The 230,686-nt window shown below is 73.3% G+C and carries 171 protein-coding genes and 3 pseudogenes (1 of these 174 only partly in view); 78 read left to right on the top strand and 96 right to left on the bottom strand.

Going from position 1 to position 230,686, the window contains the following annotated elements:
- Nucleotides 1-344 precede the first annotated feature (344 nt).
- Nucleotides 345-908: an NYN domain-containing protein gene (locus H1D33_RS05635; RefSeq protein WP_181569067.1), complete on the top strand. Its 564-nt coding sequence runs from the start codon at nt 345-347 to the stop codon at nt 906-908.
- 157 nt (nt 909-1,065) lie between these two features.
- Nucleotides 1,066-1,629, top strand: a complete 564-nt coding sequence (locus H1D33_RS05630; RefSeq protein ID WP_181569068.1) for a hypothetical protein — start codon at nt 1,066-1,068, stop codon at nt 1,627-1,629.
- 35 nt (nt 1,630-1,664) lie between these two features.
- Here the strand turns inward: H1D33_RS05630 and H1D33_RS05625 are convergent, their stop codons facing one another.
- Nucleotides 1,665-2,942: a barstar family protein gene (locus H1D33_RS05625; protein ID WP_246411642.1), complete on the bottom strand. Its 1,278-nt coding sequence runs from the start codon at nt 2,940-2,942 to the stop codon at nt 1,665-1,667.
- Nucleotides 2,943-3,147: 205 nt separating this feature from the next.
- Here H1D33_RS05625 and H1D33_RS05620 point away from each other — a divergent pair, with 205 nt between their 5' ends.
- Entirely contained in the window at nt 3,148-3,750 is a 603-nt protein-coding gene (locus H1D33_RS05620; RefSeq protein WP_307755355.1) for a hypothetical protein, read from the top strand.
- 43 nt (nt 3,751-3,793) lie between these two features.
- Here the strand turns inward: H1D33_RS05620 and uppS are convergent, their stop codons facing one another.
- The 6 genes from uppS to H1D33_RS05590 form a co-directional block, all read right to left on the bottom strand.
- Nucleotides 3,794-4,576 carry a polyprenyl diphosphate synthase gene (uppS, locus tag H1D33_RS05615; RefSeq protein WP_246411644.1) on the bottom strand — a complete coding sequence of 261 codons (783 nt, stop codon included), beginning with the start codon at nt 4,574-4,576 and terminating at the stop codon, nt 3,794-3,796.
- Nucleotides 4,577-4,634: 58 nt separating this feature from the next.
- Nucleotides 4,635-5,432 (bottom strand): ABC transporter permease subunit, encoded by a 798-nt coding sequence (locus H1D33_RS05610; RefSeq protein ID WP_181569071.1) that lies wholly within the window; start codon nt 5,430-5,432, stop codon nt 4,635-4,637.
- Complete coding sequence (locus H1D33_RS05605; RefSeq protein ID WP_181569072.1) at nt 5,419-6,156, bottom strand: ABC transporter ATP-binding protein; 738 nt, start codon at nt 6,154-6,156, stop codon at nt 5,419-5,421. Before H1D33_RS05605 ends, H1D33_RS05610 begins: the two co-directional genes overlap by 14 nt.
- Before the next feature lie 75 nt (nt 6,157-6,231).
- Nucleotides 6,232-7,056, bottom strand: coding sequence for a hypothetical protein (locus tag H1D33_RS05600; RefSeq protein WP_181569073.1), 825 nt, complete (start codon nt 7,054-7,056; stop codon nt 6,232-6,234).
- The gene (locus H1D33_RS05595; protein ID WP_181569074.1) at nt 7,053-7,367 is read right to left on the bottom strand and encodes a PadR family transcriptional regulator; all 315 of its coding nucleotides are present in this window, start codon (nt 7,365-7,367) and stop codon (nt 7,053-7,055) included. Before H1D33_RS05595 ends, H1D33_RS05600 begins: the two co-directional genes overlap by 4 nt.
- A gap of 105 nt (nt 7,368-7,472) precedes the next feature.
- Nucleotides 7,473-8,069 carry a TetR/AcrR family transcriptional regulator gene (locus tag H1D33_RS05590; RefSeq protein ID WP_181569075.1) on the bottom strand — a complete coding sequence of 199 codons (597 nt, stop codon included), beginning with the start codon at nt 8,067-8,069 and terminating at the stop codon, nt 7,473-7,475.
- Between the two features lie 169 nt (nt 8,070-8,238).
- Here H1D33_RS05590 and H1D33_RS05585 point away from each other — a divergent pair, with 169 nt between their 5' ends.
- Nucleotides 8,239-8,991, top strand: coding sequence for an SDR family oxidoreductase (locus H1D33_RS05585; RefSeq protein WP_181569076.1), 753 nt, complete (start codon nt 8,239-8,241; stop codon nt 8,989-8,991).
- Between the two features lie 37 nt (nt 8,992-9,028).
- Here H1D33_RS05585 and H1D33_RS05580 read toward each other — a convergent pair whose 3' ends face one another.
- A complete protein-coding gene (locus tag H1D33_RS05580; RefSeq protein ID WP_181569077.1) occupies nt 9,029-9,991 on the bottom strand; it encodes a helix-turn-helix transcriptional regulator in 963 nt (320 codons plus the stop codon).
- A 57-nt stretch (nt 9,992-10,048) separates the two neighbouring features.
- Between H1D33_RS05580 and H1D33_RS05575 the strand changes: the two genes are divergently transcribed.
- Both H1D33_RS05575 and H1D33_RS05570 read left to right on the top strand, forming a co-directional pair.
- On the top strand, nt 10,049-10,792 hold the full coding sequence (locus H1D33_RS05575; RefSeq protein ID WP_181569078.1) for an alpha/beta fold hydrolase: 744 nt from the start codon (nt 10,049-10,051) through the stop codon (nt 10,790-10,792).
- 78 nt (nt 10,793-10,870) lie between these two features.
- Nucleotides 10,871-11,755, top strand: coding sequence for a class I SAM-dependent methyltransferase (locus H1D33_RS05570; RefSeq protein WP_307755354.1), 885 nt, complete (start codon nt 10,871-10,873; stop codon nt 11,753-11,755).
- Nucleotides 11,756-11,793: 38 nt separating this feature from the next.
- On the opposite strand, the gene H1D33_RS05565 is transcribed toward H1D33_RS05570, so the two are convergent.
- Entirely contained in the window at nt 11,794-12,504 is a 711-nt protein-coding gene (locus tag H1D33_RS05565; protein WP_181569080.1) for an alpha/beta hydrolase, read from the bottom strand.
- 121 nt (nt 12,505-12,625) lie between these two features.
- Nucleotides 12,626-13,000, bottom strand: a complete 375-nt coding sequence (locus H1D33_RS05560) for a cupin domain-containing protein (protein WP_181569081.1) — start codon at nt 12,998-13,000, stop codon at nt 12,626-12,628.
- A gap of 352 nt (nt 13,001-13,352) precedes the next feature.
- On the opposite strand from H1D33_RS05560, the gene H1D33_RS05555 reads away from it, so the two are divergent.
- On the top strand, nt 13,353-14,087 hold the full coding sequence (locus H1D33_RS05555; protein WP_181569082.1) for an alpha/beta fold hydrolase: 735 nt from the start codon (nt 13,353-13,355) through the stop codon (nt 14,085-14,087).
- Nucleotides 14,088-14,127: 40 nt separating this feature from the next.
- Here the strand turns inward: H1D33_RS05555 and H1D33_RS05550 are convergent, their stop codons facing one another.
- Both H1D33_RS05550 and H1D33_RS05545 read right to left on the bottom strand, forming a co-directional pair.
- Nucleotides 14,128-14,730 carry a VOC family protein gene (locus H1D33_RS05550; RefSeq protein WP_181569083.1) on the bottom strand — a complete coding sequence of 201 codons (603 nt, stop codon included), beginning with the start codon at nt 14,728-14,730 and terminating at the stop codon, nt 14,128-14,130.
- 121 nt (nt 14,731-14,851) lie between these two features.
- Nucleotides 14,852-15,208: a VOC family protein gene (locus H1D33_RS05545; RefSeq protein WP_181569084.1), complete on the bottom strand. Its 357-nt coding sequence runs from the start codon at nt 15,206-15,208 to the stop codon at nt 14,852-14,854.
- A 146-nt stretch (nt 15,209-15,354) separates the two neighbouring features.
- On the opposite strand from H1D33_RS05545, the gene H1D33_RS05540 reads away from it, so the two are divergent.
- Nucleotides 15,355-18,144, top strand: coding sequence for an ATP-binding protein (locus tag H1D33_RS05540; RefSeq protein WP_181569085.1), 2,790 nt, complete (start codon nt 15,355-15,357; stop codon nt 18,142-18,144).
- Nucleotides 18,145-18,189: 45 nt separating this feature from the next.
- Here H1D33_RS05540 and H1D33_RS05535 read toward each other — a convergent pair whose 3' ends face one another.
- From H1D33_RS05535 to H1D33_RS05470, 14 genes are all read right to left on the bottom strand, one after another.
- Entirely contained in the window at nt 18,190-19,692 is a 1,503-nt protein-coding gene (locus H1D33_RS05535) for a hypothetical protein (protein ID WP_246411646.1), read from the bottom strand.
- Nucleotides 19,693-19,855: 163 nt separating this feature from the next.
- On the bottom strand, nt 19,856-20,833 hold the full coding sequence (locus H1D33_RS05530; protein WP_307755353.1) for a hypothetical protein: 978 nt from the start codon (nt 20,831-20,833) through the stop codon (nt 19,856-19,858).
- Nucleotides 20,834-20,961: 128 nt separating this feature from the next.
- A complete protein-coding gene (locus H1D33_RS05525) occupies nt 20,962-22,152 on the bottom strand; it encodes a metallophosphoesterase (protein ID WP_181569087.1) in 1,191 nt (396 codons plus the stop codon).
- Nucleotides 22,153-22,334: 182 nt separating this feature from the next.
- Nucleotides 22,335-23,108 (bottom strand): SDR family NAD(P)-dependent oxidoreductase, encoded by a 774-nt coding sequence (locus H1D33_RS05520; RefSeq protein ID WP_246411648.1) that lies wholly within the window; start codon nt 23,106-23,108, stop codon nt 22,335-22,337.
- A complete protein-coding gene (locus H1D33_RS05515) occupies nt 23,101-23,979 on the bottom strand; it encodes an acyl-CoA dehydrogenase family protein (RefSeq protein ID WP_181569088.1) in 879 nt (292 codons plus the stop codon). Before H1D33_RS05515 ends, H1D33_RS05520 begins: the two co-directional genes overlap by 8 nt.
- On the bottom strand, nt 23,976-25,079 hold the full coding sequence (locus H1D33_RS05510; RefSeq protein ID WP_181569089.1) for an acyl-CoA dehydrogenase family protein: 1,104 nt from the start codon (nt 25,077-25,079) through the stop codon (nt 23,976-23,978). The genes H1D33_RS05515 and H1D33_RS05510 overlap by 4 nt, the downstream gene beginning before the upstream one ends.
- Nucleotides 25,076-26,191, bottom strand: coding sequence for a CaiB/BaiF CoA transferase family protein (locus H1D33_RS05505; protein ID WP_246411650.1), 1,116 nt, complete (start codon nt 26,189-26,191; stop codon nt 25,076-25,078). Before H1D33_RS05505 ends, H1D33_RS05510 begins: the two co-directional genes overlap by 4 nt.
- Nucleotides 26,192-26,208: 17 nt before the next feature.
- Nucleotides 26,209-26,955, bottom strand: coding sequence for an enoyl-CoA hydratase-related protein (locus H1D33_RS05500; RefSeq protein WP_181569091.1), 747 nt, complete (start codon nt 26,953-26,955; stop codon nt 26,209-26,211).
- Nucleotides 26,952-27,461: a GlcG/HbpS family heme-binding protein gene (locus tag H1D33_RS05495; RefSeq protein ID WP_181569092.1), complete on the bottom strand. Its 510-nt coding sequence runs from the start codon at nt 27,459-27,461 to the stop codon at nt 26,952-26,954. The genes H1D33_RS05500 and H1D33_RS05495 overlap by 4 nt, the downstream gene beginning before the upstream one ends.
- Nucleotides 27,458-27,772: a NifU family protein gene (locus H1D33_RS05490; protein WP_181569093.1), complete on the bottom strand. Its 315-nt coding sequence runs from the start codon at nt 27,770-27,772 to the stop codon at nt 27,458-27,460. Before H1D33_RS05490 ends, H1D33_RS05495 begins: the two co-directional genes overlap by 4 nt.
- Nucleotides 27,759-28,814 (bottom strand): amidohydrolase family protein, encoded by a 1,056-nt coding sequence (locus H1D33_RS05485; protein WP_181569094.1) that lies wholly within the window; start codon nt 28,812-28,814, stop codon nt 27,759-27,761. Before H1D33_RS05485 ends, H1D33_RS05490 begins: the two co-directional genes overlap by 14 nt.
- The gene (locus H1D33_RS05480; RefSeq protein WP_181569095.1) at nt 28,811-29,908 is read right to left on the bottom strand and encodes an ABC transporter permease; all 1,098 of its coding nucleotides are present in this window, start codon (nt 29,906-29,908) and stop codon (nt 28,811-28,813) included. Before H1D33_RS05480 ends, H1D33_RS05485 begins: the two co-directional genes overlap by 4 nt.
- The gene (locus tag H1D33_RS05475) at nt 29,908-30,681 is read right to left on the bottom strand and encodes an ATP-binding cassette domain-containing protein (protein WP_181569096.1); all 774 of its coding nucleotides are present in this window, start codon (nt 30,679-30,681) and stop codon (nt 29,908-29,910) included. The genes H1D33_RS05480 and H1D33_RS05475 overlap by 1 nt, the downstream gene beginning before the upstream one ends.
- Nucleotides 30,678-31,874 (bottom strand): substrate-binding domain-containing protein, encoded by a 1,197-nt coding sequence (locus tag H1D33_RS05470; protein ID WP_181569097.1) that lies wholly within the window; start codon nt 31,872-31,874, stop codon nt 30,678-30,680. Before H1D33_RS05470 ends, H1D33_RS05475 begins: the two co-directional genes overlap by 4 nt.
- Nucleotides 31,875-32,104: 230 nt before the next feature.
- Here H1D33_RS05470 and H1D33_RS05465 point away from each other — a divergent pair, with 230 nt between their 5' ends.
- The 5 genes from H1D33_RS05465 (at nt 32,105) to H1D33_RS05445 (ending at nt 39,370) form a co-directional block, all read left to right on the top strand.
- A complete protein-coding gene (locus H1D33_RS05465; RefSeq protein WP_307755352.1) occupies nt 32,105-33,418 on the top strand; it encodes a CaiB/BaiF CoA transferase family protein in 1,314 nt (437 codons plus the stop codon).
- Nucleotides 33,418-34,323, top strand: coding sequence for a hydroxymethylglutaryl-CoA lyase (locus H1D33_RS05460; protein WP_181569098.1), 906 nt, complete (start codon nt 33,418-33,420; stop codon nt 34,321-34,323). The genes H1D33_RS05465 and H1D33_RS05460 overlap by 1 nt, the downstream gene beginning before the upstream one ends.
- The gene (locus H1D33_RS05455; RefSeq protein ID WP_181569099.1) at nt 34,320-34,952 is read left to right on the top strand and encodes a GntR family transcriptional regulator; all 633 of its coding nucleotides are present in this window, start codon (nt 34,320-34,322) and stop codon (nt 34,950-34,952) included. Before H1D33_RS05460 ends, H1D33_RS05455 begins: the two co-directional genes overlap by 4 nt.
- Before the next feature lie 410 nt (nt 34,953-35,362).
- Nucleotides 35,363-38,728: a CARDB domain-containing protein gene (locus H1D33_RS05450; RefSeq protein ID WP_181569100.1), complete on the top strand. Its 3,366-nt coding sequence runs from the start codon at nt 35,363-35,365 to the stop codon at nt 38,726-38,728.
- A gap of 156 nt (nt 38,729-38,884) precedes the next feature.
- Nucleotides 38,885-39,370 (top strand): hypothetical protein, encoded by a 486-nt coding sequence (locus tag H1D33_RS05445; RefSeq protein WP_181569101.1) that lies wholly within the window; start codon nt 38,885-38,887, stop codon nt 39,368-39,370.
- A 168-nt stretch (nt 39,371-39,538) separates the two neighbouring features.
- Here H1D33_RS05445 and H1D33_RS05440 read toward each other — a convergent pair whose 3' ends face one another.
- On the bottom strand, nt 39,539-40,855 hold the full coding sequence (locus H1D33_RS05440) for a family 43 glycosylhydrolase (RefSeq protein ID WP_181569102.1): 1,317 nt from the start codon (nt 40,853-40,855) through the stop codon (nt 39,539-39,541).
- A gap of 181 nt (nt 40,856-41,036) precedes the next feature.
- Here H1D33_RS05440 and H1D33_RS05435 point away from each other — a divergent pair, with 181 nt between their 5' ends.
- From H1D33_RS05435 to H1D33_RS05420, 4 genes are all read left to right on the top strand, one after another.
- Nucleotides 41,037-43,184: a discoidin domain-containing protein gene (locus tag H1D33_RS05435; protein ID WP_181569103.1), complete on the top strand. Its 2,148-nt coding sequence runs from the start codon at nt 41,037-41,039 to the stop codon at nt 43,182-43,184.
- A 286-nt stretch (nt 43,185-43,470) separates the two neighbouring features.
- The gene (locus tag H1D33_RS05430; protein WP_181569104.1) at nt 43,471-45,303 is read left to right on the top strand and encodes a VWD domain-containing protein; all 1,833 of its coding nucleotides are present in this window, start codon (nt 43,471-43,473) and stop codon (nt 45,301-45,303) included.
- Nucleotides 45,304-45,470: 167 nt separating this feature from the next.
- On the top strand, nt 45,471-46,265 hold the full coding sequence (locus H1D33_RS05425) for an alpha/beta fold hydrolase (RefSeq protein WP_181569105.1): 795 nt from the start codon (nt 45,471-45,473) through the stop codon (nt 46,263-46,265).
- A 257-nt stretch (nt 46,266-46,522) separates the two neighbouring features.
- A complete protein-coding gene (locus H1D33_RS05420) occupies nt 46,523-47,776 on the top strand; it encodes a low temperature requirement protein A (RefSeq protein ID WP_181569106.1) in 1,254 nt (417 codons plus the stop codon).
- Nucleotides 47,777-47,791: 15 nt separating this feature from the next.
- Here H1D33_RS05420 and H1D33_RS05415 read toward each other — a convergent pair whose 3' ends face one another.
- Both H1D33_RS05415 and H1D33_RS05410 read right to left on the bottom strand, forming a co-directional pair.
- A complete protein-coding gene (locus H1D33_RS05415) occupies nt 47,792-50,761 on the bottom strand; it encodes an AfsR/SARP family transcriptional regulator (RefSeq protein WP_181569107.1) in 2,970 nt (989 codons plus the stop codon).
- Nucleotides 50,762-51,094: 333 nt separating this feature from the next.
- Nucleotides 51,095-51,691, bottom strand: coding sequence for a hypothetical protein (locus H1D33_RS05410; RefSeq protein ID WP_181569108.1), 597 nt, complete (start codon nt 51,689-51,691; stop codon nt 51,095-51,097).
- A 43-nt stretch (nt 51,692-51,734) separates the two neighbouring features.
- Between H1D33_RS05410 and H1D33_RS05405 the strand changes: the two genes are divergently transcribed.
- The gene (locus tag H1D33_RS05405; protein WP_181569109.1) at nt 51,735-52,910 is read left to right on the top strand and encodes a hypothetical protein; all 1,176 of its coding nucleotides are present in this window, start codon (nt 51,735-51,737) and stop codon (nt 52,908-52,910) included.
- A gap of 74 nt (nt 52,911-52,984) precedes the next feature.
- Here H1D33_RS05405 and H1D33_RS05400 read toward each other — a convergent pair whose 3' ends face one another.
- Nucleotides 52,985-53,797, bottom strand: coding sequence for a M23 family metallopeptidase (locus tag H1D33_RS05400; protein ID WP_181569110.1), 813 nt, complete (start codon nt 53,795-53,797; stop codon nt 52,985-52,987).
- A gap of 115 nt (nt 53,798-53,912) precedes the next feature.
- Between H1D33_RS05400 and H1D33_RS05395 the strand changes: the two genes are divergently transcribed.
- The 4 genes from H1D33_RS05395 (at nt 53,913) to H1D33_RS05380 (ending at nt 58,329) form a co-directional block, all read left to right on the top strand.
- Nucleotides 53,913-55,214 carry a DUF1800 domain-containing protein gene (locus H1D33_RS05395; RefSeq protein WP_181569111.1) on the top strand — a complete coding sequence of 434 codons (1,302 nt, stop codon included), beginning with the start codon at nt 53,913-53,915 and terminating at the stop codon, nt 55,212-55,214.
- A gap of 13 nt (nt 55,215-55,227) precedes the next feature.
- Nucleotides 55,228-56,469: a DUF1501 domain-containing protein gene (locus tag H1D33_RS05390; RefSeq protein ID WP_181569112.1), complete on the top strand. Its 1,242-nt coding sequence runs from the start codon at nt 55,228-55,230 to the stop codon at nt 56,467-56,469.
- Nucleotides 56,470-56,534: 65 nt separating this feature from the next.
- On the top strand, nt 56,535-57,260 hold the full coding sequence (locus tag H1D33_RS05385; protein ID WP_181569113.1) for a hypothetical protein: 726 nt from the start codon (nt 56,535-56,537) through the stop codon (nt 57,258-57,260).
- Between the two features lie 133 nt (nt 57,261-57,393).
- Complete coding sequence (locus H1D33_RS05380; protein ID WP_181569114.1) at nt 57,394-58,329, top strand: hypothetical protein; 936 nt, start codon at nt 57,394-57,396, stop codon at nt 58,327-58,329.
- Nucleotides 58,330-58,344: 15 nt separating this feature from the next.
- Here the strand turns inward: H1D33_RS05380 and H1D33_RS05375 are convergent, their stop codons facing one another.
- From H1D33_RS05375 to H1D33_RS05365, 3 genes are read right to left on the bottom strand one after another with little or no spacing between them, the layout of a single operon-like run.
- Nucleotides 58,345-59,760: a UbiD family decarboxylase gene (locus tag H1D33_RS05375; RefSeq protein ID WP_181569115.1), complete on the bottom strand. Its 1,416-nt coding sequence runs from the start codon at nt 59,758-59,760 to the stop codon at nt 58,345-58,347.
- Nucleotides 59,757-60,491, bottom strand: a complete 735-nt coding sequence (locus H1D33_RS05370; protein WP_220138700.1) for a transglutaminase-like domain-containing protein — start codon at nt 60,489-60,491, stop codon at nt 59,757-59,759. The genes H1D33_RS05375 and H1D33_RS05370 overlap by 4 nt, the downstream gene beginning before the upstream one ends.
- Entirely contained in the window at nt 60,488-61,348 is an 861-nt protein-coding gene (locus tag H1D33_RS05365; RefSeq protein WP_181569116.1) for a class I SAM-dependent methyltransferase, read from the bottom strand. The genes H1D33_RS05370 and H1D33_RS05365 overlap by 4 nt, the downstream gene beginning before the upstream one ends.
- A gap of 195 nt (nt 61,349-61,543) precedes the next feature.
- Here H1D33_RS05365 and H1D33_RS05360 point away from each other — a divergent pair, with 195 nt between their 5' ends.
- The 3 genes from H1D33_RS05360 (at nt 61,544) to H1D33_RS05350 (ending at nt 64,730) form a co-directional block, all read left to right on the top strand.
- Nucleotides 61,544-63,046: an FAD-binding oxidoreductase gene (locus H1D33_RS05360; protein WP_181569117.1), complete on the top strand. Its 1,503-nt coding sequence runs from the start codon at nt 61,544-61,546 to the stop codon at nt 63,044-63,046.
- Between the two features lie 29 nt (nt 63,047-63,075).
- Entirely contained in the window at nt 63,076-64,158 is a 1,083-nt protein-coding gene (locus tag H1D33_RS05355) for a serine hydrolase domain-containing protein (RefSeq protein WP_220138701.1), read from the top strand.
- A 134-nt stretch (nt 64,159-64,292) separates the two neighbouring features.
- The gene (locus tag H1D33_RS05350; protein ID WP_181569118.1) at nt 64,293-64,730 is read left to right on the top strand and encodes an Ohr family peroxiredoxin; all 438 of its coding nucleotides are present in this window, start codon (nt 64,293-64,295) and stop codon (nt 64,728-64,730) included.
- A 12-nt stretch (nt 64,731-64,742) separates the two neighbouring features.
- Here H1D33_RS05350 and H1D33_RS05345 read toward each other — a convergent pair whose 3' ends face one another.
- Together H1D33_RS05345 and H1D33_RS05340 are read right to left on the bottom strand one after the other, a co-directional pair.
- Entirely contained in the window at nt 64,743-65,546 is an 804-nt protein-coding gene (locus H1D33_RS05345) for a TetR/AcrR family transcriptional regulator (protein WP_181569119.1), read from the bottom strand.
- A gap of 82 nt (nt 65,547-65,628) precedes the next feature.
- On the bottom strand, nt 65,629-66,465 hold the full coding sequence (locus H1D33_RS05340; protein ID WP_181569120.1) for an NAD(P)H-binding protein: 837 nt from the start codon (nt 66,463-66,465) through the stop codon (nt 65,629-65,631).
- 133 nt (nt 66,466-66,598) lie between these two features.
- On the opposite strand from H1D33_RS05340, the gene H1D33_RS05335 reads away from it, so the two are divergent.
- The 3 genes from H1D33_RS05335 to H1D33_RS05325 all read left to right on the top strand — a co-directional run bounded on the left by H1D33_RS05335 (nt 66,599) and on the right by H1D33_RS05325 (nt 69,154).
- The gene (locus H1D33_RS05335) at nt 66,599-67,054 is read left to right on the top strand and encodes an ester cyclase (RefSeq protein ID WP_181569121.1); all 456 of its coding nucleotides are present in this window, start codon (nt 66,599-66,601) and stop codon (nt 67,052-67,054) included.
- A gap of 59 nt (nt 67,055-67,113) precedes the next feature.
- Entirely contained in the window at nt 67,114-68,100 is a 987-nt protein-coding gene (locus tag H1D33_RS05330; protein WP_246412261.1) for a zinc-binding dehydrogenase, read from the top strand.
- 70 nt (nt 68,101-68,170) lie between these two features.
- Nucleotides 68,171-69,154, top strand: a complete 984-nt coding sequence (locus H1D33_RS05325; protein WP_181569123.1) for a Gfo/Idh/MocA family protein — start codon at nt 68,171-68,173, stop codon at nt 69,152-69,154.
- A 64-nt stretch (nt 69,155-69,218) separates the two neighbouring features.
- Here the strand turns inward: H1D33_RS05325 and H1D33_RS05320 are convergent, their stop codons facing one another.
- The 7 genes from H1D33_RS05320 to H1D33_RS05290 form a co-directional block, all read right to left on the bottom strand.
- On the bottom strand, nt 69,219-70,520 hold the full coding sequence (locus H1D33_RS05320; protein WP_181569124.1) for an SWIM zinc finger family protein: 1,302 nt from the start codon (nt 70,518-70,520) through the stop codon (nt 69,219-69,221).
- Nucleotides 70,517-73,306 carry a DEAD/DEAH box helicase gene (locus H1D33_RS05315; protein WP_181569125.1) on the bottom strand — a complete coding sequence of 930 codons (2,790 nt, stop codon included), beginning with the start codon at nt 73,304-73,306 and terminating at the stop codon, nt 70,517-70,519. Before H1D33_RS05315 ends, H1D33_RS05320 begins: the two co-directional genes overlap by 4 nt.
- Before the next feature lie 125 nt (nt 73,307-73,431).
- The gene (locus H1D33_RS05310) at nt 73,432-74,466 is read right to left on the bottom strand and encodes an alpha-ketoacid dehydrogenase subunit beta (RefSeq protein ID WP_181569126.1); all 1,035 of its coding nucleotides are present in this window, start codon (nt 74,464-74,466) and stop codon (nt 73,432-73,434) included.
- Nucleotides 74,467-74,485: 19 nt separating this feature from the next.
- Nucleotides 74,486-75,532, bottom strand: a complete 1,047-nt coding sequence (locus H1D33_RS05305) for a thiamine pyrophosphate-dependent dehydrogenase E1 component subunit alpha (protein ID WP_220138703.1) — start codon at nt 75,530-75,532, stop codon at nt 74,486-74,488.
- The gene (locus H1D33_RS05300; protein ID WP_181569127.1) at nt 75,529-77,010 is read right to left on the bottom strand and encodes an NDP-hexose 2,3-dehydratase family protein; all 1,482 of its coding nucleotides are present in this window, start codon (nt 77,008-77,010) and stop codon (nt 75,529-75,531) included. Before H1D33_RS05300 ends, H1D33_RS05305 begins: the two co-directional genes overlap by 4 nt.
- Complete coding sequence (locus H1D33_RS05295; RefSeq protein WP_181569128.1) at nt 77,010-78,305, bottom strand: activator-dependent family glycosyltransferase; 1,296 nt, start codon at nt 78,303-78,305, stop codon at nt 77,010-77,012. The genes H1D33_RS05300 and H1D33_RS05295 overlap by 1 nt, the downstream gene beginning before the upstream one ends.
- A 21-nt stretch (nt 78,306-78,326) precedes the next feature.
- Entirely contained in the window at nt 78,327-79,337 is a 1,011-nt protein-coding gene (locus H1D33_RS05290; RefSeq protein ID WP_220138704.1) for a cytochrome P450 family protein, read from the bottom strand.
- Nucleotides 79,338-79,522: 185 nt separating this feature from the next.
- On the opposite strand from H1D33_RS05290, the gene H1D33_RS05285 reads away from it, so the two are divergent.
- Nucleotides 79,523-80,098: a dTDP-4-dehydrorhamnose 3,5-epimerase family protein gene (locus H1D33_RS05285; RefSeq protein ID WP_181569129.1), complete on the top strand. Its 576-nt coding sequence runs from the start codon at nt 79,523-79,525 to the stop codon at nt 80,096-80,098.
- 61 nt (nt 80,099-80,159) lie between these two features.
- Here the strand turns inward: H1D33_RS05285 and H1D33_RS05280 are convergent, their stop codons facing one another.
- Nucleotides 80,160-80,612 (bottom strand): nuclear transport factor 2 family protein, encoded by a 453-nt coding sequence (locus H1D33_RS05280; protein WP_181569130.1) that lies wholly within the window; start codon nt 80,610-80,612, stop codon nt 80,160-80,162.
- Between the two features lie 205 nt (nt 80,613-80,817).
- On the opposite strand from H1D33_RS05280, the gene H1D33_RS05275 reads away from it, so the two are divergent.
- Nucleotides 80,818-81,825 carry a DMT family transporter gene (locus tag H1D33_RS05275; RefSeq protein WP_181569131.1) on the top strand — a complete coding sequence of 336 codons (1,008 nt, stop codon included), beginning with the start codon at nt 80,818-80,820 and terminating at the stop codon, nt 81,823-81,825.
- Nucleotides 81,826-81,865: 40 nt separating this feature from the next.
- On the top strand, nt 81,866-83,317 hold the full coding sequence (locus H1D33_RS05270; RefSeq protein WP_181569132.1) for an MFS transporter: 1,452 nt from the start codon (nt 81,866-81,868) through the stop codon (nt 83,315-83,317).
- 67 nt (nt 83,318-83,384) lie between these two features.
- Here the strand turns inward: H1D33_RS05270 and H1D33_RS05265 are convergent, their stop codons facing one another.
- The 11 genes from H1D33_RS05265 to H1D33_RS05215 form a co-directional block, all read right to left on the bottom strand.
- On the bottom strand, nt 83,385-84,485 hold the full coding sequence (locus H1D33_RS05265) for an alpha/beta hydrolase (protein ID WP_181569133.1): 1,101 nt from the start codon (nt 84,483-84,485) through the stop codon (nt 83,385-83,387).
- A 112-nt stretch (nt 84,486-84,597) separates the two neighbouring features.
- The gene (locus H1D33_RS05260) at nt 84,598-85,431 is read right to left on the bottom strand and encodes an ABC transporter permease (RefSeq protein ID WP_181569134.1); all 834 of its coding nucleotides are present in this window, start codon (nt 85,429-85,431) and stop codon (nt 84,598-84,600) included.
- Nucleotides 85,428-86,504 (bottom strand): ATP-binding cassette domain-containing protein, encoded by a 1,077-nt coding sequence (locus tag H1D33_RS05255; protein ID WP_181569135.1) that lies wholly within the window; start codon nt 86,502-86,504, stop codon nt 85,428-85,430. Before H1D33_RS05255 ends, H1D33_RS05260 begins: the two co-directional genes overlap by 4 nt.
- Before the next feature lie 168 nt (nt 86,505-86,672).
- The gene (locus tag H1D33_RS05250; RefSeq protein WP_181569136.1) at nt 86,673-87,461 is read right to left on the bottom strand and encodes a TetR/AcrR family transcriptional regulator; all 789 of its coding nucleotides are present in this window, start codon (nt 87,459-87,461) and stop codon (nt 86,673-86,675) included.
- A 71-nt stretch (nt 87,462-87,532) separates the two neighbouring features.
- The gene (locus tag H1D33_RS05245; protein ID WP_181569137.1) at nt 87,533-88,429 is read right to left on the bottom strand and encodes an NmrA/HSCARG family protein; all 897 of its coding nucleotides are present in this window, start codon (nt 88,427-88,429) and stop codon (nt 87,533-87,535) included.
- Nucleotides 88,430-88,452: 23 nt separating this feature from the next.
- Nucleotides 88,453-89,295 carry an NAD(P)H-binding protein gene (locus H1D33_RS05240; RefSeq protein WP_181569138.1) on the bottom strand — a complete coding sequence of 281 codons (843 nt, stop codon included), beginning with the start codon at nt 89,293-89,295 and terminating at the stop codon, nt 88,453-88,455.
- A 67-nt stretch (nt 89,296-89,362) separates the two neighbouring features.
- Nucleotides 89,363-89,797, bottom strand: a complete 435-nt coding sequence (locus H1D33_RS05235; protein ID WP_181569139.1) for an ester cyclase — start codon at nt 89,795-89,797, stop codon at nt 89,363-89,365.
- Between the two features lie 33 nt (nt 89,798-89,830).
- The gene (locus H1D33_RS05230; RefSeq protein ID WP_181569140.1) at nt 89,831-90,088 is read right to left on the bottom strand and encodes an acyl carrier protein; all 258 of its coding nucleotides are present in this window, start codon (nt 90,086-90,088) and stop codon (nt 89,831-89,833) included.
- Between the two features lie 33 nt (nt 90,089-90,121).
- Nucleotides 90,122-91,330, bottom strand: a complete 1,209-nt coding sequence (locus tag H1D33_RS05225) for a ketosynthase chain-length factor (protein WP_181569141.1) — start codon at nt 91,328-91,330, stop codon at nt 90,122-90,124.
- Complete coding sequence (locus tag H1D33_RS05220; protein WP_181569142.1) at nt 91,327-92,595, bottom strand: beta-ketoacyl-[acyl-carrier-protein] synthase family protein; 1,269 nt, start codon at nt 92,593-92,595, stop codon at nt 91,327-91,329. The genes H1D33_RS05225 and H1D33_RS05220 overlap by 4 nt, the downstream gene beginning before the upstream one ends.
- Nucleotides 92,592-92,945: an antibiotic biosynthesis monooxygenase family protein gene (locus H1D33_RS05215; protein ID WP_181569143.1), complete on the bottom strand. Its 354-nt coding sequence runs from the start codon at nt 92,943-92,945 to the stop codon at nt 92,592-92,594. The genes H1D33_RS05220 and H1D33_RS05215 overlap by 4 nt, the downstream gene beginning before the upstream one ends.
- A 194-nt stretch (nt 92,946-93,139) precedes the next feature.
- On the opposite strand from H1D33_RS05215, the gene H1D33_RS05210 reads away from it, so the two are divergent.
- Together H1D33_RS05210 and H1D33_RS05205 are read left to right on the top strand one after the other, a co-directional pair.
- The gene (locus H1D33_RS05210; protein ID WP_181569144.1) at nt 93,140-93,925 is read left to right on the top strand and encodes an SDR family NAD(P)-dependent oxidoreductase; all 786 of its coding nucleotides are present in this window, start codon (nt 93,140-93,142) and stop codon (nt 93,923-93,925) included.
- A gap of 28 nt (nt 93,926-93,953) precedes the next feature.
- Nucleotides 93,954-94,913 carry an aromatase/cyclase gene (locus tag H1D33_RS05205; RefSeq protein WP_181569145.1) on the top strand — a complete coding sequence of 320 codons (960 nt, stop codon included), beginning with the start codon at nt 93,954-93,956 and terminating at the stop codon, nt 94,911-94,913.
- Nucleotides 94,914-94,984: 71 nt separating this feature from the next.
- On the opposite strand, the gene H1D33_RS05200 is transcribed toward H1D33_RS05205, so the two are convergent.
- Nucleotides 94,985-95,764, bottom strand: a complete 780-nt coding sequence (locus tag H1D33_RS05200) for an SDR family NAD(P)-dependent oxidoreductase (RefSeq protein WP_220138705.1) — start codon at nt 95,762-95,764, stop codon at nt 94,985-94,987.
- A gap of 44 nt (nt 95,765-95,808) precedes the next feature.
- Nucleotides 95,809-96,807, bottom strand: a complete 999-nt coding sequence (rfbB, locus tag H1D33_RS05195) for a dTDP-glucose 4,6-dehydratase (RefSeq protein ID WP_181569146.1) — start codon at nt 96,805-96,807, stop codon at nt 95,809-95,811.
- Nucleotides 96,808-96,983: 176 nt separating this feature from the next.
- Here rfbB and rfbA point away from each other — a divergent pair, with 176 nt between their 5' ends.
- Together rfbA and H1D33_RS05185 are read left to right on the top strand one after the other, a co-directional pair.
- On the top strand, nt 96,984-97,862 hold the full coding sequence (rfbA, locus tag H1D33_RS05190; RefSeq protein ID WP_181572897.1) for a glucose-1-phosphate thymidylyltransferase RfbA: 879 nt from the start codon (nt 96,984-96,986) through the stop codon (nt 97,860-97,862).
- 668 nt (nt 97,863-98,530) lie between these two features.
- Complete coding sequence (locus H1D33_RS05185) at nt 98,531-99,451, top strand: AfsR/SARP family transcriptional regulator (RefSeq protein WP_307755351.1); 921 nt, start codon at nt 98,531-98,533, stop codon at nt 99,449-99,451.
- A gap of 83 nt (nt 99,452-99,534) precedes the next feature.
- Here H1D33_RS05185 and H1D33_RS05180 read toward each other — a convergent pair whose 3' ends face one another.
- The 11 genes from H1D33_RS05180 to H1D33_RS05130 form a co-directional block, all read right to left on the bottom strand.
- Entirely contained in the window at nt 99,535-100,233 is a 699-nt protein-coding gene (locus H1D33_RS05180; protein ID WP_181569147.1) for a beta/alpha barrel domain-containing protein, read from the bottom strand.
- Nucleotides 100,234-100,265: 32 nt separating this feature from the next.
- Nucleotides 100,266-100,928 carry a phosphoribosylanthranilate isomerase gene (locus H1D33_RS05175; protein WP_220138707.1) on the bottom strand — a complete coding sequence of 221 codons (663 nt, stop codon included), beginning with the start codon at nt 100,926-100,928 and terminating at the stop codon, nt 100,266-100,268.
- A gap of 3 nt (nt 100,929-100,931) precedes the next feature.
- Nucleotides 100,932-102,071 (bottom strand): acyl-CoA dehydrogenase family protein, encoded by a 1,140-nt coding sequence (locus tag H1D33_RS05170; RefSeq protein ID WP_181569148.1) that lies wholly within the window; start codon nt 102,069-102,071, stop codon nt 100,932-100,934.
- 56 nt (nt 102,072-102,127) lie between these two features.
- A complete protein-coding gene (locus tag H1D33_RS05165) occupies nt 102,128-102,502 on the bottom strand; it encodes an ectoine synthase (protein ID WP_181569149.1) in 375 nt (124 codons plus the stop codon).
- Entirely contained in the window at nt 102,499-103,320 is an 822-nt protein-coding gene (gene trpA, locus H1D33_RS05160; protein WP_181569150.1) for a tryptophan synthase subunit alpha, read from the bottom strand. Before trpA ends, H1D33_RS05165 begins: the two co-directional genes overlap by 4 nt.
- Entirely contained in the window at nt 103,313-104,353 is a 1,041-nt protein-coding gene (locus H1D33_RS05155) for a hypothetical protein (protein WP_181569151.1), read from the bottom strand. Before H1D33_RS05155 ends, trpA begins: the two co-directional genes overlap by 8 nt.
- 2 nt (nt 104,354-104,355) lie before the next feature.
- On the bottom strand, nt 104,356-104,619 hold the full coding sequence (locus tag H1D33_RS05150) for an acyl carrier protein (RefSeq protein WP_181569152.1): 264 nt from the start codon (nt 104,617-104,619) through the stop codon (nt 104,356-104,358).
- A gap of 1 nt (nt 104,620) precedes the next feature.
- Entirely contained in the window at nt 104,621-106,102 is a 1,482-nt protein-coding gene (locus H1D33_RS05145) for an AMP-binding protein (protein ID WP_181569153.1), read from the bottom strand.
- Between the two features lie 29 nt (nt 106,103-106,131).
- On the bottom strand, nt 106,132-106,908 hold the full coding sequence (locus tag H1D33_RS05140) for a cyclase family protein (protein ID WP_181569154.1): 777 nt from the start codon (nt 106,906-106,908) through the stop codon (nt 106,132-106,134).
- Between the two features lie 132 nt (nt 106,909-107,040).
- On the bottom strand, nt 107,041-108,264 hold the full coding sequence (locus H1D33_RS05135) for an FUSC family protein (RefSeq protein WP_246411657.1): 1,224 nt from the start codon (nt 108,262-108,264) through the stop codon (nt 107,041-107,043).
- 184 nt (nt 108,265-108,448) lie between these two features.
- On the bottom strand, nt 108,449-111,538 hold the full coding sequence (locus H1D33_RS05130; protein ID WP_181569156.1) for a discoidin domain-containing protein: 3,090 nt from the start codon (nt 111,536-111,538) through the stop codon (nt 108,449-108,451).
- A 209-nt stretch (nt 111,539-111,747) separates the two neighbouring features.
- Between H1D33_RS05130 and H1D33_RS05125 the strand changes: the two are divergent.
- Nucleotides 111,748-113,073 (top strand): annotated as a pseudogene (locus H1D33_RS05125) (beta-1,3-glucanase family protein); the annotation flags it as partial.
- Nucleotides 113,074-113,209: 136 nt separating this feature from the next.
- On the opposite strand, the gene H1D33_RS05120 reads toward H1D33_RS05125, so the two are convergent.
- Nucleotides 113,210-114,775, bottom strand: coding sequence for a chitinase (locus H1D33_RS05120; protein WP_181569158.1), 1,566 nt, complete (start codon nt 114,773-114,775; stop codon nt 113,210-113,212).
- Between the two features lie 201 nt (nt 114,776-114,976).
- On the opposite strand from H1D33_RS05120, the gene H1D33_RS05115 reads away from it, so the two are divergent.
- From H1D33_RS05115 to H1D33_RS30260, 5 genes and pseudogenes are all read left to right on the top strand, one after another.
- Nucleotides 114,977-116,248, top strand: coding sequence for a chitinase (locus H1D33_RS05115; RefSeq protein ID WP_307755350.1), 1,272 nt, complete (start codon nt 114,977-114,979; stop codon nt 116,246-116,248).
- Nucleotides 116,249-116,267: 19 nt separating this feature from the next.
- A complete protein-coding gene (locus H1D33_RS05110) occupies nt 116,268-117,449 on the top strand; it encodes a carbohydrate-binding protein (protein ID WP_307755349.1) in 1,182 nt (393 codons plus the stop codon).
- A 153-nt stretch (nt 117,450-117,602) separates the two neighbouring features.
- Nucleotides 117,603-120,692: a non-ribosomal peptide synthetase gene (locus tag H1D33_RS05105; protein ID WP_181569160.1), complete on the top strand. Its 3,090-nt coding sequence runs from the start codon at nt 117,603-117,605 to the stop codon at nt 120,690-120,692.
- Nucleotides 120,689-126,268, top strand: a complete 5,580-nt coding sequence (locus tag H1D33_RS05100; RefSeq protein WP_181569161.1) for a non-ribosomal peptide synthetase/MFS transporter — start codon at nt 120,689-120,691, stop codon at nt 126,266-126,268. The genes H1D33_RS05105 and H1D33_RS05100 overlap by 4 nt, the downstream gene beginning before the upstream one ends.
- Nucleotides 126,265-126,546: pseudogene (locus tag H1D33_RS30260) on the top strand (AMP-binding protein); the annotation flags it as partial. The gene H1D33_RS05100 and the pseudogene H1D33_RS30260, both read left to right, overlap by 4 nt.
- Here H1D33_RS30260 and H1D33_RS05095 read toward each other — a convergent pair.
- Nucleotides 126,471-126,626, bottom strand: coding sequence for a hypothetical protein (locus tag H1D33_RS05095; protein ID WP_220138811.1), 156 nt, complete (start codon nt 126,624-126,626; stop codon nt 126,471-126,473). The pseudogene H1D33_RS30260 and the gene H1D33_RS05095 overlap by 76 nt on opposite strands.
- Nucleotides 126,627-126,644: 18 nt before the next feature.
- Between H1D33_RS05095 and H1D33_RS05090 the strand changes: the two genes are divergently transcribed.
- From H1D33_RS05090 to H1D33_RS05075, 4 genes are read left to right on the top strand one after another with little or no spacing between them, the layout of a single operon-like run.
- Nucleotides 126,645-127,751: a class I adenylate-forming enzyme family protein gene (locus tag H1D33_RS05090; protein WP_246411659.1), complete on the top strand. Its 1,107-nt coding sequence runs from the start codon at nt 126,645-126,647 to the stop codon at nt 127,749-127,751.
- Complete coding sequence (locus tag H1D33_RS05085; protein ID WP_181569162.1) at nt 127,748-130,819, top strand: non-ribosomal peptide synthetase; 3,072 nt, start codon at nt 127,748-127,750, stop codon at nt 130,817-130,819. The genes H1D33_RS05090 and H1D33_RS05085 overlap by 4 nt, the downstream gene beginning before the upstream one ends.
- Nucleotides 130,816-131,070 carry an acyl carrier protein gene (locus tag H1D33_RS05080; RefSeq protein ID WP_181569163.1) on the top strand — a complete coding sequence of 85 codons (255 nt, stop codon included), beginning with the start codon at nt 130,816-130,818 and terminating at the stop codon, nt 131,068-131,070. Before H1D33_RS05085 ends, H1D33_RS05080 begins: the two co-directional genes overlap by 4 nt.
- Entirely contained in the window at nt 131,070-132,422 is a 1,353-nt protein-coding gene (locus H1D33_RS05075; RefSeq protein ID WP_181569164.1) for a condensation domain-containing protein, read from the top strand. Before H1D33_RS05080 ends, H1D33_RS05075 begins: the two co-directional genes overlap by 1 nt.
- On the opposite strand, the gene H1D33_RS05070 is transcribed toward H1D33_RS05075, so the two are convergent.
- A complete protein-coding gene (locus H1D33_RS05070) occupies nt 132,412-134,340 on the bottom strand; it encodes a N,N-dimethylformamidase beta subunit family domain-containing protein (RefSeq protein WP_181569165.1) in 1,929 nt (642 codons plus the stop codon). The two genes, H1D33_RS05075 and H1D33_RS05070, sit on opposite strands and share 11 nt — an antisense overlap.
- A 269-nt stretch (nt 134,341-134,609) precedes the next feature.
- Between H1D33_RS05070 and H1D33_RS05065 the strand changes: the two genes are divergently transcribed.
- The 3 genes from H1D33_RS05065 to H1D33_RS05055 all read left to right on the top strand — a co-directional run bounded on the left by H1D33_RS05065 (nt 134,610) and on the right by H1D33_RS05055 (nt 139,455).
- Entirely contained in the window at nt 134,610-135,440 is an 831-nt protein-coding gene (locus H1D33_RS05065) for a peptidoglycan-binding domain-containing protein (RefSeq protein ID WP_181569166.1), read from the top strand.
- 32 nt (nt 135,441-135,472) lie between these two features.
- On the top strand, nt 135,473-136,426 hold the full coding sequence (locus H1D33_RS05060; RefSeq protein WP_181569167.1) for a hypothetical protein: 954 nt from the start codon (nt 135,473-135,475) through the stop codon (nt 136,424-136,426).
- Between the two features lie 218 nt (nt 136,427-136,644).
- Nucleotides 136,645-139,455, top strand: a complete 2,811-nt coding sequence (locus tag H1D33_RS05055) for an AfsR/SARP family transcriptional regulator (protein ID WP_181569168.1) — start codon at nt 136,645-136,647, stop codon at nt 139,453-139,455.
- Between the two features lie 51 nt (nt 139,456-139,506).
- On the opposite strand, the gene H1D33_RS05050 is transcribed toward H1D33_RS05055, so the two are convergent.
- Both H1D33_RS05050 and H1D33_RS05045 read right to left on the bottom strand, forming a co-directional pair.
- Nucleotides 139,507-140,742 carry an MFS transporter gene (locus H1D33_RS05050; protein WP_181569169.1) on the bottom strand — a complete coding sequence of 412 codons (1,236 nt, stop codon included), beginning with the start codon at nt 140,740-140,742 and terminating at the stop codon, nt 139,507-139,509.
- A gap of 355 nt (nt 140,743-141,097) precedes the next feature.
- Nucleotides 141,098-141,685, bottom strand: a complete 588-nt coding sequence (locus H1D33_RS05045) for a sugar O-acetyltransferase (RefSeq protein ID WP_246411661.1) — start codon at nt 141,683-141,685, stop codon at nt 141,098-141,100.
- A gap of 407 nt (nt 141,686-142,092) precedes the next feature.
- On the opposite strand from H1D33_RS05045, the gene H1D33_RS05040 reads away from it, so the two are divergent.
- Both H1D33_RS05040 and H1D33_RS05035 read left to right on the top strand, forming a co-directional pair.
- A complete protein-coding gene (locus H1D33_RS05040) occupies nt 142,093-144,450 on the top strand; it encodes an AbfB domain-containing protein (protein WP_181569171.1) in 2,358 nt (785 codons plus the stop codon).
- Between the two features lie 132 nt (nt 144,451-144,582).
- Nucleotides 144,583-146,118, top strand: a complete 1,536-nt coding sequence (locus H1D33_RS05035) for a ricin-type beta-trefoil lectin domain protein (protein ID WP_181569172.1) — start codon at nt 144,583-144,585, stop codon at nt 146,116-146,118.
- A 68-nt stretch (nt 146,119-146,186) separates the two neighbouring features.
- Here the strand turns inward: H1D33_RS05035 and H1D33_RS05030 are convergent, their stop codons facing one another.
- Entirely contained in the window at nt 146,187-149,144 is a 2,958-nt protein-coding gene (locus H1D33_RS05030; RefSeq protein WP_181569173.1) for a hypothetical protein, read from the bottom strand.
- Between the two features lie 381 nt (nt 149,145-149,525).
- On the opposite strand from H1D33_RS05030, the gene H1D33_RS05025 reads away from it, so the two are divergent.
- Nucleotides 149,526-152,627: an AfsR/SARP family transcriptional regulator gene (locus tag H1D33_RS05025; RefSeq protein ID WP_181569174.1), complete on the top strand. Its 3,102-nt coding sequence runs from the start codon at nt 149,526-149,528 to the stop codon at nt 152,625-152,627.
- 46 nt (nt 152,628-152,673) lie between these two features.
- Here H1D33_RS05025 and H1D33_RS05020 read toward each other — a convergent pair whose 3' ends face one another.
- Together H1D33_RS05020 and H1D33_RS05015 are read right to left on the bottom strand one after the other, a co-directional pair.
- On the bottom strand, nt 152,674-152,907 hold the full coding sequence (locus tag H1D33_RS05020) for a hypothetical protein (RefSeq protein ID WP_181569175.1): 234 nt from the start codon (nt 152,905-152,907) through the stop codon (nt 152,674-152,676).
- 5 nt (nt 152,908-152,912) lie between these two features.
- Nucleotides 152,913-154,103, bottom strand: a complete 1,191-nt coding sequence (locus tag H1D33_RS05015; protein WP_246411663.1) for a S53 family peptidase — start codon at nt 154,101-154,103, stop codon at nt 152,913-152,915.
- Nucleotides 154,104-154,322: 219 nt separating this feature from the next.
- Between H1D33_RS05015 and lysW the strand changes: the two genes are divergently transcribed.
- The 9 genes from lysW to H1D33_RS04970 are packed head-to-tail and all read left to right on the top strand — an operon-like array spanning nt 154,323 to nt 162,109.
- A complete protein-coding gene (gene lysW / locus H1D33_RS05010) occupies nt 154,323-154,490 on the top strand; it encodes a lysine biosynthesis protein LysW (RefSeq protein ID WP_181569177.1) in 168 nt (55 codons plus the stop codon).
- 24 nt (nt 154,491-154,514) lie between these two features.
- Nucleotides 154,515-155,789 (top strand): DegT/DnrJ/EryC1/StrS family aminotransferase, encoded by a 1,275-nt coding sequence (locus H1D33_RS05005; protein WP_181569178.1) that lies wholly within the window; start codon nt 154,515-154,517, stop codon nt 155,787-155,789.
- Entirely contained in the window at nt 155,786-156,520 is a 735-nt protein-coding gene (locus H1D33_RS05000; protein ID WP_181569179.1) for a sulfotransferase-like domain-containing protein, read from the top strand. Before H1D33_RS05005 ends, H1D33_RS05000 begins: the two co-directional genes overlap by 4 nt.
- Entirely contained in the window at nt 156,517-157,374 is an 858-nt protein-coding gene (locus H1D33_RS04995; RefSeq protein WP_181569180.1) for a RimK family alpha-L-glutamate ligase, read from the top strand. Before H1D33_RS05000 ends, H1D33_RS04995 begins: the two co-directional genes overlap by 4 nt.
- A complete protein-coding gene (gene argC, locus H1D33_RS04990; protein WP_181569181.1) occupies nt 157,371-158,396 on the top strand; it encodes an N-acetyl-gamma-glutamyl-phosphate reductase in 1,026 nt (341 codons plus the stop codon). Before H1D33_RS04995 ends, argC begins: the two co-directional genes overlap by 4 nt.
- 32 nt (nt 158,397-158,428) lie before the next feature.
- Entirely contained in the window at nt 158,429-159,265 is an 837-nt protein-coding gene (locus H1D33_RS04985; RefSeq protein WP_181569182.1) for a [LysW]-aminoadipate kinase, read from the top strand.
- Complete coding sequence (locus H1D33_RS04980; protein ID WP_246411665.1) at nt 159,262-160,317, top strand: M20/M25/M40 family metallo-hydrolase; 1,056 nt, start codon at nt 159,262-159,264, stop codon at nt 160,315-160,317. Before H1D33_RS04985 ends, H1D33_RS04980 begins: the two co-directional genes overlap by 4 nt.
- The gene (locus tag H1D33_RS04975) at nt 160,317-161,153 is read left to right on the top strand and encodes a transketolase (protein ID WP_181569183.1); all 837 of its coding nucleotides are present in this window, start codon (nt 160,317-160,319) and stop codon (nt 161,151-161,153) included. The genes H1D33_RS04980 and H1D33_RS04975 overlap by 1 nt, the downstream gene beginning before the upstream one ends.
- Nucleotides 161,150-162,109 carry a transketolase family protein gene (locus tag H1D33_RS04970; protein WP_246411667.1) on the top strand — a complete coding sequence of 320 codons (960 nt, stop codon included), beginning with the start codon at nt 161,150-161,152 and terminating at the stop codon, nt 162,107-162,109. Before H1D33_RS04975 ends, H1D33_RS04970 begins: the two co-directional genes overlap by 4 nt.
- Nucleotides 162,110-162,115: 6 nt before the next feature.
- On the opposite strand, the gene H1D33_RS04965 is transcribed toward H1D33_RS04970, so the two are convergent.
- Genes H1D33_RS04965 through H1D33_RS04945 form a run of 5 tightly spaced genes read right to left on the bottom strand, consistent with a single transcriptional unit; the run spans nt 162,116 to nt 176,901 of the window.
- Entirely contained in the window at nt 162,116-164,452 is a 2,337-nt protein-coding gene (locus tag H1D33_RS04965) for an acyl-CoA dehydrogenase family protein (RefSeq protein ID WP_181569184.1), read from the bottom strand.
- Nucleotides 164,453-164,456: 4 nt separating this feature from the next.
- Entirely contained in the window at nt 164,457-167,483 is a 3,027-nt protein-coding gene (locus tag H1D33_RS04960; protein WP_220138711.1) for a type I polyketide synthase, read from the bottom strand.
- On the bottom strand, nt 167,464-170,820 hold the full coding sequence (locus H1D33_RS04955; protein ID WP_181569185.1) for a non-ribosomal peptide synthetase: 3,357 nt from the start codon (nt 170,818-170,820) through the stop codon (nt 167,464-167,466). Before H1D33_RS04955 ends, H1D33_RS04960 begins: the two co-directional genes overlap by 20 nt.
- Nucleotides 170,820-172,361: a histidine ammonia-lyase gene (gene hutH / locus H1D33_RS04950; RefSeq protein WP_181569186.1), complete on the bottom strand. Its 1,542-nt coding sequence runs from the start codon at nt 172,359-172,361 to the stop codon at nt 170,820-170,822. The genes H1D33_RS04955 and hutH overlap by 1 nt, the downstream gene beginning before the upstream one ends.
- Nucleotides 172,362-172,365: 4 nt before the next feature.
- The gene (locus H1D33_RS04945) at nt 172,366-176,901 is read right to left on the bottom strand and encodes a non-ribosomal peptide synthetase (RefSeq protein ID WP_181569187.1); all 4,536 of its coding nucleotides are present in this window, start codon (nt 176,899-176,901) and stop codon (nt 172,366-172,368) included.
- A gap of 190 nt (nt 176,902-177,091) precedes the next feature.
- Between H1D33_RS04945 and H1D33_RS04940 the strand changes: the two genes are divergently transcribed.
- Genes H1D33_RS04940 through H1D33_RS04930 form a run of 3 tightly spaced genes read left to right on the top strand, consistent with a single transcriptional unit; the run spans nt 177,092 to nt 186,955 of the window.
- Entirely contained in the window at nt 177,092-177,682 is a 591-nt protein-coding gene (locus H1D33_RS04940) for a hypothetical protein (RefSeq protein ID WP_181569188.1), read from the top strand.
- Nucleotides 177,682-178,752 (top strand): BtrH N-terminal domain-containing protein, encoded by a 1,071-nt coding sequence (locus tag H1D33_RS04935; RefSeq protein ID WP_181569189.1) that lies wholly within the window; start codon nt 177,682-177,684, stop codon nt 178,750-178,752. Before H1D33_RS04940 ends, H1D33_RS04935 begins: the two co-directional genes overlap by 1 nt.
- 43 nt (nt 178,753-178,795) lie before the next feature.
- A complete protein-coding gene (locus tag H1D33_RS04930; protein ID WP_181569190.1) occupies nt 178,796-186,955 on the top strand; it encodes a non-ribosomal peptide synthetase in 8,160 nt (2,719 codons plus the stop codon).
- Nucleotides 186,956-187,393: 438 nt separating this feature from the next.
- Here H1D33_RS04930 and H1D33_RS04925 read toward each other — a convergent pair.
- From H1D33_RS04925 to H1D33_RS04910, 4 genes and pseudogenes are all read right to left on the bottom strand, one after another.
- Nucleotides 187,394-187,591: pseudogene (locus H1D33_RS04925) on the bottom strand (MbtH family protein); the annotation flags it as partial.
- 46 nt (nt 187,592-187,637) lie between these two features.
- Nucleotides 187,638-188,021: a VOC family protein gene (locus tag H1D33_RS04920; protein WP_181569192.1), complete on the bottom strand. Its 384-nt coding sequence runs from the start codon at nt 188,019-188,021 to the stop codon at nt 187,638-187,640.
- A 4-nt stretch (nt 188,022-188,025) separates the two neighbouring features.
- Nucleotides 188,026-192,585 carry a non-ribosomal peptide synthetase gene (locus H1D33_RS04915; RefSeq protein ID WP_181569193.1) on the bottom strand — a complete coding sequence of 1,520 codons (4,560 nt, stop codon included), beginning with the start codon at nt 192,583-192,585 and terminating at the stop codon, nt 188,026-188,028.
- Nucleotides 192,586-192,712: 127 nt separating this feature from the next.
- On the bottom strand, nt 192,713-193,291 hold the full coding sequence (locus H1D33_RS04910) for an LmbU family transcriptional regulator (protein WP_181569194.1): 579 nt from the start codon (nt 193,289-193,291) through the stop codon (nt 192,713-192,715).
- 472 nt (nt 193,292-193,763) lie between these two features.
- Between H1D33_RS04910 and H1D33_RS04905 the strand changes: the two genes are divergently transcribed.
- Genes H1D33_RS04905 through H1D33_RS04890 form a run of 4 tightly spaced genes read left to right on the top strand, consistent with a single transcriptional unit; the run spans nt 193,764 to nt 199,977 of the window.
- Complete coding sequence (locus H1D33_RS04905; RefSeq protein ID WP_181569195.1) at nt 193,764-194,807, top strand: glycosyltransferase family 2 protein; 1,044 nt, start codon at nt 193,764-193,766, stop codon at nt 194,805-194,807.
- Between the two features lie 36 nt (nt 194,808-194,843).
- Nucleotides 194,844-196,286 carry a cytochrome P450 gene (locus tag H1D33_RS04900; protein ID WP_181569196.1) on the top strand — a complete coding sequence of 481 codons (1,443 nt, stop codon included), beginning with the start codon at nt 194,844-194,846 and terminating at the stop codon, nt 196,284-196,286.
- Nucleotides 196,283-198,175, top strand: a complete 1,893-nt coding sequence (locus tag H1D33_RS04895; protein ID WP_246411669.1) for an ABC transporter ATP-binding protein — start codon at nt 196,283-196,285, stop codon at nt 198,173-198,175. Before H1D33_RS04900 ends, H1D33_RS04895 begins: the two co-directional genes overlap by 4 nt.
- Entirely contained in the window at nt 198,172-199,977 is a 1,806-nt protein-coding gene (locus tag H1D33_RS04890; protein ID WP_181569197.1) for an ABC transporter ATP-binding protein, read from the top strand. Before H1D33_RS04895 ends, H1D33_RS04890 begins: the two co-directional genes overlap by 4 nt.
- 155 nt (nt 199,978-200,132) lie before the next feature.
- Here H1D33_RS04890 and H1D33_RS04885 read toward each other — a convergent pair whose 3' ends face one another.
- Entirely contained in the window at nt 200,133-202,748 is a 2,616-nt protein-coding gene (locus tag H1D33_RS04885) for a CHAT domain-containing protein (protein ID WP_181569198.1), read from the bottom strand.
- A gap of 176 nt (nt 202,749-202,924) precedes the next feature.
- Here H1D33_RS04885 and H1D33_RS04880 point away from each other — a divergent pair, with 176 nt between their 5' ends.
- The 3 genes from H1D33_RS04880 to H1D33_RS04870 are packed head-to-tail and all read left to right on the top strand — an operon-like array spanning nt 202,925 to nt 205,363.
- Entirely contained in the window at nt 202,925-204,235 is a 1,311-nt protein-coding gene (locus H1D33_RS04880) for a S8 family peptidase (RefSeq protein ID WP_181569199.1), read from the top strand.
- Between the two features lie 26 nt (nt 204,236-204,261).
- Complete coding sequence (locus tag H1D33_RS04875) at nt 204,262-204,927, top strand: RNA polymerase sigma factor (RefSeq protein ID WP_181569200.1); 666 nt, start codon at nt 204,262-204,264, stop codon at nt 204,925-204,927.
- Nucleotides 204,902-205,363, top strand: coding sequence for a hypothetical protein (locus H1D33_RS04870; protein ID WP_181569201.1), 462 nt, complete (start codon nt 204,902-204,904; stop codon nt 205,361-205,363). The genes H1D33_RS04875 and H1D33_RS04870 overlap by 26 nt, the downstream gene beginning before the upstream one ends.
- 109 nt (nt 205,364-205,472) lie before the next feature.
- Here the strand turns inward: H1D33_RS04870 and H1D33_RS04865 are convergent, their stop codons facing one another.
- Nucleotides 205,473-206,501, bottom strand: a complete 1,029-nt coding sequence (locus H1D33_RS04865; RefSeq protein ID WP_181569202.1) for a hypothetical protein — start codon at nt 206,499-206,501, stop codon at nt 205,473-205,475.
- A gap of 327 nt (nt 206,502-206,828) precedes the next feature.
- A complete protein-coding gene (locus H1D33_RS04860) occupies nt 206,829-207,812 on the bottom strand; it encodes a dioxygenase family protein (RefSeq protein WP_181569203.1) in 984 nt (327 codons plus the stop codon).
- A gap of 165 nt (nt 207,813-207,977) precedes the next feature.
- Here H1D33_RS04860 and H1D33_RS04855 point away from each other — a divergent pair, with 165 nt between their 5' ends.
- Entirely contained in the window at nt 207,978-208,913 is a 936-nt protein-coding gene (locus H1D33_RS04855) for a helix-turn-helix domain-containing protein (protein ID WP_181569204.1), read from the top strand.
- Between the two features lie 40 nt (nt 208,914-208,953).
- Here the strand turns inward: H1D33_RS04855 and H1D33_RS04850 are convergent, their stop codons facing one another.
- Nucleotides 208,954-210,897 (bottom strand): S8 family serine peptidase, encoded by a 1,944-nt coding sequence (locus H1D33_RS04850; protein WP_246411671.1) that lies wholly within the window; start codon nt 210,895-210,897, stop codon nt 208,954-208,956.
- Between the two features lie 253 nt (nt 210,898-211,150).
- On the opposite strand from H1D33_RS04850, the gene H1D33_RS04845 reads away from it, so the two are divergent.
- The 3 genes from H1D33_RS04845 to H1D33_RS04835 all read left to right on the top strand — a co-directional run bounded on the left by H1D33_RS04845 (nt 211,151) and on the right by H1D33_RS04835 (nt 213,778).
- Complete coding sequence (locus H1D33_RS04845; RefSeq protein WP_220138713.1) at nt 211,151-211,825, top strand: hypothetical protein; 675 nt, start codon at nt 211,151-211,153, stop codon at nt 211,823-211,825.
- 130 nt (nt 211,826-211,955) lie between these two features.
- A complete protein-coding gene (locus tag H1D33_RS04840) occupies nt 211,956-212,903 on the top strand; it encodes an RICIN domain-containing protein (RefSeq protein WP_181569206.1) in 948 nt (315 codons plus the stop codon).
- A gap of 287 nt (nt 212,904-213,190) precedes the next feature.
- A complete protein-coding gene (locus H1D33_RS04835; protein WP_181569207.1) occupies nt 213,191-213,778 on the top strand; it encodes a hypothetical protein in 588 nt (195 codons plus the stop codon).
- Nucleotides 213,779-213,862: 84 nt separating this feature from the next.
- On the opposite strand, the gene H1D33_RS04830 is transcribed toward H1D33_RS04835, so the two are convergent.
- The 3 genes from H1D33_RS04830 to H1D33_RS04820 all read right to left on the bottom strand — a co-directional run bounded on the left by H1D33_RS04830 (nt 213,863) and on the right by H1D33_RS04820 (nt 215,418).
- Nucleotides 213,863-214,048 carry a hypothetical protein gene (locus H1D33_RS04830; protein ID WP_181569208.1) on the bottom strand — a complete coding sequence of 62 codons (186 nt, stop codon included), beginning with the start codon at nt 214,046-214,048 and terminating at the stop codon, nt 213,863-213,865.
- Nucleotides 214,049-214,222: 174 nt separating this feature from the next.
- Nucleotides 214,223-215,248 (bottom strand): cupin-like domain-containing protein, encoded by a 1,026-nt coding sequence (locus tag H1D33_RS04825; protein ID WP_220138714.1) that lies wholly within the window; start codon nt 215,246-215,248, stop codon nt 214,223-214,225.
- On the bottom strand, nt 215,245-215,418 hold the full coding sequence (locus tag H1D33_RS04820; RefSeq protein WP_181569209.1) for a hypothetical protein: 174 nt from the start codon (nt 215,416-215,418) through the stop codon (nt 215,245-215,247). Before H1D33_RS04820 ends, H1D33_RS04825 begins: the two co-directional genes overlap by 4 nt.
- A 206-nt stretch (nt 215,419-215,624) precedes the next feature.
- On the opposite strand from H1D33_RS04820, the gene H1D33_RS04815 reads away from it, so the two are divergent.
- The 3 genes from H1D33_RS04815 to H1D33_RS04805 all read left to right on the top strand — a co-directional run bounded on the left by H1D33_RS04815 (nt 215,625) and on the right by H1D33_RS04805 (nt 221,503).
- The gene (locus tag H1D33_RS04815; RefSeq protein ID WP_181569210.1) at nt 215,625-218,771 is read left to right on the top strand and encodes a hypothetical protein; all 3,147 of its coding nucleotides are present in this window, start codon (nt 215,625-215,627) and stop codon (nt 218,769-218,771) included.
- 99 nt (nt 218,772-218,870) lie between these two features.
- Complete coding sequence (locus tag H1D33_RS04810) at nt 218,871-220,823, top strand: sensor histidine kinase (RefSeq protein WP_181569211.1); 1,953 nt, start codon at nt 218,871-218,873, stop codon at nt 220,821-220,823.
- Entirely contained in the window at nt 220,820-221,503 is a 684-nt protein-coding gene (locus tag H1D33_RS04805) for a response regulator (protein WP_246411673.1), read from the top strand. The genes H1D33_RS04810 and H1D33_RS04805 overlap by 4 nt, the downstream gene beginning before the upstream one ends.
- A 33-nt stretch (nt 221,504-221,536) precedes the next feature.
- Here the strand turns inward: H1D33_RS04805 and H1D33_RS04800 are convergent, their stop codons facing one another.
- Genes H1D33_RS04800 through H1D33_RS04790 form a run of 3 tightly spaced genes read right to left on the bottom strand, consistent with a single transcriptional unit; the run spans nt 221,537 to nt 228,080 of the window.
- Complete coding sequence (locus H1D33_RS04800; RefSeq protein WP_181569212.1) at nt 221,537-222,049, bottom strand: hypothetical protein; 513 nt, start codon at nt 222,047-222,049, stop codon at nt 221,537-221,539.
- Nucleotides 222,039-223,823, bottom strand: a complete 1,785-nt coding sequence (locus tag H1D33_RS04795) for a RyR domain-containing protein (protein ID WP_181569213.1) — start codon at nt 223,821-223,823, stop codon at nt 222,039-222,041. The genes H1D33_RS04800 and H1D33_RS04795 overlap by 11 nt, the downstream gene beginning before the upstream one ends.
- Before the next feature lie 42 nt (nt 223,824-223,865).
- Nucleotides 223,866-228,080, bottom strand: a complete 4,215-nt coding sequence (locus H1D33_RS04790; RefSeq protein WP_181569214.1) for a HEAT repeat domain-containing protein — start codon at nt 228,078-228,080, stop codon at nt 223,866-223,868.
- A 194-nt stretch (nt 228,081-228,274) separates the two neighbouring features.
- On the opposite strand from H1D33_RS04790, the gene H1D33_RS04785 reads away from it, so the two are divergent.
- Nucleotides 228,275-229,231: an SCO2521 family protein gene (locus H1D33_RS04785; protein ID WP_181569215.1), complete on the top strand. Its 957-nt coding sequence runs from the start codon at nt 228,275-228,277 to the stop codon at nt 229,229-229,231.
- Between the two features lie 6 nt (nt 229,232-229,237).
- Here the strand turns inward: H1D33_RS04785 and H1D33_RS04780 are convergent, their stop codons facing one another.
- Together H1D33_RS04780 and H1D33_RS04775 are read right to left on the bottom strand one after the other, a co-directional pair.
- Nucleotides 229,238-230,215: an SCO2522 family protein gene (locus tag H1D33_RS04780; protein ID WP_307755348.1), complete on the bottom strand. Its 978-nt coding sequence runs from the start codon at nt 230,213-230,215 to the stop codon at nt 229,238-229,240.
- Nucleotides 230,200-230,686, bottom strand: partial view of an SCO2523 family variant P-loop protein gene (locus H1D33_RS04775; RefSeq protein ID WP_181569216.1) — the 3' portion only. 443 nt of this gene lie beyond the right edge of the window; only the last 487 of its 930 coding nucleotides appear in the window; its start codon lies off the right edge, out of view — the gene reads right to left on this strand; it ends in the stop codon at nt 230,200-230,202. The genes H1D33_RS04780 and H1D33_RS04775 overlap by 16 nt, the downstream gene beginning before the upstream one ends.

Genomic DNA, 230,686 nt, shown 5'->3' with positions numbered 1-230,686 from the left:
GCCCGGCAGCCGCCGCTGGTGAGCTTCCGGGGTACGCGCGTCCTCGCTGCGGACGCGCCATCGGTGACCACGGCCGGCTCACCGCCGCGGACGCGCAGGCGTTACGGCAGGGTGATCGGCAGGTACGACACCGGATGCCGAAGCGGGACAGACGGTCATACATCACCGCGCGTCGCCAGCGGCGGAGAACACCAGACCGCCGGCGGCGGCAGGCGAGAGTCGGGTGCCGTCTGCCGACAGGGCTGGCAGGTAATACCCTTGACCACGAGCACGGCCCCCGCCGGCGCGTCAAACGCTCGGGCTCGACCGGTCCGCGCTCGCTGCTCGACTCGAGAGGCACACCCATGCCCGGTACCACCGCACCCGTCACGTACCTCATCGTGGACGGGGAGAACATCGATGCCACTCTCGGCAACAGTGTTCTGGAGCGCCGGCCGGCCCCCGCGGAGCGACCCCGGTGGGAGCGTCTGCGGGACTTCGCGCGGGACACGTGGCAGCAGCCGGTGAAGGCACTGTTCTTCCTCAACGCGTCGGGCGGCGGCCTGCCGATGCCCTTCGTCCGGGCCCTGCTGAGCATGGAATACCGACCCATTCCGCTCGCTGGATCGTCGGATCAGAAGGTGGTGGACATCGGCATCCAGCGGACGTTGGAGGCTATCGCCCGGCGCCCGGGCAATGTGATGCTCGCCAGCCACGACGGCGACTTCCTGCCGCAGGTCGACGAGCTGCTGCGAGGTGAGCACGAGGTCGCGGTCGTCGGGTTCAAGGAGTTCCTCAACGCCGGCTTCTCCGACCTGCCGGGCCTGCAGGTGTTCGACATCGAGGAGGATGCGGGCTGCTTCACCAACGTCCTTCCTCGGGTTCGCATCATCGACCTCGAAAGCTTCGACCCGGAGCGCTTCCTGTAACGCCCTGGCTCAGCACCGATCGGGTGCCCCGGCACCTTCGCGCCGGCCGACAGCAACGCGTGCACGGCCTGCGCCGCCGCGACGAATGGAGGCGGCGCGCCCGGCGAGGTGACGCCCCAGGGCCGTTCGATCAACTGCAAATCCTATGATCACGGCCATGTCGACCGCGTTCACCACCTTGTGGACCCAGGACGTCTGCCGGGAGTTGCGCCGCCACCGAGTCGGCGAGCGCCCCTCGGTGGCTTTCAGCGGGGTGCACCAGTCTCTTCCCAGTTGGACCAGCGTCGGTGTCGGCGACGATGTCTTCGCGCTGCATGTCAACCGATGCGTGGTCCACCTGGTGACCCGCCTGCGCGTCGTCGACAAGCAGCGACGCGACTGTTGCGGCACCGCTCCGACGACCTGGCGTGACCCGTCCTACCCGGGTCACGCCACCTGGGCGATGCTCGGCGCCAACGGATGTGGGGCGAGCCCGGTGCACGTCGAAGCGACCCCGATCCGCTTCGACGTCACCATCCCCGGCGACCTGCTCGGCGCGCTGACCTGGCGCAACCGACACGGCGAAGAGCGCACCCTGAAGTACGTCGTCAACGGCCGTCTCGAACGCTCCGTCAGCCTCCAGGGCGTCTATCGCCTGACCGACGAATCCGCAGCTCGGTTGGGTGCCCTCCTGGACAGGTCGCCGACCTCGGTTCAGCGGGCGGAGTCAGGGGCGCACTGACCAACTGCTCCCCCGCGTCGTGGCGACGGTCCGGCTCACCGCAGGTCGACCTCGACATCATGTTCCGCGAAGATGCCGAGCAGGCACTCCACGGTCACCGCCGGTGCGAGACGCCGCCGGTCGTAGCCGGCGACAAGATGATCACGGGCAACGTTCGAGTCGTGCCACACCAGCCGGAACGGCGTCGACGCGCCGAAACGCCCGCGGAGGCAGTCGACGAAGGCGTCGAGGTTGCAGCCGAAGTATCCGCCCGGGCCGTTGATCGCCTCACCGAGCGCGCAGTAGAACCCTTCGATGTCCGTGACGTGACGGCCGTCGAGGTCGTACGTGGTGCCGGCCGATCGGTCCTGGACAACGGACTGGTGGGCGGCCGCGACCATGGCCCACTGGTGCCGTAGTTCTCGGCCGTGGTCGGACCACATGTTCTTCTGTACGGGTGGCCCGTGCTGCCGGTGCGCGAGGATGTCGAGGACCCCGACGGGCAGCGGTTCCTGTGGGTCGCTGTCGACGGTCACGTCGAGCAGCCCGCCTCCGAACCGCGACGGCTCCCCCGACCCGACCGTTCCGGACACCACGGCGTCGATCACCCGGTGGGCCGAGCCGTCGGCCGCGATCGTGTGCACCTCCGCGCGGATGCGACGTCGACGCAGGCTGGCCTTGGTCGCCCGCCCGACCGCGTCGAGCGCCGCCAACAGTGGCGCCTGCGGCCGGCAGCCGAGGAGCCGGACCCGCGGCACCAGCGGTGGGGCCTGCTCACGGAACACGCCGCTGACGTCCCGGCACGTGCCGTACGGCGTCCCGTCGCCACCCAGGAGGGCGAATTCGGGAACGTTGCCAGGGCGCACGACGGCGGCTGTGCGGTCGTAGACGTGGACGAACCCGTCGAGATCGATGTCCACAGCTTCCGGCACCGTACGGCTCGGCCGGCGTGCGAGCACGACCACGTCACCGAGGTCCTCGCCCATCCAGGACGGCGACCTGCCCGGCGATGGCAGAGGCTCCGCTATCGCGACGTCACCGAGCCAGGCCCGTCCGGCGCCGAGGGCCCCTGCGGGCACCCTGTCGAGCAGGTCGGCGAGCGCGCCGTCCGGAACGCAGCCAACAAGGGTGAATCGTTCCCGCGGTCGCGGAGGCAGGTCGACGAACAATCCTTCGATCTCCGCACACACGGCCAGCAGCACCTCGTCCCCATAGGCGCTGTCGAAGCCGACATCGCCACGGAGCAGCCACCGCGGGTTCACCGGAATGTCTCGTGTCCCGTACCGCTGCTGCTGCCGCGCCCAGCCGGCCTCGGAGCCGGCGGGCGTCGTCACGGCACGACTCTATCCAAGCTCGCCTTTCGAAGGGCCAGAAGGTGGACCACCGGCGAGGACAAGCGCCAGCTTCCTTGCGTCTGGGCACCCCGCGTGGGACGGCACCTACCTCCACCGCAGGTGATTGCCGCCTGCTCGATCGGAGACCGCGGGCCGTACCCTCTGCAACGCAGACGCCACCAGATCGACGACGGACGTGACCGCGATGACGACAAGCACCAGGAAACCGTTCCGCTCAGCCGCCGCTGCCGCGGTGCTGACGTTCTTGCTGCCCGCCGCCGCGGCGTGCACCTCGGAAGCCGCCACCCCGCCGTCGACGGCGTCCACGGCTTCCGCACCGCCCTCACCGGACATCCGTACGTTGCGCATGCCGGAGACGTTGCTCGGCCTGCCGAAAAGCATGGACCGGGTCACCACCGGAGCCGCCAAACAACACCTCGACACGCTCAAGCGTGAGGTCGCCCCCGCCACGAGCGCCGTCGGCTGGGCCTACGGCGACAACGGACCGGACGCCGACATGGTCTTCATCACCGGCGTCTCCGGCACCGTCACCGACCAGAACGGGATGGTCGAACGCTCCCTTCAGCCATACCGCATCAAGACCCACAAGCCCGTCGACCCCGGGGAACTCGGCGGCACCGCACACTGCGGTCAAGGCCGTACCGAGGACGAAAGCTATCTCGTCGCCTGCGCATGGGCCGACGACCAGACAGTTGGCATCGTCGCCTTCGTGTCGTCCCGCCCGCAAGGCGACCGCACCGCCCAGTTCCTCGAGGTCCGCAGGGCCATGACCGAGACCAAGGCGTGAGCCGGCTGCGACCCGGCATGACATCGACGGGTGGTTTCCGTCTTCAGCTACCGAGCCGGCGCTCGCGGGCGGAGTAGGAGCGAAGCGCGCGCAGAAAGTCGACCTTGCGGAAGCCCGGCCAGTAGACGTCGCAGAAGTACAACTCGGAGTAGGCCGCCTGCCAGAGCAGGAATCCGGACATGCGGCGTTCACCGCTGGTGCGGATGACGAGGTCGGGGTCGGGCTGGCCGCTGGTGTAGAGGTGAGTCGCGATCTGGTCGGCGGACAGTTGTTGGGCGACATCGTCGAGGCTACGGCCGGCTTGCCGTTCGGCGTCGAGCAGGGATCGCAGAGCGTTGACGATCTCCTCGCGCCCGTCGTAGCCGATGGCGATGTTGAGGTGGAAGGCGGCGTTCTTGTCGCGGGTGGCCTCCTCGGCCGACTTGAGGGCGTGGCGGGTGGAATCAGGCAGGACGTCGACCCGACCGGCGGTCCTGACCTGCCAGACGCTGGCCGGTCCCGCCAGCCGCCGGATGATCACTTCTTCAATCATGCGCAGCAGGTTGTCGACTTCGCCGGCGTCGCGTTTGCGCAGGTTGTCGACCGAGGCGAGGAAGACGGTGACGTGGTGGATGCCGAGTTCTCTGCACCAGCCGAGGACTTCATCGAGGTGTTCGGCGCCGTATCGATGGCCGATCCCGGCATCCTGGAAGCCGTTCTGGCGTGCCCATCGCCGGTTGCCGTCCATCACCAGGGCGATGTGCCGAGGCAGGGGTGCGTCGGACAGTTCGTGGGCCAGTCGTCGGGCGTAGAGCGTATAGACGGCCGACTTCAGGACGTTGCGCACGCGTCGTTCCTTTCCCCGTTTCGAGCCGGATCGTAGGCTGTTGAGGTTAAGGCTCTCGCTAGGCGGCCGGGTCGCGGTGGCGCAGGACGAGCCAGCCGGTGACCGTGCAGACGACGATGGCGGCCAGTTGAACGACGACGCCGAGGGCCAGGTCGGTGACGCCGGCGGGGTCGAACAGGCCCACCCAGTCCTGCCAGTAGTGCACGGGCAGGACGGCCGCGACGGCGGGCAGGGCCGGCTGGCCGTTGATGATGCTGGCGAGCACCACGAAGCCGACGGCGACGGCCAGCGCCTCGGCCCCGCGTGGCAGCACCAGGCCCAGGGTGAAGGCGATCGCCGCCATCGCGAGCATGCACAGGAGCGTGTAGCCGGTGGCGGCCAGTACCCGGATGGTCGCGTCGCCAACGGTGAGCGCGGACGCGCCGATGATGTGGAACGGGTGCCACCCGAAGAAGACGGTGCCCGCGGCCAGGCCGGCGGCCATGACGACGGCAACCGCGACCAGGGTCGCCAGGGCAGCGGCAGCGAGCTTGGCAGCCAGCAGGCGCTCGCGGGTGACCGGGGCGGCGTAGAGGTAGCGCAACACTCCCCAGTCACGGTCTGCCGAGGCGATCGCGCAGGACAGCAGTGCCACGACGATCGGCAGCAGCAGCGGGGCCGTGAATTCCAGGCTCGCCATCGCGTGGTTGGCGGCCGAGTAGGGCGAGGCGCCGAACAGACCACTCTCGTTGCCGTTGCGCTCTCCGGGCTGGGATGCGAACGGAAGCGCGGCGGCGACCGGAACCCCGGCGAGACAGGCCAGCGCGATAAGCGTCCGGATGCGGAGCAGTTGGGTGGTGAGCTCAAAGCGCAGCATCGTGATATCCCTCGATCATCGCCAGGTAGGCGTCCTCAAGCGATGTGTGAGCACCGACCAAGTCGTCGAGGGTGCCGGCGGCGGTGAGGCGGCCGTTGTGCATGACCACGGCATGAGTGGCGAGTAGCTGCACCTCGGCAAGCTGGTGACTGGAGATCAGCACGGCTGCGCCGGCGTCCGCGCAGACAGCCAGGTGGCGGCGCAACGCGCGCACCTCGGCCGGATCGAGGCCGTTGGCCGGCTCGTCCAGCAGCAACACGTCAGGACGACGCATCAACGCGGCGGCGAGCATGAGTCGTTGCCGCATTCCCGTCGAGTAGCCCTTGACCCTACGGCCGGTCGCGGCACCGAGGCCGGCCAGGTCCAGTGCTTCCTCGAGCGCCGGCGGCGGCCACGATCGACCGGCCGCCGACCACAGCAGCTTGAGGTTGGCGATGCCGCTCAGGTGCGGCACCAGGGCGGGTCCGTCGATGAGTACGCCGACGCGCCGCAGCACGGGTGCGCCCAGATGCACGAGCTTGCCGGCGAGGCTCGCCGTGCCGGCGTCGGGTCTGGACAGTCCGAGGAGCATCCGCATGGTCGAGGTCTTGCCCGCGCCGTTCGGGCCCAGCAACGCGCAGATCTCCCCTTCTCGTACCTGGAAGCTGAGCTGGTCGACCGCCATCCGGCGGCGGTAGCGCTTGACCAGGCCCTCGGCCTGGATCATGATCGGCGGTACGGGCATGCCGCATCACTCCTTCCCTCAGCAAGATCCCCGGACGGTAGGCAGACGCTCGCCCGGATCGGTCGTGGATGAGTGCTAGCGGACGGTCAGGTGGTGCCGCGCGGCGATTCCGCCGAGCACGCTCGCGGCGCACAGGGCGGCCATGACCGCGATCCAACTCGAGATGAAGGGTGTGGCCAACAGGCCCTCGTTGCGGTGGAAAGCGGCGGCGTCGGTGGTGCGTGCGCGGAGACCCCAGACCAGCACGGCAACGGTGGCGGCGGCCATCCCCACCGCCATCGCCGTCACGGCCGACGGCCACAGCCAGCGCGCGCCAACGACCGGCACCCACCGCAACACCCTGGTGGCCGCCCACGCCGTCGCGGCCAGGACGCCGAGCCCGGTTACCGCGATCAGCACGAACGCGGCTACGTTCGGTCCCGAGTGCACCGGGCGGCCGGTGGGCGCGACGACCCGCACCATGCCGTACCACGCCGCGGCACCGACGACCGGGACGGCGGCATGTTTCCACGCGACAGCGGAGCGGCCGCGCACGAGAACGGCACCAGCCGGTGCGGCCATGGCGACCAGGGCCAGCCCCACGACCGCCGAGGCGACGACCATTGCGGCGTAGGCATCGGTGGCGACGCCGGAGAGATCCTCGGCGAGCTTCGCGAAGCCCAGCCCGCCTGCCGCGAACAACGCGGCCGCCCACACGGGCAGGACCGTCGGGGAACGTCCGGACATCAGCGCACCTCCGTGAATCCGGGCAGCTCCGAGCAGCGAATCCACCACGAGGCGTGGCCGGCGGTGGACCCGCAGGTCGGAGAGCAACTGGGCGTACTCCTCGCCATATCGGTGCCGCCATGCTGGCGGGTAGCAGGCGACCAGCGCTCGCACCAGGCGCGAGTCGCTGCTCATGCCAGCCTCGATCGGAGACGGCCCAGACCGAGGGTGGCGAGGCGTTGCATCCGTTCCGCTTGGGCCGACAGTTCTGCCGCTCCGGCCGCAGTCAATCGGTACGGCCGGCGGCGCCCTTCAGCCGGCAGGGCCTCGATCAGCCCCCGCTCCTCCAGCCGTTGCAGGGCCGCGTACAACGTGCCCGGGCCCAACGCCACGCCCGCCTGCTCGGCGATGTCCGTGGTGATCGCGTAGCCGTGCTTCGCGCCCTCCGCGAGGCTCGTCAGAACCAGCAGCCCCGGTTCGGCCCAACGTCCCAGTTCCTCACCCACCACATACTCCGTCCTCCGCTATATCGTCCAACGTACTACGCGCGACGGAGTAACGCCAGCGATCGCCCTTCCACGGTCAGCGGGTTCGGCCGCGCCCGAGGCTTGCTACGTGGCGGGTCGTCGCAGCGCGTCCATGACGAGGTCGAGCAGGTGGCTGCTGCGGGTCTCGAAGTTCTCGTCCGGGCTGATGCGCCAGAGGAAGCCGACCAGCAGCAGGAGGTCGTCGGCGGTCACGTCGGCGCGGACTTCGCCGGCCTGCTGGCAGGCGCGCAGCAACGTGCCCATGGCGTCGACGACCGGGTCGTACCCCTCGGTGGCGAGCCGTTCTCTGGTGGTGCTGTTCAGGGCGCCGGCCAGGCCGTGCTTGATCCTGCCGTAGCTGCCCAGTTCGTCCAGCCATCGCCGTAGCGCCACGAGCGGAGGGCTGCCTGCGGCCAGCCGGGGTGCGGCGTCGATGAGGTCCTGGACGTCGCGACGGTGCACCGCCAGGACGAGCGCCTCGCGGTTGGGAAAGTTGCGGTACAGGGTGCCCTGACCGATGCCGGTCAGCTTGGCGATCGACTGCATCGAGGCGTCGGGGTCCTGCTCCAGGACGGTACGCGCGGTGTCGAGGATCCGGGTCCTGTTGCGTTCGGCGTCGGTCCGCCGGCTCGGGCCCGGCCGCGCACCGGGTTGCGACCGGTGATCGGTGCTGCGATCCATGTCACTCCTGCTCGCTGGCCAAGCGGACAGGTGTCCGCTAACGTCGAGGGCATGCGGACACCTGTCCGCTTACGCCCCGATCCTAACCACCGGCAGCCGCCCCCGGAGGTGACGGCCCCATCCGGGCCCGGCGCCGGGCCGGCACCGCAATCCCAGGAGAAGCGCAACCGTGCCAGACACCGAGAAGACAGGTACCCGGACCAAGGTCATCGCCATCACCGGCACCAGCAGCGGAATTGGCCGGGCCACCGCGCTGGCCCTCGCCGCCGCCGGGGCGACGGTCGTCCTCGGCGCCCGGCGCAGCGACCGCGTCGAGCAGCTCGCCGGGGAGATCCGTGAACGCGGCGGCCGTGCCGTCGCCCTGGCGACCGACGTGCGGCGGCGCGACGACCTCATCCGCATGGTCGACACGGCGGTCACCGAGTTCGGCCGGCTCGACGTGCTGGTCAACAACGCCGGCATCGGCCCGATCTCCCCGCTGGACGACCTGCGCGTCGACGAGTGGGACGACATGATCGACGTCAACCTGCGCGGTGTACTGCACGGCATCGCCGCCGCCCTGCCGGTCTTCCGTCACCAGGGGTTCGGACACCTGGTGACGGTGGCGTCCACCGCCGCGTACCGCACCGTCCCCGGGCAGGCGGTGTACTCCGCGACGAAGACCGCCGTGCGTACGGTCTGCGAAGGGTTGCGGCAGGAGGTCGGCGAGACGGTACGCGTCACCGTCGTCTCACCGGGCTTCGTACACACCGACTTCGTCAATGCGGTCGCGGACCCCCACGCACGCGCCGCGCTGGTGGCCAGCCGCGACGCCATGGCACTGGATCCCGCGGCGATCGCGGACGCCATCGCGTACGCGGTCACCCAGCCGGATCAGGTCGACATCAACGAGATCGTGGTACGGCCCACCGCACAGCGGTGACGATTTCACCTGTCGCTGAACCGGGGGGGACTGCCGCTCACCGTCCGGCGTCGGCGTCGGTGAGCAGTCGGGCGGCCAGGGCGCGTACCTCGTCCCTGAGTTCGTCCGGTCGGTCGATCGTGAACGGCCAGCCGAGCCCGGCGAGCATCTGTGCCGCACCGTCGAGCCGTTCGACCCGGGTGGTGAGGCGCACTCCGTCGGGCACCTCGGTCAGCGTGCCGACCGACGGCGGGATCCGTCGCTGCGCCTGCCCGAGGCTGGTGTGCAGCACCACGGAGATGTCGTGCGCGTACGGCACGGCTGCCAGACCGGTGAGCACCTGCGTGGTGGGATCGAAACCGGCCGGGATGTCGAACCTGCCCTGGGTGAGGCGGGCCGCGCCGATGCGGTCGAGCCGGAACGTCCGGACGGCCCGGCGGTCGTGGTCGTGACCGGTGACGTACCAACGGCCTGCGTGGAAGACCAGCCCGTACGGGTCGAGCTGCCGCTCGCCGGACTCGCCACGCCAGGTGGTGTAGGTGATGTTCACCGGCTGCTGATGTCGGGCCGCTTCGGCGAGCACCAGCAGCACCTCGATGCCGGGCGGGGCGGACCTGCGGGCCGGAGCGGTGAAGTCCACGGTGCCGAGCAGCGAATCGATCCGCCGGGCCAGGACGGCCGGCAGTACCCGGCGGATCTTCGCGGTCGCGCTCTCGGCGGCCGCGCCCTCGGCGGTGACCAGCCCGGCCCGGGTGGCGGCGACGAGCCCGAGCATGACGGCGACCGCCTCCTCGCCGGTGAGCATGAGTGGCGGCAGCTTGTATCCGGGCGCCAGCCGGTACCCGCCGTAGCGACCGCGCCGGGCCTCGACCGGGATGCCGAGGTCGGCGAGATGCGCGGCGTAGCGGCGGACCGTGCGCTCGTCGACGCCCAGCCGACCGGCCAGGTCGGCGACGGTGAAGCCGCCACCGGCCTGGAGGATCTCCAGCATCGCCAGGACACGCGCGGTGGGCCGGGCCAAAAGTCTGACTCCTCATCCGGGCGGATCCTGTCCGGTATTGATCGTAGCGTGTCAGGCATGACGACATTCGTACTGGTTCCTGGGTTCTGGCTCGGCGCGTGGGCCTGGCGCCCGGTCACCGCCGCCCTTCGTGCGCACGGCCACGAGGTGTATCCGCTGAGCCTGACCGGCATGGGCGAACGCGCCCACCTGGCCCGCCCGGACACCGACCTCGACGTCCACGTCACCGACGTGGTCAACCTGCTGCGCTACGAGGACCTGCACGACGTGGTCCTCGTCGGGCACAGCTACGCCGGCGCGGTCGTGACGACCGCCGCCGCCGACCGCATGACCGACCGCATCGCCCAACTGGTCTTCGTCGACACCGGTCCGCTGCCCGACGGCGCCGCGAACGAGGACTTCACCCCACCTCAGCAGCGTGAACACAACGCGGCGGTGGTCGCCGACCACGGCGACGGCTGGCGGCTGCCACCCCCGCCGTGGGCCGAACTGGCGGCGGGAGCAGCAGACGTTGACGAATCGGTCGTCGCGCTGCTCGCTGAGCGGTCGGTGGCCCAACCGTGGGCGACCGCCACCAGCCCGGTGCGGCTGACCGGGGCGTGGGAGAAGCTGCCCCGCCTCGGCGTGCTGTCGAGCTTCACCGCCGCGCAGGCACGCGAGATGGCCGCCACCATGCCGCTGTGCCAGCACATGGCCGGCGATTCGTGGCGGTACGAGGAGCTGCCGACGTGGCACTGGCCGATGCTCAGCCGCCCGGCCGAGCTGGCCGAGATCCTGCACCGCGCCAGGCCGACGGCATAGCCCGCGGTGCCCGGGTGACCGCGCACGCGGTCACCCGGGCACCGCCGAGGTGTATGTCTCGGGGCTTACGATGACCCGGTGACGCCGGACAAGTGGGCGCAGTGGCTCCTGACCCGCCGGGACGGCGACAGCGCGGACCGACGTGCCCGCAACACCCAGGATCTGACGGCGTTCCGTGACGGCGTCCTCGACGGAGCCGGCCTGGCGGCCGACGACGTGCTCCTCGACGTGGGCTGCGGGACGGGACTGGTCGGGTTCGGCGCGCTGGATCGACTCGGCCCCGACGGTCGGGTCATCTTCAGCGACGTCTCAGCCGATGTGCTCGACGTGTGCCGGCGTACCGCCGGTGGAGACGGGCGATGCAGCTTCGTGGTCGCCTCCGCCGACGATCTCGCCGGAATCGCAGACGCCTCCGTCGACGTCGTGACCACTCGGTCGGTGCTCATCTACTCCGATCGCAGGGCCGCCGCCTTAACGGAGTTCTTCCGGGTCCTGCGGCCGGGCGGCCGGATCTCCCTGTTCGAGCCCGTCAACCGCTTCGCGGCGAAGCATCGACCCGATGATCTGTTCGGCATGGGCGACTCCCCGGTGACCGACCTGATCGCCAAGGTCAACGACGTCTACCGGAGCACCACCGAGGAAGCCACCCGACCGATGATGGACTTCGACGAGCGTGACCTGATCGACTGGGCGGTGAGCGCCGGCTTCGAGGCGGTGGAGCTGGACTACCGCGCCCAGGTCGATGTGCCCGCCGACCCGATCGGAGACTGGGAAACGCTCAAGCGCGTGGCACCCAACCCCCTGGTCCCCACGTACGGCGAGGCGATCGCCGCCGCCCTGACCGGCGACGAACGCGATCGGCTCGACACGTACATGATCGCCCTGGCCGCCGCCGGCACGCCGACGCGGCGCACGATGGCCTCGGCGTTCCTTCGCGCGCTGCGGCCGCACGGCAACCGCTGAGGACGCATCGCCGCGGTCACCGGCGTGATGGTGCCTGGTCAGCCGGCTGGCGAGGACCATCGATCGGCCATCGCGGTGATGCGGGCGGTCACCGTGTCCGGATCCACAAGTTGATGCAGGTGCAGCCCGGGAACCTGGTCGACGTCCCAGCCGCGTTCCCGCGCATCCTGCGCGATCTGATCGTACGGCGGGCCGAACAGCAGATATCCGCATGCCGCGTCGTCCCAGCCGTCCGGCACGGGAACCCTCTCCTCGTAGTAACCGAGCGGCAGGCGCGGCTGCTCGGCCGAGACGTCACGCCGGGTCTGCGGATCCGGGAACATCGGCGCGACGTCGGACTCGTCCCACCACGACGTCCATGGCGGCAGCCTGTCACCGCTCACCTTGGGCCGCAGAAAGTCCAGCAGATCCGGCGGCGCCACCGCCGTCGGCCCGCGGCGGGCGGGCAACGCCGCGTCGACGAACAGGCAGCCGGCCACCGGACGCCGGGCCGCCTCGACGATGACCGGGACGAAGAGACCCGCGTTGCTGTGCGCGACCACCACGACCGGCATGCCCGGCGGCAACTCGCCTGTCGACCTGCCGACGGTCTCGGCGACCGACGGCCAGAACGGCGGTCCGGCGTCCGCCACGCCGAGCAGCGAAGGCACCACGGTGACCACGCCCGAGGCCTTCAGTCTCGTCGCCACAGGCGCCCACGTCAGCGGACCCACCGATGGGCTGTGCACCAGAACAATCGCGGCATCCACCAGCTCACCGTGCCCGATGTCGCCCGCCGGCCGCCACCCCGTCCGTCACGCCGACGGCGAACACGGCACAGCCGCCGCGCGACAACCCGCCGGTGTTCGTCCCGGGACGGCCGGCGACGGGTCACTCCACCTTGGTGAGAAGCGGCTTCCCCTTCTCCACCACATAGGTCGCCAACTCGACCGCGATGCCCGAGCCGACGTTACGCGCCTGGTGGTGCACGCCGTATCCCACGGTGAGGGCGTCACCTGCACGGCACACCACCGGCGCCTGCCCCTGGAGCCGATACTCCAGGGACCCCTGCAACACGTAGATGATCTCTTCTCCGGGGTGGAAGTGCGTGAACGGAGGAGAGTCCGGCGTGAACTCCACCCGGGTCTGCACGACCTCCCGTCCCGGCACGCTCAGGTCGTGACGTTGCAGGTCGACGCGCCACAACCCCGGCGCCGCCTCCACCGCGGTCGGACTGATGCCGTCGGGTCGAGCCGCTCCAGCCATGGGTGACCTCCGGACCACACTGCGCCGATCATCGTTCCGTCGACCATAGGCGGCACGGAGTCACGCGAGACGTGAATGCGAATGCGACGAACACACCGCCGCCGACGCGGTATGTTGCGCGGCGATCCCGGCCCGGACGGCGACGGCCAGGGCCGCATCCGGGCGAGGCCGGCTCGCGCGACCGAATCACTCGCGTCACCCGAACGAGACTCGACCGTGCGCGCCGCGGCAACCGTACGGCTGACCCGCGTACGCCGAATTCGCCGTCCGGTCCCCTGCGGCAGGCCCCACCGATACGTTCGCCACAGGCCGGCGTCGACGCGGCGGCCACCGCATCGACGAGGGAGAAACGATGACCAACGCCTCTTCGCGTGGTGGGGCACCGACGGTCGTCCTGGTGCACGGCGCCTTCGCCGACAGCTCCAGCTGGAACGGCGTCGTGGCGCGACTGATGGCCGCCGGCGTCACCGTGAAGGCCGTGCCCAACCCGTTGCGGGGCGTCTCGGAGGACGCCGCCTACGTCGCGAGTGCTCTGCAGCAGACGCAGGGGCCCGTGCTCGCCGTCGGTCACTCCTACGGCGGGGCGGTCATCACCAACGCCGCCTCACGCGCCGACAACGTCGTCGGTCTCGTCTACGTCGCCGCCTTCGCCCCCGACGAGGGCGAGAGCCTGATGGACATCGAGGGCAACTCCAAGGACAGCGTCCTGACCGCCGCGCTGCTCCAGGTGCGGTACCCGACCGCCGCCGGCACGGAGACCGAGTTCCTCATCGATCCCGCCAAGTTCCACGACGCGTTCGCCGCCGACCTGAGCGAGAAGGACGCCGCGGTCATGGCGGTCGTCCAACGTCCCGCCTCCTCACTCGCCTTCTCCACACCCACCACCGACCCCGCCTGGAGACGACTGCCGTCCTGGGCGGTCGTCGCCACCGGAGACAAAGCCGCCGGGAGCGACGTCGTCCTGCACATGGCGGAACGCGCCGGCGCCACCGTCACCGAGGTCGACGCCTCGCACGTCGTCATGGTCACCCAGGCGCAGACCGTCACCGACGTGATCATGCAGGCACTCGACACCCTCTCCCGGTGAGCTGACGGCAACCTCGACCGCTCGGCTCAGCCGGCCGGCCTCAATCAGCCTTCCACTCGAAGCCGTCGGGGTCGGTGAACGTTCCGGCGCTGCTGCCGACGACGAGCCGGTGCGATCCGTCGCCGTCCGGCGCCACACCCGCGTCCTTGGCCGCGGCACGACGGCCGTACAGCGCCAGCTTGATGTTCGAGGTGGCGAACTCGACGTACTTGCGGCCGAAGCTCTTGGCCACGCTCAGGCCGCGGTCGACGTAGAACCGCTTCGTCGCGGCGACGTCGTCGACGCCCAGCAGCAGCACGATCTCGTCGACGTGCCGGCTGGCCGCCGCGGTGTCCTTCTTCGCCGACGTCGCGATCTTCCAGATCGTGCCGTACGGGTCGCGCAGCACCCCGCCGTACCCCCAGAAGCTCTTCGCGGCCGGTTTCAGTGTCGTCGCCCCGCCGTCGAGGGCCGCACCGAAGAGGCCGTCGACGGTCCCCGGCTGCGACACCACCAGCGACATGGTGAACCCCCGGAAACCGGTCGTGGGCGCCGGTGACCCGCTGACGCGCAGGCGGGAGCCCAGGTCGAAGGCCTCGGTGTAGAAGTCCCGGGCGGCTGCCGGATCCGGCACCTCGAGCGTGACGGAGTCGATCGCGGTCATGACTGTTCCTTTCGAGCTGTGCGGATCGCGGGTTCTCACCCGCGCGAAACGGAGGTGCGCGCACGGCCGGGCGAAGACGGGCCGGGCCGCGGTCGATGACGGCTCGGACGAGCCCTGACGGTCAGCGGTCCTGGATCAGCCCCAGCACGTTGCCGTCGGGATCGGTGACGGTGGCGACGAGGCGACCGCCGCCGACGTCGTGCGCCGCCTCGGCCACCGTGGCGCCGGCGGCGCCCAGCTCGGCGAGTTTCGCGTCGATGTCCGGCACGTGCCAGTAGGCCACCGGCGAGGTCAGGCCCTGCGGTCCGCCGCCGGGCACCAGGCCGATGTGCTGACCCGCGACGTCGAAGCCGACGTAGTAGGGCGAGTCGGCCGTGGGCGGCACGCCGAGCAGGGCCGCGTACACCGCCTTGGCCCTGACCAGATCCGACACCGGGTGCAGTACGGTCCCGATTCCCTGCCCGGAAGAACCCACCATGATCACTCCTTCGTCTCGCCGGTCACCGCCGGCCCGATCGGTTCGTGCTCACAGCATGTCCACCGGCACCCCCGGTGCGGATCCGTGCCGACCACGGAGACGACCACGGAACCGGCACCCGCGGAGACGTACGACAGAATGGCGTGATGGTCGACGTCTCCCCTCGCGAAGCCGAGGTGCTCGCGCTGGTCGGAGACCATCTCAGCAACGCCGAGATCGGCGCGCGGCTCTTCATCTCGGTGCGTACCGTCGAGACGCACGTCTCCGCACTGCTGCGCAAGCTGGACGTCCCGGACCGCCGGGCGCTCGCCCGGCGGGTGCCGGAGCTGACCGGCCGAGGCGCCGCCCACCCGGCCCCGGTCCTGCCGGCCCCGCTGACCGCGTTCGTCGGCCGGGTGCGCGAGCGCGCCGAGCTGACCGAGCTGATCCGGGCGCACCGCCAGGTGAGCGCGGTCGGCCCGGGCGGAGTGGGCAAGACCCGCCTCGCGCTCGCGGTGGCCGCGCACGTCGCCGGCGAATACTCCGACGGGGTGTGGTTCGTCGACCTGGTCCCGGTCGCCGATCCCGCCATGGTCGCCGCCGCGGTCGCCGTGGCGCTCGGCCTGGGCGAGCAGCCCGGGCGGGACATGACCGGATCGGTCACCGCCGCCCTGGCCGACCATCACGCGTTGCTGGTGCTCGACAACTGCGAACACGTCCTCGACGCGGTCACGCTGTTCCTCGAACGGCTGTTGGCCGCGTGCCCCGACGTGACGGTGCTGGTGACCAGTCGGGCGCGGCTGATGGTGCCGTTCGAGCGGGTGTACCCGGTGCCGCCGCTGTCGCTGGCCGCCGACGGCGAGCCCGACGCGGTCGCGTTGTTCCTGCAGCGGGCAGCGGCGGTGGGCTGGCCCCTGGATCCCCCACTGCGCGACCAGGTCGCCGCGATCTGCGAGCGACTGGACGGGATGGCGCTGTCGATCGAGCTGGCCGCCGCACGCTATCCGACGCTGGGGCTGGACGGCATCACCGCCGCCCTGTCCCACCCGCTGCGGATGCTCACCGGCGGGGCCCGCGCCGACGACCGGCACCGGTCGGTGCGGGCGACGCTGGACTGGAGTCACGCCCTGCTGGAGCCGGCCGACCAGGCGCTGCTGCGCCGGGTGTCGGTCTTCGTGGCGCCGTTCACCGCGTCGGCAGCGGCACCGGTCGCCGGGGTGGCGGAGGACGTCGTCGCCGACGGGCTGGCCCGGCTCGCCGAACAGAGCCTGCTGACGGTGCACGCCTTCCCCGGCGGCACCGAGTACCGGGTGCCGGAGACCATCCGCCAGTACGGGACCGAACGGCTCACCGAGGCCGGCGAACTGGCCGACTCGCGGGCCCGGCACCTGCGCTGGTGCCTGGCCAGGGCCACCGACCTGGCCGCCGTGGCGCAGGCGGACTGGCGGGCCCGGTTCGACCCGGTGGCCGACGACCTGCGCGCCGCCCTGTCATGGGCGACCGACCGGCCCGAGCAGCGCACGGACGCCCACCGCCTCGCCCGCCACCTGGCGGAGATGACCTTCGTCCGTACCCTGATCGGCGAGTCCCAACTGCGCTACGAACAGGCGGCCGCGCTCGCCGACGAGCCCGCCGACGAGGCGTCGATGCTCCGGCACGCCGCAGCCGTGGCCGGATGCCGGATGCGCGGCGACGACATGTACCGCCTGCACCGGGCGGCCGCCGAGGCCGCCCGCCGGGCGCACGACGACGCCGGCGCCGCCACCGACCTGGCGACCGCCGCCACCAGCTCCTACCGGTTCTGGAGCAAGTTCGCCCACCTCCCGGCGCCGCAGAAGGCGATCGCGCTCGTCGACCAGGCACGGAAGCTGGCCGGCGACGACCCGGCCGCCCGGGCCGCGGTGGCACTGGCCGAGGCCGGGGTGCTCACCGACGCGTTCGGCGCCGCGCAGGGCCCACCCGACAACGACGTGCCCGAGACGATCGCGCGCGCCGAGCGGGCGGTCGCACTCGCGCACCGCACCCGCGACCCGCTCGCCGAGTCCGCCGCGCTCGACGCGCTCACCGGCGCCCAGTGCTGGGCCGGTGAGACGTTCGCCAGCGCCGCCACCGCCCGGCGACGGGTCGCACTGCTCTCACCCCTGCCGGCCACCCCCGCCAGCACCCACGAACTGCTCGACGCCCTCGGCAACGCCGCCGAGGCCAGCCTCGGCGCGGGAGACCTGCCGGCCGCCCGCCGACGGGCACAGCAGATCGCCGACCACCCGCTGCTCGCCGAGGTCGGTCACCGCGCCACGAGTTGGCTGCTGGTGGCCGACGCGCTCGCCGGCGACGTCGACCAGGTGCTCGCCGGCAGCGTCCGGTTCCTCGACGCCTGGCAGCGGGCCGGCCGCCCCGCCCGGTCGGTGCTCGGGCCCGCGGCGGCGGGCGTGGCGATGATCCACGGGCTCCGCGGCGACCGGGAGGCGCGCCGCGTCTGGACCGGGGTCCTGGAGCAGCTCGGCACCTCGCCGGAACAGATCTACGGCTACGGCGCGGTCTTCGACTCGATGCTCCTGCTGCACCGGGGTCAGGCTGCGGAGGCGCTGGCCCGGATGGCACCCGAACCCGGCACGGTGTGGAAGTCGGTCACCTGGGTCTGGCTGCACTGGTATGTCGCGCTACGCGCCGAGGCCGCGGTGCTCGCCGGCAGCCCGGGCGCCCGCGAGCACCTGGTCGAGGCCCGGACCGTGGTGGCCGGCAACCCCGTCGCCGAGGCCATGGTGCGACGCGCCGGAGCCCTGCTCGACGGCGATCACCAGGCGCTGCTCGACGCGGCGGGCGCGTTCGACGCCGCCGGCTGCCGCTACCAGTGGGCGAGAACGCTGGTGCTCGCCGGCGGCGTCCATGCCGCGCGCGGCGCGGCCACCCTCGACCACCTGGGGCTCACCCCGATGAACTCGCGCGTTCCCGGATGACCAGCGCCTGAGCCGGCGACGAGCCGTGCAGCCCGGCCCGCACTGTCACTCGACCGGATCACCCCGGGAGATCCAGCGGGCGAGCTGCCGGCTGGTCTCGTCGCCGAGCGTCGCCGCCGCCCGGGTCGCCAACTCGCGCAGGCGCGCCCGCTCCGCCTCGGTGACCCGCAACTCCGGTCGGGGGGCGCGGCGCCAGGTCGTTCCCGCCGCGTCCCTGGCGAGGCGGGTCGCGTCCGCCCTGCCCCGTTCGGCCAGGCGAGGATCACCGTCGGCGGCCAGGACCAGCGCCGCCCGCAACTCCACCCCCGCGCCCCGACCGCGCAGGAGTCTGTAGCCGGCCCGCCGCAACTCCACCCGGCCGTCGCGCAGCAGCTCCCACGGCAGGTCCGGCGGCAGCGCGCCGGCGACCGGGCGCAGCGCACGCGTCACCTCCCGCACCACCGCCGGCGAGGGATCCCGCACCAACGGCACCACCTCGCCCGCCACGACCGCGTCCAGCAGCCGCAGACTCCGTACCGCCTGGGCGCGGACCTTCGGCCGCTCGTGGCCGAGCAGCCGCCGCAGCAGCGGGGCGTCCGCCGCCGAGCCGGTCTCGGCCAGCCCGGCGATCGCCCCGACGACCGGCTCCTCGGACGCGACACCGGCGCGGTAGTGCTCCCGCGCGTCCGCGCCGAGGCGGCGGGCCGCGTCACGGGCCACGGCCCGCACCAACGGCGCGTCGTCGTCCAGGTGCCCGGCGACGTCGGCGTCCTGACCGGCCCGCACCAGCCCGGTCAACGCCACCACCCGCACCTCGGCCCGCTTCGAACGAGTCAGCCGCCGGAGGACGTCGTGCCGGCGGGTCCAGACCGCGTCGCGGCACGCCGCCTCCGCCGCCCACGCCCGCACCCGCACGTCCGGGTCCGACTCGGCCAGGGTCACCAGCTCCGGGGTACGCAGCACACCGCGCGCCAGCGCGGTGTCGAGGACGAACCGCCGCTCCCGGCGACCGGCCGAGGCGAGCAGGCCGCGCCACGTCTGCTCCGTCGCCGCCAGCACCGCCACCCGCGCCTGGGCGACCGCGAAGCCGGCGCGGGCGCGCACCTCGAGGCGCAACGCGGTCGGCAGGACGGCGGGCAGGTGGGTGTCCGCGTCGTCGGCGAGCACCAGCGCGAGCCCGGCCCGCGCCCGGTTCCGCACCGGCGCCACCCAGTCGGCGGCACGCACCACCAGGAACGGCACCACCTCCGGGTACGGTCGGTCGGCCATCGCCGCGACCGCCTGCTCCCGGATCCGCCCGTCGGCGTGCGTGCTCGCCAGCGCCGTCGCCACCGGCCCCGCGGACAATCGTCCGACGATTCGCTGCCACACCGGGTCCCGGTGCCGGCCATACCACGGTGCCGACCGCGCGTGCTCGTCGAGCCGGACCACCAGCCCCGGCGCGCCGGCGACCAGCGCCAACGCCGATCGCGCCACCGCTTCGTCGGCACCGGCGTCGACCTCGTGCAGCACGTCCACCAGACGGTCCAACGCCTCCCGTCCGCCGGCCACGGCGTCATCGACCGCCACCCGCACCACCGGAAGCAACCCGTCCTCCCGCACCGGCGAAGGTGCGCGGGTCCGGCCGTCACGTCTGCCCCAGATCACCCCGACATCCTGCCCCGCCACCCACGGCGACCGAACATGGTTTTCCCCTGCGGGACTGGCCGTCGGTGTTCGCCGACGACCGGTCTCACCGATGGTCCGCTGCCCACACGGGATCGGTCAGGGCCGCCACCCGATTCCACCGCGGCACCCCACCGGGAAGCATCCAGGCCCTGGTGAGCTTCGGATTGAACCGCGGTGCCACGAGGTCGGCGGCGAACCTCCGTCGCTCGGCCACCAGCGCGTCGGCGGCCCCTGGTGTGCCCTGGGAGATCTCGCGTTCGATGTGCCCGGTGGTCTCGGCGTGACGGCGGACCTCCCAGGCGTCGCGCCGTCGCACCTCGTCGGCGTCGACGACCGCGGTCAGCGTCATCAGTGGCGGCTCGACCGCCTCGGCCAGGCAGGCGGCCAGCCGGTCATGACCGTCGAGAAGCAGGTACGAGTCGAGGCTGCTCACCCACCACAACAGGATCGGCGGGAGCAGGCCGGCGCGGACCTGCTTGCGGTAGCTCTTCACCCGCGCGTCGTCGGCCCGCGACATCGGGCGCATGGCCAGCACGAGCCCGCTGCCGCCGTGGATGTACCAGTCGAGCTGCCCCGCATCGCGGTCGACCAGGAGTTCGGACCACCGCCTCGCGACGTCGGCGGCTTCGCGGACCGCGCCGTACGCCGCCACGTACCGCAGGTTCGGCGCGTTCGGCTGCACCAGCCACCGACTCGGATACAGCGGCCCCGCCCCGGCAGAGGTGAGCAGATCCGCGAACCGGTAGGCCCACCGGACGCCCCGGTCCTCCGCCCGGCCCCCGCCGATGCGCCGTGCGTCCGCCGACCGCACCGGCGGCAGGACCGGCCGGTAGCCCGGCAGCCGCCGGTGGTCGACGTGGTAGTGGGCGGCGTCGAGCCGAGCGAGGAGCACCACCGTCGGTCCCTGCCGGATCTGGAGGCGACCGCCCCCGGTCACCTCCACCAGCGTCCCGGGACGTGCGGGCGCGGCGGTGACGTCGAGGAGCAGTCCTCGCCAGCGGCCGCTCTCGACCAGATCCTCACGACGCGCACGCACCACCATCACGGCACCGTCCTACCCGACCCGGCGACCCCGCACGACCGGGTTTTCGCCCGCCGTCGTCACCGGCCCACCACCGGCCTCGACCCCCGGGGAGCACCGCCGGACATTGCCCGAGCGGCATCGACGGGTCAGGACGGCCGGTGCTGCCCCGCCCGCAGGGTGAGCAGGGTGATCTCGCTCGGCGCGAAGATCCGGAACGGCGGGCCCCAGAAACCGGTGCCCCGACTCGTGTAGAGCTGCGTCCGGCCGTGCCGGCTCAGGCCCTGCACGACCGGCTGGTCGAGGCGGACGAGATAGTGGAACGGCCACATCTGGCCGCCGTGGGTGTGCCCGGACAGTTGCAGGTCGACGCCGGCCGCCACCGCCTCGGCGATCTGCTTGGGCTGGTGGGCCAGCAGCAGCACGGGCAGCCGCGGGTCGGCGCCGTCGAGCGCCGCGGTGTGGTCGGCCCGGTGACCGGCGAGGCCGGACGAGGCGGCGGTCACGTCGTCCACCCCGGCGACGACGAGCCGCGCGCCGTCCCGCTCCACCATGAGGTGCCGGTTGTGCAGGGGTTCCCAACCGAGGGTACGCATGTGGTCGACCCAGCCCTGCGCCTCACCGTAGTACTCGTGGTTGCCCGTCACGTACGCCCGCAGCAGCCCGGCCCGGACGGCGCCGAGCGGCGCGGCCTGCTCCCGTCGCTGCTCGACCGTGCCGTCGGCGATGTCGCCGGTGTGGCAGACGATGTCGGCGTCCAGGCCGTTGACCACCTCGATGGTGCGCGCCGACCACCGGGCCCGGTCGATCGGGCCGTAGTGGGTGTCGGTCAGCAGCACCACCCGGACCCCGTCGAGACCGGCGCCGAGCCGGTCGACGGTGACGTCGACCCGCCGGACCCGGGGCACGCGCATCGCCTCGGCGTACCCCCAGGTCGCCAGCACGGCCGAGACCACCGCGACGCCGACCGCCACGGCCCGGGACCGGGCCGGGTCGGCGACGCCCACCGCGGCCATCGCGAGCCGCGCCACGTTGCCGAGCAACGCCCAGACGAACAGGATCCAGACCAGACCGAGGAGTACGTCCCCGGCGCGGGCCGCCGCGTCCGACCGCCGCCGGCCGTGTCCGAGATACATCAGGGCGGGGAGCGCGCCCAGCGCGACGGCGAACACCGCCGTGCCCGCGGCCGACACCGGGGCCGGCCAGCGCGCCGCCACCGTCAGCGTCCACCACGGCAACCCGAACAGCAGGAGGAGGATCGCGACAAGCGTCGCCCCGGACACCAGCGGTCGCAGCGACCGGCGCCTGGGACGCACCTGCACGGCTTCACCGGTTGCCATCTCGTCCTCCTGTCGGGTGCGTGCAGCATGACACGATCCGACGTCGATCGACCACGTGCCGACCACGGACCGGCGCCGCACCCGTAAGCACCTCGCGCCGGACCGACCCGGAGCCGAACCGACCCCGCGACGCCCGCCCTGCGGCAGCACGTCGGACTCTCGGCCCGGGCGTGGCCAGGGACCTACATCGACGTGGTGGAGCCCGCGTCGACGGCGTACTCGGCGCCGGTCACCTGGCGGGCGGCCGAGCCGGCGAGAAAACGCACGACGGCGGCGACATCGGCGGGCTCGTTCATCCGACCGAGCGCGAGTCCACGCATCTCGTGGACGAAGTGCTCGGCGGCCGCCTCCGGATCGACCCCGAGCCGCCGCGCCAGCGAGCCCAGGAAGCGGTTCATGGTGGAGGTCCGGGTCGGGCCGGGCGCGACCGTGTTGACCCGCACACCCGCCGGCCCGTACTCCGTCGACAGAGCCTTGGCCAGGGCCAGCAGCGCGGCCTTGCTCACCGCATAGTCGACCAGGTACGGCTTGGGGTGCCGGGCAGCCTCGGAACCGATGTTCACCACGCTGCCACCGCCCCGACCGACCATCATCGGGATCAGCTCCCGGCACAGGCGGACGCAGGACATGACGTTGACCTCCCAGGTGTGCTGCCAGGCCGCATCGTCGACATCGGTGAACGCGTCGCGATACGGGGCCACGGCCACGTTGTTCACCAGGATGTCGACGCCGCCGAAGCGGTCCAGCACGGCGGCGGCGACCCGTCGCGCCCCCTCGGCCGTGCCGAGGTCGACGGTGACGGCGTGGACGCCGGGAAGTCCCTCGCACGCGGACGGGTCGAGGTCCGCGGCGACCAGGCGGCAGCCCTCCCCGGCGAACAGTCGCACCACCTCCAGACCGATGCCGGAACCGGCCCCGGTCACGACGGCCACCCGGCCGGTCAACGAGTCACGCATCGGCACTCCAGAAGTAGCCCTCGCCCTGACCGGCCACGCCGGCGGCCAGAAGACGCTCGATCTCGAACTCGGTCTGCCACAGATCCCGCCACGCCCACAGCCGGCGGGTGAGCTGCTCCAGGCCCAATTCCTGGGTCACCCCGATCGCGCCGTGCACCTGGTGTGCGATCCGCGCGACGGCTCCCGCGGCCCGGGCCGCCACCGCGTGCCCGCTCAGCACCGAGGCGTCGTCGTCCACGTCGGCGAGCGCCCGCTCCAGCCCGGCGGCCGCGAGCACCGACTGGGCATGCGCCTCGGCGACGAGCGCGGCCACCGCCTGGAAGCGGGCGATCGGGCGGCCGAACTGCACCCGGGTCCCGGCGTACGCGGCGGTGCGTCGCGCGCCCGCGACGGCCCCCCCGACCAGCCGCGCGGTGTGCAGCACCCGCCAACGTGCCAACGCCTGGCCGGCGCCCTCACCCGCGCCGGGTACGGTCAGCTCGTCGACCGGCTCGTGCGCGAGGTTCTCCCGCTCCCGGGCTCCCCGGACCGGCACCACCGTGTCGCCGCCGTCGAGCACGAGCACGTCGGCGCACCACCGCCCCCACGGCACGAGCGTCTCCCCGTTGCCGACCGGCAGCGCCACCCCCACCGCCCCACCCGTCGCACCCGCGTACAGCTCCGGGATAGGCGTCGACAAGCCTGCGCCGGCGAGGGCCCGCACCACGTCGGCGAGGTCGGTGAGCGATCCCCCGTACCCGCCGTCGGCCTCGGCCACGGCCAGCAGGTGCCACTGCTGCTCCACCGCGACCCGCCAGACCGCGCCCATGTCGCTGGCGGCACGCACCGTCGCCACCGCGGCCCGTGCGACGGAATCCGTGGTCGACGTCATCGTGCCTCCTCCAGAGCAGCCCGGGCGACAAGCACACCGAGCACCTCGGTGGTGCCCCCGCGCAACGAGAAACCGGGGGCGGACAACTGGGCCTGCGCGCGCATCGCGGTGAACCGCGACCAGTCCTCGGCGCCCATGTCGGCCCTGGTCACCCCGCGTGCGGCCTCGATCACGTCGACCTCGAACCGATTGCCCAGCAGCTTCAGCGTCGCCGCCGCGGACACCGGAGCCTCCCCCGCGTCCATCCGGGCCGCGACGCGCCGGCCCAGCGCGCGCAGCGCGGTCAGGCGGGCCACCAACTCACCGAGCCGCCACCCGCCGGCCCCGTCGACCATGAGACGCAGCAGGGGGTACGTGCTCAGCACCCGCTCCGGGCCGCCCCGCTCGAACGCGAGCTGGTCGGTGACCTGGGCCCAACCGTTGCCGACCGTGCCGAGCACCCAGGCGTCCGGCACGACGGCACGGTCGAGGAAGACCTCGCAGAAGTGGCCGGCCCCGTGCAGGTCGGGGATCGGACGCACGGTGACACCGGGTTGGTCGAGGTCGAGGACGAACTCGCTCAGACCCTCGTGCCGGTCCGGGCCGGTGGGCGAGCCGCCGGTGCGGGCCAACACGTAGGCGTGCGTCGCCCGGTGGGCGTGGCTGGACCAGACCTTCTGCCCGCTCAGCGTCCACCCCCCGGAAACACGTTCGGCGCGGGTCCGCACGGCGGCGAGGTCGGAGCCGGCATCGGGCTCGCTCATGCCGAGGCAGAACCGGGCCTCGCCGGCGGCGATGCGGGGCAGCACGTGCGCCTTGAGCTCCTCGCTGCCCCACCGGGCCACGGCCGGCCCGATCTGCCGGTCGGCGATCCAGTGCCCGGCGACCGGCGCTCCCGCCCGCAGCAGCTCCTCGGTCAGCACGAACCGGTCCGCGAACCCACGCCCCTGCCCGCCGTACCGCTGCTCCCAGGTCAGACCGATCCAGCCACGGGCGCCGAGCAGCCGACTGAAGTCCTCGTCGTATCCCGCCAGCCAGGAGTCGCAGCGCGGCGTGAAACGTCCCTCGCGCCGCCACCGTTCCAGTTGCGCGCGGATCTCCGCGCGATCCACAGACGTCACGGCGTCCCCAGGATCTGCGCCTGGTGCTCACCCAGCGTCGGAGCGGGGCGGTACGCCACGACCGGGGTGCTGGAGAAGCGCAGGGGCGCGGCGATGCTGCGCAGCGTACCGACGGTCGGGTGCTCGACGAGCGAGACCACGCCACGCTCGAGCAGGTCGCCGTCCCGCAGCAGGTCCTCGTAACGGGCCAGCGGCGCACACGGCACGTCGATCTCGTCGAGGACGGCGAGCCACTCGTCGGTGGTGCGGGTGAGCATGATCTCGCCGACGATGCCGTACAGCGCGTCGGCGTTGGCGATCCGCCTGCCGATGCTGTCGAAGCGCGGCTCGTTCAGCACCGAGCCACGACCGGCGCGGTCGAGGAACCGCCGCCACTGCCGTTCCGTGTAGATCATGACGCAGAGGTGACCGTCGCGGGTGCGGTAGGGGCGACGGTTGGCCGCCGCGGTACGCGGATAGACCGGCGGGCCCACGGGCGGCTCGAACGTCCAGCCGTCCAACTGTTCGAGCAGGCCGAAGGCGAACGTGGTGTCGAACATCGGAACCTCGACGCGCTGGCCCTCACCGGTGGCGTCGCGGTGCCGCAACGCGGCGAGGACCCCGACGGCGGCGGTGAGCCCGGCGAGCTTGTCCGCGATCGGGGTGACGACGTAGCCGGGCTGGTCCTGGTTGACGCTCTGCACTGCCGCCAGTCCCGACGCGCCCTGGATGACGTCGTCGTAGGCCGGACGGTCGGCGTGCGGACTGTCGCCGCTGAAACCCGGGATCGCGCAGTAGACCAGGCCGGGATGGTGGCGCGCGCAGTCCTCGTAGGAGACCTGGAGACGGCGGGCGGCGCCGGGACGCATGTTGTGCACCAGCACATCGGCGGTCGGCAGCAGGCGGGCCAGGTCCGCCTGCCCCCGCTGCGTCGTCAGGTCGAGCACGACGGAGCGCTTGCCGCGGTTCATGTTGAGGAACACCGCCGCCATGCCCGGCACGGTGGCGGCACCGAGCTGCCGGGCGATGTCACCGCCGGGCGCCTCGATCTTCACCACATCGGCCCCGAGGTCGGCGAGCATGAGCGTGCAGTACGGCCCGGAGAAGGTGCTGGTGAGATCGAGCACACGCACGCCGCGCAGCGGGCCGCTCACCGCTGGGCCCGCCGCCGCAGCGACCACATCTGCGGGGCCCGCTCGGCCTCCATCGCCTGTTCCCACTCCACCACCGTGGGGCCGACCGAGCGCCGGAACGACGCGGTCACACGCCGGCTCAGCTCCGGGTCGGCCGGCGCGGCGGCGGCGAGGGCGAACGCGCGGGCGTCGACCTCGTCGTCGGCGACGCACTCCCGGGCCAACCCGGCGCGAACCGATCCGTCACCGTCCAACTCCTGGTTGAGCAGGGTCATCGCCGCGGCGCCGGAGCGGCCGAGCGCGGCGGCGGCCAGAAGCAGGTGACCACCGCCGGGATGCAGCCCGATCGCGCCGAATCCGGCGACGATCCGGGTGTTCGCACCGACCACCCGGACGTCCGCGGCGAGCAGCAGATTGACCCCCGCGCCGACCGCGGCGCCGCGAACCGACGCGACGACCGGGACACCGAGGCGACCCAGGCGGAAGAACGAGTCGTAGACGACGCCCAGGGCGGCGTAGCGACGCGGATCGGCGGGGTCCTCGGCCACGTCGTGCAGCAGTTCCCGATGGGCGCCCGCGCAGAAGTGCCCGCCGCTGCCGCGGACCACCGCGGACCGCACCTCCGGGTCCGCGTCGACGAGGGCGATCGTCCGCACCAGCTCGGTCGCCATCGCGAGGGTAAGGGCGTTGCGGCGCTCCGGGGCGTCCAGCGTGATGACGGCGACGCCGTCGCGCACCTGGAGGCGGACCTCCGGGCCGCTCATTCGAGCACCGCCAGCCCGGCCCGGGCGACCTCCATGTCCTGGGTGTAGTGACCGCCACTGACGCCGATCCCACCCACGACGACGCCGTCGACCCGGATGGGGAATCCCCCGCCGAAGGTCACCAGGCGGTCGACACCAGCGGGCGCGCCCAGGGCGAGCGGGCCGTCGTCCTTGATGAAGTCGTACCAGCCGTCGCTGCTCAACCCGAACCCGACCGCGGTGTACGCCTTGTCCTGGGCCAGTTGAACGCTGACCAGCGGCGCGGCGTCCATGCGTTGGTAGGCCTTCAGCACCCCGCTCTCGTCACAGATCGCCACCGTGACGGACAGGCCGATCGACTCGGCCCGCGCGATCGCCGCGTCGACGGCGGCCGCGGCCGCCGCCCGCGAGATCGTCGGCCGGTGCACCACAGGGCTGGGGGTCGTCGGCTCGTCCTGGTACGACAGGAACGGGTCCCGCCGGCGATATCCACTACGGCGCGGCGACCCGCCGCTGCGACCTCTCATGACTGCTCCTCGTCCAGGGGTTGGCCGGTGATGCCGAACATGCGGGCGATCCGTTCCTCCGCGAAGCGTGAGACCCCGCCCTCACGCGAGACGGAGCGGACGCCCTCGACCGCGAGCAGCGTGGGCCGCACCAGCGCGCCCATGGTGACCGGCGCGGACGGGCAGGCGCGGCATCGGCCCTTGAGGCTGACCCGGGCGTCGCCGGCGTCGTCGACCTGCACGGTGATGCCGCCGCCGTGCGCCTCGACCAACTGCCGAACCTTGCCCTCCAACGCGCGGTCGGCGGCCCGGTTCAGGTCAGCGTCGGCCACGGCGCACCGCCTTGCGGGCCGGCGCGGGGACCGGGGACGGGGACGGGCCGTAGAGTTCGTCGGTCTTCGCCGCGACGTCGATGCCCATCATGGCGGCATAGTTCAGGCCGAAGATCTTCGCCTTGACCTCGTCGGTCAGCTCGGGATAGCCGTAGCCGTCCTGGAGGTCCTCGGGCATCGTCATCTCGGCGAAGAGGTCGATGTACGCCTGCACCTTCGGCCACACGAACGCCTCCGAGCCCCACAGCAGCCGGTCCGGGCCGACGTGCAGCAGACACTTGCCGATCGCGTGCAACGCGGCCCGAGGGGCAACCGGATACTGGTTGATCCAGGCGGTCAGTGCCAGGTGGATGTTCTCGTAACGCGAGGCGATGTTGATCGTCTCGTCGATGAACGGCTCACCGAGGTGGTGGACGATGAAGTTCATCTCCGGAAAGTCCTGGGCGGCGCGTTCGAGATCGTAGGGAGCCAGGTCGATGATGTGCTGCGTGTTGAACGCCAACCCCTTGTGGAACTGCACATTCGTCACGCCGTGCTCCAGGCACGCCTCCCAGATCGGGTAAGCCACGTCGGGGTCGTCGATGCGCCACGACACCCCGCCGGAGTGCGCCTGGTAGAACTTGAAACTGACCGCGCCCCACTCCTCGATCTGACGGATCGCCTCCGTCACCGCGCCGTAGCGGCCGTGGGTGATCGGGTCGACACCGCCGCAGAACAGCACCCGGTCCGGATACGCCTCCTTGAGCTTGTAGTTGTTCTCCGCCGGGGAGAAGCCGAGCTTCCAGCCACCGTGGCTGGGCACCGTCTGCGCCATCGCGATGTCGGTGTCGGACTCCTCGAACATCAGCCGGTAGGCGTCTTCGACGGACAGTTCACGGTCGGAGATGTCGTCGTAGGGAAAACCCGACCGGGAGTACTTCTTGGCGTACTCGACAAGCGCGTTCGTGGACTTGCGACCACCGCCGTACGTCTCGTCGTAGTTGTCCTCGGTGAGCTTGTACATGTGGATGGCGTTGTCGAAGATGAAGAAGTCGTTCTTCACGGGCGGTCCCTCTCGCTGGCGGGGTGCGGTGGTTCAGGATGTTCGGCCTCGAGCCGCTCGACGTGCCGGACGGCCAACCGACGACGGCGCCGCACCGCCAGGCCGGCGACGGACACACCGCCGATGACGGCGACACCGTTGAAGACGCTCTCGATCCACGTCGCCGCGCCCAGGTGCTGGAGGCCGGCGATCGTGAAGCTCACGAAGTAGGCGGCGATGAGCGTCCCCAGCATGTTCACCCGGCCCGGGCGCAGGACGGCAGCGCCGAGGAAGGCGGCGGCGAAGGCGGGCAGCAGGAACTGCTGGCCGACCGCCGGCTGCCCGGAGCCGATCCGGGAGGCGAGCAGCAGGCCGGCGAGCGCGGCCAGCACGGCGGCGCCGACGAACGCGCGCAGGGTGTAGGAGTTGACGTCGATGCCGGCACGCGCGGCGCCGCGCAGGTTGCCGTCCATCGAGTACATCCGCTGCCCGAACGGCGTCCACACCACCACCACCTCCAGCACGATGACGATCGCGAGCAGGTACAGCAGCGGCAGTGGTATCCCGGCGAGGTCGCCACGGGCGATGCCGGTGAAGCTCTCCGGCACGTTCTGGAAGATGACCCGGCCACCGGTGATCAGATAGAGCAGGCCCATGAGCACGCTGCCGGTGGCCAGCGTGGCGATGATCGAGCTCATGCCGAAACGCAGCACCAGCAGCGTGTTCAGCACGCCGACCGCGACGGCGGCCGCGAGGACCGCCACCACGGCCAGCCAGACCGGCACGTCCCGAACCGCGATCAACCACACCGCGAGGCCCTGGGCCAGGCCCAGCATCGGCCCGACCGAGGCGTCGAGGTAGTGCGCGAGCAGCGGCAGCGTCGCAGCGAGGGCGACGATGACCGTCACGGTCTGGTTGACCAGGATGAGCCGGAAGTTGGTGACCGTGAAATAGGTCGACGGGCTCAGCGCGGAGAACGTGGCGATCACCAGCACGAGCAGCCCGACGAGGCCGAACCTGCCGGTCGCGCCGACGAGCCACTCGGCGGTGCTCGGCCGGGACCGGTCGGCGTTCTGACGGACGAGGACGGGCGGGGTGGTGAGGGTGTCGGGCATCAGTGGGCGCTCCGTTCCCGAGCGTCCGCGCCCCGGACGATGAGCTGCACGCACCGCTCCACGTCGAGGTCGCGGGTCGGACCGTGATGGACGGCCCGGCCGCCCTTCATCACCAGCAGCCGGTCGGCCAGTTCCAGTAGTTCGGGGATGCGGTGACTGATGACGACGACCGCGTAGCCACGGTCGCGCAACCGCACGATGAGATCGTTGACCACCCGCGACTCGGTGGTGCCCAGCGCGGCGGTCGGCTCGTCCATCACCATCACCCGTGGTTCCCGGTCGGCGACGAGCGCCCGCGCGATGGCGACCATCTGCCGTTGACCGCCGGAGAGCCCTTCGACCAGTACGTCCATGTCGTACAAGTCGATGCCGAGGCTCTCCAGCAGCGTCCGGGTGCGGGCGCGCATGGCCCTCTTGCGCAGGATCGGCAGCAGGGGCGGGCCGCCGGTCCACTCGCGGCCGAGGAAGACGTTCTCCACCAGGCTGAGATTGTCGCTCAGCCCGAGATCCTGGTAGATCATCTCGATGCCGGCGACCCGGGCCTGGGCGATGGTGTGCGGCGCGAGTTGCCGACCCGCCACCAGCAGGTGCCCACGATCGGGCGTGATCGCCCCGCTGACCACGTTCATCAGGGTGGACTTGCCAGCCCCGTTGTCACCGACGACCCCCAGGATCTCCCCCGGCCGCACGTCGAAGGACACGTCCGAGACCGCGCGCACCCGACCGTAGGACTTGGTGATCCCGACGGCTTCGAGGACAGGTGTGCCGCTCACTTCGCGGCGCTCCACATCCGGGTGTAGCGCTCGGCGAAGTCGACGTAGGAGTTCCAGTCCACCTTGCCGTCGTCGGGGGCGTTGGACTGCCGGAAGATGGTGGCCGGGATGCCCTGCTCGGCGTCGGGCAGCGCGGGCTGACCGGCGAGCAGCCGCACCACCTGGTCGATCGCCGCGTACGCGTTCCACCCCCGGACCGCACCGAAGTCGGCGAACTGGTCGCCCTTGGCCACGCTGCCCAGCCGTTCCGGCTCCGCGTTCTTCGACAGGACCTTCACGTCGGTCCGGCCGGCCGCCTGGAGCGCGGCGATGACCGACTCCACGCCGTTGCCGTAGGGCGTGAAGATGTACTGGAGGTCGTTGCCGTACTTCTGGATCAGCGACGTCGTGATGTTCTGCATCTCGATCGGGTCGCCGGCCTGCGCCAGTGTCCGCTCGCGCACCTCCAGCACCTGACAGCCGGTGCACGCGGCGAAGACCCTCCTACTCGTGTCGAGTGCCTCGACCAGGTGCGGGTAGCCGACGTCCCAGAGGAAGACGGCCTTCGCGGCGCCCTTGCTCTCGGCGATCGCCTGGGTGACCTGGAGGACCGACTGGAACGTCTCCCTGCTGGAGACGTTGGCGTCGAAGCCGACGCTCCCGCCCTCCTTGATCGCGGAGACGCCGACCACCGGAATCTTCGACTGCTGCAGCTCCCGGATGCCGTCCGCGGCCTGGTTCTCGGGAATGGCCACCGTGATGACGGCGCTGGGCTTCCTGGCGGCGGCGGTGGCGAACGCCTTCTGGAAGCCCTCGGGAGTGCCCTGGCCGTCGATCACCTCCGCACTCCAGCCGATCTGCTGGGCGATGGCGGCGGCCTTGCGCCCGACCTCCTCGCAGGAGGTGCCGATCTTGCAGACGATGATGGAGAGCCGCGCGCCGGCGACGGGCTTGGCGGACTCCGTCGGGCCGGACCAGTCCTGATACTTCTTGATCTTGTCGAGGGTGAGGTCGGCCTCGGCGCCTTCGAAGTACAGCAGGCCACCGGTCCCTTTCTCGACCAGGTCGGCGGCCTTCGCGGTGTACGCGTCGTCGACCGGCCCAGGGCCGTCGGCGGACGGGGAGTCATCGCCGCAGGCGGTGGCCGCGAGTAGGAGGGCGGCGCCCAGGGCCGCGGCTGCGGAGCGGCGGAGCGCTCTCGGGAAGGTGAACAAGGTGCCACTCCTCAGGAGACGAGACGGCCCAACAGGACGGAAGCGTGTATGCAATCTGCGACAAGCGCCGATGCTTTCCGGGGAGGCATCGCGGGTGTCGAACCCGAGTCAAGTCAGTCGCAGAGTCTCGGCGGCGGCGGTCGTTGTACGCAAAGAAACGTAGAACGCTCGCGATTGACGTGTCAAGCATCACTTCTGATCAGGTGATTAGTTGTGACAGGGGTGGCAGCTTGCATGCAGAAGCTCACGGTGAGTGGCCGGACGATCGCAGGCCTGAACCGTTGTCAGATCCCTTCGATCCGCCTAGATTGCATACAGTGTCTGACGTTGGAGGTCGCATGGCGACGAACACCGAGCTACCACTGGCCGATCTGCGCGTGGTCGAGATGGGGCAGTTGCTGGCCGGGCCGTTCTGCGGGCAGCTTCTCGGCGACTTCGGCGCCGAGGTCATCAAGATCGAGGACCCGAGGGCCGGTGACCCGATGCGCCAGTGGGGCCGGGAGAAGCCGCACGGCATGTCCCTGTGGTGGCCGATCGTGGCCCGCAACAAGAAGTCGATCACCGTCAACCTGCGCAGCCCGGACGGGCAGGAACTGGTCCGGCGGCTGCTCGCCGAGGCCGACGTGCTGCTGGAGAATTTCCGTCCCGGCACCCTCGAACGGTGGGGCCTGCCCCCCGAGACGCTCTGGGAGATCAATCCCCGCCTCGTGATCACCCGCGTCAGCGGGTACGGCCAGACCGGCCCCTACGCCGGCCGCGCCGGCTTCGGATCGATCGGCGAGGCGATGGGCGGCATCCGGCACGTCACCGGCGATCCCGACCGCCCACCGGCGCGCTCCGGCATCTCTCTCGGTGACTCCCTCGCCGCCGTCTTCGCGGCACTGGGCACCCTCGTAGCCCTGCACGATCGCTGCCGTACCGGCCGTGGACAGGTCGTCGACACCGCGATCTACGAAGCGGTCCTGGCGATGATGGAATCACTGCTGCCCGAATGGGTGATCGCCGGCTACCGGCGCGAACGCACCGGCGCCGTGCTCCCCAACATCTCCCCCAGCAACGTCTACCCGACCAGAGACGGCGAGAGTGTGCTGATCGCGGCCAACCAGGACAGCGTGTTCCGCCGGTTGACCGAGGTGATGGGGCGCGCCGAGCTGGCCGACGACGAACGCTTTCGCGCCCACGACGCGCGCGGTCGCAACATGGCGCTGATCGACGACATCATCGCCGAATGGTCGGTCACCCTGTCCGCCGACGAACTGCTCGACCGCCTGAGTACCCACGGTGTGCCGGCCGGCCGCATCTACACCGCGGAGGACATGCTCACCGACCCTCACTTCCTGGCGCGTGAGGCAATCGTCCGCATGGCCGCACCGGGCCTGGGCGACGTTCCCATGCAGAACGTCGCGCCCCGCCTGAGCCACAGCCCCGGCACCGTCCGCCACACCGGCCCGGCTCTGGGTGAGCACAACGACGAGGTGTTCGGCAAGCTGCTCGGCCTGACCGCCGACCGGGCCGCCGAACTCCGGGCGGCCGGGGTCATCTGATGGTCGTCGAGATCGTCGAGGTCGGCCCGCGCGACGGACTGCAGAACGAGGCGGTCGTGGTGTCCACCGACCTGAAGATCGAGTTCGTTCGCCTGCTGGCCGCCGCCGGCGCCCGACGCATCGAGGTCACGAGCTTCGTCCGTCCCGACCGGGTCCCCCAACTCGCCGACGCCGAGGCCGTCCTCGCGGGCCTGCGCCTGCCCGACGTCACGACCAGCGCCCTGGTTCTCAACGAGCACGGACTGCGCCGAGCCCACGCCGCCGGCGTCGACGAGGTCAACCTGGTCGTCGTCGCCTCCGACACGTTCTCCGCACGTAACCAGGGCACCGGCACCGCCGCCGCGATGGCTACCGCGGGCCGCCTCGCCGGCCAGGCCAAGGACGCCGGCATCAGGGTGACGCTCACCATCGGCGCCGCCTTCGGCTGCCCCTTCGAGGGGGAGGTGGATCCGGGCCGTGTGCTCGATCTCGCCGCCCAGGCACACGCCGTCGACGCCGATGAGGTCTGCCTGGCCGACACCATCGGCGTGGCCACGCCCGGACGGGTGTCCACACTGGTCCACGCGGTCCGGGAGGTGACCTCGCTGCCCATCCGGTGCCACTTCCACAACACCCGCAACAGCGGCTACGCGAACGCCTACGCCGCCCTCGCCGGCGGCGCCGTCGCGCTCGACGCCAGCAGCGGCGGCATCGGCGGCTGCCCGTTCGCGCCCCGGGCCACCGGCAACATCGCCACCGAGGACCTGGCTTGGGCGCTGCACCGCGACGGCCACCGCACCGGCCTGGACATCCCCGCCCTGCTGCGGGCCACCGCGCTCATCGAACGTACGCTCGGTAGGCGGACCCCGGCGCTACTGGCCCGCACGGACCCATTCCCGATTCCGAAGGCGACGACGCAGCAGTGAACGCGGTCGAACACGCATACGCCGCACTGCGCCAGGGCATCCTGGACGGCACCTACGCACCGGGCGCCCAACTGGCCGAGGTCGAGCTGGCCACCAGTCTCGCGGTGAGCCGTACCCCTGTCCGCGAGGCGATCCGCCGACTGCACTCCGAGGGGCTGATCGACGTCTTCCCCAACCGGGGCGCCTACGTGCGGCGCTGGTCCCGGGCCCAACTGGACGAGCTGTTCTCGGTACGCGCCCTGCTGGAGGGACACGCGGCCGCGCTCGCGGCACACCACGCCACCGATGAGCAACGTGCCGCCATGGCCGCCCTCTGCGACGACATGGACACCGCCGCGACCCCGCACGGCGCCGACATCCAGGTCGTGGCGGCCCTCAACGACCGCTTCCACGCCCTTGTCCACGAGGCGTCCGACAACTCACTGCTTCCCGGCATGATCCGGGGCCTGATCCAGGTTCCCGTCGTGGTCCGGACCTTCGTGGGCTACTCCCCCAACCGGTTGCAGATCAGCATGCAGCAGCACCGCGAGATCCTGACAGCGATCCGCAGCCACGACGCTCCGTGGGCCGAGTCCGCGATGCGCACCCACATCCTGTCGGCGCGGCACGAACTCGACAGCTCCGTCTAGGTCCCGTCGCCCAGTTGGGCCCGCTCCGTTCCCGGATGCCGCCCCGCCCGCTCACGTTCCCCGCGTAGCGCTCGATGGCACCCACGCACGCCTCCCGCACGTCCTGAGTCGATAGGCGCGACGGCACCGGTGGCGGCGTCACCGCACCTCGCCCCCTCAGGATCCCGCCTATGACGGAGGACGGTCGGTCCTCCTCCACGGGCCTTCTTCCTCGCCACCGTTGACGTGCCGGCCATCCATCTGAAACATTGACGTCTGTCCTTGCAAAAACTAGCTCGAAGAACGAAAGAATGCGGCTAAGGGCCGGAAGAAGGCGTGCGGCATGCCGATGTGGTGCGGGCACCGCACTCCCGCGCACGCCCCCTCGCGCCGCGAACCCCCACCTCCACCCCCACCGATCGAAGGACTCGATGACCCCGAAGAATCACCGCCGACGGCTCGTCACAGGGCTCACCGCAGCCCTGCTGGCCGGCCTGTCGGCCCTCGCGCCCACCCCGGCCTCGGCGGCCGGCGGGGCCAACCTCGCCGCCGGCAAGGCCGTGACCACCAGCGGTTCGGTCGAGAGCTACGTCGGAAGCAACGTCACCGACGGCAACCAGCAGACGTACTGGGAGAGCCCCTCCCACGCGTTCCCGCAGTGGGTGCAGGTCGACCTCGGCGCCGGCGTCGCAGTCGACCAGGTCAAGCTCAAGCTGCCGGCGTCGGCCGCCTGGGCGACCCGCACCGAGACGCTGACCGTGCAGGGCAGCACCGACGGAAGCAGCTTCAGCACCCTCTCCCCCTCGGCCGGGCGGGTCTTCGACCCGGCCACGGGCAACACGGTGACGATCGACTTCACCGCCGCGACCGTCCGCTACCTACGGCTGACCGTCACCGGCAACACCGGATGGCCCGCCGCCCAGATCGCCGAGTTGGAGATCTACGGCGTCGCTGGTCAGGGTGGCGGCGACCCGGGCACACCCGCCGGCAGCAACCTGGCCGCCGGCAAACCCGTCGACGCGTCCTCGTCGGTCTTCACGTTCGTCGCCGCCAACGCCACCGACAGCAGCCCCACCTCGTACTGGGAGTCCAACGGTCTCCCGGCGACCCTGACCGTCAAGCTGGGCGCCGACGCCGACGTCACCGCGATCGTGGTCAAGCTCAACCCGGACCCGGTCTGGGGCGCCCGTACCCAGACCATCGAGGTACGAGGCCGCGCCCAGACCGCCACCACCTTCACGTCCCTGAAGGCCGCGGCGGCCTACGGCTTCGACCCGTCCGGCAACCGCAACTCGGTGACGATCCCGGTCACCGCGCGGGTCGCCGAGGTGCAGCTCAGGTTCACCGGCAACACCGGAGCGCCCGGGGCGCAGGTCGCCGACCTGCAGGTCCTCGGCGGCTGGGCGCCGAACCCGGACCTGGTCGTGACCGCGGCGAGTTGGAGCCCCACCGCGCCGAGCGAGGCCACCCCGCTCACGCTGAACGCGACGGTCAAGAACAGCGGGAGCGCCACCGCGGCCGGCACCAAGGTCGACTTCAAGCTCAACGGCGGCGTCGTCGCCAGCGGCACGGTCGGCTCGCTGGCCGCCGGAGCCACGACCACCGTGTCGGCGAGCGCACCGGCGCAGGCCATCGGGACCTACACCCTCGTCGCGGTGGTCGACCCGGCGGACACCGTCGCCGAGCAGAACAACGACAACAACAGCTTCACCACGTCCGCGCCGCTGGTCGTCGGCCAGGCACCCGGCCCGGACCTCCAGGTCCTCGCCATCGGCAGCAACCCGCCGAGTCCCGCCGTCGGCGCCACCGTGACGTTCTCCGTCAGCGTCCGCAACCGGGGCACCAGCCCCGCCGCCGCCAGCGTCACCCGGCTCACCGTCGCCGGCACCGTCCTGAACACCAGCACCGCGGCGCTGGCTGCCGGAGCGACCGCCACCGTGGCCGTGACCGGAAGTTGGACGGCGACCGCGGGTGGCGTGACGCTGACCGCGACCGCGGACGCCACCGGCGTCGTCACCGAAACCAACGAGACGAACAACTCGCTCTCCCAGACCATGGTGGTGGGTCGCGGCGCGGCGACGCCCTGGGTGGAGTACGAGGCCGAGGCCGCCCGCTACCAGGGCACCCTGCTCGAAGCCGACGCGCTGCGCACCTTCGGCCACACCAACTTCGCCACCGAGTCCTCCGGCCGCAAGTCGGTCCGGCTGACCAGCACCGGCCAGTTCGTCGAGTTCACCTCGACCAACCCGGCCAACTCGATCGTCGTGCGTAACTCCATCCCCGACGCGCCCAACGGCGGGGGACTGACCGCCAGCCTCAGCCTCTACGTCAACGACACGCTCGTCCAGAAGCTGACGCTGTCCTCCCGCAACAGTTGGCTCTACGGCACCTCCGACGACACCGAGTCGCTCTCGAACACCCCGCAGGCCGACGCCCGGCGGCTGTTCGACGAGTCGCACGCACTCCTCGCCCAGTCGTACCCCGCCGGCACCCGGTTCCGGCTGCAACGCGACGCGACCGACACCGCGTCCTTCTACATCGTCGACCTGATCGACCTGGAGCAGGTCGCGCCACCGGCGAGCAAGCCGGCGGAGTGCACCTCGATCACCGCCTACGGCGCCGTCCCCAACGACGGCATCGACGACACCGCCGCCATCCAGCGGGCCGTGACCGACGACCAGAACGGTGTCATCGGCTGCGTCTGGATCCCGGCCGGGCAGTGGCGGCAGGAGCAGAAGATCCTCTCCGCCGACCCCAACCGCGGGCAGTACAACCAACGGGGGATCCGCAACGCCACGATCCGGGGCGCGGGCATGTGGCACTCGCAGCTCTACACCGAGACCGAGCCGCAGAACGTGGTGGGCAACATCAACCACCCGCACGAGGGCAACGTCGGCTTCGACATCGACGACAGCACCACCATCTCGGACCTCGCGATCTTCGGTATGACCACCAACCGCGCCAACCGTGGGCACGGCCTCAACGGACGATTCGGCAAGAACACGAAGATCAGCAACGTCTGGATCGAGCACGTCAACGTGGGCGCCTGGGTGGGACGCGACTACTCCGACACGCCCGCCTACTGGAATCCCGGAGACGGTCTCGAGTTCACCGGGATGCGTATCCGCAACACCTACGCCGACGGCATCAACTTCTCCAACGGCACCCGAAACTCGCGGGTGTTCAACTCGACCTTCCGCACCACCGGGGACGACTCACTCGCCGTCTGGGCCAACCCCCGCGTCAAGGACACCACCGTGGACGTGGCCCACGACAACCGCTTCCTCAACAACACCGTGCAACTGCCCTGGCGGGCGAATGGCGTCGCGATCTACGGCGGTTACGGGAACACGGTCGAGAACAACCTGATCGCCGACACCATGAACTACCCCGGGATCATGCTGGCGACCGACCACAGCCCGCTGCCGTTCTCCGGCACGACGCTGGTCGCCAACAACGGGCTCTACCGGTGCGGCGGCGTGTTCTGGAACGAGGACCAGGAGTTCGGCGCCATCACCCTCTTTCCGGCCAGCGGCGACATCACCGGCGTCACCATCCGCGACACCGACGTCATCGACTCCACCTACGACGGCATCCAGTTCAAGAACGGCGGCGGCAGCACGCCGAACGTCACGATCAGCAACGTCCGCATCGACCGGTCGAACAACGGCGCGGGCATCCTCGCGATGAGCGGCGCCCGGGGCAGCGCCGCGCTGACCAACGTGACCATCAGCAACTCCGCCGACGGTGACATCGTCAAGCAGCCCGGCTCCACCTTCACCATCACCGGCGGCTGATCCCGGCCCCGCCCGGCGAGACGGGCGACGCGGTGGTCCGGGTGCCGGTCGGCGCCCGGACCACCGTGCGTCCCGCGCGGCCATCACCTGACCTCGCCGGTGAGATCGGCACGAACGTCGCGCGGTACGTTGACCGTCTTCGCTACGGTCCCGGCCATGCGAAAGATCGTCGGACTTCTTCTCGTCCTCTACAGCGTGCTACTGGGGTTCTCGGTCACCCTGCCGCTCGTCGCGTCGGTCGCGGGACCCAAGGTCTCGGCCGTCACGGTCGTCGACCCGGCCGCCTGCGACGGTGCGATCGGCTTCGCCCCGCTCGCCGGAATCCCGCAACGATGCGACGTCACGTGGACCACCGCGCAGGGGGACGCGACCGGCACGATCTACGGAAAGACCGTCGACCACCTGACCGCCGGGTCGAACACCCCGACCTCGGCCGTTCACCAACTGGGCAATTTCGCCTTCACCGCGCCGGTGGGCGACACCGAACTCATGATGGCGTTCCTGGCGCCACCGATTCTGTTCCTCGGTCTGCACGCCCTGGCCCGCAAGCGCCGTAGCCGCCGCCACCGCCGCCATGGCTTCGACCTCGACCTCGACGACGATGACGACGACAGCGACGACGGAGACGACGGAGACGACTGACCCCGCCCGCTGCAGCACCTGTCCCGCGAATGGCTCGGGCCTTCCCGAGATCGCCTCCAGATTCTCAGCCAGCGACCGTTCCGTCAGCCGGCGCGCTCACGCTCGCGGCGCGCCGGGCCGTGCGGTGGAGTCCTGACGCAGGGGGAGCGGCCAGGCCGCCAACCGTGGTCAGGCGATCTCCAGGTAGTCGAGTTCCGCCCAGCGGCTCCGCCGGGTCAGGCGCAGCGTGTTCCAGCCGGCGTTCAACACCACGTCCGCGCGGGCCTGCCGCCACGTCTCCCACCCGGTGTTCGGGTACGCGACCACCTGGCCGGCGCCGCCGTTGACGGTCAGCGTGTGTTCCGCGTCGCCGTAGCCGGCGGAGTAGCCGACGTAGGCGGTGTAGCCGCCGGCGCGCGGCGCGAAGACGCCGACCTCGACCCAGCTGTCGGCATAGTCGAGGTAGGCCGCCACCTGTCCCTGCGAGGCGGTCGTGGTGCTGCGGACGGCGCAGTGGTGGAGCGTGCCCCGCTCGGCCTCGTAGCGGACCCGGCTGCCGCGCACGACCGGGTTGTCCCCGGCCCAGCCGAGGTCGGCGACGTACATGCCGCGCGCGGAGTAGTTGTTCAGCCATCCGTGGAAGACCAGCCGGTCCCCGCCTGCCTCGCGCACCACGTCGGCGCCGCCCGGCCCCCGCACGGCCCCGTCGAAGCTGGCGGTGGTCAGCAGGGACCGGTACGCCTTGGTGTAGGGGCCGGCCAGCGACGTGGCGCTGGCGTAGCTGGTCTGATAGCCGTCACCGCCGTATCCGCCGAGGGAGTAGAAGAGCACATAATGCGAGCCCACCCGGGTCAGCACGGGCGCCTCGACGACGCCGGCCTCCTCCGCCCGACCGCTGCGCAGCAACTCGATCCGCCCGCCCTGAAGCGTCACTCCGTCGGCGGCGACCGCCTGCGCCCACAGGCTCGTCGGCTGCCCGACGGCGTTGCCGTCGTCCTTGTAGAGCAGGTATCGCCGCCCGTCGGTGTCGACGAAGCTCGACGGGTCGATGTCACCGCCCTCGGCCGGGTCGCACACCAGCGGGCCGGACCCGACCGGCGTGAAGGGACCCAGCGGCGAGGTTGAGGTCGCCGCGCCGATGCATTGACGGCCGGCGGACCGGCTGCGCGCGGTGTAGTAGAGCAGGTAGGTCCCGTCGCCCCGGCGGGACACGTCCGGCGCCCAGGTGAGGCCGCCCGAGGCCCAGGCCCCGAGCACCGGCAGCGCGTCGGCGCGCCGGGTCCACGGGCCGGTGAGGGCCGACGCGGTGGCCACCGGCACGTTGCCGTTGCCGTTGTTGGTCGAGTAGGCGTGATAGGTGTCGCCGGCCTTGAGGATGTCGGGATCCGGGAAGTCGGTGCCGAGCGCCAGAGTCGGCGTCCTGGTCGCCGCGCCGGCGGGCGCGGCGACCAGGACGCACGAGGCGGCGACGAGCGCGGCCAGGAGTCGGGCGAGGGGACGTCGCATACCCCAATGCAACCACAGATGTCGATGCGCTGGCGCGGGGCGATGTGGTTCCGGAACCGACGGATTTCCTTGACATGCGCCCGTCCCGCGCCGACCCTGGTCGCCAGGGAGCGCTCTCCATCGCTGGTCACGGCCGATCGGCGAACCATTCTCCGGCCACCGCCCGCTCCTGGAGACGCCCATGAACCACCACCTCGTCCGCACCGTCGACCCGCCGTCGCGTACCCGTCGCCGCCTCGTCGCCGCCGTCCTCGCGGCGACGCTGATCGCCACCCTGACCGGCCTCGCCGCCGGTCCGGCCCAGGGCGCCGATCCGCTGCTCTCCCAGGGCCGACCCGTCACCGCCTCGTCCACGCAGAGCGCCGCCTTCCCCGCCTCGGCAGCGGTGGACGGCGACCCCGGCACCCGCTGGTCCAGCGCGGCCGCCGACCCCCAGTGGCTCAGCGTCGACCTCGGCACCGCCGCCACCGTCAGCCAGGTGGTGCTCACCTGGGAGGCCGCCTACGCCACCGCCTACCAGGTCCAGGCCTCCACCGACGGCGCCACCTGGACGACGCTGCGCGCCGTCACCGGCGGCGACGGCGGCGTCGACACGCTCGCCGTCGCCGGCACGGGACGACACGTGCGGGTCGTCACCACCGCCCGGGGGACCGCCTACGGGGTGTCGCTCTGGGAGTTCCAGGTGTACGGCACGAGCACCGCCACCGGATGCGACACCACCGGCAACGCCGCGCTGAGCCGCCCGGCCACCGCCTCGTCGACCGAGAACGCCGCGCTGCCCGCCTCGGCGGCGGTGGACGGCAATCCCGGCACCCGCTGGTCCAGCGCCGCCGCCGACCCGCAGTGGCTGCGCGTCGACCTCGGCGCCGTGCGCGCCGTCTGCCGGGTCGACCTCACCTGGGAGGCGGCCTACGCGACGGCGTACCAGATCCAGCTCTCCGCCGACGGGGCCGCCTGGACCACCGTCTACGCCACCACCACCGGCGCCGGTGGCAGCCAACAGCTCACCGTGCCCGGGTCGGGCCGCTACCTGCGGGTCCTCGGCACCGCGCGGGCCACGGCGTACGGCTACTCGCTCTGGGAAGTCGCGGTCCGCACCACGGGAGCGACCCCGACGACACCGGCGCCGACGACGCCGCCACCGTCCGGCGGCGACGTGCTGCTGTCCTACGGCAAGCCGGCCGTCGCGTCCTCCTACCAGGACGACGGCGCCTGCTGGCAGTGCTCGCCGGCGCGGGCGTTCGACCTGGACCCGGCCTCACGGTGGGCGACGAGCGCCACCACCGGCTGGGTGGACCCGGGTTGGATCTACGTCGACCTCGGGGCCACCGCGACCGTGCACCGGGTGGTCCTCCAGTGGGACGCGGCCTACGCCACCGCGTACCAGCTCCAGACCTCGACGGACGCGACCACCTGGACCACGATCTACCGCACCACGAGCAATCCGGGCTTCCGGCAGGATCTCACCGTCACCGGCACCGGCCGGTACGTGCGGATGTACGGCACCGCCCGCAGCAACGGGTACGGATACTCGCTGTGGGAATTCCAGGTGTACGGCACCGGGGGCGCACCGACCGCTCCCCCGGCCCGGCCCGCCGACCCGACGTTCCCGGCCACCACCCTCGTCTTCGCCGACGAGTTCGACGGTCCGGCCGGCACCCGCCCGGACGCCGCGAAGTGGACGGTCGACCCGGGCACCGGTCAGAACAACGAGTCGCAGTACTACACCGACAACGCCAACGCGGCGATGAACGGCGCCGGCCAACTCGTGATGGAGGCCCGTCGGGAGAACGCCGGCGGGCGCGCCTACACCTCGCACCGGATGAACACCGGCACGAAGTTCCAGGTGCAGTACGGCCGGATCGAGTCGCGGATCAAAGTGCCCAAGGGCAACGGCCTCTGGCCGGCGTTCTGGATGATGGGCGGTGACTTCCTCACCGGCCGGCCGTGGCCGTACAACGGCGAGATCGACATCATGGAGATCCTCGGCCGTGACACCTACCGCAGCTACACCACCCTGCACGCGCCCGCCTACAACGGCGGGGGCGGCTACGGCCAGGAGCACGTCTGGCCCGTCGACCTGTCCGCCGACTTCCACGTCTACGCCGTCGAGTGGGACAGCCGGGGCATGCGCTTCCTCGTCGACGGCACGCAGGTGTTCTACGCCAGCAAGGACACGGTGGAGACGACCCGCGGCCCGTGGGTGTTCGATCATCCCTTCTACCTGATCCTCAACCTGGCCGTCGGCGGTGACTGGCCGGGCCCGCCGGACGCGTCGACGCCGTTCCCGGCGCGAATGCTCGTCGACTACGTGCGCGTGTACCGGTGACGCGCGGGGCGCGGGGCGGACCGACCGCCCCGCGCCCCCGTGGGGCCACCCGTGGCCCGCTGACGACGCGCGCTGTCGACCGACCCATCATCGACCGGCCCGGACGTCGCGTCGCGGACACTGTCCGTGCCCGGACACTGGCGGTCAGGCGACAGCATCCGGAGCGATCATCGCAGTGAACATTTCCTGCCTGTCACAACATCGTCACAACGCGTATACAGACTTCCGTCGATGGTTGCCTTCTCGTGTCCGGCGACGTCACTGCCGGCTGGCGAAGGGATCGGCGATGGGGCTTTTCGCACGAACACGCGGGGCGACCCGCAGGTTGACCGGCGTCACGACGCTGGCGGTGCTGATCGCGGTGGGCGGCTCGGCCGCGACGGCGTACGCGGCGCCCTCCCCCACGAATCTCAGGGCATGGCAGGCGGAGATCACGAACGTCCCGCACCCGTCGGCGAAGGGGTGCTTCACCGCCGACTACCCCCGACTGGCCTGGCAGAAGTCCGACTGCGTCACCGCACCGGCGATCCCGATGACCCCCAAGCGCAGCATCCGACCGCTGGTGGTGGGCAACGGCAACGACATCTCCGCCCAGGCGCCGAGCGGATTCATCTCCGAGTCGTCCGGCACGTTCGAGAACATCGTCAACGTGACGAGCGAGAGCTCGCCCATCGCCAACGCCGGGCCGCCCGTCGCCGACGCCTACACCCTCCAGATCAACACCGACTTCTTCACCAGCACGGCCTGCGCCGGATCGCCCAACCTCGGGTGCCGGGGCTGGGAGCAGTTCGTCTACGCCAACAACGGCTCCAGCGGCCAGGTGTTCATCCAGTACTGGCTGCTGCAGTACAACGCGGCCTGCCCGGCCGGCGGCTGGACCCAGTTCTCGTTCACCGGCGACCCGGACATCTACTGCTACCGCAACAGCCCCGGTGCGACCGCCGTACCCAACCAGCCGATCACCAACCTGGGCGCGCTGCGGCTGACCGGCACGGTCAGCGCGACCAGTGACAGCGCCACCCTGTTCGTCGGTGCGACCGCCTACACCGCGGCGGGCTCCAATTCGGTCAACGCGGCGGCCGGCTGGACCACGTCGGAGTTCAACGTGTTCGGCTACGGCGGCAACGCCGACGGCGGGGGCGCGGCCACCTTCAACGCCGGCGCGTCGCTCAACGTCCGCACGAGGATCACCTACGGGGGCACCGCGGCGCCCATCTGCGCGGCCCAGGGCTTCACCGGCGAGACCAACAACCTCAACTTCGGCTCACCCGCGCCGGCCGCCACCGCGCCCGGCCCGGCGGTCGTCTTCGTGGAGAACACCGCCGGCGGCGCGGCGACCAACTGCGCGGCGGCCTCCGTCATCGGCGACACCCACCAGCACACGTTCGCCGGCCTGCTGTACGACTTCCAGGCCTCCGGCGACTTCGTCGAGGCGCAGGCCGGCAGCGGCTTCGAGGTGCAGACCCGCAAGGCGTCCGGCGCGCCGACCTGGCCCAACGCCTCGGTCGACCGCTCGGTCGCCGCGCGGATGGGCAGCACCAAGGTGGCCCTGTGCGACGGCAAGAGCCTCGTGGTGGACGGCCGGACCAGGGACCTTCCGTCCGACGGCGCCCTGCACCTGCCCTCCGGCGTGGACATCCACCGGATCGGCAACGTCTACGTGGTCACCGACGCCGGCGGCAACAGCATCCGAGTGACGGTCAACAGCGGCTACATCGACGTGTCGGTCGGCCTCGGCACCTACCCGACCCCGGTGGTCGGCCTGCTCGGCAACCCCGACGGCGATCCCAAGCGCCTCGCCGCCAAGGACGGCACCCAGTTCGCCGTCCCGCTCACCTTCGACGATCTCTACCAGCGCTTCGGCGCCAGTTGGCGGGTCACCCCGACCCGGACCCTGCTGGCCCCCTGCGGCGCGGTCGCCTCGGGCAACCCGTCCGCGCCGTTCTTCGCCCGCGACCTCGGCGAGGACCTCCGCAAGCGGGCGGAGGCCACCTGCCTGCAGTACAAGGTCCGCCAGGAGTGGCTCGACGCCTGCGCGCTCGACGTCGCGGTGGTCGGCGGCCGAGCCGCCCTGACGTACGTCGGCCTGGTCCCACCGGTCGTCAACGGCAACCGGTAGCGGCGACGCGGAGGGCGGCCCGCACCCACGGGTCGCCCTCCGTTCCCGAGGACGCCCCGTCGCGCGACCCCGGCGGCGACGCGCAGACTGGCAACCGGTCCGCGCCCAGCGGAGCGGGTCACCGGCGGTCGCCGGCCGACCCGACGGACGACAGATCGGGTGACATCGTGAGCACCGGAGTGTGGCAACCGTTCCGGGGACCGCTGCACTACCTCGGACTGCCGGGCAGCGTGGCCCCGCCGATCTGGCGCGAGCACCGGATCACGCGCGAACTGGCCGCACTGCGCATGGCGCGTCCCGCTCCGCCGGCACCGCCCGAGCCGGGCGCGCCGGTGCTCGTCGTGCCCGGTTTCGCCGCCGGGGACGACCGGGTGGCGCTGCTGCGGCAGTGGTTGCGCGACGGCGGCTGGGACGCCCGCTCGACCGGGCTCACCGACGGTCGCCGCTGCTCCAGCCGGGACCTCGCGGTGGTCGAGGACGCCCTGCTGCGCATCCACGCCGAGACCGGCCGCCCGGTCACCCTGGTCGGGCACAGCCGCGGCGGGATGTTCGCCAAGGCGCTCGCCGTCCGCCACCCGCAGCGGGTACGGGCCCTGGTCACGCTCGGCTCCCCGCTGACCGACCCGTTCGGCATCCACCTGGCGGTCCGCCTGCTCACCCTGTGGATGGCCACCATGACCCGGCTCGGCCGCCGCGACTGGGTCCGCAACTGCCCCTTCGGCGACTGCTGCCGGCAGGTCCACGACGACGTCCTCGCGCCCGCTCCCCCGGGCCTGCCGTTCACCTCCATCGCCAGCCGCAGCGACGGCATCGTGTCCTGGCACGCCTCCCAGGACCCCGCCGCCCGCTGCGTCACCGTGGACAGCTCGCACGGCGGGATGGTCGCCCACCCGGACGTGTGGGCGGCGATCGCCACCGCCCTGACGACCAGCGACCCTGACGGGCGCACCTCGGGCGCGTAGCGCCACGCGCGTCGGGGCCGGACCGTCCCGGTCGAGCCCGTCACCGGGCGGGTCCGGGTTCGGCCGCGCCGCCCCGGTCAGCTCGCACGCGCCCGGCGGGCGGCCCGTCCCGTCGTCCGGCGCGCCGGAACTCGTCAGGCCGGGCACACCTCCTTCGTAGCACGCCGGCCACCACGGCGCGATCGATCATCCCGCCGGTCGGACGGCAGATCACGCGATCGGCTCCGGCCCGCCCCGCCGTACGCTTCGATGAGCGCATGGGCGCGCACCACGCGGGCGCGGGCGTCGGGCTGCTGCGGGACCGGCGCAGCGGTCAGCAGGCGACGTTCGCCGAGTTGTTCTTCGACCTGGTGGTGGTGTTCGCACTCACCCGGCTGGCCGCGCAGGCCGTACCCGGCCTGTCGGCCGACGCGCCGGGCGACAGGTGGCTGGCGGCCGCCCGTACGCTCCTGCTGTTCCTCCCCCTGACCTGGGCGTGGACCATCACGTCGTACGTGACCGCCCGCTTCGAGCCACGCCGCTCCGGGGTGCGCCTGGCGGTGGTGGTCAGCGCCTTCGGGCTCTTCATGATGGCCTCGGCCGTGCCCGCCGCGTTCGGGGCCCGCGGGATGATCTTCGCGCTGTCGTACGTCCTGCTGCAGATGGGCCGGACGCTGGGCTTCGGCCTCCTGCTGGGCGGCCACGGACTCCAACGCCTGTACTTCCGTGCCGGCGCCTGGTACTGCCTCGGCGCCATCCCCTGGCTGTGGGGCGCGACCACCCCGCCGGGCACGCGCACGGTGCTCTGGACCGTCGCCATCGCGGTGGATCTCGGCGCGGCCCGACTCGGCTGGCCGATTCCCCGACTCGGTCGCGGCCGGGCCGGGGCCTGGGAGACCGGGGGCGATCACCTGAGCGACAGGTACCGGCAGTTCCTGATGGTCGCCCTCGGCGAGGGCGTCATCTCGATCGGCGTCGCCTACACCAGCGAGGGCGCGCCCGAGGTGTCGCACACCTGCGTCGTGGTGGCGTCGTTCGTGACCACGGTCCTGCTGTGGCGGATCTACTTCTTCCGGTCCGGTGAGGTGCTCGCCGAGGCGGTCCGCCTGGCCCGGGACCGCGCCGCCTTCGGCCGCAAGGTGGCGTTCACCCACACCGTCATGATCTTCGGGATCGTGATGGTGGCGGTGGGTTACGGACTGGCGCTGGAACATCCCTTCGGACGGCCGTATCCGGTCTGGCTGGCCTTCGTGCTCGGCGGCCCGCTGATCTACCTGCTGGGACGCGCACGGCTGGAGCAGCTCGTCTTCGCGCGGCTGTCGCCCCGCCGGCTCGTCGGCGTCGGAAGCCTGATCCTGCTCGCCTGGCCGACCTACGCCGCCGGCCTGCTGATCGGCTCCGTCGCGGCCGCGGCGGTGCTGCTCCTCGTCGCGTTGCTCGACGCCCGCGCCGCGCTGCGCGTTCCCGACGAACAGCCGGTGCCCGCAGGTGGGCGCACCGACCAGGGGACGCCGGCACCACCGTCGCGGTGACCGAGGGAGCCGATCTCAACCGGGGGCGACGTCCTCATCCAGCACCGCCAGCGCGGCCTTCTCCACCAGCTCGTAGCCGTACTCCCGGGACATGGTCAACGCCTGCGACGCGAACGCGCGCGCCTCGTCGGTATCGGTCGCCCCGGGTAACCGGTGGGCCCGGGCCAGACCGATCAACGCCTGCGCCTCGGCGTGTCGGGCCCCGTCGCCCCGGGCCAGGGCGAGCACCTGGCGCAGGTGGTCGATCGCCGGGCCGGCGTCGCCGGCCCGTAGATCGAGGTCGGCCCGGGCGAGCAGGGCGTGCGCCTCGACCCACCGGTCGCCGACCTCACGGGCGATCCGTAGCGCCTCGGCCGCGTCGCGGCGTGCCCGGTCGAGGTCACCGGTCGCCCCGTGCACCGCCGCCAGCAGTCGCAGGGTGTCGGCCTCACAGCTGCGGGCGCGGGCCCGGCGGTGGGTGGCCAGCGCCCGGGCCAGCGGGGCCGACGCCTCGTCGTAGCGGCCGAGCAGCAGGTACGCCTCGCCCAGACAGCCGTGCGCGGTGCCCTGCCCGTGCCACTCGTCGACCTGGTTCTCCAGTTCGATGACCTGCTCGCAGTAGGTGACGGCCTCGGCCAGCCGGCCCTGCTGGAGACGGATGTTGCCGAGGTTGGCCAACCGCGCCAACTGGCCGGCGAACCGGCCGATCCTGGTGTCGATCTCCAGCGCCTCCAGGCTGTAGCGGGCGGCCAGGTCCAGCCTGCCGGTCTCGAACGACACGTGGGCGAGGTTGTTCAACGCGCTGCCCTCGCCCTCGGCCCAACCGCCGCGCCGGGCGAACCCGAGCGCCCGCCGGAAGTCGTCGAGCGCCTCGGCGTACCGGCTGGTGGCCAGCAGGACGGTGGCCCGGCTCAGGTGTGCGGCGGCCTGCCCCAGCGCGTCGTCGTCCGCTCGTGCGTACGCCAACGCGGCCTCGGTCACCGGCAGCCACGCCGCCGACGGCGAGGTGAAGTCCAGGTGCCACCGCAGGTGGTCGGTGAGCCGCCAGGCGGCCGTACGGTGCTCCGGCCCGGCGGCCACGACGGCGGCGATCATGTTGTCCCGCTCCGCCTCCACCCAGCTCAGCGCCGCGGCGCCGGTGGGGAACTCGACCCGGTGCCGCGCGCTCACCCCCGCCGGCAGCGGCAGCCGGACGACACTCGGATAGAGCAGGCCGGCGGCGTGGTCCATGGTGGACAGGTAGTGGTCGTACAGGCGGTCGAGCGCGGCCTCCCGGTCGGTGTCCTCGCCCGCGCCGCGTCGCCGGGCGTAGAGGCGGACCAGGTCGTGCCAGCGGTAGTGACCGGGAGCGGGCTGCTCCAACAGGTGGGCCCGGGCGAGGGCGTCGAGCAGCGGCTCCACCTCGGCCACCGGCACGCCGGCCAGGGCCGCCGCGGCCGGCGGGGTGACCACGTCCCCCGGAGCGACGCCCAGCAGCCGGAACACCCGGCGGGCGGCCGGTGGCTGCGCCTCGTACGACAGGTCGAAGGCGGCGACGGTGGCCGTCGCGGTGTCACCGGGAACACCGAGCACCGCCAGCCGGTCACCGGCGGCGAGCCGCTGGTTGTACCGCCCGATCGGGGTCAGCTCGGCGCGCAGGTTGGCGGCGGCGATGCGCATGGCCAGCGGAAGGTAGCCGCAGAGCCGGGCGAGTTCCGCCGTGTCCGGCCCGCCGGCCCCGGGCAGCAGCATGGCCAGCAGGTCGTCGGCCTCGTCCCGGGAGAGCACGTCCAGCCGCAGCCGGACCGCGCCCTCGCGGGCGGTCAGGCCACGCAGTTGCTCGCGGCTGGTCACCAGCACCATGCAGCCGGCGCCCCCGGGCAGCAGCGGACGGACCTGGTCGGGCTCCCCGGCGTTGTCGAGCACGACGAGGATCCGCCGCAGGGCGGTCACGCTGCGGTAGAGCCCGACCGCTTCGTCCGGCTCCGCCGGGATCTGGTCCACCGGTACGCCCAACGCCTGCAGGAATCCGGCGAGCGCGGCCATCGGGGTCACCGGTGGCCGGGGTGAGCTGCCGCGCAGGTCAACGTAGAGCTGGCCGTCGGGAAACCGGTCCCGCGCCGCATGTCCCCACCGAACGGCCAGAGCCGTCTTGCCGACCCCGGCCAGACCCGTGACGACCACCGGCGGCGCGGGCTGCTGGTCGGCGAGGGCGTCCAGGGCCGCCAGCGGCTCGCGGCGACCGGCGAAGTGCGTGGCCACGGCCGGCAACTGCGCCGGAGTCACCGGCCGGACGGCGGGCGCGGCGAGGCTCCGGTCGTCGGTGAGGACGGCACGTTCCACGTCCCGCAGCTCCGGTCCCGGCTCGATCCCGGTCTCGTCGACGAGCACGTCACGGACCCGGCGGTACGCCTCGAGCGCCTCGGCGCGCCGCCCGCAGCGGTAGAGCGACACCATCAGGTGTCGGCAGAGCCGCTCACGCGTCGGATGCGCGCCCGCGAGCGCGGCCAGTTCCTCGACGATCTCGGTGTGCTGGCCCAGCTCCAGTTGCGCGGCGAAGCGTTCCTCGTACGCCGCCAGTCGCAGTTGCTCCATGCGGGCCGCCTCCGCCGAGACGGTGAGCGTCTCGGGCACGTCGGCGAGCGCCGGGCCACGCCACAGCGCCAGACCGCCGGAGAGCTGCCGTACCGCGTCGGCGACCCGCCCCTCGGCGGCCTCCCGCTTCCCGGCGCGCACCATCCGCTCGAACACCTGGGTGTCGATCATGTCCTCGCCGGACACCAGCTCGTAGCCGGCCGCACGGCTGACCACGTCGCCGGCGTCACCGGCACGCAGCAGCCGGCGCAGACGCATGACGTACCCGTTGACGGCACTGGCCGCCGTCCGGGTGGGACGGCCGCCCCAGATCTCGTCGACCAGTCGATCCCTGCTCACCGGTCGCCCGGCCTCGGCCAGCAACACCGCCAGCACGATGCGGTGGTGCGGTGCCGTGACCGGCGCCCACTGCGCGCCGTCCCAGATCCGCATCGGTCCCAGCGCTCGTATCCGCACGACCAGTCCCACCGCCTCACTGCGGATTCATCGACGAATTATCACCCGTGACTACGTTCCACGCGAGGCGTAGGAGCACCGCGGTGCGACCGCCCACGCCCCCCCTGAGAGGAGACGCCAGCTCATGAGATCCGCGTTGCACCGAAGGGCAAGGGCATCGGGCGCGATCACCGCCGCCCTGGCGACGACGGCCGTCCTCACCCTCACCGTGGGGATCGGCGCCCGCGTCGCACCGCCCGCGCCGCTGACCATCAGCCCGGTGGCGGCCCAGCCCGGCGCCGACCCGGGGATCTGCACCCGCGACATCACCTACCGGGGGGTGCTCACCCGCTGGACCTTCGACCCCTGCGTCCCGGACGGGGAACCACTGCCCGCCGACGTGCACCAGGCGTTGGAGGAGGACTGGCAGGAGGAGAACGGCTGCCCATCGGCGACCCCGACCGCGACAGCGACCGCGACGGCGGCTCCGGTACGGCGGACCGTGGAGCCGGCCCCGGCCGAGTTGGCGCCGGCGACCTGGCCGAGCGGTCCCACCGGCAGCCCGAGCGGGTCGGTGTCGGGCAGCCCGAGCGCGACGGCGAGCACCAGCGCGAGCCCGAGCGGCAGCCCGTCGCCGTGTGCCAGCTCGTCGACCGGACCGAGCGGCAGCCCGAGCGGGTCGGCGTCGGGCAGCCCCAGCGGGTCGACCAGCCCGAGCGGCTCACCATCGGCCAGCCCCAGCGGATCGGCCAGCCCGAGCGGGTCGGCGTCGGCCAGCCCGAGCGGATCGGCCAGCCCGAGCGGGTCGGCGTCGGCCAGCCCCAGCGGGTCGACCAGCCCGAGCGGCTCACCGTCGGCCAGCCCCAGCGGATCGACCAGCCCCAGCGGCTCACCGTCGGCCAGCCCGAGTGAGTCGCCGACGGACACCCCGCCCCCCACCTACCCACCGACCGACCCGCCCACCGGCCCGGTGGACCCGCCGCCCAGCCCGACGCCCGGCCCGCCGTGCCCGGGCAACGCCGGCGACGAGAGGCTGGGCGAGGCGCGCAAGGACCGCTACTGCCCGCCGAACCGCACGCCGTCGCAGCCGGTGGTGCTCGTGGCCACCGGGGACTCGATCACCTCCGCCCATCTCCAGTTCCAGAACGCGTTCCCGATGGGCGCCTGCGTGGGCAACACGAGAGCCGACCTCCGCGGGTTGCCCGGCAACGACATGCTGTTCAGCTACGCCGGCAAGTACGCCGTCAACCGCGATCGCCGGGTGGTGGAGTACTACAACTTCGCCCGCACCGGCTACGGCACCCAGCAGATCCTCGGGGCGCCCGCCGGCTACCAGGACGCCTGCCGGAACCCCTGGGCCCGGAACTGGCCACCCGTCGAGCTGGCCACCCGGGCCATCCAGCAGGCCAAGACCGACCGGAAGGCCGCCTACTTCGTCAGCACCGGCGGGGTGAACAACACCACGTGGACGGGGCTGCTCAAGGCCCTCGCCAGTTGTGGGCTGATGGACCACTACCGCGAGCTGATGCAGACGTACTTCACCGAGCACAAGCTGCCGCTGCAGGCACAGATGGACTGGTTCGACCTGGCCGGCAACTACACCGCCAAGTCCAGGGTCATCGAGGGCGGCGCGTGTCACGGCAGGATCGTCGGTGACGTCACCGGGATCAAGTACATCCACCACCGGGTCGAGGTGCCCACCTGGGACGGCCCGGCCCTCTACCCCCAGATCAAGTCCGACGTCGAGGAGATTGTCGACGAAGTGCTCGGCGCCGGCGCCGACAAGGTGGTGTGGATGGGCTACTACGACATCAGCCCGGCCCGCTTCGACGTCGGCCGGCTCGCCGAGCAGTACCGGGTGAACCTCGCCCAGGAGCTGCACGGCTACCTGCCGGGTCAGATCCCCTCCCAGGAACGGGACCTGATCGACGACCCGGGGTGGAAGGCGACCGTCGCGCAGTGGACGAACCAGCTCAACCTGGTGATCCGCACCGGGTTGCCGGCGGACAACCCGAAGGTGCGGTTCGCGCCGGCGCCGGCGCTCGGGGTCAACGACCTCCAGAAGACCGCCTTCGGCGGATCCCCGCACCCCAACGAGTCGGGTCACGACAAGCTGGCCGCGGCGCTGGACACGACCTTCAACTGACCCCACCGGTCGCGGCCCGTCACCACCCGGTGGCGGGCCCCGACCGGCAGGCGGCCCGCACGGACGCCACCGCGTCAACCGATGCCGTCGACCGCCGCCCGCAGCGCGTTGATCGACGGATCCCAGGTGAAGTTCAGCACGGGGAGGCCCGACGCGGCGGCGTTGCTGTCGCCACCGAGCACCACCGCCCGCGGTTTGGCCGTGCCCTGGGGGACGACGAGATACCAGTTGCCCCTCACGTTCGCGATGAACACGTCAGCTACCTCCTGGTCCGGCGGGTTCGGGTCGGTGACGTCCCCGACGTGGTTCTCGAAGTCGACGGTCGCGCCGAAGTTGGTCGGGCCACCGGTGTTCAGCCAGAGGCTGGTGTGCACGTGCGGCCCCACCCCGGAGTCGCTGCCGTTCGCCGACGAGCCGGAGTAGGCGATCGTCTGGCCCCGCGACACGCGTTGGCCGGTGGAGACGGCGATCCGCGACAGGTGCAGGTGCCGGGTGTAGTTGCCGTCGTCGTGGGCCATCCCCACCACCCGCCCGGTCGCGGTGGAGGTGTCGGTCTTCACGAGGCGGATGGTGCCGTTCGCCGCGGCCACCACGGGCGTTCCGGTGCCCACCGCGTAGTCGGTGCCCGGCTCACCCGACGGCGGCGTCCGGTTCCGGTGGTCCTGCCACGAGCTGGAGATCCGGACGTTGCCGCACGGCCGCTGGTAGCCGCCGGCGGCGCGGGCGGTGTCGGGCAGCAGCGCGAAGGCGGCCGACACCCCGGAGGCCGCCAACGCGGCACTGGTGAGGAACCCCCGCCTCGACAGGCCCCGCAGATAGGCGATCCCGCCGAGGTCCCCCGGCGGCGGGTCGCCGTGGCCCGCGCGCGGCTCGCCACTGAGGATCATCAATGAAAGATACGGCCACGTCCGGCGTCGAGCAAGGAATCCACCGTCGCCACCCGGACACGGCCCGCATCCGGCGCTTACCTTCCCCGTACAGTCGCCGGCTAGCGTCGCCGGCATGACGGAACGGGAAGCGGTGGCGCACCTGCTGCGCCGGGCAACCTTCGGACCGACCGCGCAGGAGGTGGACGCCGCCGAGCGGGCCGGGTACGCCGCGACGCTCGACCGGCTGCTCGCCCCCGAGGGCACGGACCGCGGCGCGACCGCGACGCCCCCACCCGCACTGGGCGCCGATCCGGCCGGGCAACTGGGCAAGGGCGCCAGCCGGGAGCAGCGCCAGCAGGTCAACCGCGAGCGCCGCGAGCAGGTCACCACGCTCACCGGCTGGTGGCTGGAACGGATGATCGCCGCCGAGCACCAGGCCGGGGAGAAACTGCTCTTCTTCTGGCACGGGCACTGGGCGACGAGCGTGCAGAAGGTCCGTTCCGCGCCGCTGATGCTGCGCCAACTGGACACCCTGCGCCGCCACGGAACGGGCCCCCTCGGGCCGCTCGTCGACGCGATGCTGCGGGACCCGGCGCTGATCCGGTGGCTCGACGGCCAGAAGAACAGCCGCCGGGCGCCGAACGAGAACCTGGCGCGGGAGTCCATGGAGCTGTTCACCCTCGGCGTCGGCAACGGCTACACCGAGGCCGACGTCAAGGAGGGGGCCCGGGCGCTGACCGGCTGGACGGTGGACCGGTCCACCGGCGCCGCCCGCTTCGAGCCCCGCCGGCACGACCCCGGCCCCAAGACCATCCTCGGCCGGCAGGCCGCCTTCGACACCGGCTCGTACGCGACGCTGCTCGCCGGGCGCCCGGAAACCGCACGGTACGTCGCGGGCCGGCTCTGGTTCCGCTACGCCGGGACGCACACTCCCCCGCCGGACGACCTCGCCGCCCCGGACACGGTCGGCACGCTACGGCGGATCTTCACCGCACCGGCCTTCGCGCAGACCCGCGACACGCTGGTCAAGCAGCCCGTCGAGTGGCTCGTCGGCGCGGCCCGACAGCTCGGCGTACGGCCGTCCGGGCTGCCCGAGCAGGGCCGGCGGCGGATCCTGGCCGGGCTGAACGCGCTGGACCAGGTGCCGCTGCGCCCACCGAGCGTCGGCGGCTGGCCGGCCGGCGCCGCCTGGCTCACCACCTCGTCGTTGCAGGCCAGGATGCGGCTGGCGGACCTGCTGGCGCAGTCGGCCGCGCCGGCCGTGCTGGCCCGGCTGGACGCCGCGCCGCCCGCCGGACGCCCCGACGCGCTGGCGCGCCTGCTGGTCGTCGACACGTGGAGCGATCGCACCCGGGCGGCCCTCACCCCGCTCGCCGGGCAGCCGCGGAAGCTGCTGACGGCCGGCCTGGTCAGCCCCGAGTACGCGGTCAGTTGAGAGGAGCGATCCCATGGACGTCCTGACCCGACGACGGTTCCTGGTGGCCAGCGGGGTGGTCGGCGCGACCGCCCTGGCCGGCGGCGGCGCCGCGGTCCGCCTCACCGACCTGTTCGCCACCGCCGGCGACCGGGACCCGGAGGCCCGCACCCTGGTCCTGGTCACGCTCTACGGCGGCAACGACGGCCTGAACACCGTCGTCCCGTACGCCGATCCGGCCTACCGTGACGCGCGACCCGAGCTGGCCCACTCGGCGGAGGAGGTGTTGAAGCTGGACGACGGGTTCGGCCTCAACCCGGCGCTGGCCGGCCTGCACCGGGCGTACGGCGACGGCCGGCTCGCGGTGGTCCGCGGCGTGGGCTACCCGAAGCCGGACCGCAGCCACTTCCGGTCGATGGACATCTGGCACACCGCGCAGCCGGACCGGCCCGGTAACACCGGCTGGCTCGGCCGCTGGCTCGACCACGCCGGTGCCGACCCCCGGCTGGCCGTCTCGTTCGAGTCGGCGCTGCCCCCGCTGCTCGCCGGCGAGCGCGGCGCGGGCGCGTCGGTGCCGGTGGGCGAGCAGCGGACGGCCGCCGGGTTGCCCGCGTCCACGCTTGCCGCGCTCGGGGTCGCCGCGCCGGGGGAATCACCGGCCCGGGCCCGCGCGGCGGCGTGCTTCACGGACCTGCGCTCGGTCGACGAGATGATCCGCGCGGTCCGCGAGGCGCCGGACGGCGGCGGGCCGGACGACGACGGCGAGACCGCCCCGGCCACCGCCACCGGCGGCGCCCGAGCCTCGCTGGAGGCGCAGCTCGACCTGGTCGCGCAGTGCGTGGAGGCGGGGGTGTCGACCCGGGTCTTCTCCGTCTCCCTCGGCGGGTTCGACACGCACGCCGACGAGAAGCAGCTCCAGCAGGTGCTGCTCGGCATGCTGGACACGGCACTGAGCCGCTTCCACACCCGGATGGCGGGCTCCGAGGCCGGCCGCAAGGTGGTCACGGCGGTCTACTCGGAGTTCGGGCGCCGGGTCGCCGCCAACGGCTCGGACGGCACCGACCACGGCACCGCCTCGAACATGCTGCTGCTCGGAGCGCCGGTGCGCGGCGGCCTGTACGGGGAGCCGCCCAGCCTCACCGACCTCGACGACGGCGACCTGAAGTTCCACACCGACTTCCGCGACGTCTACGCGACGCTGCTCACCGACGTCCTCGACACCGACCCGGGAGCGGTCCTCGCCGGCTGGAAGGGCCACCTCACCGGAGTGCTCTGAGTCCTCGCGGAGTTGTGGCGCTCCAGTACGGTGCGGGCACCATCCTGAAAGGACACCCGCCACCGATGCGCCGGACCTTGCCGATCCTCGCCGCCCTCACCCTCCTCGGCCTCCCCACCGGATGCGGACCCGGACCCACCGCCACGAGCGCCGGCGCCCCGTCCACCGGGGCGACGGGCATCGACGCGTCCACCGGCACGCAGACCCCGGACGCTCCGGCGTCGCCCACGACCGGCGACGAGTCATCGGCCGACCCGGCGACGCAGCCGACGACCACCGCGGCGAAACCGGCAGCCCCGCCGGCGCCCAAGGCCCCGAAGGTCCCCGCCCTGACCTGCGCCCAGCTCTCCGGCGCCGACCTGGGCAGCCCGACGGCCCCGTTCTACGACCACACCGACCACATCCCGCTCACCGACGGCGTCTGGAACGGCGAGGACGGCACCGGCGTCGAGTTGCGCAAGCCGTGCGCCGTCGGCGACCTGGACGGCGACAAGGCCGCCGACGCCGCTCGCGCGGTGCTCGTCCGCACCGGCGGGACCGGCCAGTTCTGGAGCCTCGTCTTCTGGGGCAACACCGGCGGAAAGCCGGCGTACCGCGCCGTGGTGGACCTGGGCGACCGCACCCCGGTCACCTCGGTCGCCGTCGCCGGGCAGAAGGCGACAGTGGTCTGGCTGACCCGCTCCGCCGACGCGAGCATGGCCGAGCTGAACGTCCGGAGGACCACCGTCTACAAGCTGACCGGAAGCACGGTCACCGAGGTGAGCCACGCCGACGCGCCGTACACCCCCTGACGCGACGGTGTCACCTATCCGTCGCGGTCGATCCGGTGATCCGTCCCGCGTGCGATCGTGGGCGTCGACGACGAGGATCACCGGGGGGCGCCAGGTGCGAGGATCGACATGGCGGAAGCGCCTCGGCGCGACTGTGGCACTCCTCCTGCTCACCGGTTGGGGCGCCCCCGCCGCCGCGGCTCCGCCCGACGGTCCGCGCGCCTCCGGGATCCGGTCCGAGCGGGTGGTGCCGACGTCGGCGACGACCCGGTCCACCGGCGGGTCGGGCGTCGCCGCTCTGGCGGCCTCGTGGTCGACCGGCCAGGTGGCGCCGGGCGACATCCAGGGCTGGGTGTGGAACAACGCCAACCCGCTCACCGTCGCCTACCAGGTGGGCTTCTCCCCCACCGGCGCGAGCGCCGCCCTGCCCTGCCAGTTCGAGGTGACCCGCCGCTGGTACTCGCAACAGCCGGGCGGGGAGCGACGCTTCCACTTCCAGATCCGCAACGGCGGCGCCGTCACCTGCGCGGCCACCGTCCTGCTCTCCGCGCAACCGTCCACGTACGACTGGACCGTCGCCCCGCTCGCGCCCGGCGCCAGCGGCAACTACCGCTGGGTCGAGCAGGTGTCGCCGACCGTCTCGTACCTGCTCGGGTTGAGCCCGACCGGCGCGAGCGGATCGGCCGCGTGCCAGCTCGAGATCACCCGCACCTGGTACCTCCAGGAGGCCGGCGCGGTCCGCAAGTTCGCCTTCGTGCTCCGCAACGTCGGCTCGGTTACCTGCGGCGCGCAGGTCCGCCTAGCGCAACTGTCCGTGCCGACCACCTGGTACGTCGGCACCCTCGCCCCGGCCGCCTCCTCCACCTGGACCTGGAACAACGCCAACCCGCTCACCGCCACGCACCTGCTCGGTCTGTCCCCCTGGGGCGCGCAGCTCACCGACCCGTGCCAGATGGAGATCACCCGCAGTTGGTACGTCCAACGGATCAACCCCGACGGCACCGCCCAACGCCAGCTCGCCCTGACCGTGACCAACGTCGGCGCGATCGGCTGCACCGCCACCGTCTTCCTCACCCCGCTGACCACCTGACCGGCGGCGCGGCGGTCACCGCCCGCGCCGCCGGGTGACCGGGACCGGGCCCGGCACGAAGGCCCGCTCGGCGTCCGGTCGCAGGCGGTACGGCACCGTGGCGTCCACCCAGGACCGCCCGGCGGGTCCCCGCTCCGCCCGCCAGGCGTCGCTCTGCGACGGGTCCATCGGCAGCGGCGGGAAGTCGGCGAAGGTGCCGCAGTCGGCACCCAGGTTGGACCGGGTGGACATCGCCCACAACACGTCCTCGGCGCAGCGCACGTCCACGTCGTCGTCGGTGAACACGACGAGCTTGGCGAACGGGTGGGCGTCGAACACCTCCCGGGCCAGCCGGCCCGGCGCGGCGTCGTCCCCCGGTGAGCGCTTGCGCAGGCCGGCCACGAGCGTGAGCATGCCACCCCCGGCCGGACTGAGGTGCAGGTCCCGGACCAGGTCCCAGTAGCGCCCCCGGCCGGCGAGCTGCACCGACAGCGCGCCGGCCAGGCCGAGGATCACCGATTGTTCCCGGCCCGGCCCGACGACCGCCTGGAACACCGCGCCGGGCCGCACGGTCATCCCGGTCACCGTGACCACCGGCAGGCCGGACTGCGCCCGGCCGTGGTAGCCGAGGAACTCCGGCAGCGAGCCGGCCACCCGGCCGTCGAGCGTCTCGTCGGCGGTGGTCCCGTCGAGGTGACCCTCCAGCACGATCTCCGCGCCGGCGAGCACCGGCACCGGCTGGGTCACCGCGTCCGCGAGGCCCAACGGCGCGCCGGCCAGCGCGCCGGCCAGCGCGAGCTTGTCGACACCGGCGGGCAGGAACCGGGCGTTGACCGCCGAGGCGATCATGGCCGCCGGAGCGATGCCGATGTTGATCGACACCGGCAGGCGGCGGCCTCCACGGCGCGCCTGCTCGTACAGGCGGCCCAGGGTGCGGCCGGGCACCGTCCACAGCGTCAGCCGCTCGCGGTCGAGCACCAACATCCGGTGTACGGAGAACGCGGTCTCGCCGCCGTCGCGGGCCAGCACCGCGCCGGTGGTCAGGTAGGCGCCGGCGTCCCGGGGCGTCGCCCGCAGCGCCGGCAGCGAGGTGAGGTCGACCGGCCGGTGGTCCGCCGACCGGGTCCCGGCCAGCGGCGCCCGGGTGGCGCCGAGCAGCCGGCGTACCGCCCGGCGGGTCACCCGGGTCGGGTAGCCGGGCAGCCAGCGGCGGACCCGGTCCCCGTCGCCGTAGAGGCCGAGCAGCACCGGCAGCCCGTCCGGGCCGGCCGACCGGTAGTGGACCACGTCCTCCTCGACGGCGCGGGGCGTGGCCGGCACCCCGGCGTACCGGCGGGCGTAGTCGGCGGCCACCGCGTCGAGCGGCAGGTGGCGGCGTTCGTGGTAGCGGCCCGGCTCGACGCCCCGCACCTCGGCCACGGCCGCGCGCAGGCAGAGCGCGGGCGCGGTCACCGGGTCCCCGCGCCGAGCGCGTCGTGTTCCAGGGACCCGTTGACGAAGCGCATGGCCGGCGCGAACAGGTTCGGGTGCGCCTGGCGCAGGTCGGTGACGATGCGGTCGTACGGCAGGTCGCTGAACTCGCCGTGCACGCGCAGGAACTCCATGTGCCGGCGGCCGTCCATGTCGTACGGGTGGTACAGGCTGTCGGTGCGCCCGTCGAACTCGAGTTCACCGATCCGGTACAGCCGGCACAGCCGACGGCTGAACACCGGCGTGGCCTTGATCCAGCGGCCGTCCAGGTGCACCAGCGTGTAGCAGTGGTGGCGGAAGACGTCGCCGCCCATCAACTCGCGCAGCCGGTCGGAGGTGAGGTGGTTGCGCACGTCCGCGAGGACCAGCCGGCTCGGCACGCCGATGGCGCGCAGCGCGGCGGCGTACAGCACCGACTTGTGGATGCACAGGCCGGTGCCGGCGCGGGCGACGGTGCTGGCCCGCAACCCGTCCCGGCTCATGTCGGCGGCGTAGACCTCGTAGCGGACCGAGTCGCGGATGGCGTAGTAGAGCGCGACGGCCCGCGCGGTGAGGTCCGGGCCGGGCGGGGCGTGCCGGGTCACGAAGTCTGCCACCTCGGCCGATTCGTGGTCCAGGAACCAGGTCGCGGCGAGGTCCGCCGCGCTCGGCGGGACGGTGCCCGTCGGCACCTCGGGCACGGACGCGGCCGGGTCCGGCCGGGCGGGGCTCACCGGGCCACCGTGGCGGTGACGTAGCGGACCGGAACCGGGATGGTCAGCGGGCCCACCCCCGGGCGCATCGCGTCGAGCGCCGTGATCAGGCGCTCGCGCAGCTCGGCGCTCTCGCGTACCGGCAGGTGCTGCCAGAGCAGCCGCATGCCCTGCGTGTGTGACCAGTCCACCCAGGCGGTGCCGGAGGCGGCGGTCATGGCCACGTCCTCGTCCGCCACGTCGACCTCGGCGAAACCGGCCCCGCGCAGCGTCCGCACCAGGTCGGCGGGGTCGGCCAACCAACTGTTGAACCGGCGGGACAGCTCCGCCGGCTGCCACTCCGGCGGCAGGTTGCGCAGCAGTTCCCGCGGGATCAGCTCGGTGAAGACCGGGGGCAGGAACGGGAACGTGTCGGCGGTGAAGACCGGGCTGGTGAAGCCGAGCCGGCCGCCGTCGGCGAGCAGCCCCGCGTAGCGGGCCAGCGCGGCGGGCGCGTCGGGGAAGAAGATGACGCTGTAGCTGCCGGTGACCACGTCGTACGAGCGGGCCGGCAGGTCCGGGTGCTCGCCGTCCATCACCCGGGCCTCGACCGTGGTCAGGCCCGCGCGGCGGGCCGCCTCGCGGGCCTCGGCGACCATCGCCTCGGCGATGTCGACACCCAGCACCCGGCCGGTCGGCCCGACCCGTTCGGCGGCCGGGAAGAGGCAGGCGCCCCGTCCGCAGCCGACGTCGAGGACGCGTTCCCCGGGCCGTGGCGCCACCCGTTCCACCAGCCGGCGCCCCATCGGCGTGAAGAACTCCACGCCCATCCGGTCGTAGCTGGCGGCGGCCTGGTTGAACGCCTGCGTCACGGCCGTCTTGTACGTCGCGGTATCCACGTCAACTCCCGGGTCGTGGGTGGGCGGGCGGCTGGCGTCCGCCCGGGGTCCGACCCTGCCCCGGCCCGGTGGAGCCGGGTTCGAGGCCCACCGGAGCGACGGGCGCCGCCCGGCGGCTCCAGCGGAGCTGTGCGCGGACTCGAGCGGGACCGCCCACGATCGATCCGCTGACGACGGCGAGAGAAGGGGTGCAGCATGTCGGGACCGGCACGCATCGCGGCGGGCGACCCACGGTACGAGGACTTCGTGGTCCGGGGCGACAACGCCCGCTTCCCCCCTCGACCGGACGCGTTCGTCCTGGCCCGCTCGACCGAGGACGTCGTCCGGACGGTGCAGGAGGCGGTCCGCGCCGGGCAGCGCATCGCGGTCCGCAGCGGCGGCCACTGCTACGAGGACTTCGTGTCCGACCCGACGGTGCGGGTGGTGATCGACCTGGCCGCCATGGACAGGGTCGGGTTCGACGCGGAGCGGCAGGCCTTCGCGGTCGAGCCGGGTGTCCGGCTGATGGACCTGTACCGGGCGCTCTACCTCGGTTGGGGCGTCACCGTCCCCGGCGGGGCGAGCGAGCTGGTCGGCATCGGCGGCCACCTGCTCGGCGGCGGGTACGGCCCGCTGTCCCGACGCTTCGGCGCCTGCTCCGACCACCTGTACGCGGTCGAGGTCGTGGTGGTCGACGCGGACGGCCGGGCCCGGGCGGTGGTGGCCACCCGCGACCCGGCGGACCCGAACCACGACCTGTGGTGGGCGCACACCGGCGCGGGCGGCGGCAACTTCGGCGTGGTGACCCGCTACTGGCTGCGCAGTCCGGGCGCCGAGGGCGGGCCGGGCGACCTGCTGCCCCGGCCACCGGCGTCGGTGCTGGCGTCGAGCACCGTGTTCCCGCGCGAGGGGTTGACCCGGGAGGCGCTGCGGGCGCTGGTCGGTGGCCATGGCCGCTGGCACGAGCGCAACAGCGCTCCCGACTCGCCGTACGCCGGGTTGTTCAGCGGGCTGGTGCTGTTCGCGGTGGCGCCCCAGGACGACCCGGGCATCGGGGCGATCCTGTTCAACCACCTCGACGGCACCGGCGCGGACGCCGAGGAGCTGCTGGCCCGCGCGGTGCGGGAGATGACCGGGGACGTCGACGCGCCCCGCTACGACATGCCGGTGGAGCGGGCGCCGTGGCTGTCCACGATGGTGAAGCTGGCCCGGGCGCAGGACGGCGAGTCCGGCCGACACAAGATCAAGTCGGCGTACCTGCGGCGCGGCTACACCGACGCCCAGATCGACACCATCCACGACCACCTGTGGGGTGACGGCCACGCCTTCTCCAGCGCGACGATCTCGCTCCAGTCGTACGGCTGCGCGGCCAACGCCGTCGCACCGGACGCCACCGCGACCGCCCAGCGCGACTCGGTCCTGCGGGCGCTCTACCTGACGTCCTGGGCGGACCCGTCGACCGACGAGGCGAACCTCGACTGGACCCGCCGGCTGTACCGGGACGTGTACGCGGCCACCGGCGGCGTCCCGCTGCCCGACGACCGCAACGACGGCTGCTACATCAACTTCCCCGACGTCGACATGGCCGACCCGCGGTGGAACGCCTCCGGGACGCCCTGGCAGTACCTCTACTTCAAGGACAACCACCCGCGCCTGCAACAGATCAAGAAGCGGTGGGATCCGCTCACCGTCTTCAGCCACGCCCTGTCCGTTCAGTGAACCGGGCCGAGGAAAGGAATCCGTCCACGATGACCGACACCATGGTCAAGCCCGAGACGAAGGACCCGAAGCGCATCCGGCTCCAGGAGGCGGTCGACAAGCTGGTGACCGTCGGTGCGGCCGGCGCCCAGTTCCGGGTCACCAGCGGCGACGAGACGTTCACCGTGCGCGCCGGCGTCCGCGAGTTCGGCAACGACGACCCGGTGCCCACCGACGGCAAGTTCCGGATCGCCTGCATCACCAAGGTCTTCGTCGCCACGGTGCTGCTCCAGCTCGTCGCCGAGGGCCGGATCGACCTCGACAAGCCGATCGGGGAGTACCTGCCGGGGCTGCTGCCGCAGGGCGGGGAGGTGGCGGTCCGCAACCTGCTCCAGCACACCAGCGGGCTGTACAACCACGCCGACGCGTTCCAGCGCCCCGGTGACCGCTTCGAGCGGGACCGCTACAAGCACTTCGCCCCCGAGGACCTGGTGAAGATCGCCGCGGACAAGCCGTTGAACTTCACCCCGGGCAGCACGTTCGAGTACTCGAACACCAACTACATCGTCCTCGGCCTGCTGATCAAGGCGGTCACCGGCCGCAGCTACGCCGAGGAGATCCGGACCCGGATCATCGAGCCGCTCGGACTGCGCGACACCGTGCTGCCCGGCGACGACCCGCACATCCCGGGCAGCCACGCCCGGGGCTACATGAAGATCAAGGGCAGGTCGGTCGACGTCACCGAGATGAACCCGTCCGAGGCGTGCTCGGCCGGCGAGATGATCTCGACGACCAAGGACCTCGACACGTTCCTGGTCGCGCTGGTCACCGGCAAGCTGCTCAAGCCGGAGCAGCTCGAGCAGATGAAGACGACCGTGCCGCCGGAGTGGGTGACGCTGCCCATGTCCAACGGCTACGGCCTCGGCTTCATGCCCCTGGTCACCGAGCGCGGCCTCAGCCTCTGGGGCCACGGCGGCGGCATCCCCGGCTACGCCACGTTCATCGGCGCCACGCTGGACGGCCGGCAGCGGCTGGAGTCGTCGATCACGCTGGACATCGACCCCGACGACTTCTCCGGCGTCTTCGAGGACGCGGTGGTGGACGCCATCAACGCCGCCGCCGACTGCCTCTGACCGTACCCCCGCCGGCGGCGGGCGGCGCCCGGACCGGGCCGCCCGCCGCCGGCACGTCACCGACCCCGGACGACACCGGCCGCGTCCGGGCGCCGGCGCACCGACGGCCGGACCAGCACGCAGAGGAGCAGGGCATGGATCTGCTGTACGTGACCGAGGCGACCGCGACCGGCGACGGGCGGGAGGGCAGCGTCCGCACCGACGACGGGGTGCTCACCGCGACGCTCTCGGCGCCGCCGGCGCTGGGCGGGACCGGCGGGACCGGCACCAACCCGGAACAGCTCTTCGCCGCCGGGTACGCGGCCTGCTTCCACAGCGCGCTGCGCTGGATCGCCCGGCAGGACGGCGTCGACCTGACCGGATCGGCGGTCACCGCCCGGGTCGCCCTCGGCAGCGTCGCCGACGCGCTGCGCCTGGCCGTGGAGCTGCGCGCGGAGCTGCCCGGACTGCCGCCGGAGCAGGCCGAGGCGTTGGTCCGGCGGGCGCACGCGACCTGCCCCTACTCGGCCGCGCTGCGCGGCGACGTGGTGGTGCTGGCCCGGGTCGCCGCGCCGGCCGAGGCGACGCGCTGAGCGTGCCGCGGCCTACCCGGCGGCAGCCGGTCCCGAGCCGACCGGACCGGGCCCACCCGTGCGCTCGGCGACCACCACCGCGATGCCGTCCAGCACCCGCCGCAGCCCGAACTCGAACGCGTACTCCGGGCCGTACGCCGCGCCGTGCGCCGCCCCGGCCGCGGAGCCGACCCGGGCCGCGGTCGGGTAGCTGCCGGAGTTCATGAACTTCTCCAGCCACGGGCCGTGGGTCTGCCACCACTGGCCGTCGGTCATCCCGGTCTCGCGCTCCAGCTCCGCGCCGTCGTAGCCGGCCCGGGCGATGCTCTTGACGTGCCCCAGGACCAGGGTGAGCACGGCGTCCATCTCCACGTCGTCGAGCCCCACGCCGGCCACCGCGCTCAGCTCGTAGTCGTACTTGGCGAGCATGTGGGGGCCGAGCACCGGCCGGCTGGTCTCGGCGCGCAGCAGCCACGGGTGGGCGCGGTAGAGCGCCAGGTTGTCCCGGGCGATCCGGTCCAGCCGGCCGCGCCACCCGCCCGGCACGTCGGCCGGGCGGGGCATGTCGCCGTAGACGGTGTCGACCATGACGTCGAGCAGCTCCGACTTGCCGGGCACGTAGGTGTAGACCGACATGGTGCCGGCGCCCAGCGCCTCGCTGACCCGCCGCATGGTGAGCGCGTCGATGCCCTCCGCGTCGGCGATCTCGACGGCCGCCCGCACGATCCGCTCGACGCTGAGCCCCGGGCCCGTCCCCCGGCTGGTGGGCTCCCGGGTGCGCCAGAGGATGGCCAGGCTGCGTGCGGGGTCGGCCTTGCCCCTGCGCTCCTTCGTCATAGTGACCCCATCCTACCGGGCGCATACCGTATCGCGTACGGGCCGGCCGGGCGACGAACGCCGGCCGGCCCGTACGCACCGGTCAGGCCGGCCGGAACGCGTCGGCGTGGTCGCTCGCCCAGCGGGCGAACGGCGTCCCCGGCCGCCCGGTGAGCTTCTCCACCGTCGGCGACACCACCGGCGGCCGGTCCACCGAGTCGGCGAGGTAGCCCAGCACCATGTCGACCACCACCTCCGGCATGAACGCGGTCAGCTCCGCGCGCGCCGCCGCCGGGCTCACCTCCTCGAAGCGGATCGGTCGCCCGGTCGCGGCCGCGAGCTGCGCCACCTGGGTGCGCTGGTCCAACGCCTCCGGCCCGGTCAGGTCGTACACCTGACCGGCGTGACCGTCGGTGGTCAGCGCGAGCGCCACCACCGCCGCGATGTCCACCTCGTGGATCAACGCGCGCCGGGCCTGCGGGTACGGGCCCCGGACCACGCCCTCGGTCCGGATCGAGTGCCCCCACTTCCACAGCAGGTTGGTGGCGAACTCGTCCGGCCGCACGAACGTCCAGTCCACGCCGCTCTCCTCCACCGCCCGCTCCACCGTGCGGTGGTAGACGCCGCTGAAGTTGCCGGCGTCGGCCGCGGAGGTCGACGAGAGCACCACCACGTGCTCCACGCCCGCCTCGGCCGCCCGGCGGGCCACCTCCGCCGCGGTGTCCGGCACCGGGAACAGGTACATCCGCCGGACCCCGCGCAACGCGTCGGTGAGGCCGGCCGGCTCGGCCAGGTCACCCCGGACCACCTCCACCCCGTCCGGAAACACGGCCCGGTCCGGCTCGCGGGTCATCGCCCGCACCGCGTGCCCCTCGGCCAGCAACTCCGTGAGCACGTGCCGGCCCACATGGCCGGTCGCCCCGGTCACCAGGATCGTCATCGCCTCCACCCGTCCCTTCCCTCGGCGGGCCGCGCCCGCGATGCCAGGAGCATCACGACCTGCCCTTGAGGGGTCCTTGAGGGCAGGTCGCGAGGGTGGACACGTCAAGCCGTCCGGCCCCGAGGAGTGCCACATGTCCCTGACCGAGAACGCCGACCGGACCGTCACCGACGAGCGGACCCTGGCCGAGAACAAGGAACGCTGCCTCCAGATGGTGGCGGCCTGGAACCGGTGGGAGCTCAACGGCATCATCGAGCACTGGGCGCCGGACGTCGTCCACTACTCCGAGGACGCGGTCGTCGACACCGACGAGATGATCCGCCGCATGGAGGGCGGCCTCCAGGCGTTCCCCGACCTGCACCTGGACGTGAAGAGCATCCTCGCCGAGGACGACCGGGTCGCGCTGCGGATCACCATCACCGCCACGCAGAAGGGCCAGTTCGGCGACCTGCCGCCGACGAACAAGAAGGTCACCTGGCACATCGTGGAGGAGCTGCGGTTCGTCGACGGCAAGGTGGTGGAGCACTGGGACGTGATGAACTACCTGCCGATGCTCAAGGAGCTCGGCAAGGTCCCGGCGGACGTCTGAGCATGGACGTGGACACGGGCCGCGAGGCCCCGCCGGGAACGGCGAACCGTCGGGTCGTGATGACCACCGTGGGTGAGCCGGAACAGCTCCGGCTGGAGACCACCGCACGACCGGCCGCCCGACGCGGCCGGGTGGTCGTCCGGGTGGAGGCCGCCGGCATCTCCTTCGCCGAGGTGCAGACGCTGCGCGGGCTGCACCCGTTCCCGCCGAAACCGCCGTGCGTGCCCGGCTACGACCTCGTCGGGCACATCGTCGAGGTCGGGCCGGGCGTCACCGGCTGGCACGTCGGCGACCGGGTGGTGTCGATGCCCCGCACCGGGGCCTGGCAGGAGTACGCCGAGGTGAGCGCCGCCTCACTGGCGCGCGTACCGGTGGAACTGGACGCCGGCGAGGCGGTGGCGCTGGTCTGCAACGGCGTCACCGCCTGGCAGATGCTGCACCGCTCCGCCCGGGTCCGCCCCGGCGCGACGGTGCTGGTGCACGGCGCCGGCGGCGGGGTGGGCACGCTGCTCACCCAGCTCGCCGTGCGGCACGGCGTCCGGGTGATCGGCACCGCGTCGCCCGCCAAGCACGACGCGGTGCGGGCGCTCGGCGCGGACCCGCTGGACTATCGCGGGGACGTGGCCGGCGAGGTGCGGCGACTGGCCTCCCGGGGCGTGGACGCCGTCTTCGACCACATCGGCGGCACCGGCCTCGACGTCGGCTGGTCGCTGCTCGCGCCCGGCGGGACGCTGGTCTCCTACGACTCGTCGGTGGCCGGCTACCCGCCGGGACAGTGGTTCCGGCCGCACCTGCCGGCGCTGCGCCGGGTGATCGGATGGAACCTGGCCGGGCTGGTCGGCGCGACCCGCGGCCGGCGGGCGCGCACGTACTACGTCAAGCCCGGACCGCGCTTCCGCGACGACCTGGCCAGCCTGTTCACGCTGGTCCGCGACGGCGTGCTGCGACCCACGGTGGCCCGCCGGTACCCGCTCGAGGAGGCCGGCAGCGCGGTGCGGGAACTGATCGACGGCGGCGTGGTCGGCAAGCTGGTCCTGCTGCCGTGACGGCCACGCCGGGAGCGCGCGGGTTCCGCGCGCTCCCCGCCGGCCGGCGGGACCGAGGGAGAGGGCTGGCGTGACGGACGCGATCCGCATCGGACTGATCGGCTGCTCGTCCATCGCGGCCCGCCGGTTCGTGCCGGCGCTGGCCGGCTCGACGGCCCGGTTGACCGCGGTCGCCGCACGCGACCCGGCCCGCGCGGCGGCGTTCGCCGCCCGGTTCGGCGCGGCGGCGACCACCGGCTACCGCGAGCTGCTGGCGCGCGACGACGTGGACGCGGTCTACGTCTCGGTGCCGACCGGCCGGCACGCGGCCGAGACGACGGCCGCGCTGGCCGCCGGCCGGCACGTCCTGGTGGAGAAGCCGCTGGCCGTGGACGCCGCCGAGGGCGCGGCGGTGCTGGCGGCGGCCCGGCGGGCCGGTCGGGTGGTGATGGAGAACCGGATGTTCGTCCACCACGGACAGCACCGGGTCGCGGCCGAACTGCTCGCCGACGGGGCGATCGGCGACCTGCGGGTGCTCGGCGCGGCGATGGCGGTGCCACCGCTGCCGGCCGGCGACATCCGGCACCGGTCCGACCTCGGCGGCGGCGCGCTGCTCGACGTGGGCTACTACCCGGCGCACGCCGCGCTGCTGCACCTGCGCGCCCCGCTGGAGGTGGTCGGCGCCACGCGGCGCACCGACCCACGCTACGACGTGGAGGTGGGCGGCGCGGCGCTGCTGCGGGACGCGGCCGGCGTCGACGCGCACCTGACGTACGGCTTCACGCACGCCTACCGCTCCCGCTACGAGTTGTGGGGCGAACGGGGCCGGCTGGTGCTGGAGCGGGCGTTCACCCCGGCGGCCGGCTGGCAGCCGGTGCTGCGGCTGCACCGGCAGGACCGGGTGGAGCTACGCACGCTGCCCGCGGAGGACCACTTCCGGGGCGCCCTGGACGCCTTCCTGGCCGCCGTGCGCGGCGACGCGGAATCGGCCGCGCACGGCGCGCGGACCCTCGCCGGGCTCGCCCTGCTGGACGCGATCCGCGCCGCCGGCCGGCGGGCCGGACCGCAGCGCTGAGCGCCGACGCTCCGGCGGTGGCCGGCCGGGGCGGGACCCCGCCGGCCGGCCACCGGTCCGCGGCTCAGTCCTTCGCCAGATCCAGCAGCGCGTCGGCCGGCTCCGGGCCGGGCGGGCCCGCCGGCCACCACTGGCCCGACCGCCTGCGGAACGGATACCAGCGACCGTCGCGTCCGTAGCGCACCTGCACGTCCCGGCCCACGGTCCAGCGGTTACGCCAGTTCTTCACCTCCGGCGTGGCGCCACCGATGCCCGCGGCCTCGCGCAGCGCCTCGGTGGCCCGGGACACCAGTTCCTTCGGCGGGCCGAACACCGCGTCGACCACGTCCAGGCCGGCGGCGCCGGCGTACTCCCACGCCTTGATCGCCCGGGGCAGGTCGTCGGCCCGGCCGCTGGCCTCGCCGAGGCGGCGCGCGGCCCGCGAGCGCGGCATCCGCGACGCCAGTCGCACCGCGTCCTGCCAGGCGTCGGGCTCGGGGGCGAGCACCTCGGCCGCGGTCGCGGTGAGCAGGTCCCGGGCCCGGGACGCGGCGTCCGCGGCGAGCACCCCCAGCGCCTCGGCGTCCAGGCCGGGCGCGTCGTGCGCGGCCAGCAGCGGCGTGAGCGCCATCGGCTCACCGCGCACCGACGGCGGCGGCCCGGGCAGCTCGGCCGGGACGGCCGCGTACGCCTCCTCGGCCCGGTCGCCGACGGCGTCCTCCTCCTCGGCCGCGGCGGCGCGGCCGGTGTTGCGCGCGCGCAGCTCCTCGATCAGCTCCGGCTCGGCCCGCCCGCGCATCAGCAGCAGCACGAACGGGTCCCGGTCGAGCAGCCAGGACGCCTGGTAGGACAGGGCGGCGGCGTGCCGGCAGGGATGGTCCCAGGACGGGCAGTCGCACGCCGGCTCCAGGTCGCCGTAGCCGGGCAGCAACCGCACCCCGGCGTCGTCGGCGGTCTGCACCAGGTCGTGCGGCATGTCCCGGTCGAGCAGCGCGGCGATGTGCCCGGCCTTGGCGGCCACCTTGTCCAGCAGGCGGTCCCACTCCGCGTCGGAGAGCGTCCCGATCCGGACCACGGTGTCGTGCGGGGTGTACTGGTCGCCGTCGTGCACCGGCGCGGAGATCCGCCCGGGGCTCACCGTGATCGAGCCGACCTGGCCGGCGAACGCGTACCGCCGGCCCTTCTTGAGCTGTTCCGGGTCGAGCGCGGTGTGCTCCATCGACTCGATCCAGGCGTTGCCCCACCAGGTGTCGGCGAACTTCTTGCCGATCCGCCGGCCCGGCCCGAACGCCGGGAAACTGCGGGCCCGCCCGTCGTCCTCGACCGGTTCGGCCGCCTCGTCGTCCGCCTCGTCGTCGAACTCGAAGTCGAAGTCCACGTCGCTCATCCCTCCTCACGAAGCTGCACGAGCCGGAACAGCTCGGCGTCGGACAGTTCGGTCAGGGCGGTCTCGCCGCCGCTGAGCACGGCGTCGGCCAGCTCCCGCTTGGACTCCAGCAGCGCGGCGATCCGGTCCTCCAGGGTGCCCTGGGCGATCAGCCGGTGCACCTGCACCGGCTTGGTCTGGCCGATCCGGTACGCCCGGTCGGTGGCCTGCTCCTCCACCGCCGGGTTCCACCACCTGTCGTAGTGGATGACGTGGTCGGCGCGGGTCAGGTTGAGGCCGGTGCCGGCCGCCTTGAGCGACAGCAGGAACACCGGCACCGCGCCGGCCTGGAACCGGCGGACCATCTCCTCGCGCTGCGGCACCGGCGTGCCGCCGTGCAGCAGTTGCGCCGGCACGCCCCGCTCGGCCAGGTGCCGCTCCAGCAGCCGGGCCATCTGCACGTACTGGGTGAAGACCAGGGCGCCGCCGTCCTCGGCGAGGATGGTCTCCAGCAGGTCGTCGAGGCGCTGCAACTTCTCCGAACGGCCGGAGAGCTTGCCGTGCGGCTCCTTGAGGTAGTGCGCCGGGTGGTTGCACACCTGCTTCAGGCCGACGAGGAGCTTCAGCACCAGACCGCGCCGGGCGATGCTGGTCGGGCTGGTGCGGATCTCACCCATCACCTCGTCGACGACCCGCCGGTAGAGCGTCGCCTGCTCGTCGGTGAGCGAGATCAGGTGGTCGGTGACCGTCTTCGGCGGCAGCTCCGGCGCGATGCCCGGGTCGGACTTGCGGCGGCGCAGCAGGAAGGGCCGGACCAGGCGGGCGAGCCGGTCCACGCCCGATGTGTCCCGGTCCACCTCGATCGGCCGGGCCCACCGGGCCCGGAACGTGCCGACCTTGTCCAGCAGCCCGGGCGTGGTCCAGTCGAGGATGGTCCACAGCTCGGAGAGGTTGTTCTCCACCGGCGTGCCGGTGAGCGCGAGTCGGGCGCCGGCCGGGATCTCGCGCAACGCCTTCGCGGTGCCGCTGAGCCGGTTCTTGACGTACTGCGCCTCGTCCGCCACCACCATCCCCCACCGCTGCCCCCCCAGCACCGCGGCGTCCAGGCGCATGGTGCCGTAGCTGGTCAGCACGAACCCGTCGGCGAGTCCGTCGAGCGAGCGGGCGGCCCCGTGGAACCGGCGGACCGGCACGTCCGGGGCGAACCGCCGGATCTCGCGTTCCCAGTTGCCCAGCACCGAGGCCGGGCAGACCACGAGCGTCGGCCCGGCGAGCGCCGGATCGGCACGGCGGCGCAGGTGCAGCGAGATGACCGTGATCGTCTTGCCCAGACCCATGTCGTCGGCGAGGCAGCCGCCGAAGCCGAGCGAGGTCATCCGGTCCAGCCAGCGCAGCCCGCGCAACTGGTACTCGCGCAGCGTGCCGTCCAGCCCGGTCGGCGGGGCCAGCGGCTCGGGGCCGCCGTCCGGCTCGGCGATCCGCTCGCGCAGCGCGCCGAGCCAGCCGTCGGCCACCACCTCGACGCGCTCGTCGTCCACCTCCGTGCTGGCGATCAGCGTCGCGGCCAGCGCGTCGTACGCCTTGAGCGGGCGGAGCTGCCGCTCCCGGGCCTTGCGCGCCAGCTCCGGCTCGACCGCCACCCACTGCCCGCGCAGCGCGACGATGGGCCGGGACTTGGCGACCAGGTCCATCTCCGCGTCGGTGAGCGCCTCACCGGCGAACGTGAGCTGCCAGCTCTGCGGCAGCAGCGCCGCCGAGCGGAAGAAACCGGCCGGATCCGCCGGCTGTTCCGGTGGCGAGCCGATCAGAACGCGGGCGTTGAGCTCGCGGGAGATCTGCGGCGGCCACTCGACGTCGATGCCGGCCCCGGCGAGCCGCCGCTCGGCGCCGCCGAGGAGGTCGATCAGGTCCTCGTCGAGCAACTCCAGCTCGACCGGGGCGGCCTCGTCGAGCAGCCGCCCCAGCGGCTGCCACACCGTCGCGGCCCGGCGCACCGCGAGCATGGCCTCGAACGTCGCCTGCTCGCCGAGCCCGTGCTCGTCGCCCTCCCACAGCGCCGCCGCGTCGCTGACCAGGGTCGGGTCGGCGAGGCTGCGCATGCGGACCACGGCGGTGAGACCGGTGGTCTCGAAGTCGCCCCGCCCCTCCAGCCGCAACGCCACCCGCAACCCGGTGTCCACGCCGGCGGAGACCTCCTGCGCCCACTCGCGCAGCTCCTCCACCGGCTCCGGGTCCAGGCCGGTGAACCGGTCGTCGCCGGTCAGCCACGGCGCCGCCGGGATGCGCGGCAGCGTGTCGGCCACCGCGTCCAGGAACGCCCGGACCAGGTCCTCGGCGTCGGGCAGCACGATGGTCTCGGCGAACGGGTCGACGGGCACGGCGCGGGCCTCGGCCGGCATCGCCGCGGCGAGCGCGCGGATGCGCTGCACGTCGGCGACGTCGAACGGGCCGACCCGCCAGGCGTCGTGCCCGTCCGGGGTGACGCCGGGCAGCAGCCGGCCGCGCGCGACCAGGTGCAGGCCGGTGACCGCGACGGCCGACCAGAACGCCGCGGCGGGCGTCACGTCCGTCTCGTCGCGCAGCGCGACGAGATGCCGCACCGCGTCGGCGACCGGCATGGCGCAGACCTGCACCTGCCACGCGGCGACCGGCCCGTCGAGGGGCAGGGCCAGCTCCAGCTCGCGGACCTCGCCCAGCTCGTCGAACTCGTCCGGCACCGCGTCGCCGGTCGGGTCGTAGAAGCTCACCGTGCCGGCCCGGGGCGGATCGCCCGGCTCGAAGACGACCGCGAACCGCCCGAGTAGCACCCTGATACCTCCCGATTGTCGACGCGGGCGGCAGCCACCCGCCGGTCGCCCGCCCGTCTAGCGTACAACGTACCGTAGAGTACCCGACGGAGCCGTCCGGCCGGGACGGACGCGGTCGTGCCCGGTCAGTACGGGCCGTGGAAACCGGCCGCCGCGCTGGTCAACCGCGGCAGCTCACCGCGCCGGTCACCGACCAGGGCCAGGCACGCCTCGACGATCTCGTCCGCGCCCGGATGGAACGCCTCCTCCAGCGGCCACGACACCGGCGCCGGGCAGTCCGGCAGCGTCACCCGGCGCACCGGCGCGCGCAACGCCTCCGGCACCGTCTCCGCCACCACGGCGGCCACCTCCGCGGCGAAGCCGTAGCGGGCCCAACTGGTGTCGGCCACCACGAGCCGGCCGGTGCGCGCGACCGACTCGCAGATGATCCGCTCGTCCAACGGCCGGATGCTGCGCACGTCCACCACCTCCACCCCGACCCCCCGGGTCGCCAACTGGTCGGCGGCACGCAACGCCTCGGCCACCATCAGCGAGGCGGCGACCACCGTCACGTCGTCGCCGGCGCGGGCGATCCGGCCCACCCCGAACGGCACCGGCTCCGGCTCCTCCGGCACCGGCCCGGTCATCGGGTAGAGGTTGCGGTTCTCGATCAGCACCACCGGGGTGTCCCCGCGCAGCGCCTGCACCAGCAGGCCCTTCGCGTCCGCCGGCGACGCGGGCGTGGCCACGTACAGGCCGGCGTAGTGGCCGAACGTCGCGTGCGGGCTCTGCGAGTGGGTGGCGCCCTGCCCCCAGCCCCGGCCCACCACGCCCCGGGTCACCACCGGCGCGCCGCCCTGGTCGCCGTACATGTAGCGCCACTTCGCGGCCAGGTTCACCAGCGCGTCCATGGCCAGGAACATGAAGTCCGCCCGGGTGTGCACCACCAGCGGACGCATCCCGTTGGCCGCCGCGCCGATCGCGATGCCGGCGCAGGCGTTCTCCGAGTTCGGCACGTCGACCACCCGCGCCGCGCCGTACCGCTCGAAGGCGGTCTTCGTGGTGCCGAACGTGCCCTTGTGGTCGTCCACCCCCTCCCCCAGCACCAGCACGGTCGGGTCCTCCGCCATGCACTGCACGGTGGCCTCGCTGATCGCCTGCCAGTACGTCAGTTCCCGCATCACGCTCCCCTTCCCCGGCTCAGCGACCGGCGCCGTACGCGCCGTCGACCAACGTGGACACCGGCGGCCAGGCGGCCGCCCGTGCCACCCGGACCGCGTCGCGCACCTCGGCGCGGTACCGCCGCTCCCACTCCCGCACCCAGTCGTCCAGGCCCGGCTGCGTCGGCCGGGCCACCTCGACCGCCCGGCGGATCGGGCACCGCGCCATCCACGCGTCGATCTCCTCCCGGGAGCGGTACCCGTGGTCGTGGTCCCACCCCGGGCCCACGTGCTCGCGCCACCGGTAGGTGTGCAGCTCCAGGAAGGCCGGGCCGGCGCCGGTCCGGCACCGCTGCACGGCGGCGCGGGCGGCGGCCCGCACCGCGTACACGTCGTTGCCGTCGACCGAGCGGGCCCACAGCCCGTACGCGGTGACCCGGTCGGTGATGGTCGACCCGGCCGGCTGCCGCTGGCCCAGCGGCGACGAGATCGAGTAGAGGTTGTTCTCGCAGAGGAACACCACCGGCACCCGGTGCACCTGGGCGAAGTTGACCGCCTCGTGGAACACCCCCTCCTCGGTGGCGCCGTCGCCGAAGAAGGTCAGCGCGACCTGGGGCCGCCCCCGCAGCGCCGCGGACCAGCCGGCGCCCACCGCGACCGAGATCATCTCGCCGAGGATGGCCGCCGAGCCGGCGAACCCGGCCGACCGGTCGACCAGGTGGATCGACCCGCCGCGACCGCGCGCGCAGCCGGACTCCCGGCCGTACAGCTCGGCCACCATGGCCCGCAGGTCACCACCCATGGCGAGGTACGGGGCGTGCGACCGGTGCCCGGTGTAGACCAGGTCGTCCGGCCCGGTCGCGGCGGCGACGCCCACCGCCGTCGCCTCCTGGCCGATCGAGAAGTGGGTGGGGGTCCGCATCTCCTGGTCGTCGCGGTACCGGTCGCAGAGTTCCTCCTCGACGCAGCGGATGCGCACCATGTCCCGGATCAGCGCGGCCTCCGGACCGGCCGGTTCGGGGCCGGTGGGCGCGGCGCCGTCGGCCGGGACGGGCGCCGGCACGGTGTCGGCGGGGGCAGCGGTCATGACTCTCCTCTGTTCGGGTGCCGGAGGCTGTGCAGGCAGGCGACCAGGCTGCGGGCCTGGACGTTGAGGTAGTGGCTGTGGCGCAGCAACGCGTCGAGCTGGCGCACCGTCACCCAGCGGTAGTCGGGGTGCGTCGGCACCCCGCGCGGTCCGACCTCCACCACCAGGTAGCGGTTGCGGGTGTGGAAGAACCGCCCGCCCTCCTCGGAGAGCGTGGCCGCGAACCGCACCCGCTCCGGCGGCGCGTCCAACACCTCGTCGAGGTACGGCGGCCGGGCCCCGGCCGGCAGGTCGAGGTAGTTGTCCGGCTGGCACTGCACGGTCGGGGCCAGCTCCACCACGTCGACGGAACCGGGCTCGGCCCGGGCGTGCACGAGCACGTGCAGCACCCCGCCGACGCGGCGGACCAGGAACGCGACGACACCGGTGCCGACCGCCTCGATCATCGGCTGGGTCCAGCCGTCGACCTCCCGGCCCCGGGCGCGTACCGCCACGCCCACCACCTCGAAGAAACGGCCACGGTGGTGCGCGATCCGCCCGTCGCGCCACCGCCATCCGTGGGTCTCCGCCAGCGGCACCCGCCGGGCCTGCATGGCGGTCAGGCTGCGCCGGTCGGTGACCCAGCTCAGCAGCTCCGCCGACAGCGCGGCCGAGGCCGCGCGGGCCGAGCGGCGCAGCGCCGCCCGGAACCGGTCGTCGGTGGGCAGCGGGTCGGGCGGCTCGTCCGGTGTCACCCCGGTCAGCGGCAGGCAGGCCAGCACGGTACGGGTGTCCATGTTGACCACGTCGTCCACGGCGAGCAGCCGGTGCAACTGGCCGAGCGTCAGCCAGCGGAAGCCCGGCCGTACCGGCAGGTCCTCGCGCACCTCGACGACCATGTTGCGGTTGCGCTTGCGATGGAACCAGGCACCCTGCTCGGACTGGCGCACGTCGGCGATCACCCGGTGCCGTTCCCGGTCGCGGAAGTATTCCAGGTAGGGCACCGCCCGGCCGCCGTGCGCGCCGGTGTAGTTGCTCCGGGTCGCCTGCACGGTGGGCGAGATCTGCAGCCCGTTGACGTTTCCGGGCTCCGCCTTCGCCTGCACCAGGAAGTGCAGCACGCCGTCGAACTCCCGGGCCAGCAGGCCGAGCACGCCCACCTCGGGCTGGTCGATGACCGGCTGCCGCCAGTGCGGCACCGGACCGTCCGGCGCGGTCACGTCGAGGCCGTGGATCCGGTAGAACCGGCCGGTGCGGTGCACCAGGTCCCCGCGGCCGGGGACCGCCGACCAGCCCACCAGGTCCTCCAACGGCACCCGCTCGGCGGTGGTCCAGCTCCGCTCGGCGAGGTCCGCGAGCCAGCCGAGCACGGCGGCCACCCCGTCACCGGGATGGGCGGCCGAGCGGGCGATCCGGTCGGCCGAGGCGGCCCGGTCGGTCGCCTGCCCGCCCGGCACCGGACGGGCGACCAGGCGCAGGCGACGCCGCGACGCCGCCATCAGCGCCGCTCCCCGCCGGCCGTGACCCGGTGCTCCAGGACCATCTTCTCCAGCACCGGCACCACGTCGGCCGGGGTGGGCTGGGCCGTCGCCTCGTCGCGCAACGCGCGCGCCCCGGCCCGCAGCGCCGGGTCGGTGAGCAGCCGCAGCACGGCGGCCCGGACCGCGTCCACGGTGGCCTCCGCCGCCGGCAGGCACAGGCCGGCGCCCAGCTCCTCGGTGCGGCGCGCCTTGGCGAGGGTGTCCCAGCCGTACGCGATCATGAGCTGCGGCACGCCGTGCGTCTCGGCGGCGGCCCGGGTGCCCACGCCGCCGTGGTGCACGATCGCGGCGCACGTCGGCAGCAGGTCGTGCAGCGGCACGAAGTCCACCACCCGGGTGTTTGCCGGCAGCCGGCCCACCTGCTCCCGGTGCGCCGCGTCGAGCGTGGCGACGATCTCCACGTCGAGGTCCGCCATGCCGGCGAGCAGCTCACCGACGGACGCGGCCGACCGGTCCATCTCGCCGGAGACACCGAGCGTGAGGCAGACCCGCGGCCGCGACGGCGGGACCCGCAGCCAGTCCGGCACCACGGCCGGCCCGTTGTACGGCACGTGCCGCATCCCGACCGTCGTCCGGTCCAGCGGCAGCCGGGTGCCCGGCGGCGTGGTGTCGATGGTGAAGTGGCCGGTGCGCACCGTCTCGTCGTAGCGGGCGCCGTGGCGGGCCAGCACCGCGGACAGCCACTCCGCGGTCGGGTCCTCCCGGTCGGCCGGGTCCCGCCGGGCCGCCAGCCGCAGGAACTCCTGCCGCGCCCGCAGCGTGATGTCCGGGCCGTAGACGAGCCGGGCGTGCGGCACCCCGAGCACCGTCGCGACGACCGCGCCGGCCAGCGTGAACGGTTCCCAGATCACCAGGTCGGGCCCCCACGAGCGGGCGAACGCCACCAGGTCGTCGATCATCGGGTCGGTGTTGAACGAGGCGAACAACGCGCCGATCATCACCTTCTCCAGGCCGAGCAGGCCGGCCCAGTCCCAGCCGGCCGGGTCGGCGCGCGCGAAGTCGAAGTGCTGCACGTGCTCGGAGCCGCCCGCGGCCAGCAGCTCGCCGAGCAGCTCCGGTGCCCACGGGTCGGTGGCGTACCACTCGGCGTCGCCGACCGGCACGGCGGTCAGCCCGCTGCCGGTGACCGCGTCGGTCAGATCGGGCTGGCCGGCCACCCGGACCTCGTGCCCGGCGCTCCGCAGCGCCCAGGCCAGCGGCACCAGCGGAAACCAGTGGGTGGGGTGCGGCATGCAGACGAACAGGACCCGCATCCGGTTCTCCTCTCCTCGGTCTCAGATCACCCGCACCGGGAACCGCACCGCCGTGCCGGTCACCGGCGCGCGGCCGGGCCGCACCGGCGACCCGTCGGGCCGCAACCCGGGCGCGGCGGCGGCGAGCCGGGGCAGCAGCGCCTCGGCGTACCACCGGGCGAAGCCGACCGGGCCGGCCCATGGGCCGCCCGGGGTCAGCACCGGCGCGGCCGGGCGGTCCGGGTCGAACCGGTCCGGGTCGGCGAACACCGTGCCGTCCCGGTTGGCGGTGGCGAGCACCACCACCATCCGGTCGCCGGGGGCCAGCAGCCCGCGACCCCAGGCCGGGGCGGCCTCCACGCGGGCCGGCCACAGCCGCAGCGGCGGCGCGTACCGCCACGTCTCGGTCACCACCCGGGCCGCGAAGCCCGGCTCGGCGGCCAGCCGGGACCAGCCGCCGGCGCCGAGCAGCGCCGCGACGGCGTTGAGCACCAGGGTGGTGGCCAGCCGCACGCCGGTCGCCGCGAGCAGCGGCCGGTCGGTGCGCTCGGACAGCTCCGCGCCGGCCTCGGCCAGCCGGACGGCCGGGACCGGGGCCGGCGCGCGCAGCGCCGCGTCCACCGCCGGCTCCACGTCCGCCAGCAGCGCCGCCGTGCCGGCGTCCCCGCCGGCCAGCACCCGGACGACGTCACGCCGGACGACGGCGGCCAGGTCACCGCGGTCGGGCAGCGTCCCGAGATCGGGCGCGGGCGGGGTCGGGGCGCCGGGCGGGTCGGCGGGCAGGTCGAACGGCGTGGTGGGAACGACGTGCCCGCCGGCCGTCGCGCGCGCCGCCCCCGCGTGGTCGGTGACCAGCCAGTCGCCGGTGGCGGCCCGCCACAGCGGTCCCCGCTCCCGCAGCCGCTCCGGCTCACCGCCGGGCAGCCCGCACAGCAACCGGGCGTACGGGTCGCCCCGGGCGGCGTGCAGCCAGAGCAGTCCTTCGGTGAGCTGGAGCCGGCGCAGGAGCCGCTGGTCCGCCTCGGGTTCGCGTCGCCGTCGTGCCTGCCGCACCCCGCACCCTCCTCGTGTCCGGTCCCGCCGCGGGACGTCGCGGCCGGTCGGTGCCCCACCCTGCCGGTGGCCCCTCGAGAACCGCCCCAGCCCGGCTGGACGCCGCCGGCCGGCGGTCCGATCTGGACCGTCCCTCGAGCCGGGGCGGCAACCGTTGGCGGGCCCTTCGACTGATCGGAGCCGTCATGACCCCTCCACCCGTCACCTCCGGCACGCGCCTGCCGGAGATCTGGAGCGCGCCGCTGACCCCCCGCCCCGACGTCCGCGGCCACTTCGTCGAGGTGTTCCGGGCCAGCACCCTCGCCGCGGCGACCGGCGTCGACCTGCCGGTGACGCAGGCCAGCCTCTCGGTGTCACGCCGGGGGGTGATCCGGGGCGTGCACTACTTCCCGGACGGCCCGGGACAGACCAAGGTGGTGTCCTGCGTGCACGGCGCGGTGCTCGACTGCGTGGTCGACCTGCGCGTCGACTCACCGACGTTCGGCCGGTGGACGGCCACCCGGCTCGACCAGGACGCGCCGCACGCGCTGTACGTGCCGCGCGGCTTCGGGCACTCCTTCGTGTCCCTCACCGAGGGCGCGGTGATGCTCTACCTGTGCGACGTCGAGTACGTGCCGGACCGTGAGCTGACCGTCCACCCCTTCGACGCCGACCTGGGCCTGCCGTGGCCGGCCGAACCGGAGCCGATCGTCTCGGAGCGCGACCTCGCCGCGCCGACGTTGCGCGAGGCACGGCGGGCCGGCCTGCTGCCGACGATCTGAACACGACCGTGACCCGGCGGCGCGGCTTCCCTACGCACCGCCGGGTCACGGAGCCGGTGGGTCAGGTCCGGTCGTCCCGGGTGACCCGGCGGTGCCGGACCAGGAGCTGCCCGTCGGCGCCGCGCACCAGCACGTCGTGCGTGACGCACATGAGGTGCAGGCGCGGCTCGCCGTCGCGGGGCGTGGCGATGATCTGCGCGTAGCTGCGGACCGTCAACGACCCGTCGTCCTGCGGCCGGACGTTCACCGACAGCAGCAGGTGCCGGTGCTGTTCGCCCTTGCGGCGCAGCTCGGCGTGGGCCTGTTCCGCCCCGGCCGCCAGCGCGTCCCGCCCGACGATCGGCCGGGGGGCCGACGGTGGCGCGAACACGCCGTCCGGGGTGAACGTGTCGGCCCACTCCCGCGCCGCGCCGCTGTCCAGCAGGTGCATGTGCCATGCGTAGAACTGCTGGACCTCGGCGTACACCCGGGCGAAGGCCGTCCGGTCCGGAATGTTCTCGGTCTGCACGGTCATCGGTGCCGCCCTCTCTCCGCGTCTGCTCGGCGGTGTCGGTGACCGCGATGCTTCCCGGTGCCGCTGGAGGACCGCTGGCGGCGTGGACGGGACACGGCCCCGCGCCGCGTCCAGCGGTTCTCCGGCGGCGCTCGATCCGTGGCCAGAAGCCTGTGACGCAGCCCAGCCGGCCGGACCGGCCGACGCTTCGCGAGAGGGATCGACGATGAGTCGTGGTGGATTGATGCGCTTCGGCGCGGTGGCCCTGATGTGGGGCTCGACGTACTTCTGGATCAAGATGGCGCTCGGCGGGATGAACCCCACCCAGTTCAGCCTCGTCCGGGTCGCGATCGGCGCGGTGGCCATGCTGGCGATCGTCGTGCTGACCGGCGCGGCGCTGCCCCGACGCCCCGACGTCTGGCTCCGCCTGCTGCTGGTCGCCTTCCTGGTCAACGCGTTGCCGGTGCTGCTGGTGCAGATCGTGCCGGACGCCACGGGTGAGGACGTCGGCGTGGTGTCGGTGTTCAACGCCAGCGTGCCGCTGTGGGCGCTGCTGCTCGCGCCGCTGCTGCGCGAGCGCGCCGTCGGCGGGCGGACGGTGGCCGGCGTGCTGATCGGGTTCGCCGGCGTGCTGCTGATGTTCCCGCCGTGGGAGCAGGTCTCCCGCTGGTTCACCTGGAGCTCGCTGATCAACTTCGTGGCCGCGGTGGCGTACGGGTACGCGCTGTTCTACATGGTGCGCGTCATGCGCGAGGAGAACATGCGCCCGCTGGTGCTCTCGGCCACCCAGGCGCTGTTCGGCGTGGCCTGGGCGGCGCTGACGCTGACCTGGCAGGACTGGGGTCCGGCGCCCACCTGGTCGTCGGAGGTGCTGATCGCGCTGGCGGTGCTCGGCATCCTCAACACCGCCGTGGTCTTCACGTTCTTCGTCCGGATGGTCCGCGACGACGGCCCGGTCCTGTCGTCGACCGTGCTCTACCTGGTGCCGGTGGTGCTGCTGCTGGGCAGCGTCTGGCTGGAGGACGCCCCGCTCACCGCGCTCCAGGTGGTCGGCATGGTCGTCGCGGCGGTCGGCGTGCTGGTGGCCCGCCTCGGCACCGGGCCGGCCGGGTCCGCCGAACCGGCCGACGTGGACGCCGAGCCCGCCGGCCCGGACGCGCCGGCACGGCCGGTCACGCCGGCCGTCGGCCGGCCCGCCGGCTCCCGCACCGCCGCGCACCGGCGGGCGATCTGATGCCCGCCCGGCCGGCCCACCACGAGTCAGGAGCACCGAGATGTCCACGTCCCTGACCGCCGCGCCGTCGGCGGTTCGCGCCCCGCACCGGTACGGCCTCGCGCTGGCGGTCGTCGTGGCCGGCCAGACGATGATCCTGGTCGACGAGATGATCGTGAACATCGCGCTGCCCGGGATGAGCACCGACCTGTCCCTCGGCCCGGTGGCGCTGTCCTGGGTGATCAACGCCTACCTGCTCACCTACGGCGGCCTGCTGCTGCTCGGCGGCCGGGCCGGGGACATCCTCGGCCGGCGGAAGGTGTTCCTCACCGGCGTCGCGCTGTTCTCGCTGGCCTGCCTGGCCCGCGGGCTGGCCACCGAACCGTGGATGCTGATCACCGCGCGGGCGGTGCAGGGGGTGGGCGCGGCGCTCACCGCGCCCTGCGTGCTGGCGCTGATCGTGAGCATGTTCGCCGAGGGGCCGCTGCGCCGCCGCGCGATCGCCGTCTACACGGCGGTGGGCGGGCTCGGCGCGGCGCTGGGGCTGCTGCTCGCCGGCACCGTCACCTCGGCCAGTTCCTGGCGGTGGGTGCTCATGCTCAACGTGCCGGTCGGCCTGCTGGTGCTGCTGGCCGCGCCGTTCGTGGTCCGGGAGACGCCGCCGCACCCGGGCCGCTTCGACGTGGCCGGCGCGCTCAGCTCGGCGCTCGGCGTCGCCGCGCTGGTCTGGGCGCTGTCCGCGGTGGGCAGCGAGGGCTGGCGCGACGCGACCGTGCAGCTCCTGGTCGCGGCCGGGCTCGCCCTGATCGCCGTCTTCGTCTTCGTCGAACGGCGCGCCCGACAGCCGATCGTGGTGCCGCGGTTGTTCGCCGACCGGGACCGGGTGTGCGCCTACCTGGCGGTGCTGCTGGTGCAGGGCAGCCAGATCGGCCAGCTCTTCTTCCTCACCCAGTTCCTGCAGCAGGGCCTCGGCTACTCGCCGATGCAGGCCGCGCTGGCGTTCCTGCCGGTGACGGCGACGCTGCTGGCCCTCGCCGGCGTGGTGGTCAAGCTGCAACCGAGGATCGGCGCCCGACCGCTCGTGGTCCTCGGCGCGGTGATGCTCATCGGCTCGAACCTGCTGCTGTCCCGGCTGGACCTGGACACCCGCTACCCGACCGACGTGCTGCCGGCGCTGCTGCTGCTGGGCGCGGGCATCGCCCTGGGCACCATCCCGGCGACCGTGCTGGGCACCTCCGGGGTCAACGACGACGAGACCGGCTCGGCGTCGAGCGTGATCACCGCGACGACCACGCTGGGCGCGTCGCTCGCGCTGGCGGTCCTGGTCACCGTCATGACGGCGGCGAGCACCCGGGCGGCCACCACCCCGCCGGTCGGCCTGCCGGCGGAGGCGGTGCCCGGGTACGCGTTCCTGCACGGCATGTCCGCCGCCTTCGTCGCGGGCGCGGTGTTCGCCGTCGCCACGCTGCTGGTCGCGCTGTTCATCCGCCGTCGGCCGGTCGCTCGCCGGTGAGCGGTACGCCGGAGACGGTGCGGGGGCCGGTGGGACGTCCCACCGGCCCCCGTCGCGTGCCCGGGGCTCAGCGACGCCCGGCGCGCATGCTGTGCTCGAGCCAGGTGCGGGTGCGGCCGATCCAGCCCGGCGCGGTGCGGTGCAGGTTGAGCGCGTGGCCGGTCCGGCCGACCACCTCGACCCGCAGCCGCGCGTTCGGGTACCACCGCCGCTCCTGGTGGTACAGCGACGCCGAGCTGGCGCAGTCACTGCCCTCCGGACCGCAGACCAGCTTGTCGCGCTGGCCGACGACGATGAGCACGGGCACCCGGATCGCCGCGTTCTGGTCCGGCGTCGGGTGCTCCTCGGTGTAGACGTCGGCCTGCTTGGTCAGCTCGTCCAGCCGCACCACCCGCGGGTCCGCGCCGGCCCGCTCGTAGAACCAGGTGCCGCGGGCGCCCGGCCGGGTGGTGTAGTAGGCCGGGTCGAGGTCGCGACCGGCGAGAACCGGGTCGTCCGCGGCGGAGTGGATCACCTCGTCCCAGGGGATCTCCACCCGGGCGCTGGCCTCCGCGGTCAGCACCAGCCCGTCGACCCACCGCGGGTGCCGGATGGCCATGGTGCGCGCGAGCGTGGACCCGAAGGAGTGGCCGACGAGCACCACCTTGTCGAACCGGCGGCCGATCACGTCACCGCGCCGGACGGCCCGGAGCAGTTGCGTCATCACCGCGCTCTGGGTGTCCGGGGCGTACCTGTCGAACGGTGGCGCCGAGCTGGCGCCGGCACCGAGCCGGTCGACCACCAGCACGGCGTGCCCGGCGGCGGTCATCGTCTCGACGTACGACGGGCGGCGCGGGTCGCCGCGCAGGAACCAGTAGGCCTGGCCGTACGTGCCGCCGGGGATGAGCAGTTGGAGCGTCCGGACCCGCCCGCGCGACGGCAGGCAGAGCGTGGCGCTGATCCGCTGGTCGACCGGGCCGCCCGCGGTGAGCGCCACCGGGAAGGTGAGCGCCCGGCACCGCATCGGCAGCAGGCCGGCGGGACGGATGGCCGGCGTCCCCGGCGTGGTCGCGGACACCGGGACGGCGGTGTGGGTCGGACCGGCCGCCCGCGCGGGCGGGGCGAGCGGGATCAGGGCCGTCGCCGCCACCACGGCGGCGGTGACGGCGGGCAGGGCTCTGGTGCGCAAGGTCTTCCTCCTCGGGGCTCCCCCGTCCGAACAACGAGCTGCCCCCGGGCCGACTCCCGTCGGTCGGGGGCAGCTGCGCCCATGGTGCGGCGTGCCACTGGCGGACAACTCGTCAGTTACTCAAGGAGCGGTACTTGCTGAGCGACAGCGGCAGGAAGATGGCGACCAGCACCAGCGGCCACACGACGGCCATCACCGGGTAGTGGGAGACCACCCAGGAGTCGCCGCCCCAGCCGGGGTTGTCGAAGAGTTCGCGGATGGCGCCGACGGTGGCCGACAGCGGGTTCCACTCGGCCACCGCACCGAGCCACGCGGGCATGGTGGACGGCGCCACGAACGCGTTCGACAGGAAGCCGAGCGGGAACTCCAGCGTCTGCACGCCGGCGACCGCCTCCTGGCCCTTCATCACCAGGCCCAGGAAGATGCCGACCCAGACCAGGGCGAAGCGCAGCAGCAGGATCAGCCCGAACGCGGCGAGCGTGTCGCCGACGCCGCCGTGCGCCCGCCACCCGACGGCGAGCCCGGCGAGCACCATCACCGCCAGGGTGACCACCGCGAACAGCATGTCGGCCACGGCCCGGCCGATCAGCGGGGCCAGCGGCGACACCGGCATCGACCGGAACCGGTCGGTGACGCCGCGGTCCATGTCGGCGGAGACGGCCAGCGTGGTGAGGCTGATGCCGAACACCATGGTCATGGCGAACATGCCGGGCATCAGGAACTCGCGGTAGCTGCCGCCGCCGGGCACCTGGAGGGCGCCGCCGAACAGGTAGGCGAACATCAGCACCATGACGATGTTGAAGCCCAGCGACGCGATCAGCGGCCCCGGGTTGCGGCGCCAGTGCGCCAGGCTGCGCCGGGTCAGGGTGACGCTGTCGGCGAGCAGGGACGGCCGCCCGGGCACGACGTCCGGGCTGACCGCGGTGGGCAGGGTCGCGCTCGTCACGCGGGCACCTCCTCGACGTTCTCCGAGCGCGGCGCGCCCGGCTTCGGCTCGTCGCCGCGCCCCTTGCGCCCCTTGCCCTTCTTGGACTTCTTCGCCTTCTCCTCGGCCGCGGTCTCCTCGGCGCTCTGCGGGCGGCGGCCGGTCAGGTGCAGGAACACCTCGTCGAGCGTCGGACGGCGCAGCGCCACGTCCTCCACCGCGACGCCGCCGGCGTCGAGCGCCCGCAGCACCTCGGTCAACGCGCTGGCCCGGTTGCCGACCTGGGCGCTGACGAAGCGGCGGTCGGGGTCCACCTCCGGCTCCGCGCTGGCGACCAGGCGTAGCTGCGCGGCGGCGGCGGCCAGGTCGCCCGCGTCGTGCACCACGAGGTCGATGCGGTCGCCGCCGAGGCGCGACTTCAACTCGTCGGGCGTGCCCTCGGCGATGACCCGACCGGTGTCGATCACCGAGATCTGGTCGGCGAGCTGGTCGGCCTCGTCCAGGTACTGCGTGGTGAGCAGCACGGTGGTGCCGGAGCGGACCAGCTCGCGGACCGACTCCCAGACCTCGTTGCGGCTGCGCGGGTCCAGGCCGGTGGTCGGCTCGTCGAGGAACAGCACCGACGGGGTGAGGATCATGCCGGCGGCCAGGTCGAGCCGGCGCCGCATGCCGCCCGAGTAGGTCTTCACCGGCTTGCCGCCGGTGTCGGCCAGGCCGAAGCGCTCCAGCAGCTCGGTGGCGCGCTGCTGGGCCCGCTTCGTGCCGAGGTGGAAGAGCCGACCGAAGATGACCAGGTTCTCGTAGCCGCTGAGCACCTCGTCCACCGCGGCGTTCTGCCCGACCAGGCCGATGCGGTAGCGCACCTGGTCGGCCTGGCGGGCGATGTCGAAGCCGGCGACCTCGGCCCGCCCCTCGTCGAACCGCAGCAGGGTGGACAGGATCCGCACCGAGGTGGTCTTGCCGGCGCCGTTCGGGCCGAGCAGTCCACACACCGTGCCCTGCGGGACCCGCAGGTCGAACCCGTCCAGGGCGTACTTGTCGCCGTACCGCTTGCGCAGCCCCTCCGCGATGATCGCGTGATTGCCCGCTGTCACGTCGCGTCCTCCCTCAGCAGTGCCGGCCCTGTCGTCGGCCCTAGCGTACATCATACGGTAAGCAATACGGTGGAGCCCGGAAGCGCGTGTCGCCGCTGCCCGGACAGCCATCGCGCCCGGGCCGTCCTGGTGACGGCCCGGGCGCGAGCCACCCGGACGGGCGACCGGTCAGCGGGGGGACCGACCGGCCGCCGCGGTCCGGGCCGCGATGAAGACCTCGATGCCGTCGAGCAGGCGCCCGAGCCCGAACTCGAACGCGTGCTCCGGCGAGTAGGAGCCGCCGTGCGCGGCACCCGCCGCGGACCCGACCCGGGTCGCGGTCGGGAAGACCGAGCCGTCCACGAACGCGCCGAGCAGCGGACCGCACACCCGCCACCACTGCTCGTCGGTCATGCCGCTCTCCCGCTCCAGGACCGACGCGTCGACGGCCCGCCGGGCCACCCCCTCGGCGTAGTCGGTGACCAGGTGCACCACCGAGTCCATCTCCACCTCGGTCAGCCCGATCCCCTCGACCGCCCGGAGTTCGTACTCGTACTTGGCCATGGCGTGCGGGCCGAGCGGAGGCCGACCCACCGGGATGCGCAACAGCCAGGGGTGCCGGCGCCGCAGGGACCAGTTGTCCCGCGCCACCCGCTCCAGGCCGGCCCGCCACCCGTCCGACGGCACCGCCGGCCCGACCACCTCGCCGTAGACCGTGTCGACCATCAGGTCGATCAGCTCGGCCTTGCCGGGCACGTAGGTGTAGAGCGACATCACGCCCACGCCGAGCGCCTGGGCGAGCCGACGCATGGACAGCTCACCCAGGCCCTCGGCGTCGCACGTCTCGATCGCCACCCGGGCGATCCGCTCCAGCCCGAGGTTGGATCTGCTGCGGGCGTCCGGACCGCGCCGGCTCCACAGCAACGCGAGACTCCGGGCCGGGTCGGCCGTTCCCCGACCCCGCTCGTCCGGCCGCATCCACCCCTCCGTCCATCGATCCCGTATGCCGTACGATACAAGATACGCGCGGGTGCGTCCTCCCCCTCCGGTCAGGCCACCGACGGCACCGGCGGTCGCCAGTCCACCGCGCGCAGCCAGTCGGCGAACGTGTACAGGCCCGGCAGCCGGGTCCGCAGCGCGGCGATGTCCGCGGCGTAGCCGTCGGTCTGGAACCACTCGAACATCACCGCGATCTCGTGGCTGTACGGGATCCACGGGTTCGCCGCCACCTCGGCCAGCTCCAGCGGCTCGAACCGGGCCGGCATCCCGGCCACGGCGCCGAAACACCGCGCCATCTCCGGGCCGGTCAGCTCGTCGCCGGCCAGCTCGACCGCGCGCCCCACGAACTCCTCCGGCTCGTCGAACGCGGTCGCCGCCAACCGGCCGATGTCCTCCGCGGCGACGAGCTGCACCCGTGTCGACGGCGCGAGCGCCAGCCGGACCACCAGCGCGCCGTCGACCACCTCCGGACCGAAGCCGAGGAAGTTGTCCATGAAGAAGGTCGGGCGCACCACGGTGGTGGGCACCCCCAGCCGGCGCAGGTGCCGTTCGATCGCCCACTTGCTCTCGAAGTGCGGCACCCCGCTGGCCCGGTCCGCGCCGCCGACCGAGCTGTAGACCACGTGGCGTACCCCGGTGGCGGCCGCCGCCTCCGCGACCGCACGGCCCTGGCGGACCTCGGCCCCCAACCCACCGGGGGCCATGAACGTCTGCACGCTGAACACCCCGTGCACGCCGGCCATGGCGGCGCGCAGCGACGCCGGATCCGACAGGTCGCCGCGCACCAGCGAGACGTTCTTGTCGGCGGCGAGCGCGCGGGCGGCCTCGCCGTCCGGGTCGCGGACCAACGCGCGCACCGGCCGACCCCGGGCGAGCAGGGCCCGCACGGTGGCGCCGCCCTGGGTGCCGGTGGCACCGGTGACGAGGATGGTGCGGTCGTCGGGCATCGACGGTTCCTTTCCGGAGGTGGTCATCGGAACAGGTGGGCGTTCGCGGCGGCCCACTCGCGGAACGTGCGGGGCTTGCGGCCGAGCACCCGCTCCAGGGTGCCGGTGGTGCGTCCCCACGGAACGGCGGGACTGTGCAGCGCGGCCACGTTGGACTCGGCGGCGGGCCGGTCGCCGGTGATGCCGGCGAACATGGCGACGACGTCGTCCGGGCTCGCCACCTCGAAGGCCAGTTCGCGACCCAACTCGTCGGACAGCACCCGCGCCTGCTCCGCGGAGGTGAGCACCTCCGGGCCGGTCACCTCGTAGCGGCGGCGGGCGTGCCCGTCCCCGGTCAGCGCGGCGACCGCGAGCGCGGCCAAGTCGTCCGGGTCCACCGGGGCGCCCGGGGTGTTGCCCACCAGACAGCGGACCGTGCCCTGCTCGCGGATCGTCTTGGCCCACCACAGCGCGTTGGTGTGGAACGGGCCCGGCCGCAGCAGCGTCGCGTCCGGCGCGGCGGCGCCGATCGCCTCCTCGGCGGCCCGGTGCTCGTCGCCGATCCGGTGCCGCACCGGGTGCAGCACCGCCGACGAGGAGAGCAGCACCAGGCGCCGGACCCCACCGACCCGGCGGATCGCCTCGGCGAACGCCCGGGCCTGCGGCTCCACGTCACCCACCAGGCAGACGAACGCCGCGTCCACGCCGGTCAGCGCCGCGGTGGCGGCCTCGACGTCGGCCGGGCTGCCGGGCACGGTCTCGACGTCGGCCGGCAGGCCGGCCCGCGCGGGATCGCGGCTGAGGGCGCGGACCGGGCGGCCCGCCTCCCGCAGGCGGGTCAGCACGTGCCCGCCCACCTTGCCGGTCGCGCCGGTGACAAGGATCATCGGTTGCTCCTTCGCTCGGAACGGAAGCCGCCGGGGACCGGCCGGTCCCCGGCGGCGGCGACGTCGGTCAGTGCCGCCAGCCCTCGGCGGTCGGCCAGGGCTCGTCGAGCTGGCGGTAGGTGCCCAGGTAGTCGGGCCAGTCGCGGTGGTCGCGGATCTTGCCGTCGACGAGCTTGATGAGGTGGATCTGCTCGCCGGAGAACCGGCGTCCGGTCGGCTCCATGCCGACCAGGTTCCCCACGTGCCGGCCGTAGAGGACCAGGTACGCGCGCACCCAGTCGCCCCGCTCCTCGTACCGGATCTCCTCCAGGCGGGCCTCCTCGGAGAAGGTCATCCGGAGCCACTTGACCGCCATCGCGAACGCCTCCGGCCCGCGCAGGTCCATGTGCTCCAGCGACGCCGGGTTCAGGTAGTCCGGGTGGATGTACTCGGCCACGTCGTCGGTCTGTCCGGTGTTGTACGCCGACACCATCCGGCGTACCGCGTCGATGTTGCTGCTCATCCGCTGCCTCCTCGGCTTCTCGTGGACGGGTGGTCAGGCCGGGGCCGTCAGGGCCCGGTTGGCGAGTTCGAGCAGTTCCCGCGGCGTCTGCGCCTGGGTGACCGCGTCGTCCTGCAGCGGGGCGCCGAAGCGGCGCTGGATCGCCCCGGCGGTCTCCAGCAGGGCCAGCGAGTCGTAGCCGAGGTCGGCGAAGGGCACGTCGAGGATGTCGCCGCTCAGCTCGACGTCCTCGTCCTCACCGGCGCACTCGCGCAGGATGTCGGTCAGGGTCGGCAGGTCCAGGATGGTCATCTGTCCTCCTCGCAGGGTCGTTCCGGGATCCGGTCAGGCGGTTAGCACGAGCGCGGAGTTGAAGCCGCCCTGCCCGCGGGCGACCACCAGGGCGGTGCGCACCCGCGCGACGCGTGGCGCCAGCACCAGGTCCAGCCGGTACGCGGGCGCCGGCGCCGCCACGTTGACGGTCGGCGGGATCACCCCGTCCCGGATGCACAGCAGCGCGGTGGCCACGTCCAGCGCGGCGCCGCCCGCGCCGAGCCGACCGGTGACCGTCTTCGGCGCGGTGACCGGCACCCCGGCCGGACCGAACACGCCGGCCAGCGCCGCCGCCTCCACCGCGTCCGGGTCCGGCAGGCCCACCGCGTCGGCGAACACCACGTCCACGTCGGCCGGGGCCAGGCCGGCGTCGTCCAACGCGGCCTCGATCGCCCGCCGCAACGTCGGCTCCCGGCCGGAGCGCGGCGGCGGGTCGAACGTGGCGGCGTAGCCGGCGACGACGCCGTACCGGTGGCGGACGCCCCGCGTCGAGGCGTGCGCCGCGGACTCCACGACGAACAGCGCGCCGCCCTCGCCCGGCACGTAGCCCGCAGCGTCCGGGGAGAACGGCAGGTACGCGCGGGCCGGATCGGTTTGCCGGCTGAGCAGGCCGCTGGCCTGGTGCGCCACCCAGCCCCAGGGGCACAGCCAGCCGTCCACCCCGCCGCTGACCACGGCCGGCAGGTCGGATCGCACGTGCCGGCGGGCCTGCCCGAGCGCGTCGAGGCCGCCCGCCTGCTCGGTGACCAGCACCCCGCTCGGCCCGCGCAGGCCGTGCCGGATCGAGACCTGACCGGTGTTCACCGCGTAGAACCAGGCGAACGACTGGTACGCGCTGACGTGCTCCGGCCCCCGGCTCCACAGCTTCTCCAGCTCCCGGTGGCCGAACTCGAACCCGCCGGCGCTGCTGGCGGTCACCACGCCCACGCCGAACCCGCCCGACGCGGCCACCTCGACCCCGCTGTCCAGCAGCGCGGCGTCGGCCGCCAGCAGGGCCAGCCGGGTCATGTGGTCGGTCTGCGGCAGGAGCCGCCCGGGCAGGTGGTCGGCGGGGTCGAACGCCGGCACCTGACCGGCGAGGCGACTGCGGTAGCCGGTGGCGTCGAAGCGGGTCAGCGGCCCGATCGCGCACCGCCCGGCGAGCAGGCCCGCCCAGTGCGCCTCCGCGTCCAGCCCGGCCGGGCTCACCACGCCCAGGCCGGTGATCACCGCGGCGGTCACGTGCCGGCCCGATCGGGCCGGCGCAGCACCATCGCGCTCTGGAAACCACCGAAGCCGCTGCCGACGCTGAGCACCGTGTCGACCCGGCGCTCGCGGGCCCGCAACGGGGTGTAGTCCAGGTCGCACTCCGGATCCGGCTCGTGCAGGTTGGCCGTCGGCGGCACCAGGCTGTGCTCCATGGCCAGCGCGCACGCCGCGATCTCCAACGAGCCGATCGCGCCGAGCGAGTGGCCGATCATCGACTTGATCGAGCTGACCGGCGTCGCGTACGCGTGCTCGCCCAGGCTGCGCTTGACCGCCGCGGTCTCGTGCCGGTCGTTCTGCTTGGTCCCGGAGCCGTGGGCGTTGACGTAGTCCACCTCGGTCGGCCGGGTACGCGCCTGCGCCAGCGCGGCCCGGATCGCCTCGGCCATCTCCACGCCGTCCGAGCGCAGGCCGGTCATGTGGTAGGCGTTGGCTCGGGAGGCGAAGCCGGAGACCTCGGCGTACCCGGTGACGCCCCGCCGGCGCGCGTGCCCCACCTCCTCCAGGACGAAGACCGCGCACCCCTCCCCCAGCACGAACCCGTTGCGGGTGCGGTCGAACGGGCGGGACGCGGTCGCCGGGTCGCCGTTGCGCGGGGTGGTGGCCTTGATGGCGTCGAAGCAGGCCATGGTGATGGGCGAGATGGGCGCGTCGGTCGCCCCGCAGATCATCACGTCGGCGGCGCCCTCGGTCACCAGCTCGGCGGCCCGCCCGACCGCGTCCAGCCCGGAGGTGCAGCCGGTGGAGACCAGCGACACCGGGCCCTCCGCGCCGACCTCCCAGGCCACCTCGCGGGCGATGGAGCTGGGCACCAGGTAGTCGAACAGGTGCGGTACGGCGTGGTCCTCGTCCACCAGCCACTTGGCGCCGCCGTCGCTGACCACGACGTACTCCCGCTCCAGGCTCATCGTGGCGCCGACCGCGCTGCCGATCACCACGCCCAGCCGCGACGGGTCGCCGACCGCCAGGTCCAGTTCGCTGTCCGCGAGCGCCTTGCGGGTGCCGACCACGGCGAACTGCGCGGCCCGGTCCATCCGCCGCGCCTGCTGGTGGGACAGCCCGTCCCGGATCGGGTCGAAGTCGCACTCGGCGGCCACCTGCGAGCGGAACGGCGTCGGGTCGAAGAAGGAGATCCGCCGGGTGGCGGTGCGACCGCTGGCCAGCAGGTCCCAGAACGACTTCGTCCCGGTGGCGCCGGGGGCCAGCACGCCGATGCCGGTGATGACCGCGCGTCGGGTCATCGGGTGTCCCCCGCGACCGCCCCGGCCGCCTCCCGGCGCAGCACCGGCCGGTACAGGTTCGGCTCGCTGGTGGCCAGCGCCCGCAGCGCCGCCGCGTGCGGCGCGAAACCCGGATCGGCCAGCGCCCGCCGGAACGACTCCTCGTCCCGCCAGTACGCGACGTTCACGTACGCGCCGGGCTGCCCGACGTGCCGGACCAGGGTGTGCGCGACGAAGCCGGGCCGGCCCGCCATGAACTCCGACGTCTCGGAGAAGGTCCGTTCGAAGTCCTCCGCTGGCGCGTGCACCAGGAACCGGTTGACGAAGACAACCCCGTCCCGGTCCGTCGGGTCCGATTCGCCTGCCCGCATGTCCCACTCACTCCCCACGTCCTCGTACCGCGATCCGCGGCTGCCGTGCTCGTGGTGTCGACCGTCCCCGGCCGGGATCGCATCTGCCTTGAACCTGGCTGGAAGTAGGCGTGCCGGCGCCGACGTCGAGAGACCCTCGAGCGGTCACTGGCACGCTCGGCCGCACCGTGCACGTCGACGTGAGGAGACACGGAATGCCAGGGCAGAACGGTGCGGTCGCGCTCGTCACCGGCGCGACGAGCGGGATCGGACTCGCGGTGACCAGGGCGCTCGCCGAGCAGGGGCACCGGGTCTGGATCTGCGCCCGGGACGCGGCGGCGGTCGACCGCACCGCGGGCGAGCTGCGGGACAAGGGCCTCGAGGTACGCGGCGCCGGCTGCGACGTCCGCGACCGCGCGGCGGTGCCGGCGCTGGTGCACGCCGTGGTCGACGCCTGGGGGCCGGTCGGGATCCTGGTGAACAACGCCGGCCGCAGCGGCGGCGGGGCCACCGCCTCGATCGCCGACGAGCTGTGGGACGACGTGGTCGAGACGAACCTGAACAGCGTCTTCCGGCTCACCCGGGAGGTGTTGACCGGCGGCGGGATGCTCGCGGCCGGCTGGGGTCGGGTGGTGAACATCGCCTCGACCGGCGGCAAGCAGGGGGTCGTCTACGGCGCCCCCTACTCGGCGTCGAAGCACGGCGTGGTCGGCTTCACCAAGGCCCTCGGCCTGGAGCTGGCCAAGTCGGGCGTCACCGTCAACGCGGTCTGCCCCGGCTACGTGGAGACCCCGATGGCGCAGCGGGTACGCGACGGCTACGCCGCCTTCTGGGACACCACCACCGACGACGTGCTCCAGCGGTTCGAGGCGAAGATCCCGCTCGGCCGCTACTCCACCCCGGAGGAGGTGGCCGGCCTGGTCGGCTACCTGGTCACCGAGACCGCCGCTCCGATCACCGCGCAGGCGATCAACGTCTGCGGCGGTCTCGGCAACTACTGATCCCGCCCCGCCGACCGAAGGAGACCGCGTGAGCAAGCCGCCCCCGGAACACACCGAGCACCGCGAGCTGGTCGACGCCCCCGCCCGGACCGTCTACGACCTCGTCGCCGACGTGGCCCGCTGGCCACTCGTCTTCCCGCCCACCGTGCACGTGGAACACGTCGAGCAGGGCCCGGGCACGGAGGTCATCCGGATCTGGGCCACCGCCAACGAGGCGGTGAAGGGCTGGACCTCCCGCCGTGACCTCGACCCGACGGCCCGCCGGGTGCGCTTCCGCCAGGAGGTCTCCGCGCCGCCGGTGGCCGAGATGGGCGGAGAGTGGATCATCGAGCCGGCCGGCGCCGACCGGTGCCTGGTCCGCCTCACCCACGACTTCCGGGCCGTCGGCGACGACGCGGCGGCCACCGCCTGGATCCACCAGGCGGTGGACCGCAACAGCCGGTCCGAGCTGGCGGCGCTGCGCACCGCCGCCGAGTCGCCGGCGGACGGTGACGGCCGGTTCCTGGACTTCGACGACGTGGTGCACGTCAACGGGGATCCCCGCGACGTCTACGACTTCCTCGACGAGGCCGGTCAGTGGGACCGCCGGCTGCCGCACGTGGCGCGCGTCGCGCTGACCGAGGAGACGCCGGGGGTGCAACTGCTCGAGATGGACACCCGCACCGCCGACGGCGCCACCCACACCACCCGCTCGGTACGGGTCTGCTTCCCGCACCACCGGATCGTCTACAAGCAGTTGCGCACGCCGGCGTTGATGTCCGTGCACACCGGGCAGTGGCTGGTCGAGGCGTACGAGGACGGCGCGGTGGTCACCTCCACCCACCGGGTGGTGCTGATCCCCGAGGCGGTGCCCGGAGTGCTGGGCGCGCAGGCCACGCTGGGCGACGCCGCCACCTACGTCCGGCAGGCGTTGGGGCGCAACAGCACCGCGACCATGTACGCCGCCAAGGAGTACGCCGAGGGCAGGCGGATGGCCGTCCGGCCGTGAGAGCGTGGCACCCGCGGAGGGCGTGACCGGCACGGGTCACGCCCTCCGGCGTTGTGGTGTCGCCGCCCGGCTCAGGTGACGGACAGCGCGCCGTCGACGGCGACCACCACGCCGTTGGCGTACCGGCCGCCGGCCTCGGTGAGGGTGACCACCCACCAGGCGATGTCCTCGGGCTCGCCGACACGGCCGGACGGGATGCGCGGCAGCATCGAGGCGAGGAACTCGTCGTACGCCTCGCGGGGCATGCCGGCGCGGACCGCGACCTCGGTGTCGACCAGCCCGGGGGCGACCGCGACCACCCGGATGCCCCGGGGCGCCAACTCGACGGCCCAGGTGCGGGTGAGGGCGTCCAGGCCCACCTTGGTCGCCGCGTACACCCCGCTGCCGGGCATGGCGCGCAGGCCGAGCGAACCGGCGGAGCTGATGTTGACCACCGTGCCGCCGACCGCCGCCAGCGGCTCCACCGCCCGCTGGGTGAGCAGGATCGGCGCGAGCAGGTTGGTGGTCACCTCGGCCCGGACCACGGCGGGGTCGAGGCCGCCGAGGGAGTCGAAGCCGGCGGTGGCGGCGTTGTTCACCAGCACGTCGAGCCGCCCGAACTCGCGCATCGCGGTCTCCACGACGGCGTCCGGTGCGGCCGGGTCGGCGAGGTCGACGGGGAGGACGTGGATGCCGTCGCGCCCCTTGGCGGTCTCCGCCAGGGTGTGTTCGGAGCGGCCCACCACGAGCACCCGGTCCCCGCGGTCGGCGAAGGCGTGCGCGGTGGCCCGGCCGATGCCGGTGCCGCCGCCGGTCACCACCACGCCGCGGGGCGGGTCCGGACGGTCGGTCGATGCGCTGGAGTCAGTCATGCGGACACGCTAGAGAGCGCCGCTCGAGGCCGGCTCGGGCCGGATCAGCGACCGGCCGCCGCGTAACGCCGCTCGGTGGCGGCCTTCTGCGGGCCCCACCACCACTCGTTGCGGCGGTACCAGTCGACCGTGGCGGCGAGGCCGGCGTGCAGGTCCGGATGCCGGGGTCGCCAGCCCAGCTCGCGCCGGATCTTCCGGCTGTCGCAGGCGTAGCGCAGGTCGTGGCCGGGACGGTCCGGCACGGTGTCGAAGTCGTCCGCCGGCCGGCCGAGAATCCGCAGGGTCAGCGCCAGCAGGTCCCGGTTGCTCCACTCGGCGCCGGAGCCGACCAGGTACGTCTCGCCGACGACGCCGCCGGCCAGGATCAGCAGCACGGCGTCGTTGTGGTCGTCGACGTGCGTCCACTCCCGCACGTTGGCGCCGGCCCCGTAGAGGCGCGGACGGCGGCCGCGCAGCACGTTGGTGATCTGCCGGGGCAGGAACTTCTCCACGTTCTGGTAGGGGCCGTAGTTGTTGGCGCAGTGCGAGATCGTCGCCCGCACCCCGTACGACCGGACCCAGGCGCCCACCAGCAGGTCGGACGCCGCCTTGGTGGCCGAGTAGGGGCTGGACGGGTCGAAACGGCTCAGCTCGGTGAACCGCTGCCCGCCCTCGCCGGGCAGGCTGCCGAAGACCTCGTCGGTGGACACGTGGTGCAGCCGCCGGTCGTGCCGCCGCACCGCCTCCAGCACGCTGAAGGTGCCCTCGACGTTGGTCCGCAGGAACGTGCCCGGGTCGTGCAGCGAGTTGTCGACGTGTGACTCGGCGGCGAAGTGCACCACCGCGTCGGCCTCCCCGACCAGCCGGTCGACGAGTTCCCGGTCGACGACGTCGCCGACCACGAACCGGATCCGGTGCGCCACGTCGCCCAGGCTGGCCCGGTTGCCGGCGTAGGTGAGCGCGTCGAGGACGGTGATCCGCGTCCCGGGGCGGGTCGCGAGCACCCGCCGTACGAAGTTCGCGCCGATGAAGCCCGCGCCGCCGGTGACCAGCAGGTGATCCATGGCGGCGAGGTTAGGTGGGCGGGCTCGAGCGCCGCTGGAGGGCGGATCGTCGTTGGGTCCGGCCCCGACCGCCCGTCGATCCGGCTACCAGGCCGGCGGTCGACAGTGGCCGGGTCCCGCGGCGGAGCGCGGGGCCCGACCGATGAGGAGGCCCGACCATGCCGAACGGGAAACCGCTGCGCGGCATCCTGCTGGCGGGCGGCACCGGTAGCCGCCTGTGGCCGATCACCCGCGGGGTGTCGAAGCAACTGGTGCCGATCTTCGACAAGCCGATGGTCTACTACCCGCTGTGCACGCTGGTGATGGCCGGGATCCGGGAGATCCTCGTGATCACCGCCCCGGAGGACCGGGAGCAGTTCGTGCGGCTGCTCGGCGACGGCAGCCAGTTCGGGCTGCGCCTGGAGTACGCGGTGCAGGAGCATCCGGGCGGGGTCGCCCAGTCGTTCCTCATCGGCGAGCGGTTCATCGACGGCGGGCCGGTGGCGCTCGTTCTCGGGGACAACATCTTCTACGGCCCCGGCCTGGGTCGCCAGCTGGCCATGCGGCACCGTCCGACCGGGGCCCGGATATTCGCCTATCCGGTGGCCGATCCGCACGAATACGGGGTGGTCGAGTTCGACGAGACCGGGCGGGTGCTGTCGATCGAGGAGAAGCCGGCCCGACCCCGTTCGCGATATGTCGTGCCGGGTCTGTACTTCTACGACTCCCGGGTGGTGGACATCGCCCAGGAACTCAAGCCGAGTGATCGCGGGGAACTGGAGATCACGGCGGTGAACGAGGCGTACCGGCGGGCGGGAGAGTTGTCGGTCACCGTGCTCGCACGCGGCACGGCCTGGCTGGACACCGGGAACGTGGAGTCGATGATGCAGGCGGCCGAGTTCGTCCGGGTGATGGAGGCCCGCCAGGGTCTCAAGATCGGCTGCCTGGAGGAAACCGTGTGGCGGGCCGGCCTGATCGACGACGACGGGCTGCGCCGGCTGGCCGAGCCCCTGCTGCGCAGCGGGTACGGCCAGTACCTGTTGCGCCTGCTCGACGGGCTGCCCGGGCCCGTGTGAGCGGCACGGCCCGGCGACCCGTAACCTGGTGAGGAACTTTCAAGAATTTGCACACGCCAATGCTTAGCCAATTCCGCGTGACCTGACCAGCAGCGCCGATCGGCAGCGCCGTCACTTTCCGTCACGACCCCAGGTAAGCAACCCCTACAGTTCCCCATGAGATCGACTCGAGTGCCAATGGAAGGTAACTCAAGGTTAGGTACCGCTTGCGCATCGTGTCGGCATGTGCATACGATGTGCCAAGTTCCGGGCCACGGGGCCTTGAAATGGGGGGTCTATTTTGATTGCCTTCGACAACTTTCCCATAATGCGATTTCAACCCCGTGCGATAGCCCTGTAGGGCCGCCCCACCACGACCGGCGAGCCACGCCGGCGACGGAACGACGACGCGGCCAAGCCGCGACAGGTGCAGCTCAAACGGGTGAGCAGGCCAGGCGCGCCGGTTCGGCGCGGGGACCCCGGCCAGCCGTCCGGCACCCGTTCCGTATCCACCGAAAACCGATCTTCCGACCGCCCGTGAAATGGGTGCGGCGGCCGCCGAGAGGCTTTTCCGATACCGGATGCCGACTCGGCGGTCGCCGCCGTCCGGAATTCCCGATCGGTTCCGACACGGTTTCTGAGGATGCCCCTGGACAACAAATAGCGATCCCGACGAATGACAAGGCGAAATGCCGCTGACGCCGAATTCGCAGGAGAAGGACGCACACGTGCAGATCAATTTGCTGGGACCACTGTCGGTGTCTATCGACGGGAACGACGCGACTCCCACCGCGCCAAAGACCAGAAGAGTGCTGGCATTGTTGGCCGTACACGCGAACCGCGTGGTACCCAATCAGTTGCTCATCGAGGAACTGTGGGAGGACCAGCCACCGCCCAGCGTGACCACCACCCTTCAGACATACGTCTACCAGTTGCGCAAGCACCTCCAGGGCGGCTTCGCGTCGTCGGCCGGCCCGGCGCCCAGCGGGTGCGCGCCGAAGGAGGTCCTGCGCACGTACGCCGGCGGCTACATGCTCTGCCTGCGTCCCGAGACGCTCGACTCGCTGCGCTTCGAGCAACTGGCCCAGCGGGGCCGCACCGAACTCGAGCGCGGTGACGTGGAGACCGCGGCCCGGACGCTGCGCGAGGCGCTCGGGCTCTGGCACGGCCCGGCGCTCGTCGACGTCAACCCGGGCCCGCTGCTCCAGGTGGAGGCGCTGCGCCTGGACGAGATCGGCAAGAGCGCGCTGGAGCTGCGCATCGAGGCGGACCTGCGCCTGGGCCGGCACCACGAGCTGCTCGGCGAACTGACCGGGCTCACCGCCCGCCAGCCGACCCACGAGGGATTCCAGAGCAAGCTGATGCTCGCGCTGCACCGCGCCGGCCGGCGGTCCGAGGCGCTCGACGTCTACCAGCGCACCCGCGAGACGCTCGTCGACGAACTCGGCGTGGACCCGTGCGGGGAGCTGCAACAACTGCACCGCGCGATCCTCGCCGGCGACCCCGCCCTCAACCCGCCCGGCACCGACACGCTGACCGGTGCCCGGCGCCACGCCACCGTTCCCCTCCCGGCCCGCGAGGCGCGCTGGGCGCAGGCCCGCTCCGCCTGACCCCGCCCGGCCGGCCCGCGCCCCGGGCCGGCCGGGGGTGGCCCCGGTGACCCGCCCGCCACCGACCGCCGGGGCGCGCCCGCTCAGGGCAGCGCGCGGTGCTGCTCGAACGCCGCCAGCCAGCCCGGCAGGTCGTCGCCGGCCCGCAGCAGCCCGGCGCCGATCAGCAGTCCCTGGTAGCCCGCGCGCAGCAGCCGGGCCGCGCTCGCCGGACCGTCGATCCCACTGGCGCTGACCGCGCAGCGGGTGCCGGTCGCCACCACCTCGTCCACCAGGTCCAGGCCGCGCCGCAGGTCGCCACCGCCGCGCTCACGATCGCCGATGTCGGCGTTGTTGACCGCGACCACGCACTCGTCGGGCCGGGGCACGGCGCGGATCTCCGCGCGCGTCGCCACCTCCACGAACGGCGTCAGGCCCCGCCGGACGGCGGCGGCCACCAGCGCGTCCAGGGTGGAGCGGGCCAGCAGGCGGGCGGTCAACAGCACGGCCTGGGCGCCCAGCGCCACCGCCCGGTCCAGGTCCCGCCGACCGGTGATGAAGTCCTTCTGCAGCAGCGGGCGGTCGGTCAGCGACCGCACCTCCCGCAGCAGATCGGGGGTGCCGCCGAACCAGCGCCCGGTGACCACCGACAGGCAGGGCGCCTGCGCCCGCTCGTAGGTGGCGACGATCCGGGCCACCGACCGGCCGCCGAACAGGTCCGCCCCGGCGGCGTCGCGCCGCTTCACCTCCATCACGATCGGCCGTCGCGCGTCCCGCAGGGCGGCACGGAAGTCGGTGCCCATCGTCACTCCCCTCGTCCGGCCGGGGCCGGTCCTCACGTTGCCCAGGCGTCCACCAGCGCCGCGATCCGCCGGCCGTCGAACCGGCCGTCGGCGCCACGCGCCGCGCTGTCCACGTCGACCCCGCGGAAGAGCGGATGCGCGACCACCGCGTCGTACGCCCCGCGGTGCGCGGCGGCGATGCCACCGGCCAGCAGGAACGGGCGGCTGCACCGCGCGACCACCGACAGCACGTCCGCCACCCCGATCGTGGTGCCGGTGCTGCCGACGCGACCGTCCGCGCCGAGCGCGTCGAGCAGGAACAGGTCGGTGCCCGCCCGCTCGTACGCCGGCACCAGCGGCGCCTCCGGACAGCGACCGTCCCGCACGTGCAGCACCTTGACCACGGTCGCCTCGGCCTCGGCCTTGAGCCGGCGCACCAGCGCCGGAGGCTGCCAGCCGTGCAACTGCACCCAGCTCGCACCGGTACGCCGGAGCACCTCGCCGATCCGGGCACCGTCGGCGAGCGTGGTGACCAGGACCGGGCGCGGGCCACCCGCGACGGCACCGCGGCGGACCACCCGGGCGGCCCGCCCGGCCGGCAGGTCGTGCGCGCCGCCGGCCACCCCGCACCAGACACCCACCAGGTCGACGCCGAGGGCGCGCAGCAGCGCCACCTCCGCCGCCGTACCCGCCCCGCAGACCTTGACCAGCGGCACCGGTCAGAGCCCCAGCATGGCGGCGATGCGGTTGCGCTGCGTCTCCGAGGTGCCGGAGTAGATGGTGCCGGCGACCGCGTTGCGCAGCTCCTTCTCGACGCCGTACTCCGTGGTGTAGCCGTTGCCGCCGAAGATCTGCACGGCGGCCAGGGCGGACGCGAGGTTCGCCTCGCTGGCCACCACCTTCGCCACGGCGATGTCGGTGGTGACGGTGGCGCCGGCCGCCATCCGGGCGGCCGCACCGAAGAGCAGCGCCCGCGCGGTGCGTACCCCGATCTCCATGTCGACGATCCGGTGCGCGACCGCCTGGAACGTGCCGATCGGCCGGCCGAACTGGGTCCGGCCGCGGGCGTACTCCCGGCAGCGGTCCACCCGGGCCCGCATCTCGCCGGCGTTGACCGCGAAGCCGCAGAGGATCTCCCACTTCATCACGTGGTCCAGCACGAGGAAGCCGCCGCCGACGGATCCGACCACGTTGGCCGCCGGCACCCGTGCGCCGTCCAGGTACAGCTCGCCGAACGGCGAGGTACGCAGCCCCATCTTGGCCGTGGGCGGACCGACGACCAGTCCGGGCGTGTCCCGCTCCACCAGGAAGGCGGTGACCCCGAGCGGTCCGCCCTGCTCGGAGGTGCGGGCGTAGACGACCACGACGTCGGCGACCGGGCCGTTGCTGACGAACGCCTTCTGGCCGGTGAGCACGAAGTGGTCGCCGTCGCGCACCGCCCGGGTCCGCATGGCCAGCGCGTCGGAGCCGCTGTCCGGCTCGGTGATCGCGTGGGCGCCGATCACCGCGCCGGAGGCGACGTCGGGCAGGTAGCGGTCGCGCAGCGCGGGCGAGCCGAAGCGCTGCACCGCGATTCCGGTGCTGACCAGGTGGGTGGTGACGGAGAAGTTGAGCCCGGCGTCCCGGCAGCCCTCGCCGAGCCCCTCCAGGACGTACATGGTGGTGGGCAGGTCCTGCCCGAGGCCACCCCAGCGCTCCCCGATCGGAAGGCCGAGCAGCCCGGCCCGACGGACCGCCTCCCACTTGGCGCGGGGGAACTCGGCCCGGGCGTCCAGCTCCACGTGCTCGTCGTTGAGCACGTGGAGCCAGGGCCCCAGACCGTTTCGCAGGGCGTCCTGGTCAGCGGTCCATGAGATCACTTGTCGACTCCAACGAGGTCGTGGTCGCTACGCGTACGCCGCCCGGCGCACGCCGATCAGTACTGCGAGAAGCCGTCCGGGTCGATGCTGTGCTGCTCGCCCCCGTGCAGCGCCGGGGTGAACACGCACACCAGGCGCAGGTCGGCGTCCGGACCGGCGACCAGGCAGTGCGCGTCGTGCTTGTCCAGCGCGTACATCACGCCCGGCCGGATCGGATGGGTGTTGCCGGCCAGGTCGATGACGCTGCCCTCGCCCTCGATGCAGTAGCAGGCCTCGAGGTGCCGGCGGTACTGCAGCCGGGCCATCGTGCCGGCCCGGACGGTGGTGTCCGTGATCGTGTAGCCCATGCCGTCCGATTCGAGCAGGAACCGCCGACTGAGACCGTTGCCCCAGTCCACCGTGGTCACCTCATCCAGTTCCCGGATGATCATCGGTCTGTCCCCTTCTGTGCGGGTCGGCTGACGATCGCCATTGATCGCAGGAAGGTGTCGAACCCGGCCAGCAGGTCCTGGCCGGTCCGTTCGGTCCGCTCGACGGCCAGCGCCGCGGCGGTTCCGACGACGGCGGCGTCCGCGCCGGCCGCGCCGATCTGCCGCACGTCCGCGGCATCGCGGACGCCGAAGCCGACCGCGATCGGGGCGGAGCCGGCGGCCCGCAGCCCGTCGACGGCGGCGCGCAGCGCGCCGTACCCGCGCTCCGGCGCGGTCCCGCTGCGGCCGTGCGTGGCGACGAGGTAGACGTAGGCGCCGGCGTCGCGGGCGGCGGCGGCGCGCACCGACGCCGACGAGGTGGCGTAGCAGGTGGTGACCACCGGCAGGCCCGCGTCGGCGGCGTGCGCCAGGTGGGCGGCGCGCAGCCGGGGCGGCAGGGCGTGCACCAGCAGCCCGTCCGCGCCGGCGTCGGCGACCCGGCGGACGAAGGCCCGCTCCCCGACCGGGCGCACGGTGTGCCGCCAGTCGGCCAGCAACGCGATCCGCGTCCGGCGCAGCCGCGGGCGGACCTGTGCCACGAACGCGAGCACCTCGTCGGCGTCGGTGCCCCGGTCCAGGGCCCGCCGGGCGGCCCGGCGCAGCACCGGCCCGTCGGTGACCGAGTCGGGAAACGGCACCGCCAGCTCCAGACAGTCGACGCCCCGCTCGTCGAGCAGCTCGACCAGCTCGGCCAGGCGGTCGACGGGCGGATCGCCGGCGGTGAGGAACACCGCCAGGCCGGGCGCCGCGCCCCGACGGCCGGCGAAGAAGTCAGCCACCGGCGGCCACCGCCCTACGCCGCCCGGGCCGCCCCGCGCGCATCCGGTTGAGCAGGTCCAGCGCGGCCCCCGAGGCGACCGCCTCCCCGGCCGCGGCCAGGGCGTCCGTCCAGCGGGTGCCCGGATCCGCCACCACCCGCATGGCGGCCGCGTTCAGGCAGACCACGTGGGTGGCGACCGGGCCGCGCCGGCCGGCCAGCACGTCGTGGAAGTCCGCCACCGGGTCGGTGCCGGGCGGCGTCGGACGCAGGTCGGCCAGGCTGCCCGTGGTGGCCGGCAGCCCCAGGTCGGCCAGCCGGACGGACGGCCCGCCGGCGGGGTGCAGCACGTCGTCCGCGAAGCCGGTCAGCTCGTCCGCCCCGGCGTCGTTGGTGCAGAACCAGACCCGGGCGCCGCCGCGGCGGACGGCCAGCCGGCGCAGCAGGTCCAGCACGCCGAGGTCGGAGACGCCGGTGAGCTGCGCGGTCGCCGGCGCCGCCGCGAGGACCGGACCCAGCACGTTGACGAAACGGCCGACCTCCCGCAGTTGCAGCGGCACCACGGCGCGGGCCAGCAACGCCACCTCCGCCGGGTAGACGAAGTAGCCGGCGAAGGCCAGGCCGTGGCGGTCCACCGCGTCCGCCAGCTCGTCGTAGCCGGAGGCGAGCGGGATGCCGAGCAGTTCCAGCAGGTCGAACGCCCCCCGCCCACCGCTGTAGGCGCGGGCGCCCGTCTTCACCACCGGCAGGCCGGTCGCGGCCGCCACGAACGCCGCCGCGGTGGACACGTTGAACGTCCGGGGACCACCACCGGTGCCGACGACGTTGACGCACCCGCCGGGCACCGGCCGGGCCGGCTGGCGCCGCTCGTTCAACGAGTCCAGCAGCGCCTCCGCCGTCTCCGCGTCCGGTGGACTGGTGGCGAGCGACGCCAGCAGCGCCACCGCCTCGCCGCGCCGCAGCGCGCCGGCGTGCAGCGCGTCCCAGAGGGAGCGCCACGCCGGCAGGTCGACCGGCTGGCGCGGCGCGAGCAGCGCGGTGATCGCCGGGTGCACGTCTACTTCGCCTCGGCCGGCTCGGTCCCGGCGCGGGCCAGGAACGCGTCGATCGCGCGGATCGAGCGGAAGTGCTCCGGCGCGAGTTCGACCTGGTCGGCGGCGATGCCGAAGCGTTCCTCCAACCAGGCGATCACCTTGAGCAGGCCGAGGCTGTCGATGACCCCGTTGTCGATCAGGTCGAGGTCGACGTCCAGCTCGGCGGGCGGGACGTCGGGCAGGAACTCCTCGACGATGAACTGGGCGATGACCGGTGCGTGCTGCAACTCAGGCTCCTTCCGGGAGGCCGCTTGTGAGGTGTGCCTGCCGTACCGCGAGGCGGTCGACCTTGCCGGTGGAGGTACGCGGGAACGGGGCGTCGACCACCCGGACCGTCTCCGGGATGGCGCCGCGCGGAAGCACCCCGGCGCAGTGCCGGCGCAGGCCGAGGCTGTTCAGGCCGGTGCCGGGCCGCCGGTGGACCACGGCGTGCAGCCGCGACCCGACCAGCGCGTCGGGCACCGCGAGCACCACGGCGTCGGCCGCGTCGGGATGGTCGAGCAGGGTCTGTTCCACCTCGGCCAGGTCGACCCCGACGCCGCGTACCTTCACCCGGTGGTCGTCCCGGCCGACGAGGAACAGCCGCCCGTCGGCGTCCCGGCGGACCAGGTCCCCGCTGCGGTACCAGGCCGGACCCGGCCGGCCGGACGGGTCCGCGCCGAACCGGTCGCCGCCCGCGGCGGCGCCCAGGTAGCCACCGCTCTGGAACGGGGTACGCACCCACAGCTCCCCGGCGCCCGGCCCGTCGACGAGCGCGCCGTCCGGGCCGACCACCGCGGCGTCGACCCCGGGCAGCGGCTCGCCCAACGGCACCGGCCCGTCGAGCGGGCCGGCGCGGTCCACCTCGTGCAGGAAGCTGTCGTTGGTCTCGGTGCAGCCGTACAGGTTGTACAGGCGCGCCGACGGGAACGCGGTCGGCAGCCGGCGCAGCAGCCGCGCCGGCATCGTGTCGCCGGTGAAGATGGCGTGCTCGACGTGCGGGAACACCCGCGCGTCACCGGGGTCGACGTCCGGGCCGGCGAGGAGACCGAACAGCATCGGCACCGCCTGCACCACCGACACCCGTTCCCGGGCCACCAGGTCGGCCAGCGCCGCCGGCTGCAACGCCTGGTCGGGGTCGACCAGCACCACCGTGCCGCCCCGGCTCAAGGTGGTCCAGACGTCGAGCAGGCAGAGGTCGAAGTTGAGCGGCGCGTAGTTGAGCACCCGGACCCCGGGACCGATGCCGAACCGGTCCCCGGCCCAGGCGACGAACCGGTCCACCGCCGCCGCGTCGAGCGGGACGACCTTCGGCAGGCCGGTGGAACCGGACGTGGTCAGCATGAACGAGGTGCCGTGCGGCACCCGTCCGGCCGGCACGTCGGGTAGCCGCAGGGTGTCCCGGGGCGACAGCACGTGCCGGCAGCCGGCCTGGCCGAACAGCTCGCGCAGGGTCGCCGACGGCAGGCTGGCGGCGGGCAGCAGGAACGGCCGGCCGGCGCGCAGCACGCCGAGGATGGTGGCCACGGCCTCCGGCGACTTCTCGGCCAGCACGCCCACCGGCTCGTCGTCGGCCAGGTCGAGCGCCGCCAACCGGTCGGTGGCCGCCGCGGCCAGGTCGACCAGGTCGCCGTAGCTGACCGTCCGGTCCCGCCAGACCAGCGCGGTCAGCCAGGGATGGGTACGGGCGGTGCGGACGACGCTGTCCACCAGGGCGGAGTGCGCGGTCATCACAGGTCCTCTCCGGGTCGGCACGGCGCTCACTCGTCCAGCAGCGCGACGGCCCGGGTCCAGCCGGCCCCCGCCCCCACCAGCCGCACCGGGAAACAGACCACCCGGAATCCGTACGGGGGCAGCGCCTCCAGGTTCGCCAGGCGCTCCACCTGGCAGTACTCGCGGTCCCGCCCGGCGACGTGCGCGGGCCAGAGCACCGCCGGGTCCCCGGTGGCCTGCCAGCGCCGCAGGATCGTCGGGAACGGGGCGTCGAGGCTGAACGCGTCCGTGCCGATCACCCGCACGCCGGCGTCGAGCAGCAGGTGCACCGCCGGCCCGTCCAGGCCGACGAAGTCGGTGAAGTAGCGGGCGGTGCCGGCCCAGGCGCTCGCCCCGGTCCGCAGCAGCACGATGTCCTGCGGCTCCGGCCGGCGGCCGATGCGGGCGAACTCCTTCTCCAGGTCCGCCGCCCCGATCACGCCGGCCTCGTCGCGCGCCACGTCCAGCACCAGCCCGGGCCGGTGGAACCACTCCAGCGGCAACTGGTCGACGTGCCGGGGCACCCCGTCGCCGTAGCCGGCCCGGCTGCCGTAGTGGGAGGGCGCGTCCACGTGGGTGCCGGTGTGACTGGTCAGCGTGAGCCGGTCCAGGGAGAGGAACTCGCCGTCGGGCAACACGTCCGGGTCGAACTCCAGTCCGAAGTGCTCACGCATCTCCGCGCTCATGTGCAGCGCGCCCTCGCGCGGGCTGAGCACCTCGTGCCCGACCGGGTCCGGCTCGTACGCCGACGCGTCGATCGGGGACGACAGGTCGATGATCCGCACAGTTACCTCCTCGGCTCCCGTCCACCGTCGCGGTGGGGGCTCGAGGAGCGTTGGAAGCCGGCTGGACGGGCCCGTCCGGTCGACACCGGCGAGGCGTGTCCACCCTCGTCGGCCGTCCGGCGGCCGTTCCGGTCAGCGGGGGTGGTGGTCGGTCGGAGCGCGTCGGCGTGCGGGTGGCCGGAGCCGAGCTCGCCGACCCTGGCGGGACACCGGCAGGTACCGCTGCGCCCGCGCCGGCGGGCGGGTCTGGACCTCACCGGCCGTGGTCGCCCTCCGCACCAGGTCGTTGGATTCCGCCGTCGGGTGGCCCGCGGCGCGCAGCACCTCACTGCCGGCCGTGCGAACGTCGTTGATCATCGACTCGCCGATCGAGCGCACGCCCTGCCCCCAGGCCCGGCCGAGGCACTCGGCGCTCTCCAGGACGAGGTGGTCGGTGCGGCCGAAGTCCTGTTCGTCGCGGCACGCCTGGTGCAGCTCACGCAGGGCGGCGGCGAGTCGGGACAGGGCCGCGGGCAACGCCGGCGGGATGGGCTCGTCGTGCTCCAGGGCGCTGACGGAACTCCGCGCCACCGAGCGGGTGTAGAGGATCACCTGTTCGAGGTGACCCAGGGCGCCGGCGTACCGGTGGAAGTGTTGGCGACGGCGCCACCGGGCCGGCGCGATGGTGACCACCTCCTGGGCGCCGCTGAGCGCGTCGGTGAGCCGGCCGACGTCCGGACCGAGATCGCGCAACGCCTGCAGGGCACGCTTCGCCGCTTCCGCGTCCCGGCGCGTCTGCGCCTCCGCGATGGCGTCGAGCTGGCGGGTCAGTCCCGAGATGACGGGTCGGGCCGAGTTGTCGAGCACCCGCAGCGGGTTCACCGGCAGCAGCACCGCCACCACGAGAAGTCCCGACAGGCCGCCGATCAGGGCGTCGACTATTCGGGGCACCTCCAGGTTCTGGTCAGCCGGGGCCAGGGTGGCGATCAGGACGGCGGTGCCGCCGGCCTGGCCGACCAGCGCGCCCCCGCGCCCCGCGACCAGCAGCGCGACGGCGATGGCCACGGTGACCACCAGGCCGGTCTGCACGACGCCGGTGCCGAGGAAGTAGCGCAGCACGTCGCTGACCACGATGCCGACGCCGACGCCGGCGAGCAGTTCGACGGTGCGCCGGACCCGCTGACCGATCGCGGTGGCGATGGTGCCGACCGCCGCGGCCGGGGCGAACACGTGTGCCCCGGGTCCGAGCCGGGCTGCCAGCAGGGCGGCCAGCCCCGCCGCCAGCCCGGCCTGCACGGCGATCACCACGATGAGTTCGAGCTGACGCCGCCGGTCGCGCCCGAACGCGCCACCTTCCTCGCGGGCTGTGGACAGCACGTGCCCACCCCGCTCGACGACCCGGGTCAGTGGGGAACGGGAGGTGTCATGGTCGCGTTCGGCCACGACGGCAGTTACCCGCCCTCCTGCCCGCGAATCACCCCCGACGGGTGACGGCCGGAGCGACTGTCGACCTCCACCGCGTCCGGGTGGGGTCCGCAGCGGCGGACCCCACCCCCGTCCCTCAGAAGCCGGTCAGCCCGGCGCCGTACGGGTAGAGCGGGTTGCCGTAGGTGGTCGCCGGCGGCTGGTCGGCGCCGATCGAGGCCCGGATCTGGGTCCGCTCGGCCGCGCTCGCACCGAGGTCGTACGGCAGGTCCCACGCCTCGACCGCGTCGGCCGGCGTGTCGGTGCCGCCGGGGCGCAGCACGTCGGAGAGGGTGCGGGGCAACTGCCAGGGCAGTTTGCCGCGCGGCTGGTAGTCACCGAAGAGCAGGCCGGCCAGGGCCGGACCCATCTCCTCGCCGCCCCGGTAGGTGACCACGATCGCGCTGGCCAGGTCCCGCCACTCGGTGATGACGTAGGGCCGCGGCAGGACCAGCGCCACCACCACCGGGACGCCCCGGGCCCGGAACTTCTGGATCACCGCGAGCTGCTCCGGCGGCAGGTAGGGCTGCTCCTTCGGCCAGTTCGTCGCGTGCGTGTAGGAAGCCTCGCCGACCGCCACGACCGCCAGCTTCGGGTTCGGGCTGTCGTCCTGGTGGACGGTCACCCCGGCCTGCGCGGCCCGGGTCCGGACCGCGTCCAGGATCGTCTGCGACCCGTACTCGGCGTGGAAGAAGCTGGTCCACACGCAGCAGGAGCCGCCGTCGGCCGCGCGCGGGCCGGCGACCACGATGTCGTCACCGGCGTTCAGCCGTATCGGCAGCGTGCCGGCGTCGTTCTTCAGCAGCGTCATCGCCTCCCGCGCGGCCTGGTTGGCCAGCGCCGTGTAGGCGGGCTGGTGGAAGCGGTACGGGCCGTTGACCGGATCGCCGTACGGGGCCTCGAAGATGCCGAGCTGGAACTTCACCCGCAGCACCCGCCGGACCGCGTCGTCGATCCGCGACGCCGGCACGTTCGCCACGAAGTCGGCGATCGAGAAGCCGGCCGCGCCCGGGTCGGCGCCGCCCATCACGTCGGAGCCGGCCTTCGCCGCGCCGATCCAGGACCCCGACGGCAGCCAGTCGGTGGTGATCAGACCCTGGTATCCGAGATTCTGACGCAGGTAGGCGAGGATCTTGGCGCTGTCGCCGGCGCCGGGGCCGCCCGGATCGAGCAGCGAGCTGCCCGCGTACCCGGGCATGATGTTGACCGCGCCCGCCTCCATCGCCGCGCGGAACGGGATCATGTGGTACTTGATCGTCACGTCGTCGTAGACGATCAGGGCCTCCCCGCCCGCGCCCTCGCCCGGCCAGTGCTTGACCGTCGCGAGCACCGAGCGCGGGTTCAGCTCCGGGCCGCCCTGCAGGCCGGCCACCAGCGCACGGACCTGGGCGGCGGCGACCTGCGCGTTCTCGCCGTTGCCCTCCTGGATACGCGGGTAGATCACCTTCGTGCCGACCTCGGCCAGCGGACCGAGGACGCCGCGCGTGCCCACCTCCAACTGCTCCCGACGCTGCACGTCGCCGAGCTGGTGGTCGAGTGGGTAGTTCTTCGCGGCGGCCAGCGCGCTCTGCATCGGGTAGGTCGTCTGGTAGCCGTGGATGGTGTCCCCCGCCGAGACGAACGGGATGCCCAGCCGGGTGCCGGCCGAGGCGAGCAGTTGCTGGTGCAGGTCCGCCGCCTGCGCCGGGCCGAAGTGCCACCCCGACCGGGGGTACGCCTGCGCGTTGTAGAACAACTGGTACGCCTTCTCCTCCGGCGTCATCCGCGCGAGCAGGTCGTCCACCCGGGACTGGACCGGCAGCCGCCAGTTCTCGTACGGCTCGATGGCGCCGTCACGGTTGAGGTCGCGGGCGCCGGCGACCACGCCGATCCCGTCGGCGACGCTCTCCAGCGTGGGCAGGTAGACGCTGAAGCGCCTGACGGTCGAGGTGACCGGGGTGCCGCCGACCGTGGTGACGTACCACTGGTAGGTCCAGCGGTCCGGCAGGTCCCAGGTGGGCGTGTAGGACGTGCCGGTCGGCTCGGCGACCTTGGTGTAGAGGTCGAGCAGGTTGCCGGCGGCGGTGAAGTCGTAGTCGGTACGGCTGATGTTGATCCACACCTGGTAGCGGGTCGCGCCGGCGACCGCCGCCCAGCTCAGCGTGGGTCGGCGGGTGGTGGTGACCATCGCCGCGTCGGCCGGTGCGGTGAGCGCGAACTGGTCGCGGGTCGCGGGCGGCCGGGTGGGGCCGGAGAGCAGCGGCGCGGTGGTGGCGGTGTCGTCGACGCTGCCGTACGCCTGCAGCTCCCACAGCGAGTAGCCGTAGCCGGTGGCCCGGGTGGTGCCGTAGAGGCGCAGGTAGCGGCCGGTGCCGGTGACGGTGAGCTGTTCGGTGCCGCCGCGACCGGTGGTGGTGGCGTAGATCGTGGTCCAGGTGGCGCCGTCGGAGGACGTCTCCAGCCGGTAGCCGGTGGCGTAGGCGGCCTCCCAGGTGAGCACCACCCGGTTGATCGTGGCGACGCCGCCGAAGTCGATGCGGAGCCACTGCGGGTCGCTGCCGAACTGGCTCGACCAGCGGGTGGTGCTCCGGCCGTCGAGCGCGGCGGCGGGCGCGTTGCCGCCCTCCCACGAGGAGGCGGCGACCTGCCGGAACTCCGAGATCGGCCGGCCGCTGGGCGGCGGGGTGGTGCCGATGCTGCCGAAGACCTTGAACTCCCAGAGCGAGTACCCGTATCCGGTGGCCCGGGTCGTGCCGTACAGCCGCACGTACCGACCGGTGCCGGTGACCGCGAGGGTCTGGGTGCCGCCGGTGCCGGCGGTGGTGGTGTGGATCGTGGTCCAGGGTCCGGACGGCGCGGACGCCACCTGGATCTGGAACGCGGTCGCGTAGGCCGCCTCCCAGACGAGCTGCACCTGGTCGACGGTGGCGGTCGCGCCGAGGTCGACCTGGAGCCACTGCGGGTCGGCGAAGGCGCTCGACCACCGGGTCCCGGCGTCACCGTCGGTGGCGGCGGCGGCCGGCGTGCCCGCGCTCTCGGTCGACGAGGCGGTGGTCGGACGTCCCTGCGAGATCAGCGGTCCGGCCGCGCCGGCGGCCGGGCCGGGCACGACGAGGTAGGTGACGAGGAGGGCGAGCAGCGCCAGCGCCACGGCCGCCGGGCGGTGCCGGCGGCGCACGGGTGCGGGCAGCGGTGGTGTCGCGGGCATGCGTGGCTCCCGGATGGTGGTGGTGGGGACCGTGCGGAGAGAGCGCCCTCGAATCCAGCGTCATCGACGTTCTTCGTTGAAGTCAATGACGCGCGGAAAGTCCGGAATAGATCATGGCGCGCGAGTTCTCCTTGACAGCGCCCGCGATGCGGGTCCACTCTCGGTGACCGAGAGAGCGCCCTCCGTCGGATCCGCCGAAGGAGGGTTCCATGTCCCGTACCCCACCCGTCCCGCACCCGCTCGCACCGGCCCGTCCCGGGCGTCGGTGGCTCGCCGCCGCGACCGCCCTCACCCTGCTCGCCGGCGGCATGCTCGCCGACGCCGTCTCGGCCGGCGCCGCCTCGTCGGTCGCCGCCTGCGGCGGCAACGTGGCAGCCGGCCGGCCCGCGGTCGCCTCGTCCACCGAGAGCGCCGCCTTCCCGGCGTCGGCCGCCGTCGACGGCAACACCGGCACCCGGTGGTCGAGCGCCTTCGCCGATCCGCAGTGGCTGCGGATCGACCTCGGCGCCACGCAGGACGTCTGCCAGGTCACCCTCCGGTGGGAGGCCGCGTACGCGGTCGCCTTCCAGATCCAGGTGGCCGCCGCCGCCGACGGTCCGTGGACCACCGTCCACTCGACCACCACCGGCGCCGGCGGCACGCAGACCATCGCGGTCACCGGCAGCGGCCGCTACCTGCGCGTCCAGGGCACCAGCCGGGCCACGCCCTACGGCTACTCGCTCTGGGAGGTGGGGGTCGCCACCACCGGCGGCTCGACGCCACCGCCGACCACCCCGCCGCCGACCGGCGGGTTCTGGGGCGACACGACGAGCATCCCGCCGGCCCGCAACGTGCTCACCGTCAAGGTGCTCAACCGCACCAACGGCCGCTACCCCGACAGCCAGGTCTACTGGAGCTTCAACGGCCAGACCCACTCCGTCGCCGAGCAGCCCTACCTGGACATGCCGGTCAACTCGGCCGGCCGGATGTACTTCCGGCTCGGCTCACCGACCAGCCAGTACAGCGACTTCATCGAGTTCACCGTGGGCACGAACCAGTTCAACGGCAACACCACCAGGGTCGACGCGTTCGCGCTCAAACTGGCGATGCGACTGCACGCCCGCGACGGCTACGACGTCGCGGTCGGCGAGAACGAGGCGACCTTCGCCGAGGACCGCTCGGTGACGTTCCAACGCTTCACCGACGCGGTGCCGACGGAGTTCAAACACCTGGCCGGCATCGAGGCGCCCTACCGGATCCCGGCGCCGGGCAGCTCGCCGCAGTTCCGGGCCGGCGGCCAGTACGCGAACTACTTCACCGCGTACGCCAACTCGGTCGGACTGTCGGCGGCCACGTCGGACATCTTCGGCTGCGCCGGCCGGTTCGCCGGTGACCCGACCGGCTGCGCGGCGCTGAACCGGCACACCGCCCAGTTGCCCCGGACGCAGTGGGAGGACCCGAGCCGCTTCTACCAGCAGTCACCGGCCAACTGGTACGCGAAGTTCTGGCACGACCGCGCCATCAACGGCCGCGCCTACGGCTTCCCGTACGACGACGTCGCCGACCAATCGTCGTTCGTCTCGCACGGCGATCCGCAGTGGTTGGTCGTCGCCGTCGGCTGGTGACCGGGTGACGGTTCCGGAACCGCCCGTGCGGTTCCGGAACCGTCCACGGCCGACGTGGGAGGGCCGGTCAGGGCAGCGCCTTGAGGAAGGGGCCGTGGTTGAGCCGGAACTCCCAGGAGTAGAAGCGGTCCCAGTTGATCGACCAGGTCATCAGCCCTCGGAAGGCGGGGTTGGTGCCGCTGCGGGGGGTGTATCCACCGCAGTTCTGGCCCCGGACGAGGCAGGTCACCGCCTGCTGCACACCGACCGGGGCGAGGTAGCCGTTGCCGGCACTGGTGGAGGAGGGCGCGCCGAACGCGACCTGGTCCTCGCGCAGCGCGGGGAACACGGCGTTGGCGTTCCCCGCGACGGGGAAGCCGGCCAGCAGCATGTCGGTCATCGCGATGTGGAAGTCGGCGCTGCCCATGGTGTGGTACTGGCCGTCGAGCCCGACGATGGGGCCGGAGTTGTAGTCCTGGACGTGCAGGACGGTGAGGATGTCGCGCAGCGCGTGGATCACCGGCAGGTAGGAACCGGCGCGGGGGTCCTGACCGCCCCACGGGCCCGAGCCGTAGAACTGGTAGCCGAGCTGCACGAAGAACGTCTCCGGGGCCATGGTGAGCACGAAGCCGGCACCGTAGCGTTGCTTGAGGGTGCGGATCGCCGAGATCAGGTTCACCACGACCGGGGTGGTCGGGTTGCGGAAGTCGGTGTCGCCGGTGTCGAGGTAGAGGGAGTGGCCCTCGAAGTCGATGTCCAGGCCGTCGAGGCCGTACCGGTCGATGATCGCCGACACCGAGCGGACGAAGGTGTCCCGGGCGGCGGTCGTGGTGAGCTGGACCTGCCCGTTCTGGCCGCCGATGGACAGCAGCACCTTCTTGCCCTGCTGCTGCTTGGCGCGGATCGCGGCGGTGAACTGGGCCTCGGTCTCGACGGTGGGGCATTCGGCGACGGGGCAGAGCTGGAAGCGGATGTCGCCGGAGGTGACGGAGGTGGGTTCGCCGAAGGCGAGGTTGATGACGTCCCAGTCCGCGGGCACGTCGGCCATCCGCAGGTATCCGGCGCCGTTGGCGAAGCTGGTGTGCAGGTAGCCGATCAGGGCGTGCTTGGGCAGCCCGGTGTTCGGCGGGCTGGTGGGCGGCGGAGTCGTCGGTGGCGGCGTGCTCGGCGGCGCGGTGGTGGGCGGCGCCGTGGTGGGCGGCGCGGTCGTGGGCGGCGCCGTGGTGGGTGGCGCCGTGGTGGGCGGTGTGCCGCCGCCGCACGGCGCGCCGTTCAGGGTGCAGTCGGTGGGCAGGCCGGAGCCGGTGACCAGGAAGCCGAACGACGCCGACGCGCCGGGGGCCAAGGTGCCGTTCCAGGAGCGGTTGGTGAAGGTGTGCCGCTGCCCGACGCTGGTGACCGTGGCGTCCCAGTACGAGCCGAGGGTGGTGCCCGCCGGCAGCGTGAAGGCGACCTGCCAGCCGGTGATCGTGCTCGATCCCCCGTTGGTGACGGTGTAGCGACCCTCCCAGCCGGTGCCCCAGTCGGAGGTCTTGGTGAACGCGGCCGTCGGGCCGGCGGCCAGCGCCGGGCCGGCGAGGGCCAGGGTCGCCGCGGCGGCGGTGAGCAGGGCCGCCAGGGCGGCCAGGAACGGTGTTCGGAATCTGCGCGCCATCCGGTCCTCCCGAGGGGTGCCCGACCGAGGGGTATCGACGGGAGGCTAATTATTAGGTTTGTTAACTGAACTTGTCCAGAGGCGAACCGGCGGGCGCCACCGGCAAAAATTCAGGTCGGTCTAACTCTGGACCTTTACTGTTAACACTCCTAATAATGGGGCCCCGGCTCCGCTCCGATCCGATCCGGAAGGCCCACCCCCATGCGCCGCCCCGCCCTCCTCGCCCTCGCCGCCGTGCTCGCCGCCGGTGGCACCTCCGTCTACCTGGCGACGTCCGCCTCCGCGGCCGCCGCCTGCTACCCCACCTGGTCGTCGTCCGCCGTGTACGTCGGCGGCGGCCAAGCCTCCTACCAGGGCGTCAACTACCAGGCCAAGTGGTGGACCCAGAACGACAACCCGGCCACGCACAGCGGCCAGTGGGACGTCTGGGCCAACCAGGGCGCCTGCGGCGGCACCACCCCGCCGCCGACCACGACGCCCCCGACCACGACGCCGCCCACCACGCGACCCCCGACCACCCCGCCACCCACGACCACCCCACCGCCCACCACCGCGCCGCCGACCGGCAGCGGCCAACTGCCGAAGCACTTCCTCACCGGGTACTGGCAGAACTTCGACAACCCGGCCCGGGAGATCCGACTCCGGGACGTCCCGGCCGCCTACGACCTGGTCGCGGTCGCGTTCGCCGACGCGACGAGCACGCCCGGCGCGGTCTCCTTCGGCATCGACGCCGGCCTGAGCGCCTCGCTCGGCGGCTACACCGACGCCGACTTCAAGAGCGACGTCGCCGTCCTGCACTCGCGGGGCAAGAAGGTCGTCATCTCGGTCGGCGGTGAGCGCGGCACCGTCTCGGTCGCCAGCGCCGGCGCCGCCACCAACTTCGCCAACTCGATCGTCGGCCTCATCGGCACCTACGGGTTCGACGGCGTCGACATCGACCTGGAGAACGGCGTCAACGCGACGTACATGGCTCAGGCGCTGCGCGACATCCGCAGCCGGACGAGCGCCAACCTGATCATCACGATGGCGCCGCAGACCATCGACATGCAGAGCACGGGCGCCCAGTACTTCCAGTTGGCCTTGAACATCAAGGACATCCTGACCGTCGTCCACACCCAGTTCTACAACTCCGGCGCGATGCTCGGCTGCGACAACACCGCCGCGTACGGCCAGGGATCGGTCAACTTCCTCGTCGCGCTCGCCTGCATCCAACTCGAGAACGGACTCCGGCCGGACCAGGTGTCCCTCGGGTTGCCGGCCGCCCCGAGCGCCGCCGGTGGCGGCTACGTCAACCCCTCGGTGGTCAACCAGGCCCTCGACTGCCTCGCCTACGGCACCAACTGCGGCTCGTTCCGGCCGCCGCGCACCTACCCCGGCATCCGTGGCGCCATGACGTGGTCCGTCAACTGGGACGTCACCAACGGCAACGGCTTCGCCGACACCATCCGCCCCCACCTCACCACCCTGCCCTGAACCCCCACAGGAGAGCGTCATGAAACTCAGGCAGAAGATCCTGTCCCTGGCCGCCGTCACGGTCACCGCCACCGCGATCGCCGTCCTCCCGATGACCACGTCGAGCGCGGCCGCGGCCTGCTACCCGGCCTGGTCGGCGTCCCAGGTCTACGTCGGCGGTGGCCAGTCGTCGTACCAGGGCGTCAACTACCAGGCCAAGTGGTGGACCCAGAACGAGAACCCGGCCACCCACAGCGGCCAGTGGGACGTCTGGGCCAACCAGGGCGCCTGCGGCGGCGGCACCACCCCCACCACCCCGCCGCCCACCGGCCCGACCAACCCGCCGCCGGGCGGCAAGATGGCCGCCGCGCCCTACGTCTACCCCGGCTGGGGCAACCCGCCGGCGCCCTCCACCATCACCGGCCAGGGCGTACGCGCGTTCACCGTCGCGTTCGTGCTGGCGAACGGCTGCAACCCGGTCTGGGACGGTGAGGGCGGCCTGACCGGCGGCGTCCACGAGTCCTGGATCAACCAGGCCAAGGCGGCCGGCGCGAGCATCGTCCCGTCGATCGGCGGCTGGCAGGGCAACAAGCTCGGCCCGAACTGCGCCACCCCGGAAGCCCTCGCCGGCGCCTACCAGAAGGTCATCAACACCTTCAACCTCAAGGCGATCGACATCGACATCGAGAACTACGACGAGTTCGAGAACTACACGGTCGCCGACCGCATCGTCAGCGCCCTGGGCATCATCAAGCGCAACAACCCGGGCGTCACCACGATCCTGACCTTCGGTACGACCACGACCGGGCCCAACGTGCACGGCATCCGGCTGATCAACCAGGCCCGGGCGCTGAACGCCAACGTCGACATCTTCACGATCATGCCGTTCGACTTCGGCGGCGGCGCCGACATGTACACCAGCACCCGCAACGCGGCCGAGGGCCTGAAGAACCAACTGAAGTCCACGTTCGGCTGGAACGACCAGACGGCGTACGCCCACATGGGCATCTCCGGCATGAACGGCCTCTCCGACCAGCAGGAGGTGACCACGCCGGAGACCTGGACGCGCATCCGCGACTACGCCCGGAACAGCGGCCTCGCCCGCTTCACCTTCTGGGCGGTGAACCGCGACCGCGGCTGCGCCGGCGGCGGCGTGGTCTCCACCTGCAGCGGCATCGCCCAGAGCGACTGGGAGTTCAGCCGGATCTCCGCCGGCTTCTGAGCAGTGCCACGGCGAGCGGTAGGCATGTCGATGCGCCTACCGCTCGCCGTGGCCTCCGACCAGCCCGAACACGTAATTGTTAAGACTATTGCCAATAACGCGGGCCGAATCTAGGGTTAGGCGTCACACAGCGGGTGATCATGGAGGGCTGCCGTGGACGACCCGACGCTCACACCCGTCTCGCCCGGTCAGGAACGTCTGTGGTTCCTGCACCGCCTGACGGCCGGCGAGCCGACCCACCACATCAGCGTCGTCAGCCGGCTGGCCGGCGCGCTCGATCGCACCGCCCTCACGGCCGCCTACGACGCGGTGACGACCCGACACGAATCGCTGCGCACCGCCTTCGTCGACCTCGACGGCACGCCGAGGCAACGCGTGCTGCCGCCCCGGCCGACCACGATCGCCGAGATCGACCTGAGGCACCTCCCCCCGGCCGAACGTGAGACCGCCGCGCAGACGCGACTCGACGCCGCCGTCCGCGAACCCTTCGACCTCGCCGACGGTCACCTGCTGCGGGCGATCCTGCTCCGCCTCGACGACGAGGACCACCTCCTCGCCACCGTCGTGCACCACATCGTCGCCGACGGCTGGTCCACCAACCTGCTCTACCGCGACCTCGCCCTGGCCTACAACGGCCAGCCACTCGCGCCACCTCCCCGGCCGTACACCGAAGTGGTGCGCGACCGGCACTCCCGGGCGACCGACCCCGAGGTACGCGAATACTGGCGCGAGGCACTCGCCGACCCGCCGGTCCTGGACCTGCCGACCGACCGGCCCCGCCCGGCCGAGCGCGGCTCCGACGCCGGCGCGGTCGAGTTCCGCGTGCCGGCCGCCACCGTGCGGGCCGTACGTGACCTCGCCATCGAGCTTCGCTGCACCCCCTTCATGGTCCTCATGGCCGTCTACCAGCTCCTGCTCGCGCAGCGCAGCGGCGCCGACGACATCTGCGTCGGCACACCGGTCGCCGGCCGGGACGACGTCGACCTCGAAGACGTCGTCGGCTACCTCAGCGACGTCGTGGTCATCCGGGGTGACCTGTCCGGAGAGCCCACCGCGCGCGAGCTGATCCGCCGCACCCGCACCGCCCTCATGGGCGCTCTCACGCACCAGGGCATCCCCTTCGAACAGCTCGTCGCGGACCTCGACCTGCCCCGGGACGCCAGCCGCAACGCCCTCTTCCAGACCACTTTCACGCTGCACTCCACCCTCGACGTCGCCACCACCACGGTCGACGAGTTCGCCGCGCTCGCGGTGACCCCCCACCGCACCCCACCCCCGGGCATCGCGGTCGACCTGGCACTCGAAGCCACCGTCGTCGGCGACGCTGTCGACGCCGTCCTCGTCTACCGCGCCGACCTGTTCACGGCGTCGACCGTCGAGCGGCTCGCCGCCGCGTACACCGACCTTCTCGCGGCCGTCACCGCCGAACCCGACCTCCCCCTGCACCGGCTGCCGCTGGTCGACGCCGCCACCCGGGAGCGGCTCCTCGTCGCCGGCGCCGGTCCCCCGCTCGACACCGCCGCCCGCGCCGGTGACCTCGTCGCCCGCACCGCCGCCGCCCGCCCATGGGCCGTCGCGATGATCAGCGGCGACGAACGCGTCTCCTACGCCGACCTGATCGACGCCGCGGACGGCTACGCGCGTCGGCTGCACGCCGAGGGCGTGCGACCGGGCGACCTCGTCGCCGTCAGCCTCCCGCGCGGCCCGCATCTCGTCGCGGCGTTGCTCGGCACGTGGCGGGCGGGCGCCGGCTACGTCCCGCTCGACCCCGACCTGCCACCGGCCCGGCACGCCGCCCTCGCCGCCGAGGCCGGCGTCACCGCCGTCGTCGACCCCACCGGCGTCCACCGCCGCGCACCCCGGCGGCGGACGGTCGCCCCCGAGACCGCGTACGCGCTGTTCACCTCCGGCTCCACCGGGCAGCCGAAGGCGGTCACCGTCGGGCACGCCGCGCTCGCCGACCGGGTGGCCTGGATGGTCCCCGCATACGAACTCGGCGCCGACGACCACATGGTGCAGTTCGCCTCCATCGGATTCGACACCCACGCCGAGGAGATCTGGCCGACGCTGGTCGCCGGCGGCACCCTGGTCCTACTGCCCGACGGACCGGCCACCCTCCCGGACGTGCTCGCCGCCAATCCCCAGGTGACCGTCCTCGACCTGCCGACCGCCTACTGGCAGGCGCTGCTCGACGTCGTCACCGCCTGGCCGCCGGCGCTACGCCTGGTCATCCTCGGTGGTGAGCAGGTCGACGCCGGCGCCGTCGCCGCCTGGCGCGATCGGCACGGCGACCGGGTGCGGCTCGTCAACACCTACGGCCCCACCGAGGCGACGATCATCGCCACGGCGATCGACCTCGACGCCGACGACGCGCACCGACGCCCGCCGATCGGCCGCCCCGTCGGCGGAGTACGCGCCTACGTCCTCGACCGGCACGGACGGCTCGTCGCCCCCGGGACCGTCGGCGAGCTCTGCCTCGCCGGAGCGGGACTCGCCGACGGATACCTCGGTCGCCCCGACCTGACCGACCAGCGCTTCCGGCCCGACCCCTACGGAGAGGGACTGCTCTACCGCACCGGCGACCGGGCCCGCTGGCGTGGCGACCTCGACCGCGATCCGGTGCTGGAGTTCGCCGGACGCCTGGACCGCCAGCTCAAGGTCCGTGGCGTCCGCGTCGAGCCCGGTGAGGTCGAGTCGGTCCTCGCCGGGCACCCCGACGTCGTCCAGGCCGTCGTCGTGGCCCGCGACGACGCCCTCGTCGCCTACGTGGCCGGCCGGGTCGAGGCGGACGCCGTGCGCGAACACGCCGCCGGTCTGCTGCCGGCGCTGTTCGTCCCCACCAGCATCGTGACGCTGCCGTCGCTGCCGCTGACCCGTAACGGGAAGGTCGACCTCGCCGCCCTGCCCGCCCCGCACCTGACGGCCCGGACGCTCACCTCGGCCCCGCCGGCCACGGACGCCGAACTTCTCGTCGCCCGCATCTGGTCGACGCTGCTGCGGGTGGAGGACATCGGCGTGGGCGACGACTTCTTCGCCATCGGCGGGCACTCGTTGCTCGCCACGCGCGTCATCGCCCGGCTGCGCGCCGCGATCGGCGTCGACCTGCCCATCCGAACCCTGTTCGCCCGGCCGACGCTTGGCGCGTTCGCCACCGCGGTCGAGGACGCGCTCGCCGCGGAGCTGGCCGAGCTGACCGACGAGGACGCCCTGGCCCTGCTCGCGCAGACCGGACCCGCGCGATGACCGCCACCGCGGAGCCGCGCCCCGCGCTCTCCGATGCCAAACGTTCCCTGCTCGCCGCCCGCCTGCGCGCCGCCGCGGCCGGCACCGATGCCAACGCTCCGGCCGTGACGCCCCGCCCGCCCGGCACGCCCACTCCGCTCTCGTACGCGCAGGAACGGCTCTGGTTCATGGAGCAGTTCGCGCCGGGCACCGCGGCGTACACCATCCCGGTCGTGCTGCGCATCCACGGCGACGTCGACGCGGAGGTCCTGGCCCGGGCACTGGGGCGTGTCGTCGCGCGCCACGAGAGCCTGCGCATGCGGATCACGGCCACCGACACCGGTGAGCCGGTCGTCCACGTCGACCCACCCCTGCCGGTGCCGCTGCCCGTACTCGACGTCGACCACGGCGGCGACGAGCGGGACCACCTGGTGCACGCGTTGCTGCACGAACGCCTGGCGCAGCCGTTCGACCTGACCACCGGTCCGCTGCTGCGGGCCGCGCTGGTGCGGATCCGGCCGGGCGAGTGCGCGCTGATGCTCGCGGTGCACCACATCGCCTGCGACGGGTGGTCCGTGGACCTGCTCGCCAACGAGGTGGTCGCCTGGTACGACGCGTACGCCACCGGGGCGCCCGACCCGCTGGCGGCCCCACCGGTCCAGTACGGCGACTTCGCCGTGTGGCAACGTGCCCGACTGGCCGCCGACGGCCACGAGCGGGACCTGGCGTACTGGCGGTCGAAGCTCGCCGGGCTCGGGCCCCTGGAGCTGCCCACCGACCGGCCCCGACCGGCCCAGCAGACCTTCGACGGCGCGGGCTACGGCGTCACCCTCGACGGCGCGCTCGTCGAGGAACTGACCCGGCTCGGCCGCGCCCATGGCGCCACCCTCTACATGACGCTGCTCACCGCCTACGCCGCGGTGCTGGTCCGGCACAGCCGCTGCGACGACTTCGCGATCGGCACCCCGTCGGCGGGTCGGCCCGCGGCGGAGCTGGAACCGCTGATCGGCATGTTCGTCAACATGCTGACCATGCGGATCGACAGCTCCGGCGCGCCGACGTTCGCACAGCTGCTGGCACGCGTCCGCGAGACCACCCTGGACGCCTACGCGCATCAGGACGTGCCGTTCGAACAGGTCGTCACCGACTTCAACCTGCCCCGGGACGTCAGCCGCTCGGCGCTGTTCCAGGTCGTGTTCGCCCTGCAGAACTACGCCGAACCCGGGCGCGAGTCGACGACCGGGCTCCGCGTGGCGCCGTTCGGCGCCCGCGCCGTCGCGACCCGATTCGACCTCGAACTGTCGCTGCTGCAGGGCCCCGACGGTCTCTGGGGTTCCTTCACCTTCAACACCGCGCTGTTCGACACCGACACGATCGCGCGCCTCGCCGAGCACTTCGACGCGCTGCTGCGGGCCGCCGTCACCGATCCCGACCGGCCGCTGAGCCACCTGCTGCGCCTCTCCGCCGCCGAGCGCGACGAGATCCTCTACGCCGCCAACGACACGTACGTCGACTTTTCCGCCCGGGCCACCCTGCACGATCTCATCGAGGAGCAGGTCCGCCGCACCCCCGGCGCGGTCGCGCTGATCGCCGAGGGACGCCATCTGACCTACGCGGACCTGGACGCGGCCGCCAACCGGGTCGCGCACGGTCTGCGAGACCACGGCGCGCGACCCGGAACGCTCGTCGCGGTCTGCGCCGAACGCGGCCCCGCACTCGTCGTCGGGCTGCTCGGCGTCCTCAAGTCGGGAGCGGCCTATCTGCCGCTGGACCCGGAGTACCCGCCCGACCGTCTCGCCTTCATGATCACCGACGCCGCCGTACCGGTCGTCCTCACCACCGCCGCGACGCGTCCGGCCCTGCCCCCGCCGGCCGACGGCGCGCGGACCCCGGAGCCGGTCGTGCTCGACCTCGACGACCCGATGGTGTGGGCGGCCTACCCGGACACCGCTCCGCGGCCGCTTGCCACCGCCGACGACGTCGCCTACGCGATCTACACCTCGGGCTCCACCGGCCGGCCCAAGGGCGTCCTGAACGGCCACCGGGGGATCGTGAACCGGCTGCTCTGGATGCAACGCCGCTACCGCCTCGACACGACCGACGCGGTCCTGCAGAAGACCCCCGCGGGTTTCGACGTGTCGGTGTGGGAGTTCTTCTGGCCGCTGCTGACCGGCGCCCGGCTCGTGCTGGCCCGACCCGGTGGCCACAAGGACGCGGCCTACCTACGCGACCTGATCGTCGCCGAGGGCGTCACGACCACGCACTTCGTACCGTCGATGTTGGCGATGTTCCTCGCCGAGGACGAGATCGAGCGGTGCGCCACCCTGCGGCGGGTCATCTGCAGCGGCGAGGAGCTCCCGGTCGACCTCGCCCAGCGGACCCTGCGGCGGATCCCCCAGGCCGACCTGCACAACCTGTACGGCCCGACCGAGGCCGCGATCGACGTCACCGCCCACCACTGCACCGCCGAGAACCTACGGGGGCGGGCCCGGGTACCGATCGGCACCCCGATCGACAACATGCGGATCCACGTCCTCGACGAGCACGGGCAGCCACAACCGGTCGGCGTACCGGGTGAGCTGCACCTCGCCGGGGTGGGCCTGGCCCACGGCTATCTGCGCCGGCCCGAGCTGACCGGGCAGAAGTTCGTCCCCGACCCCTTCGGCGCCCCGCCCGGCACACCGGCGAGGCCGTGGCCCGACGACCGGCTCTACCGCACCGGCGACCTCGCCAGGCGCCTGCCGGACGGGTCCGTCGACTTCCTGGGCCGAATCGACGGACAGGTCAAGATCCGCGGGCTGCGCATCGAGTTGGGCGAGATCGAGGCCGCCCTGCGCGACCAGCCGGGTGTCGCCGACGCCGCCGTCACGGTCCGCGAGGACCGGCCCGGCGACAAACGCCTCGTCGCGTACGTCACCGGCGGACCACCCGAGGCCGGTGTCCTGCGCGCCGCCCTCAGACGCCGGCTGCCCGACTACATGGTGCCCACGGCGGTGGTGACGCTCGACGGACTGCCGCTGACCCCGAGCGGCAAGCTGGACCGGCGGGCCCTGCCCGCGCCGCCGTCCGGCCGGGGCACGACGGCCGGTCTCGTCGCGCCCCGCACGCCCACCGAACACGTCGTGGCCGACATCTGGAAGCAGGTGCTCGGCGTCGACGCCGTCGGTGTCGACGACGACTTCTTCGACCTCGGCGGCCACTCCCTGCTCGCCACCCAGGTGGTGGCGAGGCTGCGCCGGGCCGTCGGCGCCGGGGTGTCCGTGATGGACCTGTTCAAACACCGCACCGTCGCCGAGTTGGCCGCCCTGGTCGACACTCCGGCGGAGGACCGGGGCCCCCGCGAGCTGCTGCACGAGCTGACCCGGCCGCTGGCCGGGCCCGCCGAGCGGACCCTGGTCTGTGTCCCCTACGGCGGCGGCAGCGCCGTGGTCTACCAACCGCTCGCCGACGCGCTGCCCGAACACCATCGCCTGCTGTCGCTGGCCATCCCCGGTCACGATGTCGGGCTGCAGGAGGAGGCGCTCAGCTTCGACGCGCTCGCGGGCGGCTGCGTGGCGGAGATCATCGCGAGGACCGAGGGGCCGATCGTCCTCTACGGGCACTGCGCCATCGGCTCCGCGCTGATCGTGGAGATCGCCCGGCGGCTCGAGGAGCGCGGGCGGATCCCCGAGGCCGTCTACGTGGGGGCGATGTTCCCCTTCGCCCGCCCGCGCAGCCGGGTGCTGAGCGTGCTGTCGCGGATCGCCGACATGGATCGGCTGCGCTCCGACCGCGCGTACGCCGACTGGCTGACCTCGCTCGGCCTGGACATGGGCGACATCGAGCCGGGCCAGGCCCGCCAGATCATCCGGAACCTGCGTCGCGACACGCACACCGCCGAGCAGTACTACACCCGGTTGCTGCACACCGGCGCCCGGCGGCTGGCCGCCCCGCTGATCACCGTCGCCGGCGACCGCGACCCGGCCACCGAGTACTACTCGGAGCGCTACACCGAGTGGCACGTGGTCGCCGACACCGCGGCCGTCGTCCTCCTGGACGAGGCCGGCCACTTCTACCTCAAGTGGCGCGCCGGCGAGCTGGCGCGGATCCTCACCGAGGTGCACCCGGCGGTGCGCGCGGGCGCCGAGGGCACCCTGCGCCGAGAGGCGCGGGGACCGGACGCCACCTGGTGGGTGCACGGCGCCTCACGGGTCGGCGACCGGCCGGTCCGCACGGGGCCGCCGCCCAGCATGCGCCGGTTCCTCGCCGTCGCGCTCGGGCAGCTCGTCTCCATCCTGGGCTCCACCCTGACCGAGTTCGCCCTGCCGTTGTGGGTGCTCGCCAGCACCGGCTCGCTGCTGAACTTCGCCCTGCTGGCCGTCGTCGGACTCGTGCCGGGGCTGCTCGTCACGCCGCTCGTCGGTGCGATCGTCGACCGCCACAGCCGCCGTGCCGTCATGCTCGCCGGCGACGTGGCCGCCGGCGGCGTCCAGTTGGTCCTCGCCGTCCTGCTCTGGAGCGGCTCCCTGCACGTCTGGCACATCTATCCGCTCGCCGGGTGCCTCTCCGTCGCGCTGGCGTTCCAGCGCCTCGCCTACGGCTCGGCAGTGCCCCAGTTGGTGCCCAAGCAGTATCTCGGGCACGCCAACGGCGTCGTGCAGATGGTGAGCGGCGTCGCCACCACGCTCGCGCCCCTCGCCGCCGCCGGCCTGCTCGCCACGGTCGGGCTGCGCTGGATCCTGGTCCTCGACGTCGCCAGCTACGTCGTCGCGATCGGGCTGGTCGCGGCCATCCGGTTCCCGCGCACGCTGGCCTGGAAGCGCCGCGAGAGCGTCGCGGCGGAGATCGCCGAGGGTTTCCGGTACTCGTGGGGCAACCGGCACTTCCGCGCGATGCTGCTGTTCTTCATGGCGCTCAACGTGTTCCTGTCGCCGCTGTTCATGATGCTGAGCCCGCTGGTGCTGTCGTTCGCCGGCCTGCGCGAGGTCGCGGAGGTCTCCGTGGCGGGCGGCGCCGGAGCGATGCTCGGCGGGCTGGTGATGGCCGTCTGGGGCGGACCGCGGCACCGCCGCCTGTTCACGGTGCTGTGCTGCACACTGGGGCTGGCCGCCTGCTGCGTCGTGATCGGCCTGCGCCCGCAGCTCTGGCTGGTCGCCGCCGGATCGTTCGGCATCTCCCTGTGGCTGGTCCTGCTCAACGGCGTGTACGCGACGATCGTCCAGGTCAAGGTGCCGCAGCGTTTCCACGGCCGGGTCCTGTCCCTCAACACCGTCATCGCCTGGTCGACGCTGCCGGTCGGCTGGACGCTGGTCGGGCCGGTCGGCAGCCACCTGCTCGAACCGCTGATGCAGCCGGGCGGCGCACTCGCCGGCACCGCCGGACGACTGCTCGGGGTCGGCGACGGCCGCGGCACCGGCCTGCTCTACGTGATCCTCGCCGCGGCGATCGCCGCGGTGGTGCTGGTGTCGCTGCGCCGGCCACGGATCGCCACCTTCGACGACGCGGTACCCGACGCCGAGGCCGACGACCTCGTCGGGGTGGCCGCGCTGCGAGGTCGGCTCCCGGCGGCCCCAGCCACGCGACCGGTGGCGGACCCGGACGGGACGGTCCGTCGGTGACGGCGCCGCTGACCGTGCACGGGCTGCTCGCCGGTCGAGCCGCGCTGGAACCCGGGCACGTCGGAATCGAACAGAGCGGCACCACGCTGACCCTGGCCGAGTGGTGGCGGCGTACCGTCTGCGGCGCTGCGGCGCTGCGGGCCGGCGGGGTGCGCCCCGGTGACCGGGTGGCGCTCCTCTACGGCGGGCGCGACTGGCCTGCCTACGCGAGCGCGTACACCGCCACCCTCGCGGCCGGGGCGATCGCCGTGCCCGTCTCCGACCGCAACGCCCCCGCCGAGGTGGCGTACCTGCTCGACGACTGCGGCGCGGCGGCGGTGGTGCACGGCAGCGGCGTGCGCCCACCGTCCGGCGCCACCGTCCACGGTCCGGACGAGTGGACGGCGATGACCGACGGCGACGCCGACCCGACCGCGCTGCCCGCCACCTCCCCGACGCTCCCGCCCAGATCCTGTACACGTCCGGCACCACCGGCCGGCCGAAGGCCGTCGTCGCCAGCCACGCCAACATCACCCACGGCGCCCGGGTGCGCCCGATCCTGCGGCCGCTGGCTCACTCCCGCCACTTCCTGCACGCCTTTCCGATCGGCAGCAACGCCGCGCAGACGATGCTGCTCAACGCCCTCGTCGCCAAGGCCGGCATGCTCGTGCTCCCACGGTTCACACCGGACCGCTTCGCCGACCTCATCGCCGAGCGCCGCGTCGGCACCGCGTTCGTCGTCCCCGCCATGGCGATCGAGCTGCTGCGCTCCGGCGTCTGCGCCAACCACGACCTGAGCAGCCTCACTCTGCTCGGCTCAACCGCGGCCGCTCTGCCGTCCCCGGTCGCGGCCGGGCTCGCCGACGCGTTGCCCGGCGTGACCGTCGTCAACTACTACACCTCCACCGAGGCAGCTCCGGCGCAGACCACGATGATCTTCGACCCGCAGCGGCCCGCCGCGCTCGGCATGCCCGCCGCCGGCAGCCGCCTACGCGTCGCCGACGCCGAAGGGCGTCCCTGCCCGCCCGGGACCGTCGGCGAGGTCTGGCTGTCGACACCCGCGCCACCCCGTGCCTACCTCGGCGACGCCGACGCCACCGCGCACGTCTTCCGCGACGGCTGGACCCGGATGGGCGACATCGGCTACCTCGACGACGACGGATACCTGTACCTGGTGGACCGCGAGAGCGACGTCATCAAGTCCGGGGCCGACAAGGTCTCCACAGTCGCCGTCGAGGAGGCCCTGCACGCGCACCCCGACATCACCGCCGCAGCGGTCGTCGGCCTGCCGCACCCGGTCCTCGGCATGACACCCGCCGCCGCCGTCGTCGCCCGCACGCCACTGCGGCTCGTCCACGTACGCACGTTCCTGGCCGGTCGCCTCGCCCTGCACGAACAGCCCACCCGCCTGATCCAACTGGAGGCGCTGCCGGTGAACGTGGCCGGCAAGGTCGTCAAACAGCGGATCCGGGAGATCTTCGAGGAAGCCAAGGAGTCATCGTGACGCGAGTGCTGCCACCACCCGTCACCGCCGGCCTGACCGCGGTGCAGGAAGGCATCTGGTTCACCGCACGGGCCACCGACACCGCGTCCGCGTACCACCTGGTCGTGACGCTGACCGCCGACGGGCCGCTCGACGACGACGCCCTCGACCTGGCCTGGCGAGCGGTCACCGACGCCCACCCCGCGCTGCGCGGCGCCTTCCCGGAGGTCGACGGCGTCGGCGCCCGGGTGGAGGTCACCCCGGGCCCGGTCCGGCGTGCCAGCGTCACGGCGGACCGTCTCGCCGACGCGCTCACCGACGAGGCCGGCCGACCGTTCGACCTGTCCGCCGGACCGCTCGCGCGGTGCGCGGCGCTGCGCGTCGACGACGGCCGGGAGGTCATCGTCGTCACCGCACACCACCTGGTCGGCGACGGCCACACCAAGGAGCTGATCGTCCGCGACCTCACCGCCGCGTACGCTGGCGAAGCCCTGCCCGTGACGCCGGCCGGCGCGGTCGACGCGGCGATCGCCGACGACCACGCGCGGGTCGACGCCGCGCTACCCGCCGCCCGGGAGTTCTGGCGCGGCCGGTGGCGGGAGCCGCCGGCCGTGGCGCTGCCCGGCGGCAGCCGGCCCGGCGGTGGCGTCGCCACGGCCCGTACCCGGCACGTCGCGGTCGACCCCGCTCTCGACCGCGCGCTGGACGCCGCCTCGGCGACGCTCGGCACGAGCCGCTTCGAGCTGCTCCTCGCGGCCGTGTCGGTGCTGCTGACCCGCTACGGCACGCCGGACGTCACCATCGCCGTCGACGTCTCGACCCGTACCGGCGACGTCGAGGGGCAGGCCGGGGCCTGGGTGAACGAGCTTCCGATCCGCTTCGCCCCCGACCTCGCGGCGTCCTGGCCCGACACGCTCGCCGCGCTCCGCGCCGACCTGCGCGAGGCGTACGCCCACCGCGTCGTCCCGGTCGGACGCGCCGCCACGGTCGGAACCCGCGCCGCCCTGGCCCCGGTCTCGGTGAGCTACCGGCGGCGCGGGCAGGGGCCGGCCGCGGCGTTCGACGACCGCGCGACGACCGTCGACTGGCTCGTCACACCCCCGCACCTGCGCTCGTCCCTGCACGTCTTCGCCGTCGACGGTCCGGACGGACTGCGACTGAGCCTGCAGGCCCCGGCCGACAGCGTCGACGACGCCACGTTGGCGCGCGTCGGCGCCCACCTGCGGGACGTGCTGGCCGCCGCGGCGGCCGCCGACCTGCCGGTGGGCGACGCGCCCACCCTGACGCCCGCCGAACGGGCGCTGCTGGACCGGGTCAACGCCACCGCCCGGCCGCTGCCCGCCGACACCGTGATCGACCGTTTCACCGACCAGGTCCGGCGGGCCCCCGACGCGCCGGCACTGCGGTTCGGCGCACGCGTGCTGACCTACGCGGAACTCGACCGGCTCGCCAACCGGGTGGCGCACGGCCTCCTCCGACGCGGCACCCGCCCCGGTGACCTGATCGGCCTCTGCGCCCGGCGCGGTGACGAACTGGTCGTCGCGGTCCTCGGCATCCTCAAGGCCGGCGCGGCCTACCTGCCGCTGGATCCGGCGTACCCGGTCGCGCGCCTGGACTTCGTCGTCGCGGACGCGCACGCCCACCTGACCCTGGCCCACCACGGCGGGCCGCTGCCCGAACCGGCGGTGGTGCCGCTCGACGGCCTGGCCGCCTTCGACGGCGAGCCGGAGACCCCACCGCCACCGCCGCCCGCCGACGCCCTCGCCTACGTCATCTACACCTCCGGCTCCACCGGTCGGCCCAAGGGGGTCGAGGTCGGGCACCGGGCGCTGGCGAACCTCGTCGCCGCGATGGACCGCGTCACCCCGACCGCGCCGGGCGACCGCTGGATCACCCTCACGTCGCTGTCGTTCGACATCAGCGCGCTGGAACTGTTCGCCCCGCTGACCACCGGAGCGACGCTCGTCATCGCCGACGACGTCACCGTCCGGCAGGGCTCGGCGCTGGCCGCGCTCGTCGACGACGCCGCCGTGACCCACCTGCAGGCGACCCCGTCGACGTGGCGGATGCTGCTCGACGCCGGACTGACCGCGCCACGCCTCACCGCGCTGTGCGGCGGCGAGGCGCTCCCGCTGCCCCTGGCCCGCCGGCTGCGCGAGGCCACGGGCCGGCTGGTCAACGTCTACGGACCCACCGAGACCACCATCTGGTCGACCTGGGCGGAGATCGGAACCGACCCGACCCGGGTGCCGATCGGCGCGCCACTGGCCAACACCACCGTCCACGTACGGGACGCTCGGCTGCGCCCGGTCGCCGTCGGTGTGCCCGGCGAGTTGCTGATCGGTGGCGCCGGGCTGGCGTACGGCTATCGCGGCCGACCGGAGCTGACCCGGCGACGCTTCGTCACCGACCCGATCACCTCGGCGCGCCTCTACCGCACCGGCGACCTGGTGCGGCTGGACGCCGACGGGATGCTGGACTTCGTCGGCCGGCTCGACAGCCAGGTGAAGGTGCGCGGGCACCGCATCGAACTCGGCGAGGTCGAGACCGTCCTCGGCGCCGTCCCCGGCGTACGGGAGGCCGCGGTCGCCGTGCACGGCGACGGCGCCGACGCCCACCTCGTCGCCTACCTGGTCGGTGACGCCGTGCACCTCCCGGACGTACGCCGCCACCTGGGTCAGCAGCTACCGCGACACATGGTCCCGGCGGCGTACGTCGCGCTCGGGTCGCTGCCGCTGACGCCCAACGGCAAGCTCGACCGGAAGGCCCTGGCACCACCCGCCGCCGAGCCGGCCCGGCACCACGACGCCCCGCCGGTGGCACCACCCCACCACCCGGATCCCGGTGGCGCCGGACCCGGCGACGTCGAGCACGAGGTGCTCGCCGTCTGGCGGGAGGTCCTCAGGGTCGACGACATCCAGGTCGACGACTCGCTGTTCGACCTCGGCGGGCACTCGCTGACCATCACCCAGATCACCTCCCGCCTCCGCAGGCGGCTCGGCGTCGCCGTCGCGTTCGACGTCTTCTTCGACACGCCGACGGTGTCCGGGATAGCCGCCGAGGTCCGCAAGCTCCGGGAGGCGACATGAGCACCGACCTGACCACCGACCTGGCCGACCTGGTGGAGGCCGCCAGCGACGGTGACATCACCCGGGACGACGCGCTCGACGCCGAGGCGCCGCTCGTCGCCCTGGGCCTGACGTCGCTGGGACAGCTCCGCCTGATCCAGGCCGTCGAGCGGGCGTACGGAGTGCGCCTCGACCTCGACGACGACCCCGTCTACCTGGACGGCGTCGGGCCGCTCGCGACGTACCTGCGCGCCCGTGGCGTGCCCGGCTGATGGAGGTCACCTTCGCGGTCGCCGACCCACCGCCCCCACCGGCTCCGCTGACCTGGGGCCAGCACGCGATCTGGGCGGCGATCCACCGCACCGTCCCCAACGACCACTACTTCAACCTCGCCCGGGTCGTGGTCCCGCCGGTCAAGGTCGCCGACGGCCTGTCGGTGGACGCCGCACGGACCGCGGTACGGGCGGTGATCGAGGCCAACCCGGGCCTGCGCACCCGGATCGCGCCCGGACCCCGGCGGCGGGTCGAACAGGCGGGTCGTGTTCCGCTGGCGGTGGCGGAGCTGACCGACGGCGGCGGGCCCGACGCGGCGGCGGCCGCGCTGGTGGAGCGACTCGGACGGGAGGCGTTCGACTACACCGACGAGTATCCGCTCCGTCCCGGCCTGGTCGTCGACGACGCTGGCCGAGTCGCGCGGATCGTGCTGGTGCTGTGCCATCTCGCGGCCGACGGCGCCGGCGCGGACCTGATCGTCGGTCAACTCCGGCTGGCGCTGCTCCGGCGGACCGGTCGTCCGCCCGGCGACCCCGACACCCTCGCCGCCTTCGAGGAGTCGGCGCCGGGCCGGACGGTGTCCCGCGCCGCCGTCAGCCACTGGTTGGACGGCTGGCGTCTCCTCCCGGACGGCGGCATGGTCGCCCGGCCGGTGGCCACGGAGCAGCCGGTCCGTTGGTGGGTCGGCGCGCTGACCTCCCGGGCCCTCGGGCTGGCCGCCGCCACGCTCGCGCGTCGCCACCGGACCAGTTCCTCCGCGGTGCTGCTGGCGGTCTCCGGCGCGCTGATCGCCGCGGAGCGAGGTGTGACCACGACGGTGCTGCCGGTGATCGTGGGCAACCGGTTCCAGCCCGGGCACCGCGACGTCGTGGCGACCGTGGCCCAGGAAGGGCTGTTCGTGCTCGACCACGCCGCGGTGGGAACGGTCGGCGAACTGCTCGACCTGGCCCGGCCGGCGGCGCTGCGGGCCTACCGGGCCGGATACTACGACCAGCGGGCGCTGGACGCCGCGCTGGAACGGCTCGACACCGGATCGCGGCCGTACTGCTGTTTCAACGACATGCGACTGACCGAGACGCCGCCCGGCGCGCCGCCCGCACCCGGCGAGATCGAGGCCGCGCGCACGACGACGGTGTTCGGCTGGCAGCCGCCGCAGGCCAAGGTCGCGTGCCGCTACTGCCTGCACCTGACCGCGGCCCCGGAGGCGGGACCGGGAGCGCTGCGGGTGACGGTCACCGGCGACACCCGCTACCTGCCACCACGCCGCATCGAGGCGCACCTGCGCGCGCTGGAGTCGACAGTGGTCGCCGCCGTCGCCGGATCCGTGCCTCTCGCCACGCTCACGCCGTAGCGGCCGGCGTCACCGCGCGCCACCGCAGGCACCGCCCCGGCCCGACGCCGACGATCCGGCCACCGTCGGCGGCGATCACGGTCACGCCGTCGAGCGGCCCCAGCGCCGTCCACCCGTGCACGGGACGGTCGGGCGGAGGCACCGCGGCGCTACGGAGCTGATTGTCGGCGCACGCGGCATAGAGCCGGCCGTGCTCGGCGGTCAGACCGGACAGGGGCGGGGCGACGCCGACGGCCGTCCACCGGCGGGCGTCGGCAGCGAGCGGCGCGGCCCACAGCGTCCCGTCGGCGCGTGCGGCGAAGATCCGACAGTCGGCGATGGCCAGCGCGGCGGTGCCGGCCGGCACGGTGCCCGCCGGCGCCCAGCCGTGGCCGGTCCAACGGACGAGCCGACCGTCGGTGGTGGCCGCGTGGACCTCCTGCGGTCCGTCTGGCACGGCCTCGCGCGGCGCGGCGAGCGCGACCAGTCCGTCCGCGTCGGCGAGGTGCCGCCACGTCAGGTTCTGGCCGCAGAGCTCGCGGGTGAGCAACGCGCCGTCTCCGGCCGCGACCAGATCGCCGCGGTGGGCGACGAGAGCGTGCACCGGGGTCGGTTCCCCGATCACGTCCCAGCGACCGGCGACCGGCGGCGCCGACAGCCGGGCCAGCACGTTGCGGGTGACCCGGTCGACGACCGGGTCGTGGAGGCCGGCGCCCCAGTTGACGGTCGCCGCGTTGAACACGGTGCCGGCGCCGGAGGTGAAGACGCCCATCGTCGCCCAGCCGCCCTGCCCGTATGCCCGCCAGTGCCGCAGGTCCGCGGTGGCCAGCACGACGAAGTCGCGGGGTGTGCCGTCCCGGCCGGTCACGCGCGGGACCCCGTCGATCTCGCGGAAGTCGGCGGCGTCGGTCTCGTAGCCGAGGGTGCCGAGCGCGAAGGCGTCACCGGTACGCAGCCCGGTTCCCTCGAAGACCCAGTGCTCGGCGAAGCGTGCGGTGTAGGCCTCCTCGCGCATGCGCGGCATGTCCGGGCCCCAGCATCCGGCGCCCCGGCGGAAGCTGACCCCGGTCATGGTGTTCTCCGGCCGGTTGGCGGGGGCGCTGCTCCACTCGACGGTGGCCCGCCCCGGGTTGGTCCGCGCGATCGGATCGGTGGTGGGGTCGCGGTAGCAGACGAGGCTGCGGCCGCCGTCCTCGATCCGCGCCTGCCACCAGGACGTGTTGGCGCCGAAGACGGCGAGATTCCCACCGTCGCGGACGAAGCCCTCGACCCGGTCGCGCATCTCCCAGGTCCAGTACTCGTCGTGGCCGTTGACGACGAGAAGCCGGTAAGCGCCCAGCTCGGCGGCGCCGTCGTGCAGATCGAGGTTCGAGCAGAAATCGACTGCTTCGCCCCGGCGTCGCAGCCAGACCAGCAGGCCGTGCTCCCAGCGCTCGGGTGGCGGTCCCCCGCCGGGGCGGTCGAGGCTCACCCGGACCGCGCGCCGGGGATCCTCGGCCGGATAGAGACCTTCGCCCGGGACGCCGAACCGGTTGTACGCCTGCCAGGTCGTGAACGGGAGGGAGAGCAGCGTGGGCGCGCCGGGCTGCCGAGGGCGTACCACGAACCACGCCTGCGCCTCGTCGGGCGCGGCCGCCACGTCGCCGTCCCGGTCGGTCACGGTCACCCGGTACAGCGAGCTGGGCCAGTCCCGTGGGACGTCCAGCCACCAGCGGGAGCCCCGGCGGCGAGTGTCGACGACGCGCTCGCCGGAGATGTCGTCGTGGACGTGTACCCGGACCCGGCCGGACCCGCACGGTCGGCCGATGCGCAGGCCGAGCCGGCCGCCCTGCACCACCGAGGTCGACTCGGCGTAGACGGAGAGTCGCGAGGACGCGGCGGCGCCCGCCGCGGGCAGCGGCTCGGCGGGCGGAGGGCGATGGCCGACGGGGGTGCTCACGTTCCTCCCCACCGCGAATGGTTAACAAAGTTAATTTCTACTACGTCGGCGGCGTGGTGGCCAGACGAGGGCCGCCACGAGCACCCGTCCCGCTGGACGGCCAGCACATTCCCGGCACATTCCGCGCTCATCGGTGGCGGGCGCCTTGACTGCGGTCGGAGGCACGCCAATAGTCGTGCGGCATGCAGCCACACCTATCTATGTGCGCTTGCCTCCTCGTACCGCGCCGCTGACCGGACAACCGCCTCGACAGCCTTGACGGAGCACACATGATCACCAGAAGGAACCTGCTCGCCGGTGCCGTCGGCCTCGCCGTGGCGACCGGTGGACCGCTCGCCACCGGCCCGGCGTCCGCCGCCCTGCCCGCGGTCGACATGGAGGCGCTCATCAAGGCGGCCCAGATCGACCCGCGACGCGCGGACACCGCCCTCACCGAGGGTGCGAAGGACAGCGTGCTGCTGGTGGAGCGTGCGCTCCAGGCCAGGGGACTGCTGTCGACCCCGTACGTGGACGGGCACTTCGGCACCAGCACCGTCGCCGCGTACGCGGCGTACCAGCGCTCTCTCGGTTACACCGGCCTCGACGCGACCGGCCTGCCCGGCCCGTCGTCGCTGCGGGCGCTCGGCGACGGGCGCTTCACCGTCGTCCGGGCCCTCTCGCCCGGAAGCGTCGTGGCGCTGCGCGGCGTGCAGGTCAACACGCGGACCAAGGCCATGCTGCTGGAGGCCGAGCGCCTGCTCGGTCGCCAGCTCGGCATCACCCAGGGCTCGTACAACTCGGGTGTCGACGCGTCCGCGGGCACCCACGACGGCGGCGGCGCGCTCGACCTGTCGGTCAGTGGCCTCTCCTCGGCCACTCGGACCGACGTGCTGCGACGGCTGCGCACGGTGGGCTTCGCGGCCTGGCTGCGCACCCCCGACCAGGGGGACTGGGGCTACCACATCCACGCCGTCGCGCTCGCCGACACCGACCAGTCGACCGGCGCGCAGAACCAGGCCGGCGACTACTACCTCGGCCGTAACGGCCTGGCCAACCGGGGCCCCGACGACGGCCCGGTGGTCAGCAGGCGGACCTGGGAGGAATACCAGCGGTCGCTCTGACCGCTGTCGCACCGGCACGACCAGGAGGAACAATGTCCATTCGTCACCACCGCCTCGTACGCGGCGCCGTCGCCGTGCTTTGCTCGGCCCTGATGACCGCCGCGGCCGGCCTCACCGGCGCCACGGCCGCCCAGGCCGCCGTCAACACGTCGCCGAACTACCTGGTGGTCTACAACAACAACATCGAGAACTGGCTGCCGACCTCGTGCGCCGACGGCTACCTCTGGGACCGCCTGCTCACCTACCTGAAGGGCCGCCCGCTGAGCCCGGACATCTTCACCGTCCAGCAGATCTCGAACCAGACCCAGCTCAACACCCTCCTCAAGCGACTCTCCGACGACCTGCCGGGCACCTACGCCGGCAAGATCGCCATTGCGAGCCCGGGCTCCATGGGCTACACCAGCACCTGCGGCAAGCTGAAGAACCAGCAGACCAACGCGGTGATCTGGCGCTCGGACCGGTTCACCTCCGAGGCTGAGACCCGCTGGCGCTCCGACGCCCCCGAGAACAAGACCGGCGGGTGCAAGAACCTGGAGCCCACCTCGAGCAGCCAGGACCGGGTGGAGAACATCGGCGTCCGGCTGCACGACAACGTGCGCAACTTGGACGTCTCGGTCGCCTCGATCCACTGGCCCACCAACACCTGGAACGGCCCCGACTGCGCCGACGAGAACATGTCCGAGGCCGAGGAGGCGATGGTCCGCCTCGGTGGCGACCTCAAGATCGTCGCAGGTGACATGAACACCGAGGCGAAGACCAGGGGTTGGTGGGACGACGCCAAGGCGCTCGGCTACCGGGACCCGATCGCGGAGAAGTGCGGCAGCCGCGACTGCTCCTCCGCCTACGACACCAACGGCTCCCGGCGGATCGACTTCCTGCTCGCCAAGAGCGGCGGCGGCTTCAGCAACGCCGCCCACATCAGCTCGACGGCTACCGGCGGCGCCTACTCCGAGCACATCGCCGTCACCGCCTACGTCAACTACTGAGGCGACCGGTCCACCCGCGAGGCCCCGTCCGTCGGGTGCCGCGGCGACGCTCCCCGCGAGCGTCGCCGCGGCACCCGGCGGTGCGGTGCGCCCGCCGCGCGACGGGCACCAGGCACCCGAACACTCTCCGAATCCCCACCCACCCGAACCGCCTGAAGATCAAGCTAGGCTCTCACGGCCAGCAATCAGATCTCCGAGGGCATGGGGGGTCGCGGGTCATGACGGTCGCATTCGGCCTGCTGGGGCCGGTGACCCTGCACGTGGACGGGAGCGCGGTCACGCTGCCGGCCGGCCGGACGCAGCTCCTGCTGGCCGCGCTGCTGCTGGACCGCGGGCGGCGGGTCTCCACAAAGCGGCTGCTGGGCGACCTGTGGGACGAGCCGCCGCCGTCGGCGCCGGTCAACCTCAGGACGTACGTGACGCGGCTGCGCGGCCTACTGGGACCGCACCGTGACCGGCTGGTCTGGGTGAACTCCGGCTACTCCCTGGCCGTCGAGGCGGGCGAGCTGGACCTCGACGGTTTCGAGGCCGACATCCGGGACGCCCTGGACGCGGTCCGCCACGGACGCCCCGAACAGTCCGCACAGATCCTCACGGCCGGGCTGCGGCGCTGGCGTGGCGAGGCCGCCGAGGGGCTACCACGCCTCGGGTTGCTCGGACATCGCCTCGACGCGCTCGACGAGAGTCGATGGGTCGCGGTGGAGCGGCACGCCGCCGCCTGCGCCGAGGCCGGCCAGCACCGCACCGCGCTTCCCACGCTGAGGTCACTGCTCGCCGACCGACCGGCCCGCGAGTCCGCCTGGGAGGCACTGACTCAGGCCCTCATCCGGCTGGGCGAACGGGCCGAGGCCATGACCGCCCTGGCCGCGGCGGACGCCGCGCTGCGCGCCGGAACCGGCCGCGGACCAGGTCTGGTGCTGCGGGAGATCGAGCGGTACCTGCGCGAAGGAACGCCGACGCCGCCCGGACGTCCCGATGCCACCCCCGGCGACACGTCACCGCATGCCACGCCCTCCAACCTCCCGCCGACGGTCGTCCTCATCGGCCGGGAGCGCCTGCTGAGCCAGATCGAAGCGACCCTCGGCACGGCCGGCGCGATCGTGCTGCACGGCCCGGCCGGCGTCGGCAAGTCGGCGCTTGCCGGCGCCATCACCGCCCGGCTCGCCCCGTCCTACCCGAGGAGCCCGCTCTACCTCGACTTCTGCGGCAGCAGCCCTGGACTGACCCCGATGACGGTCGAGGAAGCCACTGGCAGCCTGCTCCGCGCGCTCGACGGCGAACACTCTGGCAACACCGCGGGCGGCGCGGCCGCGGAGGCGGCCGAGCTGCGGATGCGGATCAGCGACGGGCAGATGCTGCTTGTCCTGGACAACGTGGTCGACGCCGGACAGGTGCGCCGCCTGCTGTCGGTGCTCAGCACCGCCACCGTGATCGTGACGAGCCGCACGGCGCTGCCGACGTTGGACGTGGCCCACCTCGCCGTCGGCGCGCTCACTCCCGACGAGTCGGTGGCGCTGCTCGCCCGGCACGCGGCGCCGAAACGCATTCTCGCGGCCCCGAAGGAGGCGGCGGTGCTGGCCGACCTGTGCGACCACCTTCCGCTCGCGCTGCGCATCGTCGGGGCCCGACTGTCCGCCCATCCGGAGTGGACGCTAGCCGACATGGTCGCCCGGCTCGCCGACGAGCAGTTCAGGCTGGACGAGCTGAGCTGCGACGACCTCGCCGTACGCGCCAGCCTTGCGGTCACCGCCGACCTCCTCGCCGAACGGCCCGGCGGGCCCGAGGCGGTGGACCTGTTCGACCGGTGGGGCATGGTCTGTCCCCCGACGATCGGCATCGAACTGGCCCAGGTTCTCACCGGAGCCGATGCCCGTGAGGCGCGCGCCCTGCTGGACCGGCTGGCCGCCGCCAGCCTCGTCGAGGCGTGCGCGACGGACCGCTACCGCCTGCACGATCTTGTCCGGCTCTACGCGACGGAGCGCGGCCGGCGCGACCCGACGGACCGCGCGGCGACGATCCACGCCGCCCGGTGCCACTGGCTCGGCGCCACGCGACGGGCCGGGGACCACCTGCGACGCGTCCCCGACCGACCGGCGGACGGGTTCGTCGAGGCGCGGCCCGTCGTGACCTTCGCCGACCAGCGGGAGGCCCTGCGGTGGCTGGAGCGGGAGCGGGAGAACCTGATCGCCGCCGCGCGCGCGGCGGCCCAGGACAGCACCACCGAGGGTGACCTGTTCGCGGTCCGACTGTGCGCGGAGCTGTATCCGTTCCTCCCCATGCGGGGGTACTACCGCGATCTCCGTGAGGTGGCCCAGGGTGCGCTGCGGTGCGCCCGGCGACTGGGCAGCCGGCCGGACGAGGCGACCGCGCTGACCTACTTCGCGGTGGCGCAGTCCCGGCTGGGCGAGACCGACCGGGCGGTCGACAGCCTCCGGATCGCGCTCGCACTGCGGGAGGCGGACGACGACACTCAGGCGGTGGCGGTGGCCCTCGACCATCTCGGCGTCCTGCTCGCCGCCGCCGGCCGCCTCGACGAGGCCCGGGCGACCTTCCTCCGAGCCCTCGACCTCCACCGCCCGCGCGCCGACCGCCGACGGATGGGCGTCACCCTCAACAACCTCGCCGACGTGCTGCTGCAACTCGACCAGTCCGACGCGGCGCTCGTCCATCTTCAGGAGAGCCTGCGGCTGCGCCGGGAGATCGGCGACGAACTGGGCCTCGGCATCACCATCCTGACCATCGGCCAGGCGTACGCCCGCAGTGGCCGGTACCGGCAGGCGTACGGGTGGCTCGACAGAGCCCTCACCGCCGCGCGGAGCAGTGGCAACCGCGAGGCGGAGTGGCGGGTGCTCACCGAACGGGCGAAGGTGCACCGCGACACGGGCCAGGAACTTCCGGCCCGCGACGACCTGCACCTCGCACTCGCCATCTCCGAGCAGACCGGCGACACCATCGGCGCCGACGAGGTGCGCCGCGCGCTGACCGCGCTCCGCGTCCCCGCCGCACGGCGATCGGCCCGTCGGACCTGACCCGGGCACGAGAGCCTCGGCAGCGGGGCGGTCGGTCCCGGGATCGTCGCGTCAGTCGGCCGCCCGGGCCCTGCGGACGGTCTTGCTCAGCGTCGCGGCGAGGGCGAGAAGCGCGAGCCATCCGGTCAGCATGAGGGTCAGCATGGTCGTTCCGAGCAGGGCTATCAACGTTCCGCTGGCCGTGGTGCCGATCGCCGCTCCCCCGGTGGTGAGGGTCTCGACCGCGCTGGTGACTCGTCCGCGCAGCGCATCCGGGGTCACGGCGAGCCGGTAGGACTCGAGGGCGACGTTGTAGACCGGCGAGACCACCGACTCGGCGAACGCCACCAGCGAGAGCAGCCACCAGGTCGGTGCCACGGCATAGAACGGGAACGTCAGTGCCTCCGCCCACAGCATCGTGATGGAGAGTGCGCCGAGTGGGAATCGGCGAGCGAGCCTGGGCCCCATGAGACTGCCGAGCAGCGCGCCGACGCCGGCGCTGGCGAACACCGCGCCGACCTGGGTGGAGTTCGCGTGCAGCTCCTGAGCCAGGATGATGATCAGCAGGTAGCCGGCGCCGAACCGCAGGCCGTCCGCCGCGTCGAGCACGGCCAGGGTCCGGATCACCGGCTTGTGCCACAGCCAGGCCAGGCCGCGGCCGACCTCGGTCACCAGTGCGCTCGGCGGGCCGGGCGCCGCGACCCGAGCCTGCTGAAAGTCGGTGCGAATGGCTCGTAGGGACGCCGCCGACACCAGGAACGAGACGACGTTGAACGCGAACGGCAGCATGCGGCTCACCGCGTAGGCAGTCCCCGCCGCAGCCGCGCCGAGGACGCGGAGGGCGTTGGACATCGCGCCGAGCAAGCCCACCGCGGCGGGAAGGTCGCTGCTCGGGACGATGTTCGGTAACGCCGAACTGTTCGCCGCCCCGAACAGGGTACTGAGCACACCGTTGAGCACCGCGACGGCATAGAGCTGCGGCATTCCCAGCGCGCCGAACACGGCAGCGACGGGGATGGTGGAGGTGAGCGCTCCGCGGCCGATCTCGCACCAGATCATCGTCGCCTTGCGATCCCACCGGTCGACCAGGGCGCCCGCGAGCAGTCCGAAGACGAGGTAGACCACCGTTTGCAGGCCGAGCAGGACGCCCGCCTGCGTCGAGGACCCGGTCAGGGCGATGACCAGCAGAGGTAGAGCGAGGAACTGAAGTGAGTCACCCAGTTGTGACACCAACCGTCCGCCGAGCAACAGTCGGAAGTCGTGCCGGCGCCACAGGGGCTCGGGCCGCGTCGAGATGGCGTTGTCCATGGCGAACTCCGGTCGATGAATGCGCCTACCCGGCGCGCCGTCACGGCTGACAGACACGCGGGCGCCGCGAGGCCGGAGGCGTCACAGCGGAGAGTGGCGAGCACCAGAGACCGCGAAGAGCGGACAGACTCCACCCGTGTGTCGATGCGTGGCCGCTAGACGTCACGGGCGGTGAACATAAGGTGGGACGGTACGGGGCGAGATGACCGTCAGCAATGCAATTTGTTCACGCTGACGCGCTGGTAGCGCCTTGTGGGGCAGGGCCCGAGTGAGTCTGGTCGTGAGCGGGGACACAGGTCGCGGCGGACGGCGTCCGGCTCAGCTTGCCACGCCGCTCGTGGGGTGCCTGCCGGCACTACCGACGATCGAGGTCCTCCTCGGTGACCTGCCGAAGAACCCGGCAGGGCACGCCCACGGCGACGGTCATCGGTGGGATGTCGTGTGTTACCACGCTTCCCGCGCCCACCACGGCGCCGAACCCGATTCGGACTCCCGGCAGCACCACGACGTTGCTGCCGATCCAGACCTTGTCCTCGATGGCGATGGGCTTGGAGAACCGCCGGAAGTCCTCACGCAGGTCCGGATGGACCGGGTGCCCGGTCGTGGTCAGGGTGACGCCGGGAGCGATCATGACGTCGTCGCCGATCCGGATCTCCACGTCGTCGACGAAGGTCACGTTCACATTGCCGAAGAAGTCATTACCGATATGGACATTACTTCCGAAAGCGGCGTGGAACGGGGACAGCAGCACAGGGCGTTCCCCGACCGAACCGAGGATCCTGTCGAGCAGCATCCGCCGCCGCTCCACGTCGCCGGGCCGAGTGTGGTTGTAGTCGAAGATCAGGTCGGTGCGACGATGCCGGTCCCGGAAGGACGCCTCCGACTCGGTGTAGAGCAATCCCCCGTGAATCCTCGCCAGCACGTCCTTCTCGCGTTCCCGCACGGATCTGCACCCCTCCCCCGACGGCCGACAAGAGCGTACAAGTGACCGCCGCTCCGGTAGCGGCGCAGCCATTGATCGCGCCACCGGCCGCCTTTCACCGGCCGGACTCTCCGTGCCGCGTTCCCGACCTATCCCGGCGCCTTCGAGGGGCGGGCGCCTCGACCGACGTCGAGCGGTTCGAGCCCGGTGCGGGCTGCCTCCCGCCCGTCGATTGACCGACTGCCCGTCGGGCCTTTATAACGTTATACAGGCAACCACATATATCGATGTGATTGTCGTCGATGGTTTTCGGAATCCACCGATCTGCCCGCTCGACCCCGGGAAGGGACCCGACGGGCCGCCCCGACACCCACCACCAGCCGCCAGCGGCGAAGCCCGGCCCTGACGGCCCGTCCGATGGAGACGGCATGACACGTCCCGATCCCGTCCGCCTCGCCACGCCCCTGCTGGCCGTCCTCGCCCTGGTGGCTGGCATGCTCACCGCGCCGGCCGGCGCGGCGTACGCCGCGCCGGTGAAGAACCCGCCACTGAGCACCCCCTGGACAGCCCAGGCGCTCAACGGCACGCCGCTGCCGGACTACCCGCGACCGCAGATGACCCGCCCGGACTGGCTCAACCTCAACGGCGAGTGGCAGCTACGCCAGTCCACCACCGACGACGCCCCCCAGTTCAACACCGACCTACCCGAACGGATCAACGTTCCCTTCCCCGTGGAGAGCGCGCTGTCCGGGGTGCAACGAGCCGCCGGCGACAACCGCAACTACCTGTTCTACCGCCGGACCGTCACGGTGCCGACGAACTGGAGCGGGCGCCGCGTGCTGCTGCACTTCGGTGCGGTCGACTGGCAGACCACCGTTTGGGTCAACGGCTACGCCGTCGGCGGTCACACAGGTGGTTACGACGCCTTCACCTTCGACGTCACCCCGCACCTGCGAAGCGGAGGTGTCAACGAGGTCGTGGTGAAGGTGTGGGACCCGACCGACAGCCGGCAGAACGGCAGCCTGCCGCCGATCGGCAAGCAGACCAAGCAGCCCGGCGGCATCTTCTACACCCCGAGTTCGGGCATCTGGCAGACGGTGTGGCTGGAACCGGTGCCGGCCGCTTCGATCAGCAGCGTCGACCTCTACCCTCGCCTCGGCGACAACACCCTCCGCGTCCGGGTCTTCACACGGGGGGACGTCACCGGTCACAGCGTGCTGGCCGAGGCGCTCGACGGCGCCACCGTGGTCGGCTCCGCCAGCGGCGGCTTCACCGAGTTCACGGTGCCCGTGCCCAGCGCCCGCCGATGGTCGCCCGACGATCCGTTCCTCTACAACCTCCGGGTCACGCTGCGCAACGCCGCCGGCGGTCAGGTCGACCGGACGACGCACTACTTCGGCATGCGCGAGATCAGCACCGGGGTGGTCAACGGCGTCCTGCGGCCCAAGCTCAACGGTCAGTTCGTCTTCCAGACCGGCACGCTGGACCAGGGATTCTGGCCGGACGGGCTCTACACCGCGCCCACGGATGCCGCGCTCGCCTTCGACCTGCAGAAACACAAGGATCTGGGCTTCAACATGGTGCGCAAGCACATCAAGGTCGAACCGCAGCGCTGGTTCTACCACGCCGACCGCCTCGGTCTGCTTGTGTGGCAGGACGTCCCCTCGCTGACCGCGCAGGACATCAACGCGACCGACGCGCAGCAGGCGCAACTCGAGACCGAGGCCCGCGAGATCGTCGACGAGCACCGCAGCTCCCCGGCGGTGGTCACCTACACCGTCTACAACGAGGGTTGGGGGGAGCGCGCGCTCACCGACACCCGCCGGGTCGCCCAGAACGTGAAGAACCAGGATCCGACCCGACTGGTCAACGCGCACAGCGGCTACAACTGTTGCCAGTCGCTGGGCAACCCGGGCAACGGCGACATCGACGACTGGCACGTCTACCTCGGGCCCGACTCACCCGTGCCGTCGAGCGGCCGGATCGCGGTGCTCGGCGAATTCGGCGGGCTGGGCCTGCGAGCACCCGGCCACGAGTGGAGCCCGAACGGCAGCTTCTTCGCGTACGAGTGGCAACCGAACTCGACCGCGCTGACCGACCGCTACGTCGGCCTCGTGCAGGGCACGCAGAACCTGATGCTCGGCAAGGGCCTGAGCGCCTCGGTCTACACCGAGATCACCGACCAGGAGGGTGAGCTGAACGGATTCCTCACCTACGACCGGCAGGTCGTCAAGATGGACCAGGCCCGAGTGCGCGCCGCCAACCTCGCCCTGATCAACGCGTCCACGTCGATCGGCAGCTCGGCACCGGTGGCACTGCCCCTGAACACCCGGCGCTCCTTCCAGGTCACCACGCCCGGCTACACCAACCGGTATCTCCGGCACCGCGACAGCCTGGCCTACACCGAGGTGGTGGACGCGAACAGCCCGGCGCTGCTCAGGAACGACGCGACCTACACGGTACGGACGGGTCTGGCCGACCCGGCGTGCTACTCGTTCGAGTCGGTCAACTTCCCCGGGCAGTACCTCCGGCACCAGGCCTCGCGCGTCCGCAACTCCCCGGATGACGGATCGGCGCTTCTGCGCGCCGACGCCACCTGGTGCGCCCGGGTCGGGCTCACCGGCAACGGCGTCTCGTTGGAGTCCGCCAACTTCCGCGGAAAATACCTGCGGCACTACAACTCGGAGATCTGGCTGAGCAACGGCACCGGCGGCGAGGCGTGGAACTCCCCCGCGTTGTGGGCCGCGGACAGCACCTGGAACATCACCGCGCCCTGGGCGCCCTGAGCAGGACGGTCCAGGGCGCCGACCAGGTCCCCGCACCGCCGGCCTAATCGACCCCCGTCTATTGACAAGGATTCTTAACAGCTTCAGTCTGAGAGCGCTCTCCCGACCGCTACACCCATCGGAAGGAGTTCGATGACCAGGATATTGGCGCTGCTCACCGCCGCGACGCTCGCGCTGCCGACCTCGGCCGCCACGGCACCGCCGGCTCCCACCGCCCCACGAGTCGAGGCACAGACGTCCGCCCTCCCAACCGGTATGGCCGCGGCGATGCGCCGCGATCTGCACCTGACCGACGACCAACTCACCGCCCGCCTCACGACCGAGGCCGCCGCGGCGGTGGTCGACCGACGCCTGCGCTCCCGCCTCGGCAACCGATACGCAGGCTCGTGGCTCGACGCCGGCGGCCCGCTCACCGTTGCCGTCACCGATACGTCTGCCGCCGCCACGGTGCGGGCCGAGGGCGCCCGGCCCCGGCTCGTCCCCCGGACGCTCACCACTCTCACCTCGGCCCGCGCCGCACTGGATCGGCGCGCACGCAGCCGTCCACCCGGCACCGCCGTGCGGAGCTGGCACGTGGACGCCGCCGCCAACCAGGTCGTGGTGCGGGTCGCGCCGGGCCAGGAGCGCGCGGCCCGCTCGTTCGTCGGCGGCAGTGGCCTCGCCGCCGGGCTCGTCCGCTACACGACGGCTCCCGACGCGCCGCGCCCCCTGTACGACATCCGCGGCGGAGACCAGTTCGTCATCAACGGCAACGTGCTCTGCTCGGTGGGCTTCGCCGTCGCCGGCGGCTTCGTCACCGCCGGACACTGCGGGGCCTCCGGCAGCCCCACCCGTGGGTTCAACAACGTGGCGCAGGGCACGTTCGCCGGCTCGTCGTTCCCGGGCAACGACTACGCCTGGGTCCGCATCAACGCGGACTGGACGCCGCGCCCCTGGGTGAACAACTACGCCGGGGGCAACGCTCCCGTCGCCGGCTCCCGGGACGCGGTGATCGGCAGCTCGGTGTGCCGGTCGGGACGGACGACCGGCTGGCGCTGCGGCACCCTCCTGGGTCGGGAGGAGACGGTCAACTATGCCCAGGGAGCGGTCTACGGACTCAGCCGCAGCAACGCCTGCGCCGAGGGAGGCGACTCCGGCGGCGCCTGGCTCTCCGGCGACCAGGCCCAGGGGGTGACCTCCGGCGGATCGGGCAACTGCACCACCGGCGGCACCATGTGGTTCCAGCCGGCCAACGAGATCCTCGGCGCCTACGGGCTGAACCTGGTCACCACCGGCGGGGGCGGCACCGGAACCCGGATCATCAGCAACTGGAACAACAAGTGCATCGACGTGCCGAGCTCGAACTTCTCCGACGGCGTTCCCCTGCAGACCTGGACCTGCAACGGCACGGCGGCACAGGGCTGGACCTTCACCGGCGGCAGCCTGCGCACGCAGAACAACATGTGCATGGATGTGGCCTGGGGTTCCCGGGACAACGGCGCGGTCATCCAGATCGCCACCTGCAGCGGCAACGCCGCGCAGCAGTTCGTGCTCTCCGCCGCCGGCGACCTGGTCAACCCGCAGGCCAACAAGTGCGTCGACATCAAGGACTGGAACGGCAACGACGGCGCACGGTTGATCCTCTGGGAGTGCGCCGGCACCGCCAACCAGAAGTGGCGCACCGGCTGAGCAGTGCCCTCGACGCGGCGTCCCGTCCCGGTCCGAGGTGGGCCGGGACGGGACGCCGCGCCTCGGCCTCACCCGAGGGTGAATCGGATGAAGCGCGGGCGGTAGATGCCGGGGTCGCGGTAGTGGTCCGCGTCCGGGGAGACGCGGGTGTCCATGCTGTTGACGTTGTAGGACGCGACGAACGTGTCACCGGAGCTGAGAGCCGCGTGGACGTGGGCGTTGTACGAGATCACGTTCGGATTCCAGTAGCTGCCGTACGGCCCGGGTTCCGGCATGCGGTACACGGGTGTCTTCTGGGTGAACGGACCGTACGGTGAGCAGGACGTCCACGCGTTGATCTGCCCGCTGAACGCCTCGGTGCTGTCCTGGCTGAGCAGCAGGAACTGCCCGCCCCACGGAGTGACGCTGTACTCGTTGGCGATTCCGGTCAGCAGGTTGCGGGAGTTCTGCTCGCGGAGCGTCCAGCCCCACGGCGTGTGGTACTGCCAGGTACCGGTGGCGAGGTCGCTGCCGTACACCCGGGCGATGCGCATCTGCTTGTTGATCGGGGAGTCGTCGACGCCGTAGACGTAGGTGTAGCCGTCGCCGCTGCGGCTGGCCGGCAGCAGCGCCGAGCCCCAGGCGACCCCGCTGGCCGAGGGCAACTCCCGGACGCTGACCGGGGTCCGCAGGTTGGACAGGGCGAAGTTGGCGACCACGTTGCGGTTGAACCGCCAGTCCCAGGCGCCGGAACCGAAGCGCTCGTACTCCTGATACACCACCTGCAGTTGTCCGCCCGAGAGGTGACCGTCCCCGACCCAGTACCACTTGCCGGGCCCGGACGGCGGCATCAACGCCCGGGGTGATCCGGCGGTGCCGCCCTGGTAGGTGGTGAGGCTGCCGCCGTTCTGCACCACGAAGGTGTTGTTGACCAGGGGGGCGCTCACCGGACGGGTGCCGTTGCTGTTGAGCGGGCCCATCCAGGTGTCGGAGAACAGCCAGACGATCCGGCCGTCCGGCAGCTTCACCGAGTACGTCGAGTCGCCGCCCGTCCAGCCGTCCGGCGTGCCGGCGGCGTACCTGTTGAACGTGCCCTCCGGCTCGACGGTGGTCTCGACGCCGCGGACCGAGAGGGGGCGCAGCACGCACGAGCGGCCGGTCAGCGGCAGCACGCTCTCCACATTCGTGGTGAACGTCCTGGGGCTGCCGTCCGCGTCCGCCGAGTGGATGTCCAGTTCGGTCCAGGTGGTCACGAGGGTGGCCACCATCGGGTAGGCGAAGTCCGGCACCGTGATCAGTCCGCCCGCGTCGGGGTGGCGCACGGTGTGGATGCTCGGGTACTTGGCCAGCGTGCCGGTGCTCCCCGTCGGCGACCAGACGATGACGGCCGATCTGCGGTTGGTGTCCTTCGTGGTGTCCACCAGCAGGGTCGAGCAGTAGCCGCAGCTCGCGTCACCGGAGTTCTTGACCGCGCGGAAGTCGTGGTAGACGGCACCGCCCTTGCGCAGGATGTCCTGGTACTCCGCCTGGGTGCCGGCGGCCGTCGAGTGACTCTTGCGGGCCGGCCTCGCACCCCCGAGGGCGTCGCCGCTCGTCCCGCTTCCGCCGACGAGATTGCCGCGCCACAGGCTCGCGTCGGCGTCGGAATAGCCGTAGCCGCGCCAGGCGTCCACCGTCGGGGCGGGAGCGGCGTTCGCCTTGGCCAGCCGATAGTTGGCGATGTGGTAGCCCAGCAGCAGGTCCGTGACGTTCAGGCCATAGCCCTCGGCGGTGTGCCGGATCGCCTCGATCGGCAGATGGTCGTGGTCCCGGACGCTCTCCCACGTGCGTCGCACGAAGGACGGGTCGACCTGTTCGGTGAGGTAGGTCGGCAGCAGGAACGCGCCGTACTGCGGGCCGCCACCCAGCCCGCCCCAGGAGTTGAGCGCCGCCCCGGGCTTGCTGAGCACGTCGTAGACGTTGCGGGCGTACAGCTTCTCCTCGCCGGGGATGGGCACGTACGGCGCCCGGGCGTAGGTCTGGCGGGTGGCCCACTCGGCGGTGGCCTCCATCCACCAGTTCATCGACCCGAACTCCTTGCCGCCCACGAAGTTGGCGAGGTAGTCCAAGCCGACGTCGGACCGGTCCCAGTACTGGTACTGCATGACGTGGAACAGTTCGTGCCGTGGCAGGTAGTCCCAGTCGTCCTGCCCGTTCGGAACCAGCATGGTCGCCTGTTGGTTCAAGCCGAACGGCAGCACGAAGGGCGCGTCGATCGGCAGGCCGGCCCCGCCGACGAGCGGAATCTCGTCGACGCCGTAGACCAGCACCCACGGCTTGCCGTCCCGCACCGGCAGCGGATAGCCCATCTCCCGGTACTCGTCGACGGCGACCGAGAGTGAGTTCAGCATGTGCTGGACCGCCTTCGCCCGTCCGTTCGGGTTGGCGTCCGCCGGGACACCCGGCCGGCCTCCACCGGCGACGTTGTAGAGGATGAGGAACTCGCCGGCCGATGCCCGGCACCGGTAGGTGACTCCGAGGTAGTCGTACGGATCGGCGGCGCAGTCGTCGTAACCGGCCGTCGTCGGGGCGACGGCGGGCGCGGGGGCGTCCGGAGCGATCGGCGCCGCCGCCTCCGGCTCGGCGGTCGCCGCGAGCATCGACAGGTACGTCAGATATCGCTGCGGGTCGCGGATGGGCCCGGTCGGTCGAAGGTGCGCCGGCACCGACCGGGGCGAGCGCAGCGCGCCCAGTCCGTAGCGGACCGCGTCGGCGCGGGAGAGCTTCCCCCGGTGGTAGGCCGAGAGAACGCGTTCGCCGGGGCCGAAGTCGGGCGGCGCGGCCGTCCGGTGCGTGGCGGGGCCGGGCGGCGCCTCCTTGAACGGCTTGGGTCGCGGGATCGGCGGGGTGGTGACACCCGGTTCGGTACGCGGCGGCGCGACGGCCCCGACCGCACGGCCGGCGACCGGAGCCGGATCGGTACGGGGCGCCGCCTGCACGGCGCCACCGGTCGATGCGGCCGCTGCCAGCACGACTGTCGCGCTGAGCATGGCCAGGGCTTTTCTCATCTCGCTCCCTCTGTTCAATGACCGGCAGGTACCGACGCCGCCGCGCAGGCGGCGACTGCGCCCGGGCACACGGCGTGATCGTCCACCCACCGTCTCAGCGTCACGACCGGCCCGGTGGGGAGGCGTCGGTGACGGAGACGCCGTCGTCCTCTCCTCGATTCACGGCACGGCCGGCATCCGCCCTCGGGCGAGCCGTCACGTGCGCGCAGCCACCCCGTGCTGGCCGCGCGGGGAAGCGCACGCCTCCCCCGTGCGCTCCCCACCCCGCTGATCGGCAGGGGACGCAGCGATAATTGCCCGCAGCCCCTGCAGCGATCTTGCAAACACCATGCAGGGCGCCCCGGCCGGCGCGGTCTCGACGGACAGCGAGGGGATGAGCACATGGAGTTTCGAGTGCTGGGTCCGGTGGAGATCCACTCGGACGACGTGGTCACGGTCGTCGGCGGACGGCAGCCTCGCCTGATCCTCGCGGTCCTCATCCTCGACGCGAACCGACCGGTACCGGTGGAGCGACTGATCGACCTGATCTGGGCGCAGGCGCCTCCGCCGAGCGCCCGGGCCGCGCTACAGGCCATGGTCTCGCGACTACGGGCGACGCTCCGCCGGATCGGCGCGCCGGCACATCTCGTCGGCGAGCGAGACGCCTATCGGCTGCAGGTGGAACCGATGCTCACGGACGTGCACCGCTTCTCCGCACTCGTTCAGCAGGTCAGCGACTCGCCTGACGACGACACCGTCGTCGGGGTGCTGGACCAGGCGCTCGCACTGTGGCGCGACGAGCCTCTCCTGGATGTGGTCGACGACGAGGTGCGCCACCGGCTCTGCGCCACCCTGCTGGAGGCGAGATCGACGGCCGTCGAGGACCGAGCGGAGGCGCTGCTGAGGCTCGGCCAGACCAGGAGAGTGGTACGGGATCTGGCCGGCGAGGTCGCCCGGCATCCCTACCGGCAGCGGCTCACCGGCCAGCTCATGCTCGCCCTGTATCGCGAGGGCCGACCGGACCGGGCACTGGAGGTCTACCGGCACCACCAGACCCGACTCGCCGACGAGCTCGGCCTCGATCCGGCCACCGACCTGACCCGGCTGCACCAGCTCATCCTGCAGGGCGATCCGGCACTCCGCGCCGAGCGGGCCCCGTCACCCGGTCCCCCTACCCCGTCCCCTCCCGCCGAGCTGCCCCCGGACGTGTCCGGATTCACCGGACGAGTGGTCGAGCTGACGCAACTCGATCGCGCCACGAGTGGATCCACCGCCCCGACGATCTGGATCCTCAGGGGCATCCCCGGGGTGGGAAAGACGGCGCTGGCGGTGCACTGGGCGCACCGGGCCCGCCACACCTTTCCCGACGGACAGTTGTTCATCGACCTACGAGGCTTCGACATCGAGCGGTCGCCGGTGACACCCTCGGCCGCGCTGGGCCAGTTGTTGGGCGGACTCGGCGTGGACCTCCGCAACGTGCCGGACGACGAGGACGCGCGAGCCACGCTGTTCCGATCGAGGATGGCCGGTCTGAGGATCCTCCTGGTGCTGGACAACGCCCGTGACGCTCGGCAGGTGTTGCCGCTGCTCCCCTCCGGCGGAACCGTCCTGATCACCAGCCGTCACCACCTCGGCGAGTTGGTGGTGCGGACCGGCGCCCGGTCCCTGCTGCTGAACACGCTCGACCCCACGGAGTCCGCTCAGCTCCTGGCCGTGATGCTCGGCGACGACGCTGTGCACGCGGAGGCCGCCGCGGCGGCGCGCCTCGCGCAACTCTGCGGGCACCTCCCCCTGGCCCTGCGCATCGCCGCGGCGAACCTGCAGGTCAGTGGCGAGTCGGGCATTGCCGGACTGACACGGGAGCTGACCGACGGCGATCCGCTGACCGGTCTCACGCTGAACGGCGCGGACGACGTCGCGGTGACGAGGACTTTCGCGCTGTCCTACCTGGCGATGCCGACGGCGGCGCGAAGGCTCTTCCGACGTCTCGGGCTCGTACCCGGGGTCAGCTTCACCGACGACGTCGCCGCCGCGCTCGACCCGGCAGCGTCCGGCACTGCGGGGAGGACCCTGCGCGCGCTGGCCGCGGCGCACCTCGTCGAGCAGCGGGCCAGCGGCCGGTATCGGTTCCATGACCTGCTCCGTCGCTACGCGGTCGACAGGCTCCTCGCCGAGGAGGACGACCGCGCACGCCACGACGCACGTGAGCGCCTGCTCAGCCACTATCTGAGCACGGCCGACGCGGCCGGCCGACGAGTCATCCCCCACTTCGTACGGCTGCCGCGACCGGTCCCGGAGGATCCCTTCGCCGACGTCGATGCGGCGCTCGGTTGGCTCGACGCGGAAGCGACCAACCTGATGGCGGCGATCCAGCACGCCGCCGAGCAAGGGCAACCACGCTACGCGTGGCAGCTCGCCGACGCCCTCCGCTCGTGGTTCCACCAACGGGGGCGACGCACCGAGTGGTTGGCCGCGGCGACCGCGGGGCTGACCGCGGCCGAGGCCGAACACGACGTCAGGGCAGAGGCGATCATGCACCTGAGCATCGCTCTCGCCCAGGTCACCTCCGGCCACTACGAAGACGCCCGCGAACACCTCCTCGCCGGCCTGCGGGTCAGCTCCGCGGATGACTGGCCCGAGGGCCGGATCGGCCTGCTGAACAACCTCAGCGCGGTGCACCAGCGCCTGGGCGACCCGAGAGCCGCCATCGACTGCGCCCGCAACTCCCTGACGCTCAATCGGCAACACGGCAGCGAGGGCGGAGAGACCATGCCCCTGGCCAACCTCGGCTTCGCCCACTGGCAACTCGGCGCGCTGGCCGAAGCCGACCGGAACATCCGGGCCGCGCTGAGCCGCGCGCGACAGAACAAGGCCCACTACAACGAAGCGGTGCTCCTGGTGGACCTCGCCGGCATATGCCGTGACCGGGGAGACCACGAACAGGCCGAACGACTGTACGACCGGGCGTTGAGCGCCAACCGAGACCTGAACTACCGGTACGGGGAGGCCACCGCGCTGAGCGGCCGCGCGTTGTTGTGGTCCACCACCGGCCGGGCAGCAGCAGCCGGCGCCGATGCGGAGCACGCGGTGACACTGACCCGCGAGATCGGCGACCTCGGCACCGAGGCGTGGGCCCGCGAGGCGCTCGGCCGGGTGCTGCTCGCCGCCGGCCTGCTGGCGGAGTCGGCGCAGGAGTTCGACCAGGCCCTCCACCTGGCCCGCCGGACGCGATTTGTCTGGTGCGAGGCCAACGCGCTGGTGGGGCTGGCCGCAGCATGTCTGGCTGCCGGAGACCCCGACGCTGCTCGCACGGATGCCGAGGCCGCGCTGCGCATCGCCGTCGAGGCGGGTTACCGGGTGATCGAGACGCACGCCGTGCGCTTACTGGCACGTCTCCGCGAGTCGGCGGACGATCGCGTGGGCGCGCGTGAGTTGCATCGCCGCGCCGATCGGCTGGCCGGCGAGATGGACCTCCGCGAGGGTCACCCGTACCTGGCCCGGTGAGGGGAGTCGGATCGGACCCCGCGCCCCTGAGGGGCCTTCCCGACCGTCAGCCCCGCGCCCGGTTGTGGCGCAGTCGGGCCAGGTCCTGCGGGCGCTCCCCGGGGCCGAGCGCGGCCGTCAACCGGGCCAGCCCGTCGTCGACGCGCCGCAGCGCGTGGTCGGGCCGGCCGGCCCGGCTGTCCAGCAGCGCCAGGCCCTTCGTCAGTGACGGCCCGCGCCTCGTCGTAGAGGTGCTCCCGCCGCGTGCCGACCGGCCCCCGAAATGGGAGCCGGCCGGCACGCGAGTCATCGTGGCGGGGCGAACGCCGATACGCCGTTGGGCGTGCCAAGGCCCGTCGGCGCGTCCCAGCCCCGCGAGCCGGTGCACAGGACACGCGGCGTGCAGGTGCCGGTGGAACCGCTGGTGACGTCGAACAGGCCACGACGGGCCGCGTAGGGGTAGCCAGCCGGAGCGCCCTGCCCACCGGCCGCGCCGGCCAGGGCGTACACCGCCGCGATGATCGGGGCCCCGGCGCTCGTGCCGCCGTCGATCCCCCAACCCACGTCGCCGTACGTCTGGTACACCGCGACGCCCGTCGCGGGGTCACCGACCGCGGCGACGTCGGCCGTGGCCCGCGTCGCGCAGGCCCGCACCCGGTGCTGGAAGGCCGGCTTCGCGATGTAGGCCGAGCAGCCGCCGCCCGAGCCGGACCATGCCGACTCGGTCCAGCCCCGCCAGTTCCACGCCCTGCGCAGCGAGGTGCCGCCGACCGCGACGACCCCCGCCGAGGACGCCGGATAGACCGGCCCCCCGGCCGCGCCGCTGTCACCGCTGGCCGCCGTGAAGACCACGCCCGGTGCCGAGAAGAACAACGGGTCGACCGTGAGCTCCAGCTCCTGCTCCGGCAGGCCCCAGCTCATCGACACGTACGACGCGCCGAGCGCGACGGCCGTGGACACCCCTTCGAGCAGGTTCAGCGAGGCGTCGTCGGCTTCGACCAGCAGAATCCGGCACGACGGGCACACGGCCGACACCATGTCCAGGTCGAGGCTGCTCTCCCCCGCCCAGGCCGGATCCGGCGCCGGCAGCGGGGCGGCGTCGCCCCGCTGGTTGACCTTGCGGAAGCAGCCGTTCGCGCTGGTGCACGGCGGTAGGCCGTACGTCGAGCGGTACACCTGCAGATCGGCCTCCGCGGCCGGGTTGTCGTAGGCGACCACGACCGCGATCGTGGCGTTGGTCCGGCTGAACGGCAGGCGGTAGGCGGAGCGCAGGTCGGCGGGGCCGAGCCCTTCGGGCCGCTCCGGACGACCGGACGGCTTCCCGTGCCGTACCCCGGTGCGCTTGAGCGCGAAGCACCGGAACTGTCCGGACGTGACCGGCGCCGCGCAGCTCGGCACCACGTCGGCGCCCGCGGCCGAGGCCGGCTCGGCCCGCGACGGGACCGCGACGGCCGCCACGGTGACCACCAGAGACAGGGCCAAGGCGCTGCGCGTCAAGGTTCGCACGATGTTGACCACACTGCTGCTCCTTCTGTCGGTCCGGCCGTCCGGCGGACGTGCCCCGCCGAGTCTGGTGGCCCCCGCGACGGGCGGGCAAGACGGATCGGGGCGCGCCGGCGATGTCTCGCCGGCGGGACGTCGATCGCTTGTCGGGCCAGGACAGCCACGGTAGACAGAGGCCACATCCCGCCCGACGACGCTCGCGAGGAGAATCAGGTGTCCACTGTGGCCTGCCCCGACTGCGAAGCCCGCGTGTCGCTCGACACGCCGGTGCTCAACGAGATCGTCGAGTGCGCCGAGTGCCGCAGCGAGCTCGAAGTGCTGTCCACCGATCCCGTGGTGCTCGGCAGAGCCCCCGAGGTCGAGGAGGACTGGGGCGAGTAGGCGACGAGGAGCGGGGAACACGCCATGTCCAAGCTTGCGGTGCTCGGCGGGACGCGAGCCGTCCCCGAGGGCACGACCGCGCCGCGGTGGCCGATCGTCACCGACGCGGAACGCGCGGCCGTGCTCGGCGTCGTCGACTCGGGGCGGTTCACCGTCGCCGCGGGCGGCGAGCAGGAGATCCCGGCGCTGGAGCGGGAGTGGGCGGACCGGGTCGGTGTCGGACACTGTGTGGCCGTCGCCAACGGCACCATCGGGCTGTCGATCGCGCTCGCCGCCGCCGGCGTCGGGCCCGGCGACGAGGTGGTCGTGCCGGCGCTGAGCTTCGTCGGCACCGCGCTCGCCGTCGTGCACCTCGGTGCCGTACCGGTCTTCGCCGACATCGACCCGGTCTCGTTCAACCTCGACCCGGACGCCCTGCGAACCGCGCTGTCGGACCGCACGGCCGCGGTGGTGCCGGTGCACCTGCACGGCCTGCCCGCCGACATGGACGAGATCGGCGCCGTCGCCGCGCGGCACCGCCTCGCGGTCGTCGAGGACGCGGCGCAGGCACACGGCGTCGCGTACCGCGGCCGTTGCACCGGCTCGCTCGGTGACCTGGCGGCGTTCAGCCTCAACGCCTCGAAGAACCTGCCGACGTGCGGCGAGGGCGGCCTGGTCACAACCGACGACGCCCGGCTGGCCGGGCGTGCGGCACTGCTGCGTCAGTTCGGCGAGCGGCTGCCCGCGCGCGGCGACCGGCCCTACCGGTCGGAGATCGCCGGCTGGAACGGCAAGATCAACGCTATTCAGGCGGCGTTCACCCGCGCCCAGCTCGCCCACCTCGACGAGTGGGCGCTGGCGCGGGACCGTAACGTACGGGCGTTCCTCGACCGGACCGCGGCCATCCCCGGGCTCGTCGCGCCGACGGCGCCGGACGACCGCGAGCACGGCTGGCACATCCTGCGCTTCCGGCTGCGCCCGGCCGCGTTCGACCTGCCGGAGACCGCCGGCGGTGCCCTGCGGGCGGCGATCTGCCGGGTGCTACGGGGCGAAGGGGTGCCGGCCTCGCGCTACCAGAGCATGCCCCTGTCGCGGCAACCGCTCTTCGCCGACGGCGGGCCGGCCTGTCGCCGCGGCGACGCCCCGGTGACCGAGGCGGTCGTCGCCGACTCCTTCGTGCTGCAACGGGTCCACCTGCACCCGGACGCGGGTCCGTTGCTGGATCGCGTCGCCGACGCGCTGGAGAAGGTGTGGGAGCACCGCGCGACGCTGGCGGTGCTGGCCCGCGCCCAGCACGGCGGGGACCGGGTGGCGGCGTGACCGGGACCGTCATCGTGCTGTGGAGCGTCCCGCGCTCGCGCTCGACCGCGTTCTTCCGGATGATGCTGCAACGCGGCGACCACATCGCCGTCCACGAGCCGTTCTCCACCCTGGCCGAGCACGGCGCGGCCGACGTCGGCGGCCGCATCGCGCACGACGAGGCCGGCGTCGTCGCGGCCCTGCGCGAGTTGGCCGACCGGGCGCCCGTCTTCGTCAAGGACACCACCGACGCCCGCTACCCGGCGGTCCTCGCCGACGAGGCGTTCCTGGGCGGCCTGGCCCGCAGCGCGTTCCTGATCCGCCGCCCGGCCGAGACCATCCCGTCGTACTACGCCGTGAACCCCCGGGTGCGGTCCGAGCAGATCGGCTTCACGCACCTGCGGGAGCTGTTCGAGCGGGTGCGCTCGCTGACCGGAACGACACCCCCGGTCATCGACGCCGAGGACCTCGTCGCCGCGCCCGAGACAACGGTGGCGCGATTCTGCGCCCTGCTCGGGCTGCGGTTCCTGCCCGAGGCGATGACGTGGCCGGCGGGCGACCGGCCGGAGTGGCAGGCGACCCGCCGCTGGCACGCCGACGTCGCGCGGAGCACCGCGCTCACCCGCCGGCCGCCCAGCCATGCCGTGGACCTCGACGCCGTGCCACATCTGGCCGGCTACCTGGCCCACCACGAGCCGGTGTACCGCGAGCTGCGCCGGCACCGGATCCGACCGGCGGGTGAGCGGCTGTGAACGCGCCGACGGTGGCGCTGCTGGCCTCCACCATCCGCGTCGAGGAGAAGCAGATCATGGCGGCCCTGTCCCGGCGGGACCTCGCCTACACCCGGGTGGACCCGCGCCGGCTGAGGTTCAACACCGACGGGCCGGGACCGCCGTACTCGTTCGCCCTCAACCGCGAGATCAGCCAGACCCGGGCCGAGTACGCCGCCGAGGCGCTGGAAGCGTGTGGCGTCGTCGGCGTCAACAGCGCCGCCGCCGTCGGCACCTGCGGCGACAAGTGGCGCACCTCGCTGGCGCTGCGCGCGCGGGGCCTGCCCACGCCCCGCACCGCGCTGGCGTTGACCCCGCAGGCGGCGCTCGACGCCCTCGACGAACTGGGCTATCCGGCCGTCATCAAGCCGCTCGTCGGGTCCTGGGGTCGCCTCGTCGGCCGGCTGACCTGCCGGGACGCGGCAGAGACGGTGCTGGAGCACGTCGCCGCGCTGCCCTCGCCGCGCTCGCACGTGGTGTACCTCCAGGAGCAGATCACGACGGTGCGCCGCGACCTGCGGGTGATCGTCGTCGGCGACCAGGCCGTCGGCGTCACCTGGCGTCGCGCCGAGGGGTGGCGGGCCAACGTCGCGACCGGCGCGAGCAGCGTCCGCTGCCTGCTCACCGCGCCGATCAGCGAACTGGCCGTCGCCGCCACCGAGGCGGTCGGGGCCGAGATCGCCGGCGTGGACCTGCTGGAGGACCGCGCCGGCGGCCTGTACGTGCTGGAGGTCAACCACCGGGTCGAGTTCGCCGGGTTCCAGGCCGCGCACGGCGACCGGGTGGACGTCGCCGAGCGGATCGCCGACTATCTCGGACGGCGGGCCGGCGCGTGATCCGCGCCGCGATCATCGGCGCCGCGGGCTACATCGGCGGCGAACTGCTGCGCCTGCTCCTAGGCCACCCCGACGTGACCGTCACCGCCGCCGTCTCCGCGAGCTCGACCGGGCGGCGGGTCGACGGCACGCACCCCAACCTGCGCTCGCTGACCGACCTGACGTTCTGCGCCATGGACCGACTCGGCGCGTGCGACGTGCTGTTCCACGCCGGCGGTCACCGGGCGGGCATGACGGTCCTGCCCGGCCTCCTCGACCACGGCGCCGTGCTCGTCGACCTCTCCGGCGACTTCCGCCTCGCCGACCCCGTGGTCTACGAGCGGTGGTACGGCGTCGCGCACGCCGCGCCCCGTCTGCTCCCCACCTTCGTGCCCGGCCTGCCAGAGACGCAGCGCAAACGGCTGACGCAGGCCGACCGGATCAGCGTGCCCGGCTGCATGGCCACGGCGGGGATCCTGGCGCTGCAACCGCTCACCGCGGCCGGGCTCGTCGCCGGCCAGGTCTGGGTCGACGCCCGCACCGGCTCCAGCGGCTCCGGCGGGCGGCCCGGCGAAGGCAACGTGCACGCCGAACGGGCCGGCGCGATGCGGGTGTTCGCACCTGCCGGTCACCGGCACGAAGCGGAGATCGCCGAGGCGACCGGCGTCGAGGTGGGCATGTCGGTGACCGGGGTGGAGGCGGTGCGCGGCGTGCAGGTGCTGTGCCGGGTACGGCTGGCGGAGGGCGTGGACGAACGGCTCGTGCGGGACACGTACCGGCTGCGCTACGCCGACGAGCCGTTCGTGCGGGTCGTCGCCCAGCGACGCGGCCTGTACCGGCTGCCCGAGCCGAAGATCCTCGCCGGGTCGAACTTCTGCGATGTCGGCTTCGCCCTCGGCGGGCGCGGCCGGGAGGCGGTGCTCGTCGCGGCGCTCGACAACCTCGTCAAGGGCGGTGCCGGCAACGCCGTGCAGTGCATGAACATCCGGTTCGGCCTGCCCGAGCGGCGTGGCCTGGACTTCCCCGGCCTGCACCCGAACTGACCAACCGTCCAGCCCGCCCCCGAAGGAGGCCGATGTCGGACATCATCGTGGTGAAGTGCGGCGGCACGGCCGCCGTCGACTCCGCCGCCGTCTGCGCCGACGTCGCGGCGGTCAGGGCGGCCGGTCGGCGGGTCGTGCTGGTCCACGGCGGCTCCGCTCAGATCGACGCGATCGCCGCCCGGCTGGGCGTCGCGCAGCGCCGGATCACCGCGCCGGACGGCTCGTCGGCCCGCTACACCGACCCGGCCACACTCGAGGTGGTGCTGCTGGCCCTCGCGGGTGCGGTCAAACCGCGCCTCGTCGCCGCGCTGACCGCCGCCGGGGCGCCGGCGGTCGGACTCACCGGCCTGGACGCCGGGCTCATCGTCGCCCGCCGCCACGGGCCGCACCGGGCGGTGATCGACGGGCGGACCCGGCTGGTACGCGACAACCACACCGGCCGGATCGTGGCGGTCCACGCCGGACTGCTGCGTACGCTGCTGGACGCCGGCACGGTGCCGGTGGTCTCACCGCCCGCCCTCGGGCTGGACGGCGCGCCGGTCAACATCGACGCCGACCGGGCCGCGGCCGCCGTCGCCGTCGCCCTCGGCGCTCGACGCCTGCTGCTGCTCACCGCCGCGCCGGGGGTGCTGGCCGACCCGGCCGACGAGCGGACGGTCCGCGACGTGGTGACGCTGACTCCGGACGGTGGACCGCCCGCGGGCGTGGGCGGCGGCGCGACGGTGAAGCTGCTCGCCGCGCGGGACGCGCTGCGCGCCGGTGTCGGAGGCGTGATGATCGCCGACGGGCGGGCCCACCAACCGGTACGGGCCGCCCTCGACGGCGCGGGCACACGGGTGCGCCTGACCGGGACGACGGTACCGGCGTGACCCCGCACGCCGCCGAACGGCTGCTCCAGGACATGGTGCGGATCCCGTCGCCGTCCGGGGACGAGGGACGGCTGGCCCGCCTCGTCGTCGCGCGGATGCGGACGCTCGGCTTCACCGCGCGGGTCGACGCGGCCGGCAACGCGGTCGGCGAGCTCGACCGCGGCGACGGGCCCACCGTCATGCTCCTCGGCCACCTCGACACCGCCGGCGACACGCTTCCCGTGCGCGTCGCGAACGGCCGCCTGTACGGCCGTGGCGCCGTCGACGCCAAGGGCCCCCTCGCCACCATGATCAGCGCCGCCGCCGGGGCGAGCCGGGCGCGCGGCCGCGTCGTCGTCGTCGGCGCCGTCGAGGAGGAACTGCCCAGCTCCCGCGGTGCCCGGCTGGTCGGCAGCAGCCACCCACCACCGTCGGCGCTCGTCGTCGGTGAGCCGAGCGGCTGGTCGACCGTCGTCCTGGGGTACAAGGGCAAGCTCGACCTGCGCTACCGGGTGACGTGCCCGGCCGGCCACCCGACCCGCCCCGGGCCGAAGGCGGTCGAGCTGGCCGCCGCCGCCTGGGAGACGCTCACCGCGCTCGCCGGCACACCCGACGCGCACACAACGTTCGACCGACCGGCGACGACCCTGTGCTCGCTGCGCGGCGACCTGACCGAGGCCGAGGCCGAGTTCACGGTACGCACCCCGCTCGGGTTCGACGCCGACGCGCTCGTCGACGAGTTGCGCCGCCGGCTGCCGGCCGGGCGGCTGGAGGTGTGCGCCAGCGTGCCGGCGTGCCGGGTCGAGCGGCGTGATCCGGCGGTGCGCGCCCTGGTTGGCGGCGTTCGCGCGCAGGGCGGCACGGTCGGTTACAAGGTGAAGACCGCGACCTCCGACATGAACACGCTGGCCGAGTACTGGAACGTGCCGATGGCCTGCTACGGGCCCGGGGACAGCAGGCTCGACCACAGCGCCGACGAGCACCTCGAACTGGCCGAGTACCACCGGGCGATCGCGACCCTGCGTTGGGCCGTCGAGCGCCTCACCACCGCACCGGCGACCGGGAGCAGATGATGAGCGTAGTGACGCCGCCACGGGCCGACACCGCCGCCGCGCGGGTGCGCCGGCGCATCGTGCAGATGTGCGGGCACGCCCGCGGCGGGCACCTCGGCGGCTCGATGTCGCTGGTGGAGATCCTGCTGACGCTGTACCAGGACGTCATGCGGGTCGACCCGGAGCGCCTCGACGACCCGGACCGGGACATCATGGTGCTGAGCAAGGGCCACGGCGCGATCGGGCTGTACGCGGTACTCGCCGAGTGCGGCTTCCTGCCCGAGTCCGCGGTCGCCGGGTACGGCCGTCCCGGCGGCACGCTGCTCGCGCACCCGGTCCCCGACGTCGCCGGAGTCGAGGCTCCGACCGGCGCGCTGGGCCACGGGCTGCCACTCGGCGTCGGGTACGCCCTGGCGATGCGGCTCGACGAGGCCGAGCGCCGTTGCTTCGTGGTGCTCGGCGACGGCGAGTTGCAGGAGGGCTCGGTGTGGGAGGCGGCGATGGCGGCGGCCGCGCACCGGCTCGACCGGCTCGTCGCCGTCGTCGACCGCAACGGCCTGCAGATCACCGGACCGACCGAGGAGGTGCTGGCGCTGGAGCCACTCGCGGCGAAGTGGGCGAGCTTCGGGTGGACGGTGCGTGCCGTCGACGGCCACGACCGCGACCGGCTGCGCGCCGCGCTGTCCGCGCCCGCGGAGTCCGGACGGCCGACCGTCGTGCTCGCCACCACCGTCAAGGGCAAAGGACTGCCGTACGTCGAGGACCAGGTGCACAGCCACTACGCCCGGCTCGGGGAGCGCCAGCTCACCCGGGCCATGGCGGCCCTGCAGCAGGACACACGGGCGGCGCGGCCGTGAGCGCCCCGGGCACCGCGGCCCGACCGGCCCGCGAGGTGTGCGCGCAGCTCCTGGCCGAGCTGATGCTCGCCGACGAGCGCCTGGTGTGCCTGGACAGCGACACCGGGCAGTTCACGCGGGTGGACTTCGGCGCCGCCGCCGACCGGTACGTCAACCTGGGCATCGCCGAGCAGAACCTGCTGGGCGCCGCGGCCGGTCTGGCCCGGGCCGGCCGTATCCCGGTCGTGCACACGATGGCGACGTTCGCCGCCACCCGCGCCCTGGAGGCGGTGAAGATCGACGTCGCCTTCGGCAACCTCGCGGTGCACATCGTGGCCACCCACGGCGGGCTCTCCGCCGGCAGCCTCGGCCCGACCCACCACGCGCTGGAGGACGTCGCGGTGCTGCGAACCCTGCCGAACCTGCGTGTCGTCGTGCCGGCCGACGCGGACGACGCCGCCGGCCTGCTGCGGCAGTGCCTCGACGGCCCGGGTCCGAGCTACCTACGGCTCGGGCGGGAGGGCACCCCACCGCTGCCGCCACGCCCGTCGCCGGCACTGCTCGGCCGGGCCCAGGTGCTGCGGCCGATCGGCGGAGACGTGACCATCGTCGGCTGCGGGCCCCGTCCCGTCCGGCTCGCGCTCCAGGCCGCCGACGCGCTCACCGCCTCCGGCGTCGCCACCACGGTGCTCGACATGCACACGGTCAAGCCCCTCGATGTGGCGACGTTGACCGCCGCGGCCGGCAACGACACGGTGCTCACCGTCGAGGACCACTGGGCGGCCGGCGGGCTGGGCTCGGCCGTCGCCGAGTGCCTCGCCGAACGGGGCACCCGGGTCCGGCGGATCGGCGCGCCGGATCGGTTCTTCCCGTACGCGGGCGAGCACGAGGACCTGCTGGAGCGGGCCGGCGTGACGGCGGCCCGGGTGGTGGCGGCGGCGCACGCGATGCTCGCCGAGACGCCGCGCCGGCGGTAGCTCCGCTCAGCTCGCCGGGGCCGACCGCATCGCGCCCGGACCGCCGAGCACGACTGTCTCGGCGGCGGCGCGATGGTAGAACCGGCCGATCGCCGCCGCCCGGGTGATGCCGTGGGCGCCGTGCAGTTGCACCCCCTCGGCCGTCACGTCCCGGGCGAGCTGCGCGACGAGGGCGAGCACCGCCGCGCCGCGCGCGGGCTCGGGCACCCGTCCGGCGTCGTGCTCGACGGCACGGGCCCGCACCAGGACCCGGGCGGCGTGCAGCCGGGCGGCCAGCGCCGCCAGCCGGAACGACACGTGCTGGAACGCGGCGATCGGCTGCCCGAACTGCCGCCGGGTCTTGGCGCGGGTGAGCGTCAGGTCGAACGCCTGCGCGGACAGGCCGAGCAGATACCCGCACTGCCGCAGCCGCAGCCGCTCGACGAGTGCCGCGTGGGTCGCCGAACCGACCTCACACAGCACCCCGCCCGGCTCCACGTCCGCCCGCTCGAACGCCACCGCGAAGAGGTCCTCGTGCCCGAGCGCGTCGCGGTGGCGCAACCGCACGCCCGGCTGGTCACGCCGCACGGCGACGAGCACCGGCCCGGCCGGCGTCCACGCCGGCGCCACGAGCACCTCGGCGACGTCGGCGTGCGCCACGAGCGCCACGGTCCCGCTGAGCACGCCGCCGTCGAGCACGAGGGCTGCCTCCTCCGGGGAGGTCGGCTCGGCCGCGGTGACCTCCCCGGCCACCGCGGCCGTGACGGTGCCCCCGGCCACCGCGAGGGCCAGTGGCCAGCCGCTGCCTCCGGTGCCGTCCCTCGCCGCGGCCTCCGCGACGGCGACGGTCGCCAGGTAGGGCCCCCGCACCAGCGCACGGCCGAGTTCCTCGGCCACCACGAGCGACTCGACGACGCCGTGGCCGGCGCCGCCCGCCGTCGGCGGCAGCGTCAACCCGACGCTGCCGCTGCGCACGAGCGCCTGCCAGGCCGCGGCCGGGTCGGTTCGCGGCGCGCCGGCGGACGTGCCCAGCCCGGCCGCGGCGGTCTCGGCGGCGAAGGCGCTACCGACGAAGCGTCGCAGCCGCCGCCGGAACGCGGCGTCGGGATCGTCGAGCGGTAGCGGCGGCGCGTCACCGATCTGCACGCGCAGGTGCCCGGTCGCCACGGCGTACAGCATGATCTCCGACGTGCCGGCGGACAGGGTGAGGCCCGGGCACTCCCGGTACTGCTCGTCGGCGCCCGGGCCGGCGGGCGCGTCCACCACCGCGCCCGCGGCGGCCTCCACGTCCAGCGCGAGGCGGGCGATCGGCCGGCCCAGCTCGGTGTTGTACCACTTGGCGATCGCCGCGCCGGCGCCGTCCAGCTCCCGGCGCGCCTGCTTGCCGATCATCTGCCAGGCGAGGTGGCCGCCCGCCTCGACGCGCGCGTCGAGGACCGCCGAGGCTCCGGCGAACCAGGGTTCCCGGTCGAGGCCGAGCGCGGCCGCGCGGGCGCCGACCGCGTCGAGCCAGTGGCGCATCTTCAGGTGCGCCTCGAAGCCGGTGCGCTCGATGGACAGCGCGGTGTTCAACAGCGGCCACGCCTCGCCCGGCGGGCCGATCACGTGGTCGTCGGGGACGAACACCCCGTCGAGCAGCACCGTGCTGAACGGCGCCTCCCCCAGGTTGGGCTCGGGGCGCACGGTGACGCCGGGGTCGCCCAACGCCACCCAGAACAGGGTGATCCCGGTGTGCGCCGGCGGCGCGGCGTCGCCCGCGCTGTCCGACCCGCCGACGGACCCGCCGGTATCGGCGAGCCGCGCGGCGACGAGCGCGTAGCCGGCGTGCTCGGTGGCCTGGCTGTAGCTCTTGCGGCCGTGCAGGCGGTAGCCGCCCTCCACCCGCTCGGCCCGGCTGGTCAGGGAGGCGAGATCCGAGCCGGTGTCGGGCTCGCTGTACAGCGTGCACGAGGTCAGCTCGCCCGCCGCGAGCGACGGCAGATACGTCCGGTTGACGGCGTCGTTGCCGGCCAGCAACAGGCAGGTGCCGACGTAGCAGATCGAGACGACGAACAGGAGGTCGGGCACGCCGTTGCGGACCAGCTCGCGGTGCACGATCGCGGTCTCGACCGGGCCGAGGCCGAGGCCGCCGTACTCCTGCGGCCAGCCCGGCGCGAGCCAGCCACGGGCACCGAGCAGCCGGTGCAGCGGGCCGAGCGCCTCGCCGCGGGCCGGGCCGTCAGCGGCGGCACGCGCCACGAGCGGCCGCCCGAGCGGCCCGGTGAGCAGCGCGCGGACGCCCTGTTCGAGCGCCAACTGATCCGCGGTGAGGCCGATCTGACCGTCCGACGTGCCCGCCTGACGGGCGGAGGTCGTGGTCGTCACGGCGTCACCGTCCCTCGTCCGCGGTCAGCCGGGCGACCTCGTCGTCGGACAACTCCTCCAGCCGGGCGACGAGTTGCTCCTCGATGTGCTCGGCGAGCCGGGCCACGGTCCGCAGGGCGAACATCTGCTCGACGGTGACGGCGATCCCGAAGCGGTCCTCCAGCCGGGCGGTGAGCTGCGTGGCGAGCAGCGAGTGCCCGCCCAGGTCGAGGAACGAGTCGTGGATCCCGATCGGCTGGGCCCCCAGCAGCTCCGTCCACAGCTCGACGAGCGCCCGCTCCAGGTCGGTGCCCGGCGGTGTCGACACCCGCCCGTCCACCGCCGGAGGCGACGCGGTCGCGGGGGGCACGGCGCCGGGTTCGCCCGGGTACACCGTGGGCGGCCCCGTCGCGCCCGGACGATGCTCGACCCAGTAGCGGCGTCGCTGGAACGGGTATGTCGGCAGCGGCACCCGCCGGCGTCGCGTCGCCGCGTGGTACGCCGCCCAGTCGACCGGCACCCCCGCGCTCCAGAGCCTGGCGAGCGTGTCGGGCACTGCGGCGCCCCCGATGGTGGCCGCGTCCGCCGGCGGCAGCGTGGCCACCACCACCGGCCGGTGCTCACCGTCGTGGCCGGCGGCGAGGACGCCCAGCCCGTCGCCCGGCCCCACCTCCAGCAGCACCCGCGGCCCGTCCGCCAGCAGCGTACGCACGCCGTCGGCGAAGCGGACGGTGCCGCGCAGCTGCCGGGCCCAGTACGCCGGGTCCGTCGCCTCGTCCTCGCCGATCCAGCCGCCGGTCACGTTGGACACGTACGGCAGCTTCGGTGCCCGTCGCGGCACCGCCGCCACGATCGCGGTGAACGCGTCGAGCACCGGGTCGAGCACCGGCGAGTGGAACGCGTGCGAGGTGTGCAGCAGTCTCGTCGGTACCCCGCGAGCGGCGAGCGTGGCCGCGCGGGCAGCCACGGCCTCCACCGGTCCGGACAGCACGCCGACGCGCGGGCCGTTCACCGCGGCGACCGCCAGCCCGTCGCCGTCCTCGACCAGCTCGTCGAGTTCCGCGACCGGAAGCGGCACGCCGAGCATCGCGCCGCGCGGCAGTTCGGACACGAGCCGCCCTCGGGCCGCGACGAGTTCGAGGGCGTCCTCGAGGTCGAAGACGCCGGCCAGGCAGGCGGCGACGTACTCGCCGATGCTGTGCCCGATCATCGCCTCGGGCCGGACGCCCCACGACATCCACAGCCGGGCCAGCGCGTACTCGACGACGAACAGCGCCGGCTGGGCCAGGGCCGTGTCCCGCAGGTCCCCGGCACCTCGCAGCAGCGTGTCGCGCAGGTCGACACCCAGCGGTTTCCGCAGCCGGCCGGCGCACTCGTCGACGACCTGGCGCACGAGCGGCTCCCGCGCATACAGGCCGGCGGCCATGCCGGCGCGCTGCGCTCCCTGGCCGGGGAACATGAACACCACGCCGCGGTCGGTGTCGGGCACCGGCTGGACCCCGGCGTCCGGCTCGGCGAGCGCGGCGCGTACGACCGCGGCGGACTCCCCCACCACCGCTCGGCGGTACCGCAAGGCCCGACGGCCGACCTGCAACGTGTAGGCGACGTCGGCGAGCGGCTGCTCGGGCGCGGAGGCCAGGTGCTCGGCGAGACGCCGCGAGGCTTCGGCGAGCGCGGCGGGCGACGCCGCCGACACCAGGAACACCTGCCGGTCCGGCGAGTCGGGGCCGGGCGGCGGGGCCGACGGCGGCTCCTGGAGCACCACGTGCGCGTTGGTGCCGCCCATGCCGAACGAGCTGACCCCGGCGCGGCGGGGACCGGCGCGGTCGGGCCAGGTGCGCGTGCGCGGGTGCACGGTGAAACCCGACTCGGCCAGCCGGGCCCGCGGATTGGGCCGCTCGAAGTGCAGCGTGCCGGGCACGACGCCCTCCCGCAGCGCGAGCACGGTCTTGATGAGCCCGGCGACCCCGGCCGCCGCGTCGAGGTGGCCGATGTTGGTCTTCACCGAACCGAGCAGGCACTCCGCGGCGGCCCCGTCTCGGTCCATCGCCTCGGCGAGCGCGGCGACCTCGATGGGGTCGCCGAGACCCGTACCCGTGCCGTGCGCCTCCACGTAGCCGACGGAGCCGGGCGCCACCCCCGCCGCGTCGAGCGCCTCGGCGATCACGTCGGCCTGGCCCCGAGCGCTGGGCGCGGTGTAGCCGGACTTGCCGGCGCCGTCGTTGTTCACCGCGGAGCCGAGGATCACCGCGTGCACCGTGTCCCCGTCGGCGAGCGCGTCGGCGAGCCGCTTGAGCATCACCACGCCCGCGCCGTTGCCGGCGACGGTGCCACGGGCCTCCGCGTCGAAGGCCCGGCAGTGCCCGTCCGGCGACATGATGCCCTGCGGCTCGTACCGGTAGCCGCTCACCTGCGGCAGGCTCACCGCCACGCCGCCGGCCAGCGCCATGTCGCATTCGCGCGCCAGCAGCGCCTGGGTGGCGACGTGCACGGCGACCAGGGACGTGGAGCAGGCCGTCTGCACCGTGACCGCGGGTCCGCGCAGGTCGAGCTGGTGCGCGACCCGGGTGGTGAGGTGGTCCTTGTCGTTGGCCAGCAGGATGCGGTAGCCGCCGACGGAGGCGACCAGCGCCGGGTCCGCGAGCAGGGCCAGCAGGTACGTGCTGATCGCCGACCCGGCGTAGACGCCGACGTGGCCCTCGTAGCGGCTGGTGTCGTACCCGGCGTGCTCAACGGCCTCCCACGCGCATTCCAGGAAGACGCGGTGCTGCGGGTCGAGGATCTCCGCGTCGCGGACACCGAAGCCGAAGAAGGCGGCGTCGAACAGCTCCACGTCGTCGACCACGGCTCGGGCCGGGACGTACGCCGGGTCACGCAGCTCGGCATCGGCGACGCCCGCGGCCCGCAGTTGCGCCGCGGAGAAGAACGTCACCGCCTCCCGACCCTCGCACAGGTTGCGCCACAGCTCGTCGACCGACCTGGCGCCGGGGAACCGGCCGGCCATGCCGATCACCGCGACCGCGGTGTCCTGCTCATCGCCGGATGTCGTCACGTGTCTCCTCACTTCCCGTGTCAGGGGCGTGCCGGGTGAGCGCCGCGCGCCGCCGCGCGCCGCGACCGCGGGCCCGGCGCAGGTCGGCGTCGTCCTGCTGCCCGCCGCCCGCCCGCCGCGCGAGGGTGCGCACGGTGGGGTACTGGAACAGGTCGATGACCTCGACGGGGATCGACGCGTCGCGGATGCGCCGATGGGCCTGGACGGCGAGCACGGAGTGCCCGCCGAGCTCGAAGAAGTTGTCGTCGATGCCGATGCGTGAGGCGCCGAGCAGCTCGGCGAAGACGGCGGCGAGTGTGCGTTCGGTGCCGGTGCGCGGCGCGGTGTAGTCGGCCGTCCGGGCCTCGTCGGCAGCCGGCGGAGCGGGCAGCGCCCGACGGTTGAGCTTGCCGCTGGTGGTGCGGGGCAGCTCGGGGATGGCGGCGACCGCGGCGGGCAGCATGTACTCCGGCAGCCGGCCCCGTAGGAAGTCACGCAGCTCGCCGGGCGCGGGGGGCCCGCCGTCGCCGGCCGCGACGACGTAGGCGACGAGCCGCTGGTCGGCGGCGGTCCCGGCGAGCGCGACGACCGCCTCGGCGACGGCCGGATGCTCGCGCAAGGCCGCCTCGACCTCGCCGAGCTCGACCCGGAACCCGCGGATCTTCACCTGGTCGTCGGCGCGGCCGAGATACTCCAGGTCGCCGTCCGCGCCCCGGCGCACCAGGTCCCCCGTGCGGTAGCAGCGCATCGGCGAGCCCAGCGGGTCGGCGACGAACCGCTCGGCAGTCAGCTCGTCGCGGCGCAGGTAGCCCAGTCCCACGCACTCACCCCCGACGAGCAGTTCGCCGGGCACGCCGAGCGGCACCGGCCGCAGCTCGTCGTCGACGACGAGAAGCCGCACACCGGGCAGCGGGCCGCCGACGTAGCTGCGCGGGGAGCCGGTCTCCGACGCGCGCACGAGCCGTTCGGTCGAGTGGACGGTGGTCTCGGTGGCGCCCAGCAGGTTCACCACCCGCGGATGGGTGTCGGGGCGGCGGGCGAACCAGGGTTCGAGGCGGCGGAAGTCGAGCCGTTCGCCGGCCAGGGTCACCAGCCGCAGCCGGGTCAGCGCCGCGTCCGGCGGCTGCGCGGAGACGAGGCTCTGGAAGGCGGTCGGTGTCTGGCTGAGCACCGTGACGCCCTCGCGGTCCAGCAGCCGCCACAGCGCGTCCGGGTCGCGGCTCACCGGGTGCGGCACGATCACCAGCCGGCCGCCGTGCAGCAGCGCGCCGAACAGCTCCCACACCGACACGTCGAAGGTGTACGCGTGCGACATCGTCCACACGTCGTCGGCGCCGACGCCGAAGCGCTCCCGGGCGGCACGCATGAGCCAGCCGACGGTCCGGTGCGGGATCCGCACCCCCTTCGGGATCCCGGTGGAGCCGGAGGTGTAGATGACGTACGCGAGGTCGTCGCCGTCGCCGGGCTCCAGCGGCAGCGGCGCGTGGTCGGGCTCCTCGATGGCGTCGACGAGCAGCACCTCGGTGCCCGGCCGGGCCGGTGTGTCCGCGGCGAGGCCGCGGTGGGTCAGCAGCAGCGGCGCGGCCGTGTCGTCGAGGATGTGCCGCAGCCGCTGCGGCGGGGCCTGCGGGTCGGTGGGCACGTAGGCGCCGCCGGCCCGCAGCACGGCGAGGACCGCCACCACCAGATCGGTGCCGCGCCCGAGCCGTAGCGCCACCGGCGTGCCTCGGGACACGCCGGCGTGGCGCAGCCGGGCGGCGAGCCGGTCGACCCGAGCGGCCAGCGCCGCGTAGGTGAGCCGCTCGTCGCCGTCGACCACCGCGACCGCGTCCGGGGTGCGCGCCACCTGCGCGGCGAACGCCTCGTGCAGCGTCGCGTCGTTCGGGCGCGGCAGGGTCGGCGGGTGCCAGTCGCGCAGGACCGCCGCCCGCTCCCCGGGGTCCATCAACCGCAGCGCCCCGATCGGGCGGTCCGGGTCGGCGACCGCGTCGGCGAGCAGCGTGGTGAGGTGCCCGGCGAGGCGCGCCACGGTCGGCGCGTCGAACAGGTCGGTGCGGTACTCCAGGTGCCCGCGCAGCGCGCCGCCGGTCTCGACGAACGCGAGTGTGAGGTCGAACTTGGCGCTGTGGTGCAGACCCGCCACCGGCGCGATCGACAGTCCGCGTGGCGCGGGTGGCTCGTCCGGCAGGTTGTGCAGCGCGAACATCACCTGGAACAGCGGGGCGCGGCGCGCGTCGGGGGCGGTCCGCACCGTCTGCACGATGCGCTCGAACGGCACGTCCTGGTGCTCCAGGGCCGGTATCACGCCGTCGCGGACCTGGTCCACGAGCGTGCGGAAGGTCGGCCGGCCGGACAGGTCGGCGCGCAGCGGCACCGTGTTGACGAAGAACCCGACGAGCCCTTCCGTCGCGCTGCTGGGGCGGTTGAGCACCGGCGTGCCGACGACGACGTCGTCCTGCCCGCTCCACCGGGACAGCACCACGTCGAACGCGGCGAGCAGCACCATGAACGGTGTGGCCCGCTGGGCCGCGGCGAGGGCACGCACGCCGTCGAGCACCGCCGGGTCGACGGCGAACACGTGCTCGGCGCCGTCATGACCGGCGACCGGGGGGAACGGCCGGTCGGTCGGCAGTTCCAGCTCGGTCGGCGCGCCCGCGAGCGAGCGCACCCAGAACGCGAGCCGTTCCCGCTCGCCCGGCCCGTCCACGCGCTGCCGGCGGGCGTAGTCGGCGTATTGGGCGGACAGCGGTGGCAGCGGCGCGCGGCCGCCGGCATCGTAGTGCGCGACGAGCTCGGCCAGCAGCAGGCGCAGCGACCAGCCGTCGGTGACCACGTGATGCAGGACCAGCGCGAGGACGTGCTCGCCGGCGTCGAGGCGGGCGAGGTGGGCCCGCAGCAGCGGCGCCCGGGCGAGGTCGAACGGCTGGCGGGCCAGCGCCCGGATGCGCTCGGTCGCGGCGGCCTCCCGCCGGGCGGCCGGCAGGTGCTCCCACGACTCGACGCGCAGCGGCGCGGCGGCGTCGGCGGCGACCACCTGCACCGGGCGGGGGCCGTCGAGCCGGATCGCCGTGCGCAGCACGTCGTGGCGGCGAACCACCTGCGCGAGGGCGGCGTCGAGCCGGTCGGCGTCGAGCGGGCCGCGCAGGGACACCGCGAACAGCTCGTTGTAGGCGGCCGTCCCCGGGTGCATCTGCTCCAGCAGCCACAGCCGCTCCTGCTGGTACGACAGCGGCGCCGGCCCGTCGGCGACCGGGGCCGCCGGCGACGTGTCGCCGCCGAGCCGCTCGCGCAGCAGCGCCTCGGCGAGCGCGCGCAGCGCAGCGTCGTCCGGCCCGGCGGCTCCGCCCGGCGCCGTCATCAGGCGAGCACCTGCGCCCAGGCCGACCGGTGCTGCCGCACATACTGTCGCGCCAGCTCGATGTCGATCGACTGCTGCCGGTCCTCGGCGAGGAACGGCACGACGGTACGGAAGTCGTCGAACACCGCGCGGGTGCGCTCCGACAGCCGCAGCCCCTCGTTGAGGTCCACCGCCTGCGCCGCGGTGAGCAGCTCGATCGCCAGCACGTACTCACAGTTGCCGATGATCTGGTCGAGCTTGTAGGCGCTGGTCGAGCCCATGCTGACGTGGTCCTCCTGCAACTGGCAGGTAGGGATGGTGTCGATGCTCGCCGGGGTGGCGAGCACCTTGTTCTCGTTCACCAGCGCCGCTGAGGTGTACTGCGGAATCATCAGCCCGGAGTCGAGGCCCGGCCGCGGCACGAGGTAGTCGGGCAGGCCGTGCTGGCCAGACAGCAACTGGTAGGTGCGTCGTTCCGCGATGTTGGCCAGCTCGCTCATCGCGATGGCCAGGAAGTCCAGCGCGAACGCGGTCGACTGGCCGTGCAGGTTGCCCCCCAGGATCACCCGGTCGTGCTCCGGGAAGAACAGCGGGTTGTCCGAGACGCTGTTGCACTCCTGCTCGATGACGGTGCGGGCATGTCCGTACGTCTGCCGGACCGCGGCGTGCACCTGCGGCACGCAGCGGAACGAGTACGGGTCCTCCCGGGCGACGTTGGCGCCCGGCAGGGTCGGGTGGTTGCTGCCGTCCAGCAGCGCACGCAGGTTGGCCGCGACGACGCCGCGCTCGGGGTGCAGGCAGGTGTCGTGCAGGATCTGCTGGTAGAAGGTGTCGGCACAGCTGAACGCCTGGATGCTCAGCGACGCGATGAGGTCGGCGGCGCGGATGAGCTCCCCGCAGCGCACGATCGAGTCGGCGGCGAGGGCGTTGATGTACTGCACGCCGTTGGTGAGCGCGAGACCCTCCTTCGGCCGCAGCCGCAGCGGCTGCCAGCCCCGCTCGGCGAGGACCTCGTGGGCGTCCATGACCGCGCCACCGACGTGCACCCGGCCCAAGCCGATGATCGGCAGCGCCAGGTGAGCCAGCGGCGCGAGATCGCCGCTGGCGCCGACGGACCCCTTCTTCGGCACGGCGGGGATGACGTCGGCGTTCCACATGTCGAGCATCCGGCCGACGACGTCGAGGGAGATTCCGCAGTAGCCCGCGCGGAAGGTCAGCAACTTCACGAGCATCATCAACCGCGAGACGCGCTCGGGCACGACGTCGCCGACGCCACAGGCGTGCGACACGAGATGCTTGTGTTGCAGGTCCGACATGTGCTCGGGTGAGATCCGGGTCGTGCACAGCGAGCCGAAGCCGGTGTTGACGCCGTAGATGTGCCGGTCCTGACCGGAGATCTGGGCGATGTATCGCGCGCCCTCACCGATCTTCTTGGCGACGTCGGGCGCCAGCGCGAGCCGGGGCCGCCTGGTCGCGATCTGGTACAGCTCCTCCAGCGTGTACCGCTCGGCGGTGATCTCCACCGTCTCACGCGCGGTGTCGATGGGGTCGGCGTGTGTCATGTCGTTACGGCTCCCGTGGCTCGGCAGGTACTCCGCCCGCCTGATGGCGGGCGAGCAGGGCACGCAGTTGCTCCGGCGGCAGCTCGCGCAGCTCGCGCTCGAGCCGCGCCACCTCGGCCTCGTAGCCGCCCGTCCGGTCGGCGGCCGCCGCGGCAGCCGCCACGGTGGGTTCGGTGAGCAGCGATTGCAGGGAGAGTTCCAGCCCGAGCGCCTCGCGGGCCCGGTTGACCAGGCGGGCCGCCTGCAACGAGTTACCGCCCAGCGCGAAGAAGTCGTCGTGGACCCCGACGCGCTCGACGCCGAGCACCTGGGCGACGAGGCCGGCGAGCTGCCGCTCCAGGAAGGTCCGCGGCGCCACGTGGGCGGCGCCGGTGTCCGGTCGCGTGGGCGGATCGGGCAGCGCGGCCCGGTCGATCTTTCCGTTGGCGGTGCGGGGCAGGGCCGGCAGGGCGACCACGTCGGCCGGCACCATGTGGGTGGGCACACTGTCGCGAAGGACGTCGCGCAGGTCGGCCGGTGCGGCGCCGTCGTCGGTGACGACGTAGGCGACGAGCCGTCCAGGGTCGTAGGGACCGGATCCTCCGCGCACGGCCGCCACGCACTGGCGCACGTCCGGGTGCCGGGCGACGGCTGCCTCGACCTCCTCCAACTCCAGCCGGATGCCGGAGATCTTCACCTGGTTGTCGAGACGTCCGGCGAATTCGAGCGCGAGGTCGCCCGGGCGTAGCCGGGCCAGGTCACCGGTGCGGTACAGCACGCCGGGCACCTCCGGCAGCACGCCGGTCACGAACCGCTGCGCGGTTTGTGCCTCGTCGCCGCGGTACCCGGGTGCCAGGTAGGAGCTGTGCACGCAGACCTCGCCGGTGGCGCCGGGCGGGCACAGCTCCCCGGCGGGGTCGAGCACCACGACCTGACGTCCGTCGATCGGGTGGCCGATCGGCACCACCGCCGTGTCGGGCAGGTCGGTCACGACCTGGTAGGTCGCGGCGACGACCTCCGTCGGGCCGTAGACGTTGACCAGCCGCACCGCCGGGCCGAGGCGGTGCCGGGCCCGCCGGACGAGCTCGGTGTGCAGGGCCTCCCCGACGAACAGCACCGTACGCAGCTCGGGCAGGGGGCCGGCGGCGGCGAGCATCTCGCGGAACAACGCCGGGATCACCTGCAGCACGCTGACGCGGTCACGGGCCAGCCACGCGGCGAGCGCGACCGGATCACCGTGCCCACCGGCCGGTCGCAGGCACAGGGTGGCACCGTGGCACAGCGCGCCGAAGATCTCGCAGTACGCCACGTCGAACGGCATCGGCGCGAGCTGACCCATCCGCGCGCCGGGCCCGACGTCGAACGCCGTGCTCTGCCACTGCGCGAACTGGGCCAGGTCACGGTGCGCGTGGGGGATCGCCTTGGGCCGGCCGGTGGAACCGGAGGTGAAGGCGAGGTAGGCGAGGTCGTTCGGGGTCACGGTCCGTCCCGGCGCGGTGGCCGGCTCCGAACCGGTGTCGAGGACCGGTCCGCGCCACGGTTCCGGCACGGGTTCCCGCTCGGATGCGCCGCCATCGTCGAGCACCACCGTCGCGGATCCGCCGTGGCGGGCCGCGGCGGCCCGGTCCATCAGCACGGCGGCCGGCGCGGTGCGTCGCAGGACAGCGTCGAGCCGGGCGGGTGGTTGGGCCGGGTCGAGGCAGGCGAACGCCGCGCCCGCCTTGAGCACACCGAGCAGTGCCGCGACCGCGAGCGGGCCGTTCTCCGCCACCACCGCGACCACTCCCCCGGACGGAACGCCGAGCCGCACCAGCGCGTGGCCGATCTGGTTGCTCCATCGGTCGAGCTCGCCGTAGCGCACCGCCCGGGCGCCGTGCAGCAGCGCGATGCGTTCCGGGTCGGCGGCGGCGTGCGTCGCGAACCGCCCGTGCAGCGTGGCGTCGGGACCGGTCGCGGCGAGGCGGTCCCCGGCGCGCAGCAGCGCCGCCCGTTCGGCGCCGACCACGACGGCGGCACGCCGTACCGGCCGGTCCGGCGTGGCGCACAGCCGATCGAGCAGTGCGGCGAACCGGCCGGCGAGCTGTTCGGCCGCGTCCGGCTCGAACTGCTGCGCGCGGAACGCGAAGACGAGGTCGACACCGTCCGCCGCGTCGCGCGCGGTGACCGTCAGCTCGGCCTCGGCGGCGCCTGTCACGTCGACGCCGACACCTCCGGTCGCCGGATCGGCTGGGACGGCCGGTCGGTGCCGGAACACGATGCGCGCGGCGGCGGGGGTCGCCTCCGATCCCGCGTGTGCCCGGGCCTCGGCCAGCGCCGCCTCGACCGCGGTGAGCACCTCGGGCAGGCCGGCGTCGCCCGCTTCGACCGGCACCGGCAGCAGTTCGGCGCGGGTGCCCACCTCGATGTGCGGGTCGGGTGCTCCGGGCGGCGCGACTTCGACGCCGATCCACGTCTCGGTGCGTCCGGTGTGCCGTGCGAGTAGCAGACCGAGCACGGTGAGCAGGCCGGTACGACGGCTCACGGCGGCGGCGGCGCACACGGCGTCGAGGCGGGCGGTGGCCGCCGCGTCCAGCCGGACCCGCACGTCCCGGGTGGCGGTGTCCGCCGCTGTCGCCGGAGCGCGGCCGGCCAGGACCAACGGCTCGGCCGCCGCGGCGTGCCGGTGGCTCCAGAGCGCCTCGGCGGCTTCGTCACGCCGAGCGGCGCGGCGCCGGCACCACAGCGCCCAGTCGAGATGCCCGGGAGCCAGTTCCCACCGATCCTCGGGTTCGGTGGCGGGGTCGTCGGCGGCGAGGTCGCGGCAGAGCCGGTCGACGCCGTCGTCGTCGACCACCGCGCGGTGCGCGGCGATGACGAGCACGGACCGGCCGGCCGGCTCGACCAGGGTCACCTCGACGCCGCACCGGTCGAGGTGGGGCACGGCGGCGCGGGCCCGCTCGACGGCGCCCCGGATCGGGTCGCCGTCCCCCGCCGTCGACGCCACCCGAAGCTCCGGCCCCCCGTCGGGTCGCAGGGACTGGGTGCGGCCGTCGGGCGCGATGCCGACGCGCAGCATCTCGTGCCGCCGCGCCAGCCGCTCCACGGCCGTCCGCACCTGGGCGGCGGGCCGCGCCGGGCGCAACTCGACGACCCGAACGATCTTCGCCGCCGGGTCACCGGGGCGGGCGAGCTCGGCGGCGTGCCAGCGGCGCTGCGCCGTGGCGAGCGGAAACGGCGCGTCCCGCGCGAAGCGCCCCGGCGACGGCTCGGGGCGGGCGAGGCGGGCCAGCGGCAGGTCCGGATCGCGGGCCAGGCGACGCACCAGCTCGGCGAAGTCCGTGGCGAGCGCGACGACGGTGTCGGGTCGCAGCACCGCCGTGTCGTACTGCAGCATGCATTGCGCACCGTCCGCCGACGGCGTCACGAAGACCGACAGATCGTGCTGCGCGGCGTCGACGTCGACCGGGAAGGCCGAGATCCGGAGACCTTCGCCGAGGTCAAGCGGCGGGGCGCGGAAGTTCTGCACGGCCAACGCCACGTGGTAGGGCGCCCGCCGGGCGGCGGTGCGCTCCACCACGTGCTGCAGTGGCGCGTGCTGGTGGGCGAGCGCGCCCGTGGTCGCCGCGCGGGCCCGCCCGAGCAACTGCCGCAGGGTGGGGTCGCCGGACAGGTCGCCGCGCAGCACCACGACGTTGATGAACGGTCCGATGAGCGCGTCGAGCCGCTCGTCCGACCGCCCGGCGGTGGGGCTGCCGACACGCGGTTCGGTCTGTCCGCCGCGCCGCCACAGCAACGCCTGCAGCACCACGAGGTACGCCATGAACTCGGTCGCCTGCTCCTCGGCGGCGAGCGTGCGCAGCGCCCGTACGTCACTCGCCGGCAGTTGGAAGCGGTGGGTGGCCCCGCGCAGCAGGGGTCGGGACGGTCGCGGAAAATCGGCTGGCAGCGGTGGGGGCGGGGGGTCACCGGCGAGCTGACCCGCCCAGTACGCCAGGTCCTCGTCGAACGCGCCGGCGGCGAACGCCTCGCGCTGCCAGGCGGCGTAGTCACGGTACTGCAGCGCGAGCCCGGGAAGCCGGGCCGGTCGGTCCTGGCGGTGCGCCGCGTAGAGCTCGGCGAGCTCGGCCAGGAACACGCCGAACGACCAGCCGTCGAACACCGCGTGGTGCGCGACGAGCACCAGCCGGTGGCGTGACGGCGACCGACGCAGGAGCAGCATCCGCAGCAGCGGGCCGGCGCGGTAGTCGAACGGTTTGTCAGCCGCGGCCCTGGTCAGTTCGTCGAGCCGCGCCGCCGGCACGTCGCGGGCGACCAACCGCGGCCCGACCGGGTCCACCGGCCCGAGGCACAGCGCTCCGTCGACCACGGCGAACCGCGTGCGCAGCAGTTCGTGTCGCCGCACGACCTCGTGTAGCGCCGCGGCGAGCGCGCCCTCGTCGAGCGGCCCGTCGACGTCCACGCCGAAGGCGAGATTGTGCAGGGCCGAGTCGGGCCGCAACTGGTCGACGAACCAGAACCGCTCCTGCGCAAATGACGCCGCGACGGTGTCCGATAATGGCCGACGCGCGAGTTCAGGGCGCACCGAAATGCCTCCTACCCGGTCGATTTCCCGGCCAAGCTAGCACGGCACACCGCGTGCCAGTGCGGGCGGAAATTCGTTGTCCCGCCGGCGGGACACACCTCGCCGACCAGGCTTGACGCGCGCCTCGCGAGCTGCACAGACTCCGCTCGTCGACATTCCAGATTCCATAAGAGTCAATGTTTGGACTGCCATGACACATGTGCTGGAAATGGCTACCTTCCGCGCCGAGATGGTCGACCTGTCAGCCTGTTTCAACAACACCGCGGCAACCACGCCGGAGACCACCGGCGCGGGTGGCCTCAACGTGTGGCGCAACTCGTTTCCGATCGAGGAGCTGCCCGACGCCACCGAGGTGTTCCGCCCGGGCGCGGTGCCGTTCCGTTTCCCGCGCACGGGGCCGGGCCGGCTGGACAACGTGGTCTGCGCCGGGCAGCGCATCGACCTGCGGCCGGCACGGTACGACTGGATCTACCTGCTGGCCTGCGCCGAACGTCGGATCGAGGACGTCGTGCACCTGCACTACCGCGACGGCTCCGTCGACGAGGAGTGGCTACGCGTCTCGGACTTCTGGCCCGCGTCGCCGCCGCGCTTCGGTGAACTGGAGGCGGTGCGCTGCGACCGCATTCACTTTCCACGCCACGTCCAGCCGGGCATCGGGCCGAGGATCTGGCAGCAACGGCTGCCCGTGCCACGCCAGGAGGAGCTCGTGTATCTGCGCCTGCCCGACAACATCGCCGTGCACATCTTCGCGATGACAGCCGTGTCCAACGGGTGGCGGTGATGAGGGTACTGCTGGACGAGCCGCCTTTCTGGTTCCACGACCTCGGCAACTGCCTGCACGACTGCCTCGCGGTCCTGCTGCTGGCGCGCGGCTTCGATCCGGTCGAGGCGCTCGGCGCGGTGTGGCAGTTCCACCACGACCCCGCCCAGGTGCGGGGTGAGGAGTTCTACCATCCCACGCCGCGGCCGACACTGGGCGAGACGATGTTCCCGTTCCACCCGGTGCGTGCCCGTTGGACGCACCCGACAGACGGCGCGGCGGGCTGGGACGGACTGCGGCAGTCGCTGCGCGAGGGCCGCCTCGCGATCGCCGCCGTGGACAACTTCCACATGCCGATCCGGCCCGCCTTCGGCGACGTGCACGCCGCGCACCTCGTGGTGGTCTGGGGATACGACGACGACACGGGCGAGGCGTACGTGCTGGAGCCCACCCCGCCGCTGTACCGCGGTCCCATCCCGATCGCCGACTTCCTCCGCGCGCGTGGTTCGGGCAACGAGGCGCGGCCCGAGACCCGCGACTACTTCTTCGCCGGCCCCCGCATCGCGCACCGCTGGATCGACGTGGAGTTCACCGGCCCACCGCCGGTCACCGACGCCGCCTGGGTAGCGGCCGTCATCAGGTCCAACGTGGACGAATTCCGGGACCCCACGCCGTCGCCGGCCGGCCGTGGCGGCCTGGACGGGCTGCGGCACTGGCTCGGCGACATCCGTGACCGCGCCCACGGCGGGAACGCGGAGGTCGCCGCCGGGGCGCTCGGCGAGCTGTACGGCGTCGGCTGGGCGGCCCAGGGAGCGGCCGCGCTGCACGCGGACTTCCTGCGCGCCGCCGGACGTCGCCTCGGCCGTGACGAGCTGGCACAGGCCGGCCGGCAGGTCGACCGTCTCGCCAACGAGTGGACCGCGCTGCGTGTCTTCGGCGCGCACGGCTCCACCGGAGCGCTGCGCGTCGCCGAACAGCTCGGGCCGCGCAGCCGACGGCTGCTGGCCGGCCTCGAGGAGGCCCTGGACCGCCTCGACGCCACGGCGGCGGCGCTCGTATCCGAACCGGCGGTGGCCGGCGCGGCCCGCTAGCGCGGACCTCCATTCGCACACCACGCGAGGATTGGGTTGGCACATGGCACTGCACCACGGGTCCGCGCCGTTGCTCGACGTTCTGTGGCGGCGCGCGGAGCGGGAGCCGGAGCGGGTCGGATACCTGGAGGCGGTCGACGGCGACGAGCCGCTGCGCGGACTGTCGTACGCCCGCCTCGCCGGCCGCGTCGAGGAGGTGGCGACGGCGCTGCGGGCGGGCGGCGTGCGACCCGGGGAACGTGTCGCGCTCGCCCTGCCGGGCGGGTTGGAGTATCTCGTCCGGCTGCTCGGCTGCCTCGCCGCCGGTGCTGTCGCCGTGCCGCTGCCGCCGCGGGCCCGGGCCCGCGACGAGGACGAGTCACCACGGGCGCGGCTCGCCGCCCATCCGGTCGTACGCGCCAGCGGCGCCGTCGCCGCGTTCACCGCGCCGGACCTGCTCGACCTGCGTGTCACTGCCGACCTCACACATGCCACGCCGGCTCCCGAGGGCGTGGCCGTGTTGCAGTACACCTCCGGCTCCACCGGCGTGCCGAAGGGCGTGATGGTGACGCACGACAGCATCGCGCACAACCTCGCCGCGATCACGTCGGGCATGTCGCTGACCGAGGCCGACCGCGGCCTGGTCTGGCTGCCGCCGTACCACGACATGGGCCTCTTCGGTGGTCTGCTGTCGCCGGTGTGGTCCGGCATGTCGATGACGCTGCTGTCCACGGAGGCTTTCGCGCGGCGACCGCTGTCGTGGCTGCGGCTGGTGAGCGAGCACCGGGTGACGTTGTCCGGCGGTCCGAACTTCGCCTTCGACGCGTGCGTCGACCGGATCCCGGCCCAGGAGCGGGCCGCGCTGGACCTGTCCGCGTGGGAGATCGCCTTCGTCGGCGCGGAGCCGGTCCGAGCCCGCACCCTGCGCCGCTTCGCCGAGGCGTTCGCCGTCGCGGGCTTCCGGCCGGAGGCGTTCTACCCGTGCTACGGCATGGCCGAGACGACGCTCATCATCAGCGGCGGACGCCGTGGCGGCGGGCTGCGCACGCTGCCGCCCGACCGGCCGCGCCGACCCGAGCAGGTTTCCTGCGGCCCCGCTCTCGGCGGACTGCGGGTGCGGGCCGTCGACCCGGACACGGGCGTCGAGATGCCTCCCGGGGACGTCGGTGAACTCGTGGTCAGCGGACCGAGCGTGACACGCGGCTACTGGCGCGACGAGGCCGCGACGGCCGCCGTGTACGGGTCGGACGGGCTGCGCACCGGGGATCTCGGCCGGATCGTGGACGGCGAGGTCTACCTCACCGGTCGCCGCAAGGACACCATCGTCGTGCGCGGCCGCAACCTCGCGCCCGAGGACATCGAGGAGGTGGCCCGTGCCGCGGACCCGGCGCTGTCGGGCAGCGTCGTCGCCGCGTTCGCCGTCGACGACGGCACCGAGCGGCTCGTGCTCGCCGCCGAGACGCCGACGCGCGGCCCCGACGCCGCCGATCCCGGTCCGCTGCTGGCGCGCCTGCGCGCCGCGATCGGCGATGCCTTCGGTGTGCAGCCCCACGCCGTGCTCGCCGTACGGCGGGGCAGCCTGCCCCGCACCACCAGCGGCAAGGTGCGGCGTTCGGTCAGCCGCGACCGGTACCTCGAGGGCACGCTGCGGGTGCTCGCGGAGGACCGGCTGCGTGACGCGCCGGCGCAGACGCCGCCGCTGCCGAGCCGGGCCGAACTCGACGCGTTGCCCACCGACGAGCGGGTCGCCGCGGTGGCCGCCGCGCTGCGCGCCCGGCTGGCCGCGTTCGTCGCGCCGTCCGGAGAACGGCCCGACGATCTGCTGGACGGCGACGCCTCGCCGGTCGCCGCCGGGTTGGACTCGCTCGCGATGGCCCAGCTTCACGGCGACCTGACCGCAGCATGGGACGTCGGGCTGCCGATGTCGGCGCTGAGCGCCGCGGCGTCCGTCACCGAGCTGGCCGGGGCCGTCGTCGCGCACTGGCCCACCGGCACCGGGCCGGGCGTGCGGCCCGGCGCCCAGCCCGGGCAGTCGCCGGACGACGAGACGGGCGAGAGCATCGCCGAGGCGAACCTTGCCGCGACGCGGTATCTGGAGCAGCGTCGCCCGGGCACGTCCATGTACGTCCTCGGCCGGGCCTTCCGGCTGCCCACCGACGCCGACCTCGACGCGCTGCGGGCGACGCTGCGTCTGCTCGGGGCGCGGCACCCGGCGCTGCTCGGCACCCCGCCCGGCAGGTCCACCCCGACCGGCGAGCTGCCGTTGCACACCGTCGACGCGCGCGGACGCGACCGGGCCGAGGTCGCCGCGCTCGTACAGGCCGCCGCGCGCGCGCCGTTCGGGCCCGGCGAGGCGCGGCTGCGCGCCACCGTCGTCGACGCCGGCGTCGACCGGTTCCTGGCACTCGCCGCGCACCACACCGCAGTGGACCTGTGGTCGGCATCGATCCTGGTCGGCGAGTTCGCCGCCGCGTACCGCGCCTTCGCCGCGGGCCGGACGCCGGAGCTGCCGCCCTCCGGTCCCCCGCCAGGGGCCACGACGGCCCGCGGCGCCGACCGGGCGGCGCTACGTGACTGGTGGGCCCGCACCCTGCGGGAGCACGAGGACGCGGCGTTGCCGGTCGACCGGACCGGCGGCGGCGCGCCCGGCGGGCCCGCCGGGGCGGTGCGCGGCCTCCTGCCCGGGGTGACCCGCGACGACGTCGCCAGGGCCGCCGCCGCCCTCGGCACCACGCCGTTCACGGTGCTGTTCACCGCCGTCACCGCGGTCCTCGGCGGTTACTGCGGGGCCGGCGCGGTGACGGTCGGCGTGCCGGTGGCCGCACGCACCGACCCGGCGGTGCGGAACACCGTCGGGTTCCTCGCCAACACCCTGCCGATCCGCGTCGAGACCACCGGGGCGGTCACCGCCGCCGACCTCACCGCCCGGGCACACGCCGCGATCACCGGGGCACTGGACCATCACGAGCTGCCGTTCGCGCAGATCGTCGTCGCCGCCGGCGCGTCCCGGCCCGACGGGCGCAACCCGCTGTTCGACGTCATGTTCGTCCATCACACGCCGCCGCCGTTCGCCCCCTCCGGCACCGCGGCACTGGCCCTCGGCGCCGCCGGCGAGCGGCTCGACCTCGGCGGGCTCGTGCTCACCGCCGAGCCGGTCCTGCCGACCGACGCCCAGGTGCCGCTCTGCGTCGAGGTGGCGCACACCGACGCCGGCACCGCCATCCAGGTGCGCTACGCCGCCGACCTGTTCGACCCGGAAACCGCCACCGCCATCGGCGCCCGCTGCGCCGACGCGGTCCGCCGGGTCGTCGCCGACCCCGCCGTCCCACTCGACGCGCTGCTGGCCGACGACACCGTGACGGCGCCCGCCGCAGCGGCGGTCCCGGCCGGCCCCGACCTACTCGCCAGGATCGACCGGGTACGGCGGCGCGACGCCGTCGCCGTCCGCCACGGCGCCCGCTCGCTCACCTACGCGGCACTGGAGCGCCACAGCACCGAGGTGGCCCGCCGACTGCGCCGCCTCGGCGTCGGGCCGGAGGTCGTCGTGGGCGTCGCGGTGTCGCGCACCGAACGGCTGCCGCTGGCGCTGCTGGGCATCCTGCGGGCCGGCGGCGCGTACTGCCCGCTCGACCTCACCCTGCCGCCGGCCCGGCTCGCCGCGGTGCTCGACGAGGCCCGGCCGACCGTCGTCGTGACCGAGTCGGCACTGGTCGACCGCGTGCCGACCGGGCCGCGTCGTCTGCTGCTCGACGACCCGCACGACAGCGGGGACGGCGCCGCCGGGCTCCCACCGCCGCTGCCGCCCGCCGTCGTGCATCCCGACCAGCTCGCCTACGTGCTGTTCACCTCCGGCTCCACGGGCCGGCCGAAGAGCGTCGCGCTCACCCACCGCGGGCTCGCCGCGTTCGCCGCGTGGGGTGTCGAGGCGTACCGCGCCGACGAGTGGCGGGGGGTGCTCGCCGGCACGCCGCTGAGCTTCGACCTGTCCGTCTTCGAACTGCTCGTCCCGCTCGCCGCCGGCGGGACCGTCGTCGTCGCCGGCCACGCGCTGGACCTGCCCCGGCTGCCGGGCCGCGAGCACCTGACCCTGCTCAACACCGTGCCTTCCATCGCCGCGCACCTGCTGCTGGACGGGTTGCCGGCAGGAGCCGGCACCGTGAACCTCGCCGGAGAGCCGCTGCCGGCCCGACTCGCCGCCGAACTGCACCGGCAGGGCGTGCGGCGCGTCGTCAACCTCTACGGCCCGACCGAGGCGACGACGTACGCCACCGGCGGTGAGGTCGACCCGTCCGGCAGTCGACTCGTCGACATCGGCACCGGGCTGCCGGCGGTCACGGCGGTGGTGCGTACCCCCTCCGGCCGGCCGGCCGGCGACGGGGTCGTCGGCGAGCTGCACCTCGGCGGCCCCCACCTGGCCCGCGGCTACCTCGGCCGCCCCGCCGGCACTGCCGAGCTGTTCGTTCCCGATCCCGCGGGCGGGGGCCGGCGCGAGTACCGCAGCGGCGACCTCGCCCGCCGCCGACCCGACGGCACGCTGCTGTACCTCGGCCGCACGGACCGGCAGGTCAAGGTGCGCGGCGTTCGCATCGAACTCGACGAGGTCGAAGTCGTCGTCGGCGCGTACCCGGGCGTCGCGGAGGCGGCGGTCGGCGTGCATCGACCGACCGCGTCCGACGCCCTGCTCGTCGCCTACGTCACCGGCGCGGCGACCGATGCCGAGCTGCGCGAGCACGCCGCCGCGCGGCTGCCCGCGACGATGGTGCCGGCCCGCTGGATCCGCCTCGACCGGCTGCCGCGCAACCGGCACGGCAAACTCGACCGGGCGGCCCTGGCCGCCGTGCCCGTGCCGGCGGCCGAGCCCGGCGCGGAGCGGCCGGCCAGCCCCACCGAGCGCCTCGTCGCCGGCGTGTGGGCGGAGGTGCTCGGCACGGACCGGCCCACCCCGGACACCGACTTCGTCGGTGCGGGCGGGCACTCGCTGCTCGCCATGCGGCTCGTGGCGCGGCTGGAGGAGCGCACCGGTGCCCGCATCACCCTCGACCGCCTGTTCGACGCGCCGACCGTCGCCGGGGTGGCCGCGCTCGTCGAGAAGGCACTCGTCGCGACGACGCCCGTCTTGACGGAGCCCGTCGAGACGGTGGAGTCGCACCCGCTGACATTCACGCAGGAACGCATGTGGCTGCTGCACGCGCTCGACCCGGACAGCGCGGCCTACCACGTCGCCGCCGAGGTCCGCTTCGACGGTCCGCTCGACGGTGCCCGGCTGGAGCGCGCGCTGCGGTCCGTCGTCGACCGCCATGCCGGGCTGCGCGCGCACCTCGCGCTCGACGGCGCCGCGCAGCGCGTTCTTCCCGCCGACGGCGTGCCGTGGGTCGCACTGCCCGCGCACGACGTGCCCGCCGACGACGCCGACGCGCTCGTGGCCCGGCTCGCCCGGGAGCCCTTCGACCTCACCGCCGCGCCGCCGTGGCGAATCCGCCTGCTGCGGGTCGCGCCGGAGCGCCACCGTCTCGTCTTCGTCGCCCACCACGCGATCTGCGACGGCTGGTCGCTGGAGCTGCTCGCCGGGGATCTGACCCGGGCCTACCGCACGGACGCTCCGCTGCCCGCCGCCGGCTCCGTCGCACACGTCGCGGCGGCGCAGCGTCGGCGGTGGGCCGACACCGGCCGGGCCGAGCTGGACTGGTGGCGCGAGCGCCTCGACGGCCTGCCCGCCCTGCGCCTGCCCGCCCACCGGCGGCCGGCGGGCGACGCGCGACGGCCGGCCGGGCAGGTCCACCACGAGCTGCCCGCCGACGTCACCGCCGGCCTCACCGCGCTCGCGCGGACCGTCGACGCCACGCCGTTCACCGCCCTCGCCGCCCTCCTCGCCGCCGCCCTCGGCGGACACGCCGGGCAGGACCGATTCGGCATCGGCATGGCCGTCGCCGGGCGCAGCGGCGCCGGCACCGCCGACGTGTTCGGCTGCCTCGCCAACACCGTCGTGCTGCGCGCCGACCTGACCGGCGCGCCGTCGATGCGTGAGCTGGTGACGAGGATGCGCCGTGAGCTCGTCGGCGCGCTGGCCCACGGCGACGCACCGTTCGCCGACGTGGTCCGTGCCGCCGCGGCCGGGAGCGCGGCGACCACCCCATTGTTTCAGGTGATGCTGGGCGATCAGCCAGCCGACGTGTCCGTCGACCTCGACGGGGTGACGGCCCGGACGGTTCCGCTGTCCACCGGCACGGCGAAATTCGACCTCAGCGTGCTCACCGAGACGCTGCCCGGGGGTGCCGTCCGGTTGGCCGTCGAGTTCGACGCGGAGATGTTCGACGCGGCCACCGTCCAGCGCTTCACGGAACGCGCCGGCCGGCTGGCCGCCGCCGCCGTCGACGCGCCTGACCAGCCACTCTCGCACCTGCCGCTCGCGGACGCCGCCGACCTGGCGCTGGTCGACGACTGGGGAGACGGCGGGCCGCTCCCGGACCTCGGCACCGGTTGGCTGCACGAGGCCGTCCTCACCGCCGCGGCTCGGGTGCCGGACCGGATCGCGGTCGCGGCGGCGGGCGTGTCCCTGACGTACCGCGCGCTGCGCCGCCGGGTCGCGCAGCTCGCCGCCGGGCTGCGGGCGCGCGGCATCGGCACCGAGGACCTGGTCGCGATCTGTCACTCGCGCACGGTGGACCTGCCGGTGGCGATGCTCGGCGTGCTCGCAGCCGGCGCCGCGTACCTGCCGGTGCGGGACAACGACCCGCCGGAGCGGCGCGCCGCGATGCTCCACGACGCCCGGGCGCGGCTGGTACTGGCCGACGCGGAGACCGCGAGCTGGCTCGACGGGTACGGCGTGCCGGTGGTGAGCGTCGACGAACTCGTCGCCACCCCCGAGAGCGCCACCAGCACGGCGGATCCGGCCCCGCTGGTCGACCCCCGCCAGCTCGCCTATGTGCTGTACACCTCCGGCTCGACCGGGCGTCCGAAGGGCGTCGGCGTGACCCACGAGGGCGCCCTGGCCCGGATCGGCTGGGGCATCGCCACCTTCGACCGGCACGAGCTGGCCGGGCTGCTCGCCGCCACCTCGATCGTGTTCGACCTCTCGCTGTTCGAGCTGTTCACGCCGCTGACGGCGGGGGGCACGGTGGTGCTGGCCGAGTCGGTGCTCGACCTGCCGGCGCTGCCGGACCGCGACCGGGTCACCATGGTCACGACGGTGCCCTCGGGCATGTCGGCGCTGCTGGACATCGACGGCTGGCCCGCGACCGTGCACACCGTCGGGCTCGGCGGGGAGGCGCTGTCGCCGCGACTGGCCCGGCGCGTGTGGGAACGCGGACCCCGACGGGTGGTGAACCTCTACGGCACCACCGAGGACAGCTTCTGCTCGACGTGGGTGGAGCTGCACCCCGACGACGTCCTGATCACCACCGGGCGGCCCCTTCCGGGCTCGCGCGTCGTCGTGGCCAACGCGGCGCTGCTGCCCGTGCCGCCCGGCGTGCCCGGTGAGATCGTGTCGGCGGGTGCGGGCGTGTCCCGCGGGTATCTCGGCCGCCCCGGACTCACCGCGGACGTCTTCGTGCCCGATCCGGCCGGCCCGCCCGGGCATCGGCAGTACCGCACCGGTGACCACGGCCGGTGGACCGCGGCCGGACTGGAGGTGGCCGGCCGCCTCGACCATCAGGTGAAGATCCGCGGGCACCGTGTCGAGCTGGGAGAGGTCGAGGCGGCGATCGCCGCGGTGCCCGGGGTCGCCGAGACGGTGGCGCTCGTCGACGGTGTCCCCGGCGCGTCCACCCGCCGACTCGTGGCTTTCGTGCGTCCGGACGGCGAGCACGGGGTGCTCGACACCGCCGGCGTGCGGGCCGAACTGCGTCGCCGGCTGCCCGACTACATGGTGCCCGCCGCGTTCGTGTTCCTCGACGTCATGCCACGGACGCCGTCGGGCAAGCTCGACCGGGCGGCCCTGGCAGCGCTGCCGATCTCCGGGGCGGAGGGCACGGCGGCCCCCGGCGACGCGCCACGGGGGCAGACGGAGACCGAGGTCGCGCTGCTCTGGCAGGGCATGACCGGCGCGTCCCGGGTGACCCGCGACGACCGGTTCTTCGAGCTCGGCGGCGACTCCCTGCTCGCCGCCCGGATGACCACGCGGCTCAACGACCGCTTCGGGGTGGCGGTGCCGCTGCGGCAGATCTTCGAGGACGACCGGCTCGCGGCCTTCGCCCGGCGGATCGACGAGGGGCTGCGAGCCGGGTGAGCCGCGACGTGAACGGGGCCCGGCCACGCGATGTGGCCGGGCCCCGCCGGTCGTGGCTCAGCGCCGCCGCAGTCGGGCGCGTCCGGTCAGCGTGGCGACGTCGACGGTGGCCGCGCAGCTCACGTCGACGAAGTCCAACGTCAGCTCGCCGTCGAGAGTGAGGCTGTCGGCGCCCGCGTCCAGGTCGGCGCGAGGGCCGTCGAGGCCGCCGGTGAGGCTCACCCCGAGCTCGGCGCCGCCGTCGGTCTGCGGGAATCGGAGGTGCACGTAGCCGGCGACGAGAGCCTCCCGCAGCCGCTCGGGCGAGGGGGACGGACGCAGCACCAGCTCGACCGGATGGTCGCCGGCGCAGAGCCGGGTCACGAGGTCGGGCCCGTCGTCACCGGCGACGACAGGTGCGGGGGCCGGCGCCGCCGCAGACCCCTCGGCGGCTCGTTCGGCGAGGGCGCGGCGCAGGCTCAACGGCCGCATGTCGGTCCACGCCTGGTCGATGTGGGCCAGGCAGTCCTCGCGCGCGCCGACGAAGCCGGTGTGATACCAGCCCTGCGGCGGTTCCAACCGGGCAGGCCAGACCGAGTACTGCTCCTCGTCGTTGCGCACCACCTGGTACGCGTCGTGGTCGATGGCGCTGGTCATGAACGGATCTCCCTCCGTGGCCGATTCGGCGGGCCGGCCGGGCCGGTCAGTCCCGCACGCACAACTCGTTGCCCTCCGGATCCGCGAGCACGGTCCAGTCGTCGTGCTCGCTGAGCACGGAGGCGCCGAGGGCGACGAGCCGGGCGACCTCGTCCGGGCGGTCCTCGGCACGCAGATCGAGGTGGACGCGGTTCTTGGTGATCTTCGGCTCGGGCTCGAGCACGAAGAAGAACCGCGGTCGCACACCGGGCGCGGCCTCGACGAGGACCGTCGGGTCGTCCTCGGGGTCGAAGATGCCCTCACCGGCCAGACGGGCGAGTTCCTCCTCGTCGTAGGGCGCGACGGCGTACCCGTCCAACGCCGCGGCCCAGAACCGGGCCAGCGACGCGGGGTGGCGGCTTTCGACGACGACATCGTGGATGGTGGCCATCGCGTCAGCCTGCCACGTCCGGCGCGTCAGCCCGCGCCTCGGCGGCGAGGGCCAGTGTGGGATCGACGGCGGCGAGAACCGCGAGGTACTCCTCGATCAACCGGCGTACCACCTGCGCGGGGTAGACGTCGGTGGCGTGGGTGACGGTGCCGTGCAGCCCGTCGGACCGCAGCTCCAATGCCACCGCCAGTTCGACGTCGGCGCGCCCGGTGTCGACGTCGACCACGCCGATCGCCACACCGGGCGCGGGGCGCAGTTCGGCGGCGTCGGTGAGCAGGTCGAAGGTCACCGGCGACGCCGCCGCACCGGGCACGACGGACAGCGGCACCCGCTGGTCGGCGTAGGCGTCGACGACGACCTCGTTGACGCGGCGCAGCACCTCGCCGAACGTCGGGTCGCCGCTCAGGTCGGCGCGCAGCGGCAGGGTGTTGACGAAGTGGCCGACGAGCGCCGGGGTGCCCGGCTCGACCCGGTTGGCCAGCGGCACCCCGACCACCAGGTCGATGCCGCCGGTGAGGCGGTGCAGCGTCACGACGAACGCGGCGAACAGCAGCACGAAGGGAGTGACACCGGCCTCGTCCTGAAGCGCCCGCAGACGGGGCTCGATCGTGCCGGGCACGGTGAAGCGCAGCGCCGCGCCCGCGACACCGGGCGTCGACGTTGCCGCGGCGGTCCGTCCGGGCAGTTCCAGCGGACCTGGCGCACCGGCGAGGCGGTCGCGCCGGCGCCGCACGGCCGAGGCCGCCTCTGCCCCGGCCAGCCATTCGCGCTGGCGACGGGCGTGGTCGCGGTAGCGAACGGTCAGCGGCGGCAGGGGCCCGCCCACCTCCGCTGCGTCGCCCAGCACCAGCAGCTCCCGGGCGAGCACCGCGCGGGAGGCGCCGTCCCAGGCCAGCGGGTGGGCGGTCACGACGAGCACGTGATCGTAGTCGGACAGCCGCAGGAGAACCGCCCGTACCATCGGGCCACGGGCGGGGTCGAACGGCCGCCTGACCTCTGCCGCCACGACCTCGGCGATCGCCGCCTCGTCGGCGTCGACGACCTCGACCACCGGCTCCAGTTCGGCGTGGACGACCTGGTGCGGCTCGCCGGCGGCGGCGTCGACGGTCGTCCGCAGCGGCTCGTGGCGGCGCACGACGACGCGTACCGCGTCGAGGACCGCCTCGGGGTCGACGATGCCGGTCAGCCGGGCGGCGAGAGGCTTGTTGTACCAGCCGGCGCGCTCGGCCTGCTGCCACAGTCGCATCTGCTGCGGGGTGAGCGGAAAACGCTCCGCGTCGTCATCGCGCGGCTGCCGGGCGCCCTCGGCGTGCGGCAACCTGCCCTCCAGGTGGGTGGCGAGCGCGGCCACCGACGGCATCTGGAACAGCGTGCGCAGCGGCACCTCCACGCCGAGCACCTCGGCGATCCGCGTCTGCAGCGCCGCCAGGTGTAGCGAGTTGCCGCCGAGCTGGAAGAAGTTCTCGCGCACGTCGAGGTCGGCCACGCCGAGGACCGGCCCGAAGACGTCCTCGACCAGCCGCCGCTGGACGGCGGTGCGGGCGGTGACGGCCGGGCGGTCCTCGTCCGGCCGCGGCACGGTCAGCGTCGCGGGATCGGGCAGCGCGGCCCGGTCCACCTTGCCACTGGGCAGAAGCGGCAGCGCGTCGATCGGCACGATCACCTGCGGCACCAGGTACCCGGGCAGGAGCTGTCCGAGCCATTCGCGGATCTCGCCGGAGGTGAACCCGGCCGCACCGGCGGGCTGGACGTAGGCGACGAGGTGCCGGGAGTCGCTGGTGTCGCCGCGCACGACGACGACGGCCTGCCCGACACGAGGGTGTTGGCCGAGCGTGGCCTCGATCTCGCCGATCTCGATGCGGTAACCACGGATCTTGACCTGCCGGTCCACCCGGCCGAGGAACGACAGGACGCCGTCGGCGCGGTAGGCGGCGAGGTCGCCGGTGCGGTACAGCCGGCCGCCGGGATGGCGGGTGAACGGGTCGGGTACGAACCTGTCGGCGGTCAGGCCCGGCCGGTGCAGGTAGCCGCGGGCCAGTCCGGTGCCGCCGATGTACAGTTCGCCGCCGACGCCGACGGGCACCGGGTGGAGCCGCTCGTCGAGGACGTACGCCTGGTGGTTTGGCATCGGGGTGCCGATCGGAGGCATCCGGTCATACGGCCGGTCCAACTCCATCAGGGTCATCATGACGGTCGCCTCGGTCGGGCCGTAACCGTTGATGAGCCGCCGCCAGGGCCGCTGCCAGCGGGTCGCGAGCGGGCCACCGAACGCCTCGCAGCCGATGAACTGGATGCGCAGCGAGGGCGTCGCGTCGGCGTCGAGGAGTTCGAGCACCGCGGGCGGGATGTCGAACACCGTCACCTGCTCCGCCTGGATGAGCCGGGTGAGCGCACGCGGGTTGAGCACGGTCTCGCTGTCCGGGATGACCAGGCGGGTGCCACCGCAGAGGGCGATGAAGATCTCGAGGACGGACACGTCGAAGCAGACGGTGGCGTACTGCAGTACCGCGTCGCCCGGGTCGACGCCGATGTCGTCGAGGGTAGAGCGGATCATGTTCGCCACCGCCCGGTGCGAGATCATCACGCCCTTCGGCCGACCGGTCGAGCCGGAGGTGTAGATGACGTAGGCGAGCGCGTCCAGCGGCACCTCCGGCAGCGTGTCGGTCGGTGCGGCAGTGCCGGTCGCGGACGGCACGTCGTCGACGGCGAGCACGGGTGCCGGCTGCGCCGGCAGGACGTCGCGCAGCGCGCCGGTGGTGCACACGGCCGCCACGGCGGCGTCGCTGAGCATGCCGGCGATCCGGTCGGCGGGGTGCGTGGGGTCGAGCGGCACGTACGCGGCGCCGGCCTTGAGGATGCCGAGGATTCCCACCGGCAGCGCGACCGAGCGGTCCACGAACAGCGCGACGAGCGCGTCCGGGCCGACACCGGCGCCGCGCAGCGCACGGGCGACCAGGTCGGCACGCCGGTTCAACTCCCGGTAGGTGAGTTGGCCGTCCGGGGCGCTCACGGCGATCGTGTCGGGCCGCCGGGCCGCCGCCCGCTCGACGAGCCGGTGCAGGCTCTCCAATTCGTACGCCACGTCCGTGGAGTTCCACTCGCCGGTGACGAGCCCGGCCTCGGCGGCGTCGAGCAGCGGTAGGTCCGACACCGCTCGGTCCGGGTCCCGCGCGACCTCGGCCAGCAGCGTGGTGAAGTGCCCTGTCATCCGCTCGCAGGTCGCCGGATCGAACAGGTCGTCGTCGAACTGCAGCCGCCCGACCAGCTCACCGTCGAACTCGCGCAGGTCGATGGTGAGGTCGAACTTGGCCACGCCGTTGTCCAACTCGACCGGGCTCACCGTGAACGGGCCGAACCGCTGGTCGGCGGGTGGGCTGTTCTGCAGCACGAACATGACCTGGAACAGCGGGTTGCGGCTGGTGTCACGGTCCGGCTGCAGGTGCTCGACGAGCCGCTCGAACGGCAGTTCCTGGTGGGCGTACGCGGCCAGCGCGACCTGCCGGACACGCGCGACGGCCTGGCGGAACGTCGGGTGACCGGACAGGTCGGCGCGAAGCACGAGAGTGTTGATGAAGCACCCGATGAGCGCCTCGGTCTCCGGCGTGGTCCGGCCGGCCACCGGAGTGCCCACGACGATGTCGTTCTGGCCGCTGTAGCGCGCGAGCAGCACATTCACGGCGGTGAGCACAACCATGAACAGTGTGGCATCGCCGGCCCGGGCGACCGCGCGCAGCGCGTGGGTGGTCGCGGCCGGGATCCGGACCGGACAGGTGGTGCCGGCCAGGCGCCGCACGGCGGGGTGTGGGCGATCGGTCGGCAGCTCCACCGTGCGCGGCGCGTCGCCGAGCCGGTCGCGCCAGTGCCCGAGCAGCCGCTCCAGCCGCTCACCGCTGAGGCGTCCACGCTGCCAGGCGGCGAAGTCGCGGTACTGGATCGGCAGCGGCGGCAGCGGTGATTCCCCGCCGTCGGCGAGGGCCTGGTAGATGGTGGCGATCTCGCGGACGAGCACGTCGTCGGACCAGCCGTCGGAGATGATGTGGTGCGTCAGGTGCAACAGCAGATGCTCGTCCTCGCCGAGGCGCAGCAGCCAGGTGCGGAACAGCGGGCCGCCCGCGAGGTCGAACGTGTCGGTGCGGTGCTCGGCGACGAACCGCTCGGCGGTCGCCCGTGGGTCCGGCTCGGCGCGCAGGTCGACCGACTCCACCACGACCGGCACGTCGGCGAGCACGACTTGGCGCGGCTCGCCGCCGACGGTGGTGAAGCGGGTACGCATGATCTCGTGCCGGCGCACCACCTCGGCCAGGCTGCGTCGGAACATCTGCGGGTCGAGGGGGCCCCGCAGGCGTACGGCGAGCGGGATGGTGTTGTACGCGCTCCTGCCGCCGAGGAAACGGTCGAGCAGCCAGAGCCGCTCCTGGGAGTGAGCCAGGACGGCCGGCCCGTCGTCGGGCAGTCGGGGTATGCCGTCGGGCCCGGCGCGCCCGGCGGTCCACCGTCGCAGCAACTCCGCCCGCGCCGGGCTCAGTGCCGCCCGGCGCCCTGTGATGTCCGCCGTTCCGGCCATCGCTCACCTCCGTGGCTCGACTGTGGACCGAGTTCGGGCTCCGACCGAGCCTCGGACTGGGCCATACCGGAGCCGAGGGGCACCCGGTGTGCTCCTGCGCATGTCCCGCCGGCGGGACATGCCCGCTCTACGCCGCGGAGCTGTGCGGTGAGGCAGCCGCCTCGGCGCGCAACGCCTGCGCGGCGGCCCGGTCGAGCGCAGCGACGATCCACTCGCCGAAATCGGTGGAGCTGCGGTCGGCGGCGGCCTGCCAGCGCTCGAAGCGGTCGCTCGGCACGCTGACCCGCGGCAGCACGGCAGCGTTGGTCGCGGCGGTGGGCGCGAGGCCGCGACGGCCGGCGCGCACGTTCCGGCGCAACTGGTTGCGCGACCAGCCGTGCCGTTCGGCCTCGTCGAGCCAGTGGTCCTGCTCGGCCGGCACGAGCGACGCGACCTCCGCGTGGTGCTGGAAGCTGAGCCCGTCGCGCCGTCGACCGAGCTCGAAGCGGCGGGCGACCCAGGCGTAGTTGCGCAGTGTCTGGTAGTCCAGGTCGGCCATTTGGATCGCCTGCAGGTACCGGTCCGCGTACTTGTGCTTGCCGTACACGAGCCAGTCACCCAGGCACCACGCGGTGGAGTCGATGATCCTCGACAGCTGTCGGCCGGCACGCTCCCAGCCGTCGAAGGAGAGGTCGCCGGGGATGCGCAGACCAACTGGCGTGATCATGACCTGTCGCGCCGTGGGAGACGGCGCCGGGGTGAGGTCACCTAGGGCGACGCCCCGGTCGCGGGGCGCGGTGCACGGTTCCAAATCTCGGTGTTGCTGGGTCTCGGGACCTGACATAAAGAGCCCCCGTTCAATTGTTGACCACGAAGTCATACGTCATGGAAAAACACTGTCTTCGCGACTAAGAGGCGGCCGAATAGCACCCCTCTATGCATGGGCTGCTATCGATGTGGAGGCTACGGGGACGCGCAGTTCGCGTCAACCAAATCGTCTCACCAGATAGACAGGCACGACACGGTGACACTCCGCAACGGCATTGCACGGCGGCGCGGCGCGCGCAACCCCTGTAATCCCGGTGACTGCCGCACGACTACTTCGCGATGAGGAGGACTCGACAGACGTCGCGGCGCTGGCGAGCATGCTCTGGGTGGCCCAGACCGGGGCCGACCGGTCCCGTGGGCAGGGGTGACAGGTGACGACCGAGGGCTCCGCAGCGTCCGACGCGCCGTTGGTGAGCGTCGTGGTGCCGTGCTACAACGGCGCGGAATACATCCGGCACGCCGTCCGAAGTGCGCTTGGACAAACGTATTCGAATATCGAGGTCATCGTCGTCGACGACGGTTCTGTTGACGACAGCAGAGCTATTCTGGAAACGACTTTCGGCGACAAGATAGCGATCGTCAGCATCCCCAATGGTGGCCCCTCCGCGGCCCGCAACGTAGGGTTGCGGATGGCCCAGGGCGAATATGTGCAGTTCCTCGACGCAGACAATGTGCTGACCCCGACGAAGGTCGCCCGGTCAGTCGAGGCGTTCGCCACCGAACCGGACGCCGACATCGTTTTCACGGCCATGCACGAACCGCGCGACTACGAGTTCACCGAGACGACCACCTTCCCGGAGGAGGACCTGACGCAGACCGTCGAGCGGATTATGGAACGCACGTACGAACTGGTCTTCCCCGGGACCGGGATGCCCGCGCTGGAGACCTCCCAGCCGCTGTTCCGGCGGGACAGGTTGCTGGAGCACGGGGGCTGGGACGAGACGCTCACCGTCGTGGAGGACACCGAGCTCGTGTGTCGCATGGTGATGCGGGGCGTTCGTATCCGGCACATCCCCATGGTCGGCGTGATCTATCGCGACCACCCCGGTGACCGGGTGACCAACCGTATGCGCTTCGACAACGAAGCCTACTTCCGCTCGGTGCTAAAAATGATCAAGGTGGCCCGCGAATGCGGATGGATGCACGGAGCCGTCCAGAGCTTTTCGATGCGGTATCTGGTCTGGATCGCCGGGCTTGAATGCGTCCGGCAGGGCAAGCGCGACCACGCCCGGCGTTACCTGGCGGTCGCCCGCGAAATCAGTCCGGCCCTGCCCGGCCCGCTGCCGTTCCGGGCGGCGGTGAGGGTACTCGGCCCGCTCGGCGCCCTCAGCGTCGTCGGTGTCCTCGTCAACCTCGCCTTGAGAATCGCGCCCCACCGCACCCGGGCGGCTCTCGGCATCCCGGAGCCGGACTGATCTGACGGAGCAGGAAACAGGAAGGGAGCACCGACCGTGACCTCCTCAGCCACTCACCCCGCTCGGCTGCCCGGGCCCTCGGGACCGCCGCTCGTCGGCCGCCAGCTCGCGTTCCTACGCGACCCGCTGGGCTTCCTGACGCGGGCCCACCGCGACTACGGCGACCTCGTCGCGCTGCCGCTCAACGGCGGCCGGGTCGTCGCCGCCTTCGGCGCGGCTGAGGTCGCCGCCGTCTACGCCGGCCTCGGCGAACACGTGGAGATCAGCGGTGGGGGCGGCATCAACCTGCGCTCCCACGACGAGGTCCAGGGACGGGGACCGCTGAACTCGACCGGGACCGAGCACGCGGCGTACCGCAAGATCTGCCACCGCGCCCTCGGCCAGCACTCACTCGCCGCCTACAGCACCGTGGCCGTCGAGGAGACCGAGCGGTTGCTGCGGCGCTGGCGACCCGGACAGGTCGTCGACCTGGTGCCCGAGATCACCGCGCTGACGCGGCGCATCTTCAAGGTGTACATGTTCGGCGCGGACATGTCCGAGACCGCGCCCGACGCCGACGCCGCCGTCGACCTCTACATCGATCTCATGGAGTCGACCGTGCGCCGGCTCGCCACGACGTTCGTCCCGATCGAGATCCCGGGCCTGGCCCAACGCCGCCGGCTGCGTACCGCGACCTCGGCGATCGATGAGCTGGTGACCGGGCTCGACCCGGCGCGTGCCGTGCCGCCGCGCCACTCGCTCGCCCAGGCGCTGCTGGCCGAGGTGGAGCGCGCCGGGCTGCCCCCTGACCCGCGGCTCGTGCGCGAGTTCATGCTGCAGCTGCACTTCGCCGGGCTGACGTCGCTCGCCTCGGCGCTGATCTGGGCGCTGCTGCTGCTGGCGCTGCACCCGGCAGCCACGGCCGAGGCGCTCGCCGAGCTGTCCGGGGCCACCGGTGGACGTATCCCCCGCCCGGAGGACGTGAAGGCGCTGCCGTACCTCGAGGCCGTGCTCAACGAGACCATGCGGCTGTACCCGGCGGCGGCATGGGAGTTCAAGCAGACCATCCGGGCCACCGACGTCGGCGGCCACCTCCTGCCCGCGGGGACGACTCTCATGCTCGCGCCCTGGGTCACGCAGCGTGCCGAGCGCTCGTTCGCCGACCCTCTCACGTTCGCCCCGGGGCGCTTCGTCGGCCGCGACGACTATCCACCCGGCGCCTTCGAGCCCTGGGGCACCGGAGAACGCTCGTGCATCGGCAAGATGCTCGCCCGCAACGCGTTCCGCTCCGTGGTCGGAGGCATCATCCAGCGGTACCGCCTCGACCTGGCGCCCGGCCAGCGCATCGAGCCTCACCCGGGCCTGCTCGGCACCCGCATGCTGCCCCGTCCGGGCGTCCGGGTCGTCCTCTCCGATCAGGACGGCGACACGGGCCGCGAGGTCGCTGTCGTGCACGGCTCGGTGATCGGCGCCCGCCCCGGACCGGCGGGGCGCACGTGACCCAGGCGCTCGCGACCTGCGCCCGGGTGGCCCGGCACGCGCGGCACGCGGTGGCCGCCCGCTGGCGGCTCGCGGCGTTGCTTCCGGCAGCCGGCTGGCCCGCCTGCGTCGCCGCGGCGGCCTGCAACGCCGTCCTCGGCGTGCTGCCGGTCGCGTTCGTGGTAGCCACCGGCTCGGTCCTCGCCGGGCTGCCGGCGGCCGGCGGCCCACAGCGCACCCGGGTGTTCGGCGCGCTCGTCGTGGCGGCGGCGGCGTTCACCGCCCTGCAGGCGCTCGTGCCCGTCCAGGCGGCGCTCGGCGAACTCGTCGCCCGGCGGGTCGACGCGCGGGTGCGCGACGAGCTCATCACCGCCGCGCTGCGCCCACCCGGGTTGGAGCGGCTGGAGGACCAGGAATCGCTGGCGCTGCTGGACCGGGCACGCGGCGAGCTCGACCGCGCGTTCCAGAGCCCGGGCCGGGGAAGCGCGGGACTGCTGCACCTCATCGCCCGGTATGCGCAGTTGCTCGGCTTCGCCATGGTGCTCGGCGCGGTGTCCTCCTGGCTCGCCGGCGCCGCCGTCGTCGCGGTGGTGCTGCTGTTCCGCCACGGCCACCGCGGCGGCCTGCATCGCTACTCGAATGTCTTCCGCGCCAACGCGCAGATCCGCCGAGAAGGCCAGTACCTGCGACAACTGTCGATCGGCCCGGCCGCGGCCAAGGAGATCCGCGTCTTCGGCCTGGCCGACTGGCTCGCCCGCCGCTACCGAGCGCACTACCTGTCCTGGCTGCTGCCGACCTGGCACGCACGCCGGCGCATCATGCTGTGGCCGTACTTCTGGTACACCGGCGCCGGCCTGCTCGTCACCGCCGCGGTCCTCGCCGGCCTCGGCGCCTCGGCCGCGCAGGCGGGCGCGACGGCGCAGGCGGCGGTCGCCATCCAGGCGGTGATGGGCGCCGTCCGACTCGGGGAGTACTACCCCGAGGCAGATCTGCAGACCGAGTACGGCGGCGACGCCTACGGCGCGGTGCGGGATTTCGTCGCCCGGACCGGGGCGCAGCGGTCCGGGCCGCCAGTCGTGTCCGTCGACCGCCGCGAGGTGCCACCGCCGCGACACGACCTGCGCTTCGAGAGCGTCACCTTCCGCTACCCGGGCCGGCCGGAGCCGGTCTTCGACGGTCTCGACCTGACCATCACCGTGGGTCGCTGCACCGCCGTCGTCGGGCTCAACGGCGCCGGCAAGACGACACTGGTGAAGCTGCTCGCCCGGCTGTACGAGCCGGACACCGGCACGATCAGCGCGGACGGCACCGACATCCGTCGGTACCCGGTCGAGCGCTGGCGGGCCCTGCTCGCCGTGGTGTTCCAGGACTTCCTGCGTCATGAGACCTCCGCCCGCGACAACATCGGCCTGGGCAGCGTGACGCACCTGGCCGACGATGCCGGGATCCGTTCGTCGGCTGCGGCGGCGGGCCTCCTCGACACGTTGGAGGGGCTGCCACACGGTCTCGCGACCCCACTCGCCGCCCACGTCGAAGGCGGTACCGACCTGTCCGGCGGGCAGTGGCAGCGCGTCGCGCTCGCCCGCGCGCTGTTCCGCCTGCGTCACGACGGCGCGATCCTGGTCCTCGACGAGCCGACCGCCAGCCTCGACGTGCGCGCCGAAGCCCGGTTCTTCGCCGAGTTCGCGCAGCTCACCGAGGGACGGACGACAGTGCTCATCTCGCATCGCTTCTCCACCGTGCGCCACGCCGACCACATCGTCGTGCTCGACGGCGGTCGGATCAGCGAGCAGGGCAGCCACGACGAACTGGTCGCCCAAGGCGGCCGGTACGCCCGCCTCTTCCGCCTGCAGGCAGACCGCTTCGGCGAGGACCCCACGGCGGGGCAGGGTCAGGTGGCGACGGTATGACGACCGGAACCGAACCACCTCCACGCGGCGCCTTCACCACCGCCGTCGGCGACCTGCTGCGCCGCTGCTGGCAGCAGAGCCCCGCCAAGACACTGACCGCCGCGATTCTCATGATCGCCAGTGGCGCGACGCTACCGCTCGCCGCCGCCGCCCTACGGTGGCTGCTCGATGCCGCGTCATCCGGCCAGCACGGGACCGCCGCCGCGGCCGGCGGCGTGGTGGCGACGCTGCTGATGGCCGCGCTGACCCTGGGCCACTTCGCCCACGTCGCCTACTTCGAGCTGGCCGAGCTCAGCCTCGTCGACTACGACGTCGAACTGATCGGGCTGGCCAACGGCTCACCGGGCCTCGAGATGCACGAGGACCCGGAGCGGGCCGACCGGCTCGCGGTGTTGGAGGAGGAGATCCAGAACGTTCGGCTCGCGCTGGAGGCGCTGCTCTCCGCGGGCGGGTTGATCGTCGGAGCGGCCACCACCGCGACCCTTCTCGCCCTGGTCCACCCGGTGCTGCTGCTGCTGCCGCTCGTCGCCGTCCCGCCGATGCTTGCCGGCCGCCGCGCCGACCGGATCCTCGACCGCGCGCGGCTCGCCGCCGCCGCGCCCACCCGCCTGGCCCGCAACCTGTTCCAGCTCGCGACGCAGCCGGCGACCGCCAAGGAACTCCGCGTGTACGGCCTGCAGGACGAGATCCGCCGGCGGCACGCGGCGCAGTGGCGCTCGGCCGGCGACACGCTGTGGAGCGGACACCTCCGCAGCAGTGCGCTACGGGCGCTCGGGCAGATGTCTTTCGCCGTCGGCTACGTCGGTGCGGTCGGGCTCGCCGTCCGCGAGGCGGCGGCGGGGCGGCAGAGTCTCGGCGGCGTCGTGCTCATCATCGTGCTCGCGGTCCAGGTGAACGCCCAGGTGGCCCAGACCGTGTCGCTCGTGCCCGCGCTCCAGCGCTTCGCCGTGGCCGACCGCCGTCTGCGTGAGCTGCGCGCCGCGGCCGGTGGCCGCTCCCCCACCGGGAACAGCGCGCCGCCGGACCGGCTGCGGGCCGGCATCGCGCTACGGGACGTGTCGTTCGCCTACCCGGGCACCGGCCGGCCCGCGCTGCGCAATGTGGACCTGCTGCTGCCGGCCGGCGCGACGGTCGCGATCGTCGGCGAGAACGGCGCCGGCAAGACGAGCCTCGTCAAGCTGCTCTGCGGGCTGTACCGACCGTCCCACGGCACCGTGACCGTGGACGGGATCGACCTCGCCGACCTGAGCCTCGACGACTGGCGCAGCGTCGTCACCGTCGGGTTCCAGGACTTCGCGCGATACGAGTTCGTGGCCCGCGAGACGGTCGGCGTCGGCGACCTGCCGCGCGTCGCCGACGACGACGCCGTCACCGCGGCGCTGACCCGCGCCGGTGCCGCCGACCTGCCCGCACAGCTACCGCAGGGCCTCGCGACCCGGCTCGGCACCAGCTACGCGCCGGGCACGGAGCTGTCCGGTGGGCAGTGGCAGAAGACAGCGCTGGGCCGCACCATGATGCGCCGGGCACCGCTGCTGGTGATCCTCGACGAGCCCACCGCGGCGCTGGACGCGGAGGCCGAGCACGCGCTCTTCGAGCGCTACGCCGCGCAGGCCGCGCGCACCCGGTCGTATGGTGCCGTCACGGTGTTGGTGTCCCACCGCTTTTCGACGGTACGCATGGCCGACCTCATCGTCGTGCTCGACGCCGGCACCGTCACCGAAGCGGGCGGCCACGACGAGCTCATGGCGCTGGGCGGCAGCTATGCGACGCTGTACCGGATGCAGGCTGGCGCCTATCGCTGACACGGCGATCCTGCGTCGAGCGCGTGGCGTAACCGCTGCGGCTCGGCCACGTCGTCGCGAGGACGGACGGTCAGCCGCTGCGGGTCTCCCGGCGCCGCAGCCGGCCGCCGTCGCTGCGGACGAGCACGGCGGCTGAGCGACCGCTCCCGCTCCGGTCAACCAGCCCCGAAGCAGACGAACGCCGCCGCGGTGGCCCGGGCGGGACCGTCGTCCACCGCGCCGAACGCCCGCTGCGCGTCGGCGAGGGCTCGCGCCGGGCCGGTACCCGCCCGCATCCGCGCGTGCAGATCCAGCATCAGCGCCGTGGTGGGCTCGGCCGGCACGGGCAGCACGGTCGCGATGAGGCAGCGGGTGCCGAGGGCCAGGAGCACCGCGGTGAACCCCATCACCTCGTCGCCGGGGCGCAGCCCGGTCAGGCCGGAGTCGCAGGCGGACAGCACCACGCAGCCGGGCGGCCGGTCGACCGCCTCCCACTCGTGGGCGAACAGCGGCCCGTCGGCGAGTTCCAGGGTCGAGAACTGCGGGTTGTCCGCGCGGAACGTGCCGTGGGCGGCGATGTGCACCAGCCCCGCCCCGTCCAGCGCGGCGGTCAGCGCCGCCGCGGTGGCGTCGGGCCCGGTGAGCCGCCGCGCCCCGGGCAGTGTCTGAGCGAGCCGGCGCACCTCGTCATGCCCGGCCGGCAGGCGCGGACCGGCGGCCAGGACCGGCGGCCCGGTCGGGAGCTTCCGCCGGTCCGCCGCGAGCCAGGCGGTGGCCGAGGGGGCGACGGTCACCGGACGCCCCGCACAGGTGGGCAGCCCCGACCAGGGCACCACGTGCAGCGCCCCGACCGGGACGATCACCAGAGCCCGGTCGGCCAGCCGCCGCCGCAGCGGGTCGAACAGCAACCGGTCCAGGGCGGCCGCGGTGTGGACGGCCCCCGCCCGCGCGGCGGCCGCGTCGCCGGTGGTGACCAGTCGGCGCAGGGCGAACCGGTGCCTGCGGGCCAGGTCTGCCGCGGCCGCGAGCTGGCCCAGGTCGTGCAGGCTGGCCCGGCCGTCGCGGACCAACACCGCCCGGATCCGGTCGCCATGGGCCACGAGCTCGACCAGCACCCGAGCGCCGAGCCGCGCGGCCAGCGCACCCACGCCCGGCGGAGCCAGCACGGCACCGCCACCGGGCACCCGCCGCGCCAGGTCCCGGATCCGCTGCTCCAGCCGGGCCTGCCGGCCGCGCAGAGCGGTTGCCGGACGGCCGGCCAGCACCTCGTCTTCGAGCAGGCTACTGACCAGTCGAAGCTCAGCGAGCGCCGCCACCAGGTCGGGGTCGGTCGGTGGCCGGGCCGGCCGAGCCCGCAGCGCGTTCGCCCGCCATCGCTCCGCCCAGACCAGGACCCGCGCCGGCGCGCCCGCCCGAACCGCGATGTCGAGGCCCTCGGCCGCCAGCTCGTGACCGTACGCTCCGCTGTGGGCACGCAGCTCCGTGGCGCCGAGCGACACGCGGTGCCGGTCGAGCACGGCCAGCCCGCGGCGCAGTGCTCGGGCGGCTCCGGCGTCGTCCCCGTCGAGCCGACGTGACAGGGCCAGGGCATACCAGCCCTGCGCTCGCCGGTTGGCGGTGCCGCGTCGGCGGGCCCGGGCGGCCACCGCCAGCAGGTTCCGGGCCCGGCCGGGCCGCCCCAGCGCGGCGGCCACCTGGCCGGCCTCGATCCGGGTGGTCAGCGCCGGCCCCCGCCACCCGGTGGCGTCGAGTTGGTCGGCGGTACGCGCCATGGCAAGGAACAAGGGTGCCGAGCGGGTGCCTCGTCGGTACGCGGCGCGCAGCTCGACGTGCCGGGCGAAGACGGCCCAGGTGCGCCGGCCCTGGCGACGGAATCGGGCACGGGCCGCTGCGGCGGCCTCGGTCGCGGTGTCCAGGTCATCGGCGAGCAGCGCCGCGCGGGCCCGGGCCAGCAGCGCCTCGGCGAGGTCGGAGGCCATGCCCCGGCGCCGCAGTTCCCGGACGGCCGCCGTGGCGACCACCACGGCCTCGTCGACCAGCGGCACCGACAGCAGCAGCTCAACGCGGTCCAGCAACAGCGCCGGTCGGGGTACGGCGAGCCGCCGGTACTCCTCGTCGACCGTGGCGAAGCAGCGCAGCGCGCCGGCGATGTCGCCGCGCTGGCCGGTCGCGATGCCGAGGTTCCAGCAGGTATCGGCCGCCGCGAGGTCCAAGCCCAGCCGTCGGAAGGCGGCTGCCGCACGGGACAGGTCGTCGTCGGTGTCGCCGGCGGTGCCCCGATGGGCGTTGAGCAGCCCCCGGTTGTTGCGCGCCCGCGCTTCCAGCAACAGGTCGCCCTCGCGCCGGGCGATGTCGACGGCCAGGCCGTACTCGCGTACCGCCTCGTCGTAGCGACCCCGGTAGTGCAGCACCACGCCCCGCTGCATCCGGGCCCGCCCCGCGTCGGCGCCGGCGAGCTGTGGCAGCGCAGCGGTCACCGCGCGCAGCGCCTCGGCGGTGTGGCCGGCGTTGGCCAAGCCGTAGCCCAGGCTCATCCGGGCCAACGCCCGGGCCCGGGGCGTGCCGGCGACCCGGACGGCGCGGCGCAGATGGCGCAGCGCGCCGGGCAGGTCGTTGAGCTCCCGCAGGGCCAGACCGACGGCCCGCTCGGCGGTGGAGCGCTCGTCGGCCCCGACCTCGGGCCCGGCGGCCAGCACCCGTTGGGCGATCGCGATCGCCTCGCGCGGGTAGCGCTGGACGGCGTCAAGCGCCGCCTGGGCCGAGTCGGCACCGGAACCGGTGCTGTCGGGCATGCCCACAGAGTCCCCGAACTGATGCCAACCGTCAATGTCTACGTGAGTCTGTCGGACATCCGCGCCACCCATCAGACCCATAGACGTGCGGCTATGCTTTGGGGGACCGACGCACCCGGGAAACGTGGCCGACGCCGGCCGGTGGCGGGCACTTCTGCCGACCGCATGGAGGACCCGTGTCGCCTGACCATCCCGCCGCGCCACGCCCGACCGGCCGACTGTCCCGACGGCGACTGCTGGTCACCTCCGCTCTTGCCGCCGTGGCATCGCTCGCCACCGGGTCCCGCGCGGCACCCGTCCGCGCCGACGGTGCGGACGACGCCGCCTACCAGCGCGCCTTCGACGAGGCGCTGGCTGCCGACAAGAACGTCCGCCGGCACACCACAGCGGGCCGGGAGTTCCTCTACCGGCCACGGCAGTTGCTCGCCGCCGACGCCGACGCCCAGCGGGTCACCGCCTGGCTGCGAGCCCTCGGCCACGCAGTGATCGCGGGCGACGGCTTCGCCGGCGTCACCCGGCTGCTCTTCGACCGGGAGACCGACGTTCCCGCGCTCGTGGCCAAGCTGCGCGACCCCCAACAGTGGCCAGGCCAGCCGGTTCCGAAGGCGCAACCACACCACGTGCTGCTGGGCCTCGGCAACATCATGGGCAACCCGGGCAGCCCGCCCTCGGCTGGCATCGCGCTGGCGCCGCCGGATCCGAACCGGCTGGGTGAGGGCTCCGGGGTGACCGTCGGGATCTGCGACACCGGCATGTGGCGGCAGGCCGGCGGCTACCACCCGCAGTGGCTCGGCGCGGCGTACCTGCCGGAGGCCGACGACGAGGATCCGCTCTACGTCCACACCGACGTGCTCGCCCCGCAGGGCGGACACGGCACCTTCGTCGCCGGGGTGGTGCGGCAGGCCGCTCCGGGGGTCCGGGTCGACCCGGAGCAGGCGCTGACCGCCACCGGCCTCGGCGACGAGGCGTCGGTGGTGGCCGCGATGGCTCGACTCGCGCCGGCGGTGTCCGTGGTCAACCTGTCCCTGGGCGGGTTCACCCAGGGCGACCAGCCGTCGCTGCCCCTGGCCAACGCCGTGGCCGCGCTACCCACGACGAGCGCCGTGGTCGCGGCGGCGGGCAACGCCGGCACCAGTCGGCCGATCTGGCCCGCCGCGTTGAGCCGGGTCGTCGCGGTGGCGGCGGTCAGCCAGGGCTCCGCCGGCGTGCTGCCAGCCACCTACAGCGGGTACGGACCATGGGTCGACGTCTGCGCGGTCGGTGAGCGCACCAGCACCTACGTCGAGGGGCAGTTGCCGCTGCCGGGCCGGCCGACCCGGCAGTTCCACGGCTATGCCGCCTGGGCGGGCACCTCGTTCGCCACGGCGCACGTCTCCGGTCGGCTCACCGCCCTGATGACCGCCGGTGGCCTGAGCGCCGACGCGGCCCGACTGGCGCTGCTCGCGGCGCCGCGCTGGCACCCCGACTACGGCGTGCTCGTCGGATGAGTGAGCGGGCCGCGAGCGACGGAACCATGCCGCACCAATCGGCGGACGGCCTCGCCGTGACCGACCGGAGCGCGACCGGACTGGTGACCGCTGCCGCGGGTGGGGACGAGTCGGCGTGGGTGGAACTGGTCCGCCGGTACACGCCGCTCGTCTACTCGGTGATCAGGTCGTACGACCTGGGCCGCGCCGACGCCGCCGACGTCAACCAGACCGTCTGGCTGCGCCTCGTCGAGCAGCTGAGCCAGATCCGCGATCCGCAGGCCCTCGCCTCCTGGTTGGCGACCACGGCCCGGCGCGAGTGCTACCGGCTGTCCCGCCTCGGCCGCCGCACCCAACTCTTCGACCCGTACGACGACGCGCTGGACGCCTACCACAGCTTCTCCCGCACGGCGGACGTGGCGGCCCCCGACGAGGAACTGCTCCGAGCGGAGCGCCGGCAGGCGCTGCGGGAGGCCTTCGCCCATCTGCCGCCGCGCTGCCAGAAGCTGCTGGCCCTGTTGACCGCCGACCCGCCGGTCAGCTATCGAGAGATCGCCGAACGGCTGAACGTGCCGGTCGGTAGCATCGGACCGACCCAGGCCAGATGCCTGCGCCGACTCCGCGACTGCCCGACGCTCGCCCCGTTCCTCGAAACGGCCGCGACCCGGACGAACGGAGGGGAACACGATGGAGCAGTTGCCGCCGGCCGATGACGCGGCCCTGACCGCCGAGCTGGGTGCGGCCCTGCGGGAGGCCGGATCGGTCCCGGAGGAGTTCCTGGCCACCGCCCGGGCGGCATTCGCCTGGCGAGACATCGAGCCGGGGGTGGCGCTCGCCGAGCTGACGTTCGACTCGGCGTGCGACACGGTGCCGGCGCTGACCCGGTCGGCCGGGTCGACGCGAACGCTGTCGTTCCGCAGTACCGTGGTGACGCTGGAGATCGAGGTGACCGAAGCCGGCATCGTCGGCCAACTCTCCCCGCCCGGGGGTGGACGGGTGTCCGCGCAGACCGCCTCGGGCACGTACGCGCAGGTTCAGGTCGACGCGGTGGGCTTCTTCTCGCTGGGCGCTCCCCCACCCGGCCCGGTCCGGCTGCGTGCCCACACCGACGAGTACGAGGTGGCCACCACCTGGGTCTCCCTGCGCTGACCCGACATCCACCGCAATGGCGGCTCGCCGGGACGCCCGGACCGTCCCGACGAGCGCGGCGACGGGAGCCGCGGGCTGCCCGGGCCCACGACCCCCGCCAGTGCCGGAGTTACTGTCGCCCGACGCCGATCAGGTACTCCACACCACCGAGGTCGGTCCGCTCCGCACCGCTCGTGTCCGGGCCGAACTGGGTCACGTCGAGCGCGAACTCCTTGTCCGACGCGACGGCCGCCGCGAAGGTGAGAGAGAACTCGACCCGTTCACCCGGTTGCAGCAGCAGGTTGCCGATGCTGGCCTTCGCCGGTTCGACGATCTCCAACTGGTTCTTGCCGATCTCGCGTACGCCGGTGCCGACCCTGCCGCCGGCCTGCCACCGCTCGAAGAGGGTCGGCCCGAGATCGGCGATGACCCGACCGCCCACGCCCTGGATCGGCTCCCCCGGCTGCGTGAAGACCAGGTCGTTCTTGGTCGCCACCCGGAGCGAATTGCCGATGGCGAACGGACGCACGGCCGGCGTCCCGCCCGCGACGAGCCGCACCGAGTCGACGTTGCGCCAAGCGATGTTGTTGTTGTTACGGGTGTTGGTGCTGATGTCCGGCCCCTCGAAGGTCATCGGATCGGTGGCCGACACCCATCTCGCCAGCAGGCAGAAGTGGCCCGGGCCGGGCACCCCGGTCCACGGGATCGTCACGGTCGTGGTGCCGGCGAAGACGGTCACGTTCGTCGCGCCGATCTGGGTCCAGTGCGTGGGCCAGACCGCACCACCACCCGGCGTCGTCCGGTAGATCCGCAGCACGCCGCTGTCGGTGCCGAAGCCGTACGGACCGGGGTTCCGCAGCTTGACGAAGATGTAGTTGGTGACGCCGACGATCGGGTTCTGGCTGACGGCACACTCGACGGCGGTCGGGCAGACCTTGATGTCGGGGCTGGCCCACAGCGGATTGAACGAGTGGGGTTGGACGCCGACATCGGCGGCCACGTCCCGGATGTAGACGTCGGTGCGAGCCGCCGCGGCCCTGTCCTGCCGCGCCTCGACCGGCGCGGCGGCGGCCGTGGTGACCGCCAGCAGGGCGGCCAACGCCGTGCCGGTGAGCACGGCCAGCGCCGAGCGGCGGACACGTCTTCCTGCGATGCCCATGACAGGCTTCTCCCATCGTCGGGGGACCGCCGACCCGGCGTTGTCGCTGCCGGGCCGACGCGTGACGCTATTCAGGAGCGCGGCGCGACGAGGTTGATACCTCCGGCGGAACGGCTCACCGTCAGATGGCGCGAGGAACGACGAACCAAACGAATATCGATACGCCAGGACCGGCGACCCTGCCATGGCCGCCGCGGGAACGGTCCACTGCACCGGCACCCAGCAGCAGACCTTCACCCCCGGACTCACCCTGACCACCCAGACAAGACTGGCCCTCGCCGCCGCTACTGCTGCTGGGAGGCCGGACACCGCGATCACCTTCGAGAGTCACGGAGAGACGCTCGGGCCTGGCCGGCCCGGAAGCGCCGAGCCGCCGGGCCGGTCACCCTGCCCCGGGGGAGCGCCCGGCCCGCCGGTCCCACCGGGGGCGCTGCCGCCGTCGGGGGTGGTGCTCGGGTCGACGGGGACGGTGAGCGCGACCCGGAAGCCGGTGTTCACGTCGCCGGTGACCGCGCCGATCTGGTGGGCGCCACCGTCGTCACCGAAGACGTTGTCGGTGGCGAGCGTCAGGTCGGCGAGCGTGGCCACGGAGCGCTCGTAGCCGGTGGTGGCGTACACGGCATCGCAGGTCCTCTGAGGCAGGGCGACCTGTGAGGTGGCGAGGCGTTTTCCCGCGTCGCCGATGCCGGCCATGTCCGGGTAGACCTCGAAGTGCACGTGAGGCCATCGGCCGGGGTAGCAGGCGGGAAAGATGCTGTCGAAGACGACGGCGCCGTCACCGTCGGCGATCTGGACGCCGCGCAGGTAGTTCTCGTTCTCCAGGCCCGCGCTGTACATCGAGTAGGCGCCGTCCCGGTCACACTGCCAGACGTACACCGCGACCCCGGTGAACGGGGAGCCACCCTCGGCCATGTTCAGCACGGTCAGCGTCAGCGTCATCGCGATGCCCGGGGCCTTGGTGGTGCTGGCACCGAAGCTGCCGGTGATGTCCCTGCGGATCACGCCACTGCGCTCGAGGACGTTCGGCCCGTTGGTGCCGTCGGCGGGGTAGGGGCCGTTCGTCTCCTCCGGGATCTCGGTCAGCCCGGAACCACCACCCGCGACGCCGGTCGTAGCCGTGGCGGCGTCGCCGCTGCCGGTGCCGCAGGCGGCGAGACCGAGCCCCGCGGCGCCGAGCCCGAGCAACCCCAGCACCCGACGCCGGGACAGCAAAGTGCCGACGTCAAAGGCCAACCCCTGATCGACGAGATCCTCGCCGGGCCGCGGAAGCGCTCGGCCCTGGTACGTCCCGGGTCGCTCATCATCAATCATGGCGTGCTCCTTACATCGGGCGGATGCGGGCCACGCTAGGCGGGGTTCTTGGGCCGCCGGTCAGCCTGAGCTGTCAGCCACCTGTCGGCCCGCGAGCGGAGAGATCCCCAGCCGGGCCGACCGTCGAGGTGGCGCACCGGGCCCGGCGTAGCGATACTCGCCACCATGGACAGGCCCCGGGAGGAGTTGGGCCGGGACCTGGCGCACGCGCTGCGGACCGGCCCGTTCTCGGCGGCGCTCCATCTGGCCATCGAGGATCGCGGGCTGAAGCTGGAGGAGATCCAGGAACGGCTGTCGGCAGCGGGAGTCGGTGTCAGTCTCACCACCTTGAGCTACTGGCGGCGTGGTCGTAGCCGGCCGGAACGTCCGGACTCGATCCGGGCGGTGCGGCTGCTGGAGAAGATCCTCGACCTGCCGTCCGAGTCGCTGATCGTGCAGCTCGGACCGCGGCGCCCGCGCGGCCGGTGGTTGAGTCAGCCGCCCGGGACCATCGAGATCGACCGGCTGTTCCGCGATCGCATCGGGCTGGCCAGGATGATCGCCGAGGTCGACCGCTGGCTCTACCACGAGCTGACCCGACTGAGCCTGCACGATCTCTACCAGGTCGGTGTCCGCCGTCAGGAGATCAGTCTCGTCTGTCGCCAGGTCCTGCGGGCCAACACCGACCGGGTGTCGCGGACGGTGGGCATCTTCCGCACCGACGACCCGGCCGCGACGACCCGGATCAACGCGGTACGCAACTGCCGCATCGGCCGGGTCCGCTCAGATCCCGGGTCGGGCATCCTGGTCGCGGAGATCGTCTTCGATCGCATGTTGGCGCGGGGCGACTCGGTCGTCCTCGAGTACGAGTTCCTCAGCGACTCGCAGCGCCCCACCGACAACTACTACCGGGCCTTCTCGACGCCGGTCGGCGAGTACGTGCTCCAGGTGCAGTTCGACCACGACGCCGTGCCGGCCCGCTGCCACCGGTTCGAGCGTCGCGGTCTGGACGCCCCCGACCAGGGCGTCTGGGAGGCGTGGATCGGTTCCACCCACGGCGCCCACCTGATCGCCTCCGACATTCCGCCCGGGATCGTGGGCATGCGGTGGGAGTGGGAGTGAGCGGCCCGGGTCCGCCGCCCACTCCCACCTCCGGCACTGATCAGCCGACGGTGACCGTGACGTCGTCGAGCGCGAAGCTGGTCTGGTACGACCAGTCCTCGACACCGGTGAACGTGAGCGCGGCGGTCCGGCCGACGTATCCGCTGAGGTCGATCACCTTCTCCACGTACCCGCCGGTGCGGTCGAGGTTGGAGTAGCGGGCCACGGTGGCGCCGCCGTAGCTGACGGTCAACGTGTCGTACGCGAGGTTCTCGTACTCCGCGGTGGTGATCCGTATCCAGAGGCGCAGGGTCGCGGTCGTGCATCCGGCCGGGATCGTCACCTGCTGCGAAACCGTGTCGGTCTGCACCGTGCCGCCGCCGTTCAACCAGGCGTTGCGACTGCCGGAGCGGGCCGGCTGCGCCGCCCAGGTGCCGATCACGTTCGTCGTGGCCGTCCAGGGCGTGGTGCCGTTCTCGAAGCCCGGGTTGCCGACCACCTGGGCCGACGTGCAGCCGCCACCGCCGGTCACCGTCCAGCGGAAGGTGGCGGTCCCGGAGCGCGACGCCGCGTCGGTGAGCGTCACCGTCACCGTCGTGGTGCCCGCCGCCGTGGCGGTGCCGGTGATGCGGCCGGTCGTGGCGCCGATCGCCAGCCCCGCCGGCAGGCCGGAGGCGCTCCACGTGTACGGCGTGGTGCCGCCGCTGCCGCGCAACTGGAGGTCGACCGCCTGCCCGAGGGCGGAGGTCTGGTCACCCGGCCCGGTCACCGTCGGGGCCTCCGGCGCGGGGTCGGTGCCGCCGAGGAAGCCGGTGTAGAGCAGCACGTTCGGCGATCCGCTGCCCGCACTGGTGATCTTGCCGGTGGTGCCGTTGTCCACCAACGCGGCCCGCACCTGGGCGGGCGTGGCGGACGGGTTGGCGCCCAGGTAGAGCGCGGCGGCGCCGGCCACATGTGGCGAGGCCATCGAGGTCCCGGTCATCGTCGCGCTGCCGGTGTTGCTGGCGTACGAGGCGGAGACGATGCTGGTGCCGGGGGCGAACAGGTCGAGGCAGGAGCCGTAGTTGCTGCTGCTGTTGCGCCCGTCGGAACTGGTGCTGTTGCCGACGGTGACAGCCGCCGCGACCGCCTGCGGGCTGTAGTAGCAGGCGTCGTCGGACGAGTTCCCGGCCGCCTGCACGAACTGCACGCCGGAACCGATCAGGCTGGTGACGGCGCTGTCCATCGCCTGGCTGGAGCACCGGCTGCCGCAGCCGATGCTGTAGTTGGCCACCGCCGGCTTCTGCGCGTTGGCACGAACCCAGTTGATCCCGGCGATCAGGTCGTCGTTGGTGCCGGTGCCCTGGCAGTTGAGCACCCGCACCGACACCACCGCCGCCTTCTTCGCGACGCCGTACGTGCTTCCCACCGCTGTGCCGGCCACGTGCGTACCGTGCCCGTGGCAGTCCTGCGGGGTGCTGTCGCCGTCGACGACGTCGGTGCCCTGGCGGACCCGGCCGGTGAACTCGGTGTGGTTGGCGTTGATGCCGGTGTCCAGGACGTAGACGGTGACGCCCTGCCCGGCCCCGGACGGGTAGGTGAACGACCGGTCCAACGGCAGGCTCCGCTGGTCGATCCGGTCGTCACCCCAGTTCGGCGGGTTGCTCTGGGTGTCCGACACCTCGATGCGCTGCACCTGTTCGACCACGGAGACGGTCGGATCGGCGGCCAGGCGGGCGGCCTGGCGCGCGGACATCTCAGCCGAGAAGCCGGTCAGCGCGGACCCGTACACGTGGCGGGTCCGGGCGCCGAAGCGACCGGTCAGCTCTCGGGCGCGGTTGTCGAGCACCGCCCGGGAGAGCCCGGTGTCCTTCAGGGTCACGATGTAGCGGCCGGCCACCGCGTTCGTGCTGTCCGCGTTCCGGATGACACCGGTCGGATCGGCCTGGGCCGGTCCGCCGACGCCGACGATGCCGGCCAGTGCCACGCCCAGCGTGAGACCGGCGGCGGCGAGTCGTAGCGACACGGGTGATCTCCTCCTCATGCCGACTCCGGGGGGTCGCGTCCCGGCGACGGGGAGACCCGGAGGGCTGTGTCGGAACGGTAGGAGTGGGTGTGCCGGCGGCGACAGGTCGATAAACATCTGTCGACGATGTGCCCGCTCAAAACTGTTTATGGGGTCGGCCTCTCCCGACGCGCGGTCGGAGGCGATACTCTCATCCATCTTCGTCGATCAATTGATCGACATGTACCGCCTCGCACACCCCTCCGGAGGCACGATGAGGTCTCGTCTCGCCCGTACCCTCGGCGCGCTCGCACTCGCACTGGGCGCCGCCGCCGCGCCGGCGGCACCGGCCGGCGCACACGCCACGGCCGACACGATCGGGGTCTATCCGCCGATCCAGGGCACGTCCACCTGGGACCGATTCGGTGTGTCCGGTCCAGCCAGCCATCACATCGTGTTCGCGAACTGGGGTTACACCAACGACTGGGCGGTGGACATCTACCGAGCCCCCGGGGCCACCGTCGTGTCGCCCTTCGGCACCAAGACCGCGGCCGGGCACCCGGTCGCGGTCACCGTGGTGACGGTCCGCGCGGGCTGCGCGACCGGCAACCTCGCCGACGGCGGCTACCGGATCGGGCTCGAGGCGCGGGACACCACAACCGGCGAGGTCATCGGCCGGGCGGACGTGATGCACGTGAACAACAAACCCGGCGGGGTCGTCGTCGGCGCCTCCGTAGGACCGTGGACCAAGCTCGGCGAGACCGGCAGGTTCCGGTACTCAAGCTGCTACCAGGTCAACGGCGACAGCGGGGCGCACATTCACCTGGAGGTCATCAACCAGCACCGGTACTCGTGCTACGTGGCACGCGCGGCGAACACCGCTCTCACCGACCTGACCGTGGTCGGTCGGATCGGCACCCACCACTCGGGTCAACGCGCGGCCTGCTGACAGCGCCCGCTTCCTGGTCCACAAGGCGCTAACGCTCGCCGGCCACGCACCACCCGCACCGCCCACGTCGCACCCGCCGTCGAGGTGACAGGGGGCTCTAGCATGCGGAGTCACCGAAGGGGGATCGACCATGCCCGATAGCCGTCGTAGTCGCCGCATCCTGTCCGTGGCCGCCGTGCTCGCCCTGCTGGGCTCCACGTTGGTGGCCGCGCCGGCCGCCGCGGAGGAGCCGCCACCGCCGGTCCTGAAGATCCAGAACGTCGGCACCCGGCTCTGCCTCACGCCCGCCGGCTCGAGCACCGCGTCGGGCACCACGATCGTGCAGTACGCCTGCGAGGGCTACAACCCGCGCAACTGGCAGTTCGTCCTCAATCAGGAGACGTTCTCGTACCAGATCCGCAACGTCTACACCCACCTGTGCCTGTCACCGGCCGGCGGCAGCAACGGCCTCAACGTCGTGGTCGTCCAGTCCACCTGTGACCTGAACCGGTCACGGCTGTGGACGTTTCTGCCCAAGGGCGGCCACTACGCGCTGCGTAACCTCGCCAGCCAACTCTGCCTGTCCCCGGCCGGCGGCGATCCCGGCCCCAACGTCGCCATCGTGCAGTTCACCTGCGACGACGACCCGACCCGCGCCTGGGACACCGTCTCCGCCAAGGCGGTGTCCAACGCCAATGCCGGCGGTCTGTGCCTGACCGTCGCCGGCGCCAGCACGACCGCCAATGCCACCGCCGTGCAGTACTACTGCGACCGCGCGCCTTCCCGCCTGTGGAACATCCGCCCGATCGGCAAGAGCACCACCACGTTCTTCCTGGAGAACATGAACAGCGGCTTCTGCCTGTCCCCGGCCGGCGGCGTCGACACCCTGAACACCGTCGTCGTGCAGTTCTACTGCGACAGCAACCCGGCACGGGCATGGCGGCTGCTGACCGACGGCACCGGCAACACCCGCTTCCAGAACGTGCTCAGCAACCTCTGCCTCTCGCCGGCCGGCGGCTCGACCGGCCTCAACGTCGCCATCGTCCAGTACACGTGCGACAGCGACCCGTCGCGCACCTGGCGTACCCAGGTGGCGTGAGGATGGCGGGACGCGGCGCGACGGCCCGCGTCGCCGGGCCGGTGGTCCCGCTCCTCAGCGGCCGGCCCTCGCCTCGGCCTGCCCCGCAGCCCGCAGTCGCTGCTCGCGCGTGCCGTCCGTCATCCAGGCCGGGATCGAGATCGCCCCCGGCCGGCGGGCCTCGACGGTCAGCTGCTTGACCGTGCTCCAGCACACGAACATCCCCGCAGGTCGCGGCGGCGTTGCCGGACGGCCCTACGGTGAGATCCAGTCGCCCCGGACCGCCGGCGGCGCGCGAAGGAGTGACCATGCCCGCCCGAGTCCTGCTCCGCCCCACCGCCGCCGTCATGGTCGCCGCCCTGGCGGCGGCCGGCTGTTCGTCGCCGACGACCTCCGCGGAGTCCACCGCGACCACGACCGTGTCCGAGGCTCCCACCGCCGCTACGTCCACACCGGAGGCGGCGCCCGCGAGCGTCGCACCCCGCATCTCCGCCACCGGGCCGACGGACGGCGACCGCGGCACGACCGGCGGTCGTGCGAACGGTGGCACCGGCAGCGACGAGGGACGGTCCGGCGGCCCGACCATCGTCTACTTCCGGGTCGCCGAAAAGCCGTCGTGCCCGGCCGGGACCACCGTCAACCCGGTCGCCGGGCATCCGGTCCTCGTCGAGTGGAAGGCCACGAACGTCGACTCGGTGGCCCTCTCGGTCGACGGTCCCGGCGTGTACCGCGACACCTACCCGGCGGCCGGCAGCGAGTCCTTCACCTTCCCCTGCTCCGGCGTCGAGGGCGACGTCCAGCGGCACACCTACCTGCTGACGGTCCGCAACGCCGACGGCACCCGGACGAAGACCCTCGCGGTCAGCGCCCGGGTGCACGACATTCCGGCGGTGTGACGCCAGCGGTACGGAACCGGCCGCCTCGGCGTGGACACTCGCCGAGGCGGCCGGCGAGGACCACGCCGAGGTGTCACGACGCTCTCAGGCGTCTCCGGCGACGGCCAGGTTGAACCGGTCCAATGCCTCCCGCTTCTCCTGTGAGAGCGCATCAATGTTGACAGCGTCGGCACCCGGCCTGTCCTGATGCAGGTCGACGCCCTGCATCAGGCCACGCACAACGGCATCGGCCTCGGCAGCCGTGAAGCCCGCGTCCGTCAGGATGTTCATCGGTAACTCAGCCATACCGTCGAATCCCCTGACTCGACCGGTTCGACGCCCCCGGCGAGCAGGTTAGGGGTGACGGTAGGGGGAGGATGGAGCACCACCAGCGACGAGTGTCGAGCGCGGCCGAGAATCGAGTCGACAGCCAGGAGATAACTCGCCGCCGGCCACTCGCGGCCCTCACCGGTCGGCACGGTCGGCGCCGAGGGCCGCGGGCGGGGTAGCCATTCGATGGTTCTGCCCGGGCACCCGGAAATGGTGGAAGGTGACCGTGGCGCTGAGGTCGAGCGCGTGCACCCAGTGCCACCAGCCGACCGGGACGAGCAGCATCTGGCCGGGTTCGAGGACGGTCTCCAGCACGGTGGCCTCGGCGTAGCGGGGATGTCGGTCGAGGTCCGGTCGGGCGGCGTCCACCGAGCTGAAGGTCCCGCCGCGCGGATAGACCAGGTGCCGCTGGTACGACGGGACCAGCCGAACGTGCTTACGGCCGAGCACCTGGCAGAGCAGCACGGTGCTGTTGTCGACGTGCAGCGGGGTCACCGTGCCGGCGGGACCGAGCAGCAGGTGCCCACCGCCGGCGGGGTCGACGAGATGACCGGGTGGGCGCACGTCCCCGGCGAGCGCGCGGAGCGCCCCGTTCCAGTTCTCGTTGCGCGGCACCATGTAGTAGTCGTTGGTGCGGGTGCCGGAGCCGAGCATCGCCAGGTAGTCGCGGAACGGCATGGTGGTGCGGTGCCGGTCGTACTGCCAGGCGTGCTCGGGGTTGGCCTCGCGGCCGGTCATCACCTCGACCACGGCGTCCGGGCACCGGCGGGCCATCGCGTCCAGCGTCCAGTGCCGCGCCGGCCAGTCGGCCATCAGGCCGTCGAGCACGACCGGGCGGTTCGCGTAGTAGTAGCGGCCGAAGAACTCCGCCGCGGTGAGGTCGGCGCGTCGGTCGATCTCGCGACCGCCGTCGTCGTCGCGCAGCACCCGGTACGTGTCGAGCACCGACTCCATCCAGTCGTACCGCAGCGCGAGCCGCCGGCAGACGGCGAAGTACGGGTGGCTGCTCATCGCCGCCAGCTCGGCGTCGACGGCGTCGGCGTCCGCACCGCCGGCGACGGCCGCCGCGCGGGCCTGGTCGGTGGCCACCCCCATCGCCAGGTTCTCGACGAGCCACTCCCGCCAGGCGGGAAGCAGGGCCGGCGCGGCGGCCGTGGTCACCGGACGACCTCCAGACGGACCGTCGCCGGCGGCCGGGCCGACGGTGCGGTCGCGCCCGGGTCCCCGACGCTCGGCAGCGGGGTGAGCCGGGGCGTCCGGGCGTACTCGGAGCAGTTGACGTAGGAGTTCTTGACGTGGGCCGGAATGTGGTCCGGCGAGGTGTCGGTCATGCCGGGCAGTCAACCCGGGCGCCGTCCCGGCCCACCAGGGACACCGGTCCCGAGCGACCCGGGACGGCGACACCCGACCGGACGGTGGAGGTCCCGCGTCCCGCACCCGTGGGACATCCACCCCTGGTTGCCGGGACACCACCGGTCGCAGGCTGCGGTGCGCGCCCACCGGCCCGGTGGGCGCGGAGTGATCCGGAGGAATCCCAGTGGGAGTGATGGTGCAGGCGCCCCGCCGCCGTCGGCGGTGGAGGGCGCTGATCGCCGCGATCGTGGCGGCGGTGGTGGTCGTGTCCCCGACGCCGGCCGTGGCGGCGGAGACGGTGGACTACGAGGCGACGAAGTTCCACGACGGCGTGTTCGCCGCGTACCTGCGGGCGCACAACGGCGGCGTGGCGGGGCTGAAGAACCTGGTGATCACCGCGGAGCTGCTGGACTGGCGCGGACGCAACCCCGGCGCGTCCCGGGACGACGTGGTGCGGCACCTGGTCGCCACGCGGCAGGCGGTGAACGCGGCGGGCATCTCCGACACCACCGCCCGCACCACCTACGCCACCATGATCAAGGTCATCGATGCGCTCTCCGGCGTGCCGGGGGTGTCCATCGGCGCTCCCATGGTCAAGGGACTGCTGGACGCCACCGTCGGCGGCACCATCACGTCCTCGGCCGAGGTCGAGGACGCGGTGACCAGCGCCTACCAGAACTACCGGTGGATGGACGCGCTCTACGCGCAGCAGGAACGCGCGTGGGGCCAGCTCACCCGGGCGGCGGCCCAGGACACCGATCTCGCCGCGGCCTGGGACGGGGAGATCGGCGCGCAGCTCAACGTGCGCGCCACCGCGACGACCGAGCAACTGCTCGCCGATCCGGTGCTCGCCTCCTACGTCAACACCGAAGCCATCCTGGAGCACCTGGGCAACGAGCAGGCCTATCTGGCGGCGCTGCGCACCGAGCTGCGCGGGGCGCTGGAGAAGGTCGCCGAGCAGAACGCCGAGATCATCAAGAAGCTGGCGGCGGCGGACCTGAAGTATCCGGTCGGCCCCGGTCCCAAGCCGACGCCGCAGGACTACACGGCGGCGCTGGCCGAGGCGGCCAACCGGCAGGTGGCGATCGACGCCGCCGAGTCCGCGGTGACCATCCTGGCCACGCTCGCCGGGTTCGCCGACCAGAAGGCCGGCAAGGAGGTGCTGGCGATCGGCAAGGCCGCCGTCGGCATCGCCACCGCGATCAACAAGTACCTGCCCACGGTGGCCGGGCTCAACCTCAGCGAGGCGATCGGGTCGCTGAGCACGGTGGTGCTCACCGGCAACGTGCTCGGTGCCGTGATGACCCTGCTGCCGATGTTCCTGGGTTCCGGCCCGAGCGAGCAGGAGCTGCTGATGCAGGAGATCGGCAAGCTGCGCGAGCAGGTCGGCGAGCTGCGCACCGAGATGCACGAGCGGTTCGACCGGGTGGAGGCGATGCTCACGGCGATCTACGACGACATCATGTCGGTCCTGCTGAGGATGCGGGACGACATGGGCAACGTGATCCGCGACCTCGACGCGATCAAGCGGCAGATCAACGGTCTGGAGACCCGGGTCGACCAGCTCAGCCTCTCCATCCAGGAGGCGCTGAAGAAGGAGGCGCTCCGCGACACCGAATTCGCCATCAACACCTACGTCGGCTACCAGGCACGCACCGGTCGGCCCCTCTCGGTGACCCAGTACGACGAGACGGAGGGGCGACTGTTCACCAGCGCCACCTCGACCGGCGCCGGGGCGCCCTTCGTGCTCACCCCGGCCGAATGGTCCCAGCCGGGCGTCGACCCGGTGCGGGTGCTCGACGAGAAGACCCCGTACGGCGCGATCGACTACCTGTCCTACCTGGCCCGCACCTGGGACCCGGCGTACCCCGCCACCACGAAGGTCCCGCACGCCGGCGTCTGGACCATGTCGACGCGGGCGTTCACCGCGCTGGCGCTGGAGAACCCGGCACTGGCCGGGGACATGACCGGCGACAACTCGTTCGCCAGCCGCATCGGCCGCTCCGGCCAACAGATCCTGGACGCCAGCAGCCGGTTCAGCCGGCCCACCGCGGACGGGCACCGCAACGCGTTGTTCACCGGCCTGGTGGAGAACTACAAGAGCGCGGTCAACGCCCAGTCCGCCGAGCTGCGCAAGCTGCGCGACGAGGCCACCGGCGGCGGCTACAACCCGTGGTACGGCCCGGACCAGGCGCCCCCGACGCGTCTGACCAATACCCGCTCGTACTGGACCGCCGGCACGGAGCGCAACTACAACGCGGACGCCAAGATGTCGAGCTGCGACCCGGCGCATCAGCTACCTCGGGTGCGCATCCCGGCCAACGTGAACCTCGGCGACCTGCCGAACGCGTTCCAGCTACTCAGCCACGGCACGAACAGGCAGTTCCAGCCGCACTTCCAGATCTGTTACGACGCGGAGCTCGTCAACCACACGACCACCACCGGGCCGCGCGCCGAGATCACCAAGGCCGACCTCCAGTTGACCGTGCACGCGCAGATGAGCGTCGACCAGGGCGGCTTCTGGATGGACGTGCGGACGTGGCGCAACACCAAGAGCGCCGGCATCGTCTGCTCGTGGAGCACCCGGGACAACCCGCCCACCGGCTACTGCTACGACGAGGTCTACTACATGACCTACAACGACGAGTCGGTGCACCTGCCGGCGTTCGAGACGGGTGCGCGCTCGGCCGACAACCCGGAGCGGCTGACCATCGCCCGTACGCTGGGCAACCGGATGTTGTGGGGCAAGCAGAAGCGCTACTACCAGTTGGTCAACCAGAGGTTCGGCGACCCGACCTCGGAGCTCCGCCGCGCCGGCAACAAGGTCACCGCGGCGTTCCGGCTGCTCCAGGCGTACACCAAGCTCGGCTTTCCGGTGGCGCTGGACTCCGACGCCTCGCTCAGCGGCTACCTGCTCGGCGGCAACCTGCTGCCGAACGACTACCGCTACCCGGGCGCGCCGGTCGGTCGCGACCTGCCCGACACCCACATCAGCCGGGCGTACACCATCGCCGAGGCCGACTACGCGCCCTGCACCCAGCCGGCACCCGGAGACCCCTGCCCGGAGGGCATGTCGGAGATCGACCCGCGGGCCGGACAGGCGCCCATCTTCAGCCCCTCGTGCTCCGGCGCGGACAGCCCCGGCTCACCCAACGAGTACCTGGGCAACTGCATCCACGCGGTCGCCATCGAACGGGCCGGTGAGCTGGCCGCGCTCTACGAGACGTACTCGCAGCGCCTCGCCGGGAACGTCTACCGGGAGCGACTGCCCGAGGTCGCCACGTTGATCGACCAGTTGAGCGTCAGCGGCAAGGCGGTCACGCAGAGCTGACCCCGGTGGCGGGCCGGTCGTCCCCGGCCGGCCCGCCACCTCAGTACCGCCGTTCCGGTGGTCCCGTCGACTGCGGCGGGCTGAGACAGTGGACCCGACATGCCAGACGTATCCCGGACCCGGCGGTGGGCCGCGTGGGCGGTGGCCGCCGGCACCGCCCTGCTCACGCTCGGCGCGGTCACCGCCTGGGCGACGGCGACACCCCCGTTCGACGCCACCCAGCTCTACTCCCTGGTCGACCTGCTCGACGGCGTCGTCTACGGCGCCGTGGCCTGGCTCATCCTGAGCCGGCAACGCACCGGCAGCCGGATGCCCGCCCTCATCGCCTGCGCCGCGGCGCTCGGAAGCGCGCTCTCCACGTGCGTCGCCCAGTGGCACCTCGCCGTCGGCGGCCCGCCGGTCCTCGCCGCCCTGCACCAGTGGGCCTGGCTGCCCGGGCTGTACTCACTGGTCCTGGTCATGCCCTGGCTGCTGCCGGACCGGCCGCTCGGCCGGATCGACCGGCTCGCCGTCGCCGCCGGCGCCGGTTACGTGGTGGTCACGCTGGCCGCCGCCGTCACCGCGCCGCCGCCGCTGGGCGTGCTGCCGCTGACGCCCGAGATGCGCGAGGTCCGGGCCGCGCTGCTGCGACCGCTGGCGCCCGTGCTGCCGTACGCGCTGGTCGGGCTCGGCCTGCTGGCCTGCGCCGGCCTGGGGCGGCGGTGGCGACGCGGCCCCGGGCCGCAGCGGCACGGCCTCGGCTGGGCGACCGCCGGCAGTGGGCTGCTCACCCTCGCCTTCCTCACCACGCTGCTGCCACCGGCCGTCCCGGCGATCCTGCCCGCGTTGCTGATGCTCGCCTCGCAGGCGTTCTTCCCCGTCGCGGTGGCGGTGGTGGTGCTACGCCAACAACTGTGGGGGCTGCGGCTGGCCGTCCGGCGCACCCTCGTCTGGTATCTGATGACCGCCCTGGTGATCGCCGCGTACTGCGCCGCGGTGGCCCTGCTCGACCGGTTGCTGCCGCGTTTCCTGCCGCTGCCGCAGCTCGTGGTGACCGGCGCGCTCGCGGCGGCCTTCCAACCCGTCCGCCAGGCGGTGCAGCGACGCGTGGACCGCCTGGTGCACGGCGAGGCGCCCGAACCGCTGCTGCACCAGGTGGTGCACAGCGTCGGCAGCACCACCGACATCGGCGCGACCGTCGCCGCCGCGCTCCGGCTGGCCGAGGTGCGGGTCACCGAGGACGGGCAGCAACCCCCGCCGAGTGACTTCGGCACCCCGGTCACCGTGCCGCTGACCAGCGGCGACCGTCTGGTCGGCCACCTGCACGCCTGGCCCCGGCCCGGCGAGCTGCTCGGCACCCGGGCCCGGGAGTCGCTCGCCGTCCTCGCCCCGGTGGTCGCCGCCGTCGTGGACCTCGCCGGCACCAACCGCGACCTGGCCCGGTCGCGGCAACGGCTGGCGGAGGTACGCGACGAGGAACGCCGCTCGCTGCGCCGGGACCTGCACGACGGCCTCGGTCCGGCACTCAGCGGCATCGGGTTGGGGCTGGCCGCCACCCGCAACCTGCTGCGCCGCGACCAGGACCGGGCGGAGAGCCTGTTGGACCGGTTGACCGACGAGCTGACCGCACGCGCGGCGGAGGTTCGCGAGCTGGCGCACGGCCTGCTGCCGCCGGTGCTCGCCGACGGCGGCCTGCGCCCCGCCCTGGACCTGCTCCGCGACCAGCACGCCCGGGCCGGCCTGCGGATCGTGGTGCACGGACCGGCCACCCTGGACCCGCTGCCGGAGCAGATCGCGACCGCCGCCTACGGAGTCACCGCCGAAGCGATCCGCAACGTGCAGCGGCACGCCGGGGTGGACCGCTGCACCGTGACGCTGGAGCAGCGCCCCGACCTGCTGCGCGTCACCGTCACCGACCGGGGCCGGGGCATGCCGCCCGGACCGGCCGACCGCGGCGTCGGCCTGCACGCGATGCGGGAACGGGCCCAGGCGGTGGGCGCCACCCTGACCGTCGGCCCGGCCGGTGCGCCCGGCACCACCGTCTGCCTGACCATCCCCCTGGAGCAACCGTGAGCGACACCCCGATCCGCGTCGTCGTGGTCGACGACCACCCGGTCTTCCGGCTCGGCATGAGCGCGCTGCTCGACACCCTCACCGGCATCGAGTGCGTCGGCGAGGCCACCGACGCCGCCGACGCCCTGACCCTCGTCGCCCGGGTACGCCCCGACGTCGTCCTGATGGACCTCCACCTCGGCCAGGGCTCCGGCATCGAGGCGACCCGGCTGCTGCGCCGCGACCACCCCGCGGTCCGGGTCCTCGTGGTGACCATGCTCAACGACGACGCCTCACTGGTCGCCGCGCTGCGCGCCGGCGCCCGCGGCTACGTCCTCAAGGGCGCCTCCGCCACCGACGTGGAGCGCGGCATCCGGGGTGTCGCCGGCGGCGACCTGATCCTCGGCGCCCCGCTCGCCGACCGCGCCGGCGCGCTGCTCGGCACCCGCCCCGACATCCCGTTCCCGCAGCTCACCGAGCGGGAACGCGAGATCCTCGGCCTGCTCGCGCGGGGCCTGGCCAACCCGCTGATCGCGCACCGGCTCGGGCTCAGCGCCAAGACGGTGCGCAACAACGTCTCGGCCATCCTGGTCAAGCTGCACCTGGGCAGCCGCGCCGAGGCCATCGCCCTGGCCCGCGACCACGGGATGGGCGCGCCGGGCACGGGTGCGACGGTCCCGGTCGCCGACCGGCGCCCCTGACCACCGGCACCACCACACGGTCCGGTCGGCGTGTCAGGTGTCGGCCGACGTGCGACGGGCACCGGCGGGCCAGAGCACCGTGACCGGGACGCCCAGGCCGCGCGCGAAGTCGATGGTCCGGTCCGTCGACGCCTCGTGGCAGCCCGGCACTCCGTCCCAGACCGCCAGCAACCGGTCCACCCGTCGGACCAGCTCCTGGTTGGCCGCCAGGAACGCGGGGGTGCCCGAGTGGTCGTACCCGGTGTGGATCACCGCGCCCGCCCCGGCGAGCAACTCGTCGAACGCCGCCCGGTGCGCCGCAGCGATCACCGCGGTCCGGTAGTCGCGGGCCGGCAGCACCACGTCGTACGTGCCGCCCAACTCCAGGACCGTGCGCGCGAAGACCTGGTCCGTGCCGGCCGCCAGGCAGGTGACGCCCCGCACCGGCCGGTCGCCGACCCGGCGCAGCTCGGCGCGGAGCGCGTCGGCGACGAGCAGTTCCGTGTCGGGGGTCAGGTTGATGTGCCCGGTCACGCCGACGCGTACCGGGGTGGGGTCACTCGCCATCCGCCGGTCCGCTCCGCTGCGCGGGCACCGCGGGTGCCAGCCGGATGAGCTCGAAACCGCTCTCGGAGAGCACGTCGGGCAGCGCCCGGATCTCCTCGCGGTTCTGTTCCTTCAGTGCGGGCGGCAACTCGTCCCAGGGCCGCAGGGCGGGGTGCCGCTGGTGGACGTCGTCGCGGCGTACGCCGTACCGCCAGCCCTCGCCGCGCCGCTCCCGACACCACCGATCGTGCTCGAGGCGGGCGAGCTCCTCGATCCGGTCGTCGATGGCCTGCCCGGCGGACGGATCCCCGGCGCCGCGCCGGGGCGCCACCACACAGCCGAGGTCCAACAGCTTGGCGGCGATGTCCTGGACGTGGGCCCGATTGGCCCGCCGCAGCGACTCCGGCAGTCGTGACCAGTGCACCATCGCCGGCGCGTCGCCGAGACGCAGCCCGGCGCGCTGCTGGGCCTCCAGGTAGCGCTCGTGGATCAGTTGGGCCAGCCGCTCGGTGAGGTCGTCGCCGATCAACCGGGCGTCACAGGCGCGGGTCAGCACCGGATAGAGGCGCAGCTTGCCGTGCACCTCGTCGAGCAGGTCGTGGCGGGAGTCGCCGTGGAACGCCGCGGCGAGCGCCGCCTGCCGGTAGACCGGTACGAAGACCGAACTCCGGGCGCCTTGCCACAGGGCGGGTGAGTCCAGGACGAACTGCAGGCCGTTCGCCTCCTCCGGGGCGCAGACGTAGATCCGGTCGTAGCTGCCTGGGGTGAGCCGGGCGAGCGTGACCACGCCGTCGAAGTCGATGTCGTGTGCGGTGAGCCGGCAGGTGGTGCTCAGCATCGGGTAGCGCGCCGTCGCCAGGTCGAGTTCGAGGCGGGCATCCGGGGCGGCCAGGTCGATGCGCAGCGGTGGCGCGTCGACGCGGCAGGCCCGCCAGTGCCGGGCGGTCTCCACCAGGAGGGCCCGGCGGAAGGCGCCGGTGCCGGCGATGAGCACCCGGGTGGATCGATCGGTGACGTCGGGCAGCGGGTGGTGCCGGTGCAGGGCGCGGGCGGCGACGTCGTCGACGTGGAAGTAGTCCAGTCGCAGCCGGCTGGAGCCGGCGGCGCCGAGCCGGCGGGCCTGGAGCGCCAGGCACATCTCGGAGTCGTGGACCAGGACGTAGACCCGGGGTGGTTCCCGCCGGTCCTGGACGAGGCGGCTGGCGGTGTTGGCGATGGCGTGGTTGCGGTCATCGTCCTCGCCGCAGGCGTAGATGGTGTGTGCCCGGGGCAGGCCGGCGCCGCGCAGCACCTCCGGGCTGGTCGGGTCGCCGACCACGCCGAGGTAGCGGCGGCGACGGTATTCCAGCGGGCCGAAGGGCGTGGAGCGCACGACGACGACGCTCTCGCCGTCGGCGAAGAGCCGGTCGGCGAGCATGTGGGCGAACTGGGAGTCGCCGCAGACGAGGACGTGACCACGGGCCTGACGGGCGCGCAGGCGGCGGCTCTCGGCGGCCAGGAGCAGGCGGCCGGCCTCGGCCACGGCCAGGAGGGTGAACAGCGGGGCGGCGAACCGGGCGACCTGCAACTGCCACGGGTAGGGGCCGGGGTTCTGGAACGGTTCGGCGCCGAACACGAAGAGCTGCAGATCGTAGTAGAGCACGTCGAAGCGGTCGTGGACGGTGTCCGGGCGGGCCTGGAGCAGGCTCTCGAAGCCGACGTAGCCGAGGACGAAGGCGGTCAGGCCGATGAGGCCGAACAGCCCCCGCAGCCACCATCCGGTCTGGCGGGGCGAGCCGACGACCGGGTCTGTCATGGCATCGATGGTATTTGACGGGGACGATCAGGAGCGGTTCCGTCACGGAAAGTCGTCGGGGGTGGTGTCGGGCAGCGTGGCCAGCAGTTGCCCGGCCAGCCGCCGCACGATGTCGTCGTCCTCCCGGCGGCTGAGCCGGACGAGCAGCTCTCGGGTCCTGCGGTCCCGGTAGTGGTGCCGGGCCAGCGCGAGCAGCGCGGTCCGGCGGATCTCCCAGTCGTCGTCCTCGGCCAGCCGGAGCAGCAGCTCCGGCACCCCGACGCGGCCGGCCAGGGTCGCGCCGAGTTGTTCCACCGCCCGGCGCCGGACCTCCAGGGCCGGGTCGTCGCGCACGAGCCCGACCAGCAGCACCTGCACCTCGGGGTCGGTGCCGAAGTGCTCGCCGAGCGCGGCGGCGATGCGGGCGCGGATCGCCGGGTCCTGGTCGGCCAGGCGCCGCATCAGTCGCAGTGTCACCGCCATGGAGGCGGTCCCCTGCTCGGTCAGGCAGCAGACCGCGGCGTCGAACACGGCCGGGTCCGCGTCCGACTCGATGCACTCGAGCAGCACGTCGGTCACCACGTCGGGGCTGCCGTGCCGGCAGAGCGTCCAGACGGCGGCCAGCCGGATGCCGACGTAGCTGTCCCGACGGGCCCGCCGGCACAGTGTCTCCACGAGGCCCTCGGTCTCGCCGTGCCGGGCGAGCGTGTCGGCGGCCGCGCGCAGCACGTTCGGGTCGGGATCTCGGCTCACCTGTTCGGCCAGGCATTCCCGCACCTCCGCGTCGGGCGGTTCGGCGAGACGGGCCAGGCTGCGGGTGACCCGCAGCCGGACGAGCGCGTCCCGTTCCTCGAAGGCCCGGCTGATGAGCAGTTCGCGGGTGGCGTGGCCGAACGGCTGTCGATCGGTGAGCAGGTCGACGGCGGTGAGCCGGACGCTCGCGGTCGGGTCGCGCCGGGCGCGGTCCAGCAGCAGTTCGCCGGTGCGCGGGTCGGGCTGGGATTCGGCCAGGGCGCGTACCGCGGCGAGGCGCACCGTGGCGTCCTCGTCGACGCGCGCCGCGCGCGCCACCACGGCCCGGCAGGTGTCGTCGGCGCCGGCCCGATCGATCAGCGCGGTCACGGCAGCAGCCCGCACGGAGGCGTCCTCGTCCTGTTCGACCTGGTCGGTCAGCCGGGCCCGGCAGCGTCCGTCGGGGTCCGGCACGAGCGCCAGCCGCCGCACGGCGGTGGCCCGGAGCCGCGCCGAGCCGTCCGAGGCGGCCAGCTTCAGCAACAGGTCGATCTCCTCCGGGCTGGGCCGTCCCGGCAGCAGTCTCGCCACCAGGCAGCGCCGTACCTCGTCCGGGGAGTCACCGGTCATCCGCTGCAGCGCGCGGGTGCGGGCCGTCTCGGCGTGCTCGGGCAGGGCCAGCAGGGTGGTCAGTGCGTCCTGCACGACTGCGGGGTCGGGGTCGGTGGCCAGGAGCCGCTGGAGGGTGCCGGGCGCGTCCGGCAGGTCGGCGCAGCGCGCGGCGAGCACGGCGACTGCGGCTCGTCGTACCGTGGTGGTGGTGTCCTCGGCGGCCCGGAGCAGGGTGTGGCGGACACCGTCGGTGAGGTCCGCGCGACCGCCGAGGGACTGTACGGCCAGCGCACGAACCGCGGGGTCGGGCGAACCGGCGAGGTCGCGTAGCTCGTCGGTGAAGTCGGGGTCGGCGCCGAAGTGGGTGATCAGAGCCCGTACGGCGGCCTGCCGCACGGCGGTGGAAACCTCGGCCCGGGCCTGGGCGATCAGGATGTCCCGGTACCGACGGCGACCCTCGTCGGTGGCGTCCGGCCGGGCGGCCGCTTCGGCGAGCCCGGCGACCAGCGTGAGGTGGGCCTGCCGCTCGCGGCCCCGCTGCAGCTCGTGGACGAGCAGTTCCTCCAGGTGTTCCTCGGTGGTGGACAGCGCCGCGGCGATCCGGGTGGCGAAGGCGGAGCCGGAGCGCCAACTCGTCCGGACACCGCGGCGGCGGTACCAGTTCAGGAACGTGTGCCGGCCGGGCCAGCTCGGCCCGAGGGCTCGGATCGAGGAGAGCAGTTCCTGTTCGGTGAGGTCCGCCAGGTTGGGATCCTCGGCGGAGATGCCGTGTTCGACCAGCAGCACGACTCGGCGCAGCACTGCGTCGCCCGCGTCGGTCAGCTCGGCGGGCTGCGGGGTCTCGGCCACACACTGCGCAGCAAGCACGAGGTTCCAGGGCGGGGCGGGCAGGTTCAGCGGAGGCCACGGTCGGGCGGTCTCGGTGGCGAGCAGGGTGATCAGGTCGTTGGCGGTACGCGCGGGCAGGGCGCCGGCGACGAGCCGGAGCACCTCTCGCCAGGACGGGTCGGCCCAGTGCTCGCGGAAGAGGACGCGGAGCCGGTCGAGGCCCCAGCCGCCGGGGTCGTTCTCGATCCTGTCCACGATCTCCTCGGCGCAGAAGAATTCCAGGAACGCGCGGTGCACGAACCCGAACAGTCGCAGTCCGTACCGTTCCAGGATGAAGCTTCGCTGGCGCAATTTGTCGATCATCGAGTAGGCCATGGCGAGCGCCCGCTCGTTCTCGAAACCGTAGAACGCGACGAGGTGGTCGCGGAAGATACGGGCCAGTTCGTCGGAGTCGACATAGTTGCCGGCCGGCCCCGATTCCCGGAACTGCATGTGGAATGCCAGGTGGCACAGGAGTCGACGCTTCGCCTGAAGGTCCAGCGAGGGCACGTCGCCGTGGCTCTCCCGCAGTTGTTTGGTCACGTCCCACTCGGAGATGAGGACGTCGGTGACGTGCGCGTACAGTCGGCGCCGGTTGCGGGGCAGCGGATGGCTGCGACCGACGATGGTCATCAGCATCAGCAGCAGCGGGTTGCCGGCGATCTCGTGCATCGCCCGGGAGTCGCGCAGCAGGTCCAGGATCTGTCGTCGTTGCCGTTGCGCCTCGCCGGTCGGGGTGGGCATCACGTAGCGGTACCAGTTGTCGAGGAACCGGGTGATCTGCTCGTCGTCGAGGTCTTCGAGGGTGAAGTGGTCGAAGCCGGCGTTGGCGAAGGTCTGTCGCTGGTAGCCGGCCGCCCGTGAGGTGACCGCCGACAGCACTCCCGGGTACTCGTTGGCGAAGGTGGCGATCTGCGCGGCCACCTCCTCGCGTTGAACCGGGTCGAACACCTCGTCGAGGCCGTCGAAGAGAAAGAGCGCCTGGCCGCCCTGGCGCAGGTACGACTCCAGCACCTCCTGGTCGATACCGGTCAGTCCCTGCTGGTGGCGGTGGCCGACGTAGTCGAGCAGGCCGTCGCAGCGTCCGTCGCCACGGTGCGCGGCGTAGGAGCGCAGTTCGATCAGCACGGGCAGGTACCGGTCCAGCGCCGCGAGTCGGGGTTCGTCGCAGACGCCGGCCAGCACCAGGGCCAGGTATCGGGCGGCCGCGGACTTGCCGGAGCCGGGGTCGCCGAGCAGGACGATCGTCCGGCGGCCAGGGTCGCCGACCACGTCGAACAACGCCAGGGCGTCCTTGGCCGCATACTCCTCCCAGAGTCGTTCGACCTCCTCCGGGTTCACCACGCCGGGCAGCCCGCCCGCGTCGCCGCCCGGCATGGCGCCGGCCCACCGCCACCAGGCCAGCGGCATCTCCGGGCGGGCGTCCTCGTGCACCCGGGGCTCGACGAACACCTTCGGCAGCCCGACGGTGAGGTAACCGATGGTGGGGCGGGGTGACACCGCGTCGACCGGGACGGCCTGGTAGCGCAGCGCCAGTTGCTTGTAGTAGTGGCTGCGCACCGCTTCGGGCAGGTGGGTGTCCGGATCGGCGGGTCCGCGTGCGGGGGAACGTCCGCTGCGGACGTCGGCCAGCGCCGCGGTGACCTTGGCGGTCAGGTCGTCGACGCTGGTGAAGAAGGCGCACAGGTGTCGTTCCTTGAGCTCCCGGCGCAGTTCCACGATCCGCTCCCCGTCGGCGCCCCGGTCGACCAGGTCGACCGGCCAGGGGGTCTCCTCGGCGAGGAGGAAGACCAGACAGGGTTTTCCGGCGGCGAGCGCCTCGCGGTATTCCAGCTCGGTGATCGAGGATTCCTGACCGGGTGGGCGGAATCCGTAGCGCCAGGCGAACAGTCCGATGTAGAGATCACAGCGGCGTACGTCGGCCAGGCACCGGTCGAGTGGTGGTCGGACGTCGGCGCCGTACGCCTCCATGGCGACGTCGTCGATCTCCAGGCGACGCGCCACGGCGTGCACGGCAGCGCGATATTCCAGCAGGTCTTTTTGGGTGGCCGAAATGTAGACCTTCATGAACGGCAACTCCAGGGGTAGCTGGCGACCGCACCATCGAAAATATCAGCCGCCGTCACGTTCGCGCGGCCGGTGAACACTCCGCACCACGTCACCATGAATGGGATTCCCATAGATGTCGGGCCTATGATGCCTCCACGGGCAGATGCCGATCCGCGGATCGATTCCGGGATGGCATCGATGCGGAGGAAGCCATGATCACGGTCGGCGAGGTGCACACCAACCTGCTCCAGCACAGCACGGCGCTGGCACAGGAGCAGAGCTCGGAGGTGCTCAGCCTGGTCGAGGGCGAGGCCGTGCTGACGTCCCGCAGGCCGTCGCTCTACGCGGTCTCACCCGACGTGCGCACCGGCGTGGACTGCTGGCTGCCCAGCGCCAGGCGGCGGCATCTGCGGGGGGTGGGCGCGGTGGTCACGAGGGCCGTCATCACCGGCGGGCGGATCGTGCAGGCGTCCTCGGTCATCCAGGTCGTGGCCGGCGAACGCCGCCGGCCGTGGTCGCACTACCTGGCCAACCCGGGCGTCCTGGAGACCGTCGGCAAGCTCGACAGCGCCGACCTCACCGCGGGATTCCTGCACGGCAACGACGCGGACGTGCTGAACCTGGAGGCGATCACCGGACGGGTGCTCGACGGGGTGCAGATGTCCGACCTGCTGGACCGACGCCCACCGCTGCGTGCGGCGCGTACCCGACTGCGCTGGGCCGCGCAGACGGGCCAGCAGCCGGACCGGGAGGTCTCGGCCGTGGTCACCGTGGACTCCCCGACCGTACGCACAGTCGAACTGGTGCTCGCCCCGCAGGACGTGCCGGCGGCCGTCGCCGGACTCTGCGAGGATCTCGCGTTGCACGACTGGCTGCTCACCATGCTCTCCTCCCTGGTGGAGGCCGCCGTCACCCGGTCGGCCTCGGGGCAGGAGCACGTCGAGCGGTTGCGGCCCGTGCTGGAGCACCTGCTGCACCTGTGGCTGCCCGGCGCGCGGGTCAACCCGCGGCTGCGGCCGATCTGGGACCGGCTGGAACAGGTGCCCGGATTCAGCCGGCAGTGGAACTCGTCGGTGAACTGGATCCGGGATCAGATCAGCGTGGGCAACATGGCGCTGCTGCGTGACCTGGCGGGCCGTGGATGCCTCGACCAGCCGTGCGGCCGCTGACCGGGCTCACCCGCCGATGAACACGTAGCTCAGCCGGTCGACCAGCTCACTGGGCAGGTGCAGGCCCTCGCCACCAGCCCGTTGGGCGACCTGCTGCGCGACCGCCGGCGGCACCGCCACCTGGCCCAGGATGGTGCGCACCGCCAGCTCGACCGGCAGGTACTGGGTGTCCATCAGGGTCAGGGTGCGGTACGCGCAGAACGGCGCGGCGGTCGGGTTGAGCTGGACCACCGCCGGCAGCTCGTCCCAATCGGCGGGCAGTTCGCCGGCGAGCCGACTCGGCTGCATCAGGGTCTGCCCGCTGCGTCGCAACACGCCCAGCCGGGTCATCTGCCAGACCGATGCGAGCAACGCGCACGCCCACACCCGAGTGGCGGGTTCGTCCGACCACAACTCGACGTCGACGAAGATGGAGTGCCGTGGGTCGCCGGACTGCACCGGCGGCGACCAGGGACGGGGCAGGGTCATCGCCGGCGCGTCCACGTGCCCGGGTGAGCGCATCCCGTTGGACAGCCAACCGGACTCACTGAGCGGAGGCCGGCTCCCGGTGGTGTGCCGGGGTGGTTCCACCACGAGGCTGTCGACCACCATCTGGGCCAGCTCGACGCCGTCGTGGCGGGCGAAGCTGGACTCCCGGGCCACATAGTCCACCACCAGGCCCAGGTCCGCCGCGGCGCCCTGCACCTGGGGAATCACCTCACGCGGCGAGCCGAACCGGTGGAAGTAGTCGTCCACCATGAAACAGGTGCTGATTCGAGGCTGCCGGTGCGCCGGTAGCCCCCGGCCGGCCAGGGCCGGGATCGCCGCCGACCAGTCGGCGATGCGCGCGAACCTACGCCGCAGTTCCTGGCAGCCGGCGCCGAAGTCCTCCGCGTAGAAGTGCCCCAACTCGACCGACAGATGTGAGTACGCCACGCTCTCTGTCCGACGCACCGCAGCTGCCTCCTGGAACCTGACATCCACGTCGATCACACGGTCTCCCATGCGGTCTCGTCGAAGAGCTTCTCGGTCAGATCCACGATGGCGTCCACCGTCTTCACATTCGCGATCTTGGCCTGTACGTCGTGGTCCGAGATGAGCTGTTCCCGCCACTGCAGCAGCGGGTCCAACGGCACCGCGCCGAGCAGTGTCGTACGCCCGACGCCCCGGCGACGGGCCAGTTCCGACAGTTCCGTGTCGCACTTGCGCAGGAACGCCTGCTGTGCGAGGTCGAGGTGGCCGACCTCGGGGCCACGGGAGTCGATCACCGCCGTACGGATGAAGCGCAGCGACTCCCTCAGCCGCTCCGGCTCGTGTCCGTACTCCTTGCCCATGGCGAGGATGCCGCCCGCCTCGAAGGCGAGATCGGCCGCCGCGGTGACGTGCTGGGGAGTCCAGCGGTGGAAGACCAACCAGCGCGCCGTCACCTTGCGCAGGGTGGGGGTGGCGGTGGCGGCCAACGCGATCTGGCTGGCG

It is taken from the genome of Micromonospora ferruginea, assembly GCF_013694245.2.
Lineage (GTDB): Bacteria > Actinomycetota > Actinomycetes > Mycobacteriales > Micromonosporaceae > Micromonospora > Micromonospora robiginosa.
The sequence above is the reverse complement of the archived record's forward strand: the minus strand, read 5'-3'. Positions and strand labels throughout refer to the sequence as shown.

Bases quoted from the DNA above. Each gene is read 5' to 3' on its own strand.
- H1D33_RS05300 (WP_181569127.1), bottom strand. From the start codon at position 77,010: ATGGCGGCGTCGCGGCGTCGCCTGCGCCTGGTCGCCCGTCCGGTGCCG.
- H1D33_RS05360 (WP_181569117.1), top strand. From the start codon at position 61,544: ATGTCGGGACCGGCACGCATCGCGGCGGGCGACCCACGGTACGAGGAC.
- H1D33_RS04840 (WP_181569206.1), top strand. From the start codon at position 211,956: ATGCCCGATAGCCGTCGTAGTCGCCGCATCCTGTCCGTGGCCGCCGTG.
- H1D33_RS05030 (WP_181569173.1), bottom strand. From the start codon at position 149,144: ATGAGAAAAGCCCTGGCCATGCTCAGCGCGACAGTCGTGCTGGCAGCG.
- H1D33_RS04865 (WP_181569202.1), bottom strand. From the start codon at position 206,501: ATGGGCATCGCAGGAAGACGTGTCCGCCGCTCGGCGCTGGCCGTGCTC.
- H1D33_RS05200 (WP_220138705.1), bottom strand. From the start codon at position 95,764: ATGACTGACTCCAGCGCATCGACCGACCGTCCGGACCCGCCCCGCGGC.
- H1D33_RS05165 (WP_181569149.1), bottom strand. From the start codon at position 102,502: ATGATCATCCGGGAACTGGATGAGGTGACCACGGTGGACTGGGGCAAC.
- H1D33_RS05520 (WP_246411648.1), bottom strand. From the start codon at position 23,108: ATGCGTGACTCGTTGACCGGCCGGGTGGCCGTCGTGACCGGGGCCGGT.
- H1D33_RS05040 (WP_181569171.1), top strand. From the start codon at position 142,093: ATGACACGTCCCGATCCCGTCCGCCTCGCCACGCCCCTGCTGGCCGTC.
- H1D33_RS05355 (WP_220138701.1), top strand. From the start codon at position 63,076: ATGACCGACACCATGGTCAAGCCCGAGACGAAGGACCCGAAGCGCATC.
- H1D33_RS05210 (WP_181569144.1), top strand. From the start codon at position 93,140: ATGCCAGGGCAGAACGGTGCGGTCGCGCTCGTCACCGGCGCGACGAGC.
- H1D33_RS04910 (WP_181569194.1), bottom strand. From the start codon at position 193,291: ATGATCACGCCAGTTGGTCTGCGCATCCCCGGCGACCTCTCCTTCGAC.
- H1D33_RS04985 (WP_181569182.1), top strand. From the start codon at position 158,429: ATGTCGGACATCATCGTGGTGAAGTGCGGCGGCACGGCCGCCGTCGAC.
- H1D33_RS05610 (WP_181569071.1), bottom strand. From the start codon at position 5,432: ATGCTGCGCTTTGAGCTCACCACCCAACTGCTCCGCATCCGGACGCTT.
- H1D33_RS05050 (WP_181569169.1), bottom strand. From the start codon at position 140,742: ATGGACAACGCCATCTCGACGCGGCCCGAGCCCCTGTGGCGCCGGCAC.
- H1D33_RS04860 (WP_181569203.1), bottom strand. From the start codon at position 207,812: ATGATTGATGATGAGCGACCCGGGACGTACCAGGGCCGAGCGCTTCCG.
- H1D33_RS05540 (WP_181569085.1), top strand. From the start codon at position 15,355: ATGGTCGACGTCTCCCCTCGCGAAGCCGAGGTGCTCGCGCTGGTCGGA.
- H1D33_RS05285 (WP_181569129.1), top strand. From the start codon at position 79,523: ATGACCCCTCCACCCGTCACCTCCGGCACGCGCCTGCCGGAGATCTGG.
- H1D33_RS05145 (WP_181569153.1), bottom strand. From the start codon at position 106,102: ATGACCGCGCACTCCGCCCTGGTGGACAGCGTCGTCCGCACCGCCCGT.
- H1D33_RS04855 (WP_181569204.1), top strand. From the start codon at position 207,978: ATGGACAGGCCCCGGGAGGAGTTGGGCCGGGACCTGGCGCACGCGCTG.
- H1D33_RS05185 (WP_307755351.1), top strand. From the start codon at position 98,531: ATGCCGCTGACGCCGAATTCGCAGGAGAAGGACGCACACGTGCAGATC.
- H1D33_RS05250 (WP_181569136.1), bottom strand. From the start codon at position 87,461: ATGCGGCCGGACGAGCGGGGTCGGGGAACGGCCGACCCGGCCCGGAGT.
- H1D33_RS05230 (WP_181569140.1), bottom strand. From the start codon at position 90,088: ATGACCATCCTGGACCTGCCGACCCTGACCGACATCCTGCGCGAGTGC.
- H1D33_RS05420 (WP_181569106.1), top strand. From the start codon at position 46,523: ATGGGCGCGCACCACGCGGGCGCGGGCGTCGGGCTGCTGCGGGACCGG.
- H1D33_RS04955 (WP_181569185.1), bottom strand. From the start codon at position 170,820: ATGACGGCGCCGGGCGGAGCCGCCGGGCCGGACGACGCTGCGCTGCGC.
- H1D33_RS05340 (WP_181569120.1), bottom strand. From the start codon at position 66,465: ATGACGATCCTGGTGACCGGGGCGACCGGCCATGTGGGCCGGCACGTG.
- H1D33_RS04800 (WP_181569212.1), bottom strand. From the start codon at position 222,049: ATGGCGAGTGACCCCACCCCGGTACGCGTCGGCGTGACCGGGCACATC.
- H1D33_RS04890 (WP_181569197.1), top strand. From the start codon at position 198,172: ATGACGACCGGAACCGAACCACCTCCACGCGGCGCCTTCACCACCGCC.
- H1D33_RS05005 (WP_181569178.1), top strand. From the start codon at position 154,515: ATGTCCAAGCTTGCGGTGCTCGGCGGGACGCGAGCCGTCCCCGAGGGC.
- H1D33_RS04785 (WP_181569215.1), top strand. From the start codon at position 228,275: ATGATCACGGTCGGCGAGGTGCACACCAACCTGCTCCAGCACAGCACG.
- H1D33_RS05605 (WP_181569072.1), bottom strand. From the start codon at position 6,156: ATGCCCGTACCGCCGATCATGATCCAGGCCGAGGGCCTGGTCAAGCGC.
- H1D33_RS05240 (WP_181569138.1), bottom strand. From the start codon at position 89,295: ATGATCCTTGTCACCGGCGCGACCGGCAAGGTGGGCGGGCACGTGCTG.
- H1D33_RS05245 (WP_181569137.1), bottom strand. From the start codon at position 88,429: ATGCCCGACGACCGCACCATCCTCGTCACCGGTGCCACCGGCACCCAG.
- H1D33_RS05600 (WP_181569073.1), bottom strand. From the start codon at position 7,056: ATGAGCAGCGACTCGCGCCTGGTGCGAGCGCTGGTCGCCTGCTACCCG.
- H1D33_RS05445 (WP_181569101.1), top strand. From the start codon at position 38,885: ATGCGAAAGATCGTCGGACTTCTTCTCGTCCTCTACAGCGTGCTACTG.
- H1D33_RS05295 (WP_181569128.1), bottom strand. From the start codon at position 78,305: ATGCGGGTCCTGTTCGTCTGCATGCCGCACCCCACCCACTGGTTTCCG.
- H1D33_RS05065 (WP_181569166.1), top strand. From the start codon at position 134,610: ATGATCACCAGAAGGAACCTGCTCGCCGGTGCCGTCGGCCTCGCCGTG.
- H1D33_RS05500 (WP_181569091.1), bottom strand. From the start codon at position 26,955: ATGAGCGGCCCGGAGGTCCGCCTCCAGGTGCGCGACGGCGTCGCCGTC.
- H1D33_RS04820 (WP_181569209.1), bottom strand. From the start codon at position 215,418: ATGACCGACACCTCGCCGGACCACATTCCGGCCCACGTCAAGAACTCC.
- H1D33_RS05055 (WP_181569168.1), top strand. From the start codon at position 136,645: ATGACGGTCGCATTCGGCCTGCTGGGGCCGGTGACCCTGCACGTGGAC.
- H1D33_RS04835 (WP_181569207.1), top strand. From the start codon at position 213,191: ATGCCCGCCCGAGTCCTGCTCCGCCCCACCGCCGCCGTCATGGTCGCC.
- H1D33_RS05495 (WP_181569092.1), bottom strand. From the start codon at position 27,461: ATGAGAGGTCGCAGCGGCGGGTCGCCGCGCCGTAGTGGATATCGCCGG.
- H1D33_RS05215 (WP_181569143.1), bottom strand. From the start codon at position 92,945: ATGCGGGCAGGCGAATCGGACCCGACGGACCGGGACGGGGTTGTCTTC.
- H1D33_RS04920 (WP_181569192.1), bottom strand. From the start codon at position 188,021: ATGGCCACCATCCACGATGTCGTCGTCGAAAGCCGCCACCCCGCGTCG.
- H1D33_RS05335 (WP_181569121.1), top strand. From the start codon at position 66,599: ATGTCCCTGACCGAGAACGCCGACCGGACCGTCACCGACGAGCGGACC.
- H1D33_RS05515 (WP_181569088.1), bottom strand. From the start codon at position 23,979: ATGACGTCGACCACGGATTCCGTCGCACGGGCCGCGGTGGCGACGGTG.
- H1D33_RS05450 (WP_181569100.1), top strand. From the start codon at position 35,363: ATGACCCCGAAGAATCACCGCCGACGGCTCGTCACAGGGCTCACCGCA.
- H1D33_RS04830 (WP_181569208.1), bottom strand. From the start codon at position 214,048: ATGAACATCCTGACGGACGCGGGCTTCACGGCTGCCGAGGCCGATGCC.
- H1D33_RS04975 (WP_181569183.1), top strand. From the start codon at position 160,317: ATGAGCGTAGTGACGCCGCCACGGGCCGACACCGCCGCCGCGCGGGTG.
- H1D33_RS05460 (WP_181569098.1), top strand. From the start codon at position 33,418: ATGGTCGTCGAGATCGTCGAGGTCGGCCCGCGCGACGGACTGCAGAAC.
- H1D33_RS05400 (WP_181569110.1), bottom strand. From the start codon at position 53,797: ATGATCCTCAGTGGCGAGCCGCGCGCGGGCCACGGCGACCCGCCGCCG.
- H1D33_RS05310 (WP_181569126.1), bottom strand. From the start codon at position 74,466: ATGCGGGAACTGACGTACTGGCAGGCGATCAGCGAGGCCACCGTGCAG.
- H1D33_RS04845 (WP_220138713.1), top strand. From the start codon at position 211,151: ATGAGGTCTCGTCTCGCCCGTACCCTCGGCGCGCTCGCACTCGCACTG.
- H1D33_RS05110 (WP_307755349.1), top strand. From the start codon at position 116,268: ATGAAACTCAGGCAGAAGATCCTGTCCCTGGCCGCCGTCACGGTCACC.
- H1D33_RS05180 (WP_181569147.1), bottom strand. From the start codon at position 100,233: ATGGGCACCGACTTCCGTGCCGCCCTGCGGGACGCGCGACGGCCGATC.
- H1D33_RS04885 (WP_181569198.1), bottom strand. From the start codon at position 202,748: ATGCCCGACAGCACCGGTTCCGGTGCCGACTCGGCCCAGGCGGCGCTT.
- H1D33_RS05430 (WP_181569104.1), top strand. From the start codon at position 43,471: ATGGGGCTTTTCGCACGAACACGCGGGGCGACCCGCAGGTTGACCGGC.
- H1D33_RS05035 (WP_181569172.1), top strand. From the start codon at position 144,583: ATGACCAGGATATTGGCGCTGCTCACCGCCGCGACGCTCGCGCTGCCG.
- H1D33_RS05080 (WP_181569163.1), top strand. From the start codon at position 130,816: ATGAGCACCGACCTGACCACCGACCTGGCCGACCTGGTGGAGGCCGCC.
- H1D33_RS05555 (WP_181569082.1), top strand. From the start codon at position 13,353: ATGACCAACGCCTCTTCGCGTGGTGGGGCACCGACGGTCGTCCTGGTG.
- H1D33_RS05220 (WP_181569142.1), bottom strand. From the start codon at position 92,595: ATGACCCGACGCGCGGTCATCACCGGCATCGGCGTGCTGGCCCCCGGC.
- H1D33_RS05345 (WP_181569119.1), bottom strand. From the start codon at position 65,546: ATGACGAAGGAGCGCAGGGGCAAGGCCGACCCCGCACGCAGCCTGGCC.
- H1D33_RS05320 (WP_181569124.1), bottom strand. From the start codon at position 70,520: ATGAGCGACGTGGACTTCGACTTCGAGTTCGACGACGAGGCGGACGAC.
- H1D33_RS05330 (WP_246412261.1), top strand. From the start codon at position 67,114: ATGACCACCGTGGGTGAGCCGGAACAGCTCCGGCTGGAGACCACCGCA.
- H1D33_RS05560 (WP_181569081.1), bottom strand. From the start codon at position 13,000: ATGGCTGGAGCGGCTCGACCCGACGGCATCAGTCCGACCGCGGTGGAG.
- H1D33_RS05620 (WP_307755355.1), top strand. From the start codon at position 3,148: ATGACGACAAGCACCAGGAAACCGTTCCGCTCAGCCGCCGCTGCCGCG.
- H1D33_RS04935 (WP_181569189.1), top strand. From the start codon at position 177,682: ATGAGGGTACTGCTGGACGAGCCGCCTTTCTGGTTCCACGACCTCGGC.
- H1D33_RS05525 (WP_181569087.1), bottom strand. From the start codon at position 22,152: ATGGCAACCGGTGAAGCCGTGCAGGTGCGTCCCAGGCGCCGGTCGCTG.
- H1D33_RS05550 (WP_181569083.1), bottom strand. From the start codon at position 14,730: ATGACCGCGATCGACTCCGTCACGCTCGAGGTGCCGGATCCGGCAGCC.
- H1D33_RS05280 (WP_181569130.1), bottom strand. From the start codon at position 80,612: ATGACCGTGCAGACCGAGAACATTCCGGACCGGACGGCCTTCGCCCGG.
- rfbB (WP_181569146.1), bottom strand. From the start codon at position 96,807: ATGGATCACCTGCTGGTCACCGGCGGCGCGGGCTTCATCGGCGCGAAC.
- H1D33_RS05275 (WP_181569131.1), top strand. From the start codon at position 80,818: ATGAGTCGTGGTGGATTGATGCGCTTCGGCGCGGTGGCCCTGATGTGG.
- H1D33_RS05115 (WP_307755350.1), top strand. From the start codon at position 114,977: ATGCGCCGCCCCGCCCTCCTCGCCCTCGCCGCCGTGCTCGCCGCCGGT.
- H1D33_RS05120 (WP_181569158.1), bottom strand. From the start codon at position 114,775: ATGGCGCGCAGATTCCGAACACCGTTCCTGGCCGCCCTGGCGGCCCTG.
- H1D33_RS05440 (WP_181569102.1), bottom strand. From the start codon at position 40,855: ATGCGACGTCCCCTCGCCCGACTCCTGGCCGCGCTCGTCGCCGCCTCG.
- H1D33_RS04780 (WP_307755348.1), bottom strand. From the start codon at position 230,215: ATGGGAGACCGTGTGATCGACGTGGATGTCAGGTTCCAGGAGGCAGCT.
- H1D33_RS05025 (WP_181569174.1), top strand. From the start codon at position 149,526: ATGGAGTTTCGAGTGCTGGGTCCGGTGGAGATCCACTCGGACGACGTG.
- H1D33_RS05305 (WP_220138703.1), bottom strand. From the start codon at position 75,532: ATGACCGCTGCCCCCGCCGACACCGTGCCGGCGCCCGTCCCGGCCGAC.
- H1D33_RS04875 (WP_181569200.1), top strand. From the start codon at position 204,262: ATGCCGCACCAATCGGCGGACGGCCTCGCCGTGACCGACCGGAGCGCG.
- H1D33_RS05100 (WP_181569161.1), top strand. From the start codon at position 120,689: ATGACCGCCACCGCGGAGCCGCGCCCCGCGCTCTCCGATGCCAAACGT.
- H1D33_RS04915 (WP_181569193.1), bottom strand. From the start codon at position 192,585: ATGGCCGGAACGGCGGACATCACAGGGCGCCGGGCGGCACTGAGCCCG.
- H1D33_RS05075 (WP_181569164.1), top strand. From the start codon at position 131,070: ATGGAGGTCACCTTCGCGGTCGCCGACCCACCGCCCCCACCGGCTCCG.
- H1D33_RS05435 (WP_181569103.1), top strand. From the start codon at position 41,037: ATGAACCACCACCTCGTCCGCACCGTCGACCCGCCGTCGCGTACCCGT.
- H1D33_RS05350 (WP_181569118.1), top strand. From the start codon at position 64,293: ATGGATCTGCTGTACGTGACCGAGGCGACCGCGACCGGCGACGGGCGG.
- H1D33_RS05630 (WP_181569068.1), top strand. From the start codon at position 1,066: ATGTCGACCGCGTTCACCACCTTGTGGACCCAGGACGTCTGCCGGGAG.
- H1D33_RS05390 (WP_181569112.1), top strand. From the start codon at position 55,228: ATGGACGTCCTGACCCGACGACGGTTCCTGGTGGCCAGCGGGGTGGTC.
- H1D33_RS05270 (WP_181569132.1), top strand. From the start codon at position 81,866: ATGTCCACGTCCCTGACCGCCGCGCCGTCGGCGGTTCGCGCCCCGCAC.
- H1D33_RS04870 (WP_181569201.1), top strand. From the start codon at position 204,902: ATGGAGCAGTTGCCGCCGGCCGATGACGCGGCCCTGACCGCCGAGCTG.
- H1D33_RS05480 (WP_181569095.1), bottom strand. From the start codon at position 29,908: ATGCCCGACACCCTCACCACCCCGCCCGTCCTCGTCCGTCAGAACGCC.
- H1D33_RS05635 (WP_181569067.1), top strand. From the start codon at position 345: ATGCCCGGTACCACCGCACCCGTCACGTACCTCATCGTGGACGGGGAG.
- H1D33_RS04790 (WP_181569214.1), bottom strand. From the start codon at position 228,080: ATGAAGGTCTACATTTCGGCCACCCAAAAAGACCTGCTGGAATATCGC.
- hutH (WP_181569186.1), bottom strand. From the start codon at position 172,361: ATGACACACGCCGACCCCATCGACACCGCGCGTGAGACGGTGGAGATC.
- H1D33_RS05395 (WP_181569111.1), top strand. From the start codon at position 53,913: ATGACGGAACGGGAAGCGGTGGCGCACCTGCTGCGCCGGGCAACCTTC.
- H1D33_RS04930 (WP_181569190.1), top strand. From the start codon at position 178,796: ATGGCACTGCACCACGGGTCCGCGCCGTTGCTCGACGTTCTGTGGCGG.
- H1D33_RS05590 (WP_181569075.1), bottom strand. From the start codon at position 8,069: ATGGATCGCAGCACCGATCACCGGTCGCAACCCGGTGCGCGGCCGGGC.
- H1D33_RS04795 (WP_181569213.1), bottom strand. From the start codon at position 223,823: ATGACAGACCCGGTCGTCGGCTCGCCCCGCCAGACCGGATGGTGGCTG.
- H1D33_RS05385 (WP_181569113.1), top strand. From the start codon at position 56,535: ATGCGCCGGACCTTGCCGATCCTCGCCGCCCTCACCCTCCTCGGCCTC.
- H1D33_RS05545 (WP_181569084.1), bottom strand. From the start codon at position 15,208: ATGGTGGGTTCTTCCGGGCAGGGAATCGGGACCGTACTGCACCCGGTG.
- H1D33_RS04940 (WP_181569188.1), top strand. From the start codon at position 177,092: ATGACACATGTGCTGGAAATGGCTACCTTCCGCGCCGAGATGGTCGAC.
- H1D33_RS05530 (WP_307755353.1), bottom strand. From the start codon at position 20,833: ATGGTGGTGCGTGCGCGTCGTGAGGATCTGGTCGAGAGCGGCCGCTGG.
- H1D33_RS05235 (WP_181569139.1), bottom strand. From the start codon at position 89,797: ATGAGCAGCAACATCGACGCGGTACGCCGGATGGTGTCGGCGTACAAC.
- H1D33_RS05060 (WP_181569167.1), top strand. From the start codon at position 135,473: ATGTCCATTCGTCACCACCGCCTCGTACGCGGCGCCGTCGCCGTGCTT.
- H1D33_RS04810 (WP_181569211.1), top strand. From the start codon at position 218,871: ATGCCAGACGTATCCCGGACCCGGCGGTGGGCCGCGTGGGCGGTGGCC.
- H1D33_RS05415 (WP_181569107.1), bottom strand. From the start codon at position 50,761: ATGCGGATCTGGGACGGCGCGCAGTGGGCGCCGGTCACGGCACCGCAC.
- H1D33_RS05575 (WP_181569078.1), top strand. From the start codon at position 10,049: ATGACGACATTCGTACTGGTTCCTGGGTTCTGGCTCGGCGCGTGGGCC.
- H1D33_RS05130 (WP_181569156.1), bottom strand. From the start codon at position 111,538: ATGCCCGCGACACCACCGCTGCCCGCACCCGTGCGCCGCCGGCACCGC.